The organism is Sphingobium sp. EP60837 (genome assembly GCF_001658005.1).
GTDB classification, from domain to species: Bacteria; Pseudomonadota; Alphaproteobacteria; order Sphingomonadales; family Sphingomonadaceae; genus Sphingobium; species Sphingobium tyrosinilyticum.
This window is the reverse complement of record NZ_CP015987.1, coordinates 664,986-894,178: the sequence shown is the minus strand read 5'-3', so window position 1 is coordinate 894,178 and position 229,193 is coordinate 664,986. Positions and strand designations below refer to the sequence as shown.

At 62.8% G+C, this 229,193-nt stretch carries 217 protein-coding genes, 1 pseudogene and 3 riboswitches (2 of these 221 cut by a window edge); of the genes and pseudogenes, 105 read left to right on the top strand and 113 right to left on the bottom strand.

What is annotated here, in order from left to right:
* Positions 1-270 carry the 3' portion of a PepSY-associated TM helix domain-containing protein gene (locus EP837_RS17065; RefSeq protein ID WP_066531190.1) on the top strand. The gene continues 1,317 nt to the left of window position 1, outside the view, so the window shows 270 of its 1,587 coding nt (coding positions 1,318-1,587); its start codon lies beyond the left edge, outside the window; it ends in the stop codon at positions 268-270.
* Positions 270-557 carry a hypothetical protein gene (locus EP837_RS17060; RefSeq protein WP_225870628.1) on the top strand — a complete coding sequence of 96 codons (288 nt, stop codon included), beginning with the start codon at positions 270-272 and terminating at the stop codon, positions 555-557. The genes EP837_RS17065 and EP837_RS17060 overlap by 1 nt, the downstream gene beginning before the upstream one ends.
* 2 nt (positions 558-559) lie before the next feature.
* On the opposite strand, the gene EP837_RS17055 is transcribed toward EP837_RS17060, so the two are convergent.
* A complete protein-coding gene (locus EP837_RS17055) occupies positions 560-1,375 on the bottom strand; it encodes a DUF1206 domain-containing protein (RefSeq protein ID WP_197486363.1) in 816 nt (271 codons plus the stop codon).
* Between the two features lie 121 nt (positions 1,376-1,496).
* Here EP837_RS17055 and EP837_RS17050 point away from each other — a divergent pair, with 121 nt between their 5' ends.
* Positions 1,497-2,282, top strand: coding sequence for an SIMPL domain-containing protein (locus EP837_RS17050; protein ID WP_156518683.1), 786 nt, complete (start codon positions 1,497-1,499; stop codon positions 2,280-2,282).
* On the opposite strand, the gene EP837_RS17045 is transcribed toward EP837_RS17050, so the two are convergent.
* The 7 genes from EP837_RS17045 to EP837_RS17015 form a co-directional block, all read right to left on the bottom strand.
* Positions 2,275-3,000, bottom strand: coding sequence for a dienelactone hydrolase family protein (locus EP837_RS17045; protein ID WP_066531188.1), 726 nt, complete (start codon positions 2,998-3,000; stop codon positions 2,275-2,277). The genes EP837_RS17050 and EP837_RS17045 overlap by 8 nt on opposite strands.
* A 15-nt stretch (positions 3,001-3,015) precedes the next feature.
* Positions 3,016-3,789, bottom strand: a complete 774-nt coding sequence (locus tag EP837_RS17040) for a 3'(2'),5'-bisphosphate nucleotidase CysQ (RefSeq protein ID WP_066531186.1) — start codon at positions 3,787-3,789, stop codon at positions 3,016-3,018.
* Complete coding sequence (cysN, locus tag EP837_RS17035; RefSeq protein ID WP_066531185.1) at positions 3,786-5,699, bottom strand: sulfate adenylyltransferase subunit CysN; 1,914 nt, start codon at positions 5,697-5,699, stop codon at positions 3,786-3,788. Before cysN ends, EP837_RS17040 begins: the two co-directional genes overlap by 4 nt.
* Before the next feature lie 122 nt (positions 5,700-5,821).
* Positions 5,822-6,733 (bottom strand): sulfate adenylyltransferase subunit CysD, encoded by a 912-nt coding sequence (cysD, locus tag EP837_RS17030; protein ID WP_066531762.1) that lies wholly within the window; start codon positions 6,731-6,733, stop codon positions 5,822-5,824.
* Between the two features lie 106 nt (positions 6,734-6,839).
* Positions 6,840-7,460, bottom strand: coding sequence for a TetR/AcrR family transcriptional regulator C-terminal domain-containing protein (locus EP837_RS17025; RefSeq protein ID WP_197486362.1), 621 nt, complete (start codon positions 7,458-7,460; stop codon positions 6,840-6,842).
* 89 nt (positions 7,461-7,549) lie between these two features.
* Positions 7,550-9,235, bottom strand: a complete 1,686-nt coding sequence (locus EP837_RS17020; RefSeq protein ID WP_335676159.1) for an MFS transporter — start codon at positions 9,233-9,235, stop codon at positions 7,550-7,552.
* A 48-nt stretch (positions 9,236-9,283) separates the two neighbouring features.
* Positions 9,284-10,042: an enoyl-CoA hydratase gene (locus tag EP837_RS17015; protein WP_066531175.1), complete on the bottom strand. Its 759-nt coding sequence runs from the start codon at positions 10,040-10,042 to the stop codon at positions 9,284-9,286.
* A gap of 70 nt (positions 10,043-10,112) precedes the next feature.
* Between EP837_RS17015 and EP837_RS17010 the strand changes: the two genes are divergently transcribed.
* From EP837_RS17010 to EP837_RS16990, 5 genes are all read left to right on the top strand, one after another.
* Positions 10,113-11,096: a bile acid:sodium symporter family protein gene (locus EP837_RS17010; protein WP_066531173.1), complete on the top strand. Its 984-nt coding sequence runs from the start codon at positions 10,113-10,115 to the stop codon at positions 11,094-11,096.
* A 62-nt stretch (positions 11,097-11,158) separates the two neighbouring features.
* Positions 11,159-12,340 (top strand): aromatic ring-hydroxylating oxygenase subunit alpha, encoded by a 1,182-nt coding sequence (locus tag EP837_RS17005; protein WP_082919768.1) that lies wholly within the window; start codon positions 11,159-11,161, stop codon positions 12,338-12,340.
* Positions 12,337-13,944 carry a phytoene desaturase family protein gene (locus EP837_RS17000; RefSeq protein WP_066531169.1) on the top strand — a complete coding sequence of 536 codons (1,608 nt, stop codon included), beginning with the start codon at positions 12,337-12,339 and terminating at the stop codon, positions 13,942-13,944. Before EP837_RS17005 ends, EP837_RS17000 begins: the two co-directional genes overlap by 4 nt.
* A gap of 361 nt (positions 13,945-14,305) precedes the next feature.
* Positions 14,306-14,581, top strand: coding sequence for an HU family DNA-binding protein (locus tag EP837_RS16995; RefSeq protein WP_066531167.1), 276 nt, complete (start codon positions 14,306-14,308; stop codon positions 14,579-14,581).
* A gap of 469 nt (positions 14,582-15,050) precedes the next feature.
* Entirely contained in the window at positions 15,051-15,728 is a 678-nt protein-coding gene (locus EP837_RS16990) for a MucR family transcriptional regulator (protein WP_066531166.1), read from the top strand.
* A gap of 76 nt (positions 15,729-15,804) precedes the next feature.
* Here EP837_RS16990 and EP837_RS16985 read toward each other — a convergent pair whose 3' ends face one another.
* The 12 genes from EP837_RS16985 to EP837_RS16930 form a co-directional block, all read right to left on the bottom strand.
* Positions 15,805-16,413: a Crp/Fnr family transcriptional regulator gene (locus tag EP837_RS16985; protein ID WP_225870627.1), complete on the bottom strand. Its 609-nt coding sequence runs from the start codon at positions 16,411-16,413 to the stop codon at positions 15,805-15,807.
* Between the two features lie 110 nt (positions 16,414-16,523).
* Positions 16,524-16,838 carry a hypothetical protein gene (locus EP837_RS21130; protein WP_156518682.1) on the bottom strand — a complete coding sequence of 105 codons (315 nt, stop codon included), beginning with the start codon at positions 16,836-16,838 and terminating at the stop codon, positions 16,524-16,526.
* Positions 16,839-16,957: 119 nt separating this feature from the next.
* Positions 16,958-17,545 carry a hypothetical protein gene (locus EP837_RS16980; protein WP_066531164.1) on the bottom strand — a complete coding sequence of 196 codons (588 nt, stop codon included), beginning with the start codon at positions 17,543-17,545 and terminating at the stop codon, positions 16,958-16,960.
* 337 nt (positions 17,546-17,882) lie between these two features.
* A complete protein-coding gene (locus EP837_RS16970) occupies positions 17,883-19,274 on the bottom strand; it encodes an NAD(P)(+) transhydrogenase (Re/Si-specific) subunit beta (protein ID WP_066531160.1) in 1,392 nt (463 codons plus the stop codon).
* 3 nt (positions 19,275-19,277) lie between these two features.
* Positions 19,278-19,568, bottom strand: coding sequence for an NAD(P) transhydrogenase subunit alpha (locus EP837_RS16965; protein WP_066531158.1), 291 nt, complete (start codon positions 19,566-19,568; stop codon positions 19,278-19,280).
* Positions 19,569-19,903: 335 nt separating this feature from the next.
* The gene (gene cobU / locus EP837_RS16960; protein WP_066531157.1) at positions 19,904-20,443 is read right to left on the bottom strand and encodes a bifunctional adenosylcobinamide kinase/adenosylcobinamide-phosphate guanylyltransferase; all 540 of its coding nucleotides are present in this window, start codon (positions 20,441-20,443) and stop codon (positions 19,904-19,906) included.
* Positions 20,440-21,342: an adenosylcobinamide-phosphate synthase CbiB gene (gene cbiB / locus EP837_RS16955; RefSeq protein WP_443019153.1), complete on the bottom strand. Its 903-nt coding sequence runs from the start codon at positions 21,340-21,342 to the stop codon at positions 20,440-20,442. Before cbiB ends, cobU begins: the two co-directional genes overlap by 4 nt.
* 13 nt (positions 21,343-21,355) lie before the next feature.
* Positions 21,356-22,333, bottom strand: a complete 978-nt coding sequence (gene cobD, locus EP837_RS16950; RefSeq protein ID WP_066531153.1) for a threonine-phosphate decarboxylase CobD — start codon at positions 22,331-22,333, stop codon at positions 21,356-21,358.
* Positions 22,330-23,040 carry an adenosylcobinamide-GDP ribazoletransferase gene (locus tag EP837_RS16945; protein WP_066531151.1) on the bottom strand — a complete coding sequence of 237 codons (711 nt, stop codon included), beginning with the start codon at positions 23,038-23,040 and terminating at the stop codon, positions 22,330-22,332. Before EP837_RS16945 ends, cobD begins: the two co-directional genes overlap by 4 nt.
* Positions 23,037-23,600, bottom strand: coding sequence for a histidine phosphatase family protein (locus tag EP837_RS16940; protein ID WP_066531149.1), 564 nt, complete (start codon positions 23,598-23,600; stop codon positions 23,037-23,039). Before EP837_RS16940 ends, EP837_RS16945 begins: the two co-directional genes overlap by 4 nt.
* The gene (cobT, locus tag EP837_RS16935) at positions 23,597-24,613 is read right to left on the bottom strand and encodes a nicotinate-nucleotide--dimethylbenzimidazole phosphoribosyltransferase (RefSeq protein WP_066531148.1); all 1,017 of its coding nucleotides are present in this window, start codon (positions 24,611-24,613) and stop codon (positions 23,597-23,599) included. The genes EP837_RS16940 and cobT overlap by 4 nt, the downstream gene beginning before the upstream one ends.
* Positions 24,610-25,017, bottom strand: coding sequence for a DUF1636 domain-containing protein (locus tag EP837_RS16930; protein WP_066531146.1), 408 nt, complete (start codon positions 25,015-25,017; stop codon positions 24,610-24,612). Before EP837_RS16930 ends, cobT begins: the two co-directional genes overlap by 4 nt.
* Positions 25,018-25,185: 168 nt before the next feature.
* Positions 25,186-25,377, bottom strand: a riboswitch (cobalamin riboswitch).
* Between the two features lie 82 nt (positions 25,378-25,459).
* Here EP837_RS16930 and EP837_RS16925 point away from each other — a divergent pair.
* Entirely contained in the window at positions 25,460-27,055 is a 1,596-nt protein-coding gene (locus tag EP837_RS16925; RefSeq protein WP_066531145.1) for an alpha-glucosidase, read from the top strand.
* Here EP837_RS16925 and fdhD read toward each other — a convergent pair.
* Positions 27,042-27,845 (bottom strand): formate dehydrogenase accessory sulfurtransferase FdhD, encoded by an 804-nt coding sequence (gene fdhD / locus EP837_RS16920; RefSeq protein ID WP_066531760.1) that lies wholly within the window; start codon positions 27,843-27,845, stop codon positions 27,042-27,044. The genes EP837_RS16925 and fdhD overlap by 14 nt on opposite strands.
* Positions 27,846-28,003: 158 nt before the next feature.
* Positions 28,004-29,407, bottom strand: a complete 1,404-nt coding sequence (locus tag EP837_RS16915) for a porin (RefSeq protein WP_066531144.1) — start codon at positions 29,405-29,407, stop codon at positions 28,004-28,006.
* Positions 29,408-29,620: 213 nt separating this feature from the next.
* Positions 29,621-29,863: riboswitch (cobalamin riboswitch) on the top strand.
* 176 nt (positions 29,864-30,039) lie between these two features.
* Between EP837_RS16915 and EP837_RS16910 the strand changes: the two genes are divergently transcribed.
* The 5 genes from EP837_RS16910 to bluB all read left to right on the top strand — a co-directional run bounded on the left by EP837_RS16910 (position 30,040) and on the right by bluB (position 37,099).
* Positions 30,040-31,080, top strand: a complete 1,041-nt coding sequence (locus EP837_RS16910; RefSeq protein WP_066531141.1) for a HoxN/HupN/NixA family nickel/cobalt transporter — start codon at positions 30,040-30,042, stop codon at positions 31,078-31,080.
* Positions 31,081-31,085: 5 nt separating this feature from the next.
* Positions 31,086-32,126, top strand: a complete 1,041-nt coding sequence (cobW, locus tag EP837_RS16905) for a cobalamin biosynthesis protein CobW (RefSeq protein WP_082919821.1) — start codon at positions 31,086-31,088, stop codon at positions 32,124-32,126.
* A complete protein-coding gene (gene cobN, locus EP837_RS16900; protein WP_066531136.1) occupies positions 32,126-35,857 on the top strand; it encodes a cobaltochelatase subunit CobN in 3,732 nt (1,243 codons plus the stop codon). The genes cobW and cobN overlap by 1 nt, the downstream gene beginning before the upstream one ends.
* Positions 35,854-36,459: a cob(I)yrinic acid a,c-diamide adenosyltransferase gene (cobO, locus tag EP837_RS16895; protein ID WP_066531134.1), complete on the top strand. Its 606-nt coding sequence runs from the start codon at positions 35,854-35,856 to the stop codon at positions 36,457-36,459. Before cobN ends, cobO begins: the two co-directional genes overlap by 4 nt.
* Positions 36,460-36,529: 70 nt before the next feature.
* Complete coding sequence (gene bluB / locus EP837_RS16890) at positions 36,530-37,099, top strand: 5,6-dimethylbenzimidazole synthase (protein WP_066531758.1); 570 nt, start codon at positions 36,530-36,532, stop codon at positions 37,097-37,099.
* Positions 37,100-37,213: 114 nt separating this feature from the next.
* On the opposite strand, the gene EP837_RS16885 is transcribed toward bluB, so the two are convergent.
* Positions 37,214-38,077 (bottom strand): alpha/beta fold hydrolase, encoded by an 864-nt coding sequence (locus EP837_RS16885; RefSeq protein ID WP_197486361.1) that lies wholly within the window; start codon positions 38,075-38,077, stop codon positions 37,214-37,216.
* A gap of 130 nt (positions 38,078-38,207) precedes the next feature.
* A riboswitch (cobalamin riboswitch) is annotated at positions 38,208-38,434 on the top strand.
* A 209-nt stretch (positions 38,435-38,643) separates the two neighbouring features.
* Between EP837_RS16885 and EP837_RS16880 the strand changes: the two genes are divergently transcribed.
* Genes EP837_RS16880 through cobJ form a run of 4 tightly spaced genes read left to right on the top strand, consistent with a single transcriptional unit; the run spans position 38,644 to position 41,787 of the window.
* A complete protein-coding gene (locus tag EP837_RS16880) occupies positions 38,644-39,693 on the top strand; it encodes a cobalamin biosynthesis protein CobG (RefSeq protein WP_066531755.1) in 1,050 nt (349 codons plus the stop codon).
* The gene (locus tag EP837_RS16875) at positions 39,693-40,322 is read left to right on the top strand and encodes a precorrin-8X methylmutase (protein ID WP_066531750.1); all 630 of its coding nucleotides are present in this window, start codon (positions 39,693-39,695) and stop codon (positions 40,320-40,322) included. Before EP837_RS16880 ends, EP837_RS16875 begins: the two co-directional genes overlap by 1 nt.
* Positions 40,319-41,041, top strand: coding sequence for a precorrin-2 C(20)-methyltransferase (cobI, locus tag EP837_RS16870; RefSeq protein WP_066531133.1), 723 nt, complete (start codon positions 40,319-40,321; stop codon positions 41,039-41,041). Before EP837_RS16875 ends, cobI begins: the two co-directional genes overlap by 4 nt.
* Positions 41,038-41,787 (top strand): precorrin-3B C(17)-methyltransferase, encoded by a 750-nt coding sequence (gene cobJ, locus EP837_RS16865; RefSeq protein ID WP_066531132.1) that lies wholly within the window; start codon positions 41,038-41,040, stop codon positions 41,785-41,787. The genes cobI and cobJ overlap by 4 nt, the downstream gene beginning before the upstream one ends.
* Here the strand turns inward: cobJ and EP837_RS16860 are convergent.
* A complete protein-coding gene (locus EP837_RS16860; RefSeq protein ID WP_066531131.1) occupies positions 41,763-42,512 on the bottom strand; it encodes a cobalt-precorrin-6A reductase in 750 nt (249 codons plus the stop codon). The two genes, cobJ and EP837_RS16860, sit on opposite strands and share 25 nt — an antisense overlap.
* Between EP837_RS16860 and EP837_RS16855 the strand changes: the two genes are divergently transcribed.
* Genes EP837_RS16855 through cobF form a run of 5 tightly spaced genes read left to right on the top strand, consistent with a single transcriptional unit; the run spans position 42,511 to position 46,889 of the window.
* Positions 42,511-43,713, top strand: a complete 1,203-nt coding sequence (locus tag EP837_RS16855; RefSeq protein ID WP_066531128.1) for a bifunctional cobalt-precorrin-7 (C(5))-methyltransferase/cobalt-precorrin-6B (C(15))-methyltransferase — start codon at positions 42,511-42,513, stop codon at positions 43,711-43,713. The two genes, EP837_RS16860 and EP837_RS16855, sit on opposite strands and share 2 nt — an antisense overlap.
* Positions 43,695-44,066 carry a cobalamin biosynthesis protein gene (locus EP837_RS16850; RefSeq protein WP_225870626.1) on the top strand — a complete coding sequence of 124 codons (372 nt, stop codon included), beginning with the start codon at positions 43,695-43,697 and terminating at the stop codon, positions 44,064-44,066. The genes EP837_RS16855 and EP837_RS16850 overlap by 19 nt, the downstream gene beginning before the upstream one ends.
* On the top strand, positions 44,063-44,848 hold the full coding sequence (gene cobM / locus EP837_RS16845) for a precorrin-4 C(11)-methyltransferase (protein WP_066531127.1): 786 nt from the start codon (positions 44,063-44,065) through the stop codon (positions 44,846-44,848). The genes EP837_RS16850 and cobM overlap by 4 nt, the downstream gene beginning before the upstream one ends.
* Positions 44,845-46,152: a cobyrinate a,c-diamide synthase gene (locus tag EP837_RS16840; protein WP_066531125.1), complete on the top strand. Its 1,308-nt coding sequence runs from the start codon at positions 44,845-44,847 to the stop codon at positions 46,150-46,152. The genes cobM and EP837_RS16840 overlap by 4 nt, the downstream gene beginning before the upstream one ends.
* Positions 46,149-46,889, top strand: a complete 741-nt coding sequence (cobF, locus tag EP837_RS16835) for a precorrin-6A synthase (deacetylating) (protein WP_066531122.1) — start codon at positions 46,149-46,151, stop codon at positions 46,887-46,889. Before EP837_RS16840 ends, cobF begins: the two co-directional genes overlap by 4 nt.
* Before the next feature lie 53 nt (positions 46,890-46,942).
* Here cobF and EP837_RS16830 read toward each other — a convergent pair whose 3' ends face one another.
* The 5 genes from EP837_RS16830 to EP837_RS16810 all read right to left on the bottom strand — a co-directional run bounded on the left by EP837_RS16830 (position 46,943) and on the right by EP837_RS16810 (position 52,740).
* Positions 46,943-47,149, bottom strand: coding sequence for a hypothetical protein (locus tag EP837_RS16830; RefSeq protein WP_066531120.1), 207 nt, complete (start codon positions 47,147-47,149; stop codon positions 46,943-46,945).
* 158 nt (positions 47,150-47,307) lie between these two features.
* Positions 47,308-48,849 (bottom strand): SpoVR family protein, encoded by a 1,542-nt coding sequence (locus EP837_RS16825; protein ID WP_066531117.1) that lies wholly within the window; start codon positions 48,847-48,849, stop codon positions 47,308-47,310.
* Positions 48,846-50,156, bottom strand: a complete 1,311-nt coding sequence (locus EP837_RS16820; RefSeq protein WP_066531115.1) for a YeaH/YhbH family protein — start codon at positions 50,154-50,156, stop codon at positions 48,846-48,848. Before EP837_RS16820 ends, EP837_RS16825 begins: the two co-directional genes overlap by 4 nt.
* 25 nt (positions 50,157-50,181) lie before the next feature.
* The gene (locus tag EP837_RS16815) at positions 50,182-52,125 is read right to left on the bottom strand and encodes a PrkA family serine protein kinase (RefSeq protein WP_066531114.1); all 1,944 of its coding nucleotides are present in this window, start codon (positions 52,123-52,125) and stop codon (positions 50,182-50,184) included.
* Between the two features lie 201 nt (positions 52,126-52,326).
* Positions 52,327-52,740: a hypothetical protein gene (locus tag EP837_RS16810; protein WP_156518680.1), complete on the bottom strand. Its 414-nt coding sequence runs from the start codon at positions 52,738-52,740 to the stop codon at positions 52,327-52,329.
* 104 nt (positions 52,741-52,844) lie between these two features.
* On the opposite strand from EP837_RS16810, the gene EP837_RS21125 reads away from it, so the two are divergent.
* The 4 genes from EP837_RS21125 to EP837_RS16790 all read left to right on the top strand — a co-directional run bounded on the left by EP837_RS21125 (position 52,845) and on the right by EP837_RS16790 (position 57,957).
* A complete protein-coding gene (locus tag EP837_RS21125) occupies positions 52,845-53,057 on the top strand; it encodes a hypothetical protein (protein ID WP_156518678.1) in 213 nt (70 codons plus the stop codon).
* 293 nt (positions 53,058-53,350) lie between these two features.
* Positions 53,351-54,166, top strand: a complete 816-nt coding sequence (locus tag EP837_RS16800; protein ID WP_066531749.1) for a universal stress protein — start codon at positions 53,351-53,353, stop codon at positions 54,164-54,166.
* Positions 54,167-54,611: 445 nt separating this feature from the next.
* Positions 54,612-55,574 carry an aldo/keto reductase gene (locus tag EP837_RS16795; protein WP_066531747.1) on the top strand — a complete coding sequence of 321 codons (963 nt, stop codon included), beginning with the start codon at positions 54,612-54,614 and terminating at the stop codon, positions 55,572-55,574.
* Positions 55,575-55,806: 232 nt separating this feature from the next.
* On the top strand, positions 55,807-57,957 hold the full coding sequence (locus EP837_RS16790; protein ID WP_066531110.1) for an oxidoreductase: 2,151 nt from the start codon (positions 55,807-55,809) through the stop codon (positions 57,955-57,957).
* Positions 57,958-58,009: 52 nt separating this feature from the next.
* Here EP837_RS16790 and EP837_RS16785 read toward each other — a convergent pair whose 3' ends face one another.
* The 8 genes from EP837_RS16785 to EP837_RS16750 all read right to left on the bottom strand — a co-directional run bounded on the left by EP837_RS16785 (position 58,010) and on the right by EP837_RS16750 (position 65,722).
* Entirely contained in the window at positions 58,010-59,506 is a 1,497-nt protein-coding gene (locus EP837_RS16785) for a flavin-containing monooxygenase (RefSeq protein WP_066531745.1), read from the bottom strand.
* Between the two features lie 100 nt (positions 59,507-59,606).
* Positions 59,607-61,070, bottom strand: a complete 1,464-nt coding sequence (locus tag EP837_RS16780; protein ID WP_066531106.1) for an FAD-dependent oxidoreductase — start codon at positions 61,068-61,070, stop codon at positions 59,607-59,609.
* Positions 61,071-61,100: 30 nt separating this feature from the next.
* Positions 61,101-61,856, bottom strand: a complete 756-nt coding sequence (locus EP837_RS16775; protein ID WP_066531743.1) for an SDR family NAD(P)-dependent oxidoreductase — start codon at positions 61,854-61,856, stop codon at positions 61,101-61,103.
* Between the two features lie 10 nt (positions 61,857-61,866).
* A complete protein-coding gene (locus EP837_RS16770) occupies positions 61,867-62,682 on the bottom strand; it encodes an SDR family NAD(P)-dependent oxidoreductase (protein ID WP_066531100.1) in 816 nt (271 codons plus the stop codon).
* Between the two features lie 4 nt (positions 62,683-62,686).
* Entirely contained in the window at positions 62,687-63,478 is a 792-nt protein-coding gene (locus EP837_RS16765) for an SDR family NAD(P)-dependent oxidoreductase (RefSeq protein WP_066531097.1), read from the bottom strand.
* 35 nt (positions 63,479-63,513) lie between these two features.
* Positions 63,514-64,587: an alkene reductase gene (locus tag EP837_RS16760; protein WP_066531094.1), complete on the bottom strand. Its 1,074-nt coding sequence runs from the start codon at positions 64,585-64,587 to the stop codon at positions 63,514-63,516.
* The gene (locus tag EP837_RS16755) at positions 64,584-65,087 is read right to left on the bottom strand and encodes a hypothetical protein (RefSeq protein WP_156518676.1); all 504 of its coding nucleotides are present in this window, start codon (positions 65,085-65,087) and stop codon (positions 64,584-64,586) included. The genes EP837_RS16760 and EP837_RS16755 overlap by 4 nt, the downstream gene beginning before the upstream one ends.
* Before the next feature lie 5 nt (positions 65,088-65,092).
* On the bottom strand, positions 65,093-65,722 hold the full coding sequence (locus EP837_RS16750; protein ID WP_225870625.1) for a nuclear transport factor 2 family protein: 630 nt from the start codon (positions 65,720-65,722) through the stop codon (positions 65,093-65,095).
* 77 nt (positions 65,723-65,799) lie between these two features.
* Between EP837_RS16750 and EP837_RS16745 the strand changes: the two genes are divergently transcribed.
* Entirely contained in the window at positions 65,800-66,888 is a 1,089-nt protein-coding gene (locus EP837_RS16745) for a helix-turn-helix transcriptional regulator (RefSeq protein ID WP_066531089.1), read from the top strand.
* Here EP837_RS16745 and EP837_RS16740 read toward each other — a convergent pair.
* Positions 66,885-67,754, bottom strand: coding sequence for an LLM class flavin-dependent oxidoreductase (locus tag EP837_RS16740; protein WP_066531088.1), 870 nt, complete (start codon positions 67,752-67,754; stop codon positions 66,885-66,887). The two genes, EP837_RS16745 and EP837_RS16740, sit on opposite strands and share 4 nt — an antisense overlap.
* A 256-nt stretch (positions 67,755-68,010) precedes the next feature.
* Between EP837_RS16740 and EP837_RS16735 the strand changes: the two genes are divergently transcribed.
* A complete protein-coding gene (locus tag EP837_RS16735) occupies positions 68,011-68,799 on the top strand; it encodes an SDR family oxidoreductase (RefSeq protein WP_066531086.1) in 789 nt (262 codons plus the stop codon).
* Between the two features lie 16 nt (positions 68,800-68,815).
* Positions 68,816-69,628, top strand: a complete 813-nt coding sequence (locus EP837_RS20695; RefSeq protein ID WP_082919765.1) for a nuclear transport factor 2 family protein — start codon at positions 68,816-68,818, stop codon at positions 69,626-69,628.
* A 51-nt stretch (positions 69,629-69,679) separates the two neighbouring features.
* Here EP837_RS20695 and EP837_RS16725 read toward each other — a convergent pair whose 3' ends face one another.
* The 13 genes from EP837_RS16725 to EP837_RS16665 form a co-directional block, all read right to left on the bottom strand.
* The gene (locus EP837_RS16725) at positions 69,680-70,237 is read right to left on the bottom strand and encodes a carboxymuconolactone decarboxylase family protein (protein WP_066531084.1); all 558 of its coding nucleotides are present in this window, start codon (positions 70,235-70,237) and stop codon (positions 69,680-69,682) included.
* 51 nt (positions 70,238-70,288) lie between these two features.
* On the bottom strand, positions 70,289-71,071 hold the full coding sequence (locus tag EP837_RS16720; RefSeq protein WP_066531083.1) for a glucose 1-dehydrogenase: 783 nt from the start codon (positions 71,069-71,071) through the stop codon (positions 70,289-70,291).
* Positions 71,072-71,324: 253 nt separating this feature from the next.
* A complete protein-coding gene (locus tag EP837_RS16715; protein ID WP_066531082.1) occupies positions 71,325-71,831 on the bottom strand; it encodes a nuclear transport factor 2 family protein in 507 nt (168 codons plus the stop codon).
* A gap of 62 nt (positions 71,832-71,893) precedes the next feature.
* Positions 71,894-72,385 (bottom strand): Lrp/AsnC family transcriptional regulator, encoded by a 492-nt coding sequence (locus tag EP837_RS16710; RefSeq protein ID WP_082919764.1) that lies wholly within the window; start codon positions 72,383-72,385, stop codon positions 71,894-71,896.
* A complete protein-coding gene (locus EP837_RS16705; protein ID WP_066531079.1) occupies positions 72,382-72,864 on the bottom strand; it encodes an Lrp/AsnC family transcriptional regulator in 483 nt (160 codons plus the stop codon). Before EP837_RS16705 ends, EP837_RS16710 begins: the two co-directional genes overlap by 4 nt.
* Before the next feature lie 108 nt (positions 72,865-72,972).
* On the bottom strand, positions 72,973-73,926 hold the full coding sequence (locus EP837_RS16700) for an alpha/beta hydrolase (protein ID WP_066531076.1): 954 nt from the start codon (positions 73,924-73,926) through the stop codon (positions 72,973-72,975).
* Entirely contained in the window at positions 73,919-74,749 is an 831-nt protein-coding gene (locus EP837_RS16695) for a sugar phosphate isomerase/epimerase family protein (RefSeq protein WP_066531075.1), read from the bottom strand. Before EP837_RS16695 ends, EP837_RS16700 begins: the two co-directional genes overlap by 8 nt.
* Positions 74,750-74,810: 61 nt before the next feature.
* On the bottom strand, positions 74,811-75,869 hold the full coding sequence (dmpG, locus tag EP837_RS16690) for a 4-hydroxy-2-oxovalerate aldolase (protein WP_066531073.1): 1,059 nt from the start codon (positions 75,867-75,869) through the stop codon (positions 74,811-74,813).
* Entirely contained in the window at positions 75,866-76,813 is a 948-nt protein-coding gene (locus EP837_RS16685) for an acetaldehyde dehydrogenase (acetylating) (protein WP_066531072.1), read from the bottom strand. The genes dmpG and EP837_RS16685 overlap by 4 nt, the downstream gene beginning before the upstream one ends.
* 54 nt (positions 76,814-76,867) lie before the next feature.
* Complete coding sequence (locus EP837_RS16680; RefSeq protein WP_082919819.1) at positions 76,868-77,572, bottom strand: fumarylacetoacetate hydrolase family protein; 705 nt, start codon at positions 77,570-77,572, stop codon at positions 76,868-76,870.
* A gap of 86 nt (positions 77,573-77,658) precedes the next feature.
* The gene (locus EP837_RS16675) at positions 77,659-78,198 is read right to left on the bottom strand and encodes a flavin reductase family protein (protein ID WP_082919763.1); all 540 of its coding nucleotides are present in this window, start codon (positions 78,196-78,198) and stop codon (positions 77,659-77,661) included.
* On the bottom strand, positions 78,191-79,018 hold the full coding sequence (locus tag EP837_RS16670) for an alpha/beta fold hydrolase (protein ID WP_066531069.1): 828 nt from the start codon (positions 79,016-79,018) through the stop codon (positions 78,191-78,193). The genes EP837_RS16675 and EP837_RS16670 overlap by 8 nt, the downstream gene beginning before the upstream one ends.
* A gap of 34 nt (positions 79,019-79,052) precedes the next feature.
* Positions 79,053-80,270, bottom strand: a complete 1,218-nt coding sequence (locus EP837_RS16665; protein ID WP_066531728.1) for an acyl-CoA dehydrogenase family protein — start codon at positions 80,268-80,270, stop codon at positions 79,053-79,055.
* Between the two features lie 292 nt (positions 80,271-80,562).
* On the opposite strand from EP837_RS16665, the gene EP837_RS16660 reads away from it, so the two are divergent.
* The 20 genes from EP837_RS16660 to EP837_RS16565 all read left to right on the top strand — a co-directional run bounded on the left by EP837_RS16660 (position 80,563) and on the right by EP837_RS16565 (position 98,755).
* Positions 80,563-81,477: a VOC family protein gene (locus EP837_RS16660; RefSeq protein ID WP_066531068.1), complete on the top strand. Its 915-nt coding sequence runs from the start codon at positions 80,563-80,565 to the stop codon at positions 81,475-81,477.
* Between the two features lie 35 nt (positions 81,478-81,512).
* Positions 81,513-82,412 carry a CoA transferase subunit A gene (locus tag EP837_RS16655; RefSeq protein ID WP_066531067.1) on the top strand — a complete coding sequence of 300 codons (900 nt, stop codon included), beginning with the start codon at positions 81,513-81,515 and terminating at the stop codon, positions 82,410-82,412.
* A gap of 13 nt (positions 82,413-82,425) precedes the next feature.
* On the top strand, positions 82,426-83,223 hold the full coding sequence (locus tag EP837_RS16650; RefSeq protein ID WP_066531062.1) for a CoA-transferase subunit beta: 798 nt from the start codon (positions 82,426-82,428) through the stop codon (positions 83,221-83,223).
* A 2-nt stretch (positions 83,224-83,225) separates the two neighbouring features.
* Positions 83,226-84,128, top strand: a complete 903-nt coding sequence (locus EP837_RS16645; protein WP_066531060.1) for an enoyl-CoA hydratase — start codon at positions 83,226-83,228, stop codon at positions 84,126-84,128.
* Positions 84,128-85,216 carry an NAD(P)H-dependent flavin oxidoreductase gene (locus EP837_RS16640; RefSeq protein ID WP_066531059.1) on the top strand — a complete coding sequence of 363 codons (1,089 nt, stop codon included), beginning with the start codon at positions 84,128-84,130 and terminating at the stop codon, positions 85,214-85,216. Before EP837_RS16645 ends, EP837_RS16640 begins: the two co-directional genes overlap by 1 nt.
* Before the next feature lie 29 nt (positions 85,217-85,245).
* Complete coding sequence (locus EP837_RS16635) at positions 85,246-85,995, top strand: enoyl-CoA hydratase family protein (protein ID WP_066531057.1); 750 nt, start codon at positions 85,246-85,248, stop codon at positions 85,993-85,995.
* A complete protein-coding gene (locus EP837_RS16630) occupies positions 85,995-87,149 on the top strand; it encodes an acyl-CoA dehydrogenase (RefSeq protein WP_066531056.1) in 1,155 nt (384 codons plus the stop codon). The genes EP837_RS16635 and EP837_RS16630 overlap by 1 nt, the downstream gene beginning before the upstream one ends.
* A 13-nt stretch (positions 87,150-87,162) precedes the next feature.
* Positions 87,163-88,194 carry an acyl-CoA dehydrogenase family protein gene (locus tag EP837_RS16625; protein ID WP_066531055.1) on the top strand — a complete coding sequence of 344 codons (1,032 nt, stop codon included), beginning with the start codon at positions 87,163-87,165 and terminating at the stop codon, positions 88,192-88,194.
* Positions 88,187-89,338: an acetyl-CoA C-acetyltransferase gene (locus tag EP837_RS16620; RefSeq protein WP_066531054.1), complete on the top strand. Its 1,152-nt coding sequence runs from the start codon at positions 88,187-88,189 to the stop codon at positions 89,336-89,338. The genes EP837_RS16625 and EP837_RS16620 overlap by 8 nt, the downstream gene beginning before the upstream one ends.
* 18 nt (positions 89,339-89,356) lie before the next feature.
* Entirely contained in the window at positions 89,357-90,007 is a 651-nt protein-coding gene (locus EP837_RS16615; RefSeq protein WP_066531051.1) for a gamma carbonic anhydrase family protein, read from the top strand.
* A complete protein-coding gene (locus tag EP837_RS16610) occupies positions 90,004-90,447 on the top strand; it encodes a nuclear transport factor 2 family protein (protein WP_066531047.1) in 444 nt (147 codons plus the stop codon). Before EP837_RS16615 ends, EP837_RS16610 begins: the two co-directional genes overlap by 4 nt.
* 29 nt (positions 90,448-90,476) lie before the next feature.
* Positions 90,477-91,382: an SDR family oxidoreductase gene (locus EP837_RS16605; RefSeq protein WP_066531045.1), complete on the top strand. Its 906-nt coding sequence runs from the start codon at positions 90,477-90,479 to the stop codon at positions 91,380-91,382.
* Complete coding sequence (locus tag EP837_RS16600) at positions 91,382-92,467, top strand: acyl-CoA dehydrogenase family protein (RefSeq protein ID WP_066531043.1); 1,086 nt, start codon at positions 91,382-91,384, stop codon at positions 92,465-92,467. Before EP837_RS16605 ends, EP837_RS16600 begins: the two co-directional genes overlap by 1 nt.
* The gene (locus EP837_RS16595; RefSeq protein WP_082919762.1) at positions 92,464-93,510 is read left to right on the top strand and encodes an NADP-dependent oxidoreductase; all 1,047 of its coding nucleotides are present in this window, start codon (positions 92,464-92,466) and stop codon (positions 93,508-93,510) included. Before EP837_RS16600 ends, EP837_RS16595 begins: the two co-directional genes overlap by 4 nt.
* Positions 93,507-94,298 carry an SDR family oxidoreductase gene (locus EP837_RS16590; protein WP_066531041.1) on the top strand — a complete coding sequence of 264 codons (792 nt, stop codon included), beginning with the start codon at positions 93,507-93,509 and terminating at the stop codon, positions 94,296-94,298. The genes EP837_RS16595 and EP837_RS16590 overlap by 4 nt, the downstream gene beginning before the upstream one ends.
* 6 nt (positions 94,299-94,304) lie before the next feature.
* Positions 94,305-94,781 carry a MaoC family dehydratase gene (locus EP837_RS16585; protein WP_066531039.1) on the top strand — a complete coding sequence of 159 codons (477 nt, stop codon included), beginning with the start codon at positions 94,305-94,307 and terminating at the stop codon, positions 94,779-94,781.
* An 82-nt stretch (positions 94,782-94,863) separates the two neighbouring features.
* Positions 94,864-95,256, top strand: coding sequence for a nuclear transport factor 2 family protein (locus EP837_RS16580; RefSeq protein WP_225870624.1), 393 nt, complete (start codon positions 94,864-94,866; stop codon positions 95,254-95,256).
* 95 nt (positions 95,257-95,351) lie between these two features.
* Complete coding sequence (locus EP837_RS16575; protein ID WP_066531036.1) at positions 95,352-96,554, top strand: acetyl-CoA C-acyltransferase; 1,203 nt, start codon at positions 95,352-95,354, stop codon at positions 96,552-96,554.
* 3 nt (positions 96,555-96,557) lie between these two features.
* Positions 96,558-97,730, top strand: a complete 1,173-nt coding sequence (locus tag EP837_RS16570; RefSeq protein WP_066531035.1) for an acyl-CoA dehydrogenase family protein — start codon at positions 96,558-96,560, stop codon at positions 97,728-97,730.
* A 77-nt stretch (positions 97,731-97,807) separates the two neighbouring features.
* Positions 97,808-98,755: an alpha/beta hydrolase gene (locus tag EP837_RS16565; RefSeq protein ID WP_066531033.1), complete on the top strand. Its 948-nt coding sequence runs from the start codon at positions 97,808-97,810 to the stop codon at positions 98,753-98,755.
* Positions 98,756-98,812: 57 nt separating this feature from the next.
* Here the strand turns inward: EP837_RS16565 and EP837_RS16560 are convergent, their stop codons facing one another.
* Positions 98,813-99,310, bottom strand: coding sequence for a nuclear transport factor 2 family protein (locus EP837_RS16560; RefSeq protein WP_066531722.1), 498 nt, complete (start codon positions 99,308-99,310; stop codon positions 98,813-98,815).
* On the bottom strand, positions 99,289-100,377 hold the full coding sequence (locus EP837_RS16555; protein WP_225870623.1) for a DUF1214 domain-containing protein: 1,089 nt from the start codon (positions 100,375-100,377) through the stop codon (positions 99,289-99,291). Before EP837_RS16555 ends, EP837_RS16560 begins: the two co-directional genes overlap by 22 nt.
* 192 nt (positions 100,378-100,569) lie before the next feature.
* Here EP837_RS16555 and EP837_RS16550 point away from each other — a divergent pair, with 192 nt between their 5' ends.
* A complete protein-coding gene (locus tag EP837_RS16550; RefSeq protein ID WP_156518672.1) occupies positions 100,570-100,872 on the top strand; it encodes a hypothetical protein in 303 nt (100 codons plus the stop codon).
* Positions 100,873-100,884: 12 nt separating this feature from the next.
* Here EP837_RS16550 and EP837_RS21120 read toward each other — a convergent pair whose 3' ends face one another.
* Positions 100,885-101,958, bottom strand: coding sequence for an alcohol dehydrogenase catalytic domain-containing protein (locus EP837_RS21120; protein ID WP_066531028.1), 1,074 nt, complete (start codon positions 101,956-101,958; stop codon positions 100,885-100,887).
* Complete coding sequence (locus tag EP837_RS21445; RefSeq protein ID WP_197486360.1) at positions 101,955-102,470, bottom strand: nuclear transport factor 2 family protein; 516 nt, start codon at positions 102,468-102,470, stop codon at positions 101,955-101,957. The genes EP837_RS21120 and EP837_RS21445 overlap by 4 nt, the downstream gene beginning before the upstream one ends.
* 508 nt (positions 102,471-102,978) lie before the next feature.
* Between EP837_RS21445 and EP837_RS16535 the strand changes: the two genes are divergently transcribed.
* The 4 genes from EP837_RS16535 to EP837_RS16520 are packed head-to-tail and all read left to right on the top strand — an operon-like array spanning position 102,979 to position 107,859.
* Complete coding sequence (locus EP837_RS16535) at positions 102,979-104,049, top strand: HlyD family secretion protein (RefSeq protein ID WP_335676294.1); 1,071 nt, start codon at positions 102,979-102,981, stop codon at positions 104,047-104,049.
* Positions 104,046-105,593, top strand: a complete 1,548-nt coding sequence (locus EP837_RS16530; RefSeq protein ID WP_066531026.1) for an MDR family MFS transporter — start codon at positions 104,046-104,048, stop codon at positions 105,591-105,593. The genes EP837_RS16535 and EP837_RS16530 overlap by 4 nt, the downstream gene beginning before the upstream one ends.
* A 7-nt stretch (positions 105,594-105,600) precedes the next feature.
* Complete coding sequence (locus tag EP837_RS16525) at positions 105,601-107,025, top strand: efflux transporter outer membrane subunit (protein ID WP_066531716.1); 1,425 nt, start codon at positions 105,601-105,603, stop codon at positions 107,023-107,025.
* A gap of 42 nt (positions 107,026-107,067) precedes the next feature.
* Positions 107,068-107,859 (top strand): SDR family NAD(P)-dependent oxidoreductase, encoded by a 792-nt coding sequence (locus EP837_RS16520; RefSeq protein WP_225870621.1) that lies wholly within the window; start codon positions 107,068-107,070, stop codon positions 107,857-107,859.
* A 240-nt stretch (positions 107,860-108,099) separates the two neighbouring features.
* Here the strand turns inward: EP837_RS16520 and EP837_RS16515 are convergent, their stop codons facing one another.
* From EP837_RS16515 to EP837_RS16495, 5 genes are all read right to left on the bottom strand, one after another.
* A complete protein-coding gene (locus tag EP837_RS16515; RefSeq protein WP_225870620.1) occupies positions 108,100-110,490 on the bottom strand; it encodes a TonB-dependent receptor in 2,391 nt (796 codons plus the stop codon).
* 235 nt (positions 110,491-110,725) lie between these two features.
* A complete protein-coding gene (locus EP837_RS16510; RefSeq protein ID WP_066531022.1) occupies positions 110,726-111,325 on the bottom strand; it encodes an EthD domain-containing protein in 600 nt (199 codons plus the stop codon).
* Positions 111,322-112,281, bottom strand: a complete 960-nt coding sequence (gene meaB, locus EP837_RS16505) for a methylmalonyl Co-A mutase-associated GTPase MeaB (RefSeq protein WP_066531019.1) — start codon at positions 112,279-112,281, stop codon at positions 111,322-111,324. The genes EP837_RS16510 and meaB overlap by 4 nt, the downstream gene beginning before the upstream one ends.
* The gene (locus EP837_RS16500; RefSeq protein ID WP_066531018.1) at positions 112,281-112,709 is read right to left on the bottom strand and encodes a cobalamin B12-binding domain-containing protein; all 429 of its coding nucleotides are present in this window, start codon (positions 112,707-112,709) and stop codon (positions 112,281-112,283) included. The genes meaB and EP837_RS16500 overlap by 1 nt, the downstream gene beginning before the upstream one ends.
* A gap of 5 nt (positions 112,710-112,714) precedes the next feature.
* The gene (locus EP837_RS16495; RefSeq protein ID WP_066531016.1) at positions 112,715-114,436 is read right to left on the bottom strand and encodes a methylmalonyl-CoA mutase family protein; all 1,722 of its coding nucleotides are present in this window, start codon (positions 114,434-114,436) and stop codon (positions 112,715-112,717) included.
* Between the two features lie 126 nt (positions 114,437-114,562).
* Between EP837_RS16495 and EP837_RS16490 the strand changes: the two genes are divergently transcribed.
* Positions 114,563-115,432, top strand: coding sequence for a helix-turn-helix domain-containing protein (locus EP837_RS16490; RefSeq protein WP_066531015.1), 870 nt, complete (start codon positions 114,563-114,565; stop codon positions 115,430-115,432).
* 14 nt (positions 115,433-115,446) lie between these two features.
* Positions 115,447-116,319, top strand: a complete 873-nt coding sequence (locus EP837_RS16485; protein WP_066531012.1) for a helix-turn-helix transcriptional regulator — start codon at positions 115,447-115,449, stop codon at positions 116,317-116,319.
* On the opposite strand, the gene EP837_RS16480 is transcribed toward EP837_RS16485, so the two are convergent.
* The 10 genes from EP837_RS16480 to EP837_RS16435 all read right to left on the bottom strand — a co-directional run bounded on the left by EP837_RS16480 (position 116,294) and on the right by EP837_RS16435 (position 126,673).
* Positions 116,294-117,505, bottom strand: a complete 1,212-nt coding sequence (locus tag EP837_RS16480; protein WP_066531009.1) for a cytochrome P450 — start codon at positions 117,503-117,505, stop codon at positions 116,294-116,296. The genes EP837_RS16485 and EP837_RS16480 overlap by 26 nt on opposite strands.
* A complete protein-coding gene (locus EP837_RS16475; protein ID WP_066531006.1) occupies positions 117,502-117,708 on the bottom strand; it encodes a ferredoxin in 207 nt (68 codons plus the stop codon). Before EP837_RS16475 ends, EP837_RS16480 begins: the two co-directional genes overlap by 4 nt.
* A 125-nt stretch (positions 117,709-117,833) precedes the next feature.
* Positions 117,834-118,688: a sugar phosphate isomerase/epimerase family protein gene (locus EP837_RS16470; RefSeq protein ID WP_066531004.1), complete on the bottom strand. Its 855-nt coding sequence runs from the start codon at positions 118,686-118,688 to the stop codon at positions 117,834-117,836.
* Positions 118,685-119,731, bottom strand: a complete 1,047-nt coding sequence (locus EP837_RS16465; protein ID WP_066531003.1) for an alpha/beta fold hydrolase — start codon at positions 119,729-119,731, stop codon at positions 118,685-118,687. Before EP837_RS16465 ends, EP837_RS16470 begins: the two co-directional genes overlap by 4 nt.
* Complete coding sequence (locus tag EP837_RS16460; RefSeq protein WP_066531002.1) at positions 119,722-120,765, bottom strand: phosphotransferase family protein; 1,044 nt, start codon at positions 120,763-120,765, stop codon at positions 119,722-119,724. The genes EP837_RS16465 and EP837_RS16460 overlap by 10 nt, the downstream gene beginning before the upstream one ends.
* Positions 120,758-121,960, bottom strand: a complete 1,203-nt coding sequence (locus tag EP837_RS16455; protein ID WP_066531000.1) for an acyl-CoA dehydrogenase family protein — start codon at positions 121,958-121,960, stop codon at positions 120,758-120,760. The genes EP837_RS16460 and EP837_RS16455 overlap by 8 nt, the downstream gene beginning before the upstream one ends.
* Entirely contained in the window at positions 121,957-124,041 is a 2,085-nt protein-coding gene (locus EP837_RS16450) for a 3-hydroxyacyl-CoA dehydrogenase NAD-binding domain-containing protein (protein ID WP_066530998.1), read from the bottom strand. Before EP837_RS16450 ends, EP837_RS16455 begins: the two co-directional genes overlap by 4 nt.
* Positions 124,042-124,054: 13 nt before the next feature.
* Complete coding sequence (locus EP837_RS16445; RefSeq protein ID WP_066530995.1) at positions 124,055-125,041, bottom strand: NADPH:quinone oxidoreductase family protein; 987 nt, start codon at positions 125,039-125,041, stop codon at positions 124,055-124,057.
* 107 nt (positions 125,042-125,148) lie between these two features.
* The gene (locus EP837_RS16440; protein WP_156518668.1) at positions 125,149-126,069 is read right to left on the bottom strand and encodes a LysR substrate-binding domain-containing protein; all 921 of its coding nucleotides are present in this window, start codon (positions 126,067-126,069) and stop codon (positions 125,149-125,151) included.
* 85 nt (positions 126,070-126,154) lie between these two features.
* A complete protein-coding gene (locus tag EP837_RS16435) occupies positions 126,155-126,673 on the bottom strand; it encodes an SRPBCC domain-containing protein (protein ID WP_066531705.1) in 519 nt (172 codons plus the stop codon).
* 293 nt (positions 126,674-126,966) lie between these two features.
* Between EP837_RS16435 and EP837_RS16430 the strand changes: the two genes are divergently transcribed.
* From EP837_RS16430 to EP837_RS16410, 5 genes are all read left to right on the top strand, one after another.
* Positions 126,967-128,559, top strand: coding sequence for a GMC family oxidoreductase (locus EP837_RS16430; RefSeq protein ID WP_066530990.1), 1,593 nt, complete (start codon positions 126,967-126,969; stop codon positions 128,557-128,559).
* 131 nt (positions 128,560-128,690) lie between these two features.
* Positions 128,691-129,635, top strand: a complete 945-nt coding sequence (locus tag EP837_RS16425) for an SDR family NAD(P)-dependent oxidoreductase (RefSeq protein ID WP_066530988.1) — start codon at positions 128,691-128,693, stop codon at positions 129,633-129,635.
* A gap of 27 nt (positions 129,636-129,662) precedes the next feature.
* A complete protein-coding gene (locus EP837_RS16420; RefSeq protein WP_066530987.1) occupies positions 129,663-130,457 on the top strand; it encodes a glucose 1-dehydrogenase in 795 nt (264 codons plus the stop codon).
* Between the two features lie 28 nt (positions 130,458-130,485).
* The gene (locus tag EP837_RS16415; RefSeq protein ID WP_082919816.1) at positions 130,486-131,340 is read left to right on the top strand and encodes an SDR family NAD(P)-dependent oxidoreductase; all 855 of its coding nucleotides are present in this window, start codon (positions 130,486-130,488) and stop codon (positions 131,338-131,340) included.
* Positions 131,341-131,484: 144 nt separating this feature from the next.
* Positions 131,485-132,159 carry an SDR family NAD(P)-dependent oxidoreductase gene (locus EP837_RS16410; RefSeq protein ID WP_066530984.1) on the top strand — a complete coding sequence of 225 codons (675 nt, stop codon included), beginning with the start codon at positions 131,485-131,487 and terminating at the stop codon, positions 132,157-132,159.
* Positions 132,160-132,205: 46 nt separating this feature from the next.
* Here EP837_RS16410 and EP837_RS16405 read toward each other — a convergent pair whose 3' ends face one another.
* Positions 132,206-134,155 (bottom strand): flavin-containing monooxygenase, encoded by a 1,950-nt coding sequence (locus EP837_RS16405; RefSeq protein ID WP_066530982.1) that lies wholly within the window; start codon positions 134,153-134,155, stop codon positions 132,206-132,208.
* 328 nt (positions 134,156-134,483) lie between these two features.
* On the opposite strand from EP837_RS16405, the gene EP837_RS16400 reads away from it, so the two are divergent.
* From EP837_RS16400 to EP837_RS21440, 3 genes are read left to right on the top strand one after another with little or no spacing between them, the layout of a single operon-like run.
* Entirely contained in the window at positions 134,484-136,172 is a 1,689-nt protein-coding gene (locus EP837_RS16400) for an FAD-binding protein (RefSeq protein ID WP_066530976.1), read from the top strand.
* Positions 136,169-136,561 (top strand): nuclear transport factor 2 family protein, encoded by a 393-nt coding sequence (locus EP837_RS16395; protein ID WP_066530974.1) that lies wholly within the window; start codon positions 136,169-136,171, stop codon positions 136,559-136,561. The genes EP837_RS16400 and EP837_RS16395 overlap by 4 nt, the downstream gene beginning before the upstream one ends.
* Positions 136,561-136,800: an NUDIX domain-containing protein gene (locus EP837_RS21440; protein ID WP_197486359.1), complete on the top strand. Its 240-nt coding sequence runs from the start codon at positions 136,561-136,563 to the stop codon at positions 136,798-136,800. The genes EP837_RS16395 and EP837_RS21440 overlap by 1 nt, the downstream gene beginning before the upstream one ends.
* A 177-nt stretch (positions 136,801-136,977) precedes the next feature.
* Here EP837_RS21440 and EP837_RS16385 read toward each other — a convergent pair whose 3' ends face one another.
* The 4 genes and pseudogenes from EP837_RS16385 to EP837_RS16370 all read right to left on the bottom strand — a co-directional run bounded on the left by EP837_RS16385 (position 136,978) and on the right by EP837_RS16370 (position 142,543).
* The gene (locus tag EP837_RS16385; protein ID WP_225870619.1) at positions 136,978-137,475 is read right to left on the bottom strand and encodes a lipocalin-like domain-containing protein; all 498 of its coding nucleotides are present in this window, start codon (positions 137,473-137,475) and stop codon (positions 136,978-136,980) included.
* A complete protein-coding gene (locus EP837_RS16380) occupies positions 137,472-138,551 on the bottom strand; it encodes a hypothetical protein (protein WP_082919754.1) in 1,080 nt (359 codons plus the stop codon). Before EP837_RS16380 ends, EP837_RS16385 begins: the two co-directional genes overlap by 4 nt.
* Positions 138,552-138,755: 204 nt before the next feature.
* Positions 138,756-139,888: pseudogene (locus EP837_RS16375) on the bottom strand (transposase).
* An 81-nt stretch (positions 139,889-139,969) separates the two neighbouring features.
* A complete protein-coding gene (locus EP837_RS16370; RefSeq protein WP_066530973.1) occupies positions 139,970-142,543 on the bottom strand; it encodes a TonB-dependent receptor in 2,574 nt (857 codons plus the stop codon).
* A 500-nt stretch (positions 142,544-143,043) separates the two neighbouring features.
* Between EP837_RS16370 and EP837_RS16360 the strand changes: the two genes are divergently transcribed.
* Together EP837_RS16360 and EP837_RS16355 are read left to right on the top strand one after the other, a co-directional pair.
* Complete coding sequence (locus EP837_RS16360; RefSeq protein ID WP_197486358.1) at positions 143,044-144,051, top strand: NAD-dependent epimerase/dehydratase family protein; 1,008 nt, start codon at positions 143,044-143,046, stop codon at positions 144,049-144,051.
* Between the two features lie 41 nt (positions 144,052-144,092).
* The gene (locus EP837_RS16355) at positions 144,093-145,094 is read left to right on the top strand and encodes a cyclase family protein (protein WP_066530967.1); all 1,002 of its coding nucleotides are present in this window, start codon (positions 144,093-144,095) and stop codon (positions 145,092-145,094) included.
* Between the two features lie 87 nt (positions 145,095-145,181).
* Here the strand turns inward: EP837_RS16355 and EP837_RS21910 are convergent, their stop codons facing one another.
* Complete coding sequence (locus EP837_RS21910; RefSeq protein WP_066530965.1) at positions 145,182-145,832, bottom strand: TetR/AcrR family transcriptional regulator; 651 nt, start codon at positions 145,830-145,832, stop codon at positions 145,182-145,184.
* Positions 145,833-146,002: 170 nt separating this feature from the next.
* A complete protein-coding gene (locus EP837_RS16345) occupies positions 146,003-146,473 on the bottom strand; it encodes a nuclear transport factor 2 family protein (RefSeq protein ID WP_066530963.1) in 471 nt (156 codons plus the stop codon).
* A gap of 141 nt (positions 146,474-146,614) precedes the next feature.
* Between EP837_RS16345 and EP837_RS16340 the strand changes: the two genes are divergently transcribed.
* From EP837_RS16340 to EP837_RS16330, 3 genes are read left to right on the top strand one after another with little or no spacing between them, the layout of a single operon-like run.
* On the top strand, positions 146,615-147,361 hold the full coding sequence (locus EP837_RS16340) for an SDR family NAD(P)-dependent oxidoreductase (protein ID WP_066530961.1): 747 nt from the start codon (positions 146,615-146,617) through the stop codon (positions 147,359-147,361).
* Between the two features lie 38 nt (positions 147,362-147,399).
* Positions 147,400-148,575, top strand: a complete 1,176-nt coding sequence (locus EP837_RS16335) for a sulfotransferase family protein (protein WP_066530959.1) — start codon at positions 147,400-147,402, stop codon at positions 148,573-148,575.
* A gap of 2 nt (positions 148,576-148,577) precedes the next feature.
* The gene (locus EP837_RS16330; protein ID WP_066530955.1) at positions 148,578-149,519 is read left to right on the top strand and encodes a haloalkane dehalogenase; all 942 of its coding nucleotides are present in this window, start codon (positions 148,578-148,580) and stop codon (positions 149,517-149,519) included.
* Between the two features lie 124 nt (positions 149,520-149,643).
* On the opposite strand, the gene EP837_RS16325 is transcribed toward EP837_RS16330, so the two are convergent.
* The gene (locus tag EP837_RS16325; protein ID WP_066530953.1) at positions 149,644-150,531 is read right to left on the bottom strand and encodes a helix-turn-helix transcriptional regulator; all 888 of its coding nucleotides are present in this window, start codon (positions 150,529-150,531) and stop codon (positions 149,644-149,646) included.
* A gap of 103 nt (positions 150,532-150,634) precedes the next feature.
* Here EP837_RS16325 and EP837_RS16320 point away from each other — a divergent pair, with 103 nt between their 5' ends.
* The 3 genes from EP837_RS16320 to hsh3 are packed head-to-tail and all read left to right on the top strand — an operon-like array spanning position 150,635 to position 152,949.
* Positions 150,635-151,399 (top strand): SDR family oxidoreductase, encoded by a 765-nt coding sequence (locus EP837_RS16320; protein ID WP_066530950.1) that lies wholly within the window; start codon positions 150,635-150,637, stop codon positions 151,397-151,399.
* A gap of 45 nt (positions 151,400-151,444) precedes the next feature.
* The gene (locus tag EP837_RS16315; RefSeq protein WP_066530947.1) at positions 151,445-152,206 is read left to right on the top strand and encodes an SDR family NAD(P)-dependent oxidoreductase; all 762 of its coding nucleotides are present in this window, start codon (positions 151,445-151,447) and stop codon (positions 152,204-152,206) included.
* Between the two features lie 26 nt (positions 152,207-152,232).
* A complete protein-coding gene (hsh3, locus tag EP837_RS16310) occupies positions 152,233-152,949 on the top strand; it encodes a 7-beta-hydroxysteroid dehydratase Hsh3 (RefSeq protein ID WP_066530945.1) in 717 nt (238 codons plus the stop codon).
* Positions 152,950-153,087: 138 nt separating this feature from the next.
* On the opposite strand, the gene EP837_RS16305 is transcribed toward hsh3, so the two are convergent.
* The 7 genes from EP837_RS16305 to EP837_RS16275 all read right to left on the bottom strand — a co-directional run bounded on the left by EP837_RS16305 (position 153,088) and on the right by EP837_RS16275 (position 162,267).
* A complete protein-coding gene (locus EP837_RS16305) occupies positions 153,088-153,612 on the bottom strand; it encodes a VOC family protein (RefSeq protein ID WP_066530942.1) in 525 nt (174 codons plus the stop codon).
* 63 nt (positions 153,613-153,675) lie between these two features.
* Entirely contained in the window at positions 153,676-155,427 is a 1,752-nt protein-coding gene (locus EP837_RS16300) for an N-acyl-D-amino-acid deacylase family protein (RefSeq protein WP_066530940.1), read from the bottom strand.
* Positions 155,428-155,631: 204 nt separating this feature from the next.
* The gene (locus tag EP837_RS16295; protein ID WP_066530938.1) at positions 155,632-157,938 is read right to left on the bottom strand and encodes a PAS domain S-box protein; all 2,307 of its coding nucleotides are present in this window, start codon (positions 157,936-157,938) and stop codon (positions 155,632-155,634) included.
* Between the two features lie 185 nt (positions 157,939-158,123).
* Positions 158,124-159,470 carry a spinster family MFS transporter gene (locus EP837_RS16290; RefSeq protein WP_082919753.1) on the bottom strand — a complete coding sequence of 449 codons (1,347 nt, stop codon included), beginning with the start codon at positions 159,468-159,470 and terminating at the stop codon, positions 158,124-158,126.
* A gap of 334 nt (positions 159,471-159,804) precedes the next feature.
* A complete protein-coding gene (locus tag EP837_RS16285) occupies positions 159,805-160,113 on the bottom strand; it encodes a hypothetical protein (RefSeq protein WP_066530935.1) in 309 nt (102 codons plus the stop codon).
* A 158-nt stretch (positions 160,114-160,271) separates the two neighbouring features.
* Entirely contained in the window at positions 160,272-161,453 is a 1,182-nt protein-coding gene (gene bktB, locus EP837_RS16280; RefSeq protein WP_066531698.1) for a beta-ketothiolase BktB, read from the bottom strand.
* Positions 161,454-161,571: 118 nt separating this feature from the next.
* Positions 161,572-162,267 carry a TetR/AcrR family transcriptional regulator gene (locus EP837_RS16275; protein ID WP_066530932.1) on the bottom strand — a complete coding sequence of 232 codons (696 nt, stop codon included), beginning with the start codon at positions 162,265-162,267 and terminating at the stop codon, positions 161,572-161,574.
* A 148-nt stretch (positions 162,268-162,415) separates the two neighbouring features.
* On the opposite strand from EP837_RS16275, the gene EP837_RS16270 reads away from it, so the two are divergent.
* Both EP837_RS16270 and EP837_RS16265 read left to right on the top strand, forming a co-directional pair.
* Positions 162,416-162,820 (top strand): VOC family protein, encoded by a 405-nt coding sequence (locus EP837_RS16270; RefSeq protein ID WP_066530930.1) that lies wholly within the window; start codon positions 162,416-162,418, stop codon positions 162,818-162,820.
* Between the two features lie 53 nt (positions 162,821-162,873).
* Positions 162,874-163,923: a hypothetical protein gene (locus EP837_RS16265; protein ID WP_066530928.1), complete on the top strand. Its 1,050-nt coding sequence runs from the start codon at positions 162,874-162,876 to the stop codon at positions 163,921-163,923.
* A gap of 70 nt (positions 163,924-163,993) precedes the next feature.
* Here the strand turns inward: EP837_RS16265 and EP837_RS16260 are convergent, their stop codons facing one another.
* On the bottom strand, positions 163,994-166,501 hold the full coding sequence (locus tag EP837_RS16260) for a TonB-dependent receptor (RefSeq protein ID WP_066530926.1): 2,508 nt from the start codon (positions 166,499-166,501) through the stop codon (positions 163,994-163,996).
* 278 nt (positions 166,502-166,779) lie between these two features.
* Here EP837_RS16260 and EP837_RS16255 point away from each other — a divergent pair, with 278 nt between their 5' ends.
* Together EP837_RS16255 and EP837_RS16250 are read left to right on the top strand one after the other, a co-directional pair.
* Positions 166,780-167,439, top strand: a complete 660-nt coding sequence (locus EP837_RS16255; protein WP_066530924.1) for a TetR/AcrR family transcriptional regulator — start codon at positions 166,780-166,782, stop codon at positions 167,437-167,439.
* A gap of 149 nt (positions 167,440-167,588) precedes the next feature.
* Positions 167,589-168,269 carry a TetR/AcrR family transcriptional regulator gene (locus tag EP837_RS16250; RefSeq protein ID WP_066530922.1) on the top strand — a complete coding sequence of 227 codons (681 nt, stop codon included), beginning with the start codon at positions 167,589-167,591 and terminating at the stop codon, positions 168,267-168,269.
* A 20-nt stretch (positions 168,270-168,289) separates the two neighbouring features.
* Here the strand turns inward: EP837_RS16250 and EP837_RS16245 are convergent, their stop codons facing one another.
* From EP837_RS16245 to EP837_RS16235, 3 genes are read right to left on the bottom strand one after another with little or no spacing between them, the layout of a single operon-like run.
* Complete coding sequence (locus tag EP837_RS16245) at positions 168,290-169,288, bottom strand: alpha/beta hydrolase (protein WP_066530920.1); 999 nt, start codon at positions 169,286-169,288, stop codon at positions 168,290-168,292.
* Positions 169,289-169,312: 24 nt separating this feature from the next.
* A complete protein-coding gene (locus tag EP837_RS16240) occupies positions 169,313-170,563 on the bottom strand; it encodes an MFS transporter (RefSeq protein ID WP_225870618.1) in 1,251 nt (416 codons plus the stop codon).
* A 45-nt stretch (positions 170,564-170,608) separates the two neighbouring features.
* On the bottom strand, positions 170,609-171,067 hold the full coding sequence (locus EP837_RS16235) for a VOC family protein (RefSeq protein WP_066530916.1): 459 nt from the start codon (positions 171,065-171,067) through the stop codon (positions 170,609-170,611).
* Positions 171,068-171,459: 392 nt separating this feature from the next.
* Between EP837_RS16235 and EP837_RS16230 the strand changes: the two genes are divergently transcribed.
* On the top strand, positions 171,460-172,677 hold the full coding sequence (locus tag EP837_RS16230) for an amidohydrolase family protein (RefSeq protein WP_197486356.1): 1,218 nt from the start codon (positions 171,460-171,462) through the stop codon (positions 172,675-172,677).
* A gap of 39 nt (positions 172,678-172,716) precedes the next feature.
* Here the strand turns inward: EP837_RS16230 and EP837_RS16225 are convergent, their stop codons facing one another.
* Positions 172,717-173,421, bottom strand: a complete 705-nt coding sequence (locus EP837_RS16225; RefSeq protein WP_066530911.1) for an aspartate/glutamate racemase family protein — start codon at positions 173,419-173,421, stop codon at positions 172,717-172,719.
* A 94-nt stretch (positions 173,422-173,515) separates the two neighbouring features.
* Here EP837_RS16225 and EP837_RS16220 point away from each other — a divergent pair, with 94 nt between their 5' ends.
* Positions 173,516-174,319, top strand: a complete 804-nt coding sequence (locus EP837_RS16220; protein WP_066530908.1) for an SDR family NAD(P)-dependent oxidoreductase — start codon at positions 173,516-173,518, stop codon at positions 174,317-174,319.
* A gap of 10 nt (positions 174,320-174,329) precedes the next feature.
* On the opposite strand, the gene EP837_RS16215 is transcribed toward EP837_RS16220, so the two are convergent.
* Positions 174,330-175,580 (bottom strand): TetR/AcrR family transcriptional regulator, encoded by a 1,251-nt coding sequence (locus EP837_RS16215; protein WP_066530906.1) that lies wholly within the window; start codon positions 175,578-175,580, stop codon positions 174,330-174,332.
* Between the two features lie 124 nt (positions 175,581-175,704).
* Between EP837_RS16215 and EP837_RS16210 the strand changes: the two genes are divergently transcribed.
* Genes EP837_RS16210 through EP837_RS16200 form a run of 3 tightly spaced genes read left to right on the top strand, consistent with a single transcriptional unit; the run spans position 175,705 to position 179,157 of the window.
* Positions 175,705-176,565 (top strand): TauD/TfdA dioxygenase family protein, encoded by an 861-nt coding sequence (locus tag EP837_RS16210; RefSeq protein ID WP_082919752.1) that lies wholly within the window; start codon positions 175,705-175,707, stop codon positions 176,563-176,565.
* 13 nt (positions 176,566-176,578) lie between these two features.
* Positions 176,579-177,433 carry a hypothetical protein gene (locus tag EP837_RS16205; RefSeq protein WP_066530901.1) on the top strand — a complete coding sequence of 285 codons (855 nt, stop codon included), beginning with the start codon at positions 176,579-176,581 and terminating at the stop codon, positions 177,431-177,433.
* On the top strand, positions 177,430-179,157 hold the full coding sequence (locus EP837_RS16200) for an N-acyl-D-amino-acid deacylase family protein (RefSeq protein WP_066530899.1): 1,728 nt from the start codon (positions 177,430-177,432) through the stop codon (positions 179,155-179,157). Before EP837_RS16205 ends, EP837_RS16200 begins: the two co-directional genes overlap by 4 nt.
* 122 nt (positions 179,158-179,279) lie before the next feature.
* Here the strand turns inward: EP837_RS16200 and EP837_RS16195 are convergent, their stop codons facing one another.
* A complete protein-coding gene (locus EP837_RS16195) occupies positions 179,280-180,533 on the bottom strand; it encodes an MFS transporter (protein WP_066530895.1) in 1,254 nt (417 codons plus the stop codon).
* A 205-nt stretch (positions 180,534-180,738) separates the two neighbouring features.
* Between EP837_RS16195 and EP837_RS16190 the strand changes: the two genes are divergently transcribed.
* From EP837_RS16190 to EP837_RS16180, 3 genes are all read left to right on the top strand, one after another.
* On the top strand, positions 180,739-181,905 hold the full coding sequence (locus EP837_RS16190) for an amidohydrolase family protein (RefSeq protein ID WP_066530893.1): 1,167 nt from the start codon (positions 180,739-180,741) through the stop codon (positions 181,903-181,905).
* 12 nt (positions 181,906-181,917) lie between these two features.
* Positions 181,918-182,304 carry a VOC family protein gene (locus tag EP837_RS16185; RefSeq protein WP_066530892.1) on the top strand — a complete coding sequence of 129 codons (387 nt, stop codon included), beginning with the start codon at positions 181,918-181,920 and terminating at the stop codon, positions 182,302-182,304.
* A 72-nt stretch (positions 182,305-182,376) separates the two neighbouring features.
* Positions 182,377-183,762 carry an FAD-binding oxidoreductase gene (locus EP837_RS16180; protein WP_066530889.1) on the top strand — a complete coding sequence of 462 codons (1,386 nt, stop codon included), beginning with the start codon at positions 182,377-182,379 and terminating at the stop codon, positions 183,760-183,762.
* Here EP837_RS16180 and EP837_RS16175 read toward each other — a convergent pair whose 3' ends face one another.
* Complete coding sequence (locus EP837_RS16175; protein ID WP_156518665.1) at positions 183,763-185,085, bottom strand: MFS transporter; 1,323 nt, start codon at positions 185,083-185,085, stop codon at positions 183,763-183,765.
* 178 nt (positions 185,086-185,263) lie between these two features.
* On the opposite strand from EP837_RS16175, the gene EP837_RS16170 reads away from it, so the two are divergent.
* Positions 185,264-185,545, top strand: coding sequence for a hypothetical protein (locus EP837_RS16170; RefSeq protein WP_066531697.1), 282 nt, complete (start codon positions 185,264-185,266; stop codon positions 185,543-185,545).
* 68 nt (positions 185,546-185,613) lie between these two features.
* On the opposite strand, the gene EP837_RS16165 is transcribed toward EP837_RS16170, so the two are convergent.
* The 8 genes from EP837_RS16165 to EP837_RS16130 form a co-directional block, all read right to left on the bottom strand.
* On the bottom strand, positions 185,614-186,408 hold the full coding sequence (locus EP837_RS16165; RefSeq protein ID WP_066530886.1) for an SDR family NAD(P)-dependent oxidoreductase: 795 nt from the start codon (positions 186,406-186,408) through the stop codon (positions 185,614-185,616).
* Between the two features lie 101 nt (positions 186,409-186,509).
* A complete protein-coding gene (locus tag EP837_RS16160; RefSeq protein WP_066530885.1) occupies positions 186,510-187,742 on the bottom strand; it encodes a serine hydrolase domain-containing protein in 1,233 nt (410 codons plus the stop codon).
* 63 nt (positions 187,743-187,805) lie between these two features.
* Positions 187,806-188,567, bottom strand: coding sequence for an SDR family NAD(P)-dependent oxidoreductase (locus tag EP837_RS16155; protein WP_066530884.1), 762 nt, complete (start codon positions 188,565-188,567; stop codon positions 187,806-187,808).
* 18 nt (positions 188,568-188,585) lie between these two features.
* Positions 188,586-189,005 carry a nuclear transport factor 2 family protein gene (locus EP837_RS16150; RefSeq protein ID WP_066530882.1) on the bottom strand — a complete coding sequence of 140 codons (420 nt, stop codon included), beginning with the start codon at positions 189,003-189,005 and terminating at the stop codon, positions 188,586-188,588.
* 15 nt (positions 189,006-189,020) lie between these two features.
* The gene (locus EP837_RS16145) at positions 189,021-189,911 is read right to left on the bottom strand and encodes a crotonase/enoyl-CoA hydratase family protein (protein WP_066530880.1); all 891 of its coding nucleotides are present in this window, start codon (positions 189,909-189,911) and stop codon (positions 189,021-189,023) included.
* A 2-nt stretch (positions 189,912-189,913) separates the two neighbouring features.
* On the bottom strand, positions 189,914-190,885 hold the full coding sequence (locus tag EP837_RS16140) for an NAD(P)H-dependent flavin oxidoreductase (RefSeq protein ID WP_066530878.1): 972 nt from the start codon (positions 190,883-190,885) through the stop codon (positions 189,914-189,916).
* Between the two features lie 19 nt (positions 190,886-190,904).
* Complete coding sequence (locus EP837_RS16135; protein WP_066531696.1) at positions 190,905-191,963, bottom strand: phosphotransferase family protein; 1,059 nt, start codon at positions 191,961-191,963, stop codon at positions 190,905-190,907.
* Positions 191,960-193,144: an acyl-CoA dehydrogenase family protein gene (locus EP837_RS16130; RefSeq protein WP_066531695.1), complete on the bottom strand. Its 1,185-nt coding sequence runs from the start codon at positions 193,142-193,144 to the stop codon at positions 191,960-191,962. The genes EP837_RS16135 and EP837_RS16130 overlap by 4 nt, the downstream gene beginning before the upstream one ends.
* Before the next feature lie 126 nt (positions 193,145-193,270).
* Between EP837_RS16130 and EP837_RS16125 the strand changes: the two genes are divergently transcribed.
* From EP837_RS16125 to EP837_RS16105, 5 genes are all read left to right on the top strand, one after another.
* Entirely contained in the window at positions 193,271-194,866 is a 1,596-nt protein-coding gene (locus EP837_RS16125; protein WP_066530875.1) for a class I adenylate-forming enzyme family protein, read from the top strand.
* Between the two features lie 132 nt (positions 194,867-194,998).
* Positions 194,999-196,045, top strand: coding sequence for a hypothetical protein (locus EP837_RS16120; protein WP_066530868.1), 1,047 nt, complete (start codon positions 194,999-195,001; stop codon positions 196,043-196,045).
* 265 nt (positions 196,046-196,310) lie between these two features.
* Entirely contained in the window at positions 196,311-197,057 is a 747-nt protein-coding gene (locus tag EP837_RS16115; RefSeq protein WP_066530866.1) for an SDR family NAD(P)-dependent oxidoreductase, read from the top strand.
* A gap of 247 nt (positions 197,058-197,304) precedes the next feature.
* The gene (locus EP837_RS16110) at positions 197,305-198,210 is read left to right on the top strand and encodes an NAD-dependent epimerase/dehydratase family protein (protein WP_066530865.1); all 906 of its coding nucleotides are present in this window, start codon (positions 197,305-197,307) and stop codon (positions 198,208-198,210) included.
* Positions 198,211-198,311: 101 nt separating this feature from the next.
* The gene (locus EP837_RS16105; RefSeq protein ID WP_066530863.1) at positions 198,312-199,103 is read left to right on the top strand and encodes a hypothetical protein; all 792 of its coding nucleotides are present in this window, start codon (positions 198,312-198,314) and stop codon (positions 199,101-199,103) included.
* A 48-nt stretch (positions 199,104-199,151) separates the two neighbouring features.
* Here EP837_RS16105 and EP837_RS16100 read toward each other — a convergent pair whose 3' ends face one another.
* Positions 199,152-201,104 (bottom strand): flavin-containing monooxygenase, encoded by a 1,953-nt coding sequence (locus EP837_RS16100; RefSeq protein WP_082919749.1) that lies wholly within the window; start codon positions 201,102-201,104, stop codon positions 199,152-199,154.
* A 172-nt stretch (positions 201,105-201,276) separates the two neighbouring features.
* On the opposite strand from EP837_RS16100, the gene EP837_RS16095 reads away from it, so the two are divergent.
* On the top strand, positions 201,277-201,897 hold the full coding sequence (locus EP837_RS16095; protein ID WP_066530860.1) for a cysteine hydrolase family protein: 621 nt from the start codon (positions 201,277-201,279) through the stop codon (positions 201,895-201,897).
* Here EP837_RS16095 and EP837_RS16090 read toward each other — a convergent pair.
* Positions 201,891-202,640 (bottom strand): IclR family transcriptional regulator domain-containing protein, encoded by a 750-nt coding sequence (locus tag EP837_RS16090; protein WP_197486415.1) that lies wholly within the window; start codon positions 202,638-202,640, stop codon positions 201,891-201,893. The two genes, EP837_RS16095 and EP837_RS16090, sit on opposite strands and share 7 nt — an antisense overlap.
* Positions 202,641-202,922: 282 nt before the next feature.
* Between EP837_RS16090 and EP837_RS16085 the strand changes: the two genes are divergently transcribed.
* Positions 202,923-203,819, top strand: coding sequence for an alpha/beta fold hydrolase (locus tag EP837_RS16085; RefSeq protein ID WP_066530848.1), 897 nt, complete (start codon positions 202,923-202,925; stop codon positions 203,817-203,819).
* A gap of 16 nt (positions 203,820-203,835) precedes the next feature.
* Here EP837_RS16085 and EP837_RS16080 read toward each other — a convergent pair whose 3' ends face one another.
* The 9 genes from EP837_RS16080 to EP837_RS16040 all read right to left on the bottom strand — a co-directional run bounded on the left by EP837_RS16080 (position 203,836) and on the right by EP837_RS16040 (position 213,961).
* Positions 203,836-204,642 (bottom strand): SDR family NAD(P)-dependent oxidoreductase, encoded by an 807-nt coding sequence (locus tag EP837_RS16080; RefSeq protein ID WP_066530846.1) that lies wholly within the window; start codon positions 204,640-204,642, stop codon positions 203,836-203,838.
* 12 nt (positions 204,643-204,654) lie between these two features.
* Complete coding sequence (locus EP837_RS16075) at positions 204,655-206,136, bottom strand: class I adenylate-forming enzyme family protein (protein WP_066530843.1); 1,482 nt, start codon at positions 206,134-206,136, stop codon at positions 204,655-204,657.
* A gap of 9 nt (positions 206,137-206,145) precedes the next feature.
* Positions 206,146-207,336 carry an amidohydrolase family protein gene (locus tag EP837_RS16070; protein WP_066530840.1) on the bottom strand — a complete coding sequence of 397 codons (1,191 nt, stop codon included), beginning with the start codon at positions 207,334-207,336 and terminating at the stop codon, positions 206,146-206,148.
* A gap of 82 nt (positions 207,337-207,418) precedes the next feature.
* Positions 207,419-208,294 (bottom strand): alpha/beta hydrolase, encoded by an 876-nt coding sequence (locus tag EP837_RS16065; protein WP_066530837.1) that lies wholly within the window; start codon positions 208,292-208,294, stop codon positions 207,419-207,421.
* Entirely contained in the window at positions 208,291-209,382 is a 1,092-nt protein-coding gene (locus tag EP837_RS16060) for a Zn-dependent alcohol dehydrogenase (RefSeq protein ID WP_066530836.1), read from the bottom strand. The genes EP837_RS16065 and EP837_RS16060 overlap by 4 nt, the downstream gene beginning before the upstream one ends.
* A complete protein-coding gene (locus tag EP837_RS16055; protein WP_156518663.1) occupies positions 209,370-210,260 on the bottom strand; it encodes an IclR family transcriptional regulator in 891 nt (296 codons plus the stop codon). The genes EP837_RS16060 and EP837_RS16055 overlap by 13 nt, the downstream gene beginning before the upstream one ends.
* Before the next feature lie 10 nt (positions 210,261-210,270).
* On the bottom strand, positions 210,271-212,160 hold the full coding sequence (locus EP837_RS16050; protein ID WP_066530831.1) for a flavin-containing monooxygenase: 1,890 nt from the start codon (positions 212,158-212,160) through the stop codon (positions 210,271-210,273).
* Positions 212,161-212,357: 197 nt separating this feature from the next.
* Complete coding sequence (locus EP837_RS16045) at positions 212,358-213,149, bottom strand: enoyl-CoA hydratase-related protein (RefSeq protein ID WP_066530828.1); 792 nt, start codon at positions 213,147-213,149, stop codon at positions 212,358-212,360.
* Complete coding sequence (locus tag EP837_RS16040) at positions 213,146-213,961, bottom strand: enoyl-CoA hydratase (protein WP_066530826.1); 816 nt, start codon at positions 213,959-213,961, stop codon at positions 213,146-213,148. Before EP837_RS16040 ends, EP837_RS16045 begins: the two co-directional genes overlap by 4 nt.
* 157 nt (positions 213,962-214,118) lie before the next feature.
* On the opposite strand from EP837_RS16040, the gene EP837_RS16035 reads away from it, so the two are divergent.
* The 9 genes from EP837_RS16035 (at position 214,119) to EP837_RS15995 (ending at position 225,558) form a co-directional block, all read left to right on the top strand.
* Positions 214,119-216,206, top strand: a complete 2,088-nt coding sequence (locus tag EP837_RS16035; protein WP_066530824.1) for an acyl-CoA dehydrogenase — start codon at positions 214,119-214,121, stop codon at positions 216,204-216,206.
* Between the two features lie 108 nt (positions 216,207-216,314).
* A complete protein-coding gene (locus EP837_RS16030; protein WP_197486355.1) occupies positions 216,315-217,679 on the top strand; it encodes a spinster family MFS transporter in 1,365 nt (454 codons plus the stop codon).
* Entirely contained in the window at positions 217,609-218,415 is an 807-nt protein-coding gene (locus EP837_RS16025; protein WP_156518661.1) for an NADPH-dependent F420 reductase, read from the top strand. Before EP837_RS16030 ends, EP837_RS16025 begins: the two co-directional genes overlap by 71 nt.
* A gap of 50 nt (positions 218,416-218,465) precedes the next feature.
* A complete protein-coding gene (locus tag EP837_RS16020; protein WP_197486354.1) occupies positions 218,466-219,395 on the top strand; it encodes a phytanoyl-CoA dioxygenase family protein in 930 nt (309 codons plus the stop codon).
* A 43-nt stretch (positions 219,396-219,438) separates the two neighbouring features.
* The gene (locus EP837_RS16015; RefSeq protein ID WP_066530817.1) at positions 219,439-220,260 is read left to right on the top strand and encodes an SDR family NAD(P)-dependent oxidoreductase; all 822 of its coding nucleotides are present in this window, start codon (positions 219,439-219,441) and stop codon (positions 220,258-220,260) included.
* 190 nt (positions 220,261-220,450) lie between these two features.
* Positions 220,451-221,317 carry a helix-turn-helix domain-containing protein gene (locus EP837_RS16010; RefSeq protein ID WP_156518657.1) on the top strand — a complete coding sequence of 289 codons (867 nt, stop codon included), beginning with the start codon at positions 220,451-220,453 and terminating at the stop codon, positions 221,315-221,317.
* 155 nt (positions 221,318-221,472) lie between these two features.
* Positions 221,473-223,218: an N-acyl-D-amino-acid deacylase family protein gene (locus tag EP837_RS16005; protein WP_066530814.1), complete on the top strand. Its 1,746-nt coding sequence runs from the start codon at positions 221,473-221,475 to the stop codon at positions 223,216-223,218.
* 18 nt (positions 223,219-223,236) lie between these two features.
* Entirely contained in the window at positions 223,237-224,073 is an 837-nt protein-coding gene (locus EP837_RS16000) for a TauD/TfdA dioxygenase family protein (protein ID WP_066530812.1), read from the top strand.
* A 120-nt stretch (positions 224,074-224,193) separates the two neighbouring features.
* Complete coding sequence (locus tag EP837_RS15995; RefSeq protein WP_066530810.1) at positions 224,194-225,558, top strand: spinster family MFS transporter; 1,365 nt, start codon at positions 224,194-224,196, stop codon at positions 225,556-225,558.
* Between the two features lie 156 nt (positions 225,559-225,714).
* Here EP837_RS15995 and EP837_RS15990 read toward each other — a convergent pair whose 3' ends face one another.
* A complete protein-coding gene (locus EP837_RS15990; RefSeq protein ID WP_066530807.1) occupies positions 225,715-226,488 on the bottom strand; it encodes an SDR family oxidoreductase in 774 nt (257 codons plus the stop codon).
* Between the two features lie 176 nt (positions 226,489-226,664).
* Between EP837_RS15990 and EP837_RS15985 the strand changes: the two genes are divergently transcribed.
* The 3 genes from EP837_RS15985 to EP837_RS15975 form a co-directional block, all read left to right on the top strand.
* Complete coding sequence (locus EP837_RS15985) at positions 226,665-227,198, top strand: nuclear transport factor 2 family protein (protein WP_066530803.1); 534 nt, start codon at positions 226,665-226,667, stop codon at positions 227,196-227,198.
* Positions 227,199-227,217: 19 nt separating this feature from the next.
* Complete coding sequence (locus EP837_RS15980) at positions 227,218-227,646, top strand: nuclear transport factor 2 family protein (protein WP_066530800.1); 429 nt, start codon at positions 227,218-227,220, stop codon at positions 227,644-227,646.
* 108 nt (positions 227,647-227,754) lie between these two features.
* A protein-coding gene (locus EP837_RS15975) for a TonB-dependent receptor (RefSeq protein ID WP_066530798.1) crosses the window boundary here: on the top strand, positions 227,755-229,193 show its 5' portion. Its footprint extends 826 nt past the window's final position; only the first 1,439 of its 2,265 coding nucleotides appear in the window; it begins with the start codon at positions 227,755-227,757; its stop codon lies beyond the right edge, outside the window.

Here is a 229,193-nt window from a genome sequence, read left to right as displayed (position 1 = left end):
GCGATCCTTGGCGGCTTTTTCTTGCGTGATCGGGAGAAGCTCGCGCCGCTGATGGAGGGCGCGATCGGCGTTCTGCTGCTTGGCCTGCCGTTGCTGCGCTTGCTCATGGGAGGTCCGGGCTGGGGCGTTGCAATCCGTGAGGGGCAACCGATCATCGCTGCGGTCGATAGCGCGCTGTTGCTGGCCGGAGGCTGGGTAATTGCGCGGGTCGCTTCGCGGCGGGCGGAGCGGATCGCTCGTCAGCCTGCGTTCCTCCAGGCCGCCGAATGATGACCGCACTGACGTTCGCCGCCACGCTAGCCTCTATCATCTTCATCCTCTTGCTTGCGCTTGGCGACCCCAAGCGCAGACGAGCTGCGGGGCTGAGCGAAGGTCATGGCAAGGCGAGACGCTATTTTCATATGCTGGGGGCTGCGGTGCCGGGCTTGCTGATCGCGCTCACCGGAGACGCGGCGATGTGGCTGATCTGGTTCGGCGGCTGCACGGTCGGAGGATGGGCGATCGCGCTATGGTTCGCCAGCGGGGCGGAGGCGAGCGCTCGCAAAAGCAAGGGATAGGCTCAGATCCTTGGCGTGACGACACGGAGGTGACGGTAGCGCGCCTCCACCAGACTGAAGACACCGAAGAGCGCAAGACCCGTCGCGACGGCCAGCAGCAGCAAGGGTCCGTGATCCTGCGCGCGCAGATGCCGCAACGCCGCGCCCAATCCTCCTGCCTCTTCCGGATTATGATGGATGACCACGTTCAGCAGAAACCAGCCCATGAGGGCGAAGACGAGAGCCCGCGCGGCATAGCCGACGCGGCCCAACAAACGCACCTTGTCAGGCGCCGGAACATCGCCTGCAAGCTCATCGAACCGCGCCCTATACGCCTTAATCGCCTGCGCGGCCGCCGTCGCGAACAGCAGCAGCGCGGCGAGTCCCAGGAGCACAGGTCCGGCAGGCTGTTCCATCAGCCATGCCGACCAGTCCTGGACGGCTTCATCGCCTGGCGCGCCATTGGGAGAAGGGGAGTTGCGCGTGGCAAGCCTGACCGCGGCAGCCGCGAGGCCGATGTGAATGATGCCGCTCAAGGCATAGCCGGCGCGTTCGAATTTGCCCTTCATGCTTTGTCCGCGATGTTCGGGATCAAGCGCCGCTTCGGTCAGCCGCCAAAAGGCGTAACCGGCAAATCCGAGTGCGCAGAGAAGCAGCAACAATTGGCCGCCGGGCGCATCCGCGACTGTTCCCATTACCCCTTGGTTATCGCTCGGTCGCCCGCCGTTTAGCGCTGCGTCGATCGCGACCACGCCGATCAGCAGATAGACCAAGCCTCTCGCCGCAAAGCCTAGTCGAGCGAAGACGGTCAGCCAGCCCGCCGGGGATTGTCGCATCATCTTCATCACGCCTCCGACCCCTCAACGCGAGCAGGGCGACGAAGTTGCGATGGATGAAAGAAGCCTTGCAACCGGAAGCGGACACACACGTTGCGCTTCGACAATGATGGAGAAAATGCCGATGAAAAGCTTTGCCTTTTTGGTCATTGCGGCAAGCGTCGCTCCGGCGGTCCAGGCGCAGCTTCCGACAGCGAGCCCGGTTCTGACGCCTGAGGAGACATTGCTGGTCGTCAGCGGAGAAGGGCAGAGCCGCCGCGTGCCCGATGTCGCCATGTTTTCAGCGGGCGTGGTGACGCAAGGCAAGACAGGCGGCCAGGCGCTAGCCGCCAATGCAACGCGCATGGATGACGTCGTGAAAGCGTTGAAGCGGGCGGGGATCGCGGATCGCGACATCCAGACGTCGGCGCTTTCGCTGCAGCCGCAATATTCCAATCCGGAACAGGAAGCGCAAATCCGCGCCCGCATGACGCGCGAACCCTATGTCGCGCCGGTTACACCACAGCCTCCCCGAATCATCGGCTATGAGGCGCGCAACAATGTTCAGGTGCGGGTGCGCAAGCTAGGCGAGATGGGCCGGATCATCGACACGCTGGTCTCGGAAGGCGCCAATCAGGTGGATGGGCCGTCCTTCACGCTGGATGAGCCCAAGGCGGCGCTTGACGAGGCAAGGGTCGAGGCGGTGAAGGAAGCGCGGTCGCGCGCCGAACTCTATGCGCGTGCTGCGGGCTTGCGGATTTCACGCATTCTGTCGATCAGTGAAGGCGGCGGCTATTATCCTCAGCCCATCTTCGTGACGGGACGGATGGCTGGCGCGCCGCCTGCTCCGCCGCCGCCGCCGAGCCCGGTCGCGCCGGGAGAGTTGACGCTGGGCGCGACGGTATCGGTGCAGTTCGCCTTGACTAGGTAGCGGGCCTGTTCAGCGTCGCGTCGAGGAAAGCCGTGGCCTGGGCCCAGGACAGGCGGTCGAGCAGCGGATCGTAGCGGATGCCTTCGAAATTCAACGTCGCCGCTTCGGGGGCGGTGAAGGAGTGGTAGCCCTCACCATAGATGGTGAGTTGCCAGTCCGCTTGCGCTGCAGTCATTTCTTCCTGGAAGCGGCGGACATCTTCTTCGCGGACGAAGGGGTCCTTCGCGCCGGTAAGGACCAGCAGTTGCGCCTTTACCTTGCCAGGTTGGGCTGGCCGGGCGGTACTTAGCAGCCCGTGGAAGCTGACGACGGATCGCACGTCGGCACCGCTGCGCGCCAGTTCCAGTACGCATTGGCCGCCGAAGCAATAGCCGATCGCGCTGATACGTCCTGCGTCCACTTCTGGGAGCGCGCGAAGGGCTTCATATCCGGCGAGAATACGGCCGCGCAGCAGATCGGGTTGTTCCTGATATTGCTGGAATAGCGGCATATAGTCGAGGTCGGGGCCCGCGAGTCCGAGCCCGTACAGGTCGGTGGCGAGCGCGATATAGCCGAGTTTCGCCAGGTCCTGTGCCCGCTCACCCGTCTGCCGGTCGGGGCCAAGAGCCGAATGCATCACCAGGACGGCAGGATGAGGGCCAGGACCGGCGGGCCGCGCGAGGCGGCCCGACAGCTTTAAACCGTCATGCGCATAGTCGAACGGCTCAAGCACGCTCATCCCACGTTCCTCTCTTCAGGCGTCGATCCGTACCTCCGCGATCAGGCCCAAGACATTTTGAGCATGTTCCTTCCGGCAGATCAGCAGGTCGGGCAGATACACGTCCTTTTGGTTATAGACGAGCGGGCTGCCGTCGATGCGCGAGCAATGGAGGCCGTGCGCCTGCGCGACCGCGACGGGAGCCATGCTGTCCCATTCATATTGGCCGCCCGAATGGAGGTAGATGTCCGCCTGACCCAATATCACGGCCATCGCCTTCGCGCCTGCCGACCCCATGGGCACCAGCTCCGCATCGAGCCGTTCGGCCACCGCCACCGCTTCCTTGGCGGGGCGGGTGCGCGATACGACCATACGCAGTTTTTCGGGCGCAGGCGGCAGCGGACGCGGCTGATCGGAGCGCAGCACGGTCCCGGTGCCAGTGCCGGTGAGGTCCAGGCCCGGCAGTGCGACCGCGCCCAGCACGGCCTCACCATCGACCGCCATGCCGACATGCACCGCCCAGTCGGACCGCTCTTCGCCATATTCGCGGGTGCCATCGACCGGATCGACGATCCACACCCGGCTCTTGGCGAGCCGGTCGGGATTGTCTTTCTCTTCTTCGGACAGCAGCCCGTCCTCCGGACGCACTTCGCGCAGGGCATGGACAAGGAATTGGTTCGCCGTCTGGTCGCCCGCCTTGCCCAACGCCTTGGCGCTGAACAGGCCGGATTCGCGGACGTTGATCAGGATCCTTCCTGCGACCTCGGCGAGGTGCGCGGCAAGATCGCCATCGCTCATCTCTTGGCTCATGGGATCAGCCTTGCGATGATGAGGTCGGCGGCCTCGTCTGCGGTCATACCAGTGGTATCGATGCGGATTTCCGGATCCTCTGGCGGCTCATAGGGGCTGTCGATGCCGGTGAAGTTCTTCAGCTCCCCAGCCCGCGCCTTCTTGTAAAGGCCCTTGACGTCGCGTGCCTCAGCTTCGGCCAGCGGGGTGTCGATATGCACTTCGACAAACTCGCCCGGCTGCATCATCTGCCGCACCATTTCGCGCTCCGAACGGAAGGGCGAGATGAAGGCGGTGATGACGATCAAGCCCGCGTCGGTCATGAGCTTCGCCACCTCACCCACGCGCCGAATATTTTCCACACGGTCAGCATCGGTGAAGCCCAGGTCCTTGTTGAGGCCATGGCGGACATTGTCGCCATCGAGCAGGAAGGTGTGGCGGTTCATCCGCGCGAGCTTCTTTTCGACAAGATTGGCGATGGTTGACTTGCCCGCACCCGACAGGCCCGTGAACCACAGCACCGCAGGCTTCTGGTTCTTCAGCCCCGCATGGAACTCGCGGGTAACGTCGGTCGCCTGCCAATGAACATTCTGCGCCCGCCGCAGCGAGAAGTGCAGCATACCCGCAGCCACGGTCGCATTGGTGATCTTGTCGATTAGGATGAAGCCGCCAAGCGTCCGGTTCTGCTCATAGGACTCGAACACGATCTGCTTGTCGGTCGAAAGGTTCGCGACACCGATGGCATTCAAGTCCAGCGTCTTGGCCGCCAGATGCTCCATCGTGTTGACGTTCACCTGATATTTGGGCTGCTGCACCGTCGCGGTGACAGTTTGCGTGCCTACCTTCAGCCAATAAGGACGCCCCGGCAGCATTTCCTCGTCCGCCATCCAGACGATCGTCGCTTCGAACTGGTCGGCTGACTGGGGTGGATTGTCTGCGAGCGCGATCACGTCGCCGCGCGAGCAATCGATCTCGTCGGCAAAGCAGATCGTGACGGACTGCCCCGCAACCGCCTCGTCCAGATCACCGTCCAGCGTGACGATGCGCGTCACCGTGCTGGTCTTGCCCGAAGGCAGCACGCGCACGGCGTCCCCCGGCTTCACCGTGCCGGTCGCGATCAGGCCGGAAAAGCCACGGAAATCAAGGTTCGGGCGGTTCACCCACTGCACCGGCATGCGGAAGGGCTTTTCCGCATCGGTCGCGCTGTTGACTTCGACGGTCTCCAGATGCGCCATCAGCGCCGGGCCCCTGTACCAGGGCGTGTTTTCCGACGGGCCGGTGATATTGTCGCCCTTGAAACCCGAAATCGGCATGGGCACGAAATGTTGGATGCCGATCGAGCGAGCGAATTCGGTATAATCCTTGACGATGCCGTCATAGACCGCTTGGTCATAATCGACCAAGTCCATCTTGTTGATGGCCAGTACGATGTTCCGGATGCCGATCAGGTGGGCAAGGTAGCTGTGGCGCTTGGTCTGCGTCAGCACGCCCTTGCGCGCGTCGATCAGGATAACGGCGAGGTCAGCGGTCGAGGCGCCCGTCACCATGTTACGCGTATATTGTTCGTGGCCTGGCGTATCGGCGACGATGAACTTGCGCTTTTCGGTGGCGAAGAAGCGATAGGCCACGTCGATGGTGATGCCCTGTTCGCGCTCGGCGGCGAGGCCATCGACCAGCAGCGCAAAGTCGATTTCCTGCCCCTGCGTGCCCACGCGCTTGCTGTCCGCTTCCAGCGCGGCAAGCTGATCCTCGAAGATCATCTTGCTGTCATAAAGCAGGCGGCCGATCAGGGTCGACTTGCCGTCGTCCACCGACCCGCAGGTGATGAAACGCAGCATCGTCTTGTGCTCATGCACCTTCAGATATTCGTCGATATCTTCGGCGATGAGGGCATCGGTCTTGTAAATGGGTTCGTCGAGTGTGTCGGTCATTGATCTTGTCCCGTCATGCCAGCGCAGGCCGGCATCTCGTTGATCTTTGGGAAGGTTCTGGTGGCCTGAAATCCCAGCGTTGGCTTCGCCGCCCTTGCGGGTCGCTGGGATGACGGCTCAGGTCAGAAATACCCCTCCTGCTTCTTCTTCTCCATGCCCGCGCCGCCTGCATCCTTGTCGATGGCGCGGCCCTGGCGTTCGGACGTTGTGGTCAGCAGCGTTTCCTGGATCACTTCAGGCAGCGTCTGCGCCGTGCTTTCCACAGCTCCGGTCAGCGGGTAGCAGCCAAGCGTCCGGAAGCGGATTGACCGCATCACAGGCTCCTCGCCGGGCTGCAGCGGGAAGCGATCGTCATCCACCATCAGCAGCATGCCGTCACGCTCCACGGTCGGTCGTTCCTGCGCGAAATAGAGCGGCACGATCGGCACATTGTTAAGGTGGATATATTGCCAGATGTCCAGCTCGGTCCAGTTGCTGATCGGGAAGACGCGGATGCTCTCGCCCTTGTTCTTCTTGGCGTTGTAGAGGTTCCACAGCTCCGGCCGCTGGTTCTTCGGGTCCCAGCCATGCGACGCCGTACGGAAGGAAAAGATGCGCTCCTTGGCACGGCTCTTCTCTTCATCGCGGCGTGCACCGCCAAATGCCGCGTCAAAACCATAGAGGTCGAGCGCCTGCTTCAGACCTTCGGTCTTCCACATGTCGGTATGCAGCGGACCATGGTCGAACGGATTGATCCCCCGTTCTTGGGCTTCGGGGTTATGATAAACCAGGAGTTCCATGCCGCTTTCACGCGCCATGCGGTCGCGCAGTTCGTACATCGCCTTGAACTTCCAGGTCGTATCGACGTGGAGCAGGGGGAATGGCGGGGGCGAGGGATAAAATGCCTTGCGCGCCAGATGCAGCATCACGGCGCTGTCCTTGCCCACGGAATACAACATGACCGGCTTTTCAGCCTCGGCCACAACCTCTCTCAAAATATGAATGCTCTCCGCTTCCAGGCGCGCCAGGTGGGTGAGCGTTTTGCTATCTGTCATCGTCTTTCCAGCCTTTCGACCTTTCGAATGACAGAAGGCGCGAATCATCAAACCTCCCAAATGGGAGAAAATCGTGAAAGGGCTTTTTCCGGCACTGGAGCCCGTCTTATTCAGGTACGGTAATCGGAGTAATAGCGATGGTGCCTAAATCCGCTTCGTAGCCCAGAATGATACGTTCCAATGTCGGACGGTAATCGCCTAGGATGTCAGGCCAGGGCACGTGGCGCCCTTCATCATCCACGGATAGGCTTTCCAGTGCTTCCCGTCGCATCATGCTGATCGCCGCGCCGATGACCACCTGATTAATCTCGACATAGGCGTAGACGGCGGTCGACGGCGGTATGCCCCTGGCCTCCAGCATGCCCAATACCCGGCGGGAATAATCGAAATTGTGTTGTTCGGGTTCCTTGGCCATCAGATTGGTGATGAGATGCGGCAGCGACCGAAACAGCCGATATGTAATTGTCGCATGCTCGCGCAGAATGTCCTGCCAGCTTTGCCCTTCATCCTTGATGAGCGCCTGCCCGACCAGACGCTGAGCCACCAGTTCAAGGAGATGGTCGCGCCCCCGCACATAGCCGTAAAGCGTCGCTACGCCTGTGTTCAGTCTTTCGGCGACGAGGCTCATTTCCAGTTTCGCAATGCCGACTTCACAGGCCGCATCGACGATCGCGTCCAGAGTCAGCCTCCGGGGACGCCCAACCGTCCGTTTTGCCTGCCTTGGCATGCCGCTCTCCAACATTGAAACAGGCGAACTCTAACGCGCTCGCCGATATTCACAACGAAAGCTGCACACCATGCCCCTATCCCCATGATCTAGGGGAGAAAAATATCGATCGCCTCGTCCCGGCGATCGGGCGTGTCTGCGCGCCACCGCACGGAGCCCGTCGGCCTTTCAAGCCGCCGCCGGACCCGCCCCTCATTGCCACCCTTGTGGAATATGTTGACGGTGTCCTCCATCTGGCGGTCCGCGATCGTCATGCGGTCGCGCTGGCGAAGATAATCGCCCCATGTCGGGCAGTGATAATGTTCGGTCCATAGCTCCGGGTCGGCGATGTCGCGCGCTAACGACCAGCCAAATGCGCCGCTGCGTAGCCGCGCGCTGCGCAATTTCTGGATGGCGGCGTAAAAATCCCGCGCCTGGTCCCTATCGACCCGATAGTCGATCTCGATAACAACAGGGCCGCTGCGGGGGGTAAGGGCCAGACCCACCTGTGGCTGATGGGTCAATATGCTTTGTTCCAGTCCATCGGGCAGGGATCGAGCCAAGGGAATGGCGAAGCCCAACAAGGCGCTCAAGGCCATTGCGGTCCCGGAAAGGACCATCGCATCCCCCGTCCCGACCGCCGCGGCGACAGACCCCCAGCCCCATGCGCCGATCGCAAGACCGCCGGTCAGCGCTGAACCATAGCAGGCGAGCGCACGGGCCGTGACCCAGCGGGGGGCGGACATCTGGACGGCGACATTGAACTGCGCAACCAGGATCATCCAGGCCGCACCCGCCACCATCAACGCGCCGCAGGTCAGGACGACGTGCGTACTGATCCCGGCAAGGATGATCATCGCGCCCAATAGGACAGCCAGGAGACGCGCCGCCTGCTCAAGCCGAAGCCTCTGGCGCACCAGATCCAGTCCCATCGCGCCCAGCACCGCGCCCACGCCATAAGCGCCCAGCAACAGGCCATAGGTGCTCGCTGTCCCCTGCAGCAGATCCTTTGCGATCAGCGGCGTCAATGCCGACACGGAGGCGCCTGCCAGACCCACGACATGCGTCCGTATCAAAACGACGCGGATTGGCGGCGAGTGCACGACATAGCGGATGCCTGAGACGATCGCACGGTCGATCCGCTCGGGCGGCAGGCGGGAAGGCTTATGGGCGCGCTCCCATCGCAGGAAGGCCAGGACCAAGGGCAAATAGAAGAGCGCGTTGGCGGCAAAGGCCGCCATCGCCCCCAGCGCGGCGACGATGATGCCTCCTATAGCCGGGCCAAAGCTGCGCGCTACATTATAGCTGATCGAACCAAGCGCTATGGCGGCAGGCAAATGTTCCTCGCTGACCTGTTCGCCGATAGACGCCTGCCAAGCGGGAGCGAACAACGCGACGCCTGCGCCGATCAGGAAGCAGAAGAGGAGCAATATCCAGGGAGAGATCAGTTCGGCCCAGGCCAGCAGTGTGAGGCAGATCGCCATGGCGCAGGCGAAGGCGAGGCCCGCGAGCGCAACCTTGCGGCGGTCGAACATGTCGGCAATCGCTCCGGCGGGTAGAGCGACCAGCATCAGCGGCAGCATGATGGCCGTTTGCACGAGCGCAACCATCTGCGGCGAGGAAGTAAGGCGCGTCATCAGCCAGGCTGCGCCGACACCTTGGATCAGTTGGCCGAAGTTGGAAAAGAGGCTGGCGATCCAGATCGTGCGGTAGGTCCGCTGGCGCAGCGGCTCCAGCAGAGTGAAGCGGCTACCCGTGGGCGCGGTTTCCGACATGGCTTGGGCCTCTTCACTCATCCGCCTTCTCCCTTTTCCATCTTTTATTGGCGGAGCCTCTGCGCCGGTTCAACCGCGGCGGAAAACAGGAGCGCGCTTTTCGAAGAAAGCGGCGAAGGCTTCCTGCGCTTCAGGCGATCCCAGCATGTCGCGGAACAGCCTGGCTTCCTCATCGATCCTCTGAAGCAGCATGGCCGGATCGCCTTTCAGCAGGCGCCGGGTGGCCGCGAGCGCCTGGGGCGGCTTGCTCATGAGAGCCGCCGCCTTTGCGCGGGCGTGGTCCAGCAGAGCGTCGGCAGGGACGATGGCAGTGACGAGCCCAGAGCGATCGGCCGTTTCCGCGTCCATCGGCTCGCCGAGGAGCAGCATAGCGGCAGCCTTCGCATGGCCCATGGTGGCGGGCGCGAGCAGGCTGGAGCCCGCTTCCGGCACGATGCCCAGGTTGACGAAGGGCATGATGAAGCGCGCGTCGGGCGCCGCATAAACAAGGTCGCAATGGAAGAGCATGGTCGTGCCGACACCTACCGCCAAGCCCTGAACAGCGGCGACGATCGGCTTGTCGAAGCTCGCGATGGCGCGGATGAAGGCGAAGGCGGCTTCACCGCCTTGGGGGCCTTGGGTGAAATCCTTAAGGTCGTTGCCCGCACAAAAGGCGCCTCCCCTGCCCGTTATCAGCACTGCGCCAATATCAGAGCGCCCTGAGGCGTCGGCAAGGGCGGCGGTCATGGCATGGTACATGGCGGCGGTCAGGGCGTTTTTCTTGTCCGGACGATCGATATGGATCTCCAGGACGCCACTCTCTTCTATCAGTTCAATTGCATCGCTCATGATCGTCTCCGTGGCCTGACCATTGGCCAGCGTCTATCCTTTTCCTGCAAGACTGCCTACAGCCGCGCGTATGAGCCGTCTTCGGGAAATTGCCGATCCCTTCCTGCTGCTGCTGATTGCAATGGTGGCGCTGGCCTCCTTCCTTCCCGCGCGGGGTGAAGAGGCGCATATAGTCGGCATTGCCGCCGACGCAGGGATCGTACTGCTGTTCTTCCTGCATGGAGCGAAGCTGTCGCGTGACGCGATCTGGAGCGGGGCGAAGGCGTGGAAGCTGCACCTGGCGACGCTGGGGACGACCTTCGCGCTGTTCCCGCTGATCGGCTTGGCAACGCAACAGGTGGAGGCGATCCCGACGCCGATGCGGGCGGGACTGCTGTTCCTGACGCTGCTGCCTTCAACGGTGCAGTCGTCGATCGCCTTTACCTCGATCGCCCGGGGCAATGTGGCGGCGGCGGTGGTGAGCGCGTCCTTTTCCAACCTGCTGGGGATCGTGCTGACGCCGTTGTTGGTGGCGCTGCTAATGCAGAAGAACATGGGCGGCGGGACGGGCAGCCTGATCTCCCTGTCGGCGGTGGAAGGGATCGTGCTGCAACTGTTGCTACCATTCCTGCTGGGCCATCTGGCGCGGCCGTGGATCGGCGGGTTCGTGGAGCGGCACCGGGCGATGCTGGGGCGAGTGGATCGGGCGTCGATCCTGCTGATCGTCTATTCCGCCTTCAGCGCCGCTGTGGTCGAGGGGTTGTGGCACAAGGTTTCGCGGGGAGAATTGCTGCTGCTGGCGCTGCTGTCCATCGCGATATTGATCGTGGTGCTGCTCTTCACCTGGGGGCTGGGACGGGTGTTGGGGCTATCGCGGGAAGATGCGGTGGTGCTGCAATTTTGCGGGTCGAAGAAGAGCCTGGCGACCGGGGTGCCGATTGCGGGAGTGCTCTTTCCCGCAAGTGCGGCAGGGCCGATCCTGCTGCCGGTGATGCTGTTCCACCAGATTCAGTTGATCGTTTGTGCTGGATTGGCGCGGCGGTATGCCAAAGTAGCGAGTGAAATAGCGAAATAAAATTGTCTGAACGGCCCTAGCTGTTATACACATGTATAAGTTCGGCAAAAGGGAGGATCGGGATGGACCTGGAGGGATGGGGCCTGCCAGCCTGGACTTATCGGGACCCGGACTTCTTTGCGCTAGAGATTGCCCGCATATTTCGCCCAGCCTGGCAGATCGCGGGACATGAGAGCGATCTGCTGGAGCCCGGAGACTATCTGACCTTCGATTATATCGGCGAGAACATCATCCTGATCCGGGGCGATGATGGCGCGGTTCGGGCCTTCACCAATGTCTGCCGCCACCGGGGCGCGCGGATCATGGATGGCGCGAAGGGGTGCGCGAAGAAGCTGATATGCCCCTATCATGGCTGGACCTATGACAATGCCGGGCAGCTGACCGCGGTGCCGGGAAGAGCGGGCTATGGCGAGTTGGACAGGGAGCGCCTTGGCCTGAGCGCCCTCGAAGTAGAGCATGTCCACGGATTTCTGTTCGTCCGGCTGGAGGATGATGGCGGGCCTTCAGTGGCGGAGATGCTGGCCCCCTATGCTGACGACATTGCCGCCTATCGCTTCGATCAACTGCGGCCGTTGGGGCGCGAGACGTTGCGGCCGAGGGCGGTCAACTGGAAGATCATCGGCGAAAATTATTGCGACACGCTGCATGTCGGGGTAGCGCATCCGGGGCTCAAGCGGCTGATGGGCGAGAGCTATGCGGTCGACGCAACCGAGCATGCAGACCGGATGAGCGGGACGATCAGGACGAAGCCTTCGGGCAATCCGACCGAGCGCGCCTATCAGCATTTCCTGCCCCAAATACCGCATCTGCCGCCCGAACGGCAACGGCTTTGGACCTATATCAGGCTTTGGCCGAACATAGCCTTCGACATCTATCCCGATCAGATCGATTTCATGCAGTGGTTGCCGGTATCGCCGACGCAGACGCTGATCCGGGAGATCGCCTATGCCGCGCCGGATGGGCGGCGCGAGATGAAGGCGGCGCGCTATCTGAACTGGCGGATCAACCGGCGGGTGAATGCGGAGGACACCACCCTGCTTGAGCGGGTGCAGGCGGGGCTGGGATCGCGTAGTTATGCAATGGGTCCGCTGAGCAAGGAAGAGGTGGCACTGCGGCATTTTTTTGCGCGGATGCGGCGGATGTTTCCGGATCTTTTGGGGAACAGGGTACGAGCGGAGGTTAATGGATCGGGCCTGCCCTCCCCCGCCCCCTCCCGACGCAGGAGGGGAGCAAACGCCGCATGAGCAAGCGTTATGACGCCATTATCATCGGCGGTGGGCATAATGGACTGGTGTGCGCCTTCTATCTTTCGCGAGCGGGATATAAGGTGCGCATCCTGGAGCGAAGGCATATTGTTGGCGGGGCCGCGGTAACGGAAGAGTTCCACCCCGGTTTCCGTAATTCGGTGGCCAGCTACACGGTTAGCCTGCTGCACCCCAAAGTTATTGCCGACATGCGGCTGGCCCAACATGGCTATCGGGTGATCGAGCGGCCGATCGCCAATTTTCTGCCGCAGCCCGATGGACGCTATTTGAAAGTCGGCGGGGGGCTCGAGAAAAGCCAAGCTGAGTTCGCCAAGTTCAGCGCGCAGGATGCGGCGGCCCTGCCTGCCTATCTGGATGCGCTAGAGGTGGTCGCGGACCTTTTGCGCGACATGATGCTGAAGGTTCCGCCCAATGCGGGCGATCGATTGTCGATGGTGATGGGGGCGCTGGCGCAGGGACGGCGCGTCGGCGCGCTTTCGCTGGAGCAGAAGCGCGACGTGCTGGACCTGTTTCTGAAATCCGCGCGCGGGTTCCTGGATGGCTGGTTTGAGAGCGAAGCGGTGAAGGCCGCTTTCGCCTTCGACGCGATGGTCGGCAATTATGCGTCGCCCGATACGCCGGGCAGCGCCTATGTGCTGCTGCACCATGTCTTTGGCCAGGTGAACGGGAAGAAGGGCGCGTGGGGCCATTGCGTGGGCGGCATGGGCGCCATCACGCAGATCATGGCACGGGTGGTGGAGGCCATGGGCGTGGAGATCAGCGTGGATGCGCCGGTAGCGCGCGTGCTGGTCGACGGGGGACGCGCCGTTGGCGTGCGGCTGGATAGCGGCGAGGAGGTTATGGGCGGCGCGGTGATTGCCAATGTCGGGCCGAAACTGCTCTATGAGCGCATGATGGCGGCAAACGATCTGCCGGTCGATTTCCTGAAGCGCATCCGGGGGTTCAGGGCGGCATCGGGCAGTTTCCGGATGAATGTCGCGCTGTCGGCGCTTCCGGACTTTTCCTGCCTGCCGGGCAATGGCGAGCATCTGCAGGCCGGGATCATCATTGCACCCAGCATGGACTATATGGATCGCGCCTTTACCGATGCGAAGACGCGGGGATGGTCGCGCGAGCCGATTGTCGAGATGCTGATCCCATCGATCATCGACGACAGCCTCGCCCCGCGGGGCGCCCATGTGGCGAGCCTCTTTTGCCAGCAATTCGCGCCCGAGCTGCCTGACGGCCGCAGTTGGGACGAGGCGCGCGAGGCGGCCGCGGATGATGTGATCGCGACGGTGGACGACTATGCGCCCGGCTTTGCGCGATCAGTCATTGCGAAGGACATATTGTCGCCGCTGGACCTGGAACGGAAATTCGGGCTGGCCGGGGGTGACATCATGCATGGCGCGATGACATTGGACCAATTGTGGGCAGCGCGGCCAGTGCTGGGCCACGGGGCATATCGCGGGCCGGTGAAGGGGCTTTATATGTGCGGTGCGGGCACGCATCCCGGCGGCGGGGTGAGCGGCGCGCCAGGGCATAATGCAGCGCGGGTGGTCTTGAACGACGGTGCGCTGAGTGGACGGTTGTTTGGGCGCTGAACTTGATTGTAGCGCTGAGGGTCGAAGACGCTTGGCGCATCGTTGCGCGCCTGGCCGTCGATACGCCATCTCAACACGTGCAGATTGGCTACTCAGGACGAGCAGTGGCTTCCTGTCCTTGGCCCTAAGCTGTCCTGCAACGCCGATGTGATCCGCTTGGGGCCTATGATCTTGCCTCCTGGAACGGGTTTAGGATGGCATTCGGAAAAGAGAATCGGAGCCGCCAAGGGCGGTGAAAGGGTCAGGAGGCCCTCAAATATACCGAATCTGGGCCGAAAATATGAGTTAATCGGCAAAAACCCCCCTAGTTGCGCGCGCAGAGACAGGTTAAGACCCGTCGTCCACGAAAGGGAGACGATCCATGAACAATACCGACCTCGCTGAAGCCGTCGCCGCTGAACATGGCCTGACCAAGGCCGATGCTCGCAAATATGTTGATGGTGTGTTTGCGGCCATCGCTGGCGCCGCCGCCAAGGGTGAAGAAGTTTCGCTGAGCGGTTTTGGTAAGTTCAAGGTCAAGGATCAGCCGGCGCGTGAAGGCCGCAATCCTTCAACCGGCGCAGCTATCCAGATCGCCGCTTCGAAGAAGCTGACCTTCACGCCTGCCAAGGCGGTCAAGGACCAGCTGAACGGCTAAAATGGCCGCCCGCCCTTTTTCTTGAGGAAGCGGGCGCCGTCAAATATTACGATTGCGTGACACGCAATCGAGCCGCCGATCAAAACAATTGTCAGGAGAAGCGAGGTGGGCCAGAGGCGCCCCTGCCTTTCAGGCATCCTCTCCTAAAAACTCAGCTGGCCGGTCCTTCGGGACCGGCCTTTTTTTGTTAGCGGGCTTTCTCAGGCAGGACGGCAGGATAAGGCGGATGCCGCGCCAGTCGCGCCACAATAGTCGCAAGGCCCCGGCTCGATCGACATCTTGCTCCATCATGTCGATAGTCGAGTTTATCAATATCAGCTGTTCGACCTGGTCATGACAGCCGCCACAAATCAGAAGCGTCCTTCAAAGGGACAGATATGCGCTAAATGCCATCGGCAAAGATGATTTACATTTGAATGCAAAGAGCGCAGAAGGTCCGCCTCGTTATTCTGTGTGGAGAAGCGCGCCAATGTCTGAAAATCCGCAGCCTGACATCACGACGCTCACGGTTGAGCTATTGAGTGCGTTTGTCTCCAACAATTCGGTTCCGAGCGAAAGCCTGGCCGATCTGATCCGCACCACCCGCGCCGCCTTGACTGATGATCCGGCGGCAGGTGCTTCCGAAGCGCAGGCGGCGACTTATACGCCCGCCGTTTCCGCGCGCAAAAGCCTATCGTCGCCGGAACATATTCTGAGCATGATCGATGGGAAGCCTTACAAGACGCTGAAGCGGCACCTGGCGACCCATGGCCTGTCGCCCGACGAATATCGCGCTCGCTATAATCTGCCTAAATCCTACCCGCTGGTTGCGCCAAGCTATTCCGAAGCGCGCCGCGCGGTCGCTACCCGGCTGGGCCTCGGCCGCAAGCCTGCGCCTGCCGGTGCGGGAGAGAAGGTTGCTGCGCCCAAGGCGGCGGACGCGGATATGAAGGCTGCTCCGAAGCCTGCTGCTGCGCAAAGCGCCGCGAAGGCTCCGGCGAGCAAGGCGAAGGCGGCGAAGCCCGCGAAGGCAGCGCCCAAGGCTGCTGCTAAGCCTGCCGCCAATGCGGCTGGCGGTGCTGCGCCGAAGGGAGCGCCGAAGGCCGACAAGGCTCCGCGCAAGCCGCGGGCGAAGGCTGCGCCGGCTCCGGCAGAGCCGGCCGCTTAAATCTCTCGAGAATGGGGCCGTCGCTTTGGTGCGATGGCCCCTTTCCTGCCGGTCTGCCGACTATCGGCAGCGCTGGTCATGACAGTTCGCTGCTGCCCGTCACGCGCGCTGTTATATGGCCGACCCGTTTGGCCAGCTGATACGGGTCCGTCAGTTGCAGATGGCCCGAACGCAGGGTTACATCACCTCGCCCTCGCAAGTGCTGCAGCGTCCTGTTGACGTGGACGGGTGTCAGCCCGAGGGCGTCGGCAAGGGCGCTTTGCGTCAGCGGCCAGGTAAAGCCGTCATCGGCGGTGAGGCCGGAGAGCGACAGCCGCTCATATAATTCCAGCATGAGATCGATCAGCCGCTCCTCCGCGCTGAGGCGGCCAAGGCGGGTGATCTGGGCCAGTAGATAGGCTTCGTCCAGCGCATGGCTGACGGCATAGACTTGGTCGAGCGCCGGAATGGCAATCGGTCCAGGGCACAACGTCAAAGAGCCGAGCGCCACTATACTGGATACGGATAATGGGCAGCGCTGGCGGCAGTTGCCGATGAGGTCGCCGGGCAAGATGAAACTCATGATCTGCCGCCGTCCGTCAGCGAGGATCCGCGAGCGCACCGCCCAACCGCTCAGGATAATCAAGGGGCCGGAGACGGGCGCACCATAGGCCATCAATTCCTGTCCCGGCCTGATGCTACGCATGCGCATTAAAGCGCCGGAAAGTGCTACGTCCGCTTGCCGATCGATCGGAGCCAATGCGGCCAGGCGCCGAAAGGCTGGGACGCATTGCGCCTCGATGCACGTCGCGGCTTTCATCGCTGCGCGGCGGTTGGCGTGCGAAGCGGCGTGGGCGCTTCCGGCTGGCCGGCTGCAGCGTTGGGTGGGACGGGATACCAAATCTCGGGCTGCCGGATATGCGCGGACGGGGTGGTGCCCTGGCCGCAGGCGCTGGTGGCGGCAGAGTCCGATGCTTGACGTGACAGGGGGAATGTTGCGTCGGGCCAGGCGTACAGCCGTCGACGCGTGAGGTGGCGGTAACGCGGGGTGAGCTGATCCATTGCGCGCGTCTTCCCGCTGTTGGGCAGATAAGGAGTGCTGTCAGGTCCGCGGGGCATCGCGCTGTTCATAACCATCTCCCTAAAACGGAGACTCAGGACCCGACGCTGCTAGTTCGAGAAGGGGAGTGTCTGCCCTTGTCAGGCAAAAGCCAAGCGGAAAGGCGTTACGCCAGTGGGGATGGCTGGCCCTAGAGGCTGAGTTCGCCCTGGCGTGGGCGATTGGGTGGAGGCGCGACAGGCGGCACGGGGATCGGCGTCGCGGGCGCGATCAAAATGCAAGCGAGGCCGGTCAGCGTGTAAACGGCCTGCCGCTGCGCGCCGCGATTATGATGATCGACGCGATAGCCCTGATAGTGGCGGCGCAAGAGGCCGGCTGCGACCATTTCAGATACGGCACGGCTGAGATTGGTCTTGCCCGAGGCGCGAACGCGCAGCTTCACCTGTTCCTCGACGGCGAGGCTCGCGGCGTCCGGGTCGGCGGGCAACGCCCCCTGCCCCGCCAGCTCCGCGCGTAGCCGTGCGGCCAGCGCCAGGCGGCGCGGATCGCGCCCGCCCATGGGGGTCAACGCATCGCACAGCCAGTCGCGCAGCGGCTGCACGGTCCCATCCTTCGCCACCAGCGGCCCGGCGCTGCCGTCCGGGCGGGCGACTTCGGCGATCAGCGTCAGCAGCATGAAAGCGTAGCGTGGTCGCGTGCTCGCATGGGCAAGCCGGTCCAGCAGGGCGGAGAGATCGCCAGCGCCGGGAGAACGGGGCTTGATCGAACCATGAAACATAACGGGGATGAATCAAGCACAAGTGGGGGCCAATGTGAATCCCTTGCGCGGCGAATTGGTCGCTTTTGTCGCGGATGACACTTTGCCGGAGGGTAAAGTGTCATTGTCGGCACTTTGTATTGGGGTGATGGAGCAGCGCACCCAGCCTCCTTGCAGCGCGAGATGGGAGGGAATGATTGGAATGCAGTTGCAGCGGATGGCAGAGGTTTAGCGCCCGCCCTCCCCACGATGACCGATCCCCTCCCCATGTTCCGATGAGGCGGATTTAGCGCGCACGAAAAAGCCCGCTGCTTAAGGGGCAGCGGGCTTTTCTTTTGCCGGTGAGGGAAAGCGCGCCTTAGTGGAGGCCGCTGCCGCCGCTCAGTTCCTTGGCGATGGAGCCGACCATATCCTTGGCGTCGCCGAACAGCATCTGGGTGTTGCTGTTATAGTAGATCGGATTGTCGATCCCGGCGAAACCAGCGTTCATCGAGCGCTTGATGACGAAGACCGACTTGGCCCGGTCCGCTTCGATGATCGGCATGCCCGCGATCGCGCTCTTGGGATCGTCGCGCGCCGAGGGGTTCACCGTGTCGTTCGCGCCGATAATGACAGCCACGTCTGCCTGAGGCAGTTCGGGGTTGATGTCGTCCAGGTCAACCAGCTGCTCATAGGGCACATTGGCTTCGGCCAGCAGCACGTTCATGTGGCCGGGCATGCGGCCCGCCACCGGATGGATGGCGAACTTGACGTCCACGCCCTTCTTGGTGAGCGCTTGGTATAGTTCGCTGACCTTGTGCTGCGCTTGGGCGACGGCCATGCCATAGCCGGGGATGATGACGACGGTGCTGGCATTTTCCAGCTGCATCGCGGCTTCCTCAGCCGAGGCGGAGCGGACGACGCGATCGTCCTTGCCGCCAGCAACACCCGCCACGACATTGCCAAAGCCGCCGAACATGACGTTGGCGAAGCTGCGGTTCATCGCCTTGCACATGATGACCGCGAGGATGAAGCCCGACGCACCGTCAAGCGCACCCGCGACGATCAGCAGCTTGTTGCCGAGCGCAAAGCCCATAGCGCTGGCCGCGAGACCCGCATAGCTGTTCAAAAGCGCGATGACGGTCGGCATGTCCGCGCCGCCGATCGGGATGACCAGCAGGATGCCGAAGAGCAGCGCCAGCGCGACGAAGGCCGGGAACAGCCAGGTCTGCGTCGGGTCGAGCGCAAGCATGATCGCGATCACGAGCGCGCCCAGGGCGACCGCGCCATTGACGATGCGCTGGCCGGGGAAGGACACAGGACGGCTGCCCATGATTTCCTGCAGCTTGGCGAAAGCGATGACCGATGCGGTGCAGGTCAGGAAACCCAGCGCCATTTCGAACATCAGCGCCCACAGCACGAAGCTGCCCGCATATTCGGCGTGAGCATGCTTGTAATATTCGGCAGCGCCGATGAGGCCGACGGCGAGCGCGCCGAAGGCGTGGGAGATCGCGGTCCGCTGCGGGATGGCCGTCATGGGCATGAGCAGCGCCATCGGGATACCCGCGGCCGCGCCTGCCACCATGGCGATGAGGATCAGATTATAATCGACGACCTCATGCTGGACGAGAGCGCCGATGATGGCGATGACCATGCCGATCTCGCCCGCGCGCACGCCGCGCCGGGCCGTTGAAGGATGGCTCATCCACATCAGCGAGAGGATGAACAGGGTCGATGCGGCAATCGCCGCGAAAGGAACGAAAGCGTCCATCGGTTACTTCCCCCGCGGCTTGAACATCTTGAGCATGCGGTCCGTGATCATGAAACCGCTGACCAGATTCACGGTCGCGCAGAACACCGCCACACAGCCCAACGTCTTGGCGAGCGGCGTCGCGCCTTCCTCACCCGTGATCGTAATCGCCCCCACGATGACCACCGCCGCGATCGCATTGGTCAGCGACATCAGCGGCGAGTGCAGCAGCGGCGACACCTTCTTGATCAGCTGAAAGCCGACAAAAGCCGCCAAAATGAAGACGAACAGATAATCTGCATTAAGAGCGTTCACTTGCTATATCCCCTGTCCAGGAACCGCCATCCGGTCGAGACACTGGTGGTCTTCCGATTTCCCCCGGTCCGGGACATATCGTCCCTGCCATGATCGCTGGCTCCCATAAAACCCCTCCACGCATTATTGGGCCGTCCCATATTGATCCGTTCGACCACAGACAAGCCGGTCGCACCCAAATATCACCCTGTCGATTCGCGCAATGAATTTATTCGGTCTATTCAGGCAAACAGGGAAGCCGGCCTCCTTCATTTGGAATAGGAAAAGGCCGCTTCGATGATCGTTCAGTCCCCTCCCATTGGCCCGCAAAGTAACTCTATACTATGATGCAGTTTTTAAAAGGTCTGTGCCGAACGCCCGTGCTGTTTTAGAATTATGGGTAAACCGGCCGCGACGAACAGCACCTTGTCACAAGCCGCCGCGACATGTTGGTTGAGCAGGCCCGCCTCGTCTCTGAACCGCCGGGCCAACCCATTTTCTGGGACTATGGACAAGCCAACTTCATTGCTGACGAGCGCGATCGGCGTGGCGCATTCCTTGATCGCGGTGATAAGCGCGCTGATCCAAGGGGCGATATCCTCCTCCGCCAACAGCAAATTGGAGAGCCAGAGGGTAAGGCAATCGACCAGGATCGCGCCGGACCCGTGGGCGCCGCGAATGGCGGCGGGCAAATCGATCGGGGCCTCCACGCTTTGCCAGCGGGGGCTGCGGTGGGCGCGGTGGTGGGCGATCCTCGCCGTCATTTCGGCGTCGAATGGCTCGGCTGTGGCGACATAGCTGAGCGTGCCGGGCATGGCTTCGCACTGCGCCTCAGCATGGCGGCTCTTTCCCGAGCGCGCACCACCCAGGACGAAAAGCCGTTGGAAAGCGGTCATAGGCGGGCTCCTTCGATCAAGGCGGTCACTAGCCAGAGCAAAGCGCAAGCGCGGATGTAGAGGTCGAGCGCGGCGCGCGCGGTGGCGGGCGTCGCCTCCCTCCCTTCGCCGCCGATCCAGGGCTTATCGTGGGACACGCCGTCATAATGGATGGGGCCAGCGAGCCGGATGCGGAGCGCGCCTGCCATGGCGGCTTCCGGCCAACCCGCATTGGGAGACGCGTGGCGGGCATGGTCGCGGCCGAGGATGCGCCAGCCCCCGCCCCCGGCGATACAGAGGAGGGCAGCCGAAAGGCGTGCGGGAACGAGGTTGAGCAGATCGTCGAACCGCGCCGCCGCCCAGCCAAAAGCCGCGAAGGGCTCTTCCCGATGGCCGATCAGGCTGTCGGCGGTGTTTGCCGCCTTATAGGCCCAGATGCCGGGCAGGCCGCCGACGAACAGCCAGAAGAGCGGCGCGACAACGCCGTCGCAGAAGCTTTCGGCTAAGCTTTCAATGGCCGCGCGGGCAATGCCTGCTTCGTCGAGGGCTGCTGTGTCGCGGCCGACGATCAGGCTGACGGCTCTGCGAGCGGCGGGGAGGTTGCCTGCTTCGAGCGCTCTTATGACGGGGAAGACATGATCGAAGAGGCTGCGTTGCGCGAGCGCGGGCCATGCTGCGAGCGCGAGACCGGCCCAGGCCCAGCGGCCAAGCAGATGGTAAATCGCGGTTTCGACAAGCCATGCGCCGACGATAGCGGTGAAGAGGAGGAGCAATAGCGTAGCAACGCCGCCTAGACGCCGCCAGCGGCCTGGGCGGTTCCAGCGGCGTTCGCAGGCCCAGATGATGCGGGCAAACGCGCCGACCGGATGGCCGATGCGGGCGTGCAGCCGCTGGGGCCAGCCTAATGCGGCGTCCAGCATCAAGGCGGTGAGTTCAACCAAGGGCCGCGTCCAGCCGGGCCATGGCGGCCGCGTCTGCGGGCAGACCGAAGCGGAGCCAATTTGGATGATCCTCGAACGGACGCGTCAGGATCGCCTGGCGCGCGAGTGTGTCGAACAAGGCGGCGGCGTTCGGCGTCTCTATGAGGCGAAAGAGCGGGCAACCGCCCTGCGTTTCTAAGCCGTGGCGGGTGAGCAGTTGGTGGAGCTGGATGGCACGGCCGTGCAGAGTGGTGACGGTCTGGTCGATCCAGGCCCGGTCGCGATAGGCGGCGCGGCCGAAGTCGATCGCTGCGGCCGAGAGGGGCCAGTCGCCGAGCATCTGACGGCACGCCGCTATGATCGCGGGCGGCGCGATCAGGAAGCCGAGGCGCAGACCGGCAAGACCGAAGAACTTGCCGAAGGAGCGCAGGATGATCAGGCGCCTCTCCTGCGCCACTTCATTTGCGATGCTTGCTTCGGGGACGCAGTCGGCGAAGGCTTCATCGACTATCAGCCAGCCATCTCGCTTTTCCTGATGGGCGAGCAGCGCCTGCATATGCGCCCTGGGGAAAAGACGGCCGTCCGGATTATTGGGGTTGGCGAGCAGCAATGCCGTGCCGGGCGGCGCATCCTCCGGCGCGACGAGCGGCAAAGATTTAGGAAAGGCGGCGGCATGCGTGCGGTAAGAAGGGATGAGGTGGCAACCGGGACGGTCAAGCAGTGTGCCGAGCAGGCGGAGGCCGATCTCGCTGCCTGGAAGCGCGCAGACATGGGCTGGGTCCGTCCCGAAATGGCGGGCGGCGGCGGATTCCAGGTCGGCGAGCGCGGCAGGATCAGGAAGAGCGTGCCAATCGGGTGTGATATGGGTGAAGCCAGTCCAAGGCTGCGGATTGATGCCGGTGGAAAGATCGATCCAGCGCTTAACGCTCGCTCCATAATGGGCGCGGGCTTGCGCGAGGCGGCCGCCATGCCAGCGAAAGACGTCGGTCATCGGGCGAATACCAGAGCGGCGAGCAGCGCGCTTTCGACTACTTCTATCCCTGCGCCATGACCATCGCCCGAAATACCGCCGATACGGCTGCGCAGCCACCATGCCCAGAGCGGGATCAGCAGCGCGGCGGATCCCAGCGCAGGCAAGAGCGGGCATATCGCGAGCGCCAGCGCCGACCATGCAACGAGGTGGGCGGGTTTCACGCCTTCGCGGAAGCGGCTGGCCAATCCTTCATGCAACGGTGGGAGCCAAAGCGTCCAGGCCAGCGGGCCGATGCGCGCGATCACAGCGAGCGGGATCAGGCCCCATGCGGGGAGCTGTTCCGCCCACAGCCGCAGGAGGATCAACTTTGCCAGCAGTTGGAGGATGATGGCGACGACGCCGAAACTGCCGATATGGGGATCAGCGAGGACGGCGGAGAGCCTGGCCCGGTCGCCATGCACCGCGCCTGCGCCATCGGCGATGTCGCCGAGACCGTCGAGATGGAGCGCGCCTGTTGCTGCGACCCAGGCGAGCAGGGCGAACAAGGCGGCGACCCAAGAATCGACGCTCAGGCCGAGCGTCATTGCCGCTGCGGCTGCTGCGCCCACGGCGAACCCGGTTGCGGGGAACCAGCGGATGGCGGCGGCGAAATCCGTCTCGTCCGCCTTGACAGGAGGGAGCGGCAGGCTGGTCATCAGTTGCAGGGCGAGGATCAGCCGCCTCATGTGACCAATCCGCTAATCTGTGCGCTTTGCGTTTCGGGCCAGACGCGCAGGGACACCAGGGCGCCGTAAGGCAGATCGATCGCCCAGGACTGGCGGTAAGTGAAGCCGCAGAGCAGCGTCAGCGCGGCGCGCATCGTTCCAGCATGGCTCAGGACCAGCGTGGGTTGGTCGATGGTAGCGAGCGCGCTTTCGACGCGGAGACGCAGGTCGGACCAGCGCTCTCCTCCGGGTGGCGGGTTTTCGTCTGGTGCGTCCCAGAAGCGGCCCACGTCCGACGTGGGAAGCGTGGCCGGCTCGGCCCCTTCCCATGCGCCGAAATGCAATTCGCGCCAGCGGGCGCCGGCGTGATGAGGCACCGCGCGCTCTGCAGCGATGAGTGCCGCGGGGCTGCTGGCGCGGCCGAGGTCGGAGCTGAGGACTTGCGCGAAGTCGACGGCGCGGGCGCGTTCGAGGCAGGGCTGCATGGCGTCAAGATCAGGCGGCACATCGCTATGGCCCAGCAGCAGGCCCGGCGTTTGCGGCGCGCCATGGCGCATCAGGTGGAGGGCAAAGCTGTTCACAGCGCGCCTGCTACGGCGGCCTCTGCGAAGGTCGCCATGCCGGCATGAGCGGCGAGCGCCGAACGGACGATCTGTGCGGCGACGGCAGCGCCGCTCCCTTCGCCAAGACGCATGTCGAGCTGCAGCAGCGGTTTCAGCCTGAGTGCCTGAAGGAGCCGGGCATGGCCTGTTTCCGCCGAATTATGGGCGGCGAGGCAATGGGCGGTGATGGCCGGATTGTCGCGGGCGAGAGGGGCGATGGCGGCGCTGGATATGAAGCCGTCCAGCAGCATGGGCACGCTCAGGTGGCGGGCGGCGAGGATTGCTCCGGCCATGGCGGCGATCTCACGCCCGCCGAGGCGGCGGAGCGTCTCGAAGGCGCTGGTGCAATGGGGACCGTGGAGCGCGAGGGCCTTTGCCACGGCATCCGCTTTTCGCGCCAAGCCGTTATCATCGACGCCGGTGCCCCTGCCGATCCAGTCCGGGGAGAGGCCGCCGAAGGATTGAGCGCAAAGGGCTGCGGCGGGCGTGGTGTTGGCGATGCCCATTTCGCCAACGAACAGCAGATCGGTGCCTGCCGTCACGGCGGCCGCGCCAGCGTTGAGCGCGTCGAGACATTCCGCCTCGCTCATCGCCGGGGCTTCGCATATGTCGGCGGTCGGGCGGTCGAGGTCGAGCGGGACGATGGAAAGCTCGGCTCCGCAGGAGGCGGCGAGCGCGTTGATCGCTGCGCCTCCTGCCTGGAAATTCGCCACCATCTGCGTAGTTACTGCTGGGGGGAATGCGCTGATGCCACGGGCTGCAACGCCATGATTGCCCGCGAAGATGGCGGCGCGGATGCGGTCGGCGCGCGGACGCTCCCTGCCTTGCCAGCCCGCCATGAACAGCGCGATTTCCTCCAGGCGGCCTAGCGACCCGGCGGGCTTGGTGAGTTGCGCCTGGCGGGCGGCGGAGGCTTCGATGGCGCTCCCATCCGGCTCCGGCAGTCGGTCGAGCGCCCGGTCGAAGGCGGCTCTGTCCTCGAAGCGGATCATGTGCAGACAAAGCCTTCGGGAGGCGTGCGGACGATGAAGTGGCCCTTCACCCCCTGCGGCCAGTCGGCATAGCGCACGACGCCTTCCTCACTGGCGGCGTGGCGGAGCGTGTAGTCGAGGATGGCGCGGGCAGCATCCGCATCGGGCGTGAAGTCGCCCAGCACATAGCCGACCTTGCCCTGTCCACGCACATGCACGGTGCAATGGCGCTGGCAGGCGAAGAGGCAGGGCATGTCCTGCACGGCGACGGCAGCGTAGGCGGACTCCTGCGCCTGAAGATCGCGCATCGCTTCCACCAGCAGAGCGCCGCCGCGGCGGCCTTCCGCATCCTCCCGCTGGTCGGCGGACAGGCGGCAGGTGGAGCAGACGACCACCGACGCTCGATCTTGTACGGGGCGCAGCATCAGACGCGCCCTTTCATAATCATATGCACATGAAAGACCGTCATCAGGGTCCTCCCGCTTCTTGAACCGCGAACAGCCTTGTCCAGGCACGCAAGCAAGCGGACCGGAAAGGCGATGGCTGTCGCTGCGCGAGGGAGACCCCGTTCGCCCGGCACACCCTGTCCGGTCGAAGAACGACTGCGGCAGGCAGGTCTCCTGGCTCACGGGTCAGTGCTTTCCGGCCGCCTTCTCGGGAACAGTTGATCCCCAATGGCGCTGTGGCCGGTCCGCTCACCGCTTACAGTTGCAGGGGCAGCGCGGGTATCGCACCCGACTTCCCTTTTGATCCCCTAACGGGGAACCTGTCGCGGGGCTGCTGATAAAGCGGCGATGGCCTGCTCGCAAGCGGTAGATGGCGGCGGGGACATGTGTATGCTGCGGGTGCAGCAAGGGAGCGTCACCCATGAGCGACTCCGGCCAGCCCTGGTGGAAGGGCGCCGTCATCTACCAAATCTATCCGCGCAGCTTTCAGGATTCCGATGGCGACGGGATCGGGGATCTGCCCGGCATCACGCGGCGGCTGGAGCATATCGCCCGGTTGGGGGCCGACGCGATCTGGATTTCGCCTTTCTTCACGTCGCCGATGCGCGACTTTGGCTATGACATCGCGGATTATTGCGGGGTCGATCCGATATTCGGCACGATCGAGGATTTCGACGCGCTGGTGTCGCGGGCGCATGAACTGGGCCTCAAGGTCACGATCGATCAGGTCTATGCCCATACATCGGACCTGCATGACTGGTTTCGCGAAAGCCGGGAGAATAAGGGCAATCCCCGGCATGACTGGTATGTCTGGGCCGATCCAAAGCCCGACGGCACGCCGCCGTGCAACTGGCAGTCGGTGTTCGGTGGCCCGGCCTGGACCTGGGACGCGCGCCGAGGGCAATATTATATGCACCAGTTTCTTAGCAGCCAGCCGCAACTGAATGTCCATAATCCCAAGGTGCAGGATGCGCTGCTGGACGCCATGCGTTTTTGGCTGGAGCGGGGCGTGGACGGCTTCCGGCTCGACGCGCTCAATCATGCGATGCACGACCCTATGCTGCGCGACAATCCGCCTGCACCGGACGATGGCAAGCCGCGCACCCGGCCGTTCGACTATCAGATTCGCCGCTACAGCCAATCGCATCCCGATATGTTGGGCTTTGTCGAGCGCATCCGGGCGCTCACCGACCGTTATGGGGCGATTTTCACCATGGCCGAAGTCGGCGGCAACCGCGCCGAGGAAGAGATGAAAGCTTATACGGCCGGAGAAAAGCGGCTGAACAGCGCCTATGGATTTGATTTCCTTTATGCTGCGGCGCTGACCCCAGCGCTGGTCGCCGAAACCGTCGCGCGCTGGCCTGATAAGCCGGGCATGGGATGGCCGAGTTGGGCGTTCGAAAATCATGATGCGCCACGCGCCCTGTCGCGTTGGTGCGCGATGGAGGACCGGTCGGCGTTCGCGCGGCAGAAGATGGCGCTTCTGGTCGCGCTGCGCGGCAATGCGATCCTCTATCAGGGGGAGGAACTGGGGATCACGCAGGTCGATATCCCCTTCGAGCGGCTGCAGGACCCGGAGGCTATCGCCAATTGGCCGTTGACCCTTTCACGCGACGGGGCGCGCACGCCGTTGCCGTGGGAAGCGAGCGCAAGCGAAGCGGGGTTCAGCACGGCGACACCCTGGTTGCCGCTGGGGGAAGAGAATCTGGCGCGTGCCGTGGATGCGCAAGAGGAAGATCCGGACTCGCTGCTGAACTTCACCCGCGTGATGCTGGCGCTGCGCAAGGAAAATGGAGCGTTGCGCCATGGCGGCATGGAATTGCTGCTCGCGGATGAGAACAGGCTTGTGTTTCGCCGGGATGCGGATGGGAACGCGCTGCTATGCGTGTTCAACCTGTCGGCGGAGGCGGCAGTCTGGCCAAATGAGTTTGCGCCGAAGGGCGAGATCGTAGCGGCGGTGAATGGCGCGGCGATCGGGACCTTGCCCGCTTACGGGGCGCTGATCATTCGAGAGTGACGGTCGCCAGCATCGCGTCGGACCGCGCCAGCACCGCCAGCGGCAGGCCCGCGCTTTGCGCGCGATCGGCGGCAAGGCGGGTCGGGGCCGAAATGGTGACGAGCAACGGGCAGTTGGCCAGCACTGCCTTTTCCACCAGTTCATAGGAGCAGCGCGAGGACAGCAGCGCAAAGCCGCCGTCCCAGGAGAGGTCCTGCCGCCGCATCGCCCCGATCAGCTTGTCAAAGGCGTTGTGGCGGCCGACATCTTCAAAGGCCGCGCGGATCACGCCATCGGCATCGACCAGCGCCGCGCCGTGGGTGGCGCCGGTGCGCGCGTTGAGCGGTTGATGTTCGTGCAACTGCTCCAGCGCCCGGAAAATCGCATCGCGGCTTGCTTTCGAGCGGCAGGTGACAAACGGAAGCGGGCGGATCGCCTGCTCCAGATTTTCAACGCCGCATAAGCCACAGGAGGAATCCGACACGCGATGGCGGACCCGGCCGAGCAGACCCTCGACACGATCGGGCGGGAGGGTGGCGCGGGCGATGACGCCATCCGCAGTGGTGTGGATATCGACGGCCAACGGGGCGTCTTCGGCGCTCACCAGACGTTCGGCGAGGGCAAATCCTTGCACCAGTTCGGCTATGTCGGCGGGGGTGGCCATCAGAACGGCATAGCCGACGCCGTTAAACTCTATGGCTACCGGCGCTTCCTCGGCAAGCTCGCGCGCGACCGTGGCTGCGGCGCCATCGCGGCTGAACTGAGTGAAGGAGAATGAAGGTTCGCCCGTCAGGGATGAGGCGGCGGACATGGCGGGCTTTCCCTCGATCATGGAGATGATCTAAGGTGACGGAGCGAAGGGCGCAATGCTCCGCCCGTGTTCACCCATCCCGTTCGTGTCGAGCCCTTTATGCGGCACCTGTTTCTCGACTTCTCTCGCAACGAACGGGGAATGTTTAATCTTGTGGTTCAATAATTCCATTGCACCTGCGTACGGATGAGATCGCCTTCCGCGCGTCCGACGCGGCGTTCATCCGCTTCGGCCCGCTTCATCCGGGCGTAGGCCAGCGTGAATTCCAGCGCCTTCCACGGCTGCCATTCGATGCCGAGTTCGAATTCGTCGGTCTCCAGGCGCGGGGCATTGGTCGATGCCTTCCAACCGCCGCGATAATGTTGCCAGCGGGCGTAGGGGATCAGCGTACCGATCGAGTCCGTGGGCAGGCGGTACATCGCCTGGACATAGCCGCCGCGCAGCTTCTTCGTTTCGATCGATTGGCTGACGCGGTCAAATTCCGGCCCCTTGCCCCAATTCCATTCGGCCTGAATGCCGAAGGGCTTCGGATAGAGCATGGCGTGGATGCCGACTCGGTCATCGTCATAGGCGATTGCACTGACCGATCCGCTGCGCAGCTCAGGCTGAACATCGTTCATCATTGCCGATCCGCCGATTTCGAACACTTGGCCCGCGAAGGCTTCGCCAAGACCGTCCAGTTCGAAGGGCCAAGTGGCGAAGGCGACCTTCATCAGCCCCCTATTCTGTTCCGTTCGGTTGGTGCCCTGACCATTGAACACGCCCACGCCAAAAGCGCCATAATTACCGAACAGCTTTTGCCCGTCATGCCCCAACCGATCCCAGATTTTCTGGACAGAAGGCGGCGTATAATAGCCGACGATGCCAAGGTCGCGCTCACTGGGAACTGCGCTGTTGATCGCGTCGCTGCGGTCGAGCGTCAGCCGGTTGGAAGACGACTGCATATTCTCCCAGCCATAGGGCACCTTTGACTGCCCGAACCGGACGCGAAAGGTCTTTGCCTTGTCGAGGAAGACATCGGCATAGGCATCACGCAATTGAACGAAGCCTTCGCGGCGTTCGCTGCCCGCCTGGTTGTTCACAGCCGTGGCAAAATCTGACTGCAGATAGAGCGAAACGCGGTCGGAAATGTCGCCCTGAAGCACCAGGCGCGCGCGGCGCAGCGAAAAGCTGCCGCGATCCGAAATCGAACTGTCATGAACGGACCGCAGGCGAGACTGCCCGGCCGGGGCCGTGTCGTCGCCCGACAAAAAGGCATTGTACCGCATCTGGGTGTAACCGCGCAGCGACAGCCGATCATACCATGCCTTGGATTTCGGCGAGGGCGCAGAAGCGGCCGTAGCAGCCGGCTGCGCAGGCGCGGCGGCCAGTGCGGCAGGCGCGGGAGCCGCGGGCGTGGCGGAGGTGGGAGCGGCGGCGACAGGCCCGACGCCTTTGCTGGCGGTCAGCGCGTTGGTGAGGGCCTGTACCTGCGCCTTGAGTTCGTCGATCTGGCGCTGCAATGCCTCATTGCTCTGCGCCTGCGCCACCTCCGGCGTCAAGGCAAGCAAGCTCACCATCATTGCCGCGCCACCCGCCTTTAGACCTTTCACCGCCCTGTCTCCTCCTGTCTGAGTGCAGCGGCGGCTATGTCATTTATATGACTCTTGAATGACAGCGATGTTTCTTTTTGGTGACAGGCTGCATTCTCTCGGCATGGGAGCGCCCGGCCCCTTCCCAGTTTTCATGCGAATTGCGCGTCATGGGCTTCCCATCCTCACGCGTAGCCTCTATGCACGGCGACTGATCGCGCCGGTGCCTCAATAGAGGCTTAAAAGGGAATGCGGTGCGGACGTCCCAAGCGTCCCAATCCGCGGCTGTCCCTGCAACTGTAAGCGGTGAGCGAGACATATATCGACCTTCCGTGACAATCGGGGGGCAGCCACTGGGCCGGACGCTAAATCCTGCGAGGCCCGGGAAGGCCATGTGTCGAGCGATGACCCGCAAGCCAGGAGACCTGCCAGCGTCTGGTCGCTCTTGCTTTGGTCCAGGGGATGGCCGGGGCACGGTTTTCCGTCTGAGCGACGCGTGCGGCGGGGTCCGCACCGGCATGCGTGCCGGACGCCAACAGGTGTCCGTCCGGCGCATCATGCCGGCCGCGTTAGCGGAGGAGCCCGTCCAGTTTCGCTGACGCCGGACGGGAGACGGGTCTCCGATGGAAACAGATGTTCCGGCACTTCGACGCCGCGCCACCGGCATGTTCGCAGCGCTGATAGGCGTGAACCTCGCCCTGTGGCTGTGGGCGCTGCTGATCTTTGCGGGCGAGACGATGATGCTGGGCACTGCCCTGCTCGCCTGGAGCCTGGGGCTGCGGCATGCGGTCGATGCCGATCATATCGCAGCGATCGACAATGTGACGCGCAAGCTGATGCAGGAAGGGCAGCGGCCGCTGACCGTCGGCCTCTGGTTCGCGATCGGCCATAGCGGCATCGTGCTGATCGCCGCCGTGGTGATCGCGCTGGCGGCGAGTGCGCTGAGCCGGGTCGAGCAAGTGGGCGAAATCGGCGGGACGATCGCGACGGTGGTTTCGGCCACCTTCCTGTTCGCGATCGCGGCGATGAACCTGATGATCCTGCGGTCGGTGCTGAAGACCTTCAATCATGTTCGCTGCGGCGGTGCTTATATCGATGAGGATATGGACATATTGCTGGGAAACCGCGGTTTCCTGGCGCGTATCTTCCGGCCCCTGTTCCGCCTTGTCACGCGCAGCTGGCACATGGCGCCGCTGGGCTTTCTGTTCGGCCTCGGCTTCGACACAGCGACCGAGGTCGCCATTCTGGGCTTGTCGGCGGGACAGGCGGCAAACGGCCTTTCGATCGCGACGGTCCTCATCTTCCCCCTGCTCTTCGCGGCGGGCATGGCGCTGATCGACACGGCGGACGGCGCGCTGATGATGGGCGCCTATCAATGGGCTTTCGTGAAGCCGATCCGCAAGCTCTACTATAATATCACCATCACGCTGGTGTCGGCTCTGGTCGCCATCGTCATCGGCGGGATCGAGGCGGCAGCGCTGCTAGGCGACAAGCTGGGCCTCAGCGGCGGCATCTGGTCGATCGCCGCCAATCTGGGCGAGCATTTCAACAGCCTCGGCTTCTTCATCATCGGCCTGTTCGCCGCCTGCTGGCTGGTGAGCTGGGCCATCTATCGCTGGAAGCGCTTCGACGAGATCGAAGTGCTTCTCCCCAACCAAGGATAATGAGCATGAGCAAGGTTCCCGCCACCGTCATCACAGGCTTTCTCGGCGCTGGAAAGACGACGCTGATCCGTCACCTCATCGAAAATGCGGGGGGCTGCCGCCTCGCCCTTATCATCAACGAGTTCGGCGATGTGGACGTCGATGGATCGTTGGTGAAAGGCTGCGGCGACGAAGCCTGCCCGGACGAGGACATCATCGAACTGGCCAACGGCTGCATCTGCTGCACTGTCGCTGATGATTTCCTGCCGACCATGCAGCGGCTGCTCGACCGAGATGTGCCGCCCGACCATATCATCATCGAAACATCCGGCCTTGCGCTGCCCAAGCCGCTGGTGAAGGCGTTCCAATGGCCCGATATCCGCACCCGCGCGACCGTCGATGGCGTGATCGCGCTGATCGATGCGGACGCGCTGGCGGCGGGCCGTTTCGCGCATGATGAAGCTGCGCTGGCCGCAGCGCGCGCTGCCGACCCGACGCTGGACCATGACAGCCCGATCGAGGAGCTGTTCGAGGATCAGCTGGCCTGCGCGGACCTCGTCCTGCTCAACAAAACCGATCTGGTGGAGCCTGGCAGGCTTGCCGAACTGGAGCGGGACCTTGCCGGCGAAATTCGCCCCGGCGTGCGGATCGTCCGCACCGCGCGGGGGGAGATCGACCCGGCAGTCCTGCTGGGCCTTAGGGCGGGCGTGGAGGAGCAGATCGACGCGCGCCCTTCCCATCATGATGATGAGGAGGATCATGACCATGAGGATTTCGACAGTTTCGTGGTGGAACTGAGCGAGCAGGGCAATCCTGCCCCGTTGCTGGTGGCGCTGGAACAGGCCATCGCGGCGCATGACATATTGCGGGTCAAGGGGTTCATCGCCATCGCGGGACGCCCTGCCCGGCTGGTCATCCAGGCCGTCGGACCGCGCATCCAGCATCATTATGACCGGCAGTGGCAGGCGGATGAACGGCGCGGTTCGCGGCTGGTGGTCATCGGTCAGGCTGGCCTCGACCGCGCAGCCATCGAACAGACGCTCTCGCTGAAGATGGCCGCCGCCTGATGCACCTGCTCACCGCCACGCCCGGCACGGTTTCCAACGGAGACGAAGCGATCGACCTTGGCCAGTCGCCGGGGGACATCGTGCTGCTGACCGTGGCGGACAGCGACCTTGCCTGCTTCGCGAGCGCGGCAGCGCCCTTGGGCGAGGACGCGCCCAGCGTGCGGCTCGCCAACCTGCTTCAGCTCAAGCATCCCTATTCGGTCGATCTCTATGTCGAGAAGGTGATCGCTCACGCCAAATTTGTCTGCGTCGTGCTGCTCGGGGGTAAGAGCTATTGGCCCTATGGCATTGATGAAATTGCCAATGTCGCGCGGGAAAAGGGCATCGCCTTCGCTGCCATCGCAGATGGACAGGAGGATGATCCGGACCTGCGCGCCGCCTCTACCCTGCCGCCGGAAACCTGTGACCGGCTGCGCGATTATCTGCGGCAAGGCGGCGTGGCCAATGCGACCGCCTTCCTGAAGACCGCCGCCCGGCTGGCGGGGATGGACGCAGGGGAAGCCGACGCTCCAGTGCCGGTGGCTGATGCGGGGCTTTATCTACCCGGCATCGAGCGGCCCGCGCTGGATCAGGTGAAAGGCCGCTGGCGGGACGGCCAGCCCACCGTCCTGTTCCTTTTCTATCGGGCCCTGCTGATCGCCGGGACGCTGGACGCGGTGGACGCCATGGTTCAGGGGCTGGAGCTGGCGGGCCTCAACGTGCTGCCGGTCCATGTCCGTGCGCTGCGCGAACCCTTCGCCCGCGACTTTCTGCGGAGCCTGATGGACGGGACGCGGCCGGACGTCATCCTGAATGCGACCGCCTTTGCCGCTTCGGCGCCCGGCGAACCCCGAACGCCGTCAATATTGGAGCAGGCAGACTGCCCGGTTCTGCAGACGATCTTCGCCAGCGCCGAGCAAAGCGCCTGGGAAGCCAGCGTGCGGGGATTGGGGGCGCGCGATCTGGCCATGCACATCGCATTGCCGGAAGTGGACGGCCGCCTCTTCACCCGCGCCGTCGCCTTCAAGGCGGCCGCACGGTTCGATGAGCGGACGCAGTGCAGCATCGTCGTGCCGAAGGTGCTGCAGGATCGCATAAGCTTCGTCTCTGAACTCGCTGCGAATTGGGCGAAACTTGGCCGAACGCCCGCGGCGGAGCGTCGGGTGGCGATGGTCCTTGCCAACTATCCGAACAAGGATGGGCGCATCGGCAACGGCGTCGGGCTCGACACGCCGGCCAGCGCGGCGGCCATCCTTCACGCGCTGTCAGAGGCAGGCTATGCAACAGGGGACGCGCCAACCGGTGGCGCGGCCTTGATGCAGCTGATGACGGGCGGGGTGACCAACGCTCCCGCATCGCTGAAACGATCGAAACCCTCGCCCTCTCTTTCGCTGACCGACTATGAGGCCGCCTTCCGTTCCCTTCCCGAAGCGGCCCGCGAGGCGATCACGACGCGCTGGGGGGGTGCTGAAGCCGATACGTTCTTCCGAGAGAACGCCTTCCACTTACCCGTGCATCGTTTCGGCAATGTGGCGATCGCGGTTCAGCCCGCGCGCGGCTATAATATCGACCCCAAGAGCAGCTACCACGACCCCGCGCTGCCGCCGCCGCATGGCTATCTCGCCTTCCACATCTGGCTGAACCGCGAATTTGGCGCCCATGCGGTCGTCCATGTCGGCAAGCACGGCAATCTGGAATGGCTGCCCGGCAAGGCCATTGCGCTGTCGGAAAGCTGCTTCCCTGAAATCTGCGCCGGGCCGGTGCCGCAAATCTACCCCTTCATCGTCAATGATCCGGGCGAAGGCACGCAGGCAAAGCGCCGCATCGGGGCCTGCATCATCGACCATCTGACGCCGCCGCTGACCCGCGCGGAGACCTATGGGCCACTCAAGGAACTGGAGGCGCTAGTCGATGAATATTATCTCGCCGCCGGGATGGACCCGCGCCGGTTGGAGACGCTGCGCAAGGACATATTGGCCCTTGCCGCCAGTCAGGGGCTCGACAAGGATGCCGGGGCGCAAGGTAGCGGAGATGATGCCTTAGCTGCGATCGACAACTATCTGTGTGAATTGAAGGAAATGCAGATCAGGGATGGTCTGCATGTCTTTACCCGGTCGCCGGAGGGATCGCTGCGCCGGGACCTGCTGCTGGCGCTGGCCCGTTGCCCCAGGGGGATGGAACATGACGGCCATCAGTCGCTGTTACGGGCGCTGGCGGATGATTTTGGGCTAGGGTTCGATCCGCTCGACTGTAGCATGGGTGCGCCGTGGACGGGGCCAAGACCGGAGTTGCTCGGGGCGCTTTCAGCGGAACTGTGGCGAACCACTGGCGACATGGTAGAGCGGCTCGAACTCCATGCCATCGATCTGCTGGATCGTGGAGCGCCCGCGCCTGGACCCAAAAGCGCGGCTGTCCTGGGCACCATAACGCACGACCTTGCGCCCCGCGTCGATGCCTGCGGAGAGGCGGAGAAGGCGGCTTTGCTCAAGGCCCTTGATGGGCGCTTCGTTCCGCCCGGCCCGTCCGGTGCGCCGACACGCGGCCGCCCCGAAGTGCTGCCCACCGGGCGCAATTTCTATTCGGTCGATACCCGGGCGATCCCAACCGTCGCCGCCTGGAATCTGGGCCAGCGATCGGCTGAGCTGATCGTGCAGGATTATCTGCAGCGCGAGGGCGACTATCCCCGCGCGATCGCGCTGTCCGCCTGGGGCACGGCCAACATGCGCACCGGCGGCGACGACATTGCGCAGGCATTGGCGCTGATGGGCGTGCGGCCGCGCTGGGATTGGGCGTCGGGCCGTGTCACCGGCTTTGAGGTCATGAAGATCGCCGAGTTGAACCGGCCGCGCGTCGATGTAACCTTGCGGGTGTCGGGCTTCTTCCGCGACGCCTTTCCCGAGCAGATTGACCTGATCGACAGCGCGGCGCGCGCCGTGATGGCGCTGGACGAACCGGACGAGGATAATCCCGCCGCCGCCCGGCACCGAGCGGAAAGCGCTGCCCTTGCGGCTCAGGGCCTGCCGGAGAAGGAGGCTGCCCGCCGTGCCGGGGCCCGCGTCTTCGGATCAAAGCCGGGCGCTTATGGCGCGGGGCTGCAGGCGATGATCGACGAACGGCTGTGGCACGATCGGGCTGATCTTGCGAACATCTATCTGGATTGGGGCAGCTATGCCTATGGCGGCGGCGTCGAGGGCGATGCGGAGCGCAACCTGTTTGCGCAGCGTCTGACCCAGGCCGACGCGCTGATCCAGAACCAGGACAATCGCGAGCATGACCTGCTCGACAGCGACGATTATTATCAGTTCGAGGGGGGCATCGCCGCCGCCGTCGAGCACCTGTCCGGCAAGAAGCCGCTCAGCTATCATAATGACCATAGCCGCCCCGAACGGCCGGTCGTCCGCACGCTGGAGGATGAGATCGGCCGCATCGTCCGCGCGCGCGTCACCAATCCCAAATGGATCGCGGGAATGATGCGCCACGGATACAAGGGCGCGTTCGAGATTGCGGCCTCGGTCGATTATCTCTTCGCCTTTGCCGCCACGACCCATGCGGTCAAGGACCATCATTTCGACGCCGTGCACGCCGCTTTCATCGAGGATGAGGCCGTCCGCGCCTTCATGGCAGAGGTCAATCCCGCCGCCCTGCGCGAAACCGCCGCGCGCCTGTCCGAAGCACTCGACCGGGGGCTGTGGAAGCCCAGGTCCAACAGCGCCGCCATGCTCCTCTCCAGCCTCAAGGAAGACCGCTCATGATCGAACGTACGCCCGAACAACATGCAGAGAAGATGAAGAAGAAGCAGGCCGCGCATGAAAAGATCATGGCGACCAAAACGCAGGAAAAGGGCCTGCTGATCGTCCATACCGGCAAGGGTAAGGGCAAGACGACAGCTGCGCTCGGCATGGTCGTGCGCGCCATTGGTCATGGCAAGAAGGTGGGCGTCGTCCAGTTCGTAAAGGGCGCGATGACGACCGGAGAAAAAGTCGTGTTCGATGCGTTTCCGGACAATGTCACGTTCAAGCCCATGGGCGAAGGCTTCACCTGGAACACGCAGGACAAGACCCGCGACATCGCGCTCGCCCGCGAAGCATGGGATGAGGTAAAGCGGATGATCGCCGATCCCGCCTATGATATGGTCTTGGCCGATGAGCTTAATATCGTCCTGCGTTACGACTATCTGCCGGTGGAGGAAGTTGTCGAAACCGTGAGCGGAAGGGGCGAGATGAAGCATGTCCTGATCACCGGACGCAACGCGCCCGAAGCGCTGATCGAGGCGGCCGATCTTGTAACCGAGATGACGATGGTCAAGCATCCCTTCCGCAGCGGTGTGAAGGCCCAAGCGGGAATAGAATTTTGACATGAGCGCGCCCGCCATCACCCCGATCGACAGCGCACAATTCGAGGCGCTGGTGCGGGCACGGCGGGACATCCGCCATTTCCGCACCGATCCGATCGACGAGAGCGATGTCGAATGGCTGCTGAGCATGGCGCATCGCGCGCCCTCGGTTGGGCTGTCACAGCCTTGGCGCTTTGTGCGGATCGAGACGGACGGACTTCGGGAGCAACTGGCCTGCCATGTCGATGCGCAGGTGCGGGCGGCGGGAAAGGAATATGAGGGCGAACAGGATAAGCTTTATCGCAGCCTGAAACTGCATGGCCTGCGTGAAGCCCCGGTGCTGTTCGCCGTCTATTGCGACGATGGAACGGAGACGGGCCATCATCTGGGGGCCGCGACCATGCCGGAAGCGCGCCGTTATAGCTGCGTCATGGCGGTGCACACGCTGTGGCTGGCGGCGCGGACGCGGAGCATCGGCATGGGATGGGTTTCCATCTTGGAACCCCAAGGCGTGGACGCGATGCTGGATATTCCCGCCAGTTGGGAATGTCTTGGGCTGCTATGCCTTGGGAAGCCGGAGATTGAGGAGGATGCGCCGGAACTGGAGCGGCGCGGCTGGGAACAGCGCATGGATTGGCATTCGGTGGTGGTGCGGCGTTAGGATCACGCGCACCCAGCCCGTTCGCCCTGAGCCTGTCGAAGGGCGTTTCCTGAAGAAAGTGGAGGCTTCGACAAGCTCAGCCTGAACGGGTGATTCCAGGAGGACTGAGCGCGCCTACGCCCGCCCATCCAACAAGAACCCGAGCGCCAGCTCTTCAAACCGCTGCTTGCACTCGATCATCGCCCAATGGCCGCATTTGGGGAACACATGCAGTTCCGCATTGGGGATCACCCGCATCGGCAGGAACGCGCCGTCCAGCGGGCTGACTTTGTCATCGCGGCCCCAGGTGATCAGGGTCGGCGCCTGGATCTTGCCGAGATAGTCGATCCGCTGCGACACGCCCGGCCCGCTCATGGACTGTGCGATGAAGCCGAGCGCGGAGCGCGTGTACATCTTACGGCTGCTCTCCATCGTCACCGGTTCGAGCGCGGCCTTGTAGCGCATGTCGATAAGCTCGTCGGTGATGATGGACTTGTCGTACACCATCGACTCCAGCCAGGCGATGATGTTCTCGCGCGTTGGATCCTCGATGAAATCGACGAGCCGGGTCAGACCTTCATTGGGGAAGGTGGAGGTGATGTTGAACCCGATCCCGCCGATCGTAATGTAGCGCAGCACCCTTTGCGGATGCGACGCGGCGAGATGGCCGCCGACGATGCCGCCATAGCTGTTGCCGAGGATATGGGCGCGATCGATACCGAGGCCGTCCATCAGCGCAACCACCGCATCGCGCGCCACCGCAACCGGATCGCCATCTACGGGATCGCTTTTGCCGTAGCCCGGTGCATCGAGAATGATCGTACGGAAATGCTGCGAGAAGAGCGGCAGATTGCCCTGGAAATTCGCCCAGCCCGTGACGCCCGGACCTGAGCCATGAAGCAATAGCAGTGCCGGCCCCGATCCAGCCTCATGATAATGCAACCGTCCATTGGCGGTTTCCAGGAAACGGCTGGTCGCTTCGAAGCTGAGATCGCTCATCAATTCTCTCTCCATATCGTTATGGGCCAAGGGAGTAGCGTCAGGCCATGACAGGCGCAAGCAAGCCGCCGCTGCCCACTTTCCTTTCGCGCGCATCCCCTTTATGAAGCGCAGCGGACCGGGCCTTGCCCGGTTCATCGATCGCGCCGGTGTCCCGCAAGGGACTTAAATGGGAACGCGGTGCGGGAGGGTTGCCTCCCTAATCCGCGGCTGTCCCTGCAACTGTGAGCGGCGAGCAAGGCATGGATCGGCCGGACCCTGAAGATGGGACGGTCAGCCACTGGAGCGATCCGGGAAGGCCCCATGCCGACGCTATGACCCGCAAGCCAGGAGACCTGCCGGAGCAAAGGTCGCTCTTGCCATGACCCAGGGGATGGTCACGGCTCGGTTCTCCGTTTGAGCGACGAATAGGGTGCGGCTGCGGCCGTGCGGCGTGCGGCTTTCCCCGTGCGCCTGCGCGTGCCGTCCGCTGGTCGTGGCGCGAGCGTGGAAGGATGGGAGCAATGCAGAAGCAGGCGCAGCACGTCGCCGCCGTGCGCGGCTGGTGCCCGACCGCATGGCAGCCGATGATGGCGGGCGACGGGCTGCTGGTGCGCGTTCGCCCGGCGCTTGGTCGGATGAGCCGAGCGCAGGCCGAAGGTCTGTATGAAGCAGCTTTGCGTCATGGCAATGGCCATATCGACCTCACCAATCGGGCCGCGCTTCAGGTTCGGGGCGTGCGCGAGGTGGTGCATCGCGCGTTGATAGAAAGGCTTGTCGCCTTGGACTTGGCGCAGGCTGATCCAGCGCGGGAAATGCGCGCGCCGCTGATCCTCAATCCGGATTGGGCAGAGGGCGACATCAGCGCATCGATCGCCAATGAATTGATCGCGCGCATGGATGAACTGCCCGAGCTGCCCGCCAAGATCGGCTTTGCGATCGACGCGGGGCCTGCGCCTGTGCTGACCGATGCCCCGGCGGATTTCCGGATCGAGCGGGGAACGAGCGGCGGGCTGATCCTGCGCGCCGATGGACGGGAAAGAGGCGCGTCCGTCACTGCGGAAGATGCGGTGGACGCGCTGATCAGCCTTGCTCACTGGTTTGTTGCCAGCGGCGGCGTGCAGGCCGGGCGCATGGCGCGGCATTTGGCGCCGCTTCCCGCGGGTGAGGCGCCCGCGTCGCCTCGTTCGCGCGCCTCTGCGCTTGCTCAAGCGCCGGGGCCTTTTTACGCCGCGCCCTTTGGACGGGTCGAGGCAACCGCACTACTCTCGATCATGGAGGACGGCGTACAGGCCGTGCGCCTGACGCCCTGGCGCGGCTTGCTGCTGGAGGGCGGCAATGCTGCGCCGGACGACCCTGACGACCCACGCCTTTCTGCCGATGCCTGTCCCGGTGCGCCCGCCTGCCCCCAGGCGAGTGTCGCCACGCGCGACCTTGCGATTCGGCTCGCCCCGCATGTTCCAGGGCTCCATGTCTCCGGATGCGCCAAGGGATGCGCGCGTCCGTCGCGGGCGGCGGTCATGCTGACCGGCCGCTCGGGACGCTTCGACCTTGCCCATAACGCCCGTGCGGGCGCGCCGCCGCTTCGCGCGGGCCTCTCGCCTGACCAGATCCTTACCCTCTTCGGAGTCCAATGATGCCGCATGTCTATGAAAGGGATGGGGCGGAAATTTATCGCCAGTCCTTCCGCACCATCCGCGCGGAGGCGGAGCTTGGCCGCTTCTCGCCCGAAGAAGAGCGGGTCGCCGTGCGCATGATACATGCCGCCGGGATGGTGGACCTCGTCCGCCATATCCGCTTCTCCCCAAGCTTCGCGGTCACAGCCTTCGCGGCGTTGGAAGCAGGCGCGCCGATCCTGTGCGACGCACGCATGGTATCGGAGGGGATCACGCGCGCCCGCCTGCCCGTTGATAATCCGATCCTCTGCACCCTGGGCGATCCGCAAGTGCCCGATCTCGCCCGCGCCATGAACAATACGCGCTCTGCAGCGGCGCTAGAGCTGTGGCGGCCGCATATGGAGGGCGCGATCGTCGCGATCGGGAATGCGCCGACTGCTCTCTTCCACTTGCTGAACATGCTGGAGGACCCCGCCTGCCCTCGCCCCGCCGCAATCATCGGTTGCCCGGTCGGCTTCGTCGGAGCAGCGGAATCCAAGGAGGCGCTGTGGGAGGCGCAGCCCGTCCCCTGCTGCATCGTTGAGGGGCGGCTGGGCGGCAGCGCCATGACCGTGGCCGCCATCAACGCGCTGGCGAGTGCGGCCGAATGAGCGGGGTCATTCATGGCGTCGGCCTTGGCCCCGGCGCGCAGGACCTGATGAGCGTGCGCGCCGACCGGCTGATCCGCAACGCCCGCCACATCGCCTATTTCCGCAAGCCGGGACGCCACGGCCATGCCCGGCGCATCGTCGAGGGGCTGCTAAGGCCCGATGCCATCGAATATGCGATGGAATATCCAGTGACGACCGAAATACCGGTCAGCGACCCGCGCTATAATCAGGCGTTGTCCGCCTTTTATGCCGACTGCACCGCGCATCTCCACAGGCTGGCAGCGGATGGCGAGGATGTGGTGGTGCTGTGCGAGGGCGACCCCTTTTTCTACGGCAGCTTCATGCATCTGCACAGCCGCCTGTCGCCGCTTGCGCCGGTGCGGATCGTGCCAGGCATCACCGGCATGTCGGGGGCCTGGACCGCCAGCGGCACACCGATCAGCTGGGGGGATGATGTGCTGACGGTCCTCATGGCGACGCTGCCTGAAGAGGAACTCGCCCGGCGCATCCACGACACCAATGCGCTGGTGGTCATGAAGATCGGCCGCAACTTGGCCAAGCTGCGCCGCGCGGTCGAGGCGGCGGGGAAGCAGGACTGCGCCTGGCTAGTCGAATATGCGACCATGGCCGACCAGAAGATCACGCCGCTTCCCGAAGCACAGGCGGTGACCGGCTATTTCTCCATCCTGCTGGTTCACGGCCAGGGACGGCGGCCATGAGCGGATGGGTGGCGGTGGCGGGGCTCGGACCCGGCGCGGACGAACTTGTCACGCCCGAAGTGATGCAAGCTTTGGCCGAAGCGACGGATCTTATCGGCTATTTCCCCTATGTCGCGCGAGTCGCCGACCGGCCCGGTCTTGTCCGCCATGGTTCCGACAATCGGGTGGAACTGGAGCGCGCCGCCCATGCGCTGGAACTGGCCGCGGCGGGGAAGCAGGTCGTGGTGGCGTCATCGGGCGATCCGGGCGTTTTTGCGATGGCCTCTGCCCTATTCGAGGCGCTGGAGGCGGGTCCCGCAGAGTGGCGCTTGCTGGACATACGCATCCTGCCCGGCATCACCGCCATGCTCGCCGCCGCCGCGCGCGCGGGCTCGCCGCTGGGCCATGATTTCTGCGCCATCAACCTGTCGGACAATCTGAAGCCCTGGGCGCTGATCGAACGGCGCCTGCGCCTCGCAGCGCAAGCCGATTTCGCCATGGCCTTCTACAATCCCCGGTCGAAGGCGCGGCCCGAGGGGTTTGCCCGCGCGCTCGACATCCTGAGACAGGAGTGCGGACCTGACCGGCTGATCCTGTTTGCGCGCGCCGTTTCCACGCCTGAGGAAGAGTTGCGCGTTGTCCGTCTGGGTGACGCCGGGGCCGAGATGGCGGATATGCGCACGATGGTCATATTGGGGTCGAGCCACAGCCGGCTGATCGAACGGCCCGGCTCCCCTATCCTCTACACCCCGCGTTGGACCGAATGATCGATCCACGCGAGCACTTCGCCGATGCCGTGTACCACCTGCGTTTGGGGCAGGGGCGGCCGGTGGATCATGATGACCGGCAGGCCGAGCGCCCGCGCCGCGTCCAGCTTCGCCCGCGCGCCTTCTCCACCCGCATTCTTGGCGACGATCAGGTCGATCCGCTGCGCGCGCATCAGCGCGAGATCTCCCTCCAGCGTGAAGGGGCCGCGATCCACCACCAGATGATGGCGAGGCAGCGCTGGCGGCACGTGCGGGGCATCGACGAAACGAAGCAGATAATGATGCTGCGGCTGGGCGGCGAAGGCCGCCACATGCATCCGGCCGAGCGCCAGCATGACGCGCCGTGGCTCTTCCGCCAGCGCATCCACGGCGCTGGCGATGTCGGGAACATGAGTCCAGCGGTCGCCCTTTCCCGCTTTCCAGGCAGGGCGGGTCAGCATGATGTGCGCGATGCCCGCCTGTTGCGCCGCCTCCGCTGCATGGGCGCTCATGGTAGCGGCAAAGGGGTGGGTCGCGTCGATGAGATGCGTGACTGCCTCCCGCTCCAGATAGGCGGCGAGACCCGCGACGCCGCCAAAGCCGCCGACGCGCATAGGGACCGGCTGCGGGCGGGGATTGCCGGTGCGTCCGGCATAGCTCAGCACCGCGCGATCGCCGCGATCCGCCAGCGCCTTTGCGACCGCGCTGGCCTCCGTCGTGCCGCCCAGGATGAGGATGTTGCGCATGGCGGCTGAGAGTCCCTGGCTGACGATCATCGGCATTGGCGAGGATGGAGCGGCGGGCCTGTCCAGCGCCGCCCACGCCGCGCTGGAGCAGGCGCGCATCGTCACCGGCGCGCCGCGCCAGCTGGCGCTTCTGCCTCCCCTTAAGGCGGAACTTTTGACGTGGCCAGTACCCTTTGACGATGGTGTTGCGCCGCTGCTCGCCCGGCGGGGAGAGCCGGTGGTGCTGCTGGCGTCGGGTGACCCTTTCTGGTTCGGAGCGGGAGCCAGCATCGCCCGGCATCTCGATCCCAGTGAGTGGATCGGCCTTCCCGCGCCGTCCAGCTTTTCGATCGCCGCCGCGCGGCTGGGCTGGTCGTTGCAGGATGTCGTCTGCCATGGCCTTCATGCCGCACCGCTGGCCCGGCTGCGGCGCGATCTTGTGCCCGGCGGCCGAGCGATCCTGCTGCTGCGCGACGGGGCGGCGGTGGGCGAGCTTGCGACCTATCTCGTTGAGGCGGGTTTCGGCGCGTCCACCCTCTATGTCATGGAATCGCTTGGCGGGCCGCGTGAACGCATCCGCGCCGTGCGAGCGGATGCCTATGCGTGGGATAATGTTGCCCATCCGGTGGCGGCGGGGATTGCGATGGCGGGTGACGGCGAGGTCATGCCGCGCGCCAGCGGCATTGCCGACAGCTGGTTCGAGCATGATGGCCAGATCACAAAGCGGCCGGTTCGCGCGCTGACACTGTCGGCGCTCGCACCGCTTCCGGGAGAGACGCTGTGGGACATCGGCGCTGGGTCGGGATCGGTCGCAATCGAATGGTTGCTCTGCGGTCCTCGTATGCAGGCGATCGCCTTTGAGGCTGATCCGGTTCGCGCCGCGCGCGGCCGCGCCAATGCGGCGCGGCTGGGCGGCGATCGCTTGTCGGTGATCGAGGGCAGGGCGCCAGCCATATTGGAGGGCCGCAAACGGCCCAATGCAATCTTTGTCGGCGGGGGCTTGAGCGAGGCGCTGTTGGAGGCGATCCTTGGCCTGCCGGGCGAGCGGACGCGTTTGGTCGCCAACGCCGTCACGCTGGAATCCGAGGCGCTGCTGGCCCAGTGGCAGGCGCGTCTGGGCGGCGAGTTGCTGCGCATCGAGATGGCCAGCGCCGCGCCACTTGGCACGCGGCGGGGCTGGAAAGCCTCCTATCCGCTGGTGCAATGGAGCGTTACGCTGTGATCGTCGCGGGCTTTGGCTGTCACAGCGGGGCGGATGAAGCGGCTTTGCGGGCCGCGCTGGCGGCTCATGGCGTTGCCGTGGCGGCCGTCGCGACGCTGAACCATAAGGCGGCATTGCTCGCGCCGCTGGCCAACGCGCTGGGGGTGCCGCTTATTCTCTTCGCGCCTGATGACATTAGGGCCGTGAAGACGCGCACGCAATCCGCCGCCAGCCTGGCGACTTACGGGGCCGGCAGCGTAGCCGAAGCGGTAGCGCTGGCTGCAGCCGGACAGCACGCCAAGCTGATCGCCACCCGCATCATATCACCCGATGGGCAGGCGACATGCGCACTCGCCCAAGGAGTTTCCGCATGACCGTCCACTTCATCGGCGCAGGACCAGGCGCGCCCGACCTGCTGACCCTGCGCGGTCGTGACTTGATCGCCGCATCGCCTGTCTGCCTCTATGCCGGGTCGCTCATACCGCGCGCGGTGCTCGACCATTGCCCGCCGGGCGCGCGGATGGTGAACAGCGCCCCGCTGACGCTGGACGAGATCATCGCAATCATCGCGGAAGCCGATGCTGCGGGGCAGGATGTTGCACGGCTTCATTCGGGCGACCTGTCGGTCTGGTCGGCGATGGGGGAGCAGATACGAAGGCTGAAGGCGCTCGGGATCGGCTATACGGTTACGCCAGGCGTCCCCTCCTTTGCGGCTGCTGCGGCGGCGCTCGGAACGGAATTGACCTTGCCCGGACTGGGGCAATCGCTCGTGCTCACGCGGACACCGGGGCGCGCGAGCGCAATGCCTTCGGGTGAGACGCTGGCGGCATTCGGCGCTACCGGGGCGACGCTGGCCGTCCATCTGTCGATCCACAATATCGCGGCGGTCGTCGATGATCTGTCGCCGCTCTATGGCGCGGAATGTCCAGCGGCGATCGTGTGGCGGGCGAGTTGGCCTGATGAGCGGATCGAACGGGGCACGCTTTCGACGATTGCCGAACAGGCTACGGGCGGGCCGGAACGCACGGCGCTGATCCTGGTGGGGCCTGTGCTGGGCGACGCGGACTTTACCGAAAGCCAGCTTTATGCACCTGGCTATGACAGGCGCTTCCGCCCCTCATCGGCGGACTCGCGCTTCGCCGAGACCGAGGAATGACGCCGGGCATCCTTCTAGCCGCGCCGCGATCCGGTTCGGGCAAGACGGTCATCACGCTTGGTCTTTTACGGGCGCTGGCGCGGGGAGGCGTCCGGGTACAGCCCTATAAGTGTGGGCCGGACTATATCGACACGGGCTATCATCAATTGGCGAGCGGGCGGGCGGCGTTCAATCTCGATAGCTGGGCGATGGATACGGCCCTGCTCCAAAGCCTTGCCGGGGAAGCCGCGTCCGCCGAACTGGCGCTGGCCGAGGGCGTCATGGGCCTGTTCGACGGTGCACCTGTAAAGGGCGCCAGTGGAAATGGCAGCAGTGCCGACATAGCCGCAGCCCTTGGCTGGCCGGTCATTCTGGTCATCGACGTGTCGGGCCAGAGCCAGTCAGCCGCAGCGCTTGCCCATGGCTTTCGCGCGATGCGCCCGGATGTGCGGGTTGCGGGCGTGATCCTGAACCACGTCGCCAGTCCGCGTCACGAAGCGATGATCCGTGAGGCGATGGAGGCGATCGCGCTGCCGGTGCTGGGCGCGGTGCCTCGGTCAGCCGTGCTGGCGTTGCCGGAGCGGCATCTGGGGCTTGTGCAGGTGGGGGAGCATGTGGAGGCGGATAAGGCGATCGAGGCCATTGCGGACATGGTGGAGGCTCATGTGGACCTATCCGCTGTGCGTGGGTTGGCGGGCGCGCTGTCCTCGGCCCCGCCGCTGTGTCATCGCTGGCGGCCGCCGGGGCAGCGCATCGCTTTGGCGCAGGACGCCGCCTTTTCCTTCACCTATGTCCATATGGTTGCGGGTTGGCGGGCGGCGGGGGCGGAGATATTGCCCTTCTCGCCGCTGGCTGACGAAGCGCCCGACGCGCAGGCCGATGCAATTTGGCTGCCTGGCGGCTATCCTGAGCTGCACGCGCCGGGCCTTGCGCATGCGGCTCGCTTTCTCGAAGGCATGCGGCGGCACGCTCGCGATCGGCCGGTTCATGGCGAATGTGGCGGCTATATGGTGCTGGGGCAGGCCATTATCGACGCACAGGGACAGACGCATGCAATGGCTGGGTTGCTCGGGCTCGTGAGCAGCTTTGCGGAACGGAGACTGCAGCTTGGCTATCGCAACGCGCGTTTGCTTTCACCCATGGGCGGTTATGATGCAGGGGCGGATTTGCGGGGCCATGAATTTCATTATTCCACCATCGTCGAGCAGCCTGACGAAGTGCTCGCCCATGTGACCGATGCGAAGGGGGATCCCGTCGCTTCAGGTGGATCACGCAAGGGGTGCGTGACGGGCAGCTTCTTCCACCTCATCGCTGGCGCCGCATGATCCGGCTGTCTTTGATCGGCATAGGGACGGGCAATCCCGACCACCTCACCCGCGCCGCGATCCGCACTATGAACGAGGCGGACATGATCCTGCTGCCGCGCAAGGGAGCGGCTAAGTCCGACCTTATCGACCTGCGCCGAGCAATCTGCGCGGAGGTGCTGACGGGCGGAACGCGCATCGTCGAATTTGACATGCCGACGCGCGCCGACCAGCCCGCCTATGTGGAGGCGGTGATCGACTGGCATGATGCCATTGCCGCAATCTGGATGAAGCAGATCGCCGTGCATCTGCCGAACGGCGGCACGCTGGCGCTGCTCGTTTGGGGAGACCCTTCGCTGTACGACAGCAGCCTGCGGATCGCCGAACGGTTGGGGCCTAAGGTTGAGATCCGGGTCGTTCCGGGGATCACCAGTATCCAGGCGCTGACCGCCGCTCACGGCATCTGCCTTAACCGGCTGGCAGACCCGGTGCTGGTCACGACCGGCAGGCAGTTAAGGGAGCAGAGCTGGCCGCCGGGCGTGCGCGACGTCGTGGTGATGCTGGACGGGCATTGCGCCTTTCAGACGCTGGAGCCCGAAGGCATCGAGATCTGGTGGGGCGCCTATCTGGGCATGGAGCAGCAGGCGCTGGCCCAAGGGCCGCTCGCGATTGCTGGGCCGGAGATTGTGAAGCGGCGCGCAGCCCTGCGGCAGCGGCATGGGTGGATCATGGATGTGTATCTGCTGCGCTTGACCTGACCCCCTGTCCGTTCGTGTCCAGCGAACGGAGGTCACCAAAGCGCGACCGAAGGTTACGCCGCGGGGGGGCAGAGTTCTATGACGGGTTTGTTCACCATCTGACGCGTCGCATCGACAGAGCCCATTGCCGCGCGGCGGCGAAATTCGGCGGCCATGGCTTGGTGCATCATCCGGGCGGACGCATCGGCGGTGGTGGCCGCCAATTGTTCATGCATCCGGGCCCGTTCAAGACATTCCTGCGCATTGAGGGCATGTGTCATGAAAATGCTCTCCTGCTATCATGCGAGCCTTTTCCGTTCGATCGCCACGACAGCAACGGGATTGCTCGCGAAAACCGGGCGGAATTTACGCTTTTCGGCGGCGCTTTGGAAATGGAATCTTTACCCCGCCCCAGGACCTACCGACAGGGCGCACCGCTTCAGCCGATCCAGCCTGGTTGGGGCTGGCAGCGATGATTTTTCAGCTCCTTGCGGCTCTCCGCATCGACCTCACTCAGCGCGACTTCATAGCCCCATAGATTGGCGAGGCTTTGCAACACCATCGCCGCGTCAGATGCGTCCAGCACCACGCCATCCGTGACGGCATGTTCCAGCATCAAAGTGCGGTCACCCGCCAGATCCACATCGACTACCTGGATATCGGGCTCCTGCCGGGCGATATCATATTCGCGTGCGAGCGCGCGGCGGATACGGCGATAGCCCCGCTCGTCATGAATGGCCTCCACCCGCAATTCCGACTCGCTTTCCCGGTCCAGCAACTGGAACAGGCGCCATTGCCGGATCAGGTGGGGGCTCAAGAACTGCGACACGAAGCTTTCGTCGCGATAATTGGCCCAGATATCCTTCAGCACCTCGACCGGATCGCGGGAACCGGCAATGTCGCCGAACCAGTCGCGATCCTCCGGCGTCGGGTCCATGCAGATCCGTTCTATGTCGGACATGATGCCGAAGCCCAGCGAATAGGGATTGAAGCCGCCGAAATGGCCTGAATCGAAAGTAGGCTGATAAACGACATTCGTGTGCGACTGGATGAATTCCATAAAGGCGCCATCAGTGATCCAGCGGCGATCATGCAGGATCGTCATGATGCGGTAATGGGTATAGGTCGCGCAGCCCTCATTCATTGCCTTGGTCTGGCGCTGGGGGTAGAAATATTGGGCGATCAGGCGAACGATGCGCAGGATTTCCCGCTGCCAACTATCCAGGCGCGGGCCAGTCTTTTCCAGGAAATAGAGGATATTTTCCTGCGGCAGGCCCAGCGCGGCGCGACGTTCGTCGCGGGGCACGGATGCCGCCTTGGCCCCCACCGGCACAGTGCGCCAGAGATCGTCATAGATGCGGTCGCGATAAGCCTGCCGCTCCGCCTCGCGTTCGGCCTCCGCCTTCATGTCGCGAGGGCGGATGCGGGGATAGCGATGGACGCCCTGGTTCATGAGCGCATGAGCTGCGTCGAGCACGCGCTCGACCGCCAATTGTCCGTAACGCTCTTCGCATTGCGCGATATAACGCTTTGCGAACTCCAGATAATCAAGGATGCCTTCCGCGTCGGTCCATTGTTTGAAGACATAATTATTCTTGAAGAAATGATTATGCCCGAACGCCGCATGCGCGATGACCAGCGTTTGCATGGTCGCGCTATTTTCCTGCATCAGATAGTTGATGCACGGATCGCTGTTGATCACCAACTCATAGGCAAGGCCGCGTAGCCCCTTGCGATAGAGCATCTCATTGGTGACGAACTGCTTTCCAAAGGACCAATGTTTGTAGAAGAGCGGCATGCCGATCGATGAATAGGCGTCCAGCATCTGTTCGGCGCTGATGATCTCTATCTGGTTGGGATAGATGTTGAGCTTCATTTCCTGAAGCGCGATCGGCTCGACCGTCTCATAGATGCGGTTGATCAGCGAAAAGTCCCAATCGCTGCCGGTGAACAGCGGGGCGGGGGCGAACGCCACCGTCAAGCGTGCGTCCTTTCGCCGACGCCGCGTCGCTGGAACAGTTCGCGGAAAACCGGATAGATTTCGCGGCGGTGCGACACTTTTCGCATGGCAAAATTGCGGTGGCTGTCGCTGACAGGCGCATAAGCGTCCCAGAGGCCGGTGGTGGACGTCGCCGCCTCAATGGAAGCGAACTCCTCGCGCCCGACTTCCAGATAAGCGAAATATTGGCAGAAGGGCAGGATTTGGTCCTGCATCAAGCTGACCACGCGGGCGTTGTCGGACGCCAGCGTGTCGCCGTCGGAAGCCTGCGCGACATAGATGTTCCAGTCGCTGGGACTGTAGCGTTCCTTCACCACCTCGATCAGCTTGTCGAGCGCGCTCGACACCAATGTGCCGCCGGTCACGGTGCTGTAGAAAAAGGTATCCTCATCCACCTCCGCCGCGCGATCGGTATGGTGGATGAAGACCACATCGACCTGCTCGTAACAACGCGACAGGAACAGGTGCAGCAACGCAAAGAAGCGCTTGGCCAGATCCTTCATATGCGCGGTCATGGAGCCCGACACATCCATCAGGCAGAACATCACCGCCTGCGCCACCGGCCGGGGCACAGGTTCAAAGCGGCGGAAGCGCAGATCGACCGGATCGATATAGGCGATAAGATTACGCCGCCGGATGATGTGCGCCCGCTCTTCGCGCAGCCTTTCCAGCGTCACGGCATCGTCCGCCAACGGCGTTGTGCGCGCTTCGATCTCGGCAATGGCTTCCTCGATGCGGCTAAGGTCCCTGCCGCTTGGACGGCGCAGCGCAATGCGGCGGGACATCGCCTTTTGCATGGTGCGAGGAACGGACAGGTTGGAAGGATTGCCGAGGGTCGAATAGCCCGCGCGTCTCACCCCTTCGATCTTGCCGGAGACCAGCTTCTTCTTCGCCATGTCGGGGAGTTCGAGGTCGTCGAGGAACAGGTCGAGAAACTCCTCGCGGCTCAGCGCAAAGCGGAAATCATCCTGATCCTCACCCTCGCCCGGCTGTGATCCGGCGCCGCCACCGCCATCGGGCCGTTTGATCCGGTCGCCTTCTAAAAATTCGCGATTGCCGGGCAGCACCCGCTCCCTATTGCCGCCCTTGCCCGCGCGATGAAGGGTGGGTTCGTGGATTGCGTCGCGGCGAATCGTAATTTCGCCTTCCTTGGCGAGATCCTTGATGCTGCGGTCCTTCAGGCTGTCGCGGACCGCCTGGCTGACATAGGCTCTCGCCCTTCTGAGGAACCGTTGCCGGTTGACCAGGCTTTTGCCCCCGGGATTAAGCCGTCTGTCGACTATGTGCATGGTGGGCCAAGCGCCTCCATCTTTTTTATCCGGCCTGCTTGACCCTTATATACCATTCCACGAGGCGGCGGACCTGCCGCTCGGTATAGCCGCGCTCCACCATGCGAGCGACGAATTCGTCATGCTTGCTCGCGGTATCGCCGTCTTTCTTCGAACCGAAGCTGATGACGGGCAGCAGATCCTCGACCTGGCTGAACATCCGCTTTTCGATAACCTCGCGGATTTTTTCGTAACTGGTCCAACTCGGGTTGCGCCCGTCATTGCTCGCCCGCATGCGCAGGGCGAACTTCACCACCTCGTTGCGGAAATCCTTGGGATTGGCGATGCCCGCGGGCTTTTCGGTCTTGGACAGTTCCTGGTTGATGATCTCCCGGTCGAGCAATTGCCCGGTGTCCGGGTCCTTGAAGTCCAGATCCTCGATCCAGGCGTCGGCATAGGCGACATAACGGTCGAACAGGTTCTGGCCATAGTCATTATAGGATTCGAGATAGGCCTTCTGGATTTCGTTACCGATGAACTCGGCGTAGCGTGGCGCGAGTTCGCCCTTGATGAACTCCAGATATTTGGCTTCCACCTCGGCCGGGAACTGCTCCTGCCGCACCATGCCTTCCAGCACATACATGAGGTGCACCGGGTCGGCCGCGATCTCGCTGCTGTCATGGTTGAAGGTCGCAGACAGAGCCTTGAACGCGAAGCGGGTCGAAGTGCCTGACATGCCCTCATCCACGCCCGCCGCGTCGCGATATTCCTGAATGCTCTTGGCGCGCGGATCGATCTCCCGCAGCATTTCGCCATCATATACGCGCATCTTGGAATAGAGATTGCTGTTCTCATGCTCGCGCAGACGCGTCAGCACCGAGAAGCGCGCCAGCATATCAAGCGTGCCCGGCGCACAGGGCGCTTTGCTCAGGTCGGATTCCCGCAGCAGCTTTTCATAAACATGCCGCTCCTCGGTCGCCTGCAAGGCATAGGGCACTTTAATGACGTAGATGCGGTCGATAAAAGCTTCGTTATTCTTGTTATTCTTGAAGTTGGCCCATTCCGATTCATTGCTATGCGCCATGATGATGCCGGTAAAGGGGATCGCGCCGATATTCTCGGTGCCGATATAATTGCCCTCCTGCGTTGCGGTGAGCAGCGGATGCAGCATCTTGATGGGCGCCTTGAACATCTCGACAAACTCGAGCATGCCCTGGTTCGCGCGGTTGAGACCGCCCGAATAGCTGTAGGCGTCGGGATCATTCTGCGAGAGCATTTCCAGCTTGCGGATATCGACCTTGCCGACCAGCGAGCTGATGTCCTGGTTGTTCTCATCGCCCGGCTCGGTCTTCGCAACAGCGATCTGCCGCATGCGCGAAGGCATCAGGCGGATCACCTTGAACTGGGAAATATCGCCGGAAAACTCGTCCAACCGCTTGCGCGCCCAGGGGCTGATCATGCCGGTCAGGCGGCGGCGGGGAATGCCGTAATTATCCTCGATAATGGCGCCGTGCGTTTCCGCGTCGAACAGGGCGAGCGGGCTTTCGAAGATCGGGCTGATCTCGTCCCCCGCCTTCAACGCATAGATGGGATGGGTTTCCATCAGAGCCTTGAGCCGTTCGGCCAGCGACGACTTGCCGCCCCCGACCGGCCCCAACAGGTAAAGGATTTGCTTGCGTTCCTCCAGCCCCTGGCTGGCGTGGCGCAGGAAGCTGACGATATGTTCGATCGTCGCTTCCATGCCGTAGAAATTGGTGAAGCTTTTATAGCGCCGGATGGTGCGGTTCATGAAAATCCGCCCGAGCCGCTGGTCGCGCGAAGTGTCTATGATTTCCGGCTCGCCGATCGCGGCCAGCAGCCGCTCCGGGGCTGATGCGTGCATGAGAGGATCATTGCGGCACCCCAGCAAATAATCCTCAATCGACATCTCGGCCTGACGCCGTTCGTCAAAATTCCGCGTGAAGCTCGAAAACAGTTCGCTTTTCGTCACTGGCGACTCCCGCCGCAGTAGCCATATTACGAATATAATACGCGCGAGCCTGCAAAAACAGGCCATTGAAATTGGACAACTGCAAAAAAATTATTCCTGCACATCCGAATAGGTCGCAATAAGGCTCCGGCGAGGCGGGAGATTTCCGCGATGCTCGCCTCTACGAACCCCGTCGCCGCGCGGCGAGGAGATGCCTTGCCACTAATTCTTTCCGTTGCCCTTGCCGGGATTGTTGCCGCTTTGACCCGGCGAGCTGCCTGCTTGGCCTGGGGGTGAACTGTCATTGGCGGGTGTCGATCCTGATTGGCCCGGTGTCGAGCCGGACTGACCGGGGGTGTTCCCTGTCTGGCCGGGCGCGCTGCCGGAGCCTCCAGCCGACGAAGAAGTTGTGCCGGAGGACGATGTCGAGGATGAGGACGACGACGAAGAGGATGCCGATCCGCCGCTATAATAGGCGATCTGCTGCGCGCTGTTGCTGACCGCGCCCGCGACCGAACCTCCCAGCATCCACGCGCCGATCGCAATCGAACCGCCAAGGATGGCAAGCAGCAGCGCATATTCCGCCGCCGACGCCCCCGTGCTGTCCATCCGCAACTGCCGTATCGGATTATCCATGCCCATAGCGCTACCCCCTCGCCACGTGCAGGATGGTGCGCTTTTTCGGGTCTGATGTAAAACCCATTAACCCTCAGATGCTGGCTATTCAGGATCAGGGCTTCTTGCCATTACCGCCGCCGTTGCTGTTCCCGCCACCATTGCTGTTGCCGCCGCCCGTCGAGGTGCTGCCGGTGCTGGTTCCCCCCGCCGACGAACTGGTGCTGCTCGTGCTGGTGGTGCTGCTGCTGGTGGAGGAACTGCCGCCCGTGCTTGAGGTGCTGCTCGCCGAACTGGAGGATGCCGTGCCTGCCGAGGAGGCGAACAGAGCAACCTGATTGTTCATCTGACTGCCGACGGCGTTGCCCAGCAGCCATGTGGCAGCCATCATCAATCCGCCCATGACAGCGAACAGCAGCGCATATTCGGCCGCCGTCACGCCTGCACAATCCTGCTGCAGCTTCGAAAAGTGGAAGATTTTGGTCAAGATGTGTACCCCCGTCCGCCGCTGCGCCTTGTCCGGCACAGGGCATCCACACCCGCCCTTGGATATATAACGTAAATCAGACTCACAGCGAACGGCAAAAAAGGATATATTGTTCATCTGCCTCCTTGGGACATGGAGAGCGCGATGACATCCATTCTGCTCCACATCCACGACGACAGCGGCATGGAAAGCCGCTTGCAGGCAGCCTGCGATATTGCTCGCGCGGCGGATGGTCATATTCATTGCGTCCAGGTGACGGCGATGCCCAGTCTGATGGCGGCAGAGGTTTATGGTGGAGCGCCCATGGCTCCTGCCGTGATGGCGGAACTGCACGATATCGACGCGCGGATGCGGACACGGCTGGAACAGCAGCTGCATCGCGAGGGCGTCAGCTGGGACTGGCGGCAGGTGGATGGCGATATCGTCCATGGACTGCTTTCCGCCTCGACCTTGTGTGACCTGCTGATCGTGACATTACCCTCAGGTCCTCGGCGGGAGATGAGCGATCCATTGCACATCGCCGCCGATCTGGCGCTTGGCGGGCGTGCTCCGGTGCTGGCGGTGCCTCAGCTTGCGCGGGGAGTGATGATCACCGGCCGGGCAATGGTCGCCTGGGAGGGATCGCAGGAGGCATCGACGGCGCTGCGCCTATCCCTCCCCCTGCTGAAACGAGCCGAAGAGGTGCATGTCGTAACTGTGGAGGAAGCGGGCAAATATCCCTTCCCTGCGACCGATGCGCCGGAATATCTGGCGCGCCATGGCATCAAGACGCAATTCCATAGCTGGCCGCAGGACGGGCGGACGGTTGAAGCGACGCTGAAGGCCGCCATCGGCGTATTGAAGCCGGATTGGATGGTCATGGGCGCTTTTGGGCACAGCCGCCTGCGGGAGCTGGTGTTCGGCGGCGTGACGCGCAGCATGCTGCGCGAGGTCCATGTTCCCCTGCTGCTGGCTCATTGAGGGACGCGGCTAACCGCGCCGATCCGGAGAGATTGCGCCATATTGGACCTTTCGCCGTAATCCAATGTGGAATATGCGGTACTGGGCGGCGTAATCGCTGCTGTCATCGCGCGCAACGCCGGATATTCAAGCGCAGGCGGACGCCACCGGCCTGTTCAAGGTGCAGGTCCGCTACGATATGAGCGGTTCGCCCGTCAGGCGCTATGCCGCGTCCGTCCCGCTACCCTCCACCACATTGGGTGCGACGGTCAGCGTCATAAACAGCAGCTACTGAACGGGGCGCATTCCCGCCATGTCGGAACGCCTGCGAATCTGCACAATTCCCTTTCCTTTTCTTCGGCCGCTGCGTAACTGTCCGCACCCGCTGTGACGCGAAGTCCAGCCCTCGGGAAATTCACGGCAGGTCCTTGCAGCAGCAAGCGACGCCGCCATGCAGGAGTTAGCCATGCTTTCAAAGGTCACGCTCGCCAATACCGACCTCTCGGTCAGCAGCCTGTGCTACGGCACCAACATGCTCGGCTGGTCCATCGACCAGGACCGCAGCAACGCCATCCTCGACAAATTCTTGGAACTGGGCGGCAATTTCGTGGACACCGCCCGTTCCTACGGTGATTGGATGCCGACCGCGCCGAAGGGCGCAAGCGAGCGCGCCATCGGCGCTTGGCTGAAGGGTAAGAAGCGAGAAGACGTCGTCGTCGCCACCAAGGGCGGTCATTTCGACATGCGCGTCGGCGACTATCGCAACCGCGTCAATCCCACCGATGTAGCCAGCGACCTAAGTGAAAGCTTGGACCATCTGGGCGTCGATACGATCGATCTCTACTGGTTGCATATGGACAATCCGGAAACCCCGGTGGCCGAACTGATCGACTTCCTGAACGAGCAGAAGGATGCGGGGAAGATCCGCTATTTCGGCGCGTCCAACTGGACCGACGCACGCGTCCTGGAGGCCAATGATTATGCCAAGGCGAACGACAAGGCAGGCTTCGTCGCCGTCGAGCCTTTCTGGGGGCTCGCCAAGCCGAACGAAGCGAATGCGACGGCGCAGGGCTATCAGATGTATTTCGAAGATCATGGCGGCGCGCTCAAGGATGCGGGCCTCGCTATCATCCCTTATTGTGCGCAGAGCCGCGGCTATTTCGGCTTCATGGAAAAGGGCGAAGTGCCTGAGCATCTTCAGGGCTTCTACGACAATCCGGTCAACAAGGACCGCTTCGCCGCCGCGAAGAACATTGCGGCCAAGCATGGCGTGAGCGTTTCGGACGTCGCGCTTGCCTATCTGCTGAACCAGCCGCAGCAGGTGATCCCGGTCTTCGGTGGGTCCAGCCCGGCGCGTATCGAGGAAAGCGTGAAGGCGGCTTCGGTGAAACTGTCGGCCGACGAAGTGGCTGCGCTCAAGATCGGCTGATCTTCCGGCGAACAGATGAAGCGCGAGGTGGCGATCAGGTTGCCTCGCGCTTTTTTTGTGCCTGTTGCCGATGTAAAATGAGGCCAGCGAGCGGACCTGTCCCAAAACCATGGGAGCAGTGACAGGCGCGTAAGAAATTTACGCGATCCTTATCATTTTCGCCTGACTAACTGACGATAGCGCGATAAAACGCTCACAGACCATACGCATGTGGCGCATTTAGGAGATTGTCATGACCGCTGCCCCAGCCCTTACTCAACCCCGACAGGGTACAGGTGCCGCCTCTCTCACGACGCCAGGGCAGATCGGCACACTCACCCTGCCCAACCGAATCATCGTCACCGCCATGGGTGTCAGCCTTGCAGAAGAGGACGGCACGGTAGGCCAGCGGCTGATCGACTATCATGTCGCGCAGGCGAGGGGTGGTGCGGGTCTCATTGTCATGGGCGTGACGGGCGTCGCGTGGCCCGTCGGCGCAGTGCAGCCGAAGCAGACCGCCATATCCGATGACCGCTTCCTGCCGGGCCTGACCCGGCTGGTGGACGCCGTCCATGCGGCAGGCGGCCGGATCGCCGCGCAGCTTCACCACGGCGGCCTGGTCGCGACCCATAGCGCGCAGGAGGGCCATCCGCTATGGGCGCCCGGCTACCCGCCTGCCTTTGTTGGGGACTTTCCTGACTATTTCCTGCCTGAAGAAATGGCCGCCTTCGCCGGAGGCGTCGTACCGCAGGTCAAGGTGCTGGAGAAGGCCGACATCGACGTGGCGGTCCGCCAGTTTGCTGAAGCGGCAGTACGGGCTAAGCGCGCGGGGATGGACGGAGCGGAAATCCACGGCGGTCACGGCTATCTCCTCTCTTCCTTCGTTTCGCCTTCCACCAACAAGCGCGGGGATGAATATGGCGGCGACGTCGCGGGCCGCGCGCGCCTGCTGCTGGAGGTTGTGCGCGCGGTACGTGCAGCGGTCGGTCCCGACTTCCCGATCTGGGTAAAGATCGACTCGCGCGAGATCGGCAAGAACAACGGCATCACGCTGGAACATGCCATCGAACTGGCTCCGATGGTCGAGGCGGCAGGCGCGAACGCACTGACCGTCACCGCTTATCATGATGTAGGCCAGGGCAAGCTGCATTCCGCATCCAACATCCCGCATGAGCCGGCTGCTCATCTTTCCGCAGCCGCAGCTATCCGGAAAGCGGTTTCTATTCCCGTCATTGCGTCGGGCCGCGTGGAAATCGACCGCGGCGAGAAGGGCTTGGCTCAAGGGGAATTCGATTTCCTGGCGATGGGCCGCAAACTGCTGGCTGACCCGGATCTGCCCCTGAAGCTGACGGAAGGACGGATCGCCGACATTCGCCCCTGCATCTATTGCTACACCTGCGTCAGCACCGCCTATCTGCGCGAGCAGGTGCGCTGCGCCGTGCGGTCGGAAACGGGCTATGAGGATTTGGACTGGTCGCCTGCGAAGGTTCCCGGCCATGTCGTCATTGTCGGCGGCGGTCCTGGCGGCATGGAAGCGGCGCGGCGTCTCGACCTTGCGGGAGCGAAGGTTACCCTGATCGAAAAGTCTGATCGCCTCGGCGGCACGCTGCGCTTCGCAGCGCTCGCCTATGAGCCTAATGAGCGGCTTCTCAACTGGCTGCGCCATCAGATCGACCAATCGAAAGTCGATGTACGGTTGAAAACGGTGGCGACCCCGGACCTGATCGCCAGCCTGAGGCCCGACAAGGTGATCGTAGCGACGGGCGCGGTGCGCGACATGCCGCCGATCCCCGGCAACGATCAGGATTTCGTCCTGTCCGGCGACGATCTGCGCGGAATGATGCTGGGCGAGGATTCAGCCGAGATACGCCGCAAGACGAGCTGGTCCACCCGGATCGCCACTAAATTGGGGGCAGCGACTGGCGCCACCGCCAATTTGGAACTGGTGCGCAAGGCGACGCACGCCTGGATGCCGCTGGGCAAGCGCGTTGTCATCATCGGCGGCGAGCTAGTCGGGGTGGAGCTTGCCGAATTTCTGATGGAGCGCGGACGCGAGGTCACCATTGTGGGCGAAGCAGCGAAGTTCGGCGGCGGCTTGCTGCTGGTGCGCCGCATGCGCCTGCTTGCGGAACTGCGCGAGCATGGCGTCGCCATGTTCCCGGGCGCTACCAGCATCCGGATCGGCAAGAATGAAGTGAGCTTCACCAGCCAGTCGGGCGAACAGCAGAGCGTCGCCGCCGATCATGTGGTGGTCGCGATGGGTGCGCATGGCGATTCCACGCTCGCTAACGCCCTGCGCGCTCATGGCCATGATGTGGTGGAGGTCGGCGATGGCACCGGCGTCACCTATATCGAAGGCGCGATCCGGGGCGCTGCCGAAGCGGTTGCGGCGATGGGACGGTGATACGAGTGGGAGGGGATGCTCCCCTCCCCTCCTTAGAGACGGCTCGCGCTACTCACCGCGCGACCAATTCTGCCTCCACCGTCATCGCATAATCCTCCATGACCGGCGCTGACATGGCGTCGGCGAACGCCTCATAGCTCCAGGGCCAGCTGGAAGGCACACCGGTCGCGTCGAGATACCAGCTATTGCAGCCCGACCCGAAGATGGTCGTGCGCGCCGCAGCGATCCGCCGTTCCTCATAGCCGGCATGAGCTTCCGCGCGCGGTTCGATGGTTTGCGCCTCGCCGCTGCGTAGCAGCCCCAGCAGCTGGTCAATATAGCCCCATTGCCGCTCTGCAATATCGATCAGGGAGAAGTTGCCCACCGGGCCAGTAGGACCATTCAGCATGAAGAAGTTGGGGAAGCCTGGGATCGTCACCGCATAATAGGCCGTCGGCCGAACCGACCAGATATCGTCCAGCGAAACCCCATCACGACCCAGCACAGTCGTCGGGCGGATGAAGCGATCCGCATGGAATCCGGTCGCCAGCACCAGCGTGTCGAGTTCGTGCAGCCGTCCATCTGCCAGTCGCACGCCTTCCGGTTCGATGCGAGCGATGCGGTCACGCTCCACTTCGACAATGGGGCGCTGCACGGCGTCATAATAGGACCATGAGTAGATCAGCCGCTTGCAAGCCGCGCGATAATTGGGGCGCAGCTTTTCCTTTAACTCAGGATCGCGGATGCTGTTTTCGAGATTATCGAGACAAGCCGCCTCAATCGCCGCGATCTCCGGTCCGTGGGTATCGGTTATGGCGTGGGTGAAGCGATAGATATTGTCCCAATATTCCTTGTTGTTGCGGATCTCGTCGATCAGCGCGGGTTCGCGGCGGAAGGCTTCCTTTTCCTCCTCGCTATATTGGAAATACGGAACCGGCATGATCCATTGCGGAGAACGCTGGAAATGAACCAGGCGGGACGCGCGCGTACTGAGCGCAGTGACGATCTGCACGCCGGTCGAACCATTGCCAATAATACCCACCCGAGCGCCATCGACCGGCGCATCATCCTGCCAGCGGGCGCTATGGAATGCGCGGCCCTTGAAGCTGTCCAGCCCCTCTAAGTCCGGCAGCTTGGGATGGTGGAGCACGCCTGACGCGGCAATGACCACTTCGGCCACCACCTCTTCGCCAGTGACGAGGCCCAACCGCCAGAAGCCCTTTTCCTCGTCCCAGACAGCGGACACGACTTCGCTGTCGAATCGGACATGCGGCATGATGCCGTATTTCTCTGCCGTCTTTTCGAAATAGGTCTGAATCTCGCCACCCTTGGCGTAATAGGCATCCCATTCGGCATAGGGCTCGAAACTATAAGTGTATGCGTGCGCGGGCACGTCACAAGTCAGGCCGGGATAGCGGTTCTCCCGCCAAGTCCCGCCTAGCCGACCAGCCTTTTCATAGACGGTGAATTTCTCTCCGGCCTGGCGCAGGCGGATGGCGGCCAAAATGCCGGCCATGCCGCCTCCGATAATGGCGAAGCGCAGACCCTGGCGGCCCAGATCGGTGGACAAGTCACTCTCCTGTCGGCTGTGTTCCTGCCGATAATGATGGCGCCCCGTGAGCCGAAGCGCATCATTCAAACGGATTAGAAATAATCAGCCAACAGAAGTCTCAGCCTTTTGCAGCGTTCCGCCCTGCCTGACGGCCGAAGAAGGTGCAATCGGCAAGACTGAGACCGGAGCTATAGCCATGTCCCCATGCAGGCAGGCCAGACGTGCAGCGTCCCGCGGCGAATAGGCCGGCGACTGGCGCGCCTGCGCGGTCCAGCACTTCGCCATCGGTCGATGTCCGCAGGCCGCCCAAGGTGAAGAAGCTGAAATAGCTGGTCGCGAAATTCAGCTCCAGCGCGACGAAGGGGCCATGCTCCAGCGGCTTCAGGATCGGCGGGAGCTTATGGAACAGCGGGTCGCGTCCTTCACGCGCATGAGCGTTGTAGAAGGTCATGGTCGCGGATAGCGTACCCGGCGCCATCTCCAGTTCAGCCTCCACCTCTTCCCAGGTCTCGCCGGTGCCTGCAATCGTCATGGCAGCCATCGGCAGCGGCTCGTCGAAATGGGCGATATCGAGGAGGAGGTAAACCTGGTCGCCCATCTGATCGACGGCCACGCGGCTGACGCGACCGTGGTAGCAGTCCTCGTTGATAAAACGCTGACCCGCCTGATTGACGAAGACGCCATGAGCCTGCGGCTCGGGCATCGTCCAGGGACAGGTGGTGAAGAATTGCTCCATATGGATTGCGTCACCGCCAGCGCCCACGCCCAATTCAATGCCGACGCCGTCGTCCTGGTCGCCGATCGGGCTGCTGATCTTGAAGGTTTCCGGGCAGTAGCGGCGGCGCATCGCCTCGTTGAACGCAAAGCCGCCGGTGGCGAGCACCACACCCCTGGCTGCGCGCACGAAGCGGTTGACATTGTCGATGCGCACAACGACGCCGACGACGCGCCGGTCTTCATTCTGCACAAGAGCGACGGCGCGGGCGTCGGTCGTGACTTCGACACCCAGCGAACGTGCGCGGGCTTCCAATATGTCGATCAGCGGCCGCCCGCCACCCCAACCCATATGAGCGATCACATGGCCGCGCGGCGCGGGCTTGGCGATGTTGCAAAAAGGCCAGGCAGCCTCGCTGCCAGACCAGATCAGAGTGGAATCGTCAGTCGGCTCGATATGTTTGCCGGGTAAAAAATTGCCTCGATAGGGAATGCCCTGCTCTTTTAACCACGCATAATGGTTGAGCGATTCTTGCGCATAGAGATCGCATTTCGCCTCATCCGCACAAGGTCCGCCCGCGGCCTTCAGATAAGCTGCGAGGTCCTCGGTCGAATCCTTGAACCCGCCGGCGCGCTGCGCATCGGTGCCGCCACCACCGCCGATATAGATTTCACCACCCGACAGGGCCGACGCGCCGCCGCTGCCCGAACCACGTTCGAACAGCATCACGCGCGCACCGCCCTGAGCGGCCTCAATCGCCGCGCAGGCGCCGGTCGCGCCAAAGCCAATGACAGCGACGTCCGTTTCGAAATCCCACTGCTGCACCTTAGCGGCGGGATAGGGGCGATGAAGCGATATTTCGGTCACGGAAGAACAGTCCTCTCCTGGCGATCCGGATCAGAAAGCCTTGGTCTGGCCCCCGTCCACCATCAGCGTTTGGCCGGTGATATAGCCTGCGGCGTCGCTTGCCAAGAAAACGGCGGCTGATCCAATATCTTTTTCGCAATCGCCGATACGTTTCAAAGCGACCTTGCTGATCTGCGTATTGTAATCGTCGGGCGCCCATTCTTTCCAGGCCATGACGCCGGGTGAGTTCGCGAAGGGGCAGATAATATTCACCCGCACACCGTCCACGCCCCATTCGCTGGCGGCCACCTTGGAGATGGCGCGGATCGCTTCCTTGGCGGCACAATATGAACCTTGAGTGGGGATGGCGTCGAATGCTGCGCCTGTGGCGAAATTGATGACGCTGCCCTTGCTCTCTACCAGATGCGGATAGGCTTCACGCATCAGGACGAACGTCGGCCAGAAGCCCGTGTCGAAGGAGATGTCCATCGCTTCGTCGGAGGTTTCCGCCAGCGGTAATTGCCGCGACGCCTGCGCCGCGTTGACCAAAATGTCGAGCTTGCCGAAATGACCGATCGCCGCCTCGACGATCTTGGCCAGTTGCGCGCGTTGCGCCAGATCGATTTGCAGGAAGTGTACCTCTCCGCCGAGCGCTCGCAATTCCGCCTCAGTCGCGCGGCCAAGCTCCTCCTCGCGATCGACGATCAGCACATTTGCGCCTGCCTTGACGAAAGCAGTTGCCACGCCCTTGGCTACGCCACGTGCGCCGCCGGTGACGATCGCCGCCTTACCCTCCAATGCCTGCATGTCCTGCTCCTTAGGAAAAATATGCGCCGCCATTAACAGTCACGATGCTGCCGGTGGCGAAGCTGCCGTCGTCGCCCGCGAGAAAGGCCACCGCCCCGGCTATTTCATCGGGGTGAGCCAGTCGCTTCATCAGGCTGTCAGCCGCGATCATGTCCTTGGTCTCGACCGGGAGGGTCGCATAGATCGGTGTTTCGGTCGCGCCAGGATTGACCGCATTGACCCTTATGCCGCGATCCGCGAGTTCGCGCGCCATGGCCCGCGTCATGCCAAGCACTGCTGCCTTGGCCGCGCAATAGGGTATGGGTCCATCACCCTTCACCGCTGAGGTCGATCCGATATTGACGATCGCGCCGCCGCTACCCTGCTCCACCATCAGTCGAACCGCCGCGCGGCTGCACTTGAACGTGCCGTCCAGAGTGACCGCCAGCACGCCCGCCCAGCCCTCATCCTCGCAATGGATGGTCTGATCGACGAAGGTGGAGGGCGTTTCGCCACGGGCCAGTTGCTCGCCGCGCTCGGCCTGCGCCGCATAATAGCGGTCCATACCGTCGCCCGGGGCGCTGCCCCGCCCGGCATTATTGACCAGCACATCGATGCCGCCGAGCGCCTGCTTCACCTCGGCGAAGGCGCGATCGACCGACGCGCTATCCGCGACGTTGCAGGCGATCCCCACATGCGGCGCGGGCAGGGCCGCGCCTGCGGCTCCCGCATCGAGATCCAGCACCGCGACCCGCGCGCCTTCTGCTGCGAGGCGGCGGGCGATGGCCGCACCGATCCCTTGCGCGCCGCCGGTCACGACTGCGCGCTTTCCCTTCAGTCTTTCCATGGTATCAATCCTCTACCGCAGGCCGCCAGGCGACGCCGTTCACCTGAGCTCCGCCATCTGCGAACAGGGTGTTGCCGCTCATATAGCCGCCGCCTTCGCTGGCCAGGAACACGGCAACCGGGCCTATATCCTTCTCCGCATCGCCAAAGCGGCCTGCCGGGACCTGGCGAAGGATCGCTTCGGTCATTTCCGGATTGGCCGCGAAATAGTCTTTCGCCTGCGGGCTGGTCGCGGACGGACAGATGACGTTGCACGTAATACCCGACGGGCCCCATTCCACCGCCGCTGTTCGGGTCAGCGCGCGCATCGCTTCCTTGCTCGCGTTATAGGCGACGGTAAACATGTGCGCGTTCACCCCGTTCAGCGAACCCAGGTTGATGACGCGGCCATAGCCTTGTGCCTTCATGATCGGGAAAGCAGCCTGCATTGCCCAGAACACGGCGTAATAGTTGAGGGCGAAGGAACCTTCCATTTCTTCGTCAGTGTGCTTTTCGATCCGCTTAGGAAAGCTGCCTCCTGCGTTGTTCACGAGGATATCCAGACGTCCGAAGCGCTTATGCGCGGCTTCCACCATCGCCTCGACCTCTGCGCGCTTGGTCACATCGGTCCGGGTGAAAAAGGCATCGACGCCGTGCGTGTCGCACAAATAGCGTACTTCTTCTTCACCCTGGTCGGCGTTGCGCTGAGCAATCGCAACATTTGCGCCAGCCTCGGCAAGGGCGCGAGCAATACCCTGGCCCACGCCCTGCCCGCCTCCGGTAACAAGCGCGGTGCGCCCTTCCAGCAGCTTGACCATAAACCTCTCCTTTTCTTAAAATCTTTGGATCGGGTTCAGAAACCCAGCACGGCATAGTCGGTATAACCTTTGCGATCGTCACCTTCGCCCGTGTAAAGATTCACGCGATCGGCCTTCGCAAGCGGTGCTCCAACACGGAAGCGCTCCACCAAGTCGGGATTGGCAATATAAAGGTAGCCGAACGAAACGGCGTCCGCCTTTCGGTTAGCGACGATCGCCCGCGCTTTGTCCAGGTTCAGGCCGCCATTTTCGATGATGGCTCCTGTCCAGTTCGCGCGCACCAAGTCGAGCGCGTCCTGCCCCTCCAGCGGAATGTGAATCAGATGGCAATAAGCAAGGCCCAGGCCATCGACCGCCTTGAGCAGCGCAGCATAGGTTTCATGCGGGTTGGCATCATTCATGCCGTTGAACTTGACCCCGGGGCAGATACGGAAGCCCACCCGGCCTGCACCCACTGCGCCAGCCAGCGCTTCGAGCAATTCGACGACGAAGCGGATGCGGTTTTCCACCGACCCGCCATAGCGATCGCTCCGCTGATTAGTGTTCGACGAGAGGAATTGCATCGGCAGGTAGCCGCTGGCGCAATGCAGCTCGACCCCGTCCAACCCCGCAGCGATCGCATTCCGTGCGGCTGCGACATATTCCGCGATCACGGCAGCTATTTCGCTGGTTTCCAGCGCACGTGGCATCGCCGTTTCGACCGGAATGCCGTCGGGTCCTGGGATCTTGTCCGGACATTGGATAGCCGAAGGCGCGATCGTTTCCGCGTCGGCATCCTTGTTCGCCTGCACCGCCGCGCGGCCGACATGCATGATCTGCATGACAATCTTGCCACCCTCTTCATGCACGGCGTCGGCAACCTTGCGCCATCCGGCCACCTGCGCTTCGCTATGGATGCCGGGGGTTCGCCAATAGCCCTTGCCGGCCGGCGAAGGCTGCGTGCCCTCAGTCACGATCAATCCCGCGCCAGCCCGCTGGCGGTAGTAATCGACCATGACATCGGTTGGCACATCGCCAGGGCCAGCCCGGTCGCGGGTCATGGGCGCCATCACGATACGGTTGGCCAGCGCGATGTCGCCGAGCGTCACAGGAGAAAAAATGTCAGTCATGGTACGAACCTTGGTGGTTGGCCTGCCTCAGCGAAAGCCTGCGTGATATAGGAGGGATAGTCAGCGCCGGTGAGGGCGCTCCAGCGCGCCCAGGCTCCAAGGTCCGTCATCTGCTGCCAGCGCGTGATGCGGCCCGCTGCGTCAAAGTGCCAGCGATCTGCAAGCCAAATCGGTTCAAGCACTGTGCCGTCAGGCTCTGTTCCCTCGAATTTGGCGAAAGACAGCACGGTGTCGCCACTGCCCGCCACGTCCAGATCGGTAACGCGCCAGTCGGGAATAGCCGCCCAATAATATTCTGCCTCTATTTGCAGGAAGAATGGTTCATCGGCAACATCATGCGGCTCAACCGGAATGACATGACCGCCGATCTCAGCCATTGCACCCGGAGCCCATACCAACAGCCCGCGCGGTGGCACGGGCATTCGATGCGCCTTCCAGGCGTCGGCATAGCCCTCGAACATGGTTCGGACAGCGGCCACATTACGTTCGAGCGGGCTCATAGCCTTCAGCTCCGCACGCGAGGCTTGGGCAGCGGCGCCCCGCGGCGCATGGTTTCGATGAACTTTTCCAGCGGCGCAGGCGGCTCGACCGGCCCGTCATGCGGCTGGCCCTGACGTTCCCAATAGGTTTTCCAGCTCGGAAACAAATCATGGAAACTGCCATGATAGGGCGGAACGCCTGGCCAGCGCATCTTGCGATCGCCGATAGGCGGCTTATTGAGGTCCGTCGCATACCAGTAAAGCGGCAGGCGGCGGCGGAAATACCAGCGGCCCTCGATCCGTTGATACTGGTCAAAATACATCATCTGCATGATGACCCATTCCGCGCCGGTCTCATGCTCATTCTTCGAATAGACGACGCCCCGCGCATTGTCGGGATCGTCAAAGTCGATGATGTGGCCGCCGATATGGTGTGACGTCCCGTCGAACTGCATCGAATGAGTTTCGTCGAACCAGTCGCGCAGAGCCTTTCGGCCCTGTTTGCCCCCACCAACCCGCACATCTTCGGGAAATAGATTTACCCACGCGTCAGAGTCGCGCATGTCAAGCGCCAGGGAATATTTCGCAGCAAGCTGGCGGATAGCGTCCAGCGACTCCAACCGGTCAATCCGCGCAATCAGGCTTTCGTCCACCACCCTCTCGATCCTCTCTGTTACCCTGCCTGTTTCCGCTATCGCCGGACCGCTGAAAATGCCAGAATAGCTCAAAGGTCATGACAAAAAGGCTCAACACCAAACATCTTTCCCGGCCCGTAGCCGCCCGCGTGTCCGTCGTCATCGCACGCGATCTTCTCCGCGTGGTGCACGAAATCGGCGAAGATCCGACCGCACTACTTCGGCAAGCGGGCCTGCCCCACTTAGTCGCCCCGCTGATCAACACCACGACCGTCCAACGTGGCTTGTCACAGGAGGATTTTACACGCCTTTACGCCCATTGTACTTGGGTGTTGGATGCCCAGGCCGCCCGGCAGGAAGGGCGCGAACCGCTCACCAAAGCGGGCGTGGACATGCTCTGCCACTGCATCATCACATGCCGCACCCTGCGCGATGTCATCGAGCGGACTGACCGGTTTTCGGAACTGATAGGTCCCCGCGCGGGCCGCCTAAGGCTCAAGATCGACGAAGCTGTCGCTCGCCTGGAAATGGCGACGCCCCGCCGGGTGCGTAATGCCAGCGCCTATGTGTCCGACCTTACCGGCCTTTCCACCTATTATAAATTATTTGGCTGGCTGATCGGAGAGGACATCCCGCTTCTGGGCGCAGCGATGAGATATCCTCCGCTGCTGGACGAACGCACCATTTCCTACCTGATGCCCGTCCCCATGCAGCATGGCGCACCGGAGAACAGCTTGCGCTTTCCTGCGGCATTTTTAGACCGCCCCGTCTTGCGCAGCCATCATGAACTGGAGCATCTGCTCGAACGCTTCCCCTTCGATGTGGAACAGCCGCAATCCCTAGATGCGCCATTGTCGGAGCGGATCCTGCACCTCTTCGGAGCGATGCTGGCGAGTGGCGAGGCCCCGGCGACCGCAGTGCAGTTGGCGCGGCAATTCAGCATCAGCGTTGCAACGCTCAAACGCCGCCTCGCCGACGAAGGCACATCCTTGGTGCAACTGAAGACCGAAGCGCGGCACGCACTTGCCACCGGCCTACTCGCTGATCCTCGGCTGACCATCACGGAGGTCGGGCGGCGCACCCAGTTCAGCGACACGAGCGCGTTTCGTCGCGCATTCCAGCAATGGACAGGAACGTCCCCTAGCCGCTGGCGGGAATTGCACCAACCCGCCGTCAGCGCCCGTTAATAGCGGGCGATGACAGCGTCGGCAAAGCGGCTGAGATCCGCGATCTTGTCTTCGAGCGGCTGGCTGTCTTCCTCCACGGCATAGAGGTTGCGGAAGGCCACGACAATATCAGTCACGCCCGCATCCTCATGTCGGCGCACCGCATCGACGTCGAGATCGCCAAAAGCCGAAGCAAAGATACGATAGGGTGCGTCGGCCCTACCCCGCTCCGCCCGATAGGCCGCAAGCTTCTCCAGCATAGGCAGCAACAGCTCCAGGCCGCCGCCAGCATACATCCAGCCATCGTTGCGCGCCGCACGCTTGAGCGCTGCGTCTGAATGACCGCCGATCAGGATAGGGACAGGTTTGGATGGCACAGGATTGATCTTTACCGGCGGCAGGTCAAAGAATTCGCCATGATATTCGAAATAGCCGCCATTGGTGAGGCCGCGAACAATATCTATGCATTCATCAAAGCGCTTGCCGCGCCCTTCCCAGGGAACGCCCATAACCTGATAATCTTCCGGCCAGACGCTAAGGCCGACGCCGAAGTTGAAGCGATTGTCATACAGCGCTTCGATCGAGGCAACGATCTTGGCGACATAGAGTGGGGGGCGAACCGGCAGCTTGACCACGTTGGTGGTAACTTCCAACCGCTCGGTTGCGCCAAGCATCGCTGTCACGTGGATGAAGGATTCGAGGAAGGGCTTGTTTTCCAAAAACTCCCGCCCGCCATCATCGGTATAGCTGTATTTCGTGCCGGAGCTTTGGGGATAGATGAGGCTGTCCGGCACGGTCATCCCGGCATAGCCCGCAGCCTCGGCCGCCCTCGCCAAAGGGATGTAATTTTCAATCGGCGTCATCGACTCGCCAAAGTGAAAACGCATCTTCCCTCTCCTTCCAAACGCCGTGATCTTATGCTGGGCGCCTTATCCATCCGGCCGCTCATCCAGTCAACAGGCAGGCAGCTTCATTCGTGCCCTACAATCAGCAGAATTACGCATATGAGTAGCGTACACGCCATCCTCCCCCAAAAAGCGCATTGATCAATTATATTTTCCTCCTATCCTGCAAGCATGGCTGTCGAGGACAGGCCGGGCGAAAACAAAAGTTTCGCGAACGGGATCGGGAAAGGAACAGAGGATGTTGCTCAAGGACAAGGTAGTGATCGTCAGCGGAGTGGGCCCCGGCATGGGCCAGGCACTCGCCCGTATCGCTGCAAGCGAAGGGGCCAGCGTGGTCCTAGCGGCCCGCAACAAGGCATTCCTCGATGAAGTTTCCGCCGACATCGTAGCCAAAGGCGGCAAGTCCATCGCCGTGCCTTGCGACGTGAGCGATGAAGCACAGTGCAAGGCACTGGCCGATCGCGCGGGTGCAGAATTTGGCGGGCGCGTCCATGGCTTGGTCAACAGCGCCTATTATCATGGCAATTGGAGCTTGGTTGAAAACGCCGATACGGAAGACTTCGCAAAGGCGTTCGACGTCAATTGCCTTGGGGCGCTGCGCCTGACCCGCGCCTGCGTGCCCTATCTACGTGACGGCGGCGCGGTGGTGAACGTATCGACCATGGCGACCGTCAATCCATACGGCACCGAGCATGGGATGGAAATGGGCTACGCGGTAGCGAAGGGCGGACTCAATACCCTGGGCAAATATATGGCAACCGATCTTGGGCGATTCGGTATTCGCGTGAATACCTGCCGCATGGGCTGGATCCATGGCGAGCCGGTCGAAGGCTTCATCAAGTCGCAGGTCGATGCGGGTCACAAGCGCGAGGATGTCGTTGCTGGCGTGACCAAGAACATTCCGATCGGCATCATCCCGCCGGAAGACGATTGCGCCCGCGCGGTACTGATGATGGTGTCGGACTATTCGCGTGTAGTCAGCGGCGCAGCGCTGGACGTCAACGGCGGTCAGTGGATGGCGCCCTGATCACAGGAGATTGCCGATGTTCAAGTGCGTCGCCCTGCTGAAGCGCAGGCGGGATCTCTCGCGTGAGGCGTTCATCGATTATTACGAGACGCAGCATGCGCCGTTGATCCGTCGCCTGCTGCCCGGCATCATCGATTATCGCCGGAACTATGTCGACCTGGAGGGGGCGTTCATTTTCCCCGGCGCCTCGCCGATCGACTTTGACGTGATCACCGAGATTTGGCTGGCCGACAAGCCAGCCTATGATCGATTTACCGCGGTGGCTGCACAGGATGAAATCGCTCTACAGATTGCACAGGACGAGGAGAATTTCCTCGACCGGGCGGCGACGCGCATGATGGTGGTCGAGGAGCGCGGGGGAAGCGCCCCCAACGTGCCCTCGCTCCAAGCGTTAGGGGACGAGCGGGAGATTGTGCGCGGCCTGTCGCGCTTCGCCCGCATCCTCGACAACAAGCAGTGGGATCGGCTGGGCGATGTTTTCGCCGACAGCATTTGTTTTGATTATGGCACCGGCGGAGACCAGCATGGCATGGCGGCGCTGACGGTCAACATGCGCCGTTTTCTGGATCGCTGCGGCAGCACGCAGCATCTGATCGGCAGCATCCTGGTTGATGTGGAGGGAAACCGGGCGACAAGCCGGTCCTATGTGCAGGCGCGCCATCAACGCGTCGATGACCCGGCGGGACCGATCTTCGATTCCAACGGTGAATATGTCGATCAATGGGAAAGGCGGCCGGAAGGCTGGCGGATCATTCGCCGGGATGCGCTTTGGGCCGCTCATACGGGCGACCCTATGATCCTGCACGCCGAATTAAATAACCTGGGCTGAACCGGCGCCAGCCTGCACGATTAGCTGATCTATCGCGCAGGCTGGCCGCTTTTAGGCGACTTCAGCGAAGGGCAGGCACACAGTGTCGAAGCCCAGCACATGGGCCACGCGGCCTAAGCCTACCCATGCAGCCACACAATGGGCGAGATCGACAATCTCCTCATCGGAGAAGAGGACGCGCGCGCGTTCCCAAAACCCTTCATCCTGGGCGATTTGTTTCGGCTCTTCAGCAAAACGCTCGGCAAACTCTATCGCTGTGCGCTCGCGCGGGCTGAACAAAGGTGACGTGCGCCAGTCCTCGACCGCTGCATAAAAGGCTTCGTCGGGAGCAGGGCCATTGTCCGCCACCGTATGGCCGGGGCGCTGTCCGGTCGCCGCGAACATGGACGGCGCATCGCGCGCGGCGCGAAACTGCTGGCAAATGATGCAGCCATTGATCTGTGCGGTACGCGACCGTGCGCCTTCAAACTCGCGCAGAGACAAAAGGCTGTGCTGATACACCGCTTTGGAAAAGCCGCCCGCCGCCGCCATGATTTCGCGCGCATGATTACGAGATGCGTGGCCGTAAGGGTCGGCGGCGTCCTGTTCGGGTATGTCGATACGGATCATGGCGTCTCTCCTTATGTGCTGCTTTCTTGATTGATCTGGCGTCTTCCCCCTTCAGTTCACACCTGGCGCGCCGGGGAAGTTTTCATAATATTGGCCGGTCAGCATACCGCCATCAACCGCGATCTCCGCACCCGCGAGATAAGAGGCCTCGTCGCTCGCCAGAAACAGCGTGGCGCGCGCAACCTCCTCCGGGGCACCGACGCGCTGCAGGGGCACATTGCCGAAGCGCTCGTTGACCTTCTCGCGGGTGGAGCCGTCCTGATTGGTCATAACCGTGTCCACGCCACCTGGATGCACCGAATTAACGCGAATACCCCGGTGCCCAAGTTCCAGCGCCGCCACGCGCGTTAGTCCCCGCACCCCCCATTTGCTGGAGGAATAGGCGGCAAGTCCGTTGGCGCCCTTCATCCCATCGACGGAGGAGATATTAACGATGGCGCCTTTTCCGCGTGCGATCATGCCAGGCGCGACCGCTTTGATCCCCAAAAACGCGCCGGTCAGATTAACCTTAAGCACCCGCTCATAGTCCCCAAGGCTTGTGTCTAGCAGCGTCCGGAACAGCAATATGCCCGCATTATTCACCAATATGTCGGTTGGTCCCAGGTCCGCTTCCACCGCGCGCACCAGTTCAGTCCAGCCATCTTCGCTCGTCACGTCATGATGATAGAAGCGCGCGGCGTCACCCAGTTCCGAAGCTAGCTCAGCGCCGTCGGCGTCCAGTACATCGGCAATGGCGACCTTCGCGCCCTCCTCGATAAAGAGGCGACTCGTCGCAGCGCCCATGCCCCTGGCGCCACCCGTGATGATCGCGATCTTACCTTGCAAACGGCCCATGGCGCCCTGCCTCTCCTCTGATTTTTCTGTAGCCGGGGTACGCATTATCCTGCGGTTCAAGCCACTCATTGCTCGATACGCGTTGTAAGCTGCCCCATGAAAGACGGCAACCGGATTCCATCCGCACGCCCTCATGATCGGTGTTCCCGCTGAAAATCCCGCTGAAAATGAGGCCGCGATGCTGCACTCCATCAACGAGTCCAGCTTCGCTCATGGCGAGAAAGCAGAGGTAGCCCTTTGCGCCTTTACGGCGTTATTGCGCCGCGGGCGCCTCACCCCACGCGAGATAGCGCGGTGTCCCGTCCTCGCCGATCTCTTCCGTCAGGATCGACGTAATCCGGCTAACCGACTCCGCTATCCACCAGCGGCCGTCCTGCTTGCGATAGACGTCCTGATATTCCACCGCGAGCCGGGTCACCGAACGGGTCGCGAGAATGATCGTCCGGAAATTCAGCGACCAGCGCCCGCGCGCTTCGGTGGGGCTAATCAGTTCAATGTCGGCATTGGTCGCATGGTGGATGTCATAGACACCGCCAGCCATCGCCATCTTCTGAAAAATAGCTATGAATTCGTCGCGATCGGTGAAGATTGGGAAGTTCTGATAATCGAGCCGGATTCCTTGCGGCAGAAAAGTTTCGCGCAACTCGTCAACCAGCTTGAGGTCGCAGGCACGCAGATAGCGCGCCTTCAACTGGCGAATGGCGTTGATATCCTCAAGTGCGGTGACACGGGCGGCAAGTTCTTCCAAACTGATGGGCATGACACTCTCCTCGGGGCCTGAGCCCCATCATTCAATTCTACAGGCAATCGCCCCGCTGCGCTTCAACCTTCGACAGGCTCGCGCGTGATTTTAGCGATCCCCGCCTCATATTTGAGGTTATGAACCGATATCGACGTTTCGACCCGCTGCACGCCCCGCAGGGGCCGAATATGCTCCGTCACAAGGTCATTTAGCTGCTCGATATTGGTGAAAAGCCCCATCGCTAGCAGGCTATAACGCCCCAGCAACACAACTACACAAGTGATCTCCGGAATATCGGATAGGCTTCGCGCCAGCTCCGACACATGCGACGGATCGGCATCGATGCCCATCATGCAAAGATTGGGCGATCCTGCCATGCGGAAATCGGTGACAACGGTGAACTGGATCAACCCTTCATTCTGCAGGCGCTTGATACGCGTCCGAATCGTACCTTCCGTTACCCCCAGTTCCGCCGCGATCGCCCGGTTGGAAATGCGCGCGTCTCGAGCGAGCTTTTCGACGATGCCCTGGTCCAGCTTGTCCAGGCGCGCCCATTCCGCCTTGGAGGTCAAAGCGGCACCACGTTGAATTCATATTTCACGATATCCACCGCCACCCCCGATGTGATGTGAATTACGCCGTCGATACCAGCAATATGTTCGAATAACATCTTCTGAACTTCACCGAAGTCGCGTAGAGCAACGAGCAGTTCAATATCATGTTCACCGCTCATGATATTCACGCTCAACACTTCAGGCAGGTCGGCAAGATCGCGTCCAACTTCCTGAACATTGCGCCCCAGCACCTTCACTCCCAGGGCGATGATCACATTATAGCCATGGGCAGCGAAGTCCGTGACAGCAACGACCCGCATCGCCCGAGCATCTTCCATCTTTTGAAGCCGCGCCGAGACAGTGGCAGCCGTCACAGAAAGCCGCTCGGCTATTTCCTGGTTAGTCGCGCGGCCGTTGGTGCGAAGGATCTCTATGATATTCCCATCGAGATTATCCAGCGATGGCGGCGTCGTCGTCCGCCCGCTTCTGATCTGCATTCTTGCCCCGCCTTCAAAAATGTAACCGTTTTAATAGCGCGCCCTTACGCGTTGCACCAGAGTCAATGCTGCCACCGCCATAACTTGCTGAGTGATGCGCCGCTTGTCTTACCCTGTTTCACCAGGGTGCAGCACCTTGCGGAGCGCTGCGACGGCATCGCGCTTCATCTGCCGGACGGGTGCTGCGTCTGGCAGTACGTCAAATCCGTGATAAGCGCCAGGATAGACATGCAATTCCACAGACACGCCCGCTTCAATCAGCCGCCGCGCATAGTCCATGTCCTCAACCAGGAACAGATCGAGCGCTCCGACCGCAATAAAGGCCGGCGGCAGGCCAGCAAGCTCCTCCGCGCGCGCGGGCGCAGCATAAGGCGACACATCGGCCGATCCCGGCTCCTGCCCCAACAGCGATCGCCACCCGAAAGCATTGGCCTGCGGCGTCCACACAAAAGCGCCAAGATGAGCGGGCAAACGGGTGATGCATGTGCGATCGTCCAGCATCGGATAGATCAGATTCTGATGCGCGATCGTGGGACCACCTCTATCGCGGGCGAGTAGCGCCAAGGCCGCCGCCAAGCCGCCGCCCGCACTTTCGCCGCGAACCGCGATCTTGGCGGGGTCCACCCCAAGCGCCGCTGCATTGCCGTGCAGCCACTCGAGCGCGGCATAGCAATCCTCTACCGCGCCGGGCGCAACGGTTTCGGGCGCTAAGCGATAATCGACCGACAAGATGAGTGCAGCAGTCGATGCTGCAAGTCCGATGTTCGACAGATGATTGGTGCTCACCGAGCCCATGACATAGCCGCCGCCATGAACATGCAGCACCGCCGGAAGAAGGCCATCCCCGTCCAACGGCCGATAAATTCTGACGAGCAGTTCATGTCCATCGGGCGCCTTGATGCGCTCTTCCCGCCATTCGACCCCGCTATCCTCGGGTTCTGGGACTGCAGCGCTCATCTGCTCCATACCTTCACGGATTATAGGCAGGCTTTCCGGCGTCAGGTCTAACGGGGGCATGAAGTCCAGCCCTGGCAACAAGGATGGGTCGATCAGGTCACGCATCTTGCTCTCCTGTTTGTCTTATAAATCCCCTTGCTGCTTTGACGGCATTTCGGGCGCGTTCGAGGGGGGATAGTCCTTTGTCGATGGCGTTTTGCTGGGGTATTTCGATGCTGAGGGGTGTGTTGGGATTGAGGGCGTTGAGGAAGGCGGGGATGGGGAACGCGCCTTGTCCGGGGAGGAGGCGCTGGATGCCGGCTTCCCATTCGATTTGGGCGGGATCGATGGTGGCGGGTCCGTCGGCGAGTTGGGCAATGGCTATGGCAGGGTGGTTGAGGAGGACGAAGCTAGCGTCGACATCGCCGCCGCGCATGACGTGGAGGAGGTCGAGGGTGACACCAACGTCGCTGCGGCCGGTCTTGTCGATTTCGCCGAGGGCTTCGCTGAGGGTCTTGACCTGGGAGGGTGGATAAAATTCGATGGCGAGCGCGATGCCATAGGTTGCGGCGAGCTCGGCCAGTTCGACGAGCCTTTCGGTGCGACGGACAGGATCGCGATCGTAGCACAGGACGTTGGCGAGGGGGGCGCCCAGGCTTGCGCCGGCCTCGAGCACGGGGGCGAACGCGGCGGGGTCGGTACGCCCGGCCATGGTGAAGGGATAGAGGAGGTCGACGCTGACCCCGGTCGCGGCGAGCGCATCACGGGTCCTGCGCAACGCCTGGGGATCGCGCACCAGATCATAGGGCGGCATGGCGGGCAGCACCTCCATCGCATGGAGGAACGGGCAGATGCCGGCGCAGCCGGTCTCTCCGGCGATCTCGGCGAGCTGCCAGGGGGTGGTGTCCGTGACGGTGATATGGTCGAGCGACAGACGCCTTTCGGCCATATCCTCTCCTTTTGTTGAATGTGAGCCTGGGCGCGGCGGTTGGCCGCGCCCCAGTGGCATGTCAGCCGGCGGCTTCGCGCTCCTTGAGCATGTCGAGCGCGACATCGACGATCATGTCTTCCTGACCGCCGACCATCTTGCGGCGGCCTAGTTCAACGAGGATGGTGCGGGTGTCGAGGCCGTAGGTTTCGGCGGCCTTCTCGGCATGGCGCAGGAAAGAGGAATAGACCCCCGCATAGCCAAGCGCCAAGGTTTCGCGGTCGACCCGGACCGGGCGGTCCTGTAGCGGGCGGACAAGATCCTCAGCCGCGTCCATCAGCGCCATGACGTCGCATCCATGGTTCCAGCCCTTGCGCTGGGCGGCGGCGATGAACACTTCCAAGGGCGCATTGCCCGCGCCCGCGCCCATGCCGGTGAGCGAGGCGTCGATGCGCACCGCGCCAGCCTGGGCGGCGACGATCGAGTTGGCGACGCCAAGCGAGAGATTATGGTGGGCGTGGATGCCGCGCTGGGTTTCGGGTTTGAGGACCCGGTCATAGGCTTCAAGCCGGGCCTTGACTCCATCCATGTCGAGCGCGCCGCCGCTGTCGGTCACATAGACACACTGCGCGCCATAGCTTTCCATGAGGAGGGCTTGGCTCGCGAGCGCGTCGGCGTCGATCATGTGGCTCATCATGAGGAAGCCCGAGACGTCCATGCCAAGGTCGCGGGCGATGCCGATATGCTGCTTGGAAACGTCGGCCTCGGTGCAGTGGGTCGCGACGCGGACCGAACGCACGCCGATGTCATAGGCGCGCTTCAATTCCTCGACCGTGCCCACGCCGGGCAGGATGAGGGTGGTGAGCACCGACCGGTCAAGCACCGAGGCGACCGCTTCGAGCCATTCCCAGTCGGTATGCGCGCCAAAGCCATAGTTGAAGCTGGCGCCATTGAGGCCGTCGCCATGGGCGACCTCGATCGCGTCGACGCCTGCGTCGTCCAATGCCTTGGCGATCGATTTCACATGGTCGATGCCGTACATGTGGCGGATGGCGTGCATGCCATCGCGCAGGGTGACGTCCTGGATATAGAGCTTGTCGCCCGCTTCCACGTTGAACGGCTTGTTTGACTGGGCGCTCATGCTGCCACCTTCTTTCCTTCGCGGATGCGCTGCGCGAGCAGCTCGCCGGTCGCCTTGGCGGCGGCGGTCATGATGTCGAGATTGCCCGAATAGCTCGGCAGATAATCACCCGCCCCTTCGACCTCGAGCAGGATCATGGTCTTGATGCCGGTGAACTCGCCGCGGCCAGGGATCTTGAGCTTGTTATTGTCGCCAAACCGCTCGAACTGCACTTCCTGCTTCAAGCGATAGCCCGGCACATAGGCCTGGACCTTCTCGACCATCGCCTCGACCGAGGCGCGGATGGTGTCTTCGTCGGCGCCTTCGGAGAGGGTGAAGACGGTGTCGCGCATGATCATCGGCGGTTCGGCGGGATTGAGGATGATGATCGCTTTGCCCTGGGCCGCGCCGCCAACCTTTTCGATGGCACCAGCGGTGGTGCGGGTGAACTCGTCGATATTGGCGCGGGTGCCAGGACCCGCCGAGCGCGAGGAGACTGAGGCGACGATCTCGGCATAATGAACGGTAGCGACTTGACTGACCGCAGCGACCATTGGGATTGTCGCCTGCCCGCCGCAGGTCACCATGTTGACGTTTCCGGCATCAAGATTGGCTTCGCCGTTGACCGTGGGGATGGTGTAGGGGCCGATCGCGGCGGGGGTCAAGTCCACCACCTGCTTGCCGTCGGCGCGCAGCGCTGCGTCATGCACCTTGTGGGCGTAAGCCGAGGTCGCGTCGAAGACGATGCCGATGTCGGGATAGACTGACATTTTCTTGAGGCCGTCAATGCCTTCATGGGTGGTGGCGACGCCGCGCTCGCGCGCCATGGCGAGACCCTCAGAGGCCTCGTCGATGCCGACCACGGCCACCAATTCCATATTCTGCGGATATTTGATCATCTTGATCATAAGATCGGTGCCGATATTGCCCGACCCGATGATCGCCGCCTTGACCTTGTCCGTCATGATTCACTCCTCAGGGGGCATCGCCGGGATTCCAAGCGATGCGCCATATTCGATCTAGATAAAGCGCGCGGTGCAGCTGCCAACGCCGTGCAGCTGCATCTCGAATATGTCGCCGGCCTTGGCCGGTTCAAGCGGCACCAGGCTGCCTGACAATATCACATCGCCAGCGTCCAGGGTAACGCCATAGGCGCCCAGCGTATTGGCGAGCCAGGCGACCGCCTGAGCAGGCGAGCCCTGCACCGCATGGCCATAGCCCTCCGACAAAGGCTCGCCATTTTTGGTGACGGTGACATAGAGGCTGGGAAGGTCGTGCACGCGTGGATCGGCGCGTGCCTCGCCCAGCACATAGACGCCGCAGGACGCATTGTCGGCGACGGTATCGACGATACCGATCTTCCAGTCCTGAATGCGGCTGTCAACGATCTCGAAACAGGGGACGATACTTTCCGTCGCGGCGATCACATCTTCCGCCGTGACCCCCGGTCCTTTGAGGCTGTCCTTGAGGATGAAGCCGATTTCGGCCTCGGCGCGGGGCGCGATGAGGCCGTTGCCCGCAACATCGATATCGCCTTCAATGAACATGCGGTCCGTAAGGAAGCCGAAATCGGGCTGGTGTACGCCTAGCATGTCCTGCACCGCCTTGGAGGTGACGCCGATCTTCTTGCCGATGACGCGCTCGCCATCATTTTTGCGCTTCTCCAGCGCGCCCAGCGAGATGGCATAGGCATCGTCGATGGTGAGCTCAGGGTAACGCGCCATCAGCGGCGGCACGGTGATCCCCGCGCGCAGCGCCTGGTAAAGCTCGTCGGCGAGGCTATCATTAAGGCTCTGGGCGTTAAGATCGCTCACAGATAGGCTCCATCCTGGAAGATGAGGGGATTGACCGCTTCGCTCAGGCGCACCGCCTCGACCCTCGCGATGACGATGCTGTGGGTGCCATAGGGGGTCATGCTGTCTATCGTGCAGCTAAGGTTCGCCTGCGCCTCCTCCAGGATTGGCAAGCCATGGGCATCGGGGGTCCAGCTGCCCACACCAAAGCGCGCATCGCGCGCTACCGCGCCGCCAAAGGCGGCGGAGACGTCGCGCTGGTGGCGCGAGAGGAGGTTGATGCTGACTGGGCAGCCGGGCGATAGATGGGCGTGGATGCTCGCCGTCTGGTTGACGCAGACGAGCACGGCGGGCGGGTCCATGGTGAGCGAAGTGATCGAGGTCGCGGCCATGCCGACCGGCGCCTCGTCGCCTAGCGCGGTGACGATCGCCACGCCTGAAGCGAGGCGACGCATCGCGCCCTTGAGGCCCGCAGAAATGACGGCCGGATCAGAGGCGCGGCCGGCAGTAACGTCAGTAGCTTCAGGAGCGGCTACAGCAGGGGCGACGTCAGCCATTCTTCAGGAAGTCCAGCGAATAGCGGTTGAACTCCTGCGCGCGCTCGACCTGGACCCAGTGGCCTGTCTGCGAGAAGGTGAGGCAGCGCACATCGGGACAAGCGTCGAGAAACAGGCGCGCGTGGCTTTCGGGGCAGAATTCATCGTTGAGGCCCCAGAGTACGAAGATGGGCTGGCAGACCTCGCCAAGGCGCGGGCCTAAGTCCGGGGTCTTCACCCGTGCGAGCACATCCTTGGGCTGGGTGCGCGCGACCGCGAAACGCTCCTCGACCAGCGCGTCGGTGACATGGTGGAGCGAGGAGGGATGCATAAGGTTGCTGATGAGGCGGCGCTGTTCCTCGATATTGAAATCGGGACTGCCAAAGCCCGAGCGCATCTTGGCGATGCCAGGCATGGTGAAATAGCTTGCCTGTTCAGCCACACAGCCCGGCGCCATGAGGATGAGCTTGCCGACGGCGAATTCGGGATGGTCGAGCGCGATCTGGAGGGCGATGCCGCCGCCCAGCGAGTTGCCGACGAGATGGCCGCCGGTGACGCCATGCTGCCCCAGCGCATCGAGCAGCGTCTGCGTAAACAGCTCGAGCGGATAGTCGGCTTCGGGCTTGGAGGATTGGCCATAGCCGATGAGGTCGGGCAGGATGACGCGGTAGCCAGCGTCGGCAAAGGTCTGGGCGTTGTTGCGGAAGTTCGACGCCCCAGACGCGCCTGGCCCGCTGCCATGGATGAAGATGACGACCGGGCCGTCTCCGGGGATTTCCGCGACCGAAATCTCATATCCACCCGCGACCTTATAGGTCTTGCGGCTCAGTTCCTTGGCCATGAAGGATCCTCTTTTTTTTTGCGTCAGATGGTCGTCAGATAAAGGTGAAGGCGGGCGGCTCGCCGTTCATCGTGCCGATGACGTCACTGGTGCGATTGGCCGGATCATTGGCGACATGCGCGCGCGCGGCGTGGAGGTCGAGCCAGGGCTGGATGATCGGGCTCGACATATAGATTGCCCGACCGCCGAGCAGCTTGACCATATCGTCGGCAAGGTCGGCCATGCGGCGCACGACATTGGCGGACTGGTAGGCAAAGAGCGCGCGCTTCTCCATCGGCACGGGTTCATTGCGCGTCGCATAATCCATCAGTTCGTTGAAGGCGGTACGATGGGTGAGTTCCATCTCGTTGGTTTCGGCGATCGCACGGGCGATGGCGGCGTGCAGGTTGGGGTCAGCCTTGGACGCCTTGCCGGTGTTGGTCGAGACGCGATTGCCCATTATCTCCATCGCGGCCGAGGTGGCGGCGCGGATGCCGCCGAAAGCGGCGCTCGAGACCGAACGGATGAAGAGCTGCGCCCAGGGGATGCGGTAGAGCGGGCCGTCATTGGCTTGCTGGCCCGGATTGGTGCAGGCAAAGCCGTCGCTGGCCTTGTGGGTGCGGTGTTCAGGCACGAAGACGCGCTCGACGAGGATGTCGAAGCTGCCGGTGCCCTGCAGGCCGAACGTGTCCCAGGTGCCTTCGATCACCTGATAGTCCGAGCGCGGCAGGAGGAAGGTGCGCATGTCAGGCGGGCCGCCATCGGTATCGAAATTAATCGCGCCCAACAGCACCCAACCGCAATGGGAGGAGCCCGACGAGAACCCCCAGCGGCCCGAAAGGTAGAAGCCGCCTTCAACCTTTTCCACCTTGCCGACCGGCTGATAAGTGGAGGAGACGAGCATGTCGCGATTATCGCCCCACACTTCCTGTTGCGCCTCGTCATGGAAGAGGGCGAGTTCATAGGGGTGGCAGCCAAGGACGCCGTAGATCCAGCCCGTCGACATGCAGCCTTCGGCAAGCGCCTTCTGGATCTCGAAAAAGACATTGGGGTGCATCTCATAGCCGCCATAGCGCTTGGGCTGGAGCACGCGGAAGAAGCCGGCCGCCTTCATCTCCGCGACGGTCTCGGGCGGCACGTCATGGGCGAGCGTGCACGCGCGCGCGCGGGTCCGCAGGACCGGGATCATCGCCTTGGCCCGGGCAATCAGGGTTTCGGCCGAGGGAAGCTCCTCGTCCTTGCCAATGGGTCGAGTTGCTGCTGCCCCGGTCATTATCTTCTCCATGTCGGCGACTCAATGCTCAAAATTTGCTATATGCGTAGGTTAGATAATCTGCTATTACGCAAACTGTCAAGACAAACAGGGCTTGCGCATTTGCGCCGTTGCTTATAGGCGGATCGGGAACGAATTGCCATAAACTCGTTGAGCGCAATCCAATGCGCCGTCCCACGGCCACGCAAAACCCAAGGCAGCGCTTGCCATATGCGTACGGGGAAGGCCATTTTAGAACGCTCCTTGAAGCGCATGGCGGGGCAAAAGTGGATAAGAAGGGCGAGGCGGCAGGATGGCAGTGATTTCGCTGGGCTATGTGGTGATCGAGGCGCAGGACCTTGGGCACTGGCAGGATTTCGCCTGCACTATCGCAGGATTGATGACGACACCCTCGCCGCGCGAAGATGTCGCTCTCTTCCGCATGGATGACCGCCCCTACCGCCTGTGGGTGGAAAAGGGAGAGCAAAACCGTTTCATTGCGCCGGGCTGGGAATGCGCGAATCGCGAAGATTTCGAATCGCTGCTGGAAAGGCTGGAGGCGGCGGGCCGCCCGGTGACACGCGCCGGAGTCATGGAAGCGCGCGCGCGCCAGGTCTATGAGCTTGCCCGCTCGTCCGACCCTGCGGGCAATGCGATGGAGATCTTCTACGGCCGCTTCGTCGATTACGCCCCCTTTACTTCGCCCGCGGGCGTCAGCCGCTTCGTCACTGGCGACAATGGCGACATGGGGATGGGCCATGTCGTGCTCACCGCCCCCAATTTCAACGAGACCCACGCCTTCTACAAGGCTGTCATGGGCTTTGGCGACACCGACCTTGGCCGCTTCTACCTCCAGGGCGGCGGCGAAGATGATCCGGGCGTGGGCTTCGCCTTCCTCCACTGCAATGCGCGCCACCACAGCCTGGCCTTGGGTCAGATGCCCGAAAGTCCCAATGGCGCGGTGCACATGATGCTGGAGGTCGGCTCCCTTGAGGATGTCGGCCGCGCCTATGACCGCGTGCTCAAGAGCAAGGGGAAAGTTCCCCTGTCGGCGAGCCTGGGGCGCCATGTCAATGACAAGATGACCTCTTTCTACATGCAGACACCAAGTGGTTTTGACATCGAATATGGGTGGAACGGTCTGGTAATCGACCCTGCGACTTGGGTCCCTACCACCAGCCTCGCGGTAAGCGACTGGGGCCATAAATGGGCCCATGAGCAGGACTGACACACAGGACTGAACGCACAGGACTGATGCAAAGGATGACTGAAACTATGCTCGACAAGCGCATGACGGTGGACGACATCGTCGACCAGATTTCCGACGGAATGACCATCGGCATCGGCGGATGGGCCACCCGCCGCAAGCCCATGGCGCTCATCCGCGCCATCGCCCGGTCCAATCTCAAGGACCTGACGGTGATGGCCGGCTATGGCGGCATGGACATCGGCCTGCTCGCCGCCACCGGCAAGATCAAAAAGCTCGTCTTCGCCTTTGCCAGCCTCGACCATTATCCGCTCGAGCCGCATTTCCGCAACGCCCGCCAGGCCGGCGCCTTCGAGGTGCTCGAGCTGGATGAGGGCATGTATCATTGGGGCCTGCGCGCAGCCGCGATGAAGCTGCCCTTCCTGCCCACGCGCGTGGGCATCGGCACCGACATCATCAACCAGTCGGGCTTCGACTTCAAATTTGTGAAGAGCCCCTATGAAGATGGCGAGGAATTCGTCGCCATGCCCGCGCTCGTCCCCGACATCGCGCTCATCCACGCCCACCGTTCGGACGAACGCGGCAACCTGCTCACCCTCTCGGTCGATCCGATCTTCGATGAGCTGCTGGTGCGCGCCGCCAAGAAGAGCTTCGCCACGGTCGAAAAGATCGTGCCGACGGCTGAGCTCGATATGAAGAAGAACAGCCGCTACAATCTGGTCGAGCGCGCGATGATCACCGGCGTGGCGGAAGCACCGCTCGGCGCCCATCCCTCGAGCGCCGATCCGGACTATCAGCTCGATTTGAAGCACATCAAGACCTATGTCGAAAGCGCCGCCTCGCCCGAAGCCTGGGCCGAGTATAAGGCGAAATATGTCGATGTGTCCGAAGCGGACTATCAAGCGTCGATCGGCGGACAAGAGGCCGTCAAACAGCTTCCCGTCCCCATTTACTAAGAGCGAGACAGACATGACCCAGAATAGCTATTCGCTCGCTGAACTCGTCATCGCCGCCTGCGCCGAAGTCTGGCGCGACGATGGCGAGGTGATGGCGACCGGCATCGGCCCCCTGCCCCGCATCGGCGCTGGCCTTGCGAAATTGAGCTTCGCGCCCGCCATCCAGACTACCGATGGCGAAGCCTGGTACACCAGTGCGCCGGTCGGCCCGGGCAAGCGCGCCGTAGAGCCCGAGTTCGAAGGCATCGCCAATTATGACCGCGTCTTCTCCGCGCTCTGGAGCGGCAAGCGGCATGCGCTCGTCGGCCCGGTGCAGATCGATCGCTATGGCCAGGCCAATATCTCCGTCATCGGCGACCACAAGAAGCCCAAGGCGGCGATGCTGGGCGCGCGCGGCTTCCCCGGCAACTCGATCAGCCATCCCAACAGCTTCTTCTTCCCCAACCACAACAAGCGCGCGTTCGTGGAAGGCGAAGTCGATTTCGTCTGCATGGCGGGCTACAACCCGGCGCGCTACCGCAATGGCGGGCCGCCGCAGGGCCTGGACCTGCGCCGCATTATCACCAATTTATGCGTGATGGATTTCGGCGGCCCCGGTCACCAGATCCGCGTGATCTCGCTGCATCCGGGCGTCACCTTCGAGGAGGTGCAGGATAATAGCGGCTTCCCGCTGGCGAAGATTTCGGACGACATCCCCACCACCCCCGCGCCCACGGCGGAGCAGCTGGAACTGATCGCCAAGATCGATCCCAACAACGTCCGTGCTACCGTGTTCAAGGACAATCCGGCCGGAGACAGAAGGGCAGCCTGAAGATGAACGAGACCGATCGCCTGGTCGAACCGCAGCAGGTCGACATTGTTTACGAGACGGATGAGCCGGTCACCTATGAGGTGATCGATCATGTCGCATGGATCATGATGAACCGGCCGGGCTTCAACAATGCCCAGAACGGCCAGATGACCTATGCGCTCGACGACGCCTTTGTGAAGGCGACGAACGATGACGATGTGCGCGCGATCGTGCTGGGCGGCAACGGCAAGCATTTCTCGGCCGGGCATGACATCGGCACGCCCGGCCGCGATCTGCACAAGCATTTCGAGAACCGGCTACTGGTGCCGGGCCATGTCAACAAACCCGCGGCCGAATTGCTCTACACGCGCGAGAAGGAGCAATATGTCGGCATGTGCCGCCGCTGGCGCGACGCGCCAAAGCCCACCATCGCCATGGTGCAGGGGGCCTGCGTCGCGGGCGGCCTCATGCTCGCCTGGGTATGCGACCTCATCGTCGCCACCGACGACGCCTTCTTCCAGGACCCAGTCAACCGCATGGGCATCCCGGGCGTTGAATATTTCGCCCATGCCTATGAACTCCCCCCGCGCGTCGCCAAGGAGTTCCTGCTCTTGGGCGAGCGGATGAGCGCGCAGCGGGCCGAGCAGTTCGGCATGGTCAACAAGATCGTCTCGCGCGAGGCGCTGCGCGAAACGGTCGCAGCGATGGCGGCCAAGCTGGTGGCGCAGCCGCGCCTGGGCAACTGGCTCACCAAGCAGGCGATCAACCATGTCGAGGAACTGATGGGCAAGAGGAACGCAATGGAGGCGCAATATCATATGCACCATTTCGCCCATGCGCAGAACGACCTCACCCAAGGCAGTTCGATCGCAGGGCTCGACGCCAAGAAGATGGCAGAGGCCAATAAGAAACAGGCGAGCGAATGATGGGCGATCCGCTGCACACGATATTGACCGAGCGGCTTGGCTGCCGCTGGCCGATCATCCAGACTGCCATGGGCTGGGTTGCCGAACCTTCGTTGGTCATCGGCTCGAGCAATGCGGGCGCCTTCGGTTTCCTGGGCGCTGCCGTCATGACTCCGCGAGAGGCGCGTGAGAAGATCTTGGCTGTGCGCCAGGGCACGGACAAGCCCTTCGGCGTCAATTTCCACAGCTTCCAGCCTGGCGCCGACCAGATTGTCGAGCTGATCCTCGCCAACAAGGATCAGGTGCGCGCGGTCAGCTTCGGGCGCGGCCCCAATGCCAAGATGATCGGCCGGTTCAAGGATGCGGGGATCCTCTGCGTCCCGACCGTCGGCGCGGTCAAGCATGCGCAGAAGATGGTGGAACTGGGCGTTGACATGGTCAATGTCCAGGGCGGCGAAGGCGGCGGGCATACCGGCTCTGTCCCCACCACCGTACTGCTCCCCCAGGTGCTCGACGCCGTCAAGGTGCCGGTGATCGCCAGCGGCGGCTTTGCCGACGGGCGCGGCCTTGCAGCGGCCATGGCCTATGGCGCGGTAGGCATCGCCATGGGCACGCGCTTCCTCCTCACCAAGGAAAGCCCGGTGCCTGACACGACCAAGACGGCCTATCTCAAGGCGACGACCGACGGCATCATCGTCACCACCAAGCTCGACGGCATCCCGCAGCGGATGGTGCGCACCCGCCTCATGGACAAGATCGAGAAGTCCGGAAAGCTGGGCATGTGGCTGCGCGCGATCGAGGCAAGCGCGGCGATGAAGAAGCTGAGCGGGGCAAGCTGGATCGACATGATCAAGTCGGCCAAGGGCATGACCGGTCATGGCCAGGTGCCCTTGAAACAGGCAATGATGGCCGCGACCATGCCGATGCTGATCCAAAAGGCCGTCGTCGATGGCGACATCGAACATGGCGTGATGGCGACCGGCGTGGTCGGCGGCCGCATCGGCGAGATCCCGAGCTGCCAGGAACTGGTCGATCGCATCGTTGCCGAAGCGCATGAGCGCCTTGCCGTCCTCGCGGGCCTCGGCCGCGAGGCCGCCAGCGCGGCCTGAGGAGCGGGCCTGAGGAAAAAGGACAAGACATGCCGATTACACTCACGATCAAGGACAAGATCGCCGAAATCCTGTTCGACCATCCGCCGGTCAACGCCTTCGACACTAAGGGCTGGGAATCGATTCCCGGCCTCGTCTGGGAAGCCTCGCGCAATCCCGATGTGCGCTGCATCCTGATCCGCGCCGAGGGCCGCGGCTTTTGCGGCGGCGTCGACATCAAGGAAATGGCCGCGCACCCCGAGCGCATCGCAAAGCTCAACAAGGATAATTATCTCACCTTCAAGGCGATCCGCGAATGCGAGATCCCGGTGGTGGGCGCGCTCCACGGCTTCGTCATCGGCGGCGGCGTCAATATCGCGGGCGCCTGCGACGCGCTGATCGCAGCCGAGGGGGCCTATTTCTCGCTGCCCGAGATCGATCGCGGCGCGATGGGGGGCGCGGCCTTCATGAGCCGCATGCTGCCTGTCCAGATGGTGCGCGCCAACTTCTTCACCGGCGGGCGCATCTCGGTCGAGGACGCGCATCGCCATGGATCGGTGCACAAGGTCGTGCCGCTCGATCGCCTCAAGGACGAAGCCTATGCTTTCTGCGAGGTCATCGCGTCCAAGAGCCGCGCGGCGCTCGTCATCGCCAAGCAGGCGCTCAATCTGATCGAGCCCACCGACCCGTCGGCCCATTACCGCATCGAACAGGGCTTCACGCTCGAAATGTACATGCATGAAGACAGCCAGAAGGCGCGCGACGCCTTCGCCGAAGGGAAAGGCACGGCAAAGTTCTAATGGATCTCACCTACACTCCCGAGCAGCAGGCGTTCCGCGCCGAAGTCCGCGCCTGGCTCGAAGCCCATGTGCCGTCCGCTCCGCTCGAGCATTTCGACGCGACCCGCGAAGGGTTCGAGGCCCACCGGCAATGGGAAAAGACCCTGAAGTCGGGCGACTGGGGCATGGTCACCTGGCCACGCGAATATGGCGGGCGCGGCCTCGACCTCATCCAGTGGCTGATCTTCGAGGAGGAATATTATCGCGCCGGTGCGCCCGGCCGCGTCAACCAGAACGGCATCTTCCTGCTTGGCCCCACGCTGATCGAATTCGGCACCCATGAGCAGAAGCAGCGCTTCCTCCCCAAAATGGCGAGCGGCGAGGAAATCTGGGCGCAGGCCTGGTCCGAACCGCAGGCAGGCTCCGACCTTGCCGGCGTGCGCGCCACCGCGACGCGGGACGGCGACGACTATATCCTCAACGGCCATAAAATCTGGTCGAGCCGCGCGGTGTTCGCCGACTGGGCCTTTGGCCTCTTCCGCGAGCCGGGCTCCGAGCGGCACAAGGGGATGAGCCTCATCTTCTTCCCATTGGATGCGCCGGGCGTGACTGTGAACGCAATCAAGAAGATCAACGGCCATGTCGGCTTTGCCGAAATCTTCCTCGAAAATGTCCGCGTCCCCGCCTTCAACCGCCTTGGCGACGAAGGCCAGGGCTGGCACATCTGCATGGCGACCGCCGGTTTCGAACGTGGGCTCATGCTGCGGTCCCCTGCCCGCTACCAAGTGGCGGCGAAGAAGCTGGCGGCGCTTTGGCAGGCGCATAAGGAAACCGCCGACCCTGCGCTGGAAGCCGATGTCGTGCGCGCGCACATGAATGCCGACGCCTATGCGCTCAACATCTACCAGACGGCCTCGCGCCTGATGGCGGGAGCGAAGATCGGGCCGGAAGCTAGCACCAACAAGATCTTCTGGTCGGAACTGGACATTCATCTGACGCAGACCGCCTTGTCGATCCTGGGGCCGCAGGCCGAACTCACCCACGAGGCGCCGGACGCCAGCCCCGTCGATTGGATCGACGACTATATCTTCGCGCTCGCCGGGCCCATCTATGCCGGGTCGAACGAGATCCAGCGCAACATCATCGCCGAGCGCATGCTCGGCCTGCCGCGCTAAGGGGGAATAGGACATGGATTTCACCCTCAACGACGAACAGCTGATGTTTGCCGAGACGGCGCGCTCGCTCTTCGCTGACAGCTCGACGCCTGATCATTGGCGGCGCATGATGGAGGCGGGCGAGGCCATCGACCCGGCCCGCTGGGCATCGATCGTCGAGACCGGCCTCACCCTCGTCCTGCTGCCCGAAAACGCAGGCGGCATCGGGCTTGCCGAATCCGACTTCGCCCTCATTGCGCAAGAAGCGGGCTATGTCGTCCTCCCTGAACCGCTGGTCGAAAGCGCAGGCGTCGCAGCGCCAACGCTCGCCGCGCTCGCGCCCGATCACCCACTGCTCGCCGATCCCGCCGCGACGATCGCGATCGCGCATCCCGCCAACCCCTACGTCGCCAATGCCGACAGCGCAGCGGCGATCCTACTGCATCAGGAGGGCGAAGCTTTCCTCGCCACCCCCGATCAGGTGACGCTGACCGCCCAGCCCAGCATCGACCCGTTCCGCCGCCTGTTCACGGTCGAATGGAGCCCGCAGAACGCGACTGCGCTCGGCAAGGCGGACTGGGACCTGGCATTTGACCGCGCGTCCCTCTTCAACGCCGCCTTCGGCCTCGGCCTCGCCCAGCGCGCCGTCGATCTGGCCGTGGACTACGCCAAGGAACGGCAGCAGTTCGGCAAGCCCATCGGCAGCTACCAGGCGGTCAAGCATCACCTCGCCTCCGCCCAGGTGACGATCGAATTCGCCAAGCCGGTGGTCGCAGCGGCGGCCGCCGAAATCGGCACGCGCGACGTTCAAGCCCGCGCCCGCGTCAGCCATGCGAAGATCGTCGCGCTGGAAGCCGCCGACAAGGCCGCCCGCGCCTCGATCCAAGTGCATGGCGCCATGGGCTACAGCTGGGAGGTGGACGTCCACCTGTTCCTCAAGCGCGCCCTTGCGCTGACCCAGAGCTGGGGCACGCCTGCCTATCACCGCGCGCGCATCGCCACGCGCATCTTCACCCAGCCCATGGGGCCGGACCAGACCTTCGCACGGGAAGCCGACAATGCCTGAAGCCTATATCATCGACGCCGTCCGCACGCCCGTCGGCCGCAAGAAGGGCAGCCTTGCCCATGTCCACCCCGCCGACCTTGGCGCGCACCCGATCAAGGAACTGGTGACGCGCACCGGCATCGATCCTTCCCAGGTCGAGGACGTCGTCTGGGGCTGCACCGAGACGATCGGCGGCCAGGCGGGCGATATCGGCCGCACCGCCTGGCTGGTGGCGGGCCTGCCTGAAGAAGTGCCCGGCGTCACCGTCGATCGCCAGTGCGGCTCATCGCAGCAGGCGGTGCATTTCGCCGCGCAGGGCGTGATGAGCGGCACCCAGGACCTGGTGGTCGCAGGCGGCAGCCAGGCGATGAACCGCATCCCGATCATGGCCGCGATGATCGCCGGCGCCCAATATGGGTTCGACAGCCCCTTCATCGGAGCTAAGGGCTGGGACGCGCGCTATGGCGACGAGGAAGTCAACCAGATCAAGTCGGCCGAAATGATCGCCGACAAATGGGGCATCAGCCGCCAGGCCATGGAAGAGTTTGCCCTTGCCTCGCACCAGCGCGCCCAGGCCGCCTGGGACAATGGCTGGTTCGACAAGGAAGTGGCACCCTTCGAGGGCCTTGGCCGTGACGAGACGATCCGCCCCACCACTACGCTGGAAGGGCTTGCCAGCCTCAACCCGGTGCGCGAAGGCGGGATCATCACCGCGGGCGTCGCCAGCCAGAATTGCGACGCGGCCGCTGCGCTGCTCATCGCCAGCGAAAATGCGGTAAAGGAGCATGGCCTCAAACCCCGCGCCCGCATCCATCATCTCTCGGTCCGGGCCGCCAACCCGATCTGGATGCTGACCGGCCCGATCCCCGCCACCCAATATGCGCTCAAGAAGGCGGGCATGTCGATCAACGACATCGACCTCTTCGAATGCAACGAGGCCTTTGCCAGCGTCACCATGGCCTGGATGAAGGAACTCGACATTCCCCATGAGAAGGTCAATGTGCAGGGCGGCGCAATCGCGCTTGGCCACCCGATCGGCGCGACCGGCGCGCGGCTCATGACCACGCTTTTGAACGCCCTTGAGCGCACCGGCGGCCGCTATGGCCTCCAAACAATGTGCGAGGGTGGCGGCCAGGCCAACGTCACCATCGTCGAGCGGCTGTAACCGAGGAAGGCCCGCCCCATGCCCTGCTATGCCTATCAGGGAATCGTTCCCGCCGTCGATCCATCGAGCTACGTCCATCCGCTGGCTTCGCTGATCGGCGACGTGATCGTGGGGCCGGGCTGCTTCATCGCGCCGGGCGCCTCACTGCGCGGCGACTTCGGGCGGATCATCGTCGAGGGCGACAGTTCGATCCAGGACAATGTCACGGTGCACGCCAACCAGCTGCGCGACACCATCATCCGCCGCGGCGCGACCATCGCCCATGGCTCGATCATCCATGGCTGCGAGATCGGCGAGAACAGCCTCATCGGTATGAATGCGGTGATCCTCGACAATGCCGTCATTGGCGATGAAAATCTCGTCGCGGCGCTTAGCTTGGTGAAGTCCGACACCGTGACCCCGCCGCGCAGCCTGGTCGCGGGCAACCCGGCTAAGGTGGTCAAAAGCTTCGAGCCGCACCAGGTCACCTGGCGCAACAATGGCGAGGGCGAATATCAGAAGCTCGCCCGTGCCGCGCTCACCGATCTGGTCGAGGCGGAGCCGCTGCGCGAAGCCAGCGCAGAGCGGCAGGCGCAGCGCAGCCAGTCCGAGGCCATCGCCGTGCGCCTTTCGGGCGAGACCGCGCAGCTGCGCGAGCGCAAGGCGGCGCGCGAGGAGAGCGAGGGATGAGCAGCGCGCTTGCCATCACCAACCTCCTCTACCGCTATGCCGAGCTGATGGACGCAGGCGACCTTGAAGGCGTCGCCGCGCTGTTCGCGCGCGCCAAGGTCAAGACCGGCGGCGGCGAAGTGGTCGAAGGCGCCGCCCCGATGCTCGCGCTCTGGCGCGCCCATGTGCGGCTTTACCCTTGCGGCACGCCGCGCACCAAGCATGTCATCACCAACCCTATTGTCGAGCTGGACGAAGAGGCAGGCACGGCCACCTGCCGTTCCTATTATACCGTGTTTCAGGCGACTCCGGACCTGCCGCTCCAGGCGATCTGCGCAGGCCGCTATCATGACGCCTTCGTCCGGGTCGAGGGCATATGGAATTTTTCGCAGCGGGATTATTCGCTGCTCGATCTTATCGGCGACGTGAGCCAGCATCTGCTGATCCCGGTCGCACCATGACGCGCAAGGCATTTTGAGGAGTAAGGCAAGTGGGTATCTGCGAAGGACGTGTTGCGATCGTGACCGGGGCGGGCAATGGCCTGGGCAAAGCCTATGCGCTGGGCCTGGCGGCGCAAGGCTGCAAGGTTGTGGTCAATGACCTTGGCGTTGGCACCCATGGCGAGGCAGGCGAGACCAAGGGCGCGGCCGAGCAGGTCGTGGACGAGATCAAGGCGATGGGCGGGGAAGCCGTCGCGAACACCGATGACGTCGCCGAATGGGAATCGGGCAAGCGCATGGTCGAACAGGCGCTCGACAGCTTCGGAGGCCTCCATGCCGTGGTCAACAATGCCGGCTTCGTGCGCGACCGCATGTTCTTCACCTGCTCTCCGGAAGAATGGGACGCCGTCATCCGCGTCCATTTGCGCGGTCATTTCTGCACCGCGCGCCACGCCGCTGAATATTGGCGCGCGCAAAGCAAGGCGGGCAACCCCGTCGATGCACGCATCATCAACACGACGAGCGGAGCGGGCCTGCAGGGCTCGGTTGGCCAGTCGGCCTATTCGACCGCCAAGGGCGGCATCGCTACGCTGACCCTGGTGCAGGCCGCTGAACTTGGACGCCTGGGCATCACCGCCAACGCCCTTGCCCCCAACGCTCGCACCCGCATGACCTCGACCGGGGCGTTCGACATGGACGCCAAGGAAGGCGAGTTCGACGTCTTTGCGCCCGAGAATATGGCGCCGCTGGTCGCCTATCTGGTCTCCGAACAGTCGAAGGGCGTCACTGGCCAGGTGTTTGAATTGAAGGGCGGCCAAGTCTTCCTCTCGCAAGGTTGGACCGACAGCCCCGCCTTCGACAAGGGCGCCCGCCTCGAAGCCCATGAAATGGATGCGATTGTGCGCAAGCTCATCGAAACCCGCGAGCCTGCAAAGCCCGTTTACGGAGCCGCCTGATGGACTTTGCGCTCAGCGACGACCAGCGCGCCATCCAGGAAGCCGCGCGCGACTTCCTCACCGATGCCGCCAACCCCGAGGTCATCCGCGCCGCGGTCGAAGGGACCACCGGCTTTGACGAAGGGCTCTGGGCGAGCTTTGCCGAAATGGGCTTTGCCGGGCTGATGATCCCTGAGGCGCAGGGCGGCCTGGGCCTGGGCGCGGTCGAAATGGCGCTGGTGCTCGAGGAAACCGGCCGGGTGCTGGCGCCTGTCCCCTTTTTCGAGACCGCCGTGCTGGCGGTCCAGGCGGTGCTTGGCGCAGGCAGCGAGGAGCAGAAGGCGAGCCTCCTCCCCCGCCTCGCCTCCGGCACGCGCGCGAGTTTCGCCGGCGCGGCAAGCCGCCCTACCCTGGCGAACGGCCGCCTCACCGGCACGGCCGATTTCGTGACCTTCGGCCATGTCGCGGAACTGATCGTCGTCGCCACCGGCGATGACAGCCTCGTCGTCCTCGAAGCCGACACCCCCGGCCTCACGATCGAAGCGCTCCCCAGCCTCGACCGCACCCGCCGCTTCGCAACGCTGACCTTCGACTGCGAAGTCACGGACGCCATGCTGCTGGGCGCACCCGGCAGCGCCAAGGCGGCGATCGAACGCACCCTCACCATCGGCGCTGGCCTACTCGCCGCTGAACAGACCGGCGGCATGCAGTACAGCCTCGACGCCACCGTCGATTACGCCAAGCAGCGCGTCCAGTTCGGCCGCCTCATCGGCTCGTTTCAGGCCTATAAGCATATGCTCGCCGACATGATGCTGCTGGTCGAAGCCTCGCGCTCGGCCGCCTATTATGCTGCGGCGGCGATCGACGAAGACGGCGAGGAACTCGCCGAGGCCGCCCATGCCGCGCGCGGCTATGTGTCCGACGCCTATCGCTCGGTCTCGGGCGACGCGATCCAGCTCCATGGCGGCATCGGCTTTACCTGGGAACATCACGCCCATCTCTATTTCAAGCGCGCCCGCGCTTGCGCCAGCTGGCTCGGCACCCCCGATCAACATCGCGAGGCATTGGCCGCCCTGCTGCTCGATGGAGACAAGATCGCCGCATGACGGGCGACCGCGCCCCCTCCTCCCCCATGCAGGCCATGGCGATGGACAGCTTTGCAGGGCCGCAGGCGATCCGCGCCCGCGCCCTGCCAGTCCCCGTGCCTGGCCCAGGCGAAGCGCTGGTCCAAATCGCGGCGGTGGGCGTCAACCCGGCCGACTGGAAGGCCTGTGCAGGCTTCCTCCCCTTCTTGCCCCAAGCCTTCCTGCCCCTGATACCCGGCTTTGACGGCGCGGGCACGGTCGTGGCGACCGGGGAAGGGGTGGAGGGCCTCGAGCCCGGCGCGCGCGTCGGCTTCATGTCCGCCCTGCCCTTGGGGCGCGGCGGGACTTGGGGTGACTATGCCATCTGCCTCGCCGCCCAGGCCGTCGCCCTGCCCGACAGCCTCTCTTTTGTTGAGGCCGCCACCATCCCGGTGCCGGGCATCTCCGCGCGCGAAGCCCTGCTCGCCCAGGGCCAGCTCCAACCATGCGAGCGCGTGCTCATCAATGGCGGATCGGGCGGCACGGGCCTCTGGGCGATCCAGATCGCGCGGGAATGCGGGGCGCAGATCGCCGCGACCGCAGGCCCCGCCAACCAGGACCTGCTCACATCGCTCGGCGTCGCCTGCCCGATCGACTATCGCCAGGAGGATGTCGCGCAAAAGGTCGCCTCATGGGCGCCCGGCGGGGTCGACCTCCTCCTCGACACCGTCGGCCAGGGCAGCCTTGCCGATCCCGCCGCTCTGATCCGTCCCGGCGGCCGCTATGTCGCGATCGAAACCATGCTCCCCAATGAAGCGCTGCCCGATGCGGACAGCTTTGCCGCCAAGGGCATCCGGGCGATCCGCGCCTCGGCCAGCTTCGAAAGCGCGCCCGCCCATCTTGCAGCGCTCGTCGCCGCCACCGCCCAGGGCCGCATGACGCCCCCGCCGCTAGAAACCCTCCCGCTTTCAGAGGCCGCCGCCGCCATGGCGCGCGTGCGCGAGGGCCATGTGCGCGGCAAGATCATCCTTGTCACAGACCATCAGGCGGCCAGTACCGCCGCAACCATGAAGGACCCCGCATGACCCCGACCTCCCCCGTGCCGCCTTATCCGACGCCGCTGGGCCTACTCAAGGGCAAGACCGTGGTCGTCACCGCAGCGGCCGGCACCGGCATCGGTTTCTCCGCCGCCAAGCGCGCCGCGGAAGAAGGGGCGCGGCTCCTCATCAGCGATTTCCACGAACGCCGCCTCAATGAAGCGGCCGACCGCATCGCCGAGGAAGTGGGCTGCGCGCGTCCCGCCCTGTTCGTCTGCGACGTCACCAGCGAAGAGGCCGTGCAGGGCTTGCGCGATGCCGCGCTCCAGGAACTGGGCAAGGTCGACGTCCTCATCAACAATGCCGGTCTCGGCGGCGAGGTCGATATCGTCGAGATGACCGACGAGCAGTGGAGCCGCGTGTTCGACGTCACCTTGACCTCGCTCTTCCGCATGACCCGCGCCTTCTTACCAAGCATGTACGCCGCCAAATCGGGCGTCATGGTCAACAACGCCTCGGTGCTGGGCTGGCGCGCGCAAAAGGGCCAGGCCCATTATGCCGCCGCCAAGGCAGGGGTCATGGCCTTCACCCGCTGCGCCGCGATCGAGGCGGCCGAACATGGCGTGCGCATCAATGCGGTCTCGCCCAGCCTCGCCATGCACCCCTTCCTCGCCAAGGTGACCACCCAGGAAGCGCTCGACAAGCTCGTCGAGAAGGAAGCCTTCAAGCGTCCTGCCGAGGTTTGGGAAATCGCCAATGTCATGATGTTCCTCGCCTCTGATCTCTCCTCCTACATGACCGGCGAGATCGTTGCGGTCTCCAGCCAAAGGGCCTGAGCCGCCATGGCGACCATCTTCGAAACACCCCGCGCGCTGCTGGCTAAGGAAGGGACCAGGCTCGACACGTCGGACTGGCTGAGCGTCGAGCAGGAGCGCATCGACGCCTTTGCCGACTGCACGGGCGACCATCAATGGATCCATGTCGATCCGGTCCGCGCCAAGGACGGTCCGTTCGGCGCCACAATCGCCCACGGCTATCTCACCCTCTCCCTCGTCAACCTGTTCATGCCCCAGATCGTCGAGGTCCGCGGCTTTTCCGCAGGGGTCAATGTCGGCATGGACAAGACCCGCTTTCTTTCCCCCGTGATCGTCGGATCGCGCATCCGCGGGACGGGCGAGATCGTCTCGGTCGAGGAAGTGAAGGGCGGCGCCATCCAGGCGGTGATCCGCGTCACCGTCGAGATCGAGGGCCCGGACGGTCAACCGAGCGCCAAGCCCGCCTGTATCGTCGATACCATCAACCGCTATTTCCCCGAATAGACACAGCATGGCCGCGCGCGCCCCACTCATTCTCGCCCTCGCGTCCGGCCTTTTCGCCACCAGTCCAGTTGGAGCAACACCCATGCCTGATCCTGTCAAGATGCCAGATCCCGCCAGGATGGAAGCCGCCGTCCACGCCTATGTCGCCGCGTTCGAAGCGGGCAGCGCCGACCAGGTCGCCGCCCTCTATGCGCAGGATGCGACGGTTGAAGACCCCATCGGCAGCCCCATCCATCACGGCCGCGAGGCGGTCCGGGCCTTTTACGCTGAATCGATGAAGACCGGCGCGAAATTGAAGCTCGAAGGCCCGGTCCGGATCGCAGGCGACTATGCGGTCTTCCCCTTCTCGGTTAACCTCAATTACGACGGCGGGGCCAAGCGCATCGACGTCATCGACACCTTTCGCTTCAACGAGGCGAACGAGGTCGTCGAAATGCGCGCCTATTGGGGGCCCGCCAACATGCACGGCTTTTAAGCATCGGGCGGAAAAGCCTGCCCTGAGCCATGTCGAAGGGTGGGACTTTTCCGCATAGAGGATGCGTCAACAAAAAATGGACAAGGACTGAACTCATGCGTGAAGCAGCCATCATCTCCACCGCCCGCACGGGTGTCGGCAAAGCCTATCGCGGCGCCTTCAACGACACCGAAGCGCCCTTCATGTCCTCCCATGTGGTCGATGCCGCCATCGCCCGCGCCGGGATCGATCCCGCGCGCGTCGATGACGTCTATCTCGGCGTCGCCAACCAGTGGAACACGCAAAGCTACAATGTCGGGCGCCTCACCGTCCATGGCTCGGTCCTCCCCGACACGACCGCGGGCTTCTCGATGGACCGCAAATGCTCCTCAGGGCTCAACGCGCTCGCCTTCGCCGCGCGCGGCATCATCGCCGACGAAATCGACTGCGCCGTCTCGGGCGGCGTCGAGAATGTCTCGCTCACCATCGACAAACATTATCCCGCCTTCCGCAACCGCTCGGAATTCATCAAGGCGCGCGATCCCAACGCCTATATGGTGATGATCGAAACCGCCGAGATCGTCGCGGACCGCTATGGTATTTCGCGCGAGGACCAGGACCGCTTCGCCGCCCAGTCGCAGCAGCGCGCCGCCGCCGCCCAGGAAGCGGGCAAGTTCGATGACGAGATCGTGCCGATCACTCTCACCAAGGCGCTGTTCGACAAGGAAGGCAATGAGACCGGCAAGGAAGAACTGACCCTGACCAAGGACGAGGGCATCCGCGCGGGCACCACTTACGAGAAGCTTTCCGAATTGAAGCCGGTGTTCAAGAACGGCCAGGTCGTCAAGGAAGGCAAGCACATCACCGCAGGCAATGCGAGCCAGCTCTCCGACGGCGCGTCGGCCCAGATCGTCATGGACCTCGCCACTGCACAGAAGGAAGGGCTGCCGATCCTGGGCGTCTATCGCGGCTTCCAGGTCGCCGGCTGCGGTGCCGATGAAATGGGCATTGGCCCCGTGTTCGCCATCCCCAAGCTCCTGGAGCGCACCGGCCTTAAAATCGACGACATTGGCCTGTGGGAAATCAACGAAGCCTTCGCCAGCCAGGCGATCTACTGCCAGCGCACGCTCGGCATCGATCCTGAAAAATTGAACGTCAATGGCGGCGGCATCGCCATCGGCCACCCGTTCGGCATGACCGGGTCGCGCCTCGTCGGCCATGCCCTGATCGAGGGCAAGCGCCGCGGCGTCAAATATGTCGTGGTCTCCATGTGCGTTGCTGGTGGCATGGGCGCTGCCGGTCTGTTCGAGGTCGCCTGATCCATGCAGCTTGCCTTCGCCCCTGAACTGAAAGCCTTCCGCCAGGAAGCCGCCGACTGGCTCGATGCTCAGCTCGCCGGCCCCTTTCAATCCATCCGCGGTCAGACCAACCAGATCGACAATGTCGAGGAACGCCGCGCCTGGGAAGCCGCGCTGGGCGAGGCGCGCTGGAGCGTCGTGGGCTGGCCCGAGCAATGGGGCGGGCGCAATGCCTCGATCGCGCAGCAGATCATCTTTGCCGAGGAATATGCCCGCGCCAAGGGACCGCCGCGCGCAGGGCATCTTGGGGTCGAATTGCTCGGGCCGACGCTGATCGCCCTGGGCAATGAGGATCAGAAGGCCCGCTTCCTCCCCGACATCGCCCGTGGCCGGGCGATCTGGTGCCAGGGCTATTCCGAACCGGGCGCAGGCTCAGACCTTGCCAATGTCAAGACCAAGGCCCGCCTCGAAGGCGACCGCTACATCATCGACGGCCAGAAGATCTGGACCTCGATGGGGACGATCGCCGACTGGTGCTTCGTGGTCGCCCGTACCACGCCGGGCAGCGTCGGCAACAAGGGCCTCTCCTTCCTCATGGTCCCGATGGACCAGCCCGGGGTCGATGCCCGCCCGATCCGCCAGATGACCGGTGAGGCCGAGTTCGCCGAGGTCTTCTTCGACGGCGCAGAAGCCCTCGCCATCGACCGCATCGGCGAGGAAGGCGAAGGCTGGAAGGTCGCCATGGCCCTGCTCGGCTTTGAACGCGGCGTCTCCACCCTCGCCCAGCAAATGCACTTCCGCAACGAACTGGACGAGATCATCGCCATCGCCAAGGCCAACGGCAAGGCGACCGACCCGCTCATCCGCCAGAAAATCGCCAACGCCCATGCGGGCTTGAAGATCATGCGCTACAATGGCCTGCGCATGCTCTCCGACGGCGACACCAGCGCCACCCTCTCAGGCGCCGCCTATACCTACAAACTCTACTGGTCCCGCTGGCATGTCGCGCTCGGCGAACTCGCCATGGAGGTCATGGGCCAACATGGCGAAATCGGCGTCAATGACGAACGCATGAACAGCCTCACAACCATGTACCTCATGTCCCGATCCGACACCATCTACGCCGGAACAGACCAAATCCAACGCAACATCATCTCCGAACGCGCCCTCAATATGCCACGCGAACCTAGAGGATGAGAGGGGAGCAGATGAGCACATCAGCTTCCCCGACACACCTCCCCTAAACTGCCCTATCGACAAGCAGGAGAATTAAGATGCCATTGGATCCTCAACTCGAGGCGATGTTCGCCGGGCAGCCGGATTGGGGCCCGGTCCGCACTTTCCCCTTAGATGCCCTGCGTGAAGCAGTGCGGTCCAGTTCCACCCAATTGCCCCCGCCGCCAGTGACCCTGGCCGCTGTCAGCGACCGGACTATTCCCGGTCCGGCCGGAGAGATCCCGGTGCGCATCTATACGCCGGAGGGTTCCGGCCCCTTCCCGGTGATCGCCTATTTCCACGGGGGTGGCTTCGTCGTAGGCGACCTCGACACGCAGGACATGATCGCGCGCGGTCTGGCAGCCGGCGCGGAAAGCATCGTGGTGTCGGTCGATTACCGCCTCGCTCCGGAACATAAATTCCCTGCAGCCTTCGATGATTGCTGGGCCGCGACGCAGTGGGTGGCCGCTAACGCCGCTGAACTGGGTGGAGACCCAGCGCTCATCGGCATAGCAGGCGATAGCGCGGGCGGCGTGCTGGCAAGTGCTTGCGCCCTTCTGGCTCGCGATGCGGGCGCACCTCGGCTTGCTGCGCAGATCAATTGGTACGGCCCCGGCATCCATCCGATTCCGGAAGAAGGCTCCGCAATCGAGTTCGCGAACGGCCCGATCCTGCGCCTGGATGACGCCCATTATTTCTGGGAACTGCACATCAATGATGACAGCGACTTCGACGACTTCCGCGCCAGTCCGATGAAGGCGGCGAGCCATGATGGCTTGCCCCCTGCGTTCATCGCCAGTGCCGAATGCGACCCGATCCGCGATGCCGTTGAAAGCTATGCTCCAGTACTCGAAAAGGCAGGGGTTGAGGTCGAAATGAAGCGTTACCCCGGCATGGTTCACGGCTTCGTGTCATGGCTCGGCTTCCTGCCCGGCGCCCAGGCTGCGATGGCCGACGCCTGCGCCTTTGCAAAGAAGCAATTTGCAGCGGTGCGTCAGACCGCCTGATGTGGTGAGGAAAAGGGCTCGTCCAGACCGGATGAGCCCTTTTGTCTATCATTTTTATCAATCCGAAGGCAGTGGCTGCCCGGCGATAAGCGCGCGCGCATCGGCTGACCCGTCTAGCAAACTGTTGACGCGGCATGCCACCTTCCACTCTGCGCCAATGCGGACGAGATGCCACATATTGGCCGAGACGCGATGCGCCTGCCAACCATCTCCCGACTTGCGGAACACAACCGAATAGGTCCGCGCGGTAGCCAAATCCCCGTTCAAATCGATTACCGGAGGACTGAGCACATGCGCCGCCCCGCCATTGATCAGCGCTTGATGGTTCTCGCCTTCCAGTAGCGCCTGTATAGCTGCGCGACCCAGATAGACGCCAAAGCCGCCGACTTCATAAATGCCGTCCTCAACCCAAAGCGCTGCGGCACCGGCACAGTTCCCAGCATCGGCCAATGGCCCATAATTGGCGATCAGGCCGCGTATCGCCTCCCGATCTTCCAGGGCGGCGATACGAGCAGCAAGCGCTTCAGACCTGGTCAGAGCTTCACGACCTTGCATTGCGGCACCGGATGCTCATTCGCTTCGATCCAGCGCCACAGGCCCGTGCCCTTGCGGTGGCCTGACAGATCGATCCAGTTGCCATAGCCGGGGTCTTTGTCGGAACAGACAAGGACGACGCTGCCGTCCTCCTCATATTTCGCCTGGGACCCATTAACCCAGACCTTGCGGTTCACATGGTCCATCGATTCCATCCACCAGTTGTCAATCTGAAAATTCCAGAAACGGCATTCGGGCGGCTTGGCGGTGATGATCAAAGCCTCATCAGGAGCGAGATCATAATAAATGTGGCCGTACCAGATCTTCGGATCGCCGCCGGCACGCTGATAAACCGACTGCTCCTTTCCTTCATAAAAACGGTTCGGCTGCTCCATGAACCATTGCGACCAATCGGCGAAAGTATTGCCCGTGCCCCGAACCCAGGCAGCCGCCCCATTTAACTGCGCCTCGATAGTCCCAGGCGTCAGAATTGCCGGAACCGCAGGTCCCTCGCTGATCCGCTCAATCTTCACGTCAGCCGCGGCTTCCGTCCGCTTGTCGTTGAAAGTCTGGCGGATGATCAGCAGCGTCGTGTCATCCGCCATCGGCAGCCAGTTGCCGGGCTTCTGCGCTTTGCTGACTATGATCTCGAAGCTGCCGTCCGGACGCAGCTCCATATCGGCAAGCTCGATCTCGCCGGTCGATGCCATCGTCCCGTCGATAGCGTAGCGATTTGCCTTCGAGCCGATCGAAAAATATGGGACGCTGTTGCGCTTGCCGGTGATGCGGTATTCGCGATCACCGCGCACCACGATCTGCTGATACAGATTGTCGGGATTATCCGCGCCAATCTTGATGGCGTCGTCGGTCAGCAGAAAGATGCGCGGGAAATCAGGATCGCTTGAATCGACCAGCATATTAAGCGCGGTACGTGTGAGTCGGGAGAGATAGCGCAACCCTTCGGCCTGATCGATCGGCATACCCGGTGCGCTGGGGCGGTCGAGAATTTCCCCCGCCTGCGCCAGCTTGTCACAAAAGTCGCGCCATACGGCGGACAGCCGCACCTCTCCCGCGTTTGTCTCAGCCACCACTATCTCCTATCTGCGTATCTGCTGGCCTAGTTTATCCTACATCCAGGCTGTCGAACAGAGTTTATAATGCTTTAATGCGTAAGATAAGGGAGGATGAAGATGGCCACATAATCATTTTGCTTCACAAAGATCGAGGTGAAAGACATCGCCGCCGCCGAAACTTTCTGCAGTCAAGCAATTGGCCTTGACGTGAGCGTGAGATTGGAAGCCGGTGAGGGCGAAAATCTGATGCATGAGGTCGTCATGGCGCTGCCAGGCGCGCGTCCACCAGCGCCCAATCTCATCCTGGTCTGCTTCCCGAATCGCAGCTGTCCTCCGCCCGGAGAAGCCACCACCGGCTTCCTGGTCGAAAATGTGGATGCCGCGCTGGAACGGGCGCCTGCGGCGGGCGCTACGATCGACGTCCCCGCCATGGAAGTGCCCAAACACGGCATGCGCCTCGCATTCATCCTCGACCCGCAGGGCATCGGATCGAACTGCTTCAGGTCTTGAAGTCCTGAAGCCTCACATTTCGTGATCGATGACGGCGCGAGTGACTTCTCCCGCCTTCAGCGCTGCGATCGCCTCGTTGATCCGGTCGAGCGGCCACACGCCGCTGATCTGATCGGCAAGGTTCAGCTGCCCGCTCTGGGCTTGGGCGATCAGTTCGGGGTAATCGCGTTCGGGCACCGCGCCCCCGTTCATGGTTGCGATCACTTCGCCCCCCATGACAAAGCTGGTGAGCGGCAGTGCCGCCTCCGATCCATATCTCGACATGCCGATCAGCACTACCCTGCCGCCGCGCTTGGTGCAGCGCAGCGCGGTGTTGATTGCGCCGACCGCACCACTGCATTCGACCACGACGTCGATCGGACCATGATCGCGCGCCAGTGCCTCCGCCGCCGCCGCACTGTCCTGCGCCGGGTCCGCCAGCACAAACGCTTCGGCGCCGAACTGTCGCGCGACCGCCTCCTTTGCGGGATTGGCATCGACCGCGATCACATGAGCGCCATTACAAGCGGCGCCTTGGATTGCGTTCACCCCAATCCCGCCAATGCCAAAGACAACGACGGTGTCGCCCGTACGGACCTTACCCAGAACGCGCGAAGCGCAGACGCCCGTGGATACAGCGCAACCGATCAGCGCGCCTTGCTCAAGCGGCAAGTCCTTGATCGCGAACAGCTGTGACGCCTTTACGATGATTTCACTGGCGAAGGAGGAGACGTTGGCAAAGGAGGCGACCGGCGCCCCATCAAGCGTGAACGGAAAATCAGGCGTGAAGCCCCAGTTGATGTCGCAATTATGCGGTTCGCCACGGCGGCATTCACGGCAATCGCCGCACGGCGTCTGCGTACCCACGGCCACAAGGTCCCCAGTCGTCCAGCCTGCGACCCCGGGGCCGATTTCGGCGATCTCACCGGCGGCCTCATGTCCTAGAATGACCGGCAGCTTGGGAGCATGCGGCGTCAGCATCGCGATGTCGCTGTGGCAAATGCCTGAGCGTAGCACCCGCACGCGCACTTCGCCCTCACCTACCGGCCGCAACTTGACCTGATCGCTCACGAACAGCAACTGCCCGTCCCACACTGCGGCCCTCATGCGCTGAGGCTCGCCAACAGGGGGTAGTCGAAGGACGGATCGTTGCGATCGGCACGGCCGTTGGGCGCGTCCTTGCTCATGCGATCGACAGCATCCTGATCGACCTGGACGATGGATCCATGATCGAAAACCAGGCTGCGGTAGGTGAATTTCCATTCGCCATTGCGGCGCTCATAGCGGTCGAGATAGCGGCCCAGCGCGATGAACAGCTTCGCGTCTTGCCCCCGCGTGCGATGCCACGCCTCGACATAATGTTCGCCTTCCGCATGATCCCCATTGATAACAAACAGGCTGTTGCTGATGCTGTGCCGGGTCAGGTCCCAGTGCGCCGTGACTTCGGGCAGCCATGCAACGAACGCATCCGGTCCACCTTTGAACATCGCCCCATGGTCATCGATCGCATCATCATGATAAAGCGTGCGAACCAGCGCGAAATCCCGCCGGTCGCATCCGCGGCAGTAACGCATTACCAGATCGTGCAGTGCGATCCTGTCAAGCCAAGGCTGCGACATCTTCCTCTCCATTTCGGCCAGTTGACCGCTTTTTATCGACGCTGCTGGCGGGATAGCCAGCATCTGGCCCAGAGTGAATGCAAAAATTGCCTCCTGCCTGTTTTTGCCCTTGAGGCTCGTGGAACGGTAGACGTAATTGGCATTATGTGGCGAATCCGCTATAATCGGCGGAGCCCATCGCAATAAGCGGGGAAAGAGGATGGAACCTGACAGTTCGGTATTCCTGCTCTGTCCATTTCGTTTGCTGTGTCTCGCAAGCGGATCATCTGCGCTGATAGCGTTCAGCGTCATCTTGCTACTAACCTAATTCCACATTTCCGATTGCTCCTCGGAAAAGACTTGCCTTCGCTTTATAGCAAATCCTAAGTCGTCGAAAGAGGCCGACATTGGGATTTTTATGACCGAACATCAAAGGTCGATTGCAGACACAGCCGATGCGGATGCCGTCTCACACCGGTTGGAACAAAGCGAAGTCGTAAGCCCGAAAAAGCGTCGCAGATTGCGTCTCGTGCTTGGCACGGCTGCTATGGCAGTGCTGGTCGTTGGGGCCATCTGGTTCATACGCCATCAGGTCTATGGCAAATACCAGCAAAGGACCGAAGATGCCTATCTTCAGGCCGACAGCGTTACCGTGTCAGCGCGCGTATCGGGCTATATCAGCCAAGTGCTGGTCCGGGAAAATCAAGATGTAAAGGCCGGTCAGCCGCTCCTGCGGATCGAGGCGCCGGACTATCCCTCGCTGGCTGCGCAAGGTCAGGCCCAGATCAATCTGGCGGCCGCAAGCGCCGCCAATGCCGAAGCGATGATCGGCGAACAGGAAGCGGCGATCGCGCAGGCGCGCGCTGCGCTTGCCACGGTGCAGACCAAGGCCCGCTTTGCCGCATCGGAAGTCGCCAGATATGCGCCGCTCGCCGCGACTGGCGCAGAACCCGCCGAAAAGCTCGCCACCCTTCGCACCCAGGCAGCACAAGCAGCGCAGGACGTATCGGCTCAACAGGCAGCGCTCGCAGGCGCGACGCGGCGTATCGCCAGCCTTCGCGCTCAGGTGGAGCAAGCCAAAGCTCAGGGTCAGAGCGCCCGCGCGCAGTTAGAGGCAGCGCAGCGCAACGTGCAGGACATGGTCGTCGTGGCAAGTGTCGCGGGACGGGTAGGCGATCTTACGGCCCGGGCCGGACAATTCGTCCAGCCGGGTCTGAGGCTGATGTCGGTCGTGCCGCTCGAACAACTGTATCTGGAGGCGAATTTCAAGGAAACGCAGCTGGGCCTGATGCGCCAGGGCCAGCCTGCCGAGATCCAGGTCGATGCCCTGCCCGGCATCAGCTTCCACGGCCATGTCGCCAGCGTTGCGCCAGGCACCGGTGCCCAATTCTCGCTGCTGCCCCCGCAAAATGCGACCGGCAACTTCACCAAGATCGTTCAGCGGGTACCCGTACGCATTGCGATCGATGCAGACCCGGCGCTAAAAAGGCTGCTGCTGCCCGGCATGTCCGTCGATGTTTCGGTCGATACCCGTTCCGCGCGGGACGAGATCGAACGGCTTAAGAACCGCCAGCAGGTCCGGCAGGACGCCGCAAAGTGAGCGCAGCGCTACCTGCCGCCGAACAGCGCGCAAGCGCAGCCGATTGGCTGGCCGTTGCGGCAGGTACCTTGGGCGCTATGATGGCGATGCTGGACATTTCTATCGTCAACTCGGCGCTGCCCATCATCCAGGGCGAAATTGGCGCGAGCGGCACCGAAGGCACCTGGATCGCGACATCGTTCATCGTCGCGGAGATCATCATCATCCCCTTGGCAGGCTGGTTGCAGCGGCTCTTCGGGTTACGCAACTTCCTCATCATCGCCACCGTCGGTTTTGTGGCCTTTTCCATGATCTGCGGCATGGCGCAGACGCTAACGATCATGATCGCCGGCCGTATTGGGCAGGGTGTGACCGGCGGCGCTTTGATCCCCACTGCAATGACGATCATCGCCACGCGATTGCCGCGTAACCAGCAACCGGTGGGCAATTCCCTGTTCGGCGCGACCGCGATCCTGGGGCCGATCATGGGGCCGGTGCTCGGTGGCTGGCTCACCGAAAATGTCAGCTGGCATTATGCCTTCTTTCTCAACCTCCCCGTCGGCATAGCTCTGCTGATCCTTCTGTTCGCAGCACTTCCCCATGAGCGCGCCCGCTTTGACCTGATCGGCGAAGCGGACTGGCTGGGCGTGTTCGGCCTGATCCTGGGCCTTGGCGGCCTTACCGTCGTTCTGGAGGAAGGCGAGCGGGAACAATGGTTCGAATCCTCCACGATCATTTGGCTCACCATCATGGCCGTTGCCGGCTTTGCGATGCTGCTCGCAGGGCAGATGCGCGCGCAGCGGCCTGTGATACGCCTGCGTCTGCTGTTGGACAGGCAATTTGGCGCGGTGTTCATCATGGCGATGATGATCGGCATGGTGATCTACGGCACCTCCTACGTCATTCCTCAGTTCCTGACGCTGATCGCTCATTATAATGCACTACAATCAGGGCAGATCGTACTGCTGTCGGGCGTACCTATGGTGCTGATGATGCCCTTCATGCCTTGGGCCATCCGCAACATGCCGATCCATCTGTCGGTCCTGATCGGCCTCGTGCTGTTGATCGTCAGTGCCTATATGGAGACCGCGTTGACCTCCTCCTCCAAGGGAACCGACTTTATCGAGTCCCAATTGATGCGCGGCGTGGGCACTATCTGCGTCATGATGTTCCTCAACCAGGCGGCGATCCGGTCGGTGCCGGTGTCGCTGGCAAGCGATGCCGCTGGCCTCTACAATGCTGCGCGAAACCTCGGCGGCTCCTTCGCACTGGCGGGCATCGCCGTGGTGCAGGACCAGAGGCTCTGGCTGCACAGCCGCAGGATGGAGGAAAGCCTGCGGGCCAACGGCCTAGACGTCCAAAGCTATGTGGATATGCAGGCGCAGGCACTGGGCAGCCGTGCGGCCGCCTATCGGATGATTGAGCAGACCATCCAGACGCAGGCGCTGACCATGACCTTCATCGACCTGTTCTGGATGCTGATCATCGGCATCCTGTGCACCGCTCCGCTTGTTTTCTTCCTTCGCCCGCTGCCCCAGCATGCCGCGCCCGTGGCGGCACATTGAGATGCCGATGCGCTACAAATCCGCTCTTCTTTTCGCCCCTCTGCTGACCGCCGCCTGTACGGCCGGACCCGATTATCATGGGCCAGTGGCTGCCACTCCCGCCACCCCGCCCAGCTTTGTCAGGGGCGATGCCAGCACTGGCTTGCTTGAGGCGGCGCAGCCATGGTGGACGGCTCTTCACGATCCGATCCTGGACCAGTTGATGAACCAGGCGCTTTCGGCCAATCCGCGCCTCGATGCCGCCGCGGCCCGTATCCGCCAAGCGCGCTCGTCGCTTCGCCAGCGCAAGGCCGGCGGCCTGCCGACGATCAACGGATCGGCGCTTTACGCCAAGGCGCGGCTACCCGGCCAGGCGGAGGATGGCGACGCCACCACGCTCGACCTCTATAATCTTGGTTTCGATGCAAGTTGGGAGCTGGACCTGTTCGGCGGCCATCACCGCGCGGTGGAGGCGGCGCGCGCCGACGTCGAGGGAAGCGAAGCAAGCCTGGACGTCGCGCGCGTCAGCCTGTCGGCGGAGGTAGCGCAAAGCTATGTCGATCTGCGCGACCGGCAGCAACGGCTCGCCCTCGGCACCCAGGCGCTGGCCCTGCAGGATGAAGAGGTCGCGCTGACCCGCCAACGCTTTGAACGCGGGACGATCGCGCACGGCGATCTGTTGCAGCAGGAATTCGATCGCGACGGTGCACGCGCCAGGCTGTCGCCGATCCGAGCAGAGGTTGATGCGTTGAAGGACAAGCTGGCCATATTGACAGGCGCGGCGCCTGGCACGCTCGACGCGCTGCTCGATCCGCCCGCACTCCCGCCCCTTCCCCCGGCGCAAGTCGCGGTCGGTGATCCGGCGGCACTGCTGCAACGCCGCCCGGACATTCGCGCGGCAGAGCGCAAGCTAGCGGCGCAGACGGCGCGGATTGGCGTGGCGGATGCTGCGCGCTTTCCGCACATCAGCTTCCTCGGCCTGATCGGTCTTGGCGGTTCGTCACCAGAGGATCTGGTCGATCTCGACAAGTTTACGGTTGCCGCGGTGCCACGTATTAGCTGGTCATTCCTCGATTTCGGCAAGGCACGCGCGCGCATCAATGCGGCGGAAGCGCAGCGGGACGAGGCGGCGGCCAACTATCGGGCGGCGGTACTGACGGCGCTGCAGGATGCAGAAGGCGCGCTGTCGCGGTTCCAGCGTCAGCGGGAAAGCCTCGCCGATCTGGTGCGAGCTGAGCAGCAGGCAAAAGCGGCGGCTGAATTGGCGCGGCAGCGGAGTGAAGCCGGGACGATTTCAATAATAAACTATAGAATTACGCAACGTCAGGCATTGGGTGCGACCCAAGCGAAGGTAGAGGCGATGGCGGCGCTGACCGGCAGTTTCATCAGTCTTCAGAAGGCGTTGGGCCTCGGGTGGCAGGGTGTGGGGAGCGCAGCCCCGGCGGTCCGCTGAGCAAAATCGTTACGAACTTACAACAAAATAAGGAGAGGCGGGATGAGCGAAGTTTTGGCCATGGGATGCCGCCGTCTGGTGGACAAGGTGATCGTCGTGGCGGGCGCATCTACCGGTATCGGACGGGCGACCGCGTTGCGGCTTGCGGCGGAAGGCGCAATTGTCGTCGCTGCGTCGCCCGCTCGAGAAAAGGACAGGATCGACAGCCTGGTGCAGGAAATCGAAAGCCAGGGCGGCCGCGCGCTGGGAGCCGAGTTCGATGCCACCGAGGATGCGTCGGTCGCGGCGCTGATCGAGACGGCTGTCAGGACATTCGGCGGTATCGACGCGGTGCACGCTAATTTCGCCGACCTGCGCGTGTTGATGACCGACAGCGACGTTCTTACCGTATCGGACGAGGTGCTGGAGCGCACGCTGGACGTGAACCTCAAAGGCATGTTGCGCATCACCCGCCATGCCCTGCCCAAGCTGTTGGAACGAGGTGGCGGCGCGATGATCTACACCTCTTCGGCGGCCGCGGTCGTCGGCGAACCAGTGCGTCCCTGCTATGCCATGGCGAAGGCCGGGATCAATGCGCTGGTCCGCCATGTCGCCAGCGGCTGGGGACAACAAGGTATCCGCGCCAACGCGATCATGCCGGGCCTCGTCATCACCCCCGAACTCCGGGCGACGATGCCGACCGACTTTCAGCAGGAAGTGCTAGCGCGCGGCCGCTCTCCGCGCCTTGGCCAGGTCGAAGATATTGCGGCGATGGTCGCGCATCTGGCGAGCCGGGACGGTGAGTGGATCAGCGGCCAGAGCATCGCCGTCGATGGCGGATCGACGGTGAGCTGAAATAAAATTGGAGGCGTTACACGACAGCCCCTCTCCCGTTCGGGCTGAGCCTGTCGAAGCCGTTCCTTTCCCATAAAAAGGAAGGAAAGCCCTTCGACAAGCTTAGGGCGAACGGAGATTTGGGGGTTATGCCGTTAGAAGTAGGATGAACCGTCTTCTCCGCGCGCCTCCAAGATCATGCATGCAAAATAAGGGGCGCGAAGTTCATCACTTCGCGCCCCTTCTCTGACAGCCCCGCTCTTAGAAGCTGATCTTGGCGTCCACGCCGTAGGAAATCGGCTTATTAAAGGTAGCGCCGGCGAAACCGAGCGCACCGAAGTCGATGCCATAGACCAGGCGCTTCTGGTTCAGCAAATTGTCGCCCCAAATGCCCACATCCAGCTTGCCGCCACCCATATCGAGACCTTCAACCGACAGACGCGCCTTCACATTGGTCTGGCTGGGCGAGACGATATTTTCGTTAAAAGGCGCGGTGTTGTTGAGCGCATTGAAGTAGATCTTCGTGCGGTAGGAATAGTCGCCACGCAGACGGACCAGCGTGTCGCCGCCGCCGATCGGATGCGAATATTCCGCACCCAGATGGACGTTCCACTTCGGCGTGTAGAGCGGCTTCGCCTGATCAGCGACATCCAGAAGCGTGTTCGTGCCAGGGTCGCGGAAGAGGAAGGTCTTATAGTCCGTCTTCACATAACCGACCGAACCGTCGATCTGGAAGCCGGTGAAAGGCAGAGCCGTCAGTTCCGCTTCGAAGCCCGACAGCCGGACCTTGCCCGCATTGACGATCAGCGAAGTGGCGCCGCCACTGCCAGCAGCGAACTGCTGAACCTGCAGATCGTTATAATCGGTGACATAGCCAGCGACGTTCAGACGGAGGCGGTTGTCGAACCATTGCGACTTGATGCCTGCTTCATAGGCAGTGGCCTTTTCCGGATTGAAGCCGTTGATGACCCCAGCACGCGGATTGATGCCGCCCGAGCGGTAGCCGGTCGATACGCGGCCATAGACCATCACATCGTCGATCACCTCATAAGAGACCGAGGCAAGCCAGGAGAAATTATCGAAGCTCCTGCGCCCGCGCTGCACCGGACTGACGTCGCCCGCCAGGTAGATGGTCTTGTCGTCGGCCGTATGGCGGCCGCCCAGCGTGACTTCGAGCTTTTCATCAAGCGACGAAGGCCGCCAGCTGACCTGTCCGAACACCGCCATCGACTGCGAGGTGCCGCCAAAGGCCTGGACCGGGTTAGCATTGACACCGACAGTGGCGAGGCCCGGGTTGAGCGCGGCGATGCCGTCCGCAACCGACTGCGGGAAGCCCAGGAAGGGCAGACCGGCCACCGGCGTCACGATCGTCAGCGCTTGCTGATTAGATTCCGACGATTTTTCGTAGAAATAATACATGCCGAGCAGGTAGTTGAAGTCACCCACCTTGCCGAGCGCCTGGAATTCCTGGCTGAACTGCCACTGCTTTTGCGGCGCGTTGTTGCCGGTATAGGGGACGACATCCTGGATCGAGACGAGCGTGGGCGAGGTGAAATCGACCACTGGCCCGCGCAGCACGCCATTACCCGACAGGTTCAGGATCGTGTCCTGGAAGAACTTGCGATAGCCGGTGATCGACTTGAGCGTCAGTTCCGGAATGGCGTCATAGCTGATGGTCAGGCCATGGCCCTGTACCCGGGTCTTGCTGCCATAGCGGAAATTGCCGTTGCGGTCGGTGAAGCCTGCCTGCTGGACGGTGCCCTGTCGTTCCGTGCTGACCAGGAAAGGCGCGCCGCCGAAATTGGGCGACTGCGAATAATAGTTTTGAGCCAACGGCGTCGTGGCAACGATCTGGAAGAAGGCCGGGGTGCCACGGCGGTCGTCATAGTCGAAATTATAATTGACGGTGACGTCGCCCAGGTCGGCTTGCAGCCCTACCGCAATCGATTCCGCGTTGAGCGCGCCCGGATCCTGCGACGAGGGGGTGAGCGTGTTGTTCACATAACCATCGCCCTGCCGATGCTGGTAAGCGAGCGACGCCTTGATGACGTCACCGACAATGTAGCCGGTGTCGAGCCGCGCACGTGCGTACCATTCGTTGAAGCGGCCATAGCCCGCCTTGGCCGTGACGTGCATGTCATTGGAAGGCTTTTTGGTGATCAACTGCAGCGCGCCACCGATGGTGTTGCGGCCGAACAGCGTACCCTGCGGACCGCGTAGCACTTCGATACGCTCCAGGTCGATAAGGTCGAACACGGCGCCGGCCGCGCGGGCGAGATAGACGCCGTCCAAATAGACGCCCACGCCCTGTTCAGACACAGCGGAAGGTTCGTTATTGCCGATGCCGCGGATATAGATGGTCGCGGCCGAAAGGCTGGACGGCTGCTGTTCGATCGTGATGTTCGGCGCAAAGTTCGGCACATCGGTCGGATCGGAAATATTCTGCCGCTCGATGAAATCACCGCTAAGCGCGGTAACGGCGACCGGCACGTCCTGCAGCGTTTCCGCAGAACGGCGCGCAGTCACGACGATGTCGCCGAGATTGGCGCCCTGTTCCTGCGCCGCGGTGGCCGAGGACTGATCCTGAGCCTGGGCCGAAACCGAGAAGGGGACCAAGATAGCCGCAACGCCGGCCAGCAACATAGACTTCATAACATCCTCCCAACACATGGCTGTTTATCGCCAACTGTTCCGGCGTTCTTATGCTTATCTGCACGCACTTCACCGGAAAAAACGCGCGACGCCTCGGAACATGAATTATCATGTCCGATTGGGCTCCATTAGTCGCACATATCGCTTACTTCAAGCGGTTAGTCGCCATCTGCGTATCATATGATCTTATATGCTACGCTGTTGCATATTTCACGCAGGGGGAGCGGACGTCCGGCTACCCCAAGAGCCGGGAGCGGGGCGTTTCCACGTGGCGGACAAGCAGGATTTCCGCGGAGAGGCCAGAAGGCACCGAACATTGCTCATGCCAACCCGGCAGCCACACGACGGCCTTTGCGGGAAAGGCCAATTCGGTCCAGGAACTGGTGAAATCAACTGAAACGCCCGGCAGATCCCGCGCGAAGCCGGACGCCCATCCCATGAGCCTGGACCGCAAGTCATCGCCCCCGGCCGGACCCTGGACCAGGATGGCGGTACGGCTGCCGTCGCTGCCTGCACGATTCCCTCGTGACAGAATGACCTCTTCGACACCGGCTGACGCGATCAGCGGCCGGTTCATGAACCGCTCCTCGTCTTCCGCCATGATCTTGCCGATCGGGCCATCCATGAGCGCCGCCGCCGCGTCGATATCGTCAGCCCAAAATTCGCTGATCGTATCCCAGCGGAAATCGGCTGCACCCGTCAGATGATTGCGCGCATAGCCGGAAAAGGGGAAATGGCCGATCGCAAGCGGAACATGATGTTCCTCATAATAGGCCTGGAACGCCTCGCGCGTACTGCCGGGCTTGTGCGCCAGGGCGCAGATCGATTTGGTCATGCTGCGGCACTCTTTTCTGAAAGGGCGACGATACGATCGGCGGCGGCATAAGGATCAAGACGGCGGCTTTCGACCTGTTGAAGAATGGCTTCGCCAGACAGATCAAGCGCCCGCGAAGCTAGCGCATCGCGGACGAGCGACAGCACCTGTTCCCGCGCCCGCAGGTGGCTGCGGCTGGCGAAGTCACCTTCCTGATCCAGAAAGCTGCGATGTGCCGCGATGGCATCGACGATCGCCGCGGCCCCCTCTCCCCTTGATGCGACGGCGCGGAGCAGGGGAACGTCCCAGCGCAGATCCCCAACTGCCTGAGCGCGCAGGTGAAGCATCAATTCCATTTGCCGCTGCGTGGCATCATAGCCGTCCCGGTCGGCCTTGTTGACGACGAAGATATCGCCCGCCTCCATCAGCCCCGCCTTCACCGCCTGAATTTCGTCCCCCAAGCCCGGCACGGCGACGATGACGGTTGTGTGGGCGAGGTTGACGACGTCGATCTCGTCCTGTCCTACACCCACGGTCTCAACGAGAACGATGTCATAGCCCATGGCGTCGAAGATGAGGCAAGCGTCCTGCGTCGAACGCGACAGGCCGCCCGCCTGTCCGCGCGTGCCGAGCGAGCGGATGAAGACGCCGGGGTCGAGCGCATGGCGGCTCATGCGCACCCGATCGCCCAGGATCGCCCCGCCGGTGAAAGGGCTGGACGGATCGACGGCGATCACGCCGACCCGCTGGCCGCGCCTGCGCCATTCGGCGACAAGCGCGTCGGTGAGGGTCGATTTGCCAGCACCGGGCGGGCCGGTGACGCCCACCACCTGCGCGCGGCCGGTGTGTGGATAGATGGCGGCAAGGACCTCCGCCCCGCGTCGATCACGATCATCGAGCCAGCGGATGGCGCGGGCGCCTGCGGCGATGTCTCCCGCCAGCAGTCCTTGCGCCACCTCCGCCGGGCTGCGGAGCATCAGGCAGCGTCCTCCGCAAGGCGCTGCGCCCACCAGCTTTCGAGATAGGCAACGATGTCGCGCGTGTCGGAGCCCATGGTGAAGATGCGATCGACGCCGGCCTCCTCCAACAGTGGCTTGTCCTCCTCAGGGATGACACCGCCCGCGACGAGCAGCTTGTCGCCCCCGCCCGCTTCACGCAGCAGCCGGGCGAGCTTGGGCAGGCTGCGGGTGTGCCCCGCCGACAGGGTGGAGATGCCGACCACATCGACATCCTCCTGGACGGCGGCAGCGCACACCATTTCGGGGGTCTGCTTGAGGCCGGTGAAGATGACCTCCATCCCGGCCTCGCGCAGGGCATGGCCGATGACCGTGACGCCGACTGTATGCGTATCCATGCCGAGCTTCGCCAACAGCACGCGCAACGGACGTTTGGTGAAATTCGTCATACTGGTCAGATTCCCATCAGCTGGCTGTCGGCGCTATGGACGCCGAAGACGTCACGCATCGCGTTGCAGATTTCGCCATGCGTGGCGTAGAGCTTCACCGCCTCCAGGCAGGGCGGCACCATGTTCGCGCCGCTACGCGCGGCTTCGCGCACCCTTTCGAGCGCCACATCGACGGCGGGCTGGTCGCGCCGGGCGCGCAGGTCGCGAACCTTGCGGACCTGCTCCTCCTCCATCGCATCGTCGAGGCGAAAGATTTCGATCTCGCGCTCTTCTTCCGCCCGGGTGAGGTGGTTGACGCCGACCCATTTGCGGCGGCCTTCCTCTACATCCTTGTTCCGCTCATATTGCTCGCGGCCGAGCGCGCGCTGGATATAGCCGGTCTCGATCGCCTTCACCGCGCCGCCCATGGCGAAGATCTTATCCATTTCGGCGAAGGCGGCGTCCTCCATCTGCTTGGTCAGCGTTTCGACATAATAGGAGCCGGCGAGCGGGTCGATGGTTTCGGCAACACCCGTTTCATGCGCGACGATATGCTGGATCGCGGCGCCGACGCGGATAGCGTTTTCGGCCGGAAGCGCATGGGCCTCGTCATAGAGCGGGGTCGTCATCGCCTCCCCCGCTCCGCCGAGCGCGCAGGCGGTCGCCATGATGCCCAGCCGCGCGATGTTGTTGAGCGGCTGTTGGAGAGTCAGGGCGATGGTGGTCGGCGAGGTCATCATGCGGATCTTGAGCGCCTCGGGCTTCGATGCGCCGTACCGCTCCTTCATTAGCCGCGCCCAGCATTTGCGAAAGGCGCGCAGCTTGCAGACGCCTTCGAAGAAATCCATGTCGACGTTGACGACGAAGTGGTTGATGTAGGGCGCGACCGTGTCGATATCGAGCCCGCGTTCCAGCACCGCGTCGATATGGGCGCAGGCGATGGCGAGCGAATAAGCGATCTCCTGCACCGGATTAGCCTTGGCGGGCTGGAGCTGCGCGGAGATGATCGAGATCGGCGCCCAATTGGGGTGATTGCGGATGATATATTCGATGCAGTCGGTCGCAATCCGCAATCCATGTTCAGGCGGATATATGTAACGGCCGACGCAGGTATATTCGATCAAGATGCCGTTGACGATGTGCAGCACGAAGTCGCGGGGATCGATGCCCTTCTTCTCCAGGGCGGCGATGATCATCGCAAGGTTCACCGGCTGCGGCGCATTGCACACGCTCATCAGATATTTAAGCTTGTCGAACGGCAGGTCGAAGGCTTTCTCCAAATCCTCCAGGCTGTCGAGCGCCATCCCCGCGCGGCCGACTTCTCCCTCTACGATCGGGTCGTCACTGTCATAGCCGTTGGTGGTGGCAAGGTCATATTCCAGGATCAGGCCGGACAAGCCCTGATCCAGCATGTAACGCGCGCGCTTCGCCCAATCCTCGCCCTTGCCGAAGCCGGTGACCTGCGTCATCGTCCAGAAATCGGTGCGATGACCATTGGGGCGGGTGGACCGGGTGTAAGGATATTCGCCGGGGAAGCCGAGATCGGCCATATAGTCGAAACCAACGGCATCGAGGTCCGCGGGCGTATAGAGCGGCTTGATCGCCCATTTCAGCGCCTGCGTCACGAAGGGATCGCGCCGCTCCGAGCGTTCACCCATGGCAGGGCCGCGGGTTTTTTCCTGCCAGCGCGCCTCCTCCTGCGCGATGGCGTCGGCGGCGGGAACGATGGGTCCGGTCGGGCGATTCATAGGGGCACTCTCCTTGGGTCCATTGCTTCCACCGCTTGGCCGCCCGCTCAAGGACGGAGGCGTCCCACCTGCATGATTGTCGCATGATCTCGTAATATTTCGCATTATGTGATAAGCGACGGCGTCATGGATGCGATTTCCATCAGGCAGGCGCGGCAGAGCGCCGATGTCGTGCGGCGATCGCTGCGCATCGACGGCGCGGTCATTGAACTATGCGCCTTTCCCGAAGTCCGCGAAGAGACGATCCGGATCGTAGAGCCGCAATCGGTGCTGATGCTGGGGCTTTCTCGCCTGCTGACCGGATCGGAGGGGCGGATGGCGGGCGATCCCCGGCGGCCCTTTGCACGCATGGGCGCACTGGCATTGCGTCCAGCGCGCGTGCCGATGGAAATTCATGTCGGGCAAGGGGCGTTCGACACGCTCCGCATCCGGTTTGAGGATCGGCGGATCGCACCTGCACTAAGTGACGTGTCCTTTGACGATGCGACGCTCAGCGCCTGTTTCGACATGCATGTTCCCTCGATCGAAGAAGCGATGTTGCGGCTGGCGGCGGAGGTGGAGCATGTGGCACCCGACAGCCCAGCGGTCGCTGAGGCACTGGTCACACTGTTGCTGCTGGACCTTGGCCGCTTCCTTCAAGAGGCGTCGGAACGAGCAGGCAGGCGGCGCGGCGGCCTTTCCGCCCGCGCGCTACGGCTGGCGCTTGAGATGATCGATGCGCCAGGGGCCGCGCCCTCGCTCGACGCCATGGCTGAACGCTGCGGCCTCAGCCGGGATCATTTCATCCGCTGCTTCCACCACTCGACGGGCGTTAGCCCCGGCGCAGCGATCCGCCGCAGGCGCATCGAACGCGCCAAGGCGATGCTGACAGAGGATCATGGATCGATCGAGGACATCGCACGCGCGCTGGGCTATGCAGGAGCGCCGTCCTTCTCCGCCGCCTTCCGCCGCGAAACGGGGAGGCCGCCCGGCGCCTGGCGAGCATTGATGCGATGATGGAAGGGATGTGAATGGAGGGCATCGATTTCACCGCCAAAGTCATCGAATCCTGCCACGTTCCAGGGGGGCGGTTCGAACTGGTGGAATGGCATTGGCCGGACATCGTCAGTTTCGAGCGCACCGAACATCAGCTGATGCTGGAAATGTCGCTGCCCCCCATGTCGGCCGACGCGTCGGCCTATTTTCCGGACATCGCCCCCGATCGCCGTTGCTTCATGGGCGCGCTGTTCGTACGTCATCCAGGGATCGCCATCGGCGGCCGTTCGGAGGGGCGGCAGATCCGTGTTATCCGTTGCCTGTTCGACGACAAACACGGCCGCGCGATCATGGGCGAGGGCGAACCGTCACTGCCCTTCCTCCAGGGCCTTCTCAACATCCGGAACGACGCCTTGCGCAGCCTGATGCGGCTGACTCACCGGGAGTTGATCAATCCGCTCGGCCGATCGCCCGAAGCGATGGAAGCGCTGTTTCAGCTGATCCGTGTCGAATTGCGCCGCGTGTTCCACCAAGCCGCCGGTGCTGCCACCGCCAGCCGCCTTGCGCCCTGGCAATTTCGCCGCGTGCGCGAGCGGATCGAAGCAGGCGCGCCGATGCCCGGCGTTGCGGAGCTGGCCACGCTGTGCGGCATCAGCCCCCGCCACTTGCACCGCCAGTTTATCGCCCTCACCGGCAAGACGATATCGGCCTATATCGAAACCTACCGGATCGAGCAGGCCAAGCTGCTGCTGGCCGCCGCGGAGGTGCCGATGAAACAGGTGGCGGAGCAGGCCGGCTTTTCGCACGGTAACAGCTTCGCCCGCGCCTTCCGCCGAGCGACCGGCCTGTCTCCCCGCGAATATCGGCAGCGCTCCGCCGCCCTCACCAACGAAGCTTCAGCGATGTAAAGCCCATCACCGGGCCGCCGAAGACGGATTCCGCGTCCTGATCCGGGTCCAGTTCAAACTCCGGGATCTGCCGCAGCCATTCCTGCAGGGAAATCATGATTTCGCGCTTTGCGAGATGCGATCCGATGCAGCGATGCGGGCCAAGGCCGAAGGTGACATGATTGTTCACCTTGCGATCAAGGTCGATCGTCTGCGGTTCCTTGAACACCGACTGATCCCGGTTCGCCACGGTATTGGGCAGAACCACGCGGTCATTGCGGCGGAACTGGACGCCCTTGAATTCGCAATCATGAGTCACGCGGCGATAGATATTGGACACCGCGTTGATCCGCATCAATTCCTCGATCGCCAGCAGGAAGGCGGAGGGGTCGTCCAGGCGATCGCGAAACTTTTGCCGCGCATCGGGCGATGTTGCGAGGTAGCGCCACACATAGGCCATCGTATTCGTGACCGTGTCCAGCCCTGCAACGAACAGCAGAAAGCCGCAATTGATGATGTCGGTCCAAGGGAAAGGATTGCCGTCCGCATCGCGCGACTGCACCACGGTGGATGCAATGTCACTGCCCGGATTGCGTTCCTTTTCGCGGAACAGCGCCTCCAGCACCTCGAAAATTTCCAGCAGGTTCGCCGCACGAATGTCCGGGTCGGTGCTACGAAAGAAGGTATCGGAAATGCGCAGGAATTCCGGCAAGCGCTCTTCGGGCAGGCCAAACAATTCCAGGAAGGTGCCGGTCGGGAATTTGGCGGCATATTCCTTGACGAAGTCGCATCCGCTCTTGGCGGCGAAGCCGGAAACCAGCCCCTCGGCGCGATGCTGCAAGCCGTCGGTCATCCGCCGGACGGCGAGCGGCGTGAACATGGGGGCCAATATTTTGCGGAACACGTCATGCTGCGGCGGGTCCACGCCGTTGGGCTGGAGAACCGGGTAAGGCTCCAACGGCGGAATTTGCGCCTTATGCGTCGAAAATATCTCGTGGTTCCGATACGCCTCGGCAATGTCGCTGTAGCGCAAGAATACCCAATGCCCGCCATTGCGCGGCGTATAGAAGATAGGCGGCGCGCCCCGGCGCACCAGCCCGTGCCAGATTTGCACGGGATCGGAAACATCAGCGGGTACGTCGAAAAAGTCGAAGTCCAGTACCAGTTCAGACGGGATATGGACCGGCGATTGCGGATAGAAGCTCATACGCCCGTCCCTTTCGCAATGCGAAGAGCGCCTTCGGGACAGTTGCGAACCGCCATCCGCACTTTTTCTTCCAGTTCTGGCGGGAATTCAGGTTGTTCTATGACTACCTTGCCTTCTATGGCATCTGTCGAGAAGACTTCGGGACACAGGTCTTCGCATCGGGCATGACCCTGACAGACATTCATGTTCGCGATCACGCGCATGCGGCATACTCTCCTGGTCGATCGTTGCCGCTTTTTAACAGGGTGGCGACGGAAGGCCCATGATGAGGTGGGAGCAATATCCGCCATGAGGAACCGTTCAGGACATCCGTGGACCTTCGCCAGGCTTATAGCAACCCGGGATCGAGGCGTGTGCAAAGTCCCCTGACACGTCCCAGCATGTTCGCTTCGCCTTCCGCTGTCCGATCCACCGGCTCGAATTCCAATTCGACCATGCCCCGATAACCCTGATCCGCCACCTGCCGCAGGATCGCCGTCCAATCCAGCAGGCCCAAACCCGGATCGACACGATCAGGAACGTCGGCGAACTGGATAAGGCCAATTTCCGCCGCGCTCATCGCCAACGCGGATGGGACATCATGCCCCATCATGGCGACATGGCCCGTATCGAACAGCAACCGCACCGACGGCATCGCCACGGTGCGTACCATTTCAAGGGAATCCTCCAGCCGGTTGAGCAGCAGGCCGGCGATGCGGGTTTCCGCGATCGGTTCGACCAGCAGGGTCAGGTCGCGGCGGGCGGCGGTTTCGGCGTTGCGCTTCAGATTTTCCGTCATCGCCACCAGTTGCGCGCGGCGGGATCGATCGGGGTCCAGTCCGGCGACACAGACGACGCCTGCCACGCCGAAGCGTTCGGCGAGCGCGCAGCTTGCCGTAATGCTCTCCTGCACGGCTTCGCGGCCTACCTCATCTTCGGCGCTCCAAAACGGCAGGTTCCAGCGCATCGGATCGCCGCCGAAGCTGGACAGGTTAAGTCCGCGCAACGTCATCCGCTCCGCCATGGCCGCCTGCTCCGCCGCAGGACGGAGCTTCAGGAACAGGTCCTGCACGCCTGAAAAGCCATGGTCGGCGAGCGCATCGATCTGATCGACCGGATCAACCGAGCGTCCAAGATGCGCCAGCAGCGGCCGGTCCGGTGCGCTGAGGCCGAGATGACCCGCCAGGCGAAAATCTGTTGTCACCGCGTGACCGTGTCAGCGAAAGCGATCAGCGCCCGGTTGAACGCTTCGGGCTGTTCCTGCTGCACGAAATGCCCGGCGCCCGGCACAGCGATCATGCCCCGCAAGCCCGGAACGCGCGACGGCATTCTTTCTTCCCAATCTGGAAAAAAGCCGAAGGCCGGGTCCTTCGCGCCGTAGAGGAATAGGGTCGGCGTTCCGACATCATGATCGGCCCAGCGCTCCCCGATCCGCCAGTTCGCGTCAGCCGTGCGATAGCTGTTGAGGCCGCCAATGAAGCGCAGCATGGGTTCGGCACCAACATATTCCGCGACGAAGCGGTCGAACTCGGCTTCGCTCAGCCAGGGCCAAGGGAGCGGGGGCGCGGGCGGCAGGACATCCAAATAGCCGCTGCCCACCGATGATGCAGTCTTCCAACTCCACAGGTCTCCTTCCGAGGAGAGAGCGTACAACAGGCGCGCCAGAAATTCGCGGGGGCGCGCCGCCAGTTCTCGTTCGGCGGGACCGACCTGCTGGAAATAATGGAGATGAACGAAATGCTCTTGCGCCATGGCGGCGAAGCGTTCGCTAGGCAACCGATCGGGCGAGGAGCCTTCCGGTCGCGCGGGGGCGTCGGCGGGGTAGCGCGGCCCACTGCCCAGCATGGCGCGCCCTGCCATGTCATAATCATAGGGGATAGTGGCGACTAGGCCCGCAACCCTTTCAGGCGCGCGGACGGCAAGGTTCCAGGCATATTGGGCGCCGAAATCCTGGCCGACGATCACGGCCTGTGCGGCGCCATAATGATCGAGCAGCGCGATCAGGTAATCCTGCATATGGTCGGACGTATAGGCGGCGGGATCGGCCGGCCGATCGCTGCCGCCATAACCCAGGCTGTCGATCGCCACGGCGCGATAGCCCGCCTCTGCGAGGGGAGCCATCTGGTGCCGCCAGGACCAGGCAAGACCCGGAAACCCGTGGATCATCAGGACGAGAGGGCCCTCCCCCTGCTCCACCGCGCGCAGGCGATAGCGGCCGACGTCGATCAACTGTTCCTTCACAGGCATGCCCCCTCCTCTCCGCAGGCTATCCGCCATGCGAGGCCCGCAATCTCGCCCGCGCGCGCGCCGTGGACGGCAGCGGCTTCGCTGGACGCGTTGCCGCTGATCGCGCGATGATAGACGCCCTGGCGGATTGCGGCGTTACGAAACATCGCAAGCGTTAAAGCATAGCGCCAATGGGCGGGATCGATGGGGCCCGCGCCACTGCGCTCAGCATAGGTGCGCAGATAGTCAGCTTCGCTGGGAATACCGAGCGCGGGCAAGTCCGCGTCGGACAGGCCGCGATAGCCCTCCCTCGGCACGCGCCAGGCCATGACATGCTGGGCGAGGTCGGCCAGGGGATGGCCAAGCGTTGACAGTTCCCAATCGAGTACCGCGATGATGCGGGGCTCGTCCGGCGCGAATATCATATTGTCGTTCCGGAAGTCGCCATGAACTATGCGGCTTGCTTCCAGCCCCGGATCGTTCGCGGGCAGCCAGTCGATAAGTTGCTCCATCGCCTCGATGCGCTGGGTTTCCGTCGCGCGATATTGCCTCGTCCAGCGAGCCACCTGCCGGGCGAAATAATTGCCCGGCTTGCCGTATTCGGCCAGGCCCACATCGGCCGGATCGATGGCGTGGAGCGCGGCGAGCACGCGGTTCATCTCGTCATAAATGGCAGCGCGCTCGACGGGGACAAGATCGGGGAGGCGCGCATCCCAGAAATTGCGGCCTTGCGCATAGTCCATGATGAAGAAGGGTGTGCCGACGATGCCGCTGTCCTCGCACAGGGCGAGCGGCGGGGCGACGGGCACGGCGCTGTCCTTGAGCGCGTCGGTCACGCGATATTCGCGTTCGATGGCATGGGCGGAGGGGAGCAGCACGCCATCGGGCTTGCGCCGCAGAACGAAGCGCGGCGCGCCGTCCACCGACAGCAGGTAAGTCGGATTGGACTGTCCCCCCGCGAATTTCTCCGCCGTGATTGAGCCGCCCGCACCCGGCACATGCTCGCGCAGCCACGGCGCGAGACGCGTCGTGTCGAGCGTGCGGACGTCAGTCATATTTCGCCAGCTCTAAGCGCCCGAGCTGGTGGCGGTGCACTTCGTCCGGGCCGTCGGCGAACCGTATCTTGCGGGCGTGGGCATAATAGCTCGCGAGGAAGAAGTCCTGGCTGATCCCCGCCGCGCCATGGGCCTGCATCGCCCAGTCGATCACCTGACAGGCCATGTTGGGCGCGGCGACCTTGATCATGGCGATATCCGCCTTCGCCACCTTGTTGCCGACCGTATCCATGCGGTGCGCGGCGTGGAGCGTCAGCAGCCGTGCCTGATCGATCATGATGCGACTGTTGGCGATGCGTTCGATGATGACGCCCTGTTCGGCAAGCGGCTTGCCGAAAGCTACGCGCGACTTCACCCGGCGGCACATAGCCTCAAGCGCGCGTTCGGCCATGCCGATCATGCGCATGCAATGATGGATGCGCCCCGGCCCGAGCCGCGCCTGCGCAATCTCGAACCCGCGCCCTTTGCCCAGCAGCATGTTGGAGGTGGGCACACGGACATTTTCAAAAAGAATTTCCATGTGGCCGTGCGGCGCGTCGTCATAGCCGAGCACGGTCATCGGCCGCAGCACGGTGATGCCGGGCGTGTCGCGCGGCACCAGGATCATCGACTGCTGCTTATGCTTGGGCGCGGTGGGATCGGTCTTGCCCATGAAGATCATGAGCGCGCAGTCCGCCTCGCCCATGCCCGAAATCCACCATTTGCGGCCGTTGATGACATAATCGTCGCCGTCACGGACGATCGAGCTTTCGATATTCGTCGCGTCCGAGGAGGCGACCGCAGGCTCGGTCATAGCGAAGGCGGAGCGCATCTCGCCCGCCAGCATGGGTTTGAGCCAGCGCTCCTTATGCTCTTCCGTCCCGAACCGCTCCAGCGTCTCCATATTGCCAGTATCAGGCGCGGCGCAGTTGAAGACGGCGGGGCACCAGTGGACCCGGCCCATCTCCTCGCAGAGCGGCGCATATTCGAGGTTGGTGAGCCCCGCGCCATGGCCGCTTTCGGGCAGGAACAGGTTCCACAGCCCCGCTTGCCTAGCAAGCGGCTTGAGCTGATCGATGAGGGTGACATGCGCCCACCGATCGCCGGTCGCCACCTCCTCATAATAGCGTTGCTCGTTGGGATAGATATGCGCGTCCATGAAAGCGCGCAGCCGCGCCAGCAGGTCTGCAGTCTTGGCATTGGGCTCATAGCTCATGCGTAAAAGCCCCTGCCCTCGCGCGCATATTGGACGAGTAATGGCGCGGGCGTCCAATAGGCGTCGCCCTGATCGGCGCGGAACGCCTCGATCGTCGCTAGCACCTTGTCCAGCCCGATCTGGTCGGCCCAATGCATGGGGCCGCCGGTGTAGCTCGGCCAGCCAAGTCCGTTGACCAGCGCGACGTCGATTTCATGCGGGCGGGGCACGATGCCTTCGCTCAGCAGCTTCGCGCCTTCATTGACCATGGCGTAGAGCAGGCGTTCGCGGATCTCGTCCTCGCCAATCTCGCGGAGCGTCAGGCCATGGCGCTCGGCATGGGCGGCGATCATCGCATCGGTCTGCGGATTGGGGCTGGCCTTGCGGTTCTCGTCATAGCTGTACCAGCCCGATCCGGTCTTCTGCCCCAGCCGCCCTTGCGCAACCATCTGTTCAGGGAAATCGGCGCGCAATTCGCGCTCCGTCGCGGTGGCGGCACGGGCCTTACGCGCCGCGACCTGCACATCGAGCCCGGCAAGGTCGCCTAGCGCAAAGGGACCCATTGGGAAACCGTAGGACAGCAGCACCTTGTCGATGGCGGCAGGCTTGGCGCCCTCCTCGACCAGGAAGAAGCCTTCGCGCGATCGCTTGGACAGCATGCGATTGACGATGAAGCCATCGCACACGCCCGACAGGACCGGCAGCTTGCCGATGCGTTTGCCGAGCGCCATGATCGTCGCGACGACTTCGGGATCGGTCTTGGCCGCGCGGACATTTTCCAGCAGGCGCATGACATGGGCGGGGTTGAAGAAGTGCATGCCGCACACATCATCGCCCCGGCCAGAAGCTTCGGCCAGCGTGTCGATATTGAGAAAGCTGGTGTTGGATGCCAGGATCGTGCCCGGCTGCGTCACTTGCCCAAGCTGCGCGAAGACCGCCTTCTTGATCTCCAGATCTTCGGTTACCGCCTCGATCACCAATTGGGTCGCGGAAAGGTCGCGCGGGTCGCCGCTGGTGGTGATGAGCGCCATCCGCTTGTCCATCGCCTCTTGAGACATGCTGCCTTTGGCGACGGAGGAGGACCACATTTTCGTGATCGCCTTCATCGCCGCATCGACATTGGCCGGGTCGAGCCCGACGGCGATCACCGGAAAGCCCGCAGTGACGAGCGCCATGACGATACCGCGGCCCATGACGCCCAGGCCGATGACGCCCACGCGCTCGACAGGACGGGTCGCGGTGTCAGCGGGAAGGCCCGGGATGCGCGTCACTTCGCGCTCGGCCGCGAACATGTGGCGCAGCGCCTTGGACTGCGCGCCATGCATGCACTCGCGAAAAATCGCCAGTTCTTGGCGAACCGCCTCATCAAAGGGCAGTTCATAGGCTAGGCGCATGGCGTCCAGCGCACGGAGCGGGGCGGTCTGTCCGCGCATCTTCTTCGCCACCGCCTTGCGCGCCTCCTCGAACAATGCCGGATCGTCGGCGGGCATCGGCAGGGTCGAGGAGCTGCGCGGCCCCTTCCCTTCCGCAACCAGCCCCTCGGCGAAGGCACGCGCGGCGGCCGCCAAGTCGCCGCCAGAAGCGACCGCATCGATCAGGTTGGATTTCAGCGCGTCGTCAGTGCCGATCTGGTTGCCCTCCGTCACCAGCTTGATCGCGGTGGCAAGGCCCGCAAGGCGCGGCGTCCGCTGCGTGCCGCCGCCGCCGGGCATCAGGCCCAGCTTGACCTCGGGAAAACCGAATTTCGTGCCCGGCGCGGCGATGCGGTAATGGCAAGCGAGCGCAACCTCCAGCCCGCCGCCCAACACGGTGCCATGGACGGCAGCGATGATCGGCTTGGTTGCACGGTCCATCATCTGCATGACTTCGGGCAGGCCCGGATCAGCCATGGGCTTGCCGAATTCCTTGATGTCGGCGCCCGCGATGAAGGTCTTGCCCTCGCACCGGATGACGAGCGCGGCGAGCTTCGGGTCGGCCTCCGTCTTGCGGATCGCTTCGGCCAGGCCCTGGCGGACGCTGGCGGAGGTGGCATTGACGGGGGGATTGTCGATCACCGCTTCGGCAATGGCGCCGTGGGTGTGGAAGCTGACGGTATCGGACATGCGAAATTCCTATTCAGGATGCGGGCGCGACGGTCAGGAGCACTTTGCCCTTCACTTTGCGCTTTTCGAGATGCTGGAGCGCCGCCACTGCGTCGGGCAGGGCGAAGCGGGTATCGATGACGGGCCTCAGCTTCCCTTCCGCCAGCCATGCGAGCAACTCACGCATATTGGCGCCCTGTGTGACAGGATCGGCGCGGACGCTGTTGCCCCACAGCACGCCGACCGCCGACGCGCTTTTCAGCAACAGCAGATTGGCGGGGATCGAAGGGATTTCCCCGCCCGCAAAGCCGATGACAAGCAGGCGGCCACCCCAGGCGAGGCTCTTGACCGCCGTCAGGTTCATCGGCCCGCCGACCGGGTCATAAATAACATCGACGCCCTTGCCATCCGTCAGCGCCTTGATCCGCTCGCGCAAATCCTCTTGCGCATAGTCGATAAGGTCGTCCGCGCCCTGCGCCTTCGAGAGCGCCAGTTTTCCCGGGCTGGAAGCAGCAGCGATCACCCGCGCGCCCATATGCTTGCCCAGCTCCACGGCGGTCAGGCCAACGCCCCCGCCCGCGCCCAGCACGAGCAACGTTTCGCCGGGCTTGAGGTTCGCGCGGTCCTTCAGCGCGTGATAGGATGTGCCATAGGTGATGGCGATGCCCGCCGCGACTTCCAGATCCACGCCGTCCGGCACTGGCCACACCTGAGTAGCGGGCGCCCGGACCTGCTGCGCAAAGGCTCCACTGCCGGTGAAGGCGATGACGCGGTCTCCAATGGAAAAGCCCTCCACGCCTTCGCCGATCGCAGCGATGCGCCCGCCGGCCTCACTGCCCGGCACGAAAGGCAGCGGGGGCTTGGTCTGATATTTGCCCTGCACGATCAGCACATCGGGATAATTGACCCCCGCCGCCACGACGTCGATCACCACTTCGCCTGGCCCCGCATCGGGGGCGGGGAATTCGCCATGACGAAGGTCTTCAACCGGCGCGAACGCCCCGCAGATCACGGCTTTCACATCACTCTCCTAAGCCACGCCAGCAGGCGTGCAGCCGTTGATTAGGCTTTGTTCGGCCATGCTACCATTTCGAAATTCCGACCCATAGCATCAGGAAAACTGATGGATCATGAGAAAGAGAGGTCATTTTCCTGATCCACCCACTCCTCGCTTCTTTGACGGGCAAAGTCGCGGAACGCGCGGCAGGCGTGCGGCTGCTCGGTATCGCGGCGGCTGACCAGACTGACGATACGGGTGAAGCGCAGTTCGGGAACCGCCAGTTCGACCAGTTCTCCGCGCCCGATCTCGTCAGCCACGGTCAGGCTGGACAGGCAGGCGAGCACCGCGCCGTCGCCAACGATGCGCTTGATCGCTTCGACGCTGTCGCCTTCGAAAACGATGTTAAGCGAGTTCAACGATTTCAGCGCCTCGACCGTGAAGGATATGCGCTCGCTTGATAAGGTCTTTTCCAGCGCCCAAGGCTGGTCCGCCAGCTTCGCCAGCGGCACCGTCGCCCGTCCGGCGAGCGGATGGCCCGGCGCGGCACACACCACCAGCCGATCGCGCAGCCAGGGTTCGGCCTCCAGATAGCTGCTATTGACCGGCGCACCGACGAAGCCGACGTCCAGCGCCATGTTGCGCACCCCCTCCATCACCTCGTGCGATGGCATGATGCGCAATTCCACGCGGACGCCGGGATGGCGGCGCATGAAAGCGGCGCATAGGCGAGGCAGGACATAATCTCCCACCGGCACCGCCGCGCCGATCCGCAACCGCCCGCGTACTTCCTCCGGCAAGGACAGCGACTCCATATCGGCGACCTGCACCAATATGCCGCGCGCCATCTCCAGCATGGGCCGCCCTCGATCGGTCAACAGCATGCGACGGCCGGAGCGGGCGAAAAGCTGCACGCCCAGATGCGTTTCCAGATCCTTGAGCGACATGCTGGCCGCCGATGCGCTGAGGCCGATCTCGTCCGCAGCGCCCGCCACGCTGCCGGTGCGGGCGACGGCTTCGAAGACTGCGATCTGGCGTAAGGTTATCCTCACCCTGCCTCCCAGCGCCACCAATTGCCGAATGGGCGGAAAAAGCGCCGTGGAGAAGCAGGATCAGGGATAAGCAAGCTGGTCGCGATCAGCGCAGTTCGCCCCGGTGCATGGCTTCCGCGCGCGCCTTGAGTGCCTTGGCCGTGTCGTTGAATGCGCGCGTCACCCAATCCCCGCAAAAGCGCATGACATGGATGCCATTGGGACCGGTAAAGGCGTCGGTCGACTGGTAGCGGCACTTTTCCGCGCCCAGTTCCTCGATCATCTGGTCGCGCCGGGCCGGATAGGGCCAGGCTTCGCTGTCATACATTTCCCAGGATAGAAGGCGCCCGGGCTCGAACGCACACACATATTCGCAATTGGGCGCAAGCGAGCCGGGATTGGCATAGTTGACCAACCGCATATGGACCGGCGCGCCCATCTCCAGCGTCGATTCTGCCCATACGCAGAATGGGTTCCATTCACCATAGCGCGGCATATCGGTCAGAATGTTCCAGACCACCATGGCAGGCGCATCGATTTCGATCGGGTCCGACGCGACCAGCGTTGCCGGATCATAGACTGCGAAGGGATCGAACCGCTCCACGGTCAGGCTTTCCACGGACATCCTCTTCTCCTTTGGCTTGTAAGCGGCGCGGGACATGAGCGGCCTGTTCGATGACGCGAACGGGCAAAGTTTTTGCAACTCATGCAGCTGTTTGCGTAGATGATAGCACGGCGGATCGGCGGGTCAATGTCATCCAATGCCCCAGATCAGGCTTGACCTGCGTAACATCTTGACCAATTCAGCACGCATGACGAAGCAGGCTAAGGGAAAGAAGGCGGGAGTCCGCCGAGTCCCCGTCCGTGCGTCACGCACAAGCAGAAACAGACGCACGCTTGCCGCGCGTGGGAGAGATCATGGCCGACACTTACGACTTCATCATTGCGGGCGGCGGCTCTGCGGGCTGCGTGCTGGCAGGGCGACTGTCGGAAAATCCGCGCAATCGGGTGCTGCTGCTCGAAGCGGGCGGGAAGGATAACAGCGTCTTCATCCATGCGCCGGGCGGACTGCTGCCGATCATGTACCGTGGCATGTTTCAATGGATGCATGTCAGCGTACCGCAGACGCATGCCGGTGGGCGGCAGATGTACACGCCGCGCGGCAAAGTCCTTGGCGGCTCTTCCTCCATCAACGGCATGGTCTATGATCGCGGCGCTGCCGCCGATTATGACGGCTGGCGGCAGCTCGGCAATGAAGGGTGGAGCTATGACGATGTGCTCCCCTATTTCAAGAAGCTGGAGGATTTTCAGCCCGGCGGCGAAGAAGGTTATCACGGCCGCGGCGGTCCTGTAGTTGTCACCCGGCCGGGGATCGAAAATCCGCTGGCCAAGGCTTTTCGCGATGCCGCCGTGGCGGCGGGCGTTCCCTATAATGACGACCCCAGCGGATCGCAGCGGGAAGGTGTTGTTCCCGCCGATGTCACCGCCTCGGCGGGCTACCGCTGGAGCGCTGCGCGCGCCTATCTGAAGCCCGCGCTGCGCCGCCCGAACCTGCGCGTGATCACCGGCGCCCATGTGGAGCGGGTGATCGTCGAGGAAGGGCGTGCGACAGGCATCAGCTGGCGGCGCGCCGGTCAGCTGGAACAGGCGAACGCATCGCGTGAGGTGATATTGTCCGCAGGCGCAATTCATTCGCCCTGGATTTTGCTGCTCTCGGGCATTGGCGACGGCGAACATTTGCGCCAGGTGGGCGCGCCGCTTGTCCACCACTTGCCAGGCGTCGGACAAAATTACCGGGATCATGTGGCGGTCAGCGTGAAGCAATATTGCACGCAACCCGTATCGCTCTTCAACGTCTTCCACCCGGTCGTCGCTGCAAAGGCGGTCGCGAACTTCCTGCTGTTCCGCAAGGGGCCGCTCGCCAATCCGCCTGCGGAGATCGGCGCTTATCTAAAGACCATGCCAGGCGCGGAATATCCGGACGTGAAGGTGCATTTCGCCATGGCCCTCTATGAAGCCATGGGGCGCAAGCTCATCATGGACCATGGCTATTTCGCGCATATCGACTTGCTGAACCCCGAAAGCGTGGGCGAGATCAAGCTGACTGGTCCAGACGCCTCCGCGCCGCTGTCGATCGACCCCAACATCCTGTCCACCGCCAATGACATGGCGATGGGCCGCGCGGCGATCCGGGCCGTGCGCAACATCTTCGCACAGATCCCCTTCGACCCCTTCCGTGGCGAGGAACTGGCCCCCGGCGCGAATATCCAGTCCGATGACGAGCTGGACGCCTATCTGCGCGAAACAGCCATTTCGGACATACACGCGGTGGGCACCTGCCGCATGGGACATGATCCAATGGCGGTGGTCGATCCGCAGCTCCGCGTTGGTGGCGTCGCCGGGCTGCGCGTCGTTGACGCCTCCGTCATGCCGCGCGTGCCGGGCGGCAACACCAACGTCCCGACCATGATGGTGGCCGAAAAGGCCGCCGACATGATCCTGAAGGCTTGAGGGATCGTCAGATCGCATGCCGCGAGATCGCCAGGCGACCAGACATATAGCTGCTCGTCCTGGGCGGGGTTTACCTCGCCTGCCGGATTGGCAATCCTTGGCCACAGGACCGGATGATAAGGGAGAGGCGGATGTCTGAGCTGCGTTTCGATGGCAAGGTCGCAATCGTGACTGGCGCCGGAGGCGGCCTGGGGAAAGCTTATGCGTCGCTGCTCGCCGCGCGCGGGGCCAAGCTGCTCGTCAACGATCTTGGCGGCAATTTCCAAGGCCAGGGCCAGGATATCAGCTATGCCGAAGCCGCGGCGCGCGACATTCGTGATGCGGGCGGCATTGCGGAGGCCAATGGCGACAGCGTGGCGACCTCCGCAGGCGTCGAGGCGATCGTGCAGGATGCCCTGAAGCGCTGGGGACGCGTCGATATATTGGTCAATAATGCGGGCATCGTCAGCGCGTCCGGCACTCTGGCCACCGTCACCGATGAGGAATGGGAAAAGGACATGGCCGTTTCGGCCAGCGGCACTTTTTACCTCTGCCGGGCGGTGTGGGAAGGCATGCTGGAGCGCGACTTCGGCCGTATCGTCAACATCTCATCCGGATCCTGGTTCGGCATGGGCAGTGCGGTTCCCTACCCGGCGGCTAAGGGCGCAGTATGGGCGATGACCCGCGCGCTGGCCGCCGCGACCAACGCCCTGGGCAAGAATGTGAAGATCAACGCCATTATGCCGATCGCAGGCAGCCGCATGACGCAACTCATGGGGCCGGAAATTCACGGTCTCATGGAACGCGATTTCCCCGCCCGCGCCGTAGCCCCGGTCGTCGCTATGCTCGCGCATGAAAGCGCGCCCTGCAATGGCGAAATGTTCACGGCAGGCGGCGGAGGCTACACCCGCGTGTTCGCAGGCGTCACCCAAGGCTACCGCGCTACCGACAAGGACTGGACACCCGAAACTGCCCTTGCACAATTCGATAAGGTGATGGACACGAGCGGCTTCCACATTCCTGAAGGATCGATGGACGAAGCTGCCCTCTACACCTCGGATGTGCCATGGGAGGCGTTCAAGGCCTTCATCAAATAAGTCAGTTCAACAAGGAAAGCAGTTAATATGACCGGAAGGTTGCAGGACAAGGTCGCCATCATCACCGGCGGAGCGCGCGGCATGGGCGAAGCAACGGTGCGTCTGTTCGCCCGCGAAGGCGCGAAGGTCGTCATCGCCGACGTGTTGGAGGCGGAAGGTCAGGCACTGGCCGCGGAGCTGGGCGATCTCGCCATGTTCCAGCGGCTAGACGTGTCTGACGAGGGCAGCTGGACGGCATTGGTGGACGCCGTGATGGCGCGCCATGGCCGGATCGACGCACTGGTCAATAACGCAGCCGTCGTGGCCTTCACCCCCATCATCGCGCTGACCTCCGAACAGATCGACCGGGTGCTCGGCATCAATGTGAAGGGGACCATGTTGGGCCTCAAACATGTTGGCGGCGCGATGTGCGCCGCCGGGCGTGGGGCGATCGTCAACATCTCGTCCGTCGATGGCTTGCGGGGCGCGAATTCGCTTGCGCTTTATAGCAGCTCGAAGTGGGCCGTGCGCGGGCTGACCAAGACCGCGGCGCTGGAATTCGGCCATCTCGGCGTGCGCGTGAACAGCGTGCATCCCGGCGGCGTCAACACCGTCATGGGCAATCCCCAGGCGCTGGAGGGCGAGGCCAAAAATGCCGGTTATGAACGCGTTCCGATGCAGCGCATCGGCGAACCGGAGGAAATCGCCGCAGCCAGCCTGTTCCTCTGCTCTGACGAGGCGAGCTACATCTGCGGTGCCGAATTGTCGGTCGATGGCGGTTGGTCTGCGGGCTACTACCACCATTATCTGCCCGGCGCGCCCGCATCGCTGACGTCGATCTGATCTCAAAAAATTCTGGAGAAGCATGAATATGACTGAAGAAGAAAAGGTTTTTTCTGGCGGCGTTGCCGTCATCACCGGCGCGGGTGCTGGCATCGGCATGGGCCTTGCCCGCCGCTGCGGTGAAATCGGCATGACCGTTGTCGTGACCGACATCGACAAAGGCCGGGCTGACAAGGTCGCCGCCGAGATCGTGGCGGCAGGCGGCAAGGCAGAGGCCATCCAGCTCGATGTGTCCAAACCCGAAGCGCTTGACGCGCTCGCCCAGGATGTGTTCGACCGTCATGGCGCCGTCCGACTGTTGATCAACAATGCCGGCATCGAAACCATCGGCAAGGTCTGGGAAATCCCGACCGCCCGGTGGGAAGCGACGCTCAACATTAACATCCACGGCGTCGTCCATGGCGTGCGCGCTTTCGTGCCGCACATGCTGCGCGTTGGCCAGGAGGCATGGATCGCTAACCTCGCCTCGATCGGCTCCTTCGGCCAGATGCCGACCCAGACCGCCTATATCATGAGCAAGCACGCGATCCAGTCGTTCAGCGAGTGTCTCTATCTGGAAATGCAGGTGGCAAAGGCGCCGATCAACGTATGCTCGATCATTCCGGGCATGCTGAAAACCAGCATCTTCGACGCCGAAGCAGGCGTAGGCGAGCCGGAAAACGCCGCTTCGCACCGTGCGACTATGGCGCATATGATGGCCAATTACGGCATGGACCTGGACGAAGGCTCCCGCGTCTTCGTCGAAGGCCTCGCCGCCCGCAAATTCTGGATTTCCAGCCAGCCCGAAATGACGGAACAGGCCGTCGCGGGGCGGATCGCCTTCTTCCAGAACCAGAGCAATCCCGAACTGGGCGAGCAACAGCGCGCCTTGCTCGGCATTTAACGAGACAGCCGGGCGGGGCCTGTCCCCGCGCGGTTCCCCGTCAAAACGGCCGCATTCCGCCCTTCTGTATTTCCGCTTTTTCCTCCATCCGAAAAGGCCGCCAATGCGGGACCAGAAGTTCGCAAACAGAGAGGAGAAGGTCAGATGAAGACGCACGTGATCGTGACCGGCGCGGCAGGCGTGCTGGGCCGGGCCGTGACGAAGGCGCTGGAAGAAGCTGGGCATAAGGTGACCGGCATCGACCGCGCACCGGACGCGGGCGCGGTAGGTGCTGGCGCCTATCTCGGCAACATCGATCTCACCGATCCTGCGGCAGCGTCTGCCGCGATCGAAAAGGCGATCGGCGCGAGCGGCCCATTAGGAGCGCTCGTCAATGTGGCGGGCACCTTCCGCTGGGAAACCATCGCGGATGGCGACATCGCCACCTGGGCCACGATGTTCGACATCAACCTGCGCACGGCCGTCAATGCAGTTCGGGCCGCGCTGCCGTCCCTTCGTGACGGCGGTGGCGCGGTGGTTAGCATCGGCGCGGCCTCGGCGATCAAGGCGGCGGCGGGCATGGGCGCCTATGCCGCGAGCAAGGCGGGCATCGCCAAGCTGACCGAAGCTCTGGCCGAGGAAGAAAAGGACAATGGCGTGCGCGTCAACGCGGTTCTGCCCTCGATCATCGACACGCCCGCCAACCGGGCCGACATGGCCAGCGCCGATTTCACCCGTTGGGTTTCGCCTGCGCAGATCGCGAGCGTCATCGCCTTCCTGCTGTCCGATGGCGCATCTGCCATCACAGGCGCTTGCATCCCTGTCACCGGCCGCGTCTGACCTTCAGATAATGGGCGGGGATGCGCCCCGCCCATTACCGCCAAGATCAGGCGGCCGTCTCTTCCGCCGTCGCCTTCTCATGGATGACGAAGTCGTCGAGCTTCGGCTCGCGCGATTCATTCCAATAGTCGAGCATGCGGAAAGGCCAGGAGCCGATCACCCGGCCCTTGCTGTTCTTGTAGTAGCTGTTGGCCTTGGGATGGGTCCAGATCATCTTGGGCATCTGACCCTGCACCCGATCGTTGAACGTAGCGTTGGCGTCCTCCGTCGGCTCCATCGCGCTCGCCCCGGTTTCCACCAGATGATCCAGGCACTCCAGGATATAATGAACCTGCGCCTCTGCCATCAGGTTGACGCCCGCGCCATGGTTCGGACCCGCATTGGGACCCATGATGTGGAAATAATTCGGGAAGCCAGGGACCATCAGCCCGAAATAACCGACCGGGTCCTCATCGCCCCATAGCTCTCGCAGGTTGACGCCATCACGCCCGATAATGTCCAGCCATCCCGCCATGCGCGCCACATCATAGCCGGTCGCCAGAATGATGGCATCGACGCGATGTTCGGTGCCATCGGCGGTCCTGATCGCACCAGGGAGCACGCGCTCGATCCCCGCCGTCTCCAGCGTCACATTATCGCGGCGGAACATGGTCAGCCAGTTGGTGTCCATGACGATCCGCTTGGAAAAAACCGGGCAGTCCGGCGTCAGCTTTTCCATCAGGTCCGGCCGGTCGCCCAGCTTCGCCTCCAAGTTCGACATGCAGAACTTTCGCAGCCGTTCGTTAACCAGCGAAACCGAAGGGCTCTCGGCGGGCCATTCGGGATCCTTAATCAGGTTGGAATAGAGCCCGTCCGACCCGGTCCAATAGATGCCAAAACGGAACCAGGCGAGATAGAAGGGGATGTGCCGCATCGCCCATTGCACGCCTTCGGGCACCTTGGCGGCGGCCCATTCGCTCGGCACCACCCAATGGCCGGACCGCATGAAGACGGTGAGATGCTCCACCTCATCGACGATCGCAGGGCCGCACTGCGCGGCGCTCGCGCCCGTGCCGACCATCGCCACCCGCTTGCCCTTCAGGTCCAGGTCCGGGTCCCATTCGGCAGTGTGGACCAGTGGCCCTTCAAAGTCCTTCAGACCCTCGATCTTGGGCCAGACCCAGCGGCTAAGGCGTCCATGCGCATTGATGACGGCATTGGCCCGCACGGTGGACTTGCCGCCATGCTTGTCGTTGAGCTCGACCTCCCAGACCTGCTCATCCTCGATCCAGCGCATGCCCAGCACTTCGGTTTCGAAGTGGATATGGTCGCGCACGCCATAGCTGTGGGACGCGCGGATCAGATAGTCGAGCATCTCGCGCCCACGCGGACGGTAGGTGGACCATTCAGGATTGAGCGCGAAGGAATAGGAATAGAAATGGCTCGGCGTATCGACGCCAGCACCCGGATAGCGCGCCACCCACCAAGTGCCGCCGACCTCGGAATTCTTCTCGATTACCTCGAAATCATAGCCGCCTTCCTTCAGCTTGATCGCGGCGGCGAGGCCGCTGATGCCCGCGCCGATGATCAGCACCTTGAACCCCTGCGGGATCTGCTGGCGCGCAGGGCGGTGCGACCGGTCATGCTGCGGCCCAAGACCCGATTGTTCGAGCAGCAACGGGATGAACTCTTTCGAAACCGGTTCCCCCATGCCGACACTCATGATCCGCTGCAGCAGCGCGGGCTCTGGGATGGTCAAATCGGCCTCGTTCGGACTGGTCAGCAACGCCCGCATCTTCTCGCGAAGCTCCGCCGCCAGATCGTCGGGAACAGCAGTCTGCTTACCAGAACTCAGCGCATGGACATGCGGCTGAAACTTGTCGAGCAGGGCCATGTCGCGGCTCAGATGCACATAGGTCATCAGCAATGTCGGCAGGTCAGCCGCCGCCAACGCATCGCGCAGCGCCTGGTCTTCGGCAAGCGGCAGTTTCTGATCTTCGGTCAGCGCAACGGTCATCAATCTATCTCCTTACGCTGCCCGGGCTATGGATCTGTTGCAACGGCAGCAACGACCAACCGCACCGATCCGGATAGGAGGAAGAGTGAGGAGGCGGCGTCAGTTCGATTGGCCCAGTGCGTTCATCGTCTCGGAAGACTTTGTTCGGGGGCAGCGGGTTTTAGTCCTTGCTGCATCCTAAAACGCCAGCTTGCTACGCAAGAAGTTGACATTATGGCGTGGAAAGGCACAGTTCGCGTGAAGTTTGCGGGAGGGAAACGGCGCACCGGCGATAAGCCCGGCACGCCGGTCACCCGCGTGGAAACATCCGTACCGGAATGGGGCTATAATGAGTAATTGGGATAAGGAAGTCGATATCCTCGTGGTCGGGTCGGGCGCGGGCGGCCTGCTCGCGGGCCTGGTCGGTGCGCATAACCGTGCGGACGTGCTGATCGTGGAAAAGGCTGACCTTTGGGGCGGCACGTCTGCCACCTCGGGCGGCGGCATCTGGATTCCCCGCAGTGACGTCGCCAAGGCCGCGGGCTTTGAGGATAATCTGGACGACGCCTTCACCTACCTGCGGGCGCTCTCCGCCGACAATGTTCCGGACGAAAATATCCGCGCCTTCGTCGATAACGCAGCGCCCATGCTGCGCTGGGTCATGGCGAACACGCCGGTCCAATATATGGCCTTCCCCTATCCCGATTATCATGCGGAAAATCCGGGCGGCTCGGCCCAGGGCTACCGCACACACCTGCCCCTCCCGATCAGCGGCAAGCCGCTCGGCAACGAAGTCCGCTCCCTGCGCTTCGCCTCCCCTGCGGCCAGCCTGTTCGGCTACATCAACTGGCACTTCACCGAAACCAGCGAACTGCTCTACCGCACCAAGGGCTGGATGAAGAATCTCGCCGTAAGCATGGCGCGCTACTGGCTCGACCTTCCCTTCCGCCTCACCTCACGCAAGGACCGCCGACTGACGCTGGGCAATGCACTGACCGGCGGCCTGCGCATGGCGCTCAACGATCGAGGCGTGCCGCTCTGGCTGAACACGCCGCTCATCGACCTGGTACGCGAAGGCGACCGGGTGACGGGCGCTATCGTCGAAAAGGACGGCAAGCCCTACCGCATCGGCGTCCGCCAGGGCGTGGTGCTGGCAGCGGGCGGTTTCGACAAGAACCAGACGATGCGCAACGCCAACGCGCCGCTCTATCCCACTGCCCAATATTCGGGCGGCGTTACCAGCAATACCGGTGACAGCATCCGCGCGGGCGAGGCGATCGGCGCGCGTACGCTCAACCTGCAATCGGCTTGGGCCGCGCCGGTTTTCTACGTGCCGGGCGAAGATCGCGGGCGCCTCTGCACCGTCGAACGCGCGCTGCCGGGCTGCATCATGGTTAACCAGAGCGGCAAGCGTTACCTTAACGAGGCCGCCTCCTACCATATCGTCGGGCAGCAGATGGCGCGGCGCGATGCCGAACATGGCGACGCCAATCCCAGCTGGATGATTTTCGATCACACTTACCGCCACAAATTCCCGATGGGGCCGCTCTACCCGCTGATGCCCACCTTCCTGCATAGCAAGGGCGTGCGCAGCATCCTGAAGCAGGGCCGCTCGATCGAGGAATTGGCGCGCAAGATCGGCGTCGATCCCGCGACGCTGTCTGAAACGGTGGCCCGTTTCAACACCCATGCGGCCAAGGGCGAGGACCCCGAATTCCACCGGGGCGAGGCCGCCTACGATAAGATGTATGGCGATTTCCGCCACGTCCCCAACCCCTGCCTCCGGCCGCTGGACAAGGGGCCCTTCTACGCTCTGCCCATCTATCCGGGCGACATCGGCACTAATGGCGGCCTGCTGACCAACGCCAAGGCGCAGGTGCTCGACGACACGGGCGAACCCATCACCGGGCTCTATGCGGTCGGCAACAATGCTGCCTCAGCCATGGGTGAAAGCTACCCCGGCGCAGGCGTCACGATCGGACCCGCCATGACCTCCGCTTATGTGGCGGCCCGCCACATGACCGGCGCCAACGCATGATTGAGGCAAACCGGCGGCAAGTGCTTCGCTTTTTCGAAGGGCTTACCGCCGGCGCCTTCCCGGACGATCTCTTCGCCCCGGACCTCACTTGCTGGACCACCGCCGGTGATATGGAGGCGGGCCTGTATCGGGCTGTGCCGCGGATGCTGAAGTCCCTCTTCCAAGATGGACTTGCCTTTCACATTGACGCCATCATTGCCGAAGCGGACCGCGCCGCAGCGCAAGTCCGATCGAAGGGCGTCTTCGAGGGCGATCAGCTCTACACCAACGATTATGCCTTCATCTTCGGCTTCAAGGACGGCCGCATTTCGTCCGTGGCGGAACATCTTAACCCCCTTCGCGTGCCTGAAGCGCTTGCGGCGCGGATGATGGCGGCCATGCACGGCTGATGAGCACCGCCCGCGCCCCAACGATCCGCATCGCCGCCGCCCTGATCGACAGCGATAGAGGTCGCATGCTCCTTGTGCGCAAAGCGGGGACGCCTTGGTTTATGCAGGCAGGCGGCAAGATTGAAGAGAGCGAAACCCCCTTCCCCGCACCGCAACGCGAATTGCTGGAAGAGTTGGGTGGACGCTGCACGAGGATGAAACCCGTATATCGGCCAATTTTCCTCCCCCGCAGCCGATGAAGCAGGCCATGTGGTGCAAGCCGACCGCGCTCGCCAGCCCTTGCCGTCGGGGCGGAAAGAGCGGAAGCCATCGGGGTCGATTTACTGGAGGCCGAGCCGATGCCTCCGGCACCGCTCACGAGAACGCATGTCCTGCCACTGGCGTCCAGACTGCGGCGATAGTCCCGCCGCTTGCCATCAAGCTTCGTTTAGCCGCCTCGCTTCATCCGTAACCACCCGCCGCCATTCGATCCGCACCAAGTCTGTGCCGATCTCTGTCTCCAGAAAGAGCCTGTCGCCGGAGAAGGCATAGCGGCGCGGCTGGTCGGAACCGATCCAGTCGGGATACCATGCGCCATCGACATGATGGGTGATGACGCCTGCCATGGCATCAATCGAATATCGGCCAAAATAACCGCTATAGCCGCGCATAGACGCGCCAAGTTCCTCATCGCTCACCTGATAGACGCTGGGCTTCCCGAACAGCGGCCGGTCGGGCCGCATCAGATGGCAACTCATATGCCCATCGGCGCTATACATGATCTGGCCTACGGCATCGGTTCCAAAGGGATAATCCTTCGTCCCGTCCGAGTGAAAGGTTGTCCACAACACCAGCTGCCATCCGCCGGTAAAGGCGGCGAAGGCCTGCGCTGCGTTCATCTCGGGCCGGGTCAGTCTCTGGGGCAGGCCGCTCATGGTGCGGTCTCCTCCCGCCGGATCAGCGACAGCGGCTTGGTGCCGGGCGGATAATGTTGCGGCCGCCCCGGATTATAGGCGTCGTTCAGTACCCCGATGAAGGCCATGTCATCATAGGGGTCGGACGGCGGATCGAAGGATATGCCCCTCCGCCGCAAATCGGCCATGAAGATCTCCGCGACCATGTCGTGGGTCAGGTCGTCTCGGTGATCGGAATGGAGCTTCAGATCATCCAGGTCATGATAGACCTCCGCGTTCCAATGCAGCATCAACCGAAGGTCATCCGTATGCAGCACCGCGTTGATGGTATCCCCCGTCTTCATCAGCCAGCGATCGCGGTCATCCGCATCGACGCCCAGTTCCGTGTCGAACGATAGCCCTTCATAGATGCGCCGCGCAGGCGGACCATTTGACTCGGGCCGGTGATACATGCGCTCATTCTGGCAGATCAGGCCCTTGTTCCACATCGGCGCGGTCACGCGCTGCGGCTGTCCGGCGATGCCGTCCGGCCAATAGGTAAAGCCGCCGGTCGGACATTTGCACCACCAGGCGACCACCTGCGTCATCTTCACCATCCACCTGTCGAACAGCCCCGACTTGCCCATCAGCGACAGGATCCAGAGCGGTGCATTTTCCTTGCGGATGCCGCGGAAGGTCACGCCGTCTATGTGGCCGGGATCGGTCGCCTCGAACGGCCCTGAGAGGCTGAAATACATGAAGGTCGGCCTCGCCAGACCCGCGCCCCAATAGGCCCGCGCATGCGCGCGCAGCCTGGGGTCGAGGAATATGTCATCCAGTTCGGTATAATAGCTGGTCCCATGGCTCGCGACCCAGCCGCGAAACTGCGCGACGATGAAATGGTCCATAGACATGTTGGGCTGGATACGGCCGCTCGTCGAAGCCGCGATCTGCTCAATATTCTGGAATCGTCCCTTGGTCACCATCGGCCACGGACCATAGTTCCGGATCATGTCTAGTAGCATCGCGTGCTGCGCGGGCGTATAGACATTATCGATTTGAATGGGCGGCGCGACTGGCCGCATGTCCGCGGCCGTGCCCGTTGCGATGCTTGCCACCTCGCCCTCCTCTACGTGCCCGGCGATTGGCCGCCGGCGCGAGTCCTAAAAGACGATGATGACATCATGGCCGAGCGACCGCCAGCGGCCAGCACCCCCTGCGATGCAACCTTCCGCCTGACCGGAAAGAAAAAGGGCTGGCGGGGTTTTGTTTTTGAAGATGTGCGGCGCTGGTTTTTTGAGAAGGGCCGCGGGCGCACCTGTTCAATCCGGTCGGGGGTTTGACTGGCGGGTCAGGGCGAGGGCGATCTTCTTGATGTTCTGGGCGGCTGCGGCGAGGAGGCACTGGCAAGCGACCCTTATTCGGCCTCGGAAGCGCGCATAACGATGACCATATAGCTGCTTGGCGTCGGCGAAGGAGCGCTCGACGGTTTCCTTGCGGCGCTTGCAGACGGCCTTACCCTAAGGGGTGAGACGATGGCCCTCGCATCGGTCTCTGATGTCCTGCCAGACATGGCGGGTGATGACGCGTTGGGGCTTGGCGGCGCTGGTGCAGGAGGCGAGTAGCGGGCATTGCCGGCGGATCGCGGGGTCAGACTTGTAGTGGCGATAGCCATGGCGATCGGTCGTGGCATAGGGCAGCAAGGGCAGCAGCTGACCTTCGGGACAGCGATAGCTGTCCTGGTCCGGCTCCCAATGGAAGCGGCTCTTGCGCATCATACCAGGCTTAGGCGGGGTCGGGTTGCGATAGCCGGTAAGACCGAGAATGCCGCGCTCCTCTAGCCCTTGAGCAATGCCGGCGGTAGCGTATCCGGCATTGAGCCCCACCGCCGCGACAGGAAAGCCAAAGCGCTCGCGCTGCCGGTCGAGGCGTCCGAGATAGACAATCGCTTGAGGCCGCGTTCCCGTCGCTCCTGGGTGATCGCGGCGTCGAGCGCCTCCCAATAGTCCGAGCGCGATTTGGCGACGACTGCCTTGTCATATTTGTTCTTGTTGGCGTTGGCCTTAAGATGGGTGCTGTCGGTGTACAGCACCGTGCTATCCACCAGGCCATGGCCGATCGCCTGCTCGACAATCCGGTCGAATATCTCCTGCGCCACCGTCGTGTCGCCATAGCGGCGACGCCGGTTCTGCGACACCGTCGAGGCATCGAGGATCGCACCGGTCAGCCGCAGCCGCAGGAACCAGCGATAGGCAACGTTGACCTGGATCTCGCGGCAAGTGCCGTTCCGAGCGAACCCCAAACAAATAGCCAAGGAACAGCGCCTTGAACATCAGTGTCGGATCCAACGCAGGCCGCCCGCGTCGATCTTGCGCAGCAGGTGATCCGCAGGAACCAACTCCTCGAGCGTCACTATCTCGAGTGCCGTCTGCTCAGGTCCAGGCTCTCTCACCATAGCCTGAAGAATCACAAACCCCCAGCTCACGCCAGGGGTTTGTCAGCAGTCTGAGGGCCGGGTTCCCCCGGCCCTCCCCTTTTACTCGCCGCCGAAGCGGTATTTCAGGCGCAGCCCGTACATGCGCGGTTCGCCATAGAGCGTCGACTGATACAGCAGCCCGCCGCCCTGGAAGACATTGGTGTTGCTGATCCGGTAGAGCTTGTTGGTCGCATTGGTGACGAACAGGCCCACGTCGAACCCGCTGCGTGCAACGTCGTTCCAGTCGAGCGACATGTTGAGCAGGCCGAACGCTTCCAGATACGCGCCCGGCTGCAGCGCAGGCACATTGCCCGGATCGGTGTACTGACGCGAGGTGTGCGAATAGTTCACGAAGAAGTTCAGCTTACCCATGTCGTCGCCGACCGGCATCGTCGCATTGGCATGAATGCTCCAGATATAGGGCGACACATATTGGAAGGGCAGGCAGCTCAGGTCCACCGTCCCACCGGGCGCGACACCGCCGTTGCAACCGAAACCGCCGGTGTTGGTCGTATACTCATACTTCTTGTATTTCGCATCAGTGTGGCTGAAGTTGCCGCCGATCTCCAGGCCCTGGAACGGCTGCATCGAAGCTTCGACCTCTACACCCTTGATCCGGGCGTCGGCGTTGCGGACCACCGCGCCACCGGCGCCCGATCCGGGGTTGAAGTCCGCGCCTGCCCGCTGGATGTTCTTATAGTCCAACAGATAGGCGCTGGTGTTCAGGCGGAACGGAACGTCGGCGACCCGGAAATCGGCCTTGAAACCGGCTTCATAGGAAGTCACGGTTTCCGGCTGGAAGGTGCGGGTATTGGTGAACACGGCCTGCTGGTTAAAACCGCCAGCCTTGTAGCCGCGGCTAACCTTCCCGAACAGCAGCACGTCGCGAACTACCTTGTAGTCCAGACCGATCAGCCAGGTGGACGCCTTGCTGTTCAGTTCGGCAGTATAGGTGCAGTCAGCCCCGGCAGTCCCGATCGGTACGATCGTGCCGGTTGAACTGCACTTCGCGGTCGTGCCCCCAATCTGCGGCAGGTAAGCGGTGGAGTAGCCGCGGATCTTGTCCCAGGTGTGGCGATAGCCGCCGGTCAGGCGAAGGCTCTCCAGAGCAGACGACACCGCTCCGAAGTCAAACGTCGCCTGAGCATAGACCGCCTTGGACGTCTGCGTAGTGCCATAGGTGCTGTAGTTGCCGGGGCATACGACGGGATAACCGGGAGTGTCGACGTCCGTTCCGGTGGCGAATGCCGGACAGTAAACGATCGCGCTGCCGGCCTGCGTGCCGCTCGGCCGCTGGTCATAATAGAAGCCGCCGACGGTGTAGGTCAGTTGCTTTTCCAGCGTGGAACCCTGCAATTGCAATTCTTCCGTGAACTGCTTCAAGTCGTCGCGCGGGAAGCCCGGATCATTCTCGTTGTAATAGGTGAGCGGGATGTTGGTGCCGGGCAGCACCACCTGGCCCGGCGCGGGCAGGCGATTGGGATCGACGTCATGCTGCTGCAGGACCGTGCCGTCGCTGTCATAGGCATAGTCCAGCTTTAGCTTCTGGAAGCTGGCGATGTTGCGCAGCGTCAGTTCGTCGCCCAGCTCGAAATCGGTCGTGTTGGTGATGCCCCAAGTCTTCGTGCGCGAGAAGATATCGACGCCCAACGCGGTCTGCCGGGGGCCAAGTGCGTCTGCTCGAGCCGTAGCGGCACGATAAACGTCACAGGAAAACGGGCCGCTTGCTGTAACCGGGGTGTTGGAGCACAGTCCCAGTTGGGCGAGGCCGCCAGCGCCTTCGATGTTATAACCCTTATGTACGAAGCCCGACCCATTGTTGCTCGACTTTGCGCCATAGATCATCGTGTAGTTTTCGATGGTCTCGGTCGGCTTGAACGTTACGCCGATGCGGCCCGAATACCAATGCTCGTCGTCGCGATCCTTGTTCCACACGACATCGCGCGTATAACCGTCACGATCATGGAAGGCGCCGACGACGCGGACCAGCAGCTTGTCTTCGATGACCGGAATATTCACCGCGCCTTCGACATAGCGGCGGTCATAATTGCCGATCTCACCCTTCATCCAGCCGCCGAAATTGTTGGTCGGCTTCTTGGGCACCAGCAGCACCGCGCCGCCGGTCGTGTTGCGGCCGAACAGCGTGCCCTGCGGACCGGACAGGACCTGAAGATTTTCCAGATCAACGAAGTTGCCGGGGCCACCCTGCTGGCTGAGCGTGATGCCTGCGGGCAGCGGGACTTCGTTCATGTAAACGACGACGCCCGGCGAAGCCTGGAAGGTTGCGCCCTGGCCGCGGATGGTGAAGGACTGCGCGTCACGCGATCCCTGGCCGTTGGGACCAACGATCAGCGAGGGGACGCTGGCCTGCAGGTCCTGTTCCTTCGCGATGCCCTGCTGTTCCAGCCGGTCCGGCGAGAAAGCGGTGATGGCGATCGGAACGTCCTGATTGCGCTCCTGACGGCGGTTGGCCGTAACGATGATGTCGGCAATGCCGCCACCCTGCTCTTCCGCTTGAGGTTGAGCTTCGGTTTGAGCGAACGCGGCGGGCGCCAGCAGATTTACGGCGACACCGGCCATCATGCTGGTGGCGAGAAGCGGCAAGCGCTGCCGCCGGCGAATTTCAGAAGACATTTAGGTCTCTCCCTGCACAGTTGAGCAAGGCGTGCGGCATCGCTGCCACCGCCGGAAAATCCTCTCCATTTTTGCGTTTTTTATTTTGATCTGGACGACGCGTTGCGATCGCTGTCCAGCGTTTGGCACCGAGCAATGCCTCGGCACCATGCGTTCAATTGCTAAATAAAATCAGGTCGCGCCTGCCCCGACCTAGGGGCACCGCTTATGTCGGCAGCAATGCGTGCAAACGCCTGGCCCGTTGCGGCCCAGCTCCGCTTGTAGCTATCAGCTTGTATTCAGCCTCACGCATCAACTCCCTGACATCGATGGCGCTTCTGCGTCCAGCGCTCTTATTGACGCTCCGATAGGGGAGACAAATCTGCAAATCAATATGGTAATCATTAGTAAATATATCTTTTTCATTCCAATAATCGCAGAAACCGGCAGGAATTTTTCGCATTTCCAAACGAAGGGCACGGCTGCGCGCTCAGTGGAGGCTTTTTCGGTCATGTGAAAAAATGCGCTTCGTGCTGTGCCCGCGGCTACCCACACCCTATTGCCACGCCATGACGGCACCACTCCCCCTAGAAGGATGCAAGATCCTGATCACCGGTCCTGCCGGCCAAATCGCTTTCCCATTGGCCCGCGCTCTCGCCGACAAAAATGAAGTCTGGGGCATCGCCCGCTTCAGTGACGCGGCACAGCGGCGGGAGGTGGAGCTGGCGGGCATCCGCACTCTGGCCATCGACCTGGGACAGCCCGATTTCTCTGGCCTGCCCAGCAACTTCACCCATCTGCTGCATCTCGCCGCAACTGTGCAGGGCGAAGATTATGACGGCGCGATCAGCGTCAATGCCGAGGGCACCGGTCTCCTTCTGTCCCACTGCCGCACGGTTGAGGCCGCACTCATCATGTCCACCGTTTCGGTGTATAGGCCGCATCCCGATCCTTGCCACGCCTATCGTGAGGATGATCCGCTCGGCGACGCGATGCTGCCCGGCATGGCCGCCTATTCGGTGGCGAAGATTGCGCAGGAGTCCGTCGCCCGATACTGCGCGCGCGAGTTCAACATCCCCATCACCATCGCGCGCATGGGCGCTTCCTACGGCCCGCGCGGCGGCCTGCCCACGCTGGTTGCGCAAACGGTCTCGCAGGGCCGCCCCTGGACCACACGGTCAGACCCCTGCCCTTATAATCCTATCCACGACGACGATTTGTTCGCCCAGCTCCCCTCGTTGCTTGCCGCCGCCAGCACACCGGCAACGATCGTCAACTGGGCCGGTGACGAGATGGTGAGCGTGCAACAGATGGCGGCCTTCGCGGGCGAACTGCTCGGCATGCCCGCCCGAATCGAGATTACTCCAGCCCCCGGCGCTCAGCCGGGGTCAGGCGTCGATAATGCCCGCCGCCTCGCGATCACCGGGCCGTGTCGGGTCGGCTGGCGCGATGGACTGCGCCGCGTCTTGGCACAGCTTTATCCCGGCCGGGCTCCAACGAAAAATGCCCCCTTGCCGCCCGGTAGCTGAACGGCCACCCTGAGACAGCATAATCCGAGAAGGGGAAATCCATGCCGCGATGGGTGAACAGGCCCGAAGGTTCCAACTGGGGCGACTTTGCCGAGGACGACCAGATCGGCCGCATGAACCTGCTGACCCCAGAGCGCCGCCGCGCTGCAATGGCGGAAGTCCAGGACGGTATCGCGTTCACGCTCAGCCTTCCGCTCAACGTGCCCAGCATCCCTTTCGCGCCCTTCCGCCAGCCGCCGCAGCTAAGCGCGGCCTGCGATGAAGAAGGCGGCATGTTCAACCGTCTCGATCCGGACGGCCAAGAAACCACCTGCGACGACCGGGTGCTACTCTACACCCAACATTCCACGCAGTGGGACGCTCTGTCGCACCGTGGCCGGGCCTTCGACGCGGATGGGGACGGGGTCGCCGAACTCGTCTATTATAACGGCTTCCGCGCCGGCGACGACGTCAGCGGCCCCGTCGGGCAAACGGGCGCCACGTGCGCTCATGCACTCGGCATAGAGACACTCGCGACCGCAGGCGTGCAGGGTCGGGGCGTGATGGTCAATCTCAAAGCCGCCTATGGTATAGAAAGCCGCGCCGTCACCCGGGACGATCTGCTGCGCGCAATGGATGCGCAGCGGGTGGAACTGCGCCCCGGCGACTTCCTGCTACTCTATACCGGCTTTGACCGCCTGGTCCTCGACCGGGAGGCGCGCGGCGATGACACGCCACTGACCCTAGCAGGGTGCGCGCTCGACGGCAGCGACGAAAGCCTGCTGCAATGGATCACGGACAGCGACATCGTCGCCATCTGTTCAGACAATGTCGCGATCGAAGCACTTGGCGCCATTCTCTCGCCCGAACCGCCGCCAATCCGCCTCCCCATCCATGACCTTTGCCTTTTCCGTCAGGGCATCTTCCTGGGCGAGCTATGGTATCTGGAAGAGCTGGCGGCCTGGCTGGGCGAACGGCAGCGCCACGCCTTCCTGCTCACCGCCCCGCCGCTGCGCTTGCCGGGCAGCGTGGGCTCTCCGGTGACGCCGGTCGCCACTGTCTGATCGCTCTGCTCATTGTCGATAGAAAGCGACTGGCACCAGTGGCACCTGACATCGTCGGTAATAGCCGAACCGACTCGCTAGCCGCCACTAGCTCCCGTTCAACATCGCGTACGCACCGTTCAGGAACAGACGGGTGACGGTTTCGGCGTTGGCCTTGATCTGGGCGGTAGTCATAGCGCGCTCATTATAGATGACCCGGTCCTGCCACCGCCGGAACAGCAACGTAACGTAGAAGCTCGCCAGTTCCCGTGCCTGCTCCGCGCTGAACCCGTGGGCTGCCAATATCGTCTGCACGGGCTCCAACTGAAAGCGTTCGAACTGCCGCCGCGACACCATTTCCAATTGGGGAAAGCTGGTGCACTCGCGAAAGATGACGCGGGCAAGCCGGACCTGGCGATCATGATTCAGCCGCCCGTTCATATGAAGGGCATAACTGACCAACTGCTGGTGCAATGTCCCTGTCCCCCCAGCGGGGAAATGATGCTTGATTGCCGACATTTCCAAGCAGGATTCGAACAGTGCGACCTTGTCAGGGTAGCGATTATACAAGGTGCGCGTCGATACGCCCGCCCGTTCCGCGATTGCGCGGACCGATGCTCCATGAAAACCGTGCCGGGAAAATTCCTCCAGCGCCGCTTCCAACATCGCCTCATGCTTCAGTTCAGCTTCCCGCGCATTGGGCCTGCCGACCCGGCGCTTTGTTCCCGCATCAATCTTCTCTGCCTCACTGCTCTGCATTGGCTGGCGTCGCTCTTCCCTTTTCGCTTTGCACACAGAACCGCTGCCGGACGCGCGCGGCTCGCGCCCTGCTATAGGGCATATCCGCCCGTTCAGATAGGGACGGATCGGGCAGCCCAAGGACGCAATCGCGACTGGACCAGCGCTCGCGCCGGAGGAAAATCACCTCGTCAGGAAACCTGGACGTCCTCAACAGGCGGGATGGGCGGCATGTCGGGCACATTATGGGCATAACCCATCTCTTCATAGCGCTCTGCGATCCGCCAACCCTGTTCCGTGCGGACCAGCTTGTCGCGATACCATAGGCCGATGAAGAACACCTGCTCTTTCCCGTCCTCGGCCTGATAGACCATCGGGTTAAACAGCACCGTGCGGCTGCGAGCGCTATCGCCCTCCAGTTCCAGCTTGGTCGTCGCGACCATATGCTGAAACAGCGGGAATCGCTCCATCGCGACAGGTAGCCATGCCTTGATCTGCGCCACGCTGCCTTTTGCCCCGCCGGTTTCGCTATAGTCGATCACCGCGTCCGGCGTAAACACATCGTCTAACGCGTCCCAGTTCCGTTCATCGATCGCATAGCTGTAGCGGGACAGAAGGTCCTGAATCTCCAGCCGATCCGAAATTTCCTGAAGCGACAGCATCAGACATCCTCCTTTTTTTGTCCGGGTGAGAAGAGGCCCATCCGGTTCGCGCTTGTCAAGTTTATACGGCTTTCAGCCTTGAAATGCGTAGCAGTCTGGCGCAAACACTAATCAACTACACAGTTTGTCAGGAGAGTTTGCGTGCGGCTTGAAGGTAAGATCGCCCTTGTGACTGGCGCAGCGTCGGGAATCGGCTTGGCCGTGGCAAAGCGGTTCGCGGCCGAGGGCGCAAAGCTCGTTATTGGCGACCGCAATGCCGCGGGGGTGGAAGACGCCGCTCGGGGAATCGGCCAGGGCGTCACCGCGTTGGCGCTCGACGTCGCTGACGAAGCTTCCTGCCAGGCCATGGTCGATCGCGCGATCAGCCTGCATGGCGGCGTCGATATTCTTTGCAACATCGCGGGCGTTCTCGATTTCGGCCGTTTCGCCGATGTGGATCGGACGCGCTGGGACCGGGTCATTTCGGTCAATCTCACCGGCGTCTATCAAATGTGCCGGGCCGTCATGCCCCAGTTGATCGAACGCCGCGGCAATATCGTCAACATGGCGTCGGCTGCTGGCCTTGTCGGCGTTCCTTATAACTCGGTCTATACCGCCTCCAAACATGGCGTCGTCGGCCTGACCAGGGCGCTCGCGCTTGAGTTTTCGAAGGAAGGCGTACGCGTGAACGCTGTGTGCCCCGGCGGCGTCGATACGCCGATGCTGCATGAGGCGCCCCCGGAAAACATCGATTGGCAGATGGTCATGCGCTCGGCATCCTGGCTCGACAGCGGCGCCATGGCGACGCCCGATGATATCGCCGATGCGGTGACTTTCCTGGCATCTTCCGAAGCCCGCCGGATTACGGGAGCCGCTTTCACCGTCGATGGCGGACAGACGGCCGGCTGACCGGTATCCACCTCAAGCTTTCAACAAGAGTGACGACTATGGCGACCCAGCCCGATCAGACCCAAACCCAGCCCCTCGAACGTGAGGCGCTGTTGCAGCAGGCGCGTGAAAGGGCCGGGCTCACCGACTTTGGCGACCTCTGGTTCCTGGAACCGATGGACCATTTTATCGAAGCCTCCAACCGCGAAGGGCGGCTGACGCCCGTTGGCCGCGAAGGCACGGTGGAAGTGATCGTCAAGGGCCTGGTCAGCCGTCTGCGCATGGTCGAGGACATCAAGCGCCATCCCGAAATCCTGGATGAACAGGTCGATGTCGCGGGCATCATCCTCGGCCTGCCGCGCACCGGCAGCACCATCTTCCAGCGCCTGCTTGCCAGCGCGCCGGGCATGACCGGCCTGCGCTGGTTCGAAGCGCAGAATATCGCGCCCTTCCCCGGCGAAGAGCGCGGCAACCCGGTCGAGCGCCGCGCCTATGCGCAGGCGATGATCGATGGCTGGCTCCAGCTGTCGCCCGAACTCGCCTCCATCCACCCCCTCGAACCCGATGCGCCAGACGAGGAAATCCTGGTGCTGGGCCAGATGTTCGTCAGCACCATGATCGAAGGCATGAACTATGTGCCCAGCTTCACCCGCTGGCTGAACACATATGACCAGTCGAAGGGGCATGAAGACCTCAAGACCATCCTCAAATATCTCCAGTGGCAGGACCCCTCGCGCAAAGGCCGCAAGTGGATTTTGAAGAGCCCATCCAACCTCCCTTATACCGAGGTCGTGGCCAAGGCTTTCCCCGACGCGCTGCTCATCATGACGCACCGCGACCCGCTCCAGACCGTCCCCTCCTATGTCTCGATGCAGGCGGCGCTCTATAAGCTCAGCGCGACGCTCACCGACCGGGAAGTAGGTGAATTCTGGTTCCCCCGCCTGGTCGAATGGATGCGCATGTTCGAAGCCGCGCGCGAACGGATCGGCGAAGACCGCTTCATCGATATCGACTATCGCGAAGTGGGCAAGGAGCCCATGGCACAGGCCGAGCGTGTCCTCACCCGCATGGGCATCCCCGTAGATGCGCAGCTTGAAGAAGTGCTGGCCGAATTCCTCGCCGGCAACAAGCGCGAACAGCGCCCGATGCACGACTATTCGCTCGAGCGCTTCGGCTTGGACGAAGAAGCGATCAAGCGCGAATTCGCCGCCTATCGCGAACGCTACATTCTCTGACGATGGAGGTCCGGCCCGGCATATTGCGCACGCCCGACGCCTGTTTCGAAGGACTGCCGGGCTATGACTTCGCACCCAATTATGTGGAGGTTGAGGATGCGCGCCTCGGGCCACTGCGCATGCATTATGTGGATGAAGGGGACCGCAATGCCCCCGTCGTCCTCATGCTGCACGGCAATCCGACGTGGAGCTATCTCTACCGCCACATGATCGGCCCTGTCGTGGCGGCGGGCTATCGCGTCATCGCGCCCGACATGATCGGCTTCGGCAAGTCCGACAAGCCCGCCAGCCGCGCCGACTATGGCTTCGACCGCTTCGTTGCCTGGATGCGCGGCTTCGTCGAAGCGCTCGATCTTAAGGGTATCACCCTTGTCTGCCAGGATTGGGGCGGTCCCATCGGCCTGCGCGTCGTTGCAAAATGTCCCGACCGCTTCGCCGCGATCCTCGCCGCCAATACGCTGCTGCAAAATTGCGACCCGCCGCCGCTCGGCGTGCCCGACTGGCCGGGCGAGGCGATCGCCGCCTGGGTCGAAACCTGCCGCACCAGCGAGGATCTTCCGCTGGACCTGCTCGTCGGCCGCGCCTGCGTCACCGATGTGCCTGATGAAGTACTCGCCGCCTACGCCGCCCCTTTCCCCGACGCCTCCTACAAAAAAGGCATGCTCCAGATCACCTGCGGCATCCCGATCGCCGAAGACGCCGAAGGGCTGGAAGCAAACCGCGCTACCTGGCGTTTCCTCGAAAGCTGGGACAAGCCTTTCCTAACCGCCTTCAGCGATCAGGACCCGGCCACGATCGCCTGGGAAGAGGTTTTCCAACGCCGCATTCCCGGCGCAAAGGGCCAGCCCCACACACGCATCAGCAACGGCGGCCACTTCGTGCAGGAGGATCAGGGGCCGCCCTTAGCGCAAGTGCTGATCAGCTTTCTACGGGCCAATAACTAACCCCGTTCGCTCGAGCCCGGAGCGCCTGCTGCAAGCAGGCAGTCGAAGGCCTTGGCACGAACGAAAGCCGCCGCAACCCCCAAGCCCGTTCGCCCTGAGCTCGTCGAAGGGCGCGCACGCCCCTCTAATGAAACCCCCGCCGAAACGCGCGCGGTGTCATCCCTGTCGCGCGCCGGAACGCGGCGCTGAACGCGCTCGCCGTCGCAAAGCCAAGCGTCTCAGCTATCCGGTTCATCGGCAAGGCACCGCCTCGAATCATGTCCTGCGCACGTTCAATCCGTATTGCCGCGGCATAATCGGACAGCGCCGCCCCTGCCGTCGCTGCGAAACTGCGCGACAGATGCGACCGGCTGATCCCGCACAGGCTCGCCAGCACCTGCGTCGTTGGCCATTCCCCGTCGCTTGAGCGTAACGCTTCCTCGATCCGCGCCAGCTGCCAGGGTGCAAGACCACCCTGCCCCGCCTCATGCACCGGCTTCCGCCGGAACAGCCGCGCCACTTCCACCATCATCAACTGCACTAGCGCCTCGACCGCCATTTCCGATCCGAAGCCCGGCGCAACCGTCTCCTGTTTCAACCGCTCGGCCAGTGTCATCAAGATAGGTGAATGGATCGAAGCGCAGTGGCTCAACCGCCGGGAGTCCCATTCAGCCAGACCCGTAACCGCCGCGAAACGCACCGGATCAAAGCGGCAGGCCAATATGTCCAGCATCCCGCCGTCGCCGCGCGAATGCATGGCGATGCCACCCGGCCGCAAGAGCAAGCGACCGACCTTGTGCCGCCGCCGGTCGCCCAGGTCGAACATGATCTCGCCCTGCGTCCCTTCCGCGCGCGGCATAACGAAGGACAGGATAGGCGCATCGTCCAACTCCCACATCTCATTGGGACTCGGCAGCTCGTAGCGCCGCAGCTCGACGCGCGCGACGCTGCTTGCAGCGGCCGCCAGCACGGTCCACGGCTCCGCCGGGGCCCTCGCTGCACCGCCCGTTTCAATCAAAGCCTGTTGCGCCATCGACACAACGATAATCTCATACGACCCCCATAACAAGCACTGGCGATGCGCAGAAAAAGCTGCCATCAACAACGCAACAAAGCAAAAGACGGAGAGTGTCAGTATGAGCAGGACCATTGTCGTGACCGGCGCAGCATCAGGCATCGGCGCTGCGACCCGGGACAGGCTGAAGCACGGCGGCCACCATGTCATCGGTGTGGATCTGCGCAATTCGGATATCGATGCGGATCTCGGCACGGCGGCTGGCCGCGACCATATGGTGGCGGAAATATCCCGTCTTGCGCCCGAAGGCATCGATGGCGTGCTCGCAGGTGCCGGCATCTCCGCCCAGGATCGGGATGCTCAGACCATCGCCATCAACTATTTTGGCGCAGTCGCCACGCTGGAGGGATTGCGCCCGCTGCTCGCCAAGTCTCCGCGTCCGCGTGCTGTCGCCATCTGCTCCACCGCCGCCATGCTGCCCAACAATCCAAAGGTTGTGGAACTCTGCCTTGCCGGGGATGAGGGGGGCGCACTGGACGCCATGAATGCAGAGCCGGGCAACGCCTATGCGACGTCCAAAAATGCGCTGTCACGATGGGTGCGCCGCGCCGCCGCTACCCCCGAATGGGGCGGCGCGGATATCCTGCTGAACGGCATCGGCCCCGGCGTGGTGAAGACCCCGATGACCGAGCCCCTGTTCGGCGAGCCCGAAATGATGAAGCTCATCGCCCAGAGCAATCCGATAGCGGTCAAGGACTATGCGCCGCCAGAGGAAATCGCCGAACTGATCGACTTCCTCCTCGGTATGGAAAACCAGTATCTGCTCGGCCAGATCATCTTCATCGACGGCGGCAGCGACGCGATCCTGCGACCGCAACAGGTCTGACGCGCCCACACCCGATCAACAAAATCTTATCGAAAGGATAGAGCGATGACGGCTCTTAAAGGCAAAGTCGCCCTGATCACCGGGGCGGGACAGGGAATTGGCCAGGGCGTCGCGCTCGCTTTGGCCAGCGAAGGCGTCGATCTGCTGCTATCGGGCCGCACCCTTGAAAAAGTACAGGAAACCGCGCGCCTCGTCGAAGAACGCGGCGTGCGCGCCATTGCGGTCGCCTGCAATGTGAAGGCGGCGGACGATCTCGCATCGGCCGTCGATACCGCCGTGCGCGATCTTGGCGGCGTTGATATCCTGGTCAACAATGCGCAGGAAGTGCCGCTCGGCCTGCTCGACGAGGTGACCGACGAAGCTTTCCTGGCAGGTTTTGAATCCGGCCCGCTCGCCACCTTCCGCCTGATGAAGCTGGTCCGCCCGCACATGGAAAGGCGCGGCGGCGGCACCATCTTCAACTTCACCTCTTCCGCGGGCATCCGCTGGGACATGAGCGGCTACGGCTGCTATGGTGCGATCAAGCAGGCAACGCGGGTCCTCACCCGCGCTGGCGCAGCCGAATGGGGACGGCAGAATATCCGCGTCCTCACCATCGCGCCCCATGCGGAATCACCTGGCCTTAAAATGTGGATCGAACATAATCCGGACGAAGCGAAAGCCTTTTTCCGCACCATCCCGCTCGATCGCATCGGCCGGCTGGAGGAGGATATTGGCCGCGCCATCGTCGCCCTGTGCGGATCGGACCTGTCCTACCTCACTGGCGCCACCATCCCGCTCGACGGCGGCCAGGCCAATTTCGACTGATATAGAAAATAGTTGGAGAGACGATCATGGAAAAGCTGATCTGCGCCCTGTGGGCGCCGGAAGGTGAAAGCCGCGGCGACTATGCCGAACGCCTGAAATCCACCCTCCCCGCCGCGCTCAAGGCGGCCGGGGCAGACGGCATCCGCCTGAACCTGCGTGATGCCACGGTAGAGCCTGCATCCTCGCTCATCCAGCAGTGGCAGGAACGCCAGCAGGACGCCGTGGTCCAATTCTGGCTCCCCACCGCCAACGCCCATTTCCGTGGACAGATCGACGCCGCTCTGGCCGATCATAGCGTCCGGTTTGAAGCGTGGGTCGTTGCTGAATCTACCATCATCCCCAACAAGGATCATGCGCCGCAGGCCGGATCACGCACCTGGGGCTGGTCGCAGGCCAGCTTCATTTCCTTCCGCCCCGACATGAGCTGGGACGATGCGGTCGCCCATTGGCACCACCATCACACCCGGGTCGCCATCGATACGCAGGCGAATTTCGAATATGTCCAAAACATCATCGTCCGCGCGCTGACCCCCAACGCGCCTGACTATGATGCCTTTGTCGAGGAATGCTTCCCCCTGGAAGCGATGACCGACGCGCCCGTCTTCTTCGACGCCGTTGGCGACGAAGCCAAGTTCTCGCATAATACAAAGGAAATGGCAGACAGCTGCGCCGGGTTCATCGATTTCTCGAGAATCGACATCATCCCCACCAGCCAGTTCGACTACGCTCATCTCGACCGGTAGGCGACATGCAAGTCGCTACGAGACTACAATAACTTCCTGGCGGATATGCCCTTAATGACAATATTGGAATCTCGCTGCCTGGTCAGCTGGACAATCTTCACCGCTTCCAATCGGAGCCATTAGATATCCAGAAACCTGTCACACCACAGCGAAATCAATCACAGTCACTGGATTTTTGCCGTCCCATGACCGCGAAGCGGCGATGCCCGCTTCGCACAGGGCGCGCATATCCGCGCCGCAGATGAATTCGAACAACTGGCCGGGCTCGCCGGGCACTTGGAGATAAGCCACGCGCGTTGTAGGATTTTGCGCGGTGAACGAGACTTCCATGCCACCCGCAACGGCAGCATCCACAGCCGCGTCGAGGTCATCGACAATGCGCGCAAGATGATGGAGGCCAAGCAGGGGCCGTCCATCATCGCCCCGATAGGGTGACGGCGCGTCGTTCGTGACTTGTATAAGTTCGATCTGCATCTCGCCCTGATAGGAGAGGCCCACATCCATCGTGACGACGGTAGGCTCACCGCGATAGCTGCCGTCCAGCCTCACATTGCGGAAGACCGTCCACGGCCCGACGCCTGAATGGGTGATCCAGCGGCTGATGCTGGCGTCGAGGTCCTGGACCAATATGCCCGTTTGGTCGATCGCACCGAATATGCCCAAGCGCCTGTTCCCTTATTCGCAAAAAACGAGCGGGCGGCGCGAACCGCCCGCTCCCTCCCAACCTTATTCCGCCGCTTCCAGGGACGCCAGCGCGTCGTTCACTGCGGCCGTCGGCGCGAGATATTCGCCAGGCCGCGCGCCGGTATAGCTCTGGCCGTCGAAGGTCTTGACCCCGTTCACCAGCGTCAGCCGCATGGGCGCGGCCGGGCGGGTAAAGCGCCATGTGGTGCCGCCGTCGCCATCGGGCACATCGAAGCGCTTCTCCATGTTGCGATATTCGACCTCGTCAAGGTTGAAGACCGTGATATCGGCGCGGCGGCCGACCTTGATCTCGCCCGTATCGTGCAAGCCGAAGAAGTTGGCGAGCTTACCTGTCTTCACATGGATCGCTTGCTCCAGGGTCAACAAGCCCTCGCGCACATATTTGCTGAAAAGCAGGATATTCTCGCCCCCGCCGCACAGCATCTGCAGATGCGCGCCCGCGTCGGAAATATTGCCGACTGTCTTGGGATCCAGCATCAGCTGGATCGTCAGGTCCTCATCCTTGGGGAAGGGCGCCATATGCACGGTGGACTTGGTGCCATTCTCCAAGATCCACTGCGCCATCGCGTCCGACCGATGCAGCCCACGCGCGTCGGCAAATTCCTTGAGCGTGCCGCCCACGGGACCCGCGCCATTCTCGCTGTCCAGCAGATAAAGGTCCTGCGGGTTGTTCATCGGCGAATGAGGCCAAGCCTTCGTATCCCAGCTTTCCCGCGCCCGCGCGCGCCAATCCGGATCGGCAAGCAGCCGCGCCTTATCCTGATGCGTTTCAGCCAGCACAACCTCATGCCAGACATAATCGTTGGACTGGGCGAAGATCAGCGACTTGACGAGGCTCAGCGTGCTGGTGGGCGAGACATGCGCGTAACCGGGCCAGATATCGACGCCTTCCGCCTTCAGCTTCGCCATCGTGTCCTGAAGCCGGGGCAGAATGTCCTTCTGGAACTCCAGCGTCGGCACGGCGCCCGCGACCTGGATGCGGATCGCGCGACCCTTGAGCAGGCGGCCTAGCCGTTCAAGGCTTTCGGGACCTGTCTTGCGCATGAAGGTGTCGATGATCACCTGATAGGTCGTGCCGGGGTAGCGCTCCATCACCGCGAACAGCGCCTCGAACTCGGCATCGTCCGCCAGCAGGGTCGGGATGGCGCGATCATCACCATCATGGTCGTGCAGATTGTCGGACATGCCAAGCGCGCCCGCCGCCAGCGCATCGTCCAGCAATTCGGCCATGCGAGCGACCTCTTCCGCTGTCGCGGCGCGATCCCAAGCCTCTATCCCCATGGCAGCGAGACGGAGGGCGATATGGCCGACAAAGGCGGAATAGTTGGCGGGCAGGCTGATGTTGCGCGCCATCGACGCCTTATACTCCGACCATTTCTCCCAGTCCCACGGGACATGCTGGAGGAAGGGCTTCAGGGGGATATCCTCGAAGAAGGAGAAGATCTTGATCATCTCCAGTTGCGCGGCCTTTTCCTTCGAAAGCGGCGCTGCGGAAAAACCGCAATTGCCCAGGATCACCGTGGTCGCGCCATTGCCGGGCAGTGGATCGAGGTCCGGCTGCCACCACATGGTCGCATCATAATGGGTGTGGCTTTCAATGAAACCGGGGGTCACATAGCAACCACTGGCGTCCACCACCTCCTCACCGGCGGCAGCAGTCAGCCCCGTGCCGATTTCGGTGATCTTGGCTCCTGCCACGCGTACGTCGGCGGCGTAGCCGGGCGCGCCCGTGCCATCGACCACCGTGCCGCCGCGGATCAGCATGTCCGTCATCTCTCTCTCCTCTTGAGGCTTGTTATCCCTCGAGGCCGAAGCCTTGCATCTATGCCGCCTGTTCACCCGGCGATCGTGCTGAAGAAAGGCTATCGCGACCGGTCCGGGCACCGCAAGCTCGGCGCGCGGCAACTACCGCACAGGATCATGCAGCGATCCATCTAGGGTTTGGCCGATGATCCTGCGGTGTTAGCGGCGGCGAGATCAGGAGGGTTCGGTGAGCATCGAACGGATGCGCGTCGCCAGCGCCTCCATAGCGAACGGCTTGGTGATCATTTCCATGCCCGGCTCCAGGAAGCCTGAGGCCAACGCAGCATTTTCAGCATAGCCCGTCATGAACAAAATCTTGAGTGACGGCCGCAGCAGCCGCGCTGCATCGGCAAGCTGGCGGCCGTTTAGCCCGGGAAGGCCAATGTCTGTGATCAGAAGGTCGATGCGCCGCTTGGACTGCAGCATATCAAGGCCGCTGACGCCATCTACAGCCTCAAGCGCCGCATAGCCCAGTTCATGCAGTTCCTCGAGGATGAGGCCGCGCACCACCGACTCATCCTCCACCACCAACACGACCTCGCCATCTTCGGCCTGGTGCATGGCGCTAGTTTGCGGAAGGTCTTCCTCCTCATCCTCGCTGCCGCGGTAGCGAGGCAGATAGAGTTTGAACGTCGTTCCCTGCCCGACTTCACTATAGATCTTGGCATAGCCTTCCGACTGCTGCGCAAAACCGTAGATCATCGACAGACCCAGGCCAGTGCCCTGCCCGATCGGCTTGGTCGTGAAAAAGGGTTCGAAAGCCTTGCTGATGGTATCGGCGCTCATGCCGATGCCGGTGTCGCTGACGCAGAGGCACACATATTGGCCCGGCCGCACGCCCCGCTGCCGCGCCACATAGGCGCGGTCGAGATGGGCGTTGCAGGTTTCGATGGTCAGCTTGCCGCCATCAGGCATGGCGTCGCGCGCGTTGATGGCGAGGTTGAGTATAGCGCTTTCCAACTGATTGGGATCGCATTTGGTGACCCACAGCCCGCCTGCCAAAACCAGTTCCAATTCGATCCGCTCGCCACTTGTGCGGCGGAGCAGATCCTCCATGGAAGCAACGAGGGCATTGGCGCGCACAGGCTTGGGATCGAGCGGCTGGCGGCGGGAAAATGCCAGCAGCCGGTGCGTCAGGGCCGCAGCCCGACTGGCGGCGGTCGATGCGCCGGCAATGAACCGGTCCAGCTCGTCCAACCGGCCCTGCGCCACCCGCCGCTGCACGATCTCCAAACTGCCGGTGATCCCCTGAAGCAGATTATTGAAGTCGTGCGCGATGCCGCCGGTCAGCTGGCCGACCGCTTCCATCTTCTGCGACTGGCGTAGCGCGGCCTCCGCATCGGCGAGGGCTGCGGCCGCTTCGATCTCTGCGGTGATGTCGCGTCCGAAACCGTAGAAGGTGTCGTTTTCCGGGACGGTCGTCCACTGGATGGTCCGATGATCGCCATCTTTGGTCTGCAGCTTCGTGCGGTAATCGAGCAGCGGCGTGCCCGCGCGCAGCGTAGCGACCCGCTCGCGCCACCCAGCTTCGTCGTCCACCATGAAGTCCGTGGTGCGGCGGCCCAATGTCTCCTCACGCGACCAGCCCAGCTTTTCCGTCCAGGACGGATTAACGTCGGTGATATAGCCCTGCGCATCCGTGACGACCTTCAGCACTGGCGACAGGTTCCAGATGCGGTCGCGGTCGCGGGCGAGGTGACGCTCCTCGGTAATGTCACGTCCTACGCCATGGACCCGCCCCGCGTCGGGAACGGCCGTCCACGCGAGCAGGCGATAGTCGCCCTCACGCGTGCGGTAACGATTTTCGAAAGCGAGTGTGCTGAGCCCTTCCCCCAGACTCGCCATTTCGCCGCTGGTGCGGTCGAGATCGGCGGGGTGGATGAACTCGGCCAGGTTATGCCCGACCATATCCTCTTCCGCCCATCCCAGCATGCGCGTCGCCGAAGGGTTGACGGCCGTGATCGTCCCTTCCAGCGTGCAGACGAGCAGCAAATCGCGCGAAATCGACCAAAGCCGGTTGCGGTCATCCTGGAGCCGCCGGCTGGCCAGCACCTTTTCCGTAGTCTCGATGACGATCGCCACCACGCCGATCGGCGTGCCGTCTTCATCCATTACGGGCGAATATTCGAGGTCGGTCCACAGCAGCTTGGGCGTGCCATCGCGGATCAGCGTCAGTTCCTGATCCTTGTAGGACAGCGTTCCGCCCTCGCGATACACCTTCTGCATTACATTAGCGTTGAAGTCCGCAACCTCGTGCCAGCCTTCCAGCACATTGGTGCCGAGCAGTGATGGATGCCGGGCGCCTGCAAAGGAACGATAGGCGTCATTGTAGATCATGACGCCCTTGTCGCCCCATAGCGTTACGATGGGGACGGGAGAACGGAGCACGAAGCCCAGCATGCTCTTCATCGCATTGCACCAGAGATCGATCGGCCCGATGCTGGTGCGCGACCAGTCGAAACGGGCGATGCGATCGCCCATCTCCCCTCCGCCGCTCAGAAAATGATGGTAATTACCGCCCCCAATCCGGCCCGAAATCGTCACACTGCATACCTTCTAGACCGGGAACTCATAGGTGCGGTCGCTCCGCGGGAGCGGAACTCCCTATAACACAAAGGGTTCCGTTCGGATTTGGTCAGCGGATATGCTGGACTTCTTGCAACCAATCAGCGCTGCGCGACGGACTCGATCGTCTGAGCATAGGAACGCAGTCCCGACCAAGCCGCGACAGCAGCGAGAAGCGTGGCACAAAGTCCTACAGTCGCCAGCGCCGAGCCGATCTGGCCATGCCCGCCGAACAAGGCGCTGTCGATTAACGGCACGATGGCGGTGCCGAGCGACAGCCCGACAAGGCTGTTGGCAAGCAGGAACAGGGCGGCCCCGGTCGCACGCATATTAGGCGGTGTCGCAAGTTGGATCGCGGCGAGTGAACAACCGAAATATCCATTGAAGAAGAGGGTGAGCAACCCGAAGAGGACGAGCAACAGCGCGGGCGAAGGCGTGAGCGGCGCGAGCAGCGCTGGGAACAGACAAAGCAGGGCGATAATCATGACCACCCGCAGGTTCGCGTCCCGTATGCCCTTTAGCGTAAGCCGCTCTGCCGCAAAGCCCCCCGCCAATGACCCCATGCTGCCGAGCAGCAGATAGATGAGCCCCAACCGGAGCGAAGCCTGTCCCGGAGTAAGGGCGAAACCGCGGATCAACAAGGTCGGATACCAGGCGGTTAGACCATAGCCCATGATCGAGAGCAGTGTCGAATTTGCGTAAATGGCGATGAATGTCCGCTTGTGATCGCGCAGGTGGGACAAAGCGGCGCGAAGCGGCATGCCCGCCTTCGATTGGGCGCGACGCGCCGGTTCGCGCGCGATGAATACAAGGGCGGCGACCAGTGCGCCGGGAAGCGCAACCAGCAGGAATGCGGCGCGCCATGTTGGCATCGGCCCCACAAGCGGCAGCACGAGCGCTCCGCTTTGCGCGACCATATCGACCACTGCGCCGCCAACGAGCAGCGCCAAGCCGCCGCCGATGGTGATGCCAAGATTGTAGATCGCCATGGCGCGGGAAAGCTGCGCAGGCGGATAAGCGTCGCTCAGCCAGCTATGGGCCGATGGCGAGAGCGACGCTTCGCCAAGGCCCACGCCCATCCGCGCCATGAACAGATGCGCATAGCTGCCGGCAAAGCCGCAGAGCGCAGTGCAGGCGCTCCAGAACAGCACGCCGACTGCAATGATCCGACGGCGGCTGATCCGGTCCGCGAGCATGCCGATGGGAATGCCGACCACCGCATAGAGCATGGCAAAGGCCAGTCCCTGCAGAAGGCCGACCTGAAGATCGCTCAGCCCCAGGTCCTGCTTAATCGGTTCAACCATCAAGCTGAGGATCTGCCGGTCAATGAAGGACAGGATATAGGCGATAAGGAATATGCCGAGCGCGACATGGGCTTGACGGTGGCTGACGCGTCCGCCGGCACTGATGGGTTGTTCGATGATCAATTTCTCGTCGCCGCGTGCCATGATCCAAAATCTGCTCGGTATAAATGTAAATCACTCGCCCACCGGATCGTGGACGATGGGATCATAGCCAAATTAGGCGGCGACGATGGCGGATCGCAATCGCAGATATAGACGCCCCCCCCTTTTAGCCCCCCTGACCGATTATCCCGTGCAGGTCGCCTATATAATGGGGATTATAGTTATTCCACGATTAGATCATCGTTTCCGTGATCCCGGTTGGGTCTTTCATATGGCCTCAGCGCCGCACTGGCCGTCATAAAGCACCCGCGGGCCAATGCGAGCAGGGGGAGCGGCCACCAAAAGGGTTCCATCTCCTCAGTCACAGGCCCCGCATTCAGGCAGCGGATTGCAATCGGCTCTCGCCCACCTCTTCCACCGGGGTATCGTTAGTCGAGCGCCTTTCCGGATCCAGCATCAGTTTGACAAATTGCCACCATGCTGGTGCCTGGGGCCGCAGCGGCAGCAACTGACCTTTGCGAAGGACAGCAATCCAACCTGTGCCGCCGCACTCATACTTCCATACGGGATCGCAGTTCAACGGGACTTGCTCAAATTCGCCCAGACCAATCGATTGTTGCATTGCGCGGAGTTGGCTAGGAACTTCGCGGCATTCGCCGTCGGGAAACTCGACGAAAACAGGCATAATTCGCTCCAGGCGGGCAGCAGATCGGCAGCCCTTCTGTCTCAACGCACAGCAAGTGATTGAGTTCTGGTCGCAAGGAGCAGAATTAAGATTTGTGGCGAAACCAGCGGCGGCAAATCCATCCCACCGCTCGCGCCCCTATATTCATCGTTCAGGAATCAGCTGACATTCTCGATCACTAGAGCGATGCCCTGCCCACCGCCGATGCACATGGTAATGAGGGCATAACGGCCGCTGGTCCGCTTCAACTCATAGGCGGCTTTGATCGTCAGGATCGTGCCGGTCGCCCCGACCGGATGGCCAAGGGCGATGCCCGAACCATTGGGGTTGAGCTTCTCACGATCGAAACCCAGCGTGTTGGCGACAGAAAGGGCCTGTGCGGCAAAGGCTTCGTTGGCCTCGACCACATCCATCTGCTCCAACGTCAGGCCCGCGCGCTTCAGGGCTACGGGAGCGGCCTTGATCGGCCCTTCACCCATATATTCGGGCTCGACGCCCGCATGACCCCAAGCCAGGATCTTCGCCAGCGGCTTCAGCCCGCGGCGCTCGACCTCGCTGCCGGTCGCCAGGACCACGGCGGCCGCGCCGTCGTTGATGCCCGACGCATTGCCAGCGGTAACCGTGCCATCCTTCTTGAACGCGGGGCGCATCGCGGCCAGCGTCTCGGCGTTCGTGTCGGCGCGTGGATGTTCGTCGGTATCGAAGATGGTCACGCCCTTGCGCGTCTTCACCTCGACGGGAACGATCTGCTCCTTGAAGCGACCCTCGGAAATGGCTCGTACGGCGCGCTGATGGCCTTCAACTGCCAGCGCGTCCTGCTGTTCGCGAGTGATGCCATGCCGTTCGGCGCAATTTTCAGCGGTGACACCCATGTGATAGCCGCCACCTGCATCCTGCAGGCCACAGACCAGTGCGTCTTCCACAGGATTGTCGCCCATCTTGCGGCCCCATCGCGCGCCATGGTCATGATAGGGCACGTTGGACATCGATTCTGCGCCACCTGCGACAGTGATGTCGGCCTCGCCCAGCTTCATCATCTGCGCGGCGGACACGATCGCCTGGACGCCCGAACCGCACAGCCGGTTGAGCGTCAGGGCGGGAACCTCAAGCGGCACGCCCGCATGAAGCGCGATGGTGCGCGACAACATGCCATCGCGGGCACTGGTCGGCATGACTTGGCCGATGACGACATGGCCGACGTCACTTGCCGGGACCCCGGCGCGGTTGAGCGCTTCCTTCACCACGATGCTGCCCAGCTCCGAAGGTTTGAAAGGCTTGAGCGAGCCGCCGAAATCGCCGATCGCCGTGCGCGCGCCGCCGACAATATAGATATCTTCCATCACATGGTCCTTTGAACGATTGGCCAGGCGTGCACCCACTGCCGAAAAAATCTGACGCCGCTCATGCCCCGCTACACGAAACTGTCAAGGGCGCTTCGCAACGGGACGGCATATGCCTTCACGTACCGGCGCGGTTCGCCACCATGCGTTCCAGAGCGCCGATCAAGCAGTCATAGCCCATTGTCACAATCTCTTCCCGCCTGATGGTGGGTAAATAGTGCCGGCGTTCCATATCGCAACGCTCCGCGTCGCTCGCCGCTGATGCCGGGTCGAGCTCGAAATCCCCGGCAATCGCGCGGTTCAGGGACGCATGATATTCGATCAACAACATGCCCGTGACCTGCCCTTCGAACCAGGCATGGAGAAGCGTCAACTCCCGCCCCGAATAGCCAAGGCCATGAAGGACATCCAGCAGCAGCGCACGGACGTTGATCCAGGCGGAGGATGCCTGGCTGTTCGTCGCCATCACCCGGAACGCCACTGGATTGCGATCAAAAAAACGGTCGATTTCATCGAGCCAGGCGCGCAGCCGCTGCTGCCAGGGTGCGTCCGGTCCCGGATCGTCGAAATGGAAGCTCGCAAAAACATCCGCAGCGACGGCGGCGAGCAAGGCTTCGCGGTTGGGGAAATAATTATAGATGGATGAACTGGGCACGCGCAGTTCCCGCCCCAGCATCGCGAAGGTGATTTCCTCCGGCTGCTTCACCAGCAACATTTCGCGAGCCTTGGCGACGATCAACGCTGCCGTAATTTTGGCGGGACGCCCCCGCCCGGCGCGCACCGGCGCGGCCAATTGCTGCAAGTCAGAATCCATTACGCCATGACCGGCCAAACGGTCATTTTGTCAAGCCACAGATCCAGTCTTTCCGTATTTTAGGAATAGATGCCAAAAATTCCTTGTCCCGCCTGCATGACCGGTGCAACAATCGCGATCAGGAATACGCAAAGAGGGAGAGGAACTTATGGCACAGAGCGCCAGCACGGGTTTCAGTTTCACCAAGCTGATCGTGTCCGACGTCGATAATCTTTACAGCTTCTACAATCGCGTCTTCGGCCTGGTGGAAAAGACGCGCGTCCAGCAGGGGGAAGGCGAGCATGAACTGGACGAGATCATCATGGGCGCCGATGAGGCGGGCTATTCCAGCCCGACTCTGGTGATCCAGCGCTTTCCCAATCGCCCCATTCCCGACCGGGGCGAAGTGACGCTCGGCTTCGTGGTGGATGATGTCGATGCCACCGTCGAAAAGGCCTGGGCAGAAGGCGGCAGCGTCTATCGCGCCGCCCATGCCCAGCCCCAGCATGGCGTGAAGGTGGCTTTCATCAAGGACAGCGACGGCCACCTGATCGAAATCGTCGAGATGCTTTGATCAGCACTAAGCCGCCGGTCAACAGTCAAATTGGCGGCAAGTAGGAGAGGCAAATGAAAACAGACTTGGCAGACACGTTCCGCCCTATTGCGGAACCGCAAATATTGGATAGCGTCTATAGCGAGGACCAATATCATCGGCTGATTGGCGTAGTGCGCGATCATGGCCCCTGGCCGATGATCTTGGCGCATCATTTCAAAACGCCCGAAGAAGTGATCGCCACCAGTTCGGGCGAAATCCCCGAAGACGGCACGCTGACGTGGGAGCCGTTCCTAAACCCTGTGTTCCGCGGCTACCTCGCGCGCGGAGGAGTATGCCTCTATCCAGAGATAGAGGATTGCTACACAAATCCGTCCTTTCTGGACAAGGCGCGCGCCTATTATGGCGCCAAATATGCCCAGCCTGAGTCCATGCTGTTCAACATTTCAGGCCCCTGCGGTGGCGGCGGGTCGCCGCACGTAGATGGCACGCGGTTCCGCGGTCTCAATCTCGACAGCGCGCCGGTCTGGTTGCTGAACATCATGGCAAAGTCCGGCCTGTTCAAACGCTGGCAGGCGAAGAAGGCGCAGGTCATCGCCTGGTATTATCGCGGCAAGGTGGGCGGCAGCTTCACCTATTGGCCCGATGGTCCGCGCAACGCCCCCAAGCAGTTGAAAGCGCCGATGTGGGGCAAGGGCGTCGTCGTTGAAAATGAAATGATGTACCACACGGCTGAAGCGAATGGGCCGTCGGCGCTGCGCCGTCCCCAAGAGCTGGCCTATGAAAGCCGGATCGGCGCGGGCGCGGATGGCTGGCAGATCACCACCCAGGACCGCGTGATCCAGCAAATCCCCGACGAGGAAATTCGCTTCCTGGTCCATTGGGGGGCGCAGCTTTTCATGGATTATGACGAACTTAAGGTCTCGATGGACCATAGTGACGATCTGACGGTGGAGCGCGCCATCGGCATGTTGATCGCGGACCTGCGTTCACGCGGCGAGACATTTGAGGAACCGAGCGATCCACTGAATGATCGCGCCTTCGTCCGCCTGCTGATCCGCGTCTATGACCTCGGCAAGCCGGTGATCTTCCCGCCCGAACCGATCGAAGAACTGGCTGCCTAAACCAGGCTTCGGGTACCAAAGAAGGGGCCGCCCGGAACGCCCGGGCGGCCCCTCTTCTGTTTCAGCTAACTCAGCGTTCGCCGAAGCTATAGCGCAGCTTGATGCCATACATGCGCGGTTCGCCATAAAGCGATGCGAAGATGCCGAGGCCATTATAGCTGTTGGCATTGGCGACACGGTACAGCTTGTTCGTCGCATTGGTGACGAACAGGCTTGCGTCCAGGCCCGTCTGGCGAATGTTCCGCCAGTCGAGCGACATGTTCAGCAGGCCATAGGCTTCCAGCATCGATCCCGGCTCGAAAGACGGATCACCCGTGGGCGATGTATGCTGTTTAGAGAAGTGCGAATAGCTGATGAGGTAGGACAGCTCGCCCAAATCCTCGCCCATCGGCAGCTTCGCCGTTGCATGGATATTGTAGATGTACGGCGTCACGAACTGGAACGGCAAGCAGCTCGCATCCACCGTGCCGCCGAAGTTGACACGGGCGAAGCCGCCGCCTGGAAGGCAGGTACGATCCGAACCGAGCGAAGTGAACTGGTACTTCTTGTAATCGGCATCGGTGTGACTGAACGTGCCACCAATCTCCAGTCCATCGAACGGACGGATCGACGCTTCTGCCTCGACGCCCTGAATGGTAGCGCTCGCCGACAGGATCTTGGCGCCGCCAGCGAAGGTCGTCAGGTTGAAGTCGGAACCAGGACGCTGGATATTCTTATAGTCCGAATAGAAATAAGTGACGTTCAAACGGCCCGGCACCGAACCCACGCGCCAATCGGATTTGAAGCCAGCTTCATAGCTGGTCAGCTTTTCGGGATCGAACGTACGGAATTGGGGGTTCACTGCCACCGAATTGAAGCCGCCGGCCTTATAGCCGCGCGTGACCTTGCCATAAACCATAAGGCCGGAGAATGGCTTGTAATCCAGTCCCACTGTCCAGGTCGGAGCCTTGGTCTTGAGTGTCGCGTCAAAGCGGCAATCATCGCCCGTGGCCCGGATCGTATTATCGACTGAGCAACGGACGGTGCCGTTCGCCAGCGGTGACCAGGACGCCGAGAAGCCCTTCACCGTGTCCCAGGTATAGCGGTAGCCCGCCGTGAAGCGCAGATTTTCCAACGCTGCGGAGAACGCACCGAAATCCAGCGTGCCTTGCCCGTAGAGCGCCTTCGACTTGTTCGTGACGCCCGCTCTGCCACGCGATCCAGCGCAAGTAACAGGATTGCCGGTATTGATGGGGGAGCAGAACTGCACCGCTGCGGATTCCCACAGACCTGCCGGCTTGGTGTCGATGTAGAAACCACCGACGGTATAGGTCAGGTGATTGTCCAGCATATTCCCCTGAAGCTGTAGTTCCTCGGTGATCTGCTTCAGATAATCACGAGGGTGCGCCACCCGGACCTCATTATTATAACCCGCGACGGGGATCCCGAACTCGTCCGTCAAACCCGGAACGGGGAAGTCCGGGAAATTGGCGTTCTGACTGATCTGATACCCCTGCAGCGGCGTACCGTCATTGTCATTGCCATAATCGGACTTCAGCTTCTGATAGCTGACAATATTGCGCAGCTTCAACTCGTCGGTCAATTCAAGGTCAGTGGTGTTGATCGCGCCCCAGGCGTCGATGTTGGAATAGCTGTCGGCGTCGTTGCGCGTCTTGCGCGGACCGATCTGCTGTGAAATCTCGGTCTGGCGATTGTAGATCGCGATACATTGGGGCGTACCGCAGTTGCCGGTGACCAGACTGGGAATACGGAAGCCGCGATTGATATAACCCGCGCCATTGTTGCGCGACTTTGATCCATAGACCATCAGGTTGTTCGACAGCCGATCGGTCGGCGTCGCAAGGATGCTCACGCGGCCGGTGTACCAATGCTGATTATCGCGATCCTTGTCCCAGACAATGTCTTGGGTGTAGCCGGTCCGGTCATAATAGGCGCCAGCGACGCGGATGGCGAGCTTGTCTTGGATGATCGGCACATTGAGCGCGCCCTCGATATTCACCAGGTCATAATTGCCATAGGCGCCCTGAATATAGCCTTCTACATGGTCGGTCGAAGGCTTGTGTGCCGAAAGCAGCACAGCGCCACCGGTCGTATTACGGCCAAACAGAGTGCCCTGCGGACCGGAAAGCACCTGCACATTTTCAAGATCGACGAACTGACCCGGGCCGCCTTGAAGGCTGAGGCTGATCGATGCGACCAGCGGCACTTCGTTCAGGTAAGTCGCCACCGAAGGCAGCGCGAGAAAGCCGGTCGACTGCCCACGAATGGAGAAGCTCTGCACATCACGGCTCGCCTGACCCTGGGTACCCACCACCAGCGAGGGGACGTTGCCGTAAAGCTTCTGCGGTTCGGTGATGTTCAGTTCCCGCAGCTTTTCGGGCGAGAAGGCACTGATGACGATCGGCACATCCTGCGCGCGTTCTTCGCGCCGCTGTGCTGTCACGATGATATCGCTGATCTGCGCGCCCTGCGCGGGTTCGGCCTGCGGAGCGGTCTGCGCTTGCGCGGGACCCATGGCTCCAAGAAATGCAGCACTCGCCAACAGCGATACGGCATAACCCCTTTTTAAATTATCCATCCCGTCTCCTCCTCATTTTCGAATGAGATTTGAATTTTGTTTAAAGAGGGGGTATAAAGCTCGATCGGCGGTTTACCCGCTCGCTGCATCGTGCCTTTGCACCTCCCCTTGCGCTTCTGCGCTTGGGGATCATGGCGTAGGAAGCGACGGCTTATGAATGCCATCGGCTTGGTTCCGGATATGTGGAGCAATTACCTCCGATCCGACCATTAATGGGTCTAGTTATCGATCGATAACTAAAGATAGTCAAAGTTTGCGCGCCCCGCTAAAGTGCGGCCATGACCAGCATCGCGCAAAAACCCGTTAGCGAACTATCCCTTGCCCGGACAACCAAGGGGCAAAGGACAACCGATAGGCTGCTCGACACAGCTGAACTCTTGTTCGCGCAGCAGGGCTATGAAGCGACATCGCTGCGCGACATCGCCGCCGCCGCCAATATTCAGCAGCCCGGCCTTTACAAACATTTCGAAAGCAAGGATGCGCTCTATCATCGCGTTCTCCAGCGGGCGCTGCAGCCACTGGCGGACGAGATGGATGCAACCATCGCCCGGTCACCGCAGGAGGCATCCTTCCGCACTCTCGGGGGTCGGCTGGTAGATGTGCTGGCGCGGCATCCCAACGTCCCGATGCTGCTCATCCGGTCCCTGCTGTCACCACCCTCGCATCGGGACGATATCGGCATGGCCTGGGTTGACCGGCTCGCCGACTATGGGCGGCGGATCACGCGCGCGGCCGAATTCGAACCGGCGCCGGAGGATCTAATCCTTCAGATCATAGCGATCTTCAATCTCATGTTCGGCTATTTCTGGGCGGCCCCTCTAGCGCGGAACTTGTCAGGGATGGACCCGCTGTCTCCCGAGATGATCGAGCGGCAAAAACAGTTGATCAACCGTTTCATCGAGGCCCTCGAACGAGGGTTTGGGCGGGGGGAATCATGAGATAGCACGGCAGGATCGCCACCCATACGCGCATGTGATTGCCTTGTTTCTCCAGCGTAAATGCCTAAGCTGCGCCCCACCATTCCCGGAACGCTCGCCTGACAACGAGTAGTCCGCCTCTGCATTTCCCCGGAGTGATATTCCAGCCGATGTCCGCCACTCGCCTTTCCAGCGCCGGCCGCCGCGCCTCAATCATTGCCGCAGCGAAAGCGGTCTTTGCCCGGCACGGGCTGGAAGGAGCCCGCACTCAGCAGATCGCCCGCACTGCGGGCATTTCCGAAGCGCTGCTATTCCGGCATTTCCCCACTAAGACGCACATTTATCGCGCGGTGTTGCGGGAAGTGATCGCCGATCAGAACGCAACCTTCCAGTCTTACGGTCAGGCCGCCCCCAGTACCGAAGGTCTTCTTGAAATTCTCCGCCGCACGATCAGTCATGCCATGCAGGGAATGGGCGCATCCAACGCGGAAGGGATGCGCATGGTCGTGGGCAGCCTGGCGGGCGACGGGGGTTATGCGCGCCTGGTTTATCGCCGAGCGCTGCGCCTCACGCTTCCTAACCTTGAAGAAGCATTGGAAGCGGCACGCGCTGATGGGGGCATCAGCGGTGAGATAATCTCGGCCACCAACGCCGCGGCGTTCATGGAAAATATCAGCACAATGATGATGATGGCGCGCTGCCATGAGCGGATTGCCATCCCCTATGATGAGGATGACAATCGCACCTTGCGCGACGCGATCCTTTTCTGCGCTCGGGGCATAGGCATAGCCGAAGCGCGGATCGTTCAATTTCTGAACCAGATGAAACCCGCAGCGCAGGGAGACCGGTAGGGGCCGGTCTCCCCGCCGGTTCAACGCTTGGACCGCAAATGGCGCAGGAAGTAGTCGCTCATCACCTCGATCGCTTCCTGCGCTTCGGGAAGATGGGTCATGTACCAATGCGCGTGCGGCATGGCTTCGAACACGAACAGATCAGCCTCCGCGCCAGCACGGCGCAGGGCGCGGTGGAAACTGGCCGTGGCGCTGAGCACGGCGTCCCGCGTGCCGCTCATGAGCAGCGTTGGCGGGAAACGCGACAGATCCCCATGGATGGGAGAAACCTCCGGGGTTTTCGGGTCCGCGCCGCCCAGATACGCCCGAATTTCGCTGATCTCATGATCGGTCGGCAGGATCAGGTCGCCCCAAAAGCCCATCAGCGTGAAGATTTTCGCCGTGTCGCCGAGGTCGCTCAAATCCCCGCCAGCGGTGAAGATTCCGCAGCAAGCCGGCAGCGGCAGCCCCTCACGTTCCAGCCGCATGATCGTCTGGCCGGTCAGGAAACCGCCGGCCGATGAGCCGTAAATGCCGATCTGATCAGGGCGATGATGGTCCAGCATCGATCGATAAACGGCGACCGCATCATCGACTGCCGCTGGATAGGGATGTTCGGGCGCCAGGCGGTAATCGACGGCGACTACCGCCACCTTGGCCTGATGCGCGACCGGAATGGCTTCGATCAGAGATCCAGAGCCCATAACGAAGCCCCCGCCATGCAGGTTCATCAAGGTCAGGCCCTTATTTTCCTCCGGAATATCGTGAGGCTTGACGAGGTGGCACCGCACCCCGGCGATCTCGATTTCCTGCACCTCGACCGGATATTGCTGCAGCGCTGCTTCACCGCCCAATTTCATCTGTTCATCGACGAAGGGCCGCAACGCCCACATAGGCAGGCGTTCCGCGTCCGGAACGGGCGGCTCAGCCCAAGGCGGGGTAGCCAGAAACGTCTGCGCCTCTGCACTGACCGTCCGCGGCACAGGCACGACCGCATTACCCAGTTGTACCGAACCGTCTGCATCAATCTGATAGGTCATGAATTTCCCTTTCTTTTCGGGAGATCAAACTGCGGGGGCCTGTACCTGGCGACCAGCGCGCGCCATGCCGAAAAACAGCAGCGCTATGATGACACAGCCGCCAATGAGCATCATCGCCACAGGCCCATAGCCGCCGATTATGTCGCGCAGCACGCCCGCGAGCGGCGGTAGAAAGAAGGTAAGCGGCAGCGTCACCACGCCGAAAAGACCGATGACCCGAGGCAGCGAATCCTGACCGAACAGGCGAGCGGACAGCATGTTGACGGCCGGGAACACGCCTGCCCCGCCAGCGCCCAGCATCAGCGATGCCAAAGCCATGAGGGGGAAGGATCTCGTGCTGAGCAGCGCCAGCCAACTGAGCGCCAATCCGGCAGCAATCAGCCCGAGCGAAAATGGCGCGCCCAGGCGACCACAGAGAAAGCCGATGACGAGCGAACCGATCACCGCCGCGCCGCCCATGATAGAGAGCAGGCCAGCAGCCTCGCTCGCCGCCACGCCCCGCTCAGCCACAAAGGCGACGAGGTGCGAAACAGCCGTAATGCCCACGGCGCTAAGGTAACCGGCTCCCAGGCTTATTACCCAGAAGGCTGGACGGCGCAGCAGCGCGCGGGCGGACATCATCGCACCGCCGCCATGGCCATGCCCATGGCCCAATTGCTGCCCCGCTTCAGCTGGCGCGTCCGAAACTCCCAGCATGACAGGCAGCAGCGCCACGTGCAAAGCCGCCAGAGTCAGATAGAAGGCGCCAAGGCCATGGTCGCGGATCACAATCAACCCAACCATCGGCAACAAGGCAACGAACAGCGGCGTATTCGCTATGCCTAACGCCGTGCCAGGATTGCGCCGAAACCAATTACTGGCGAGTACGCTGGCAGGAAAGGGGCCGAACATCGCGAGGCCGACGCCGATCGGCAGTGCGTAAAGCAGCAGCACAACAGGCATGCTCGGCGCGATGGCCAGCAGCGCATAGCCCGCGCCGGAAATTGCCGTGCCGATCGTCATCGTCCAGCGCAGACCAATGCGGCCGATCAACGCGCCAATGAGTGGACTGACAAGGCCCAGCACCAGCACGCACAAAGCGAGCGACAATGTCGTCGTGCCCCTGCTGGCGCCGTAAAGTTGCTGCAGCGGCAGAACGGACACGCCGAAGCCGCCAAAGGCGCAGCCCACCGCCACATTCTGCGCCAGGAAGGCTCGGGCCACCATCATCCGGCCCTGCCCTGAAGGTCCGCCGGTCACGTCCCCGACAGCGGCTGCTCCAGTCATCCCATTCATTCACGTGTCTCCTGTTTGCGCCGGGCAAGGGCGGAGGGCTTGTCGTCAGCCTTGTTGCTGGTCGTAGCCGGTCCAACCGCTCGTGATCTGGACCAGTTCTATGCGCGTCCCGTCCGGGTCAGCGCAGAAGATGAGTTTTCCATAGCCAAGGTCGGACAGGGTCCCGTCCAGCCTCGATCCGCCAAATTCGACTACGCGCGCAGCCACTTGTTCCAGATCGTCAACCACGAAGCAAAGATGGGGGCGGCCGGGCAGATTGGCTGGGCGGGGATCCGCGCCGCCAGCAGGCGGCCGGTCCTCCACAGTCCACAACTCCATCCGCATGCCCTGCTCATGCCGGATGAACTGGGTGCGGACCATCGCGCCCGGCATTTCCAGCAGGGGCCCTGGCACGTCGGTGCGCCCATTTTCCTGCGCTTCAAAGCCGAGTCCCTCAATGTAGAAGCGCGTCGAAAGCGCGATGTCAGCGACATATATGCCGAAATGGGGAAAGCTTTTGATCATCCATCCTCGCCCAGGCGAACTTCGCTTTGCTCTTTCAAAAGCTGCACATGCGGTTTGGCGGCGCGCAGGATCCTGCTATCCAGCCGGGCTGTATAAAAGGACAATGCTGCACCCGTTACTCATTTTCGCAGTCGACCCCGACTCGGATTTTCTATTCTGCCATGCTTCGCACTCCTCGTTTCTGAAATGCGTAGAAGCCAGAGGCAAGCAGGAATTAACAACACACAGTGTATCAGCAAAGTCAGCTTAGCCGCGATCACGCTGCGCCACGAGCGATGCGGCCCGCAATATTGCAATTTCCGGGTAGGCGGATGGACGATGCACAGAGAGATGCGTAAATCTTCCACGGTCTGAAATCCGTCTGGCAAATGCGGATCAGCAAGGAGAGAGCGATGACTCTGGTAATCGATGTCGATGCGCATTTCGAACCGGGACCTGAATGGCTGGCCAATTATCCTGATTTGGCGAAGCGGCTTCCTAAGCTCGATGGCGGCGCTCTGGCGGTAAAGGTGATCTGCGGTGATCTGGTGCGGTCCATTCCCGACGACCGCCGCCCTTCCATGGAGGAACTAACGCCCCCTGGCCTCCTCACCCTGTTCGCCAAGGAAAAGGCGGATGAAAAAGGGCGACGCGCCGAATTTGAAGGCAAGAACCAGATGGAGGTCGCCAACACCAAGGCGCGCCTCAAATGGATGGATAGCCAGGGCATCGACCTGCAGAATGTCATTTGCCTGTCGGGCATTACTTATCAGACTTTCATTGATGATCCCTCGCTGCGGCAGGAAACCATCCGCACCGCCAATGACTGGCTGGCCGACACGTGCGACGAAGGGGGCGGGCGGCTGTTGCCGGTGACCGCGCTCGATTATGAAGATCTGGACTGGGCGATCGCCGAACTCAAACGCATGCGCCGACGCGGCAGCCGGATTGTCCTGATCCCCGGCGCGCCGGTCGCCGGCAGGTCCATCGTCCATCCGGATTGGGACCCGTTTTGGCGCGCCGTGACCGACAGCGGCATGATCGCCATGCTGCACACAGGTTTTGAGCGCATGTCCTTCGATCCGGGCTGGTCAAACATGGCGGCCGATCCTACCTTGCTCCGCCAGTTTGGCGGCGGGTTCCGCCATGTGACGGCGATGATGAACATCAACGCGATGGTCTTTTCGGGACTGTTCGAGCGGCATCCTACGCTGACTGTCACGATCGCAGAACTTGGTATCGGCTGGATGCCTTTCGTCCTCAATGACATAGACGAACGCGCCACGCCCACGGCCGAACTGTTCCTGGGTCAGTGGAAATATCCCATGAGGCCCAGCGACTATGTTCGCCGCAATGTTCGCGGTACGCCGCTCAATTGCGGCAGCGATAATCCGCTCGACCTGATCATGGAACAACTGCCGGAGGAGATGCTGATGTTCTCCTCCGACTTCCCGCACTTTGAGGGCTTTGCCGACCCGTCAGGCCATTATCGCGAATTTTTCGACAAACATGCCGACCGCTTGCCAGCACGCCGCCAAGATTTGTTCATGGGCGGCAACTTTCTGTCGGCTTTTGAACGGATGGGCGATCCGTTGATCGTTCCGGCGCGTTCCGAAACATTGGCTGTCTAATCAAAGGAAGGGGTCGGAAGATATTCCGCCCCTACCCAGTCAACGCGTCTCTTCGACCAGCCGCCGCAACTTGCGCGCCGCCATCTGCGGTGTAGTCAGCACCGGTTCGGACCGGATCTGCCGCACCAGCGGAGCAGCGCGCGCCATCGAGAATTGTCCTACCACGATGACGTCCACCGGCGGCAATGCCTCCGCAGCGGCTACGCTAAGCCGGTCATGCTCGTCCCCATCACCTGCCTGCAACGCTTCCAGCGCGCCGGTCGCGACCGCCGGTATGATTACTGGCCGCGTTTGACCGACAGCATCGGCCATCGCATGGATTTCGCCCTCTAGGGGGGCGACAGACCCCTGGAAGGTCAAGAGGAGGCCCACACGCCCGCCGCCTTCTTTCCCCTTGCAGAGCGCCAGCACCTCATCGAACGCGCCTTCGTTGGGCGTCACTACGGGTATGGAAAGGTTTGCCTTCACCCGTTCGATGGCGGGGCGGAAAGCGGAGCAGGTGAAGAGGATGCCTGCCGTCTCGGCCTGCCCGTCATTGGCCCCGGCGGCGTAACGCCCAAGAGCCTGGAACCGATCATAGATCGCCGGGCTGATTTCGCCGATGGTAGCGAAGTCCGATGCGAGCGAGTCATCGATCAGATTATGGACAGCGGCTTCAGGCCATTCTTCGCGCATGGCCGCCATGGCTGGACCCGGCGACTGTGCCAGGGCGCTGATCATCATAATGCGGGGCGCATTGCTCATTCCGCTCTCTCCATCCGAAAAGTTGCCACGCCGCAATGACGATGCCATCAGCGCGGGGCAAGGGTGAATCGCTACGCAAAACGGAGTGTGAGGGATGTTGAGACTGGACGGACGCGTCGCGATCGTGACTGGCTGCGGTAGCCAGGCTCCCGGCTGGGGCAATGGCAAGGCGATCGCTACCCTTCTCGCGCGGCAGGGGGCGACGGTCTATGGCGTGGACCGCAATCTGGAAGCCGCCGAGGCGACGAAGGAGATCGTCGCTGGCGAAGGCAATATCCTATACGCCGCGGCAGGCGACGTAACCGATTCCGCGCAGGTCAATGCGCTGGTCGCCGACTGCGTTGCCCGCTTCGGCCGCCTAGACATTCTCATCAACAATGTCGGCCAGTCGGAACCGGGCACGCCCGAAACGATGGAGGAAGCGGTCTGGAAGCAGCAGCTTGACCTCAATCTCACCAGCGCCTTCCTGACCAGCAAGGCCGTCCTGCCGATCATGACCGAACAAGGGTCGGGCGCGATCGTCAATGTGTCGTCGATCGCGGGGCTGCGCTGGGCGGGCAAGGACCAGGTCGGCTATGCCGCGGCCAAGGCAGGGCTCATCCAGTTCACGAAGGTGACGGCCGTAGCCTATGCGGCGAAGGGCGTGCGGCTGAACTGCGTCGTTCCCGGCCTGATGTTCACCCCTTTGGTGGAGCGCTTGGCCCAGCGCTACAACAAGGGCGACTTTGAAGGGATGGTGGCAAAGCGCCATGCTCAGGTACCGATGGGCCGCATGGGCGACGCCTGGGACATCGCGCATGCCACCTTGTTCCTCTGTTCCGACGAGGCGCGTTACATCACCGGCACGGAACTGGTCGTCGATGGCGGCATGACCGGCTTTACCGGCTTTCCGGGCTGAACCCAGCTATTCAAAGCTGGCTGATAAAGCCATGCAGGAAAATGGCTGCGGCGCGCTGCGCATAACGCCGCCTTTCCTGCGCGGAAACCGGATGCCCGCCTGCGAACAGGCGGTTGCCGCGCAAAGCGAGCACCAGCAACTGGCGCGCGTGCCAGTCTGCTTCTTGCCCCATGCCAAGGCTGTTCAGCCAGCGAGCCAGCTCCGACACCCAGGGCGCGCGCAGGGCGATATAGACATGGCGCGCCAACGCAGCATCGCGGCGAGACTGGCTGATGACGACGCGATGCAACTGGATCGAAGTGGCGGACGCAAGGATCGCCAAGGCCGCTTCGACATAAGCCGCCAGCGCGTCCACGTCAGCCTGGCCTTCGGGCAGCGCAGGGGGGACTGCTGCGCGCGCGCACTCCTGCACCAGTGCCCGCATGGCGGCTGTGAACAGGCCCGCCTTGCTGGAAAAATGGCGATAGAGGGTGCCGCGCCCAACCCGCGCCTCCTCGCCGATCAGGTGCAGATTGGCGCCTTCATATCCCTGCGCCAGGAAATGACGCCCAGCGACGTCGAGCAGCGTGCGGATATGGGATGGCGGCTCTTCGAATGGCTCGGCCTCGGCGGACGGCATCGGATCGGGCCACGGCAGGCCGGGCGCCGTGGCGCTGCCTATGCCCTGGGCGAACAGAGCCGCGGCGTGGTGCGCGATCCGGTGGCGCGCTTCGGGCGGCGCAGCAGGAAAGCCCATCAGTACCACCGGTCCTTCAACCGCCAATGATCCGAAATCCAGCGCCACTTCCAAAGGCACGGGGCGATCGACGCCTTTTTCCCGCGCATAATTTTCGAGCGCCTGCCGCACAGGTTCTAAGCGCATGCCCTGCCCATTTTGCAGTGCTGATGCGAGGTCGGGCATCTTGTGCGCCACGCCCGCCGCGACCCACAGGGCACTAAACATGCCCTGATCCAATGCGGAATCGAGTATGGCGCGGGCAAGACCCGCCAGTTCCGAACCGCCGCTCGCCGCGCTTTCATGGACGGCAGCGGCGCGGGCGACGAACTTGGCCCCCTGTTCGTCCAGAGCCGCGCGGAACAGCGCCTCCTTATCCGCGAAATGGCGGTAGATGGTTTCCTTGCTCACACCCGCCGTGCGTGCGATCGCATCGATGCTGACCGCGTCAAACCCGCGCTCGACAAACTGTGCGCGAGCGGACGCCAGAAGGTGCCGGACGCGCGGCGACGCCACATCCGTCCTCGCCTCCGCTGCATCTCTCATCCGGCATTCCTGCTAAACATCAGAGCGCTATATCAGCACGGCGCGAGGATGCACCCATGCTTCTTGACGACAACCGAACGGTTCGATACCGTTCGGACCCATAATGTAGTTGGGAGAGCGACTCATGGACAGTCCATGGACGGAGCGACCGTTGACGCCGTTCGGCATGGAAATCGGCATTCGGCTGGAATGGCCGCTGCCGGAAGGTTTCGAACAGCGCATGGTCGATCTGTTCAATCGCCATAAGCTATTGGTCTTCCGGAACCAGCAATTGGCGGAATCCAACCAGGTAAAGCTGCTCGAAAATTTCGGCCGGGTGCTTGGCTCGCACGGCGAATATCGCGAGATTTCAACCGATGGCGGGCTCGGTTCAGGCCCTCTCACCTGGCATAGCGATCTGGCCTTCACCGAAGAACCATTCAAGGTCATTTCTTTGCATGCCGTCGCTGTGAATGACGGACAAAGCTATACCGATTTCGTCAACGGCGCCGATACGGCGGTGGCCCTGCCGGAAGACCTCATGGTCAAAATAGCCGATCGGAAAGCCATGACCATGATCGCCCCGATCCAGACGCACCGCACGGTCGGCTACGACAGTTCCGACGAAATGCCGCATCAGATGCGCCCCCTCATCATCCCCCATCCGCGCACCGGGGAACCTGTCCTCTACATCAGCAACATGCAGACAGCGCGCATCATGGGGATGGAGCGGGACGAAAGCGACGCGACGCTGAACGCGCTGTTCGTTGAACTTTACCGCGACGACCGCATCTATCGCCACCGCTGGAATAATGGCGACATCGTTGTCTGGGACAATATCGCCTTGCAGCACGCGCGCGGCGACCTGACGGGCATGACGCCCCGCCGGCTGCAGCGCGTCGTCGTCGCTGACAAGAGCTTCTTCGACCTGCTCCCGCAATTTGAGGTGGGCGACAAGCGGGTCAGCGCCTGGGGTTCAGGCGGCAAGCAACTGGTGCTCGACTAAAGGAACACGGAACATGGCCGAAATCCCCTATCTGCTGCGCGGCGTAATGCCCGTCGAAACCGAAAGCAGCATCCTCATCTCTTCCTCCAAATATCTGAACAACCCGCGCCTGCGCGAATGGCTGGCGATGATCCTGCTGCGGAAAAATGGGCCCGACATGCCCGCCCCTGCCGAGATGTACGAATTCCTCCCGATCCTGGAATCTCTACGCGATTTCGACGCGATCGAGGAAATGTTCTCGGCAGAGCGCAAGGTGAACCCGCAACTGGACGCCTGGTTCAGCGAAGGTTTCATTTCGACCTACACCATCGAAGAGTTCGCCCAATATGCGCCCGGCTCCCTCGGCGGCATCTTTTACAAGCAGATGACCGAGGGCGATTATGAAATCCAGATCACGCCCTGGAAGGAGCCCCAAACGCAGCTGGAATATTATAATCTGCGTTCCGGCCAGACGCATGATTTCGAACATATTCTCACGGGCGGCGGCTTCAACTTCATGGGGGAGCTGGTCCCCTATTGGTATCGTCTGACCAATGTGCCCAAACATATGCACAACCCGCATCTCGCGGCCGAAGTGAACATGATCCACATCTTTGGCTCGCTCCGCTATACGGTCCGCACCATGCTGCACTATCCCGAAGTGTGGCCCACCTGCGTCAACGCGATCCAGCGCGGCATGAAGGTGGGGCAGCAGAGCGATGCCCTCTTCATGAAGAAGCTGGAAACCGTATTCCACCTGCCGCTCGCCGAGGCGCGCGAGGCGCTTGGCGTCCGGGGCGCGGAAGATGTCGATACGTCACGCGAAGGCGCTTTCTGGGCATCAGGCGGCAAGGTCGCGCTGGACCCGATTGCGAGGGCGGCGGAATGACCGAAACCTGCGATCTGCTCATTCGCGGCGGGACGATCGTCGATGGCGATGGCGGTGAACCCTTCACCGCCGACGTCGCCATCCGTGACGGCCGCATCGTCAGCGTCGGCGCATTCAGCGGCGAGGCGAAGGTAGTCATCGACGCTGCGGGCCTTACTGTCACGCCGGGCTTCGTCGATATCCACACCCATTATGATGGTCAAGCCGTCTGGTCGGAGGAACTCTCCCCCTCCTCCTCTCATGGCGTGACCACTGTCGTGATCGGCAATTGCGGCGTCGGCTTCGCGCCGTGCCGCGCTGCCGATCACGACCGCTTGATCCGCCTGATGGAGGGCGTGGAGGACATTCCCGGCGTCGTCATGGCCGAAGGGCTCAGTTGGGATTGGGAGAGCTTTCCAGACTATCTGAACGCACTCGACGCCCGCCGCCACGATATCGATGTCGCCGCGCTGTTGCCCCACAGCCCGCTCCGCGTGTTCGTGATGGGTGAGCGCGGTGCGCGGCGCGAGCCCGCCAGGGCGGAAGATCTGGAGCAGATGCGCGCACTCACGCGCGAAGCGCTGGACGCCGGGGCCATCGGCTTTGCGACGTCCCGCCTGCTGATCCACCGCACCAAGGCAGGTGAGAATATTCCGAGCTACCAGGCCGATGTCGAGGAACTCAAAGCCATTGCGGGCGCCCTGCGCGACGCAGACACGGGCGTGCTGCAGATGGTGCTGGACGCCCCCTTTCAAAGCTGGTCGGACGAACTTTCCCATCTTCTGGAGGTCGCGGAAACAGCGGGCAGACCGGCCACCTTCACCCTGGGCACTCCCAACGGCGGTGAACCAGTTTGGCAAGACGCGCTGCGCATTTGCGAGGAAGCCAATGAACGCGGCATGACGATCAGCCCGCAAGTGCTGCCCCGCCCCGTCGGCATGATTTGCGGCTTTGAACTGTCCAGCCATCCCTTCAGCCTCTGCCCCAGCTACGAGGCGATCGCGGGCTTGCCGCTGGAAGAACAGCTTGTGCATCTGCGCGATCCCGCCTTCCGGGCGAAGCTGCTCGCCCAAGCGCCGCATGAGGGGAACCCCCTGGCGATGATGACGCGCAACTGGGACTGGATCTTCCCGCTATCCGACCCGCCTAATTACGAGCCCCCGGCCGAAAGCAGCATCGGCGCGCGCGCACGCCGCCGGAACGCCGCGCCTGAAGAAATCGCCTATGATCTGCTGATGAACGGCGGCGACGGACGCGGAATGCTCTATGCCACGCTCGGCAATTACTACCGCAACCGGCTCGATACGGTCCATGACCTCATCAATCATCCTGCGACGGTGATGGGCCTTGGCGATGGCGGCGCGCATTATGCCGCGATCTGTGACGCAAGCTATCCGACCTTCCTGCTGACCTACTGGACGCGCGATCGCGACGGTCCCAAACTGAGCGTAGCCAAGGCGGTGCAGGCGTTGTCGTCACGACCTGCCGAAACCATGGGTCTGCGCGACCGGGGCAGGATTGCGCCCGGGTATAAGGCGGACATCAACATCATCGACCTGAACGGGCTTCATCTGCAAGCGCCTTATGTGCGCCACGACCTGCCGGGGGGTGGGCGCAGGCTGGATCAAAAGGCGACAGGCTTTGTCGCAACGATCGTCTCGGGCGAGGTGATCCGCCGCAGCGATGAGGCGACGGGTGCAAGGCCAGGCCGCCTCGTGCGCGGGGCGCAGGCGGTGCCAGCTTAGGTCCCCCCGGTTCGTCCTGCGTAGCCGTTGAGCTTGTCGAAAAGGGCGTATCGAAGGACATTCCCCTCGATAGGCGCCTTCGACTTCGCTCAGTTCCTAATCAGGGCGAACGGAAAATGATCTTAACGAGCCGCAGACGCCCCTACTTCCTCCGACAAAACCCCTCCCATCCGATCTTCGCGCCGCGCGATCAGCGCAAACAACATGGCCACGATCGAGCAAGTGCAAACAATCGTTGCTATCACCGGCCTATAGTCGCGAGCCATATCGTGTAGCCATCCGGCCGCAGGCGGCAGGAAGAAGGTCAGGGGCACGCTGAACATGCCGAACAGCGCCACGGCCCGCGCCATCGCGGCCGGGCCGAAGCTGTGCGCGAATAACAGAGTGACGCTGGGAAAAACGCCAGGACCGCTCACGCCGATCAGCAGGATAGCTAGCGTCATCGCCGGCAGCGATCCCGTCAGGCCGATGATCGCCCAGCCAAGGGCAAAGCCGCCTGCGACCACGGCCAGCGATCTTGCGCCGCCCAGATGATCGCATAGCCAGCCGATCGCGACCGCGCCGAACACGCTGGCTCCTCCCATCAGCGAGGCGAGCAACGCCGCCTGCGCCATCGGCAAGCCGCGCTCGACCGAGACAGCGACCATGTGCACCGATCCGACGATGCCGGTCGCGTTGAGCAAGCCCGCCCCCACCATGGCGAACCAGAATAGCGGGTGGGACAGCAGGCCGCGCCCGGTCTCAGCGCGCCCCTCCTGATGAACATTGTCCGCCGCTACCGGCGCGAGCGGCGCTTCATGGACGCCAAGCAGCAGGGGCACGGTCAGCAGATGCAATCCGGCCATGGCCAGATAGAGGCCCGGCAGGCCGAAATTCTGGATCAACGCCAGCCCCGCCATGGGCGCTGCGGCGATCACCACCGGCATGGTCGTAAGGCCGATCGCCCGTCCCCGCGCTTCCGGGAACCAGCCGCTCGCCAGAAGGCTGGCGGGCAATGTGCCGGAAAGCCCGACACCCGGCCCCACCAGCAGCGCATAAGCCGCCAGCACGACGGGCATGTTCCATGCGATGCTGAGCAAGCCATAGCCCGCGCAGCACAGCAACGCGCCCGCCACCATGATCGATCGCAGCCCGAACCGCTTCGCCAGCGCCGCTACCAGCGGGCCGATAAGCGCCGTCATCAGCACCACCAGTGACAATCCAGCTGAGACAGTCGCGCGGTTTGCATCGAACCTGTCCTGCAGGGGAAGGATGCTGACCCCGAACCCCCCATAGGCGCAGCCCACCGCGCAATTCTGCGCGACAAAGGCGCGCAGCAGCATGGAACGGCGCAGGGAAGGATCAAGGGCGGAGCCCGCTAGGTCAAAACGAATCATGCCAAGGCGATAGCAGCAGGCGAAACCCCTATTCCAGCGCCCCCCGTCTTGTTCCCCGCTGGCGGAAGGGCCCAGGCCGCTCCATCTCCAAATAAATGAATGATCGCTCGTAAATTATTGACTGCCGCGCGCCTCCCGATAAGAACTATGGCACGCGGCAAACCCGGAACTTTGATTCCGGGACGATTGTGACAGGAGAATCAGGATGCGGATCATCGACGTCGATAGTCATTTCAATGAACCGGCCGACTGGTTCATGAAAGCCAATCCGGCTCTCGCTGCGAAGCTGCCGAAGATGACGGCGGCCGAACAACTGATCGACATTCTGGTGGGCGACCTTTTTTCTTCCGTCCCGCCCGCGCTGCGCCCCGACCCGCTCACGCTCATACCGCCCGTCGTGGTAGATGCTTATGAACGCTCGCTGGCGGGCGGCGACCCGCCACAGATCGCGGTTGATTCGGGTTCTTTCTCTCCGGAAGCCTATCAGCCTGAACCGCGCATCAAATGGATGGATCAGCGCGGCATCGACAAGCAGATCCTGCTCCCGTCCAACGGTTACCACCCCTATCGCCACGCGATGCGCAACGCGCCGGAACTGGCGCTGGCGACGCTGGAAACCTACAATCGCTGGTCCACTGAGCAGCTGGCGGGCTATACCGACCGCCTGATCCCGGCGACGGTCGTCGATCTGATGGACGTTGAATGGTCGATCGCGCAGGTCGTCGCCGGGCGGGAACGCGGCGCGCGCGCTGTGTTCGTAAAGGCCGACCCGCATGGCGGCAAGGCGCTCAACCATCCGGATTTCGAGCCATTCTGGGCGACGTGCGAGGATCTGGGCGTCGCCATCCTGTTCCATGTCGGCGGCGGCCGGGCGGCGATGCACCCCGGCTGGGCGAATAATGGCGGCGACATCGCGGCCTTCTACCGCCTTGCCAATCTGTCCCGCCGTCTGGTGCCACAGCTCGCCGTCGCCTCGCTGGTCTTTGGCGGCGTGCTGGAGCGCTATCCCCGGCTTGCCGTCATCGTGTCGGAACTGGGGATCGACTGGCTGCCCGACTTTCTGGAAGCGATCGATCTCGAAGCCGATGAAAAGCGGCCGCGCATGTTGAGCTTTGCGCCCTACAGCTATCCGCTCAAGCCCAGCGAATATGTCCAGCGCCAGGTGCGCGTGTCCGTCGTCCACCAGCAGGACGTACTGCGCCCGACGATCGAACGCGTCCCGGAAGGCATCATCGTCTTCTCCTCGGACTTCCCGCATGTCGAAGGGCATCAGGAAGCCGTCGCGCTCTACGACGCTCAGTTAGAGGGCTTGCCCCAGTCCACCCGCGAAAGCTTCTTCGGCAAATCAGCTGCCGATCTGCTCGGCATCTGATGGGATTGCTCAATGATTAAGGCTTATGCGTTCACCAAGATCATCGTCGCCGATCTGGCGGCGATGGAGCGTTTCTATTGCGATGGCCTTGGTCTTCGGGTGCAGACGCGGATCGCGGTGGACAAGCCGGGCTACGCCTTGCGCGAGACGGTACTGGTCGTCGGGGAATCCGGCACCTTGCTCAATCTGGTGCAATATCTTGACCGGCCCTGCCCACCGCCGGGCGAGGCAGTGGTCGGCCTGTCGATCGATGACATGAGCGCTGTGATCGCAGCGGCGACCGAGGCAGGCGGATCAGTGGTGACGCCGCCGGTGGATATTCCCGATCACCAACTGAAGGTCGCCTATATCGCCGATCCGGAAGGTCATCTGCTGGAACTGCTCCAACCGCTCGGCTGACGAAGAGGCGGTGGAGGCGTCCGCCGAAATAGCCTAGACTGCACCGCCAGATAACTAGCAGGAGAGGCTTCGATGGCGACAGCGGCAGAAGACCGCGCGGTTGACTGGACCACGCTGCGCACCTGCTTTGGCGAGCGGTTCAGTCAGAGCCAGGCGGTACGCGACCATCATGGGCGAGCGGAAACCTTCTATCCCGCCATGCCGCCGGACGCAGTGGTCTATCCGCTCACCACGGAAGAGGTCGCGACAGCCGTCCTCTTCTGCAAGGATAGGGGCATCGCGGTCACGCCCTATGGTACGGGCACCTCGCTTGAAGGCAATTTCCTCGCCGTGCGCGGCGGCCTGTGCATAGATCTCTCGCGCATGGACCAGGTGCTGCGCGTCAGCACCGACGATCTCGATTGCACGGTGCAGGCGGGCGTCACGCGCAAGCAGCTCAATATGGAGTTGCGGGATACCGGCCTCTTCTTTCGCGTCGACCCGGGCGCGGACGCATCGCTCGGCGGCATGGCCTCCACCCGCGCGTCAGGCACCAACGCGGTCCGCTACGGCACGATGCGCCAGAATGCCCTGGGGCTGACCGTGGTGCTACCAGACGGGCGGATCATCAGGACCGGCGGCCGCGCGCGCAAATCGGCGGCGGGCTATGATCTGACCGGCTTGTTCGTAGGCGCGGAAGGTACGCTCGGCATCATCACTGAAGTGACCCTGCGCCTCTATGGTCAGCCCGAAGCCGTTTCAGCCGCCGTGTGCGAGTTCGAGACGCTGCGCGGCGCGGTGAATGCGGTCATTCAGACGATCCAGATCGGCCTGCCCGTCGCCCGCATCGAATTGCTCGATCCGCTGCAAATGCGCGCCATCAACGGCTATAGCCACACCGCCTATCGCGAATGTCCGACCCTGTTCCTGGAATTTCACGGCACGCCCGCAGGGGTAGCCGAGCAGGCGGAAACCTTCGGCCAGATCGCCGCGGACAATGGCGGCGGTCAGTTCAACTGGGCGACCCGTACGGAAGACCGCACCGCCCTATGGGAAGCGCGGCACAAGGTCCATTATGCCAATCTGGCGCTACGGCCGGGCTGCCAGGCCATCGCCACCGACGTCTGCGTTCCCATCTCGCGCCTGTGCGACTGTATCGAGGAAACGCAACGCGCTATCGAAGAAAGCGGCCTGACCGCTCCCATCGTCGGTCATGTGGGCGACGGCAATTTCCACGTCCTCATGATCTTCGACCCCAACTCCGCCGATGAGCGGGCGCGCGCCAAGGCTTTGTCGGAGCGCATCGTCGAGATCGCTCTCGCCATGGAGGGCACCTGCACCGGCGAACATGGCATCGGCCTCGGCAAGAAAGCCCATCTCCTGACCGAACATGGCGCAGCCGTGGAAGTGATGCGGCAGATCAAGCGCGCGCTCGATCCCAGCGGCATCCTGAACCCGGACAAGGTCCTCGACCTCTGACTAGGCCGAGGGCAGCCCGCTTGCTCCAGCGAGCGACCCGCTCCCCTCTCTGCCCCGCCAGCAGATGACGATGATTGACAACGCATGCCCCACCGCCGGTCCGATCGCAAAGAACAGATGCATGCCCGCCAGCCCCTCCGATCCCGAAGAACGCGGGTCGAAGCCCAACAACCCGATGACGGGAAGCGCGATGCCCACCGCCACCGCATAGGCTGCATTGGTGGTGACGTTGAAAACCGACGAGAACAGCCCCGCCCGCTCGATGCCGCTGCTTTCCCGATGGCGATCCGCCACATCATAGATCATCGACCGCAGCATCAGATTGCCCGACCCTTGCGTCAGCCCCTGCCCCACGATCAGCAGCACGAACAGCCACATGCGATCCGGCGTCAGGAACAGCACCATCATGTTGATCGCCACCTGCACCGCCTCCGCCATCACCAGCGTCCGCAGCCGCCCGAACCGATAGCTGATCCGCGCCCAGAGCGGCGCTGCGATGATGCCGAACGCATATTGCAGCATCAGCAGCAAGGCCGGTGACGCCATGCCCATGTAGCGGGTGACGAAAAACAGGAAGACCGCGGTGCGAAAGCCCTGTCCCAGCGCGACGAAGAAATCCGACGCGACGATCCGCCAGAGCGCCGCATCGCGCAGCACCGCGCTAAGCCCCTGCCGCCAATTCACCGCCATAGATGTACGCCCCGGAACCGGCGGTTCGCGGAACAGCAGCGCAATCAGCAACATGCCCATGGCCAGCACCGCCGCCACCAGCGCCCCCATAGATCCTACCCGTACCTCCGGATTGCCGCGACCCATCGCGTCGAGCAAAGCGGGGAGGACAAGGACCAGGAAGATGCCGATCGACGAGCCCGTTTGGATGTAAGCTTGCACGCGCGCGCGCTCGACGGGCGACGCCGCCATCTCCCCGCCCCAGGCGTAAAGCGGCGTTGAAGTGGCCGTCCAGCCCAAGCACAGCAGCAGCAGCCACCCGCCCAGATACAGCGGGCTTGCTCCGGCGGGCGGCGAAAATACCGCGAAGAGCGACAGCAGAAACAGCAGCCCGCCACCCAATATCCACGGCTTGCGCCTGCCCATCTTGGTGCGCGTATGATCCGACGCCCATCCGATGATCGGATCGGCGGCTGCGCTCCACAAGCGGCTGATCATGAACACCAGCCCGACCGTCGCCAGGTCCATGCCGATAGCCGTGGCATAAAAGGCGGGCAAATAGGTCTGGAGCGGAATGTTGAATCCGCCAGTCGCGATGCTTGTGACGGAAAAGGCCGCCAGCCTCGGCCCCGATTCGCGCGCCTGATCCGTCATGATGCCCAAATGCCCCTCTATTTTACCGTCCGCGCGCCCTAATGGACGATTATGAAATCCGCGCAGGCGCTAATTTCCGAACAATCTTCCGAATTGCAGATTTTGCAACGAAGGATGTCTTTCTTATCTGCTGTCCCACATGCTATCGGCCCCCCATTCCATTTCAAAGGGGATCATCATGAAGTTTTCTTTCGCTTTTGCAGCGGCTTTGTCGCTTGCTCTTCCCGCCGCCGCCATCGCCGCCGACGCGCCCGTCATCAAGGACCGCGCCTTGGTAAAGACCGTTGACGGCCGCAAGGTCGGCTTCATCGACCGCGTGCTGAAGAACGCCGCTGGCGAGCCGACCGGCGTGCAGATCATCTACAGCGGCCGCTTCGTCGTCATCCCCGCCACCACGCTCAGCGCGGCGGAAAAGGGTCTGGTGACCAGCCTGACCTCCAAGGAAGTCAACAAGCTCTGACGCTCAAAAGGCGCTGCATCCCGCACGGGAACAGCGCCTCGACAGGCATGGCCGCTCCTGTGGCCATGCTATTGCCGTTGTGAGTTGATGTTGCCGCCGTCGACGATGATTTCCGCCGCTGTCATGTAGCTAGCCTCGTCCGACAGCAAAAAGCGGATGACGCGCCCCAGTTCCTCCGCCGCGCCATAGCGGCCCATCATGATCCTACGCTCATAATGACCGGGCAGCGCCGCCTTCGTCCCCGCCATGATCGGCGTGTCGATCATCCCGGGACTCACCGCATTGATGCGCACGCCATCGGCTGACAGTTCGTCGGCCATCGAACGAACGAGCGAGATCACCGCGCCCTTCGCCGCGCTGTAGATCGGGATCATGCCATTGCCCAATGTCGCGTTGATCGACGACAACGCCACGATCGCGCTGCCCGGCAGGCTGCGCAAATCCTCCCGAAAAGCCTGCGTCATCAGCACGATGGACCGGACATGCAGTGCGATCCCCGAGTCCCAATTTTCCGGCGTCACGCCATCGATGCCCGTCGTCTCCGCCGTGCCCGCGCAATGGACGATCCCGCCAACCGCGCCGATCGCCTCCCGCGTGGCGATCGCGGCGGGCGTCACCGCCTGCGGGTTGCGCAGGTCAACGCTGAACCCAACCGCACGCACGCCATAACGCTGGCTGATGATATCCGCCGCGCCTGCCGCACCATCCGCATTGATATCCCACAGCGCCACCGGACGCCCCACCGCCGCAAGAGCATGGGCCGCAGCCAGGCCAATGCCCGACGCGCCCCCGGTGATCACCACACCAGTCGCGGGTGAACCGAGCTGCGGCGAGAAATCAGCCTGGTTGTCCAATGCCGCCACGAACCTCTCCCTTCACAGCTCGACAATTTTTAAATCGATCCGCCTTCTTCCGTTCGTTTCGAGCGAAAGAATCACGCTCAAATCACCTTGCTCCAGATGCTCTATCGCCGCTCCAGGTCGCGATAGGCCGCCGCAACAATGTCGGGCCGCATCGCGCCGTTCAGCCAGCTTGGCCAATATTGCGCGAGGTAGAGTAGGAAGAAGCGGCGCTCCGGGTCCATCCAGCAGGCCGTGCCCGCCGCCCCCGGCCAGCCGAACACGCCAGCAGGCACATCGCCCGGCCAATCGAACATGCCGCCGGTTCGCTCACTGCGCGTCAGGGAAACGGACATGCCCGCGCCGAAGCCGACGCCCGAAAGCGTCTGGCCGATCGGCAGGTCCACATGGGTGACAGCCTCGGGCAGCAGGTTGGACCGGGCCAGCCGCACCGTCTCTGGCTTCAGCACCCGCACGCCGTCCAGCTCGCCCTCGTTCAGCAGCATGGTGGCGAAGCGCACATAATCCTGCGCCGTCGACACCAGCCCGCCACCGCCCGCCGGATAATAGGGCCGCGCATAGAAGCTGTCGGACGCATCATCGGCCAGCGCCCATTTCCCGTCCTTCTTCTCGGGCAGGTCGGCAAAGCGCGCGACCTGGTCCGGCCGGATCAAAAAGCCGGTGTCCACCATGCCGAGCGGTTCGAACACGCGGCGCTGCAGAAAGGTTTCGAACGGCATGCCCGACGCGACTTCGATGACCAGTCCCAGCACATCGAGCGCCACGCTGTAGTCGAAGCGGGTGCCCGGATCCGTCGCCAACGGCAGGGCAGCGATTCGATCGCCCAGTTCGGCGAGCGATGTCGGCGTCGGCAGCTCGCCCGGCCCGGCGACGCGTTCGCGCGTACCCGGCGCCACCCCATGCTTCGTGTAGAGCGCGCCCAGCGTCATACCCGCCATGCCAAATCCCCCAGTATGGGTCAGCAAATGCCGCACGGTGATCGGACGCGCGGCGGGACGCGTCACTTCCGGATCGTCGCCTTCCATCACCCGCATGTCTGCGAAGGCCGGCAGGATTTCGCTGATCGGCTGATCTAGCGCGATCACGCCATCCTCGATCAGCATCATCGCGGCGACGCCGGTAATCGGCTTCGTCTGGGAATAGATGCGGAAGACGGAGCGTTCATCAACGGCAGCGCCGCGCTCGTAACCCAGCCTTCCCTCCGCATGATAGCGGACCGGCCCACCCACCGTTCCCCATGCCAATATGCCGCCGGGGATGACGCCATCCTCAACAAATCTGTGGAGCAAGGCCTCCGTTTCCGGCAGGTCGATCGTGGCGTCCAGCGTATCGGGCATGTGCCGCTATCCTCTTCTATCTTTCGGGCGCTGGTCAACCTCGCCCATGTTCGTGCGGCGCGTTCAGCGCGGTCCCATGCGGATCGCGCCGTCCAGACGGATGACTTCGCCGTTCAACATCGGATTGTCGATAATGCTCTGCACCAATTGCGCATATTCGGATGGCTTACCCAGCCGCGAAGGGTGCGGCACCTGCGTACCCAGCGAATCCTGCGTTGCCTCGGGCAGACCCTGCAGCATCGGCGTCAGGAAGATGCCCGGCGCGATCGTCATCACGCGGATACGATGTTGCGCCAGGTCGCGAGCGATCGGCAAAGTCATGCCGACCACACCGGCCTTGGACGCTGCATAGGATGCCTGACCGATCTGCCCTTCAAACGCGGCCACCGACGCCGTGTTGACGATGACCCCCGCCTCTTCGCCTTCCACATTGGCGGCGGCAAGCCGGGCAGCGAAACGCGAGATGACGTTGAACGTGCCGATCAGGTTGATCTCGACCCCCGTGCGGAAGAGATCGAGCGAATGCGGCGCGCCGTCCTTGCCAATGACGCGCGCACCCGGAGCGACCCCAGCGCAATTCACCAGGATGCGCGGCGTGCCCAGCCGCGCGGCAGCAGCCGCCAGACCGTCATCGACGGATTCGGCGCTGGTCACATCGACGCGGTGGAAACTGCCGCCTAGCCGCTCGGCCAGCGCTCTCCCCGCCTCTTCGTTAAGGTCGAAGATCGTCACCCGCGCGCCCCGGCTCGCCAGCATTTCGGCGGTTGCCGTGCCAAGTCCCGACGCGCCTCCGGTTACGATAGCACACAGATCCTTCACATCCACGATCGCTTCTCCCTCGGGTCAGAAGTCCAGGCTTACCGCCTGATCGAACTGAACGAAGCGGCGCGCGATTTTCCACCCCTCGCCCGTCTTGACGACCGTGTCGCGCTGACGGCCGGTCACGACGATCCGCGAACCCATCGGATTATGGCCCGCATTGACGTTCATGAAGGCATAGTCGGCAAAGACCTGCCCATTTTCCTCGCTGACGATCATATTGAAATTATAGTGACGGTTCCTGCCCTCAGCCTGCCGATCCGACTCCTTGGCATGTTCGACCTGCGCTTCGATGCCTTCGTAACGGATGGTGATGCCTTCCATTTCGGTGACGACATCGGGCGTATAGATCTTCGCCAGCCCCTCCCAGTCTCCGAAGTCGGAACAGCGGGTGAAGCGCGCGATCAGTTCCTGAACCGCGACCTTGTCTTCCAGTGTGATCATGTCTCTCTCCAACTATTATTGCTTGTCATACCAGGGGAAGAAGGACGGCATCTGCGACGCCTTGCCCGTAAATTGCGCAGGCCGCTTTTCATTGAAAGCGCGCACGCCTTCGCGTCCATCGGCCTGGCTTGTGTAGAATACCGAAAGGGACTCGGTCAGATGCGCCTGCCATGGGTCCGGCTGCGCACTGTTGCGGTTCAGCATCTGGCGGATCAGCGCGATCGACACAGGCGAACGATCCTGCACCAGTGACCGGGCGAAGGCTTTAGCCTCATCGACCAGCGTTTCGGCCGGGAACACGCCGCGCACCAGACCCTTTTCATGCGCTTCGGCCGCGTCAAAAATATCGGCCTTGTACGCCCATTCCAGCGCCTGCTCCAACCCGACGATGCGCGGCAGGAAGAAGGATGAACAGGCTTCCAGCGTGATGCCCAGCCGCCCGAAGACGAAACCGAAGCGCGCCTTCTCCGACGCGAATCGGAAATCCATGGGCAGCAACATGGTGGAACCGATGCCCACCGCCGCGCCATTCACCGCGCCCACGATGGGCTTCAGGCAGTCATACATCGCCATCGTCACGCGGCCGCCAGTGTCGCGCACGCCCTTCAGGATCGCCGGATCGTCGCTACGCTCGTGCAGATCCTCCATGGTGGGCGTCATGCTCTCGTCCAGGCCGAAGACATTACCGCCGACCGACAGGTCCATGCCCGCGCAAAAGGCGCGGCCCTCGCCTGTCACGACGATGACGCGAACCGCATCATCCTGGCTCGCGCGGCCATAGGCGTCGATCAGCTCCTCGCACATTTCAACGGTGAAGGCGTTCAGATTGTCGGGCCGATTGAGCGTCAGCAGCAGGACGCCGTCATCCTCGACTTCATATCGGATGGTGTTGTAGCTCTTGCTCATGGTCACTCCGCAGTCAGGGCCGTGGCCCGGGCAAGCGCGTCGCGGCACTCGCCCACGATCCGCTCGATCAATTCGGCGCAGGTCGGGATGTCGTCCATCAGGCCGATGCCCAGGCCCGCCCAGACCAGGCCGCCATCGACCTCCCCGCTCTCCAGCGCCGCACGCCCGCGTGCGCCGGCGACAAGCGCCTTGATATTCTCGAAGGTCGCGCCGGGTTCCCGCTCCTTTACGTTCACTTCCTCGGCGACGGCGTTACGGAAGACGCGCGCCGTATTGCGCAGCTGGCGGAAGATCAGCGTCGTGTCGCGCTCGCTGCCCTGGACGACCGCCTGCTTGATCGCCTCATGGATCGGCGCTTCCTTCGTCAGCATGAAGCGCGTGCCCATGGTCACGCCTTCGGCGCCCAGCGCCAGCGCAGCGGCCATGCTGCGGCCGGTTGCCATGCCGCCAGCAGCCAGGATGGGGATGTCGAGCGCGCGGGCGGCGGCGGGGATCAGCACCATGCCCGGAATATCGTCCTCGCCAGGATGGCCTGCGGCTTCGAACCCGTCGATGGAAACCGCATCAACGCCTGCGCGCTGCGCCGACAGCGCATGGCGGACGGCCGTGCACTTATGGACGATCTTCACCCCCGCCTGCTTGAAGCGGGCGATGAACTCCGCCGGGCTCCGGCCCGCCGTCTCGACCACGCCGACGCCCGAACCGGCGATCACCTCGGCATAAGCTTCATAAGGAACGGGCTGCGCGGTCGGCAGGATGGTCAGGTTCACGCCGAACTGCTTGTCCGTCATCGTACGACACCGTTCTATTTCGGCCGCCAACGCCTCAGGGGTAGGCTGCGTCAACGCCGTCAGGATACCGAGCCCCCCGGCATTGGACACCGCCGAAGCCAGCTCCGCACGCCCAACCCACTGCATCCCACCCTGAATGATAGGATAGCGCGTCCCCGTAAGCTCCGTAATCCGCGTTTTCATTCATTAAATCCCCTTGAATTCAAGCCGCCTCTGCTTCGCCCCACCCTAATTTAGCGAGCAGAGGATATTGCGCCGCCAGTTCTTCTGCATGCGCCGACGCGGCCGTCCCGCGCAATGCTCTGGCCTTGATGCCATGATAGATGGCGGCAAGCCGGAACAGGGCGAAGGCGCGGTAAAAGCCGATATTCTTAATGCCTTCCCGTCCCGTCCGCTGGCAATAGGCAGCGATATAATCCTCTTCGGGCATCAGGTTTAGCGCCGCGATGTCAACGCCGCGCAACCCGGAAAGAATCTCCGGCGGCAGGCGGTACATCATGATGTGATTCACGAAATCCGCCAGCGGATGGCCAAGCGTCGACAGCTCCCAGTCCAGCACTGCCGACACGCGCGGCTCGGTCGGATCAAAGACCATATTGTCCGCGCGATAGTCGCCATGAACGATCCGGCTCTCATCGCCCGCGGGAATGTTTACCGGAAGCCATTCGATCAGCCGATCCATATTGGCGTCGCGGCCTGCGGCTTCGTCGCTCAGATATTGGCGGGACCAGCGCGCGATCTGACGCTCGAAATAATTGCCCTTCTTCCCGAAGTCGTCGAGCCCAAGGGCTGCAGGATCGAAGTTGTGCAGCAGCGCCAGCGTCGCGTTCATGGCGTCGAAATAGGCAGGCCGCTCTTCGGCAGGCACGGATTCGAAGCGGGAATTCCAGAAGACCCGTCCCTCGACACATTCCATGACGTAGAACCAGCTGCCGATCACCGCTTCGTCAGTGCACAAGCCGTAAACCTGCGGCACCGGAAAGCCGGCCTTGCCGAGCGCCCCGATCACCCGCGCTTCCCGATCGACGGCATGAGCGCCCGGAACCGTAACACCCGGCGGCTTGCGCCGCATGACGAAGGAGCGGCCCGGCGTGTCCAGCCGGAAGGTCGGATTGGACTGCCCGCCCTTGAACTGCCGGACGGTCAGTTCCCCTTCCGCCTCTGGCACATGATCGCGCAACCAGGCCCGCAGAGCGCCTTCATCGAAACGATGCGCCTCGCGCACTTGCGTGAGGCCCGCATTCAGCTGCTCGACGTTCATGACCGGGCCAATGCCTCGCGCTTGATCTTCTTGGCCAGCGACCATTTATGCACCTGCGTTGGGCCGTCATAGATCCGGAAGGCCCGGATTTCGCGGAACACCTGCTCGACGATCGTGTCGTGACTGACGCCCGTACCACCCATCACCTGGACGCAGCGATCCGCCACACGGAACAGGGTTTCAGATACGGCGACCTTTGCCATGGAGCTTTCGGTGATCGCCTTTTCCCCGGCATCGAGCGCGTCGGCGCACCAGTCGATCATCAGCTCGCACTGCTTTAGGTCGATGAGATTATCGGCCAGCATGAAGCCAACGCCCTCATGGTCGATCAGCGCCTTGCCAAACGCCTGCCGCCTGACCGCATATTCGGTGGCGATCTCATTAGCGCGCGTCGCTGCGCCCAGCCAGCGCATGCAATGGGTCAACCGCGCAGGAGCGAGGCGGATCTGCGCATAGGCAAAGCCTTCATGCGCCGCACCCAGGATCGCGGATGCAGACAGGCGCAGATTTTCGACCTTCACGACCGCATGGCCGCCCGGCATGGAGCTGTCGATCGTGCTGATCAGCCGTTCCTGCTGAAGCGCAGGATGCGGCAGGGGGACCAGGAACATGGTGGCGGAAGGCGTGCCGTCCTCTCGCTCAGTCTTCGCCATAAGGATAGCGAATTTGGCTCCGTCGAAACCCGTCGCGAACGCTTTGCGTCCGTTCACTACCCATTCGTCGCCCTGTAATTCGGCGCGCGTCTGCATCATCGATGGATCGGACCCGGTGCCCCCATCGGCCGCCGGCTCCGTCATCAGGAAGCAGGATCGGCCCTCGCCAGCCACCATGGGGTCGAGAAACTGCTGCTTCTGCTCCGGCGTCGCAACCTTCCCGAGCAGGAACATATTGCCTTCGTCGGGCGCGTTAGTGTTGCACGCCAACGGACCCAGCGGCGAAAGTCCGGACGCGCGCAGAACCCGCGCCGTCGCCCGGTGGCTGAGATGGCTGCCGTCGGGGCGGATATGCGGCGTCAGCACCCCGGCTTCACGCGCCCTGGCGCGTATTTCGTGCACCAATGAATCGAGCGGCCCATGATCGTCCCGGCGGCTGTCCGTCTCATAGGGTACGACGATGTCGCGGACGAACCTTTCGACCTTTTGGGCTATAGCTCGCCCATCCTCATGATCTATGGTCGCCATCTCCGCTCCTTTCGTTTGTTGGCGCTTGCCAAGGCCAGAACCACAATGCAAGGTGTAATTAAAAGAGCCCGGCGAGCTATGTGTGAACACGCCATAGCCGGTCGCGCCGAGAGGAACGACATCCAAATGAAGGAAGAGCATCTCCGCAAGGAATTGCACCACGGCAGGGTGGTGGACTGTTACGCGGATCGGCCGCAAGACATTTACGCGATGTTTCTGGATGCGGTGCGGCGCGCGCCTGACTCGATCGCATTGGTAGAAGGCGATGTGCGATGGAGTTATGCCAGTCTTGCCGCGCGCGTGGACGCCTGCGCCGCGCGGCTGACCGCGCTCGGCCTTGCCGCTGGCGATCGGATGGGCATCCTTCTTTCCAACCGCGCTGACTACATGACATTGCTGGTGGCCGCAGCGCGGCTCGGCGTCATCGCGGTCCCGATGAACATCCGCCAACGCGCGCCCGAAACCGCCTATGCGCTGACCGATAGCGGCGCGGCGGCGATCATTTATGACGACGCGCTGGAAGACCAACTGCCCGACCGCGCCAGCCTGCCCGCGGTCCGCCATTGGCTCCCCTACCAAGCGGAAGCGGCAGCTTGGTCAGCCGCTGGGCCGGAAACGCGAGCAGACAGGCCGGATCACTCCGCAGTGGGAGAGGACGATCCTTTCTGCATCCTATATACGTCCGGCACCACTGGTCGTCCCAAGGGCGCGGTGCTGACCCATCTCGGGCTCACCACCATCTGCATCGGCACTCAAAATCATCTGCAGTTGAAAGACGGCGAGTCGATGATCCTGGCCGTCCCTGCGTCGCACGTTACCGGCATCGGCCTTGTCTTGATGCTCAGCGTCCGCGTGGCCGGCAAGGTGGTCGTGGAGGAGGCGTTCAAGGCACGGCAGTTCCTGGAATTGGCGCAAGCCGAACGCATGAGCTTCGCCATCATGGTTCCGGCAATGTACAAGCTGTGCCTGATGGACCCCGACTTCGACAATTTCGATCTGTCGAGTTGGCGGATCGGCGCATTCGGCGGAGCGCCGATGGCCGAGGCGACGATCGAGGCGCTGGCCGAACATGTGCCACAGCTGACGCTGGTGAACATCTACGGATCGACGGAGACCTCGTCCCCTGCGGTAATGATGCCGCTGGGACAATGCGCATCTCATCGCGACAAGGTGGGCAAGCCACTTCCCTATACCGATATCGTCATCATGGACGAGGATGGACGTCAGGTGCCGCCAGGCGCGCAGGGCGAAATCTGGATTGCAGGGGCGATGACGGTCCCGCGCTACTGGAACAATCCCGAAGCGACTGAAAAAGGCTTTGCGGCCGGCTATTGGAAGTCGGGCGATATCGGCGCGATGGATGCGGACGGATATATCTGCGTACTCGATCGCATGAAGGATATGATCAATAGAGGCGGATTCAAAATCTACTCGGTCGAGGTCGAAAACACCCTGATGGCGCATGAGGCCGTGGCCGAAGCGGTTGTGGTCGGCCGCCCTTGCCCCGTGTTGGGCGAGCGGGTCGAGGCGTTCGTCGTGACGAACGAACAGGCCGACGACGCCAGCCTGCGTCAATTCTGCGCGGAGCGCCTTTCGGACTATAAGGTGCCCGATCATGTCTATATCGTGGAAGGCCCGTTGCCCCGCAATCCGAACGGAAAGCTGCTGAAAAATGCGGTGCGCGAATGGCTTCCAGCCTTGTCCGAGGGCCAGCCCGCCTAACTACATCGCTCGTTGTCATATATTGCCTTTGCCGGGCAGATGAGATAGGGTCGGCATGCCGATGGGGCCTGCGCGCAGTCAGGCTGCCAATCCAAACCAGTTCAACGTTCATAAGAACGAGGAGAGCATTGAATGACCACCCAATTCCGCCCCGTCGCCCCGCCCCAGATCATCGAGGGCGCCTATAGCGAAGACCAGCACAGCCGGATGCTGAACGTCGTTCGGGAAAACGGACCCTGGTCGCTGATCCTAGCGCAGCATTTTAAATCCCCCGAGGAAGTCGTCGCGACCACGTCGGGCAGCATACCTGCGGGGTTCAAGCCGACCTGGGACATGTTCCTGTCGCCCGTGTTCCGCGGCTATTTCGCGCAAGGATCGACCGTCCAGCATCCCGAGATCGAGGATTGCTTCTTCAACACCAAGTTCCTCGACCTCGTGCGCGGCTATTGGAAGGCGGAATATGCCCGTCCCGAAAATATGCTGTTCAACATTCAGGGCCCCTCACGCGGCAGCGACACGCCGCACGTCGATGCGACCCGCTTCCGCGGCATCTCCATGCAGACCTCGCCGGTCTGGCTGATGAACATCATGGTGAAATCGGGCCTGTTCGAACGTTGGCGCGCGAAGAAGGCGCAGGTAATCACCTGGTATTACAAGGGCAAGATCGGCGGCGGCTTCAACTATTGGCCCAACGGCCCCAAGGCTCAGCCCGCCCAGATCAAGGCGCCGATGTGGAGCCGCGCCGTCGTCGTCGAAAATGAAATGATGTACCACACGGCTGAAGCCGTCGGTCCGTCGTCGATGCGCCAGCCCGAAGGCCTGGCGATCAATTCGCAGATGAGCGCGGACCCTGAAGACCCCAATGGCTGGCAGATCACCACTGACGGCAAGGTGATCCAGAAGATTCCGGAAGATGAGTTCCGCTTCCTGATCCACTGGGGCGCGGACATCTTCATGGATTACACCGAACTCAAGCAGTCCCTCGATCACACCGACGACATCGGGCATGATCAGGTGTTCGACATGCTGATCGCCGACCTGCGGGCGCGCGGCCTGACGTTCGAAGTACCGACCGATCCGCTGACCGACAAGCAGTTCATCACGCTGCTGGTCCAGACCTATGACCCGGGCAAGCCTTCGATTTTCCCGCCTGAACCGGAAGAAGTGCTGGCGGCCTGATGCAGGCTTGACGAAGAGCCGGCCGCGTTCTCGCGCGGTCGGCGCAGACGTTCAAACGCGTTAAACCAAAGGTGAGGAATAGAAGGAGCAAGTCCAATGGTCGCCGTTCCATCACCCCGATCATCACCCCGCCGAAGCTGCTTCAGGATTGTCCTTCACGGTGCCAACAGACCTATGACTGACCCAGCCTCATCGCCACGCTGGCCGCCCCTTGTGCGATCAGCCCGAGCAATTATCCCGCCGAAGCGCCGCTGGCGCTAGCGGCATGACGCTTCCCAGCTTCGGCCTTGAGGGGAAGACGGCGCTCGTCACCGGCGCGAGCAGCGGGCTTGGCGAGCATTTCGCGCGGACGCTCGCTGCCCAGGGGACACGGTTAATCCTGACAGCGCGGCGGACCGATCTGCTTCAGTCGCTTGCAGCGTCCCTTCCCGATGCGCGCGCCATGGCGCTGGACGTGCAGGACGCCTCGTCCATAGACCGGCTGTGGCAACAGGTGGGTGCGGTCGATATTCTGGTCAACAATGCGGGGGTGGCAGGCGGCGGCCCTCTACTCGATCAGGACGAAGCGGAATGGGACCGCATCATGGATACCAATGCGCGTGGCACCTATTTGGTAGCGCGCGGTGCGGCGCAGGCGATAGTTGCGGCCGGGCGTCAGGGCAGCATCATCAACGTGGCGTCGATCCTTGGGCTGCGTCAAGCGGCGCAGGTCGGCTCCTACGCCATTTCTAAGGCTGCCGTCGTGCAGATGTCGAAGGTCATGGCGTTGGAATGGGCGCGCCACGGCATTCGCGTGAACGCGCTATGTCCAGGTTATATTTCGACGCCACTCAACGCTGCGTTCTGGGAAATGGACGCGGGCAGAGCGCTGATCGGCAGAATTCCGCAACGCCGCCTGGGACAGCCGGAGGATCTGGACGGCGCGTTGCTCCTGCTGGCGTCAGACCTTGGCGCTTATATCACCGGTGCTGAACTGGTCGTGGATGGTGGTCATATGGTGAATACGCTTTAGAACCCGCGTCACCTCGGATTGACCCTGAATTTTCGTTCGTTTGTTTGAGGCGATCCCTTCGCCTCGCTTCAATCGTCAACACTTCACCTGTCTTGCAAAAGAATAGATGGGCTTCGACAAGCTCATCCCGGACGGAAAAGTTGGATTGATACAGCCGAAGGGAGCATTCCGGGCTGGCGGAAGGTGCGCTCGGGTCGATTGACCGCTATGCCGGTCCTGCTGCTTGTACATGAGCGGAAGGAAATCGATGCGCATTCTCGTCCTCGGCGCGACCGGCTATCTCGGGTCGCACATTGCCCGTCACCTCACGGCATCGGGGCATCGGGTCAGCGGCCTCACTCGCAGCAGCGATCGCGATGCGGCCCTGGTGATGGAGGGCGTCAGACCGCTGCGCGGCGACCTTAGCCAGTTGGACGCCGTCATCGACATGATGCGCGAACATGATGCGACCATCTATGCCGCCCAGCTCATGCTGCAGGAGGAGTTCGACACGATCGCGGCGCTATTGAAGGCGATGGACGGCAAGTTGCATAGCTTTCTCTTCACCAGTGGCACCGGCCTGTTGTCCCAAAGGACGGACGGGGCGTGGAGCGAGGACAGCTTCGCCGAAGACGACCCTTTCATACCGTCCAAATATATCGGATATCGCCTCGTGACCGAAACGATGATCCGGCAGGCGGGAACATCGGGCAGCGTCCGCGCAATGGTGGTTCGGCCGCCGATGATCTGGGGCCATGGCGGCTGCGGCCATCTGCGCATGTTCTACGCGGATGCCGTGCGCAACAGTGATGTCGCCTATCTGGGCGCAGGGCTAAACCTCTATTCCAATGTCCATGTCGATGATCTGGCGGAGGTCTATCGCCTGGCGCTGGAGAAAGGCATGGCGGGCGCGCTCTACCATGCCGTCGCTGGGGAGTTGAACAATCGCATGCTGGCCGAGGCGGTGGCCCGCGACCTTGGCGTCCATGCACACAGCGTGGATTTCGCCGAAGGCGTTCGCCGCTGGGGCAAGTTCGAAACGCTGATCGGCATGGCGACCTGCAGCCGTTCTCGCAGTCCGCGAACACGGCGCGAACTGGGCTGGACGCCCCGCCATCTCAATATCCTCTCTGATGTAGGCCACCCTGCCTATCGCGCGCTGGCGGGGCGGTAGCAAGACCAGCGACCTTTCCGCTGACCCGGAACAGGCGTTGCCCTGCTTTGACGAAGGCTCCGCCTGCCCTTCAATCACGCCATTTCCAAAAGGAGAGATTGATGACGAGCGAAGCCCTGTTCAGCAAAGCCGACATTCCTCGCGCCGACCGGCCGATCCGCCTGGGATCGCTGCTCTTCACTATGGTCGAGCCGCGCCCCGGATATGAGGCGGCCTATAATCGATGGTATGAGCGCGACCATTTCTACAGCGGCTGCATGATCGGCGCCTATACGGTGGCAGGCGGCCGCTATGTCGCCACCCGCGCGGAAAAGGCGAAGCGCTTCGGGTCCGGCAGCATAGACTTGGCCAAGGGGTCCTATCTCGCGCTCTATTGGATATTGGACGGGCATCACAAGGATTGGGACGCTTGGGCGGTGAAGCAAGTGAATGACCTGCACGCGACTGGCCGCATGTTCAAGGAACGAGACCACATCCACACCAGCTTCTACAATTTCGACGCCGAGTATAATGCGCCGGGCAGCGCCATGCCGATCGAACTGGCGCTCGACCGCGCCTATGGCGGCGTGGTCGCCTTCATCGTCGATCTCAATACCGGGAAAAGCGCGGCCGACCTTTCGGACTTCCTGCGCGCGCGCAATCTGCCGGGGGATGTGGCGCTCAGTGGATCGCCGCTGCCGCTCGACCCCACCAGTCCGAAGGATGTGCCGATCGAGGCCAATGACCGCGCTGTGTTCCTGAGCTTCTCGGTTGAAGATCCCAAGGCCGTTTGGGACAGCGCCTATGTGCCACTCGGCCGGGCAATCGAGGAAAGTGGGATCGGCAGGATCGTCATCGCCTCACCCTTCATGCCCACCGTCGTGGGCACCGACACCTATACCGACCAGCTTTAACGGCTGGTAAGCGAACGAGGGCGGCCGCAAACGGCCGCCCTGCCCCCCTTATAGCAATTCAAAATCTTCTTTGCGCGGGCCGCGGCATTCATTCCAGAAGTCGATGAGCCGCCACGGCCAAGACAGGAAATTCCGCTTCTTGCTATTATTGTAATAGCTGTAGGCCCGCGGATGGCTCCAGATCATCTTGACCATCTGGGTCTCCACCTTCTTCTGCCAGGCGTCGAAGGCAGGCTTGGTGGGCTGCAGCGCCTTCTTTTCCTTGGCATTGACCCAATCGAGGCACTCGATCGCATAATTGACCTGACGCTCGGAAATCAGGTTTTGCCCGGCCGCATGGTTGGGCGCGCTGTTCGGCCCGACCGTGTGGAAATAATTGGGGAAGCCGGGGATGAGCATGCCGAAATAAGCGCGCGGATCTTCCGTGCCCCACTCGCTGCGCAGATGCTTGCCGCCAATGCCGACGATTTCCAGATCGCCCATCATGTTGGCGACGTCGAAGCCGGTGGCGCAGATCAGCACGTCCAGTTGGATCTCGCGTCCATCCTTCAGCAGCAGCCCCTTGGGCGTCACCTTTTCGATGCCCGACTGCTCAAGATGGACATGCGGTTCCAGATAGGTCGGGAAATAGGGGCCGCGGTCGAGGATGATGCGCTTGGAAAAGACCGGGAAGTCCGGTGTCAGCTTTTCCCTGAGGTCAGGCCGATCGGCGAACATCTTGTCGATATAGCCGACCGCGAACTTGCGCATCCCTTCGTTCACTGCGGAAACCGAAGGGGAATCCTCGGGCCATTCGGGATCGAGCAGCACATTGGGATAGAGCCCGTCGGCGGCGTACCAGTAGATGCGGAAGCGGAACCATTCCAGATAATGCGGGATGTGCCGCATGGCGAACTTGACGCCTTCGGTGACTTCATCGTCGCCCGCTGGGCTCGGCATTACCCAATGGCGGCTGCGCTGGAAAACATACAGCTCGCTCACGTCCTTGGCGATGGCGGGGATCAGCTGCGCCGCGCTGGCACCCGTGCCGATGACGCCGACGCGCTTGCCCTTGAGGTCCATCGACGTGTCCCAGGTGGCGGTGTGCAGCCGCGTGCCCTGGAAGCTGTCGAGACCCGGAATAGCAGGCCATTTCAGACGGTTGACAGGGCCGTGGCCGTTGATGACAGCATTGGCGCGGATAACCTCTTCGCTGCCGTCCTTCCTGCGGACGGTGACGTTCCATACTGCGGCGTCCTCGTCCCAGACCAGCTTTTCCACCAGCGTATTGAAGCGAATATTCGGCCGCAGCTTGTAATCGTCAGCCACCCGCTTGAGGTAGGCGAACATGTCCGTGCCCTGCGGGTGGTAATTATGCCATTCGGAATTGAGCGCGAAGGAGAAGGAGTAGAAGTGGCTGGGCGTATCGACGCCCACGCCCGGATAGCGGTTTTCCCACCAGGTGCCGCCGACTTCTTCATTCTTTTCGATGATTTCCCAATCATAGCCCGCTTCGGCCAGCTTTACGCCCGCCGCAAGGCCGGTCATGCCCGCGCCGATCACCAGCACCTTGAAGCCGGCAGGGGCGGGCTTGCGGTCCTTGCGCTGGCGCCGTGGAACTTCGGGACGGAAACCGATCTGGTCGTAGAGCAGCGGCAGGAATTCGTCGGCGACTTCCTCGGCCAGGCCGACCGTCATCATGCGGTGCATCAGCGCCTCGGCAATATCGCCCTCCAGCGCCGCACCCGGCGTGCTGAGGACATAGAGCAGCTTCTGCCGTAGTTCTGCGGTCAGGTCCGCTGGGATCTCTTCGGGAGGATAGGCATAGGGCGACTTGATATGCGGAGCGAACTTGTCGAGCATCGACTCATCACCGCTCAGATGCACATAGGTCATCAGCAGCGTGTGGATTTCGCCCTCCGCCAGCGCCTGCCGTAATTCAGGCGTATCCTTCAGCGGCAGCTTGCGCGCCTTTAAGTCGGCAGGGGCGGTCCCCACCACGTCTGCATATTGGGCAGCCATTCACTCACTCCTCAAAAAAACGCTATTCTGATCGCTTGCAGGTCTATCCCGCCGCCGGGAGGAACCAAGGTTCAAACCGGCATTTCCATATCTATGGAGCCGCCGCACGATGCCTTGCCCGCCAGCTTTCCATGGTCTTCTTCCCAAAGACACTTAAGACAGGAGCAGGACATTGGCCGTTCCCCTTCATGGCCGCGCGGCCCTCATAATCAGCGAATGCCAGCGCGGGATCGTGGAGCAGGGCATGGGCGGCTTCGCGGGCCTGATCGGGCAGGTTGCGGAACGCGGCATCCTGCTCAAGATTGCCCATCTTGCCGGGCGATTCCGGGACGCGGGTCTCCCGATATGGCACCTCACCATCGCTCACCGGCCAGACTTCGCGGACGTCCAGCCCAACAGCCTGCTCGCGGTGATGGCTCGGAAAAACCGCCTGCTGATCGCGGGAAGCCCGGAAGCGCAGATTGTCGGCGAACTGTCGCCCGCACCGCAGGATTTCGTCGTCGCGCGCAGTTCGGGGCTGATCGGGCTTCACGGCACGGCACTCGACGCCATGCTGCGGCGGATGCGCATAGACACGATCGTGATTACTGGCGTCTCGACCAATGTCGCCGTTGCGGGCTGCGCGATGGCTGGCGCGGATCTGGGCTATCATGTGATCATCGCAGAAGATTGCGTGGCGGCGGCCGACTCCGGCACTCATGAAGTCATCATGAGGGACCAGTTGCGCATGGTCGCTCGCATCGCCAGCGCCGATGACATCGAACAAGCGCTGCAACCATCCGGCCCTTATTGAATACTGATCGTCTTGCTCCGGCGGATTCCGTCATTGTAGCGGAAGATGACCGACTGCATGCCTGACAGCATCTGCCGCACATCATTGTCGCTTGAGAACAAGGGATCGCCCACAACGCCAATGGCGTAGGAAGCGACGCCGTGCGGCACGCGCAAAGGCATGGCGATGGAATCGACCGGCTGCGACCGGCTGCGGCGGCAGATGGAAAAACCGCGGTTGCGCGTCTGGGCTATGCGATCCACCAGATGCTTCATCAGCGTCGGCCCTTTCGGACCAAAGCCAAGCCGCTGTGTCCGGGTGGCGAGTTGAATGATATCGACATTGGATTGCTGCGCCAGCATCGCCGCCGCAAAATTGGTGCCGGGACGCCAACTATTGCGTTCGAAACAGACCATCTGGTCGTGATAGCTGGGCGCTACGTCCGGCGACGCCTTCCAATCGCCTAGCGTTTCCGCGATGCTTTCAGACCAGCAGTCATTCTGCTGAGTGACGAACACGCTCGCTCCGGTTTCACGGCGCATATCCTCCATGATCTCGCCAATCTGTCCACCGCCGAAGAAGCTCTGTTCGATCGATGAAGCATTGGCGACGATCTTGTAGGATGGAGCGTAAAGCTTAGTCGCCTGATTGTAGGTGAGATAACCGGTCGCCGCGAGCGTCCGCAAGATCTCATCCGCGCTGGAATTGGGGATACCGAGCGCCTCGCTGATTTCGATAGTACGAGCCGGAACGCCCGCGTTCATGAAATATTCGAGGACCTCCAAAGTCCGCAGACAGGATTTTACACTCCCCCGTCCACGAGACCTTCCGTCCGCCTGTGAGCTAGAGCCCATTCCGCCTCCTACACACCTCGCCTTTTCGACGCCGGCCGTACCGTCCGCCGATTTATAGTAACGCCTACTATATTCTGAGCGAGCGATGGATTCAAGCGTCCGAAAATGCCGGCGAAAATGGCTGTTACAGCCATGCGGAAACCAAGCTTTTTCGGGTCGCCAACCACCGCACCCTCCTCTTTACATTGAGGAATGCCGGAAAATACAAGCCGCGTCACCGCCGCCGTAAAGCGCCCTTTTCTAAACAGCCGCATGACGCTCAGCTACACTGAATGGCCGAATCATGGTGCGCCCCTCGTCATCCTGATTCACGGAAGCCGCGACCATAGCCGCAGCTGGGACGCGATGGCGGAAGCGTTGCGGCCAAAATATCATGTGATCGCGCCGGACCTGCGCGGCCATGGCGACAGCGGCTGGTCGCAGGACGGGCGCTATGACTTCGCCGCCTATCTGTCCGACCTCGCCGCGCTGGCACAGGAGCTTGGCCTTGGCGCGGAGCGGAGGGCGGCGCTGATCGGCCATTCGCTGGGCGCGCATATCGCACTGCGGTTCAGCGCCGTTTACCCGGATAAGGTGCGCCAGGTGGTGGCGGTCGAAGCGGTCGGCGCACTTCCCGCCATTGAAGAGCGCCGTCTGGGGCGGATGATCGAAAAGAGGATAGGCGACTGGCTGGAGGAGCGGCATGCCGCTTCGCTGACGCCCCCCCGCCAGTTCGCGTCGATCGATGAAGCGGAGGACAGGATGCGGGCACGCCACAGATTTCTGTCGGCTACCCAGGCGCATCATCTGACGCGCCATGGCCTGAAGCGGGTGGGCGAGGCGAACTGGCAGTGGAAGCATGATCCCTATCTCGCCGTCTGGCCCTTTCCCGACATCACGCCGGACGAGGCCCGCACATTGTGGCGTCACATTTCTTGCCCGGCACTGCTGCTCTATGGCGAGCGCAGCTGGCCGTCCGGTGTGCCCGCCGACCTGCTGAGGGCGATTCCGCATGTGCGGGAAGTCCGGCTGGCCGACAGCGGTCATTGGCCGCAGCATGACGCGTTCGACGCATGCCGCGCCGCGATCGAAGAGTTTCTGGCCGAATGATCGGCCGGACCAAAGGCTATTCGTTGCTTTTCTTCGTTGCCATGACGCGCGGATCGAAATGGTTTGCCGCCATCCATCCGCCATCGACGAACAGCGTGTGCCCGGTCACATATTCCGACAGACCCGAAGCCAGGAACAGGACGGCACCGGCCACATCGCGAGTGGTGCCGGGCCTGCCGATCGGCAGCACGCTCGATTCCATCAGCGCGCGGGAATCCGGCGTCTCCGGCAGGCGCGGGGTGGTGATGCTGCCCGGCGCTACGGCATTGGCGCGGATGCCCTGGCGTCCCCATTCCGCCGCCATGGACTTTACCAGATGCATAAGGCCAGCCTTGGCCGCGCCATAGGGTGCGTGCATGGGTGAACCGACAGCGCCGTCCACCGACCCGATGCAGATCAGCGATCCAGGCACCCCGCGCGCGATCATCGATTGCGCAACGGCGCGGCCGGTCACGAAGAAATAGCGAAGGTTCCGGGACTGATCATAATCCCATTCCTCCAGCGTCACGTCGAGCAGCGGCTTGAACAAAGCCTGTCCGACGATGGTAACCAATATGTCGAGGCCGCCCATCGCTGCTTCCGCATCGGCCACTGCCTGCTTGACCGAGGCTTCGTCCAATATGTCCGCTTCGATCGCGATGCCCGCGCGGCCCAGCGCCCGCACTTCCTTCGCGACCTGTTCGGCCCTTTCGAGCACGCTGTCGAGCACGGCGATGTCGCATCCGGCTTCCGCCAGCAGCAGGGCGCTTGCTTCGCCCATGCCGCGGCCGCCACCGACGATCAGCGCCTTCTTTCCTTCCAAGCCCAACAATGACACGGTCATTTTCTCATCCTCTCAGGCCGCGTCGGCCATGAACATCTTCTTCACATCGTTCAGGCTGACCTTGAGCGACGGCGTGCGCGGCAGGGCATCGACTATGCGGATTTCCACCGGCACATGGGTAGGCGGCAATTCGGCGCGCAGATGCGCCAGCAGCGCCTGCTCATCAACTATCCCCGCGCTCTGGCTCAATTCGACCGCCGCGACCGGGACCGCGCCGAGGCGGGCGTCGGGGATGCCGACGACAGAGGCATCGACCACGGCGGGATGCTGGCGCAGCACATCGACCACGCGCTCAGGCAGGATCTTGAAGCCGCCCCGCACGATCGCGCCGTCGAACCGCCCCCGGTGAAAGACGTAGCCATCCTCGTCGATCATCACCAGATCCGTGGTGCGTACCCAGTCCGGACGGACGGACGGGCAATGGACTTCAAGAAGCCCTTCGGCACCGTGAGGCACTTCGGCTCCGCTTTCCGGATCGATGGCGCGGATCTCGACGCCCGGCATGGGCAGGCCGGTGCTGCCGCGCTTGCTGTCGCCCCTGTCCGCGCGCATCTGCGGCGTCCAGCGGACGATGGTACCGCAAAACTCCGTCGCGCCCATGCCCCAGAGGATCGGCAGATTGTAACGCTTTTCAAACCTGTCCTGCAGGTCTGGGTCCAGATAGGCCGAGCCGCCCGAGACGCTTTTCACGCTCTCCATGTCTTCCGGGGAGACGTCCGCGTCCATGATCATGGCGATCGCTGTGGGATTGAGGCCCAGCGTATCGGGCCTGTGGCGGCGCAGCGCATCAACCAGGCCATCGACGGTGAACCGCTCCATCAGCACCAGCGGCGTGTTGTTGACCGCCGCGCCCGTCAGCAGACACACGCCGCCCACGCCGCCCAAGGGCCAGATATTGATCTGCACCGAGGGAGCATTGCCGGACTCCGCACCGGGCGCGCTCATCACCGCCCGTTCCAACAGCTTGAGCGGCATCGGGATGCGCTTGGGCGTGCCGGTGGTGCCGCTCGACAGCACTTCAATGCCGCCATCAGGCAAGGCGTCGTCAAAGCTGGTCCGCGTGCACTTTTCCAGCCCCTCGACCAGCCTTGGTTCGGCATCGATGTCCGCCAGAGCAATGCCGGCACAGCCCGCTTGCTCAGCCGCCTTCCGGAAATTCGGCCAGTCCTGTTCGTCCGCGAGGATCGCCGCGGCGCCAAGGCTATCGATATTGTCGGCGATCGCAGTCGCCGGCAGGAAGGGATAGACGAAGCTGATCGACCGGCGATGCGCCATCAATCCCACGACTGCAGCCGCATGCGCCAAGCGGTTTCGGATGATGATCCCCACCTTCGCCGATGGTGGGCAACCGGCGGCCTCCAGCTGCGCCACGACTGCTTCGCCATAGCGCGCAACGTCGCCCCAGCTGACCCAGCGGCCCTCAAGTTCGATACCGCGTTCGCTGGCATGGTCGCGCAGATTGGCGCGCAGCTGTTCGATGACGTCGTGGCTCACAGCTTTTCCTTAGTTCCGCACGCCTTCCAGCAGGCCCTTGAGGTTGGAGGACATGACCATTTCCTTTTCCGCCATGGAATAGCTGGTCAATTCATGAAGGAAGTCGAGGGGATGTTCGGTTCCTTCCGGGTGCGGATAGTCGCTGCCGAACAGTATCCGGTTCACCTGCATATGCTCCTTCAACTGCCCGAAGTCGTCCTCGATAAAGGGCGTCACGAAGACATTGCGGTGAAATTGTTCAACCGGATCATTCATGAATTTCTGCGGCATCTGCCCGTAAACATGCTTCAGCTGGTCGATCAGCGGGATGACCCACTTCGCGCCATTTTCCACGCTGACCAGCCGGACGTCGGGGAAGCGGTCGAACACTCCGCCGCAGATGATCGCGGCCACCGTATCGGAAATGGCGCGTTCAATGATCCGCAGGCAGTTGACGAACGGATCAGATTCAAACGGCAACCACTCTGCGCCGCCAGTCCACATCTCGATCAGATGGTCATAGTCCGAGTTGGAAGCGTGGATCGACACGAAGATCTTTGCTTCCTGGATACGCGCCCAGAAGGCGTCGAAATCCTTGAGCCCCATCGACCGGCCGCCGCGATAGCCCGGAACGGGGGAAGGCCGGATGCAGATGGTCCGAGCCCCTTCCTTGATCAGCCAATCGGTCTCCGCGACCGCCCGGTCCATGTCGGCAAGTGAAACGACCGGCACGCCGAACAGACGGTTCTCGCGCGCGAAACCCCATTCCTCGCTGGTCCACTGGTTGAGCGCATGCAGGGCGTCGTGCAAGAACTCATGATCATAGCTCATCCACTTTTCAATGACCGAAAAGAGGGTGGGGAACATGAGCGCGGCATGCACATTATGGCCATCCAGTACCGCCAGACGCTCCTTGCCGGTGCGCCAGGATTCCGGCGGAGCGATCGGCTTGCCGGTCATCTGACGCATGGTCAGACCCTCGGGATTGTTCGCCCTGTAATAGTTGACGTGGGTGCCGGGAGCCGCAACGCGCTCGAAAGTGGGGTTCGGAATATAGTCCGAAATCTGTCCCTTGATCGCCAGACGCTTGCGGCCATCGACTTCCACGAAGCGGAAATCCTTGTGCCACTTCTTGGGCAGGTGACGGAACAGCGCGTCTTCCGGTTCATAAAAATGATTGTCCGCATCATAGACGGGAAAGGGTAGGCTGGGCGTTGTCATGGTGACGTCTCTCGATAGAAATAATGGTCTGCTTGTCGGTCAGTCCGGATGGTCCGGTCAATTGAGCGAGGCGGCTTTCCGGCTACATGGAAGCGCCGGAAACCGCGGATTTCAGGGCTTTGGTAAAGGCCGCCATGGTTGCAACGGCGGCGGCCGCTTCGGGCGATCCGGGGGCCATGAGCGGCCAGACATGGCCCATGCCCGGTGCGACGTGCAACGTCACGCGACGGTCCGCGATCGCCAGCTTTCTTGCAAAGGCAAGCGCTTCGTCCAGAAGCACTTCCGCGCTGCCGGTCAGGATCAGAGTCGATGGGAAATCGGCGGGGTCGGCATTGAGTGCTGATACTAAGGGATCATCGGGCGCATGGCCCTGAAGATAGAGTTGCGCGGAATCCAGAACCGCCGCCTTGGAAAAGAGCGGATCGCGCTCCGCATTGCGATCAAGGCTGTCGCCCTGGGCCGTCAGATCAAGCATCGGCGAGACAAGAATGGCACCCGCGGGCCGCTCACCCGCCCGCGCCGCGAGGATGCAAAGCGCGGCAGTCAGGCCGCCCCCGGCAGAGTCCCCTGCAATGACCGCAGACTGGCTGTCCTCCAGCGCGCGATAGACCGCGACGATGCTGTGCAGCGCGGCGGGAAAAGGATTTTCGGGTGCGAGCGGGTAAAAAGGCAGGATGATCCGCCGCCCGGCTTGATCGGCTATCCCCTGCGCATAAGCGATATAAGCGACAGGCGAACCCAGCCGGTATCCGCCGCCATGGAGGTAGAGGATGTCGCCCTGTGCCGGGCCGTTTTGCGGCTCAACCAGCAAGCAGCGTACGCCACCAATCAGGGCTTGCTTGGGAGCGTCTCCCTCGCCCGTGCTACCGGCAGCGCGGGCTCTTCGTTCCAGCAGCCCCGCATCTGCAGGACGACCGTCGCGCAACGGCGGCAGATACCAGGCGCCAGCGCCGGTCACAGCACGAACACCCCGCGCGCCAGCTTGCCTTCCTCAAGATCGTGGAAAGCCTGCTCGAAATCGGCCAGATCGTAGCGCTGCGTCACCAGCTCATCCAGCATCAGCTTACCCTGTCGATATTGGGCGATGTAGGACGGAATGTCACGATGCGGCCGCGATGCGCCATAGCGCGCGCCCATGACGCCGCGATCGACAAAGGCGAGTGGGGTGAGCGACACTTCGGCGGTGGTACCCGCCGCCGTGGTGCCGACGATCACGCAATTACCGCCCCAGCCAAGGCTCGCCATGGCGTCGTTCAGCACGCGGGTATTGCCGACGCACTCGAACGACCAATCGACGCCGCTGCCATGATCTGGGTTGCCACCGGACACAATGTCCTTGATCCGCTGCGGCGTGTCCTCCTTCGACGCGTCGATGAAATCGGTTGCGCCGAACTCGCGCGCCTTCTCCTCGCGCGAAGCGAGCAGGTCGATGGCGATGATGCGGCTCGCCCCGGCCAAGCGCAGGCCCTGCAGCACGTTGAGGCCGATGCCGCCAATGCCGAACACCGCTGCCGTCTCGCCCGGCTGCACGCGCGCGCGGTTGACGACAGAGCCCACGCCGGTCAGCACGCCGCAGCCCACGACGCAGGCGGTATCCAGTGGCACTGTAGGGTCAATCTTCACCGCCTGATTGGACTTCACCACCGTCTTTTCGACAAAGGTGGATGTCGCCGCGAAGCTGGAGACGGGCTCCCCATTGCGCATGAAGGGTTGGGAGCGGTTGCCGTAAGACTGGCGGCAATGAGTCGGCCTGCCGCTTTCACAAGGACCGCAACGGCCGCAATTGGCAAGGGTGTGGAGAGCGACATGGTCGCCGACCGCCAGATCGGTGACTCCTGGACCGAGCTTTTCGATCACCCCCGCCCCTTCATGGCCCAACACAGCAGGCGCAGGCCAATCGATCGTGCCGTTGATGACGGAGATATCGGAATGGCAGATGCCGCTGGCAGCGATGCGCACCAGCACTTCGCCCGCCTCCGGCTCGCGCACCTCCACATCCTCGACATAGCGGATCTTGCCGGGACCTTCGTAGATCAGCGCACGCATTCAGCTTCTCCCAATATATTCTTATCTTGCGTCGATGCGGCCCGGCAGTAACGGCCGACCGCCTCACCCAGCATAGCGATGCGGGACAACGACAAGGGCCGGTCGAACCCGAAGAGCGACAAGGTGCACAGCACCGCGCCATCGGGGCCGAAGACCGGGGCAGAGATCATATCGACCGCATGAAGGCGATCGGCCTGCCCCTCGATCATCAGATAATCCTCGCCCATCTGCCCGATCAGCTCGGCCGCGCGCTTTTGCCGGTCGTCGGCGAGGGGTTCCTCGGCCATGTCGAGTACCGCACGACCAGCCGCCACCTGCTCAGGGCTGCGCCGCATCACCGCGTAGCCGCGCTGGCGCACCATCGCGAGCGACTGGCGCAGGCGGTCCTGCTCGATCGGTCCTGCCGCCTTGCCGAGCCAGTCGTCCACTTCCCGGCTGTCCGCCCAAGCGAGGAATGGCGTGCCGAGCGGCGGGATAAGCGGCACGCGCTGCCCGATCCGCAACCCGGGGAGCCGCCCCGGTCCTTCCGACGCCAGGGCGATCAACCGGTCCCCCAGCCGCGCGGTCAGCAGGCTGTCCAGATCTAGGTCGGCAGACATACGGGCGATCTGGTCGCGTGCCGCTGCGACCACAGGATGGCACTGGAGCGCGGCATGGCCGATTGCGATGAGCGCAGGGCCAAGCCTGTAAGCCCGCCCCCTCTCCTGCCGGACGAGATAGCCGTCGCGCGTCATTGCGCCGAGCAGTGCGTGGCAGGACGCCGGATTCAGGTCGAGGTGTCGCACCAACTCCGTCAGCGAATAGCCCCGCATCGGGTCCGCCGCCATGAAATTCAAAATGTCGATGGCGCGCGATGCGGCCAATGCGGGGCGAGGCACGGCTATTCCCTCAACTGAGTTCCAGATCGTCCCAGTTCACCACCGTGCACATGCGGTGATAATCGGGGCTGAGCCAGGGCGCATTGACCTGAAGGCGGCGATGTTCGCGGTTCACATAATAATTCTTCTCGATGCCGCCCTCTGGCGTCATCTGCAGCCAGTTCTGCGCCTCTTCGTCGAGTTCGCGGTTATAGCGTTCGAACGCCTCCCGCTTCACATCGACGCGGCCTTTGCCTTCTTTCAACATGCGCATCATGCACTGAGCAGCGAAGCTGGCCCAGATCAGCCACCATTGCGGCAGGCCGGTGCCGCCGGTCAGCGGTTGCGAGTTGGGGCCGTAAAGCATGAATAAATTAGGGAATTGCGGCACCATCATCGACAGATAGGCGCGGGGGCCGTCGCCTGCGTCCCATGTGTCGTGGAGGTCCTGGCCTTCCTGGCCCTTATAGCGGGCGGGCCAGAGATATTTAAGCACGTCGAAGCCGGTTGCGGCGATGACGATATCGAAGTCGCGTTCGGCGCCGTCCGCCATCACGAAGCCGGTCCTGGTGAAGCGTCCCACCGATCCGGTCAGCAGTTCCACATTGTCGCGGGTGAGCGCGCGATACCAGCCATTATCGACCACGGGGCGGCGCGACATGGGGGCATAATCGGGGATCAGTTTTTCGATGAGATCCTCGCGCCCGCCGGTTTCCTGCCGGATATAGTTAGTGAGGAAGGCGCGCATGTCGTCATTCGCCTTGCTGACCTGACCACCCTGGGCCTGCCATTCCCGATCGACGCGCTGCAGCCGGTCGATATCGAACAGGGGAGCGGTCGCGGCGTAGCGCGCCCAGTTCCAGTAGCCGGGCATATTCTCATAGAGCCAAGCCAGCTCGGGTTCGATCGGGGAGCCATATTTCTCGCGCGGGCTGATCCATTGCGGGGTGCGCTGCACGACAGTGACATGCCCCGCCTTTTCCGCGACGGCGCTCAACAGCTGCACACCGGTCGATCCATTGCCGATGATGGCGACGCGCTTGCCGGTCAGGTCCAGATCCTGCGGCCAGGCGGAGGGATGGACGATCTGGCCGCCAAAGTCATGGACGCCTTCGATATCGGGAAGCTGCGCATTGGCGAAGGTGCCGCAGGCGGTGATGATGACATTGGCTTCGATCTGCTCGGCGCCGGCGGGCGTATCAACGTCGATCGTCCAGATGTTGCGGGCAGCGTCGAAGGATGCGCCCTTTACGTCATGGTTGAAGCGGCTGTTCGCCATCACGCCATATTTGCGCGACACATGCTGGAGATAGGCGCGCACCTCCTCGCCCCGGTTAAAATGCTCCGACCAGCGATAGAGCTTTTCGAAGCTATATTCATAGGTGATGGACGGCGTGTCGACGCGCACATCGGGATAGCGGTTGATCGTCCAGGTGCCGCCCGCTTCGGGTTGACGCTCCAACAGGATATAGGGGAGGCCAAGCAGCTCGCACTGCACACCTGCCACGATGCCTGCCGGGCCGCTGCCGATGATGACGACGCGGAAGTTGTCCGGAATGTCGGGCTTCCCTGACTGCCACTGGACGGCGCAGGGGAAGGGGCGGAAGGCGGGAAGGTCACGGCGCGCCTCGAACTCGACTTCGGTCATCTCAAGGCCGGTGATCATGGTCATCAGCTTGCGCAGTTCGGCTTCGGGCGGTTCGGGCAGCTCCGCGCTGCCCGCATTGTCGATGAGCCAGTCCGTCGCGCGATTGATCAGCAGCGCCTTCTGCTCAGGGCTCATGCGCGCCGAGGGCGGCAGGGCGGCAATCTCTTCATCGCCGCTATTCTGGTAAAGGGTGACGCGCAGCGCATTCGGCTCCGCCAATTCGACCGCACGCCGAATATAGTCCGTGTCGATAGCTTTTGCCGCCGTAGCCATCAGTTACTCCATGATTGAGCGCGACGTGAGAAGAGTCGCGGCCTTTGTTGTTTTTTGCAATATCGAATTTTTAATGGTGCTCGGCATAGATTTGGCCTGTTTCCACAATGGCGGAACAGGAGAGAAGCGCCCTTCGACATTTGGCTGAGACAAGTGGCTCAGCCAAACAGGGCGAACGGAGGTTAGAATAAACGCGCTTAATAACCCAGGAAGCGCGGCGGGCGGCGTTCCATGAAGGCTTTGCCTGCTTCGCTGGCGTCGTGGGTCAGCAGGCTGATCTGGGCGTTAGCGACCGCTTCCTGCGCCATGGTTTCGTCGAGCGTGCCAGCCGCCGCGGCGTTGAGGTTGCGTTTCATCGCGGCGTAGGCGGCAGTTGGTCCGCTTGCCAGCTTGGCTGCAAGGGTCGCGCATTCGGCATCCAGTGCCTCATCGTCGGTAAGGTGGGTGATGAGCCCTGCGGCCAGCGCTTCTTCGCCGGTCATCGGGTCGTCGAGAAGGAACATCTCGCGTGCTTTCGCTGCGCCGAGCAATTGAGTCAGGAAGAAGCTGCCGCCCGGATCGCCGCAGCGTCCGGCGCTGGCGAAGGCGAGCTTGAACTTCGCCGTCCGCGACGCGACGCGCAGGTCGCAGGCAGCCGCCATGACCAGCCCGCTGCCCGCCACCGGCCCACGGATGCAGGCGATGGTGGGCTTTGGCATGCGGTGGAGCAACAGCGGGATTTCGGCATGCAGCGTCATGCGCGCGGCCGCCTCGTCCGGACGCATCGGCTCCGCCCGTTCCTCCTTGCCGTCGCCCGACAGGTCATAACCGGCGCAAAAGCCCCGCCCTGCCCCGGCAAGCACGACGCAGCGGATCGACGGATCAGTCGACCAGGCGCGCAGCGTCAGCGCGATTTCGTCCAGCATGGCTTCCGTGACGGCGTTGAGGCGATCCGGCCGGTTCAGCGTCAGCGTCGCAACGCCATCCCCAATTTGCGTCAGGATGCTCATGCGTGCGACTTCACCTTGTCCATGCCGGCCACGATGAACTCGCCAGTCTGGCCATAAGCGGACGCATGGCCGAGTTGATGAATGTCGAAGCAGCTTTGCAACGCCGCGCTCTGACCCATGATGTCCAGCGTCTGGTTGACGGCGCGCTTGGCCATGGCGAGCGCATGGGGGTGCATCTGCGCGATTTCGCGGGCGAGCGCGAGCGCCTCTGCATCCAGGTCGGCGCGCGGCACGACCCGGTTCACCATGCCGCGCCGTTCCGCCTCAATCGCGCTGATCGGCTTAGCGGTGAAGAGCATCTCCTTCGCCTTGCGCGGGCCAAGTTCCCATGTGTGACCATGATATTCGACGCCGCCGATGCCCATCAGCACGACCGGATCGGAAAAGCGTGCATCGTCCGCCGCGATGATGAGATCGCACGGCCAGGCGAGCAACAGGCCGCCCGCGATGCACGCGCCCTGCACCGCCGCTATCGAGGGCTTGGGAATGTCGCGCCAGCGCTTTGAATAACCGAGATAATATTTTGCTTCCCATTCATGGATGCCGAGCAGGCCGCGTTCGGGTATCGTTTCGCGGATTCGGTTGAAGGACCCGTCCCGAAAGGCTTCCGGACTGACGTCATGACCGGCGGAGAAATGCTTGCCCTCTGCGCGCAGCAGGATGACGCGGACGGACTCGTCCTCGGCCGCTTTCTCCCATGCTTCGTTCAGCTGATGCAGGAAGGGTTCATTCTGCGCGTTCGCCCGGTCGGCGCGATCCAGCGTGATCGTGGCGACGCGGTCCTCGACCGCATAACGGATAAATTGTGCCATTAGATAAAGTCTCCTGCACCGCTGGTTGCGCGCAATCCGCGCGGCGGACATCCGTTACCCCCGCCCTTCCGCGTGACCGGAAGCACTGCGCCGCCAAATTGACATCGCTACCTGCAGGATGGCCAAGCATGGGAGCGCGAACAAGGTGGAAATATAGATGGACCTCGAACTGAACGAACAGCAGGTGATGATGCAGGAAGCGGCGCTCCGCTTTTTCGATCGGGAAGAGGTGGTGAATGCCGCGCGAGCGTCCAGGGGCGGGGCCGACGCGGCGCTCTGGCGCGAAGCGGCTGACATGGGCTTTGTGGCGATGCGCGCGCCCGAGGGCAAGGGCGGCCTGGGCATGGGCCTGATGGAAGCCGCGCTGATCTGTGAGGCGGCGGGCCGGGGCGCGGCCCCCATTCCCATCGCGGACGGGATCGCCGCATGCGGCCTGCTGGGGGCGCTGGAGGGCCAAGCGGCGGCCGAGCTGCTTGAAGAATCGCTGAGCGCACCGATCAGCTTTGACCCGCAGCTAGGATGCGCTCAGCTGATCTGGGACGACGACGCACTCCATGCCGTTCGGCCGGATGGCAAGAAGCAGCTGATCGGCAGCGGCAATGCGGCGAGGCAGTTTTTCGAGGCGGCGCTGATCGAACGCGCGTTGCTGCGATCGGCTTGGCTGGTCGGCGCGGGCACGCGAGCGATCGAAATGGCCTCTGCCTATGCCACCGAACGCAAGCAGTTCGACCAGCCGATCGGCGCGTTCCAGGGCGTGGCCTTCCCCCTGGCCGACTCCATCACGGACATGGAAGGCGGCCGGTTACTGCTGTGGCGCAGCATCTGGGGCATTTCCCAAGGACAGGCGGATGCTGGGGCCCTGTCCGCCATGACCAGCTGGTGGACCGCGACGACCGCGCGCTCGGCCGTGCGACGCGCTTTGCGTACTTTCGGAGGCTATGGCCTGTCTGACGAATATGACATCCACCTCCACTTCCTGGCGATCGACCGGGTGGCGCTGGCGGAGGGCGATCCGGAGGATCGGCTTGTCGTGGCGGGCGATCGGCTGTGGGCGGGGGCGCGGGCCGCTTTGCCCGATGCTGGCGAAACCGGCGTGGAGATGGGCTTTACGCCCGGCGAAGAGGCCTTCGCCGCAGAGGTTCGACGCTTCCTGGAAACCGCTGTGACGCCTGAAGTGCGGGAGCAGGCAAGGGCTTCGACGGACGGCCATATCCCTGAGCTGCACCGCAAACTGGCGGCAGCGGGCCTCGCCTACCCGGATTGGCCGAAGGAGTGGGGCGGGCAGGATCGCAGCCCGACGGAAGTCACCGCCCTGGGCCGCGTGTTCGAGGAGTTCGGCATTTCCCGCATCCCGATCGGCTGCACCAATATGGGCGCACGCATGACTATGAAGTTTGGATCGCCCGAAATGAAGGCGGAGATATTGCCGCGCCTGGCCGACGGATCGGCGCTTGGCTGCCTGGGCTTCACCGAGCCGGGTTCGGGATCGGACATGTATGCGGCGCGCACGCGCGCCGTTCGCGATGGCGATGACTGGATCATCACCGGGCAGAAGATGTTTACGACCGGAGCGCATATCTCCGATTATATCCTGATGCTGGCGCGCACCGATCCGGACGCGCCCAAGCATAAGGGAATCACGATCTTCTTCTTTCCCATGGACCTGCCCGGCATCACCACCCAGCCCGTCGATACGCTGCAGGACGAACGGACCAACATCACTTTTTACGACGAGGTGCGGGTGCCGGACCGTTACCGGCTGGGCGAGGTCAATGGCGGCCTGAAGGTCATGGCAGCGGCAATGGAGATCGAGCATGGCGGCGAAGGCTATCATATCTATCATCACAGCCTGATGCAGGCGGCGGTGGATTGGGCGAGCAACGCCGATGCGAAGGGTGTGCGCCCCATCGACAAGGCGGCGGTGCGGGCGCGGCTAGCGCGCGCGCGAACGCATATGGAGATCGCGGACCTGATGTGCCGCCGCGTCACATGGGCGATCGAGGCAGGGCGAATGAACCGCTCGATCGGACCGATGGCGAAGATGTTCGCGACCGAAATCTACATGGAGGATGCGGGCGACCTGGCGGCTCTGGCAGCGCCGGGCACGCTACGGCATGAAACGCCTGCGCTGGCGAAGATCGAGGAATCCTATCGCCAGTCGATCGGCCAGACCATCTATGGCGGCACCAGCGAAGTGCATCGCGGGATCATCGCGCAGCATCATCTGGGCCTCCCACGAGCGTAAGGCGCAGGCTTCCATATGCGCGGAAAGTTGCTCGCACACATTGATCCTGCGGGCCAGCGGCCGATCCTGCTCGGCGATGCGCGGGACAGGATTCGGCAAAGGAGAGCGATGACAAATCAAGTTCCGCTGACGGCGCCCGATGCCTTTCCAGCCGTGGCGGCCGATGGCCCCGCCGCAGTCGACGGATCGATGAAGCGCCGGCGCACCGCGATGCTGCTGATGCTCGCCTTCATCTACAGCCTCAATTATCTCGACCGGCAGATCGTCATCATCCTGCAGGAGCCGATCAAGGCCGATTTCCGGCTGGCGGATTGGGAGCTGGGCCTGCTGACGGGCGGGGCGTTCGGGCTCTTCTATACGGCGATGGGAATTCCGATCGCCCATGTCATCGATCGCGGCGTCAACCGGGTGCGGCTGATCGCACTGTTCACGGCGAGCTGGAGCGTCATGACGGCGCTGTGCGGCCTGACGCGCAGCTTCACCCAGTTCTTCGGTGCGCGCATGGGCGTCGGCCTAGCCGAAGCGGGCTTTGCGCCTGCCGCCCATTCGCTGATTTCCGATCTTTATCCGCCCCGCGAGCGACCTGCGGCGGCGGGCCTGTTCGCGATCGGCGTGCCTGTCGGGGTAATGGCTGGCCTGTCGATCGGCGGCGTCGTGGCGCAGGCGACCGACTGGCGCACAGCGCTGCTGCTCGCGGGTCTGCCGGGCATAGTGATGGCCATCATCTTTCCGCTTGTCGCGCGCGAACCGGCGCGCGGCGGCACAGAAGAGACGCACCATGACAGGCGCGAGGATCAGCCGCCTGCGAACTTCCTCCAGGGGCTGCGTATACTCGGCCGGCGACGCGCCTTCGTGCATGTGATCGCGGGCAGCGCCGCCATCGCCTTCGCGCAGACGGGCATATCCGCGTGGATGCCATCCTTCCTCATCCGCAATCATGGCATGAACCTGGCGCAGGTCGGCCTTAGCCTAGGGCTGCTCTCCGGCTTGTGCGGCGCGCTCGGCACATGGGCGGGCGGATGGCAGGGGACGCGCCTCAGCCGGTCGGGCCTGCATATGGCCCTATGGTTGCCGATCGCGGGCGTTCTGCTGTGTGGGCCGCTCTACATCGTCGCGCTGCTGATGGGGAGTGGGCAGAGCGCGCTGCTGATGCTGATCCCTGCCATCATCCTGGGCGCGCTGTGGACCGCGCCGTCGATCGCGCTGACGCAAAGCCTGGCGCCCGTCGCTATGCGTGCGCGGGCGAGCGCAGTCTATATCGTCGCCGCCAACCTGATCGGCGTGTCGATGGGGCCGCTGATGACGGGTTTGCTGAGCGACTGGTTCGCGCAGCTGCGGGGCGACAACGCGGCCATGGGGCTGCGCGACGCGATGATGAGCATCACGGTGCTGTTCCCGTTGGGTGCATGGCATTGGGCGTTGGCGGCGCGCTTGCTCCGGCGGGAAGCGGCAGCGGCGGGTACGGGAGCCTGAGATCGTCATGCCGCGGGCTGTGATCATCGGATCGGGCAATATCGGCAGCGCCGTTGCGGGACGGCTGAAGGCGATTGGCTACGACGTTGTCATGGCCAATTCGCGCGAGCCGTCTTCGCTCACCGACCATGCGCGGCGGCTGGGCATCACGCCGGGAACGCTGGAGGATGCGGCAGGCGCGGCGGACTTCGTGCTGATCGCTATTCCGCAGCATGCCGTCGCGAAGCTGCCGCCCCGGCTGTTCGCGCGCACCAGTACGGAGACGGTGGTACTAGACGCGGGCAATTATTATCCCCGGCTCCGCGACGGAACGATCGCAGAGATCGATGCGGGGATGCCGGACAGCCAGTGGGTCGAACAGCAGATCGGCCGTCCGGTGATCAAGATGTTCAACACCATCCATGCAGGCCGCATCGCCGACGCGCACCGGCCCCCTGGCGCGCCAGACCGCATCTGCCTGCCGGTCGCAGGTGATGACGTGGCGGCGAAGGCGCGGGCGGTCGCCTTGGCGGACCTGATCGGCTTCGATGGCATCGATGCCGGGCCGCTCGCTCAGTCGTGGCGGCAGCAGCCCGGCATGCCGGTTTTTTGCACGCATGTGCCGACGGCCAAAGCAACAGCCGCGCTCGCACAGGCACGGCATGATGCGGTAGAAGCAAAGCGGCAGGAAGCGCTAGACCGGGCGCGGCGCTGGTCGCGCGATGGCGCGGACGTCGGCCGACTGCCGGCAGGCTGAAACAATCATCGGGGCAGCGGCCCCGCGTGAAATTGAAACAGGAGATGGACATGGCAGTGGGAAACGCAAAGAAGCAGGTGACAAAAGACATGGGCGGCGGTGATACGCGCCCTGTAAAGCCGCTCGAATTTGATGGTCCGTTGCCTAAGCCTACCACCGACCGGGACCAGATCAGGGCGGACCTGGATCGTGCCGGTTACGCCATCGCAGCAGAGGTGTTCACCAAGGCAAAGGCGCGCGAGATGCGGGACTTCCTGGCTGCGGAGATCGCGCGCGATGAAGCCATCGACGAGGAGCGGGTACGCCGTTTCTATACCGACAATGACGACCTTAACCGCCGCATGTCCGGGTCGCAGCTGGTAAACCGCCATGCGTTCTTCCGCGACATTCTAGAACATGAACTGCCGTTGCAGATCACCAAGGAATTGTTGGGGCCGCAGACGCTGAACGAATCCTATCTAGTGCACAGCTATGGCGCGAACGTCACGCGGCCCGGCAGCGCTCAGCAAGGCATCCATCGCGACCGCAGCGGCGCCGTGCCTCTGGTCGCCGGGGCGGCGCAGACCCGCTTCATCTGGTGCCTGGATGACTTCGTCGAGGAAAATGGCGCGACCCGCGTGGTGCCGGGCAGTCATCGCGATACCGAACCGCAATCCTGGACCGTGCAATATGAATCGGTCCCCGCCGAAGCCCCCGCCGGGTCAGTGCTGATCTATACCGACCTGCTGCTGCACGGCACCGGGGCCAATGTCTCGTCCAATCTGGAACGTGCAGGAGTCATCATCGGCTACTGCCCGCCCTGGTGGAAGCCGATGATCAACTTCCCGATGACGACCAATCCCGAAGTGATGAAGGGTTCTTCCAAGGTGCTGCGCCAGTTGATGGGCTATAGCTCGGTCTCGGTGGGATTCGACGAGCCTTGGACCTACGCGCCCGAGGCCGTGAAGGAACTGGTCGTGCCGCCCGAAATGGAGTGGTGAGGGTGCAGAGCACAGGAATGTCTGATCATGTCGCAGGACCGGCATGGACCTGCAACTGACGGGAAAGCGCGCGCTGGTGACCGGATCGAGTTCCGGCATCGGCGCGGGCATCGCGGCCGAACTGGCGCAGGAGGGTGCGCTGGTCGTCGTCCATGGCCGTCATGAAGGCCGGGCAGAGGCCGTCGCTCGCGCCATTCGGGACGGCGGCGGGACTGCCGCAGTGGCGATCGGCGACCTTTCGAGCGACGTGGGGGCTGACGCCGTCGCGGCTGCGGCGCTTGCCGCCTTTGGCGGCATCGACATATTGGTGAACAATGCCGGTGGCCGATCAGGTGGCGACGGCGCTGCGGACTGGATGAGCGCGTCCGCCCAGGATTGGGCGGATACCTACCAGAAAAATACCATCGCGACGCTGCGCATGATCCACCGCCTTGCGCCCGCGATGAAGGAACGGGGCTGGGGCCGGTTGATCCAGTTCGCGTCCTCCGCCGCCAATTCGCCCAGCTCCGCTGTCCCGCATTATGCGGCGTCCAAGGCCGCGATCATCAACCTGACGGTCGGACTTTCCAAGGCGTTCGCAAATAGCGGCGTCACGGCGAACACGGTGAGTCCGGGCATGATCGCGACGCCGTCGGTGGATGAGTGGTTCGAGCAGATCGCGGCTGAAAAAGGCTGGAGCGGCCCCGACGCAGCGAAGCAGGCCGAAGCCTGGGCGATGGAGCATATCGTTCACCAGACCGTCTCACGCGTAGGCCGCGTCCGTGAGATAGCGGCGCTGACAGCATTCCTCTGCAGCCCGCTTGCAGATTTCATCAATGGCGCAAATTTTCGCAGCGACGGCGGCCGGTCGCCCGCCATCAATTGAAGTTTAGGCACAGGAATATCACGCTTTTTATCTCGGCTATCAGCTCCCCTGCCCTCAAACCTGGACGAGCCCTGTCACGATTTCCAAGGGCATTGGCGGCCTGGCTGGATATTCGCCCATCCAGCCTTAAGCCATTGGATCAGGCGGGCATTGACGGTAGGAGCCGCGAAGTTCAGGATTATTGCTGCTCATGCCCTCTTCCCCGCCTATCGCCCGCGTGGTGGCCGTCCTCAATTTCCTTGGCGGTCATGCGGAGCAAGCCTTCACGCTCACTGAAATCGCCAAGTCGCTACGGATCAGCGGCGCGACTTGCCACAGCCTGTTGGGCGCGCTGGCCGAGGAGGGCTATGTCTATCGCACAGCGGCCAAATCCTATGTCATCGGCCCGGCTGTCAGCCGCATCGCCCAACCGCGTTTGACGATACAGGCGCTGATGCAGGTCGTGCGGCCGGAAATGCGCCTGCTTGCCGATGAGTTCGATGTCGTCTGTTCCGCATCCTTCCTGAAGGGCGAGGATGTCATCGTCCATGAACGCGCGGCTTCCGTTTCGAACATCACCTGGAACGCCAACGCGCGGTCAGCGCACAAGGCGACCGCTCCTGCTGGCAATGTCTTCATGGCTTGGAGCAACGGGGAGATGGTTGAACGCTGGCTTGATGGCGCGGCGCCCCCTCTTGACGCACAGGGTCGGAAAGCAGCGCTCCGGACGCTGGAATTCTTACGCCTTAAAGGCTTCACCTTCGGCGTGCGGCTTGCTCCGCTCGACAGCCCGGAAAGCGCGTTGGCGCTGCAGAGCCGCCGCGATATGACCGATTATTCGGCACCCGAGTTGAAGCCGAGTGCGAGCTACAATCTCGCCTTCATCTCCGCTCCCATATTCGGCCGGGGCGAGGAGGTCGCGTTCAGCTTGAACCTGCTGGGTTTTAGTCAGCCGGCGAAGGGCAAGGACGTCATGGTGATGGGCGAAAGACTGCGCGAAGCCTGTGCCCGCATCAGCGCCTTCATTGCGGGGCGCGAACTGCTCGGGATCGACGCTCCCGCCACTGCAGCCCTCTAACAGAATTAGAGCACAGACTCGGCGATGCCGAAGCATGCCGCGCGCGGGCCGCTGCGCCAATTCCGGCTATCCGGCAAAGCCCGTGCCATACTATAATCTTTCTTCAAAATACGGAATTATCATTCGGCAATAAGCTGAATGTTTCCGGTTAGGTCATGACAGAACAGATATTCGATCTCATCATCACTGGCGGTCTCGTCATTGACGGGACCGGCCTGCCGCGCCGCCGCGTGGACATCGGAGTGAAGGACGGGCGCGTCGCTGCCTTTGGCCACCTGAAGGGCGCTGCCTCACGGCGGCAGATCGACGCCAGCGGAATGATCGTCGCGCCGGGCATCGTCGATCCACACACCCATTATGATCCGCAGATCACCTTCGATCCTTACGCCACCATGTCCTGCTTCCATGGCGTGACGACGGTACTCGCGGGCAATTGCGGCTTTTCCGCTGCGCCGGTTCGCAGCGGTGATCGCGAATTCCTGACCGATATTTTCGCCAGCGTCGAGGACATGAATCCCATCGCCCTCTCAGGCGTGCCCTGGGGCAATTTCGAGACTTTTCCCGAATATCTCGCTTCGCTGGAAGGGAATCTGGGCGTCAATTTCGCCTGCTATGTCGGACATTCCAACGTCCGCCGCTGGGTCATGGGCGAAGGCGCCTATGATCGCGATGCGACAGTGGAGGAAGTCGCCGCCATGCAGGCGGTTGTCGATGAAGCGATCAAGGCCGGTGCAGCGGGCCTCTCCTCCTCCGCTGCGCCGACACATCTTGATATCAAGGGGCGGCCGGTTCCTTCGCGTAGGGCGAGCCGGGAGGAACTGCTGGCTCTTTGCGCCTTCGCGGGCAAGGCGCGCCCCGGCACCATCTGCTATCTGCCCGCCAGCGCCATCGGCGGCATGACGCAGGAGGATTATGACCTGCTGCTGGAAATGGGAGCGGCGTCGGGCCTGCCTATCATCATCCAGGGGATCGGCGGGCGCAGCAAGGTGGATGTTCCCACCGCAGGATGGGAGGCTGCCTCGCGCTTCCTGGATGAGGCGACCGCGCGCGGCACGCCGGTCTATTCCCTGCTGATGAGCCGCCCATTCGACCGTACGGTCGAAATCGGCCCGAACAATGTTCATTATAAAGCCTGTTTCGCGTTCAATGAGTTGCTGAACCTGCCCGAAGACGAGCGGCGGGCTGCGCTGCACGACACTCTCTGGCGCGATCGGGTGCGCCACGCGGTCGAAAATTGCAACCGCGACCCGGCGAAGGGCACTACCCTGCCCGCTCCGCAATGGCGCGACGTGTATGTGGTTCAGGTCGCCGAGGAAAGGAACCGATCGGTCGAGGGCAAGTCCATCGCCGCCTTGGCGGAAGAATGGCGTGTCGCGCCGATGGACGCGATGCTGGATCTGGCCCTGGACGAGGATCTGCGTACCAGCTTCCGCTGGCGCACCGAAAGTCCCGAATGGGCCGCAGCGGTCGATGTGGCGCAGGGGCATCCCAATATGATCGTGGGTGTATCAGATGGCGGCGCGCACCTGCACAAGGACGATGGCGCGGACTGGAGTTCCTATTTCCTGCGATCCTGGGTTCTGGACCGCAGGCGCTGGACGCTGGAGGAAGGCATTCGCCAGATCACGCAGGTCCCTGCCTGCATGCTGGGCTTTGCCGATCGCGGAACGCTGCGCGTCGGCGGCTGGGCCGACATCATGATCTTCGACCCCGAAACGATCGGCCCTTGGCGCAAGGAGTTCATCCACGACCTGCCGGGCGGCATCGGCCGCTGGAAGGCGCTGGGCACGGGGATCAAGGCGACGATCGTCAATGGCGAGCCAATCGTGCTGAATGGTGAATTGACGGGCGCGATGCCCGGCCATGTGGTGGCGCCGGGCGCTGCACTGGACCCGGCCTGAGCCGCTGGAGGAAAGATCATGATCGAAGTGAAGAAGCTGACCGGGACGATCGGTGCGGAAATCAGAGGCGTGGACCTGTCGGGCGAATTGCCGCCCCAAACCGTCGCCGCGATCGAGGACGCCCTGTTTGACAATTATGTCGTGTTTTTCCGTGATCAGAAGCCGTTGTCGGAAGAAGAGCATATGCGCGCCGGGCGTTATTTCGGCACGCTCGACATTTCGGAAATCCAGCCTAAGCCATCGGCTAACCGCGAAGTGCTGTGGATGGAAAGCGATTCCGCCAAGGGAAAGGGCGCTGAATATTGGCACCGCGATCGCACCTATCTGGAAGCGCCGCCGATGGGATCGATCCTGCAATGTATGGTGAAGCCGGAAATAGGCGGCGACACATGCTGGACCAGTTCGGTCGCCGCCTATGATGCGCTGTCCCAGCCCATCCGCAAGCTGATCGACGGCCTTAGCGCGCTTCATTCGATCCGGCCGCTGGCGGCGCGCAGCGAACCGATCCGGGAGGCCCTTGGCGAGAAGCTACACAGTTTCCCAACCGCCATCCACCCATTGGTCGAAGTCCATCCGGTGAGCGGGCGCAAGGCGCTGAATGTCAATGCCAATTGGACCACGGAGATAGTCGGCGTCTCTCGGGAGGAGAGCCGCATGCTTCTCGACTTCCTGCTCAACCATGTGAAGCGTCCAGAATTCCAGGTGCGTTTTTCCTGGAATGTTGGTGACGTCGCCTTCTGGGACAATCGCTCGACCCAACATTGCGCCATCGCTGATTATGACACGCGCCGTGTGATGAAGCGCGTCGCCCTGGCGGGTCACGCGCCTCAAGGGCCATCTGCAGCAGCTATTTGATGAGAAGCTTCCGCTCCGCACTGGCGGATTCCTTTTGCAAGCCGCTTGCGCTCTACCCACCGTCCGGCCATCCCTGCAGGGCTGCGGCATCGCCGTTGCCAACTAGCTAAGGAAAGAGGAATGCTGCCAAGCGAAGAGCGGCCTGCGCGCCCGGCCTATGCCCTGTATATTCTATTGCTGCTGCTGGCGATCAACGCGCTCAGCTATGCGGACCGGCATGTGTTCTCGGTGCTGATCCCTTCGATCAAGGCGGAATTCGGGGCGACCGATTCGCTATTGGGCCTTATCGGCGGTCCTGGCTTCATCGTGAGCTATGTGCTCTTCAGCATGCCGCTTGCCAGAGTGGCCGACCGCTGGTCGCGCCGGGGCGTGCTAACATTGTCGGCAACGCTGTGGAGCGCTGCGACAGCCGCTTGTGGCGCTGCGGGCAGCATGGCGCAGTTGGCTGTATCCCGGCTGATCGTGGGCATCGGTGAGGCAGGCGGCTTGCCACCGGCGCAGTCTCTGCTGGCCGACCTCTATGACGAGCGGCGCCGGTCGGGGGCGATGGGCGTCCTGTCATCGGCGACCTATGTCGGCGTCGTGCTCGGCCTGACTGGCGGAGCGGCAGTCGGAGCGCTGTGGGGTTGGCGTTGGGCCTTCTACGCCCTTGCAATCCCTGGTTTCCCCTTGGCGCTGCTTCTCTGGTTGACGGGCCCGCGCCGCGTGAGGGCCGCCAAGACGGTCCAATCGGCGCCCAGTGAAAGTTTGTGGGCATCGGCTCGCCGTTTCTGGGCCATCCCCTCGCTGCGCCTCCTCGCGCTGGGCGTCGGCACATTCAATATCTTCGGCTATGCTGCGGCTATTTGGAAACCGGCCTTCTTCATGCGATCACACGGCATGACCATGGTCGAAGCTGGCTCGTGGCTCGGCGTGGGCGCGGCCATCGGCGGCATCACCGGCAGCATGTTGAGCGGCTTCATTGTCGATCGCCTGCGCGCGCGCGGGGAAATTTGGCAGCTGCGGGTTCCCGCCATCGCCTTCCTGCTGGCCTTCCCGCTCTTCATGTTCATGTATCTGCTGCCCGGCGGCGCGGCCGTCCATATTGGCGATTTCCGCATCCCCGGTGTTGCACTGCTTTCAATCCTGACAGGCATGATGTCGGCGATGTGGGCCGGCCCCGCATTTGGCGCGGCGGCTCGCCTGGTCCTGCCCGAACAAAGGGCGCAGGCGACCGCGATGCTCGTGGTTATCATCAATGTGATCGGCAGTGCGCTCGGACCAGTGCTGGGCGGCGTGGTGAGCGATCTGCTGACCGGCCGGTTCGGCGCGGAGTCGCTGCGCATCAGCCTGATGTCCATGTCGATCCTGACGGTGCTGGGGGGATGGCTCTTCTGGCGCGCTGCGAGCCATTATCCAAGCGACCTTGCGCGAGCGGCCCGGCCGCAAGCCGACGTCGACGCTTATGATGGCAGGGTTGGGCGAGCGAAGCTTAAGGAGGCTTAAGTCAGCGTCTCATCGCCCTTCTTCCATTCTGGAGAAGAAGAGCCCTTCGACAAGCTCAGGGCGAACGGGGGGTAAGCTAGTCCCATTGCTCAGATTAGGGGAGCGGCACAGCGGGGCAGAAATGGGGGCGAGCCGCTTGGGCCCGCCCCGGCCGCATCAAGCCTTACCGGCTTCTTCCTTGACGATTTCGAGGAACAGCGGCCGTTCGCCGCCGCCATGCACTTCGAGCTTCGCGCCGCTGATATAAGCCGCGGCGGGCGAACCCAGGAACACCACCGCTTCGGCAATGTCGCTGCCCCGGCCCATACGGCCGAGCGGCAGCGATGCGGCAATGCGCTCTTGCGCCGCCCGCGTGCCGTAAGTCATCTCCGCCGTCTCCGTTTCGATGAGGCCGACGATGATCGCGTTCACGCGTACTTCCGGTCCCCATTCCTGCGCCAGACTGGTGGTGAGGCTGAGCAGTCCGGCCTTTGCCGCGCCGTAAATCGCCGTATCGGGCGAAGGCCGAGCTCCCGATACGCTGGCGATGTTGACGATGGAGCCGCTCGCCGCCTTCAGATACGGATAAGCCGCCTGCGCGACATGCAGCGGAGCGAGCAGGTTCAGTTGCAGGATACGTTCGGAAAAGCGGGGGCTGGCGGTGGCCGCCTCCGCTTGCGGCGATCCCCCGGCATTGTTGACGACCAAGTCGATCCGGCCATGACGCGCCACTAACGCCTCGATCCAGCCAGCCACGGCTGCGGGATCACGAATGTCGCACGCCTCGAACTCGGCCGTCCGCCCGTCGACGCCGATCGGCTCCTCTGGCGCAGTGCGTCCGCATGTCGCAACCGCATAGCCTTCCGCCAGCAGCCGCCGCACGATCGCCGCGCCGATTCCGCGCGTGCCGCCCGTGACGATCGCTACCTTGCCCACACCCGTCTCGCCCACAGCCCAATCCTTTCTTTCATGAATGCGCAGCGAGGCGCATCACCACAGAAACGCTCCATACTCAATCCATCCTGTAGTTCGCCAGCCATTATGCAGTCATCATTGCAGAATGTTACGCAGATCGGGTATAGGTAGGCAGAACAAGCACAAAATTGCGTCACCATATGGAGAGGTTCATGGCCTACACCCTGCAGCAACTGAGCGACTTAGAAGACATTCGCACCCTGAAACACCGTTATTTCCGGGGCATCGACACTGCCAATATCGAATTGCTGAGCGGCCTGTTCACTGAAGACCTTAGCGTCGATTATCGCGGCGGTACGTACCGGGTTCGCTTGCAAGGGCGCGACAACATGCTGAATTTCCTTGCCAACAGCTTCCATTCAGACGCGGTCGCCATGCATCATGGCCATATGCCGGAAATCACCCTGACCGGCGAGGACAGCGCAGAAGGCCTATGGTATCTGGAGGATATCTTCATCAACTTGGAAATGCGCAGCCACACGATTGGCAGCGCCATCTATCGCGACATCTACCGGCGCGAAGACGGTGTGTGGAAAATCGCCAGCACCGAATATGATCGCGTGTTCGAAATGATCCGGCCGCTCGCTGCTGCCGCACAGATTACGTCCCATCATCTTGCAAAGGCCGGCCGCAAACCCGAAGAACGCGGTGACATCAGCCATCTGATCGAATGGGTAGCCGCCTGACGCGTCGGAAGGGGGCCATATGAACGAACGAGAGACCGCCGATCGGCTGGCCATAAATGAGCTGTTGGCCCGATATTGCCATGCGATCGATCAGCACCGGTGGAAGGACCTGCGCGCCCTGTTCGCAGATGATGCGCAGGTCGATTTCACGGCCTTCGGAGGTCCAAAGGGCGGCGCGGATATGCTGATCGCCTTTCTACGGCCTGTGGTGGAGGGGCTGACAGGCAGTTACCATTCGACCGCCAGCATCATGTGCAACCTCGATGGAGACAGCGCGTCGGTCCGTTCGGCGGCGCATGTCGTGATGACAGCCAAAGGGTCGGACGGGAGCGAGCAGAACAATCATATCGGCCTCTGGTACGAGGACGAACTGACGCGCACCGCTGCCGGATGGCGTTTTGCCCGACGAACGCAGAAGCGGGCTTGGGTGGACGCCGCCGTACCCTGATGATGCTTAGACGCAACACCGGCTGCATTTTTGCAGCGGCCCGCTGGAGAATGGGAATGGCGGCACTATAGTCGCCGGCAAAATAAAACGGTTTTTGGGGAGGGAACCATGCGCAAGACGCTTTATCCGATAGTCTCATTCATTGCCCTTGCAGCGCCCGGACTGGCGTTGGCGCAGAACAGTGCGCCTGGAGCGGCCACATCAGAGGGTAGCGACATCGTCGTCACCGCCCGCCGCCGCGAGGAACGGCTACAGGACGTGCCGATCGCGGTTAGCGCCGTCGATGCCTCAGCACTCGACAGCCGTGGCCTCGATAATGTGACGCAGGTCGGCCAGATCGCGCCCAATATCCAGTTCACACCAGGTCAGGGCGGCAACAGCGGCGGCATCGCGCCGTTCATTCGCGGCGTCGGCGAAAATGACTTCATCATCACATCAGACCCGGCGGTTGGCGTCTATATCGATGGCGTCTATGTCGCGCGCACTTTTGGCGCGACGACCGAATTGCTGGGCATCGACCGGATAGAAGTACTGCGCGGGCCGCAGGGCACGTTGTTTGGGAAAAATACCGTGGGCGGCGCGATCAACATCGTGTCGGCCATTCCGGGTCGCGAGCAGAAGATCACAGCCGACCTGCGCTATGGTTCGTTCAACACGGTGCGCGGACGGGTCTATGCCGAAACGCCTTTGTCCGACCAATGGTCGCTGGGCGTCGCGGCGCTCGGCGAATTCGGCGAGGGCTGGCAGAAGATTCCCTCGGGCAAGAATCTGGGCAACCGAAATGTCGTCGCGGGCAAGGTCGCGCTCCATTATGACGGCGAAGGGCTGGACGCAGTGCTGCAGGTCGATGGCCTGCGCCGGCGGCAGCATAGTGCGCCGCACAGCATGATCGCCTTCACCCCGACCTTCTTTTCGATCCTGCAATCGACATTCCTTGCACCCTGCTGCACGGTGCCCGGCGACATAGACCGGACCGATAGCACGCCTGCGCTCAACAAAGACCAAACCGACGCAGTCAACGCATCGCTGACCCTGACCAAGGAATTTGGCGGAGCAACTCTGAAGTCAATCACCGCCTACCGCTATGTCGATGCGCTGTTCGGGCGTGACGGCGACGCATCGGCGGCGATCAATTATGCGGGCGATATCCATGATGAACGCGCGCGGCAGATCAGCCAGGAACTGCAGCTTTCGCTCGATCTGGGTGGGCGCGGCACATTACTGCTGGGCGCCTTCGCCTATCGCGAGAAGACCCGCGACAATACGCGGCTGATCGTGGCGGATGGGCTCTATCCGGCGCTGGTCGCAGCGGGCCTGGACCCCTTCCCGATTGCGCCCGGTTTCGCTATCCCGGCCTCGTCGCTCGACTTCAACATCGACTTCCGCAATCGGCAGCGCACCGACAATCTCGCGCTTTTCGCGAACGGCAATTACGAACTGGCTGACGGTCTTTCGCTGGAGCTTGGCGCGCGTTACACATGGGAAAAGAAGAAGTTCTTCCAGTCGGCGATGCGTATTTATTCGGGCGAGCCGTTGCTGGCTGGCAC

Bases quoted from the DNA above. Each gene is read 5' to 3' on its own strand.
- fdhD (WP_066531760.1), bottom strand. From the start codon at position 27,845: ATGTCCGCCGCCTCATCCCTGACGGGCGAACCTTCATTCTCCTTCACT.
- EP837_RS16665 (WP_066531728.1), bottom strand. From the start codon at position 80,270: ATGACCGGGGCAGCAGCAACTCGACCCATTGGCAAGGACGAGGAGCTT.
- EP837_RS16395 (WP_066530974.1), top strand. From the start codon at position 136,169: ATGATTGAGGCAAACCGGCGGCAAGTGCTTCGCTTTTTCGAAGGGCTT.
- EP837_RS21130 (WP_156518682.1), bottom strand. From the start codon at position 16,838: ATGAACAGCGCGATGCCCCGCGGACCTGACAGCACTCCTTATCTGCCC.
- EP837_RS16450 (WP_066530998.1), bottom strand. From the start codon at position 124,041: ATGTCCGATACCGTCAGCTTCCACACCCACGGCGCCATTGCCGAAGCG.
- EP837_RS16190 (WP_066530893.1), top strand. From the start codon at position 180,739: ATGCGGATCATCGACGTCGATAGTCATTTCAATGAACCGGCCGACTGG.
- EP837_RS17050 (WP_156518683.1), top strand. From the start codon at position 1,497: ATGAAAAGCTTTGCCTTTTTGGTCATTGCGGCAAGCGTCGCTCCGGCG.
- EP837_RS16705 (WP_066531079.1), bottom strand. From the start codon at position 72,864: ATGCAGATCAGAAGCGGGCGGACGACGACGCCGCCATCGCTGGATAAT.
- EP837_RS16685 (WP_066531072.1), bottom strand. From the start codon at position 76,813: ATGACGGACAAGGTCAAGGCGGCGATCATCGGGTCGGGCAATATCGGC.
- EP837_RS16035 (WP_066530824.1), top strand. From the start codon at position 214,119: ATGGACCTCGAACTGAACGAACAGCAGGTGATGATGCAGGAAGCGGCG.
- EP837_RS16300 (WP_066530940.1), bottom strand. From the start codon at position 155,427: ATGACGGACATGCTGATCCGCGGCGGCACGGTGGTCGATGGCACGGGC.
- EP837_RS16695 (WP_066531075.1), bottom strand. From the start codon at position 74,749: ATGGCCGAAAGGCGTCTGTCGCTCGACCATATCACCGTCACGGACACC.
- EP837_RS17005 (WP_082919768.1), top strand. From the start codon at position 11,159: ATGGACCTGGAGGGATGGGGCCTGCCAGCCTGGACTTATCGGGACCCG.
- cbiB (WP_443019153.1), bottom strand. From the start codon at position 21,342: ATGCTGGACGCCGCATTAGGCTGGCCCCAGCGGCTGCACGCCCGCATC.
- EP837_RS16010 (WP_156518657.1), top strand. From the start codon at position 220,451: ATGCCCTCTTCCCCGCCTATCGCCCGCGTGGTGGCCGTCCTCAATTTC.
- EP837_RS16240 (WP_225870618.1), bottom strand. From the start codon at position 170,563: ATGAATGGGATGACTGGAGCAGCCGCTGTCGGGGACGTGACCGGCGGA.
- EP837_RS16700 (WP_066531076.1), bottom strand. From the start codon at position 73,926: ATGCGTGACCTGATCGACCCATCCTTGTTGCCAGGGCTGGACTTCATG.
- EP837_RS16230 (WP_197486356.1), top strand. From the start codon at position 171,460: ATGACTCTGGTAATCGATGTCGATGCGCATTTCGAACCGGGACCTGAA.
- EP837_RS16385 (WP_225870619.1), bottom strand. From the start codon at position 137,475: ATGAGCGGCCTGCCCCAGAGACTGACCCGGCCCGAGATGAACGCAGCG.
- EP837_RS16620 (WP_066531054.1), top strand. From the start codon at position 88,187: ATGCCTGAAGCCTATATCATCGACGCCGTCCGCACGCCCGTCGGCCGC.
- EP837_RS17020 (WP_335676159.1), bottom strand. From the start codon at position 9,235: ATGAGTGAAGAGGCCCAAGCCATGTCGGAAACCGCGCCCACGGGTAGC.
- EP837_RS16285 (WP_066530935.1), bottom strand. From the start codon at position 160,113: ATGCCTGTTTTCGTCGAGTTTCCCGACGGCGAATGCCGCGAAGTTCCT.
- cobD (WP_066531153.1), bottom strand. From the start codon at position 22,333: ATGACCGACGTCTTTCGCTGGCATGGCGGCCGCCTCGCGCAAGCCCGC.
- EP837_RS16370 (WP_066530973.1), bottom strand. From the start codon at position 142,543: ATGTCTTCTGAAATTCGCCGGCGGCAGCGCTTGCCGCTTCTCGCCACC.
- EP837_RS16560 (WP_066531722.1), bottom strand. From the start codon at position 99,310: ATGCAAGGTCGTGAAGCTCTGACCAGGTCTGAAGCGCTTGCTGCTCGT.
- EP837_RS16715 (WP_066531082.1), bottom strand. From the start codon at position 71,831: ATGCCCATCAGTTTGGAAGAACTTGCCGCCCGTGTCACCGCACTTGAG.
- EP837_RS16290 (WP_082919753.1), bottom strand. From the start codon at position 159,470: ATGGCACGCGGCGACGAGAAATTGATCATCGAACAACCCATCAGTGCC.
- EP837_RS16125 (WP_066530875.1), top strand. From the start codon at position 193,271: ATGAAGGAAGAGCATCTCCGCAAGGAATTGCACCACGGCAGGGTGGTG.
- EP837_RS16080 (WP_066530846.1), bottom strand. From the start codon at position 204,642: ATGACCGTGTCATTGTTGGGCTTGGAAGGAAAGAAGGCGCTGATCGTC.
- EP837_RS16660 (WP_066531068.1), top strand. From the start codon at position 80,563: ATGGCAGTGATTTCGCTGGGCTATGTGGTGATCGAGGCGCAGGACCTT.
- EP837_RS16215 (WP_066530906.1), bottom strand. From the start codon at position 175,580: ATGAGAGATGCAGCGGAGGCGAGGACGGATGTGGCGTCGCCGCGCGTC.
- EP837_RS16680 (WP_082919819.1), bottom strand. From the start codon at position 77,572: ATGGCGCGTTACCCTGAGCTCACCATCGACGATGCCTATGCCATCTCG.
- EP837_RS21910 (WP_066530965.1), bottom strand. From the start codon at position 145,832: ATGCAGAGCAGTGAGGCAGAGAAGATTGATGCGGGAACAAAGCGCCGG.
- EP837_RS16020 (WP_197486354.1), top strand. From the start codon at position 218,466: ATGGCAGTGGGAAACGCAAAGAAGCAGGTGACAAAAGACATGGGCGGC.
- EP837_RS16985 (WP_225870627.1), bottom strand. From the start codon at position 16,413: ATGCGTAGCATCAGGCCGGGACAGGAATTGATGGCCTATGGTGCGCCC.
- EP837_RS16610 (WP_066531047.1), top strand. From the start codon at position 90,004: ATGAGCAGCGCGCTTGCCATCACCAACCTCCTCTACCGCTATGCCGAG.
- hsh3 (WP_066530945.1), top strand. From the start codon at position 152,233: ATGGAAAAGCTGATCTGCGCCCTGTGGGCGCCGGAAGGTGAAAGCCGC.
- EP837_RS16200 (WP_066530899.1), top strand. From the start codon at position 177,430: ATGACCGAAACCTGCGATCTGCTCATTCGCGGCGGGACGATCGTCGAT.
- EP837_RS15980 (WP_066530800.1), top strand. From the start codon at position 227,218: ATGAACGAACGAGAGACCGCCGATCGGCTGGCCATAAATGAGCTGTTG.
- cobF (WP_066531122.1), top strand. From the start codon at position 46,149: ATGATCCGGCTGTCTTTGATCGGCATAGGGACGGGCAATCCCGACCAC.
- EP837_RS16140 (WP_066530878.1), bottom strand. From the start codon at position 190,885: ATGAAAACGCGGATTACGGAGCTTACGGGGACGCGCTATCCTATCATT.
- EP837_RS16205 (WP_066530901.1), top strand. From the start codon at position 176,579: ATGGCCGAAATCCCCTATCTGCTGCGCGGCGTAATGCCCGTCGAAACC.
- EP837_RS16275 (WP_066530932.1), bottom strand. From the start codon at position 162,267: ATGGATTCTGACTTGCAGCAATTGGCCGCGCCGGTGCGCGCCGGGCGG.
- EP837_RS16120 (WP_066530868.1), top strand. From the start codon at position 194,999: ATGACCACCCAATTCCGCCCCGTCGCCCCGCCCCAGATCATCGAGGGC.
- EP837_RS16640 (WP_066531059.1), top strand. From the start codon at position 84,128: ATGGGCGATCCGCTGCACACGATATTGACCGAGCGGCTTGGCTGCCGC.
- EP837_RS17060 (WP_225870628.1), top strand. From the start codon at position 270: ATGACCGCACTGACGTTCGCCGCCACGCTAGCCTCTATCATCTTCATC.
- EP837_RS16115 (WP_066530866.1), top strand. From the start codon at position 196,311: ATGACGCTTCCCAGCTTCGGCCTTGAGGGGAAGACGGCGCTCGTCACC.
- EP837_RS16625 (WP_066531055.1), top strand. From the start codon at position 87,163: ATGGATTTCACCCTCAACGACGAACAGCTGATGTTTGCCGAGACGGCG.
- EP837_RS16435 (WP_066531705.1), bottom strand. From the start codon at position 126,673: ATGTCCGTGGAAAGCCTGACCGTGGAGCGGTTCGATCCCTTCGCAGTC.
- EP837_RS16790 (WP_066531110.1), top strand. From the start codon at position 55,807: ATGACCGCTGCCCCAGCCCTTACTCAACCCCGACAGGGTACAGGTGCC.
- EP837_RS16295 (WP_066530938.1), bottom strand. From the start codon at position 157,938: ATGGGCGATCGCATCGCCCGTTTCGACTGGTCGCGCACCAGCATCGGG.
- EP837_RS16880 (WP_066531755.1), top strand. From the start codon at position 38,644: ATGATGGCGGGCGACGGGCTGCTGGTGCGCGTTCGCCCGGCGCTTGGT.
- EP837_RS16650 (WP_066531062.1), top strand. From the start codon at position 82,426: ATGACCCAGAATAGCTATTCGCTCGCTGAACTCGTCATCGCCGCCTGC.
- EP837_RS16085 (WP_066530848.1), top strand. From the start codon at position 202,923: ATGCCGGAAAATACAAGCCGCGTCACCGCCGCCGTAAAGCGCCCTTTT.
- EP837_RS16675 (WP_082919763.1), bottom strand. From the start codon at position 78,198: ATGGCTGACGTCGCCCCTGCTGTAGCCGCTCCTGAAGCTACTGACGTT.
- cobM (WP_066531127.1), top strand. From the start codon at position 44,063: ATGACCGTCCACTTCATCGGCGCAGGACCAGGCGCGCCCGACCTGCTG.
- EP837_RS16170 (WP_066531697.1), top strand. From the start codon at position 185,264: ATGAAGTTTTCTTTCGCTTTTGCAGCGGCTTTGTCGCTTGCTCTTCCC.
- EP837_RS16315 (WP_066530947.1), top strand. From the start codon at position 151,445: ATGACGGCTCTTAAAGGCAAAGTCGCCCTGATCACCGGGGCGGGACAG.
- EP837_RS17055 (WP_197486363.1), bottom strand. From the start codon at position 1,375: ATGATGCGACAATCCCCGGCGGGCTGGCTGACCGTCTTCGCTCGACTA.
- EP837_RS16045 (WP_066530828.1), bottom strand. From the start codon at position 213,149: ATGAGCATCCTGACGCAAATTGGGGATGGCGTTGCGACGCTGACGCTG.
- EP837_RS21120 (WP_066531028.1), bottom strand. From the start codon at position 101,958: ATGAGGGCCGCAGTGTGGGACGGGCAGTTGCTGTTCGTGAGCGATCAG.
- EP837_RS16510 (WP_066531022.1), bottom strand. From the start codon at position 111,325: ATGACCAAATCGATCTGCGCCCTGGCGCACAAGCCCGGCAGTACGCGC.
- EP837_RS16110 (WP_066530865.1), top strand. From the start codon at position 197,305: ATGCGCATTCTCGTCCTCGGCGCGACCGGCTATCTCGGGTCGCACATT.
- cobO (WP_066531134.1), top strand. From the start codon at position 35,854: ATGATCGAACGTACGCCCGAACAACATGCAGAGAAGATGAAGAAGAAG.
- EP837_RS16005 (WP_066530814.1), top strand. From the start codon at position 221,473: ATGACAGAACAGATATTCGATCTCATCATCACTGGCGGTCTCGTCATT.
- EP837_RS16725 (WP_066531084.1), bottom strand. From the start codon at position 70,237: ATGATCCGTATCGACATACCCGAACAGGACGCCGCCGACCCTTACGGC.
- EP837_RS16630 (WP_066531056.1), top strand. From the start codon at position 85,995: ATGGATCTCACCTACACTCCCGAGCAGCAGGCGTTCCGCGCCGAAGTC.
- EP837_RS16050 (WP_066530831.1), bottom strand. From the start codon at position 212,160: ATGGCTACGGCGGCAAAAGCTATCGACACGGACTATATTCGGCGTGCG.
- EP837_RS16585 (WP_066531039.1), top strand. From the start codon at position 94,305: ATGGCGACCATCTTCGAAACACCCCGCGCGCTGCTGGCTAAGGAAGGG.
- EP837_RS16475 (WP_066531006.1), bottom strand. From the start codon at position 117,708: ATGCGCGTGATCGCGAACATGAATGTCTGTCAGGGTCATGCCCGATGC.
- EP837_RS16000 (WP_066530812.1), top strand. From the start codon at position 223,237: ATGATCGAAGTGAAGAAGCTGACCGGGACGATCGGTGCGGAAATCAGA.
- EP837_RS16915 (WP_066531144.1), bottom strand. From the start codon at position 29,407: ATGATGGTGAGCTTGCTTGCCTTGACGCCGGAGGTGGCGCAGGCGCAG.
- EP837_RS16185 (WP_066530892.1), top strand. From the start codon at position 181,918: ATGATTAAGGCTTATGCGTTCACCAAGATCATCGTCGCCGATCTGGCG.
- EP837_RS16580 (WP_225870624.1), top strand. From the start codon at position 94,864: ATGCCTGATCCTGTCAAGATGCCAGATCCCGCCAGGATGGAAGCCGCC.
- EP837_RS16520 (WP_225870621.1), top strand. From the start codon at position 107,068: ATGAGCGAAGTTTTGGCCATGGGATGCCGCCGTCTGGTGGACAAGGTG.
- EP837_RS16795 (WP_066531747.1), top strand. From the start codon at position 54,612: ATGCTTTCAAAGGTCACGCTCGCCAATACCGACCTCTCGGTCAGCAGC.
- EP837_RS16645 (WP_066531060.1), top strand. From the start codon at position 83,226: ATGAACGAGACCGATCGCCTGGTCGAACCGCAGCAGGTCGACATTGTT.
- EP837_RS16460 (WP_066531002.1), bottom strand. From the start codon at position 120,765: ATGACTGACGTCCGCACGCTCGACACGACGCGTCTCGCGCCGTGGCTG.
- EP837_RS16225 (WP_066530911.1), bottom strand. From the start codon at position 173,421: ATGAGCAATGCGCCCCGCATTATGATGATCAGCGCCCTGGCACAGTCG.
- EP837_RS16830 (WP_066531120.1), bottom strand. From the start codon at position 47,149: ATGACACATGCCCTCAATGCGCAGGAATGTCTTGAACGGGCCCGGATG.
- EP837_RS16670 (WP_066531069.1), bottom strand. From the start codon at position 79,018: ATGGCCAAGGAACTGAGCCGCAAGACCTATAAGGTCGCGGGTGGATAT.
- EP837_RS16265 (WP_066530928.1), top strand. From the start codon at position 162,874: ATGAAAACAGACTTGGCAGACACGTTCCGCCCTATTGCGGAACCGCAA.
- EP837_RS16405 (WP_066530982.1), bottom strand. From the start codon at position 134,155: ATGACCGTTGCGCTGACCGAAGATCAGAAACTGCCGCTTGCCGAAGAC.
- EP837_RS16135 (WP_066531696.1), bottom strand. From the start codon at position 191,963: ATGAACGTCGAGCAGCTGAATGCGGGCCTCACGCAAGTGCGCGAGGCG.
- EP837_RS16180 (WP_066530889.1), top strand. From the start codon at position 182,377: ATGGCGACAGCGGCAGAAGACCGCGCGGTTGACTGGACCACGCTGCGC.
- EP837_RS16455 (WP_066531000.1), bottom strand. From the start codon at position 121,960: ATGAGCTATGAGCCCAATGCCAAGACTGCAGACCTGCTGGCGCGGCTG.
- EP837_RS16770 (WP_066531100.1), bottom strand. From the start codon at position 62,682: ATGGAAAGACTGAAGGGAAAGCGCGCAGTCGTGACCGGCGGCGCGCAA.
- EP837_RS20695 (WP_082919765.1), top strand. From the start codon at position 68,816: ATGTTCAAGTGCGTCGCCCTGCTGAAGCGCAGGCGGGATCTCTCGCGT.
- EP837_RS16740 (WP_066531088.1), bottom strand. From the start codon at position 67,754: ATGCGTTTTCACTTTGGCGAGTCGATGACGCCGATTGAAAATTACATC.
- EP837_RS16400 (WP_066530976.1), top strand. From the start codon at position 134,484: ATGAGTAATTGGGATAAGGAAGTCGATATCCTCGTGGTCGGGTCGGGC.
- EP837_RS16175 (WP_156518665.1), bottom strand. From the start codon at position 185,085: ATGACGGATCAGGCGCGCGAATCGGGGCCGAGGCTGGCGGCCTTTTCC.
- EP837_RS16500 (WP_066531018.1), bottom strand. From the start codon at position 112,709: ATGACGAATTTCACCAAACGTCCGTTGCGCGTGCTGTTGGCGAAGCTC.
- EP837_RS16195 (WP_066530895.1), bottom strand. From the start codon at position 180,533: ATGATTCGTTTTGACCTAGCGGGCTCCGCCCTTGATCCTTCCCTGCGC.
- meaB (WP_066531019.1), bottom strand. From the start codon at position 112,281: ATGCTCCGCAGCCCGGCGGAGGTGGCGCAAGGACTGCTGGCGGGAGAC.
- EP837_RS16360 (WP_197486358.1), top strand. From the start codon at position 143,044: ATGCGCTTCGTGCTGTGCCCGCGGCTACCCACACCCTATTGCCACGCC.
- EP837_RS16355 (WP_066530967.1), top strand. From the start codon at position 144,093: ATGCCGCGATGGGTGAACAGGCCCGAAGGTTCCAACTGGGGCGACTTT.
- EP837_RS15985 (WP_066530803.1), top strand. From the start codon at position 226,665: ATGGCCTACACCCTGCAGCAACTGAGCGACTTAGAAGACATTCGCACC.
- EP837_RS16875 (WP_066531750.1), top strand. From the start codon at position 39,693: ATGCCGCATGTCTATGAAAGGGATGGGGCGGAAATTTATCGCCAGTCC.
- EP837_RS16145 (WP_066530880.1), bottom strand. From the start codon at position 189,911: ATGAGCAAGAGCTACAACACCATCCGATATGAAGTCGAGGATGACGGC.
- EP837_RS16635 (WP_066531057.1), top strand. From the start codon at position 85,246: ATGCCGATTACACTCACGATCAAGGACAAGATCGCCGAAATCCTGTTC.
- EP837_RS16330 (WP_066530955.1), top strand. From the start codon at position 148,578: ATGGAGGTCCGGCCCGGCATATTGCGCACGCCCGACGCCTGTTTCGAA.
- EP837_RS16945 (WP_066531151.1), bottom strand. From the start codon at position 23,040: ATGAGGCGGCTGATCCTCGCCCTGCAACTGATGACCAGCCTGCCGCTC.
- cobJ (WP_066531132.1), top strand. From the start codon at position 41,038: ATGAGCGGATGGGTGGCGGTGGCGGGGCTCGGACCCGGCGCGGACGAA.
- EP837_RS16260 (WP_066530926.1), bottom strand. From the start codon at position 166,501: ATGGATAATTTAAAAAGGGGTTATGCCGTATCGCTGTTGGCGAGTGCT.
- EP837_RS16465 (WP_066531003.1), bottom strand. From the start codon at position 119,731: ATGCCTGTGAAGGAACAGTTGATCGACGTCGGCCGCTATCGCCTGCGC.
- EP837_RS16765 (WP_066531097.1), bottom strand. From the start codon at position 63,478: ATGGTCAAGCTGCTGGAAGGGCGCACCGCGCTTGTTACCGGAGGCGGG.
- EP837_RS16810 (WP_156518680.1), bottom strand. From the start codon at position 52,740: ATGGATAATCCGATACGGCAGTTGCGGATGGACAGCACGGGGGCGTCG.
- EP837_RS16495 (WP_066531016.1), bottom strand. From the start codon at position 114,436: ATGAATCGCCCGACCGGACCCATCGTTCCCGCCGCCGACGCCATCGCG.
- EP837_RS16860 (WP_066531131.1), bottom strand. From the start codon at position 42,512: ATGCGCAACATCCTCATCCTGGGCGGCACGACGGAGGCCAGCGCGGTC.
- EP837_RS16910 (WP_066531141.1), top strand. From the start codon at position 30,040: ATGGAAACAGATGTTCCGGCACTTCGACGCCGCGCCACCGGCATGTTC.
- EP837_RS16995 (WP_066531167.1), top strand. From the start codon at position 14,306: ATGAACAATACCGACCTCGCTGAAGCCGTCGCCGCTGAACATGGCCTG.
- EP837_RS16030 (WP_197486355.1), top strand. From the start codon at position 216,315: ATGACAAATCAAGTTCCGCTGACGGCGCCCGATGCCTTTCCAGCCGTG.
- EP837_RS16015 (WP_066530817.1), top strand. From the start codon at position 219,439: ATGGACCTGCAACTGACGGGAAAGCGCGCGCTGGTGACCGGATCGAGT.
- EP837_RS16210 (WP_082919752.1), top strand. From the start codon at position 175,705: ATGGACAGTCCATGGACGGAGCGACCGTTGACGCCGTTCGGCATGGAA.
- EP837_RS16820 (WP_066531115.1), bottom strand. From the start codon at position 50,156: ATGCACATAGTCGACAGACGGCTTAATCCCGGGGGCAAAAGCCTGGTC.
- EP837_RS17015 (WP_066531175.1), bottom strand. From the start codon at position 10,042: ATGAGCGATGCAATTGAACTGATAGAAGAGAGTGGCGTCCTGGAGATC.
- EP837_RS16425 (WP_066530988.1), top strand. From the start codon at position 128,691: ATGTCTGAGCTGCGTTTCGATGGCAAGGTCGCAATCGTGACTGGCGCC.
- EP837_RS16735 (WP_066531086.1), top strand. From the start codon at position 68,011: ATGTTGCTCAAGGACAAGGTAGTGATCGTCAGCGGAGTGGGCCCCGGC.
- EP837_RS16345 (WP_066530963.1), bottom strand. From the start codon at position 146,473: ATGCTGTCGCTTCAGGAAATTTCGGATCGGCTGGAGATTCAGGACCTT.
- EP837_RS16525 (WP_066531716.1), top strand. From the start codon at position 105,601: ATGCGCTACAAATCCGCTCTTCTTTTCGCCCCTCTGCTGACCGCCGCC.
- EP837_RS16930 (WP_066531146.1), bottom strand. From the start codon at position 25,017: ATGCTGCGCCCCGTACAAGATCGAGCGTCGGTGGTCGTCTGCTCCACC.
- EP837_RS16060 (WP_066530836.1), bottom strand. From the start codon at position 209,382: ATGCGTGCGCTGATCTACGAAGGTCCCGGCAAGATCCGCTATGTCGAG.
- EP837_RS17045 (WP_066531188.1), bottom strand. From the start codon at position 3,000: ATGAGCGTGCTTGAGCCGTTCGACTATGCGCATGACGGTTTAAAGCTG.
- EP837_RS16220 (WP_066530908.1), top strand. From the start codon at position 173,516: ATGTTGAGACTGGACGGACGCGTCGCGATCGTGACTGGCTGCGGTAGC.
- EP837_RS21440 (WP_197486359.1), top strand. From the start codon at position 136,561: ATGAGCACCGCCCGCGCCCCAACGATCCGCATCGCCGCCGCCCTGATC.
- EP837_RS16850 (WP_225870626.1), top strand. From the start codon at position 43,695: ATGGAGCGTTACGCTGTGATCGTCGCGGGCTTTGGCTGTCACAGCGGG.
- EP837_RS16480 (WP_066531009.1), bottom strand. From the start codon at position 117,505: ATGAGCTTCTATCCGCAATCGCCGGTCCATATCCCGTCTGAACTGGTA.
- cobU (WP_066531157.1), bottom strand. From the start codon at position 20,443: ATGACCGCTTTCCAACGGCTTTTCGTCCTGGGTGGTGCGCGCTCGGGA.
- EP837_RS16090 (WP_197486415.1), bottom strand. From the start codon at position 202,640: ATGAACGCGGGCGTTCCGGCTCGTACTATCGAAATCAGCGAGGCGCTC.
- EP837_RS16245 (WP_066530920.1), bottom strand. From the start codon at position 169,288: ATGACCTATCAGATTGATGCAGACGGTTCGGTACAACTGGGTAATGCG.
- EP837_RS16150 (WP_066530882.1), bottom strand. From the start codon at position 189,005: ATGATCACACTGGAAGACAAGGTCGCGGTTCAGGAACTGATCGCGCGC.
- EP837_RS16590 (WP_066531041.1), top strand. From the start codon at position 93,507: ATGACCCCGACCTCCCCCGTGCCGCCTTATCCGACGCCGCTGGGCCTA.
- EP837_RS16840 (WP_066531125.1), top strand. From the start codon at position 44,845: ATGACGCCGGGCATCCTTCTAGCCGCGCCGCGATCCGGTTCGGGCAAG.
- EP837_RS16250 (WP_066530922.1), top strand. From the start codon at position 167,589: ATGTCCGCCACTCGCCTTTCCAGCGCCGGCCGCCGCGCCTCAATCATT.
- bktB (WP_066531698.1), bottom strand. From the start codon at position 161,453: ATGGAAGATATCTATATTGTCGGCGGCGCGCGCACGGCGATCGGCGAT.
- EP837_RS16615 (WP_066531051.1), top strand. From the start codon at position 89,357: ATGCCCTGCTATGCCTATCAGGGAATCGTTCCCGCCGTCGATCCATCG.
- EP837_RS16570 (WP_066531035.1), top strand. From the start codon at position 96,558: ATGCAGCTTGCCTTCGCCCCTGAACTGAAAGCCTTCCGCCAGGAAGCC.
- EP837_RS17010 (WP_066531173.1), top strand. From the start codon at position 10,113: ATGAGCCGTCTTCGGGAAATTGCCGATCCCTTCCTGCTGCTGCTGATT.
- EP837_RS16130 (WP_066531695.1), bottom strand. From the start codon at position 193,144: ATGGCGACCATAGATCATGAGGATGGGCGAGCTATAGCCCAAAAGGTC.
- EP837_RS17000 (WP_066531169.1), top strand. From the start codon at position 12,337: ATGAGCAAGCGTTATGACGCCATTATCATCGGCGGTGGGCATAATGGA.
- EP837_RS16335 (WP_066530959.1), top strand. From the start codon at position 147,400: ATGGCGACCCAGCCCGATCAGACCCAAACCCAGCCCCTCGAACGTGAG.
- cysN (WP_066531185.1), bottom strand. From the start codon at position 5,699: ATGACCGACACACTCGACGAACCCATTTACAAGACCGATGCCCTCATC.
- EP837_RS16320 (WP_066530950.1), top strand. From the start codon at position 150,635: ATGAGCAGGACCATTGTCGTGACCGGCGCAGCATCAGGCATCGGCGCT.
- dmpG (WP_066531073.1), bottom strand. From the start codon at position 75,869: ATGAGCGCCCAGTCAAACAAGCCGTTCAACGTGGAAGCGGGCGACAAG.
- EP837_RS16430 (WP_066530990.1), top strand. From the start codon at position 126,967: ATGGCCGACACTTACGACTTCATCATTGCGGGCGGCGGCTCTGCGGGC.
- EP837_RS16925 (WP_066531145.1), top strand. From the start codon at position 25,460: ATGAGCGACTCCGGCCAGCCCTGGTGGAAGGGCGCCGTCATCTACCAA.
- EP837_RS16515 (WP_225870620.1), bottom strand. From the start codon at position 110,490: ATGAAGTCTATGTTGCTGGCCGGCGTTGCGGCTATCTTGGTCCCCTTC.
- EP837_RS16415 (WP_082919816.1), top strand. From the start codon at position 130,486: ATGACTGAAGAAGAAAAGGTTTTTTCTGGCGGCGTTGCCGTCATCACC.
- EP837_RS16040 (WP_066530826.1), bottom strand. From the start codon at position 213,961: ATGGCACAATTTATCCGTTATGCGGTCGAGGACCGCGTCGCCACGATC.
- EP837_RS16255 (WP_066530924.1), top strand. From the start codon at position 166,780: ATGACCAGCATCGCGCAAAAACCCGTTAGCGAACTATCCCTTGCCCGG.
- EP837_RS16990 (WP_066531166.1), top strand. From the start codon at position 15,051: ATGTCTGAAAATCCGCAGCCTGACATCACGACGCTCACGGTTGAGCTA.
- cobN (WP_066531136.1), top strand. From the start codon at position 32,126: ATGCACCTGCTCACCGCCACGCCCGGCACGGTTTCCAACGGAGACGAA.
- cobW (WP_082919821.1), top strand. From the start codon at position 31,086: ATGAGCAAGGTTCCCGCCACCGTCATCACAGGCTTTCTCGGCGCTGGA.
- EP837_RS16970 (WP_066531160.1), bottom strand. From the start codon at position 19,274: ATGGACGCTTTCGTTCCTTTCGCGGCGATTGCCGCATCGACCCTGTTC.
- EP837_RS16100 (WP_082919749.1), bottom strand. From the start codon at position 201,104: ATGGCTGCCCAATATGCAGACGTGGTGGGGACCGCCCCTGCCGACTTA.
- cobT (WP_066531148.1), bottom strand. From the start codon at position 24,613: ATGATCCGCTTCGAGGACAGAGCCGCCTTCGACCGGGCGCTCGACCGA.
- cobI (WP_066531133.1), top strand. From the start codon at position 40,319: ATGAGCGGGGTCATTCATGGCGTCGGCCTTGGCCCCGGCGCGCAGGAC.
- EP837_RS16410 (WP_066530984.1), top strand. From the start codon at position 131,485: ATGAAGACGCACGTGATCGTGACCGGCGCGGCAGGCGTGCTGGGCCGG.
- EP837_RS16575 (WP_066531036.1), top strand. From the start codon at position 95,352: ATGCGTGAAGCAGCCATCATCTCCACCGCCCGCACGGGTGTCGGCAAA.
- EP837_RS16595 (WP_082919762.1), top strand. From the start codon at position 92,464: ATGACGGGCGACCGCGCCCCCTCCTCCCCCATGCAGGCCATGGCGATG.
- EP837_RS16800 (WP_066531749.1), top strand. From the start codon at position 53,351: ATGACATCCATTCTGCTCCACATCCACGACGACAGCGGCATGGAAAGC.
- EP837_RS16070 (WP_066530840.1), bottom strand. From the start codon at position 207,336: ATGACAACGCCCAGCCTACCCTTTCCCGTCTATGATGCGGACAATCAT.
- EP837_RS17025 (WP_197486362.1), bottom strand. From the start codon at position 7,460: ATGCCAAGGCAGGCAAAACGGACGGTTGGGCGTCCCCGGAGGCTGACT.
- EP837_RS16270 (WP_066530930.1), top strand. From the start codon at position 162,416: ATGGCACAGAGCGCCAGCACGGGTTTCAGTTTCACCAAGCTGATCGTG.
- EP837_RS16745 (WP_066531089.1), top strand. From the start codon at position 65,800: ATGACAAAAAGGCTCAACACCAAACATCTTTCCCGGCCCGTAGCCGCC.
- EP837_RS16325 (WP_066530953.1), bottom strand. From the start codon at position 150,531: ATGGCGCAACAGGCTTTGATTGAAACGGGCGGTGCAGCGAGGGCCCCG.
- EP837_RS16490 (WP_066531015.1), top strand. From the start codon at position 114,563: ATGGATGCGATTTCCATCAGGCAGGCGCGGCAGAGCGCCGATGTCGTG.
- EP837_RS16420 (WP_066530987.1), top strand. From the start codon at position 129,663: ATGACCGGAAGGTTGCAGGACAAGGTCGCCATCATCACCGGCGGAGCG.
- EP837_RS16655 (WP_066531067.1), top strand. From the start codon at position 81,513: ATGACTGAAACTATGCTCGACAAGCGCATGACGGTGGACGACATCGTC.
- EP837_RS16600 (WP_066531043.1), top strand. From the start codon at position 91,382: ATGGACTTTGCGCTCAGCGACGACCAGCGCGCCATCCAGGAAGCCGCG.
- EP837_RS16720 (WP_066531083.1), bottom strand. From the start codon at position 71,071: ATGGGCCGTTTGCAAGGTAAGATCGCGATCATCACGGGTGGCGCCAGG.
- EP837_RS16485 (WP_066531012.1), top strand. From the start codon at position 115,447: ATGGAGGGCATCGATTTCACCGCCAAAGTCATCGAATCCTGCCACGTT.
- EP837_RS16885 (WP_197486361.1), bottom strand. From the start codon at position 38,077: ATGAGCGATCTCAGCTTCGAAGCGACCAGCCGTTTCCTGGAAACCGCC.
- cysD (WP_066531762.1), bottom strand. From the start codon at position 6,733: ATGACAGATAGCAAAACGCTCACCCACCTGGCGCGCCTGGAAGCGGAG.
- EP837_RS16980 (WP_066531164.1), bottom strand. From the start codon at position 17,545: ATGTTTCATGGTTCGATCAAGCCCCGTTCTCCCGGCGCTGGCGATCTC.
- EP837_RS16855 (WP_066531128.1), top strand. From the start codon at position 42,511: ATGGCGGCTGAGAGTCCCTGGCTGACGATCATCGGCATTGGCGAGGAT.
- EP837_RS21445 (WP_197486360.1), bottom strand. From the start codon at position 102,470: ATGTCGCAGCCTTGGCTTGACAGGATCGCACTGCACGATCTGGTAATG.
- EP837_RS16235 (WP_066530916.1), bottom strand. From the start codon at position 171,067: ATGATCAAAAGCTTTCCCCATTTCGGCATATATGTCGCTGACATCGCG.
- EP837_RS16760 (WP_066531094.1), bottom strand. From the start codon at position 64,587: ATGACTGACATTTTTTCTCCTGTGACGCTCGGCGACATCGCGCTGGCC.
- EP837_RS15995 (WP_066530810.1), top strand. From the start codon at position 224,194: ATGCTGCCAAGCGAAGAGCGGCCTGCGCGCCCGGCCTATGCCCTGTAT.
- EP837_RS16565 (WP_066531033.1), top strand. From the start codon at position 97,808: ATGCCATTGGATCCTCAACTCGAGGCGATGTTCGCCGGGCAGCCGGAT.
- EP837_RS16160 (WP_066530885.1), bottom strand. From the start codon at position 187,742: ATGCCCGATACGCTGGACGCCACGATCGACCTGCCGGAAACGGAGGCC.
- EP837_RS16775 (WP_066531743.1), bottom strand. From the start codon at position 61,856: ATGCAGGCATTGGAGGGTAAGGCGGCGATCGTCACCGGCGGCGCACGT.
- EP837_RS17040 (WP_066531186.1), bottom strand. From the start codon at position 3,789: ATGAGCCAAGAGATGAGCGATGGCGATCTTGCCGCGCACCTCGCCGAG.
- EP837_RS16755 (WP_156518676.1), bottom strand. From the start codon at position 65,087: ATGAGCCCGCTCGAACGTAATGTGGCCGCTGTCCGAACCATGTTCGAG.
- EP837_RS16105 (WP_066530863.1), top strand. From the start codon at position 198,312: ATGACGAGCGAAGCCCTGTTCAGCAAAGCCGACATTCCTCGCGCCGAC.